This window comes from Microbacterium koreense, assembly GCF_042677105.1.
GTDB classification, from domain to species: domain Bacteria; phylum Actinomycetota; class Actinomycetes; order Actinomycetales; family Microbacteriaceae; genus Microbacterium; species Microbacterium koreense.
This window is the reverse complement of record NZ_JBHTIM010000001.1, coordinates 1137081-1367766: the sequence shown is the minus strand read 5'-3', so window position 1 is coordinate 1367766 and position 230686 is coordinate 1137081. Positions and strand designations below refer to the sequence as shown.

204 protein-coding genes, 6 tRNA genes and 1 other RNA gene (2 of these 211 only partly in view) are annotated in these 230686 nt (G+C 67.5%); 72 read left to right on the top strand and 139 right to left on the bottom strand.

The genetic code is table 11. The annotated features are described in order from the left end of the window. On the bottom strand, positions 1-3059 hold the 5' portion of the coding sequence (locus tag ACFQZV_RS06330) for a DEAD/DEAH box helicase (protein ID WP_378752218.1). The gene continues 2128 nt to the left of window position 1, outside the view; only the first 3059 of its 5187 coding nucleotides appear in the window; it begins with the start codon at positions 3057-3059; the stop codon falls past the left edge of the window. 487 nt (positions 3060-3546) lie between these two features. Between ACFQZV_RS06330 and ACFQZV_RS06325 the strand changes: the two genes are divergently transcribed. The 4 genes from ACFQZV_RS06325 to ACFQZV_RS06310 all read left to right on the top strand — a co-directional run bounded on the left by ACFQZV_RS06325 (position 3547) and on the right by ACFQZV_RS06310 (position 6433). After that, entirely contained in the window at positions 3547-3816 is a 270-nt protein-coding gene (locus ACFQZV_RS06325; RefSeq protein WP_378752220.1) for a hypothetical protein, read from the top strand. Continuing rightward, on the top strand, positions 3813-4199 hold the full coding sequence (locus ACFQZV_RS06320) for a type II toxin-antitoxin system VapC family toxin (RefSeq protein ID WP_378752222.1): 387 nt from the start codon (positions 3813-3815) through the stop codon (positions 4197-4199). Before ACFQZV_RS06325 ends, ACFQZV_RS06320 begins: the two co-directional genes overlap by 4 nt. Positions 4200-4293: 94 nt before the next feature. Then, a complete protein-coding gene (locus tag ACFQZV_RS06315; RefSeq protein WP_378752224.1) occupies positions 4294-4638 on the top strand; it encodes a hypothetical protein in 345 nt (114 codons plus the stop codon). A 262-nt stretch (positions 4639-4900) separates the two neighbouring features. Beyond that, entirely contained in the window at positions 4901-6433 is a 1533-nt protein-coding gene (locus ACFQZV_RS06310; RefSeq protein ID WP_378752226.1) for an HNH endonuclease signature motif containing protein, read from the top strand. A gap of 165 nt (positions 6434-6598) precedes the next feature. Here ACFQZV_RS06310 and ACFQZV_RS06305 read toward each other — a convergent pair. Beyond that, positions 6599-6670: transfer RNA gene (locus tag ACFQZV_RS06305), tRNA-Arg, on the bottom strand. A gap of 30 nt (positions 6671-6700) precedes the next feature. After that, on the bottom strand, positions 6701-7063 hold the full coding sequence (locus tag ACFQZV_RS06300) for a nuclear transport factor 2 family protein (protein WP_378752228.1): 363 nt from the start codon (positions 7061-7063) through the stop codon (positions 6701-6703). A 145-nt stretch (positions 7064-7208) separates the two neighbouring features. Between ACFQZV_RS06300 and ACFQZV_RS06295 the strand changes: the two genes are divergently transcribed. Beyond that, entirely contained in the window at positions 7209-7493 is a 285-nt protein-coding gene (locus ACFQZV_RS06295; RefSeq protein WP_378752230.1) for a Fe-S cluster assembly protein HesB, read from the top strand. Between the two features lie 70 nt (positions 7494-7563). On the opposite strand, the gene ACFQZV_RS06290 is transcribed toward ACFQZV_RS06295, so the two are convergent. The 4 genes from ACFQZV_RS06290 to ACFQZV_RS06275 form a co-directional block, all read right to left on the bottom strand. Continuing rightward, entirely contained in the window at positions 7564-10974 is a 3411-nt protein-coding gene (locus ACFQZV_RS06290; RefSeq protein ID WP_378752232.1) for an error-prone DNA polymerase, read from the bottom strand. Positions 10975-10998: 24 nt separating this feature from the next. Continuing rightward, positions 10999-12627: a DNA polymerase Y family protein gene (locus ACFQZV_RS06285; protein ID WP_378783289.1), complete on the bottom strand. Its 1629-nt coding sequence runs from the start codon at positions 12625-12627 to the stop codon at positions 10999-11001. Then, a complete protein-coding gene (locus ACFQZV_RS06280; protein WP_378753756.1) occupies positions 12627-13364 on the bottom strand; it encodes a hypothetical protein in 738 nt (245 codons plus the stop codon). The genes ACFQZV_RS06285 and ACFQZV_RS06280 overlap by 1 nt, the downstream gene beginning before the upstream one ends. Positions 13365-13484: 120 nt before the next feature. Continuing rightward, positions 13485-14372: a DMT family transporter gene (locus tag ACFQZV_RS06275; RefSeq protein ID WP_378753754.1), complete on the bottom strand. Its 888-nt coding sequence runs from the start codon at positions 14370-14372 to the stop codon at positions 13485-13487. 50 nt (positions 14373-14422) lie between these two features. Here ACFQZV_RS06275 and ACFQZV_RS06270 point away from each other — a divergent pair, with 50 nt between their 5' ends. After that, positions 14423-14920 carry a MarR family winged helix-turn-helix transcriptional regulator gene (locus ACFQZV_RS06270; protein WP_378753752.1) on the top strand — a complete coding sequence of 166 codons (498 nt, stop codon included), beginning with the start codon at positions 14423-14425 and terminating at the stop codon, positions 14918-14920. A 7-nt stretch (positions 14921-14927) separates the two neighbouring features. On the opposite strand, the gene ACFQZV_RS06265 is transcribed toward ACFQZV_RS06270, so the two are convergent. The 3 genes from ACFQZV_RS06265 to ACFQZV_RS06255 form a co-directional block, all read right to left on the bottom strand. Further along, positions 14928-15425: an HNH endonuclease gene (locus ACFQZV_RS06265; protein WP_378753750.1), complete on the bottom strand. Its 498-nt coding sequence runs from the start codon at positions 15423-15425 to the stop codon at positions 14928-14930. A 306-nt stretch (positions 15426-15731) separates the two neighbouring features. Next, the gene (locus ACFQZV_RS06260; protein ID WP_378753747.1) at positions 15732-16604 is read right to left on the bottom strand and encodes a M23 family metallopeptidase; all 873 of its coding nucleotides are present in this window, start codon (positions 16602-16604) and stop codon (positions 15732-15734) included. A gap of 252 nt (positions 16605-16856) precedes the next feature. Further along, the gene (locus ACFQZV_RS06255) at positions 16857-17558 is read right to left on the bottom strand and encodes a metal-dependent transcriptional regulator (protein WP_378753745.1); all 702 of its coding nucleotides are present in this window, start codon (positions 17556-17558) and stop codon (positions 16857-16859) included. Positions 17559-17681: 123 nt separating this feature from the next. Here ACFQZV_RS06255 and serC point away from each other — a divergent pair, with 123 nt between their 5' ends. Next, positions 17682-18800 (top strand): phosphoserine transaminase, encoded by a 1119-nt coding sequence (gene serC / locus ACFQZV_RS06250; protein WP_378753743.1) that lies wholly within the window; start codon positions 17682-17684, stop codon positions 18798-18800. 26 nt (positions 18801-18826) lie between these two features. On the opposite strand, the gene ACFQZV_RS06245 is transcribed toward serC, so the two are convergent. Both ACFQZV_RS06245 and ACFQZV_RS06240 read right to left on the bottom strand, forming a co-directional pair. Further along, positions 18827-19522, bottom strand: a complete 696-nt coding sequence (locus ACFQZV_RS06245; RefSeq protein ID WP_378753741.1) for a DUF3027 domain-containing protein — start codon at positions 19520-19522, stop codon at positions 18827-18829. Beyond that, a complete protein-coding gene (locus tag ACFQZV_RS06240) occupies positions 19506-19889 on the bottom strand; it encodes a cold-shock protein (protein WP_378753739.1) in 384 nt (127 codons plus the stop codon). Before ACFQZV_RS06240 ends, ACFQZV_RS06245 begins: the two co-directional genes overlap by 17 nt. Positions 19890-19999: 110 nt before the next feature. Between ACFQZV_RS06240 and ACFQZV_RS06235 the strand changes: the two genes are divergently transcribed. Genes ACFQZV_RS06235 through ACFQZV_RS06225 form a run of 3 tightly spaced genes read left to right on the top strand, consistent with a single transcriptional unit; the run spans position 20000 to position 23638 of the window. Beyond that, the gene (locus tag ACFQZV_RS06235; RefSeq protein ID WP_378753737.1) at positions 20000-20275 is read left to right on the top strand and encodes a multidrug ABC transporter ATPase; all 276 of its coding nucleotides are present in this window, start codon (positions 20000-20002) and stop codon (positions 20273-20275) included. Next, the gene (locus tag ACFQZV_RS06230; RefSeq protein WP_378753735.1) at positions 20276-21970 is read left to right on the top strand and encodes a helicase-associated domain-containing protein; all 1695 of its coding nucleotides are present in this window, start codon (positions 20276-20278) and stop codon (positions 21968-21970) included. A 24-nt stretch (positions 21971-21994) separates the two neighbouring features. After that, on the top strand, positions 21995-23638 hold the full coding sequence (locus ACFQZV_RS06225) for a DNA repair helicase XPB (protein ID WP_378753733.1): 1644 nt from the start codon (positions 21995-21997) through the stop codon (positions 23636-23638). 8 nt (positions 23639-23646) lie between these two features. On the opposite strand, the gene ACFQZV_RS06220 is transcribed toward ACFQZV_RS06225, so the two are convergent. Continuing rightward, complete coding sequence (locus ACFQZV_RS06220) at positions 23647-24816, bottom strand: serine hydrolase domain-containing protein (RefSeq protein ID WP_378753731.1); 1170 nt, start codon at positions 24814-24816, stop codon at positions 23647-23649. A 175-nt stretch (positions 24817-24991) separates the two neighbouring features. On the opposite strand from ACFQZV_RS06220, the gene ACFQZV_RS06215 reads away from it, so the two are divergent. The 3 genes from ACFQZV_RS06215 (at position 24992) to ACFQZV_RS06205 (ending at position 27869) form a co-directional block, all read left to right on the top strand. Continuing rightward, positions 24992-25684 (top strand): response regulator transcription factor, encoded by a 693-nt coding sequence (locus tag ACFQZV_RS06215; RefSeq protein WP_378753729.1) that lies wholly within the window; start codon positions 24992-24994, stop codon positions 25682-25684. Positions 25685-25829: 145 nt separating this feature from the next. After that, a complete protein-coding gene (locus ACFQZV_RS06210; RefSeq protein WP_378753758.1) occupies positions 25830-27446 on the top strand; it encodes a sensor histidine kinase in 1617 nt (538 codons plus the stop codon). Between the two features lie 135 nt (positions 27447-27581). Further along, a complete protein-coding gene (locus tag ACFQZV_RS06205; RefSeq protein ID WP_378753727.1) occupies positions 27582-27869 on the top strand; it encodes a WXG100 family type VII secretion target in 288 nt (95 codons plus the stop codon). Between the two features lie 63 nt (positions 27870-27932). Here ACFQZV_RS06205 and groL read toward each other — a convergent pair whose 3' ends face one another. The 5 genes from groL to ACFQZV_RS06180 all read right to left on the bottom strand — a co-directional run bounded on the left by groL (position 27933) and on the right by ACFQZV_RS06180 (position 31923). Further along, positions 27933-29552: a chaperonin GroEL gene (gene groL / locus ACFQZV_RS06200; protein WP_378753725.1), complete on the bottom strand. Its 1620-nt coding sequence runs from the start codon at positions 29550-29552 to the stop codon at positions 27933-27935. 159 nt (positions 29553-29711) lie between these two features. Beyond that, positions 29712-29915 carry a cold-shock protein gene (locus ACFQZV_RS06195; protein WP_378753723.1) on the bottom strand — a complete coding sequence of 68 codons (204 nt, stop codon included), beginning with the start codon at positions 29913-29915 and terminating at the stop codon, positions 29712-29714. A 135-nt stretch (positions 29916-30050) separates the two neighbouring features. Beyond that, complete coding sequence (locus ACFQZV_RS06190; protein ID WP_378753721.1) at positions 30051-30626, bottom strand: LytR C-terminal domain-containing protein; 576 nt, start codon at positions 30624-30626, stop codon at positions 30051-30053. A gap of 46 nt (positions 30627-30672) precedes the next feature. Beyond that, positions 30673-30921 (bottom strand): DUF3263 domain-containing protein, encoded by a 249-nt coding sequence (locus ACFQZV_RS06185; protein ID WP_378753719.1) that lies wholly within the window; start codon positions 30919-30921, stop codon positions 30673-30675. 9 nt (positions 30922-30930) lie between these two features. Continuing rightward, positions 30931-31923: a DUF2332 family protein gene (locus tag ACFQZV_RS06180; protein ID WP_378753717.1), complete on the bottom strand. Its 993-nt coding sequence runs from the start codon at positions 31921-31923 to the stop codon at positions 30931-30933. Between the two features lie 82 nt (positions 31924-32005). On the opposite strand from ACFQZV_RS06180, the gene msrB reads away from it, so the two are divergent. Together msrB and ACFQZV_RS06170 are read left to right on the top strand one after the other, a co-directional pair. Further along, entirely contained in the window at positions 32006-32413 is a 408-nt protein-coding gene (gene msrB / locus ACFQZV_RS06175; RefSeq protein ID WP_378753715.1) for a peptide-methionine (R)-S-oxide reductase MsrB, read from the top strand. Continuing rightward, on the top strand, positions 32410-32985 hold the full coding sequence (locus tag ACFQZV_RS06170) for a nitroreductase family protein (RefSeq protein ID WP_378753713.1): 576 nt from the start codon (positions 32410-32412) through the stop codon (positions 32983-32985). Before msrB ends, ACFQZV_RS06170 begins: the two co-directional genes overlap by 4 nt. On the opposite strand, the gene ACFQZV_RS06165 is transcribed toward ACFQZV_RS06170, so the two are convergent. From ACFQZV_RS06165 to ACFQZV_RS06155, 3 genes are all read right to left on the bottom strand, one after another. After that, complete coding sequence (locus tag ACFQZV_RS06165; protein ID WP_378753711.1) at positions 32982-33947, bottom strand: DMT family transporter; 966 nt, start codon at positions 33945-33947, stop codon at positions 32982-32984. The genes ACFQZV_RS06170 and ACFQZV_RS06165 overlap by 4 nt on opposite strands. A 1-nt stretch (position 33948) precedes the next feature. Then, positions 33949-34021, bottom strand: a tRNA-Thr gene (locus tag ACFQZV_RS06160). A 38-nt stretch (positions 34022-34059) separates the two neighbouring features. Continuing rightward, positions 34060-34998 carry a DsbA family protein gene (locus tag ACFQZV_RS06155; protein ID WP_378753709.1) on the bottom strand — a complete coding sequence of 313 codons (939 nt, stop codon included), beginning with the start codon at positions 34996-34998 and terminating at the stop codon, positions 34060-34062. 266 nt (positions 34999-35264) lie between these two features. Between ACFQZV_RS06155 and ACFQZV_RS06150 the strand changes: the two genes are divergently transcribed. Continuing rightward, positions 35265-36368, top strand: coding sequence for an ABC transporter ATP-binding protein (locus tag ACFQZV_RS06150; RefSeq protein ID WP_378753707.1), 1104 nt, complete (start codon positions 35265-35267; stop codon positions 36366-36368). A 68-nt stretch (positions 36369-36436) separates the two neighbouring features. After that, positions 36437-37744, top strand: a complete 1308-nt coding sequence (locus tag ACFQZV_RS06145; protein WP_378753705.1) for a DUF4032 domain-containing protein — start codon at positions 36437-36439, stop codon at positions 37742-37744. A gap of 1 nt (position 37745) precedes the next feature. On the opposite strand, the gene ACFQZV_RS06140 is transcribed toward ACFQZV_RS06145, so the two are convergent. From ACFQZV_RS06140 to cysS, 3 genes are read right to left on the bottom strand one after another with little or no spacing between them, the layout of a single operon-like run. Further along, positions 37746-38387 (bottom strand): NAD(P)-dependent oxidoreductase, encoded by a 642-nt coding sequence (locus ACFQZV_RS06140; RefSeq protein ID WP_378753703.1) that lies wholly within the window; start codon positions 38385-38387, stop codon positions 37746-37748. A gap of 8 nt (positions 38388-38395) precedes the next feature. After that, positions 38396-39385 carry a 23S rRNA (guanosine(2251)-2'-O)-methyltransferase RlmB gene (gene rlmB / locus ACFQZV_RS06135; RefSeq protein ID WP_378753701.1) on the bottom strand — a complete coding sequence of 330 codons (990 nt, stop codon included), beginning with the start codon at positions 39383-39385 and terminating at the stop codon, positions 38396-38398. After that, positions 39378-40787, bottom strand: a complete 1410-nt coding sequence (cysS, locus tag ACFQZV_RS06130; RefSeq protein ID WP_378753699.1) for a cysteine--tRNA ligase — start codon at positions 40785-40787, stop codon at positions 39378-39380. Before cysS ends, rlmB begins: the two co-directional genes overlap by 8 nt. A 41-nt stretch (positions 40788-40828) precedes the next feature. On the opposite strand from cysS, the gene ACFQZV_RS06125 reads away from it, so the two are divergent. Then, positions 40829-41749 carry a DMT family transporter gene (locus ACFQZV_RS06125; RefSeq protein ID WP_378753697.1) on the top strand — a complete coding sequence of 307 codons (921 nt, stop codon included), beginning with the start codon at positions 40829-40831 and terminating at the stop codon, positions 41747-41749. 4 nt (positions 41750-41753) lie between these two features. On the opposite strand, the gene ispD is transcribed toward ACFQZV_RS06125, so the two are convergent. Both ispD and ACFQZV_RS06115 read right to left on the bottom strand, forming a co-directional pair. Continuing rightward, positions 41754-42977: a 2-C-methyl-D-erythritol 4-phosphate cytidylyltransferase gene (ispD, locus tag ACFQZV_RS06120; protein ID WP_378753695.1), complete on the bottom strand. Its 1224-nt coding sequence runs from the start codon at positions 42975-42977 to the stop codon at positions 41754-41756. A gap of 23 nt (positions 42978-43000) precedes the next feature. Further along, positions 43001-43483: a CarD family transcriptional regulator gene (locus ACFQZV_RS06115; RefSeq protein WP_378753692.1), complete on the bottom strand. Its 483-nt coding sequence runs from the start codon at positions 43481-43483 to the stop codon at positions 43001-43003. A 171-nt stretch (positions 43484-43654) separates the two neighbouring features. Between ACFQZV_RS06115 and ACFQZV_RS06110 the strand changes: the two genes are divergently transcribed. Further along, on the top strand, positions 43655-44167 hold the full coding sequence (locus tag ACFQZV_RS06110; RefSeq protein WP_378753690.1) for a DNA modification methylase: 513 nt from the start codon (positions 43655-43657) through the stop codon (positions 44165-44167). 69 nt (positions 44168-44236) lie between these two features. Here the strand turns inward: ACFQZV_RS06110 and ACFQZV_RS06105 are convergent, their stop codons facing one another. Then, on the bottom strand, positions 44237-44920 hold the full coding sequence (locus tag ACFQZV_RS06105; RefSeq protein WP_378753688.1) for a response regulator: 684 nt from the start codon (positions 44918-44920) through the stop codon (positions 44237-44239). Next, on the bottom strand, positions 44917-46128 hold the full coding sequence (locus ACFQZV_RS06100; protein WP_378753686.1) for a sensor histidine kinase: 1212 nt from the start codon (positions 46126-46128) through the stop codon (positions 44917-44919). The genes ACFQZV_RS06105 and ACFQZV_RS06100 overlap by 4 nt, the downstream gene beginning before the upstream one ends. 182 nt (positions 46129-46310) lie before the next feature. Here ACFQZV_RS06100 and phoU point away from each other — a divergent pair, with 182 nt between their 5' ends. Beyond that, entirely contained in the window at positions 46311-47009 is a 699-nt protein-coding gene (phoU, locus tag ACFQZV_RS06095; protein WP_378753684.1) for a phosphate signaling complex protein PhoU, read from the top strand. A 54-nt stretch (positions 47010-47063) separates the two neighbouring features. Here phoU and ACFQZV_RS06090 read toward each other — a convergent pair whose 3' ends face one another. The 4 genes from ACFQZV_RS06090 to ACFQZV_RS06075 all read right to left on the bottom strand — a co-directional run bounded on the left by ACFQZV_RS06090 (position 47064) and on the right by ACFQZV_RS06075 (position 49982). Next, positions 47064-47813 carry a phosphoglyceromutase gene (locus ACFQZV_RS06090; protein ID WP_378753682.1) on the bottom strand — a complete coding sequence of 250 codons (750 nt, stop codon included), beginning with the start codon at positions 47811-47813 and terminating at the stop codon, positions 47064-47066. A 33-nt stretch (positions 47814-47846) separates the two neighbouring features. Further along, positions 47847-48953, bottom strand: a complete 1107-nt coding sequence (gene ygfZ, locus ACFQZV_RS06085) for a CAF17-like 4Fe-4S cluster assembly/insertion protein YgfZ (RefSeq protein ID WP_378783286.1) — start codon at positions 48951-48953, stop codon at positions 47847-47849. Between the two features lie 2 nt (positions 48954-48955). Beyond that, positions 48956-49558, bottom strand: coding sequence for an FABP family protein (locus ACFQZV_RS06080; RefSeq protein ID WP_378753603.1), 603 nt, complete (start codon positions 49556-49558; stop codon positions 48956-48958). 133 nt (positions 49559-49691) lie between these two features. Beyond that, positions 49692-49982, bottom strand: coding sequence for a hypothetical protein (locus ACFQZV_RS06075; RefSeq protein WP_378753601.1), 291 nt, complete (start codon positions 49980-49982; stop codon positions 49692-49694). A 108-nt stretch (positions 49983-50090) separates the two neighbouring features. On the opposite strand from ACFQZV_RS06075, the gene ACFQZV_RS06070 reads away from it, so the two are divergent. The 7 genes from ACFQZV_RS06070 (at position 50091) to pstB (ACFQZV_RS06040) (ending at position 58249) form a co-directional block, all read left to right on the top strand. Continuing rightward, complete coding sequence (locus tag ACFQZV_RS06070) at positions 50091-50789, top strand: winged helix-turn-helix domain-containing protein (protein WP_378753600.1); 699 nt, start codon at positions 50091-50093, stop codon at positions 50787-50789. Positions 50790-50834: 45 nt separating this feature from the next. Continuing rightward, on the top strand, positions 50835-53000 hold the full coding sequence (locus ACFQZV_RS06065; RefSeq protein WP_378753598.1) for an RNA degradosome polyphosphate kinase: 2166 nt from the start codon (positions 50835-50837) through the stop codon (positions 52998-53000). Further along, positions 52997-53935, top strand: coding sequence for an NUDIX hydrolase (locus ACFQZV_RS06060; RefSeq protein ID WP_378753596.1), 939 nt, complete (start codon positions 52997-52999; stop codon positions 53933-53935). Before ACFQZV_RS06065 ends, ACFQZV_RS06060 begins: the two co-directional genes overlap by 4 nt. 171 nt (positions 53936-54106) lie before the next feature. Further along, the gene (locus tag ACFQZV_RS06055) at positions 54107-55213 is read left to right on the top strand and encodes a phosphate ABC transporter substrate-binding protein PstS (RefSeq protein ID WP_378753594.1); all 1107 of its coding nucleotides are present in this window, start codon (positions 54107-54109) and stop codon (positions 55211-55213) included. A 153-nt stretch (positions 55214-55366) separates the two neighbouring features. Next, on the top strand, positions 55367-56350 hold the full coding sequence (gene pstC, locus ACFQZV_RS06050) for a phosphate ABC transporter permease subunit PstC (RefSeq protein ID WP_378753592.1): 984 nt from the start codon (positions 55367-55369) through the stop codon (positions 56348-56350). Between the two features lies 1 nt (position 56351). Continuing rightward, positions 56352-57434 (top strand): phosphate ABC transporter permease PstA, encoded by a 1083-nt coding sequence (gene pstA / locus ACFQZV_RS06045; protein WP_378753590.1) that lies wholly within the window; start codon positions 56352-56354, stop codon positions 57432-57434. Positions 57435-57469: 35 nt separating this feature from the next. Continuing rightward, entirely contained in the window at positions 57470-58249 is a 780-nt protein-coding gene (gene pstB, locus ACFQZV_RS06040) for a phosphate ABC transporter ATP-binding protein PstB (RefSeq protein ID WP_378753588.1), read from the top strand. A gap of 67 nt (positions 58250-58316) precedes the next feature. Here the strand turns inward: pstB (ACFQZV_RS06040) and ACFQZV_RS06035 are convergent, their stop codons facing one another. From ACFQZV_RS06035 to sigK, 4 genes are all read right to left on the bottom strand, one after another. Then, complete coding sequence (locus ACFQZV_RS06035; protein WP_378753586.1) at positions 58317-59201, bottom strand: aminodeoxychorismate lyase; 885 nt, start codon at positions 59199-59201, stop codon at positions 58317-58319. Between the two features lie 165 nt (positions 59202-59366). Next, complete coding sequence (locus ACFQZV_RS06030; protein ID WP_378753584.1) at positions 59367-60005, bottom strand: DNA-directed RNA polymerase subunit beta; 639 nt, start codon at positions 60003-60005, stop codon at positions 59367-59369. A 42-nt stretch (positions 60006-60047) separates the two neighbouring features. Next, positions 60048-60866: an anti-sigma factor gene (locus ACFQZV_RS06025; protein WP_378753582.1), complete on the bottom strand. Its 819-nt coding sequence runs from the start codon at positions 60864-60866 to the stop codon at positions 60048-60050. Beyond that, positions 60863-61465 carry an ECF RNA polymerase sigma factor SigK gene (gene sigK / locus ACFQZV_RS06020; RefSeq protein ID WP_378753580.1) on the bottom strand — a complete coding sequence of 201 codons (603 nt, stop codon included), beginning with the start codon at positions 61463-61465 and terminating at the stop codon, positions 60863-60865. Before sigK ends, ACFQZV_RS06025 begins: the two co-directional genes overlap by 4 nt. A 196-nt stretch (positions 61466-61661) precedes the next feature. On the opposite strand from sigK, the gene ACFQZV_RS06015 reads away from it, so the two are divergent. Both ACFQZV_RS06015 and ACFQZV_RS06010 read left to right on the top strand, forming a co-directional pair. Then, entirely contained in the window at positions 61662-62324 is a 663-nt protein-coding gene (locus tag ACFQZV_RS06015) for a fasciclin domain-containing protein (RefSeq protein ID WP_378753578.1), read from the top strand. Between the two features lie 107 nt (positions 62325-62431). Continuing rightward, positions 62432-62504, top strand: a tRNA-Lys gene (locus tag ACFQZV_RS06010). Here ACFQZV_RS06010 and ACFQZV_RS06005 read toward each other — a convergent pair. The 15 genes from ACFQZV_RS06005 to ACFQZV_RS05935 all read right to left on the bottom strand — a co-directional run bounded on the left by ACFQZV_RS06005 (position 62466) and on the right by ACFQZV_RS05935 (position 78364). After that, on the bottom strand, positions 62466-62990 hold the full coding sequence (locus tag ACFQZV_RS06005) for a GNAT family N-acetyltransferase (RefSeq protein ID WP_378753609.1): 525 nt from the start codon (positions 62988-62990) through the stop codon (positions 62466-62468). The genes ACFQZV_RS06010 and ACFQZV_RS06005 overlap by 39 nt on opposite strands. Positions 62991-63013: 23 nt before the next feature. Next, a complete protein-coding gene (locus tag ACFQZV_RS06000; protein WP_378753576.1) occupies positions 63014-63592 on the bottom strand; it encodes an isochorismatase family protein in 579 nt (192 codons plus the stop codon). Continuing rightward, positions 63589-65904, bottom strand: a complete 2316-nt coding sequence (locus ACFQZV_RS05995) for an MMPL family transporter (protein WP_378753574.1) — start codon at positions 65902-65904, stop codon at positions 63589-63591. The genes ACFQZV_RS06000 and ACFQZV_RS05995 overlap by 4 nt, the downstream gene beginning before the upstream one ends. Before the next feature lie 63 nt (positions 65905-65967). Then, complete coding sequence (locus ACFQZV_RS05990) at positions 65968-66360, bottom strand: hypothetical protein (protein ID WP_378753572.1); 393 nt, start codon at positions 66358-66360, stop codon at positions 65968-65970. Positions 66361-66460: 100 nt separating this feature from the next. Then, complete coding sequence (locus ACFQZV_RS05985) at positions 66461-67645, bottom strand: ROK family protein (RefSeq protein WP_378753571.1); 1185 nt, start codon at positions 67643-67645, stop codon at positions 66461-66463. 106 nt (positions 67646-67751) lie between these two features. Next, positions 67752-68753 carry a sugar phosphate isomerase/epimerase family protein gene (locus ACFQZV_RS05980; protein WP_378753569.1) on the bottom strand — a complete coding sequence of 334 codons (1002 nt, stop codon included), beginning with the start codon at positions 68751-68753 and terminating at the stop codon, positions 67752-67754. Positions 68754-68785: 32 nt separating this feature from the next. Further along, the gene (locus tag ACFQZV_RS05975) at positions 68786-69940 is read right to left on the bottom strand and encodes a Gfo/Idh/MocA family protein (protein ID WP_378753607.1); all 1155 of its coding nucleotides are present in this window, start codon (positions 69938-69940) and stop codon (positions 68786-68788) included. 223 nt (positions 69941-70163) lie between these two features. After that, on the bottom strand, positions 70164-71039 hold the full coding sequence (locus tag ACFQZV_RS05970; RefSeq protein WP_378753568.1) for a MurR/RpiR family transcriptional regulator: 876 nt from the start codon (positions 71037-71039) through the stop codon (positions 70164-70166). Then, entirely contained in the window at positions 71036-71893 is an 858-nt protein-coding gene (locus ACFQZV_RS05965; RefSeq protein ID WP_378753567.1) for a hypothetical protein, read from the bottom strand. The genes ACFQZV_RS05970 and ACFQZV_RS05965 overlap by 4 nt, the downstream gene beginning before the upstream one ends. 37 nt (positions 71894-71930) lie before the next feature. Further along, complete coding sequence (locus tag ACFQZV_RS05960) at positions 71931-73046, bottom strand: C45 family autoproteolytic acyltransferase/hydolase (RefSeq protein ID WP_378753566.1); 1116 nt, start codon at positions 73044-73046, stop codon at positions 71931-71933. After that, positions 73039-73905 (bottom strand): ATP-binding cassette domain-containing protein, encoded by an 867-nt coding sequence (locus tag ACFQZV_RS05955; protein WP_378753565.1) that lies wholly within the window; start codon positions 73903-73905, stop codon positions 73039-73041. Before ACFQZV_RS05955 ends, ACFQZV_RS05960 begins: the two co-directional genes overlap by 8 nt. Next, positions 73905-74852 carry an ABC transporter ATP-binding protein gene (locus ACFQZV_RS05950; protein ID WP_378753564.1) on the bottom strand — a complete coding sequence of 316 codons (948 nt, stop codon included), beginning with the start codon at positions 74850-74852 and terminating at the stop codon, positions 73905-73907. Before ACFQZV_RS05950 ends, ACFQZV_RS05955 begins: the two co-directional genes overlap by 1 nt. Beyond that, positions 74849-75721: an ABC transporter permease gene (locus ACFQZV_RS05945; protein WP_378753563.1), complete on the bottom strand. Its 873-nt coding sequence runs from the start codon at positions 75719-75721 to the stop codon at positions 74849-74851. Before ACFQZV_RS05945 ends, ACFQZV_RS05950 begins: the two co-directional genes overlap by 4 nt. After that, positions 75714-76682 (bottom strand): ABC transporter permease, encoded by a 969-nt coding sequence (locus ACFQZV_RS05940; protein WP_378753561.1) that lies wholly within the window; start codon positions 76680-76682, stop codon positions 75714-75716. Before ACFQZV_RS05940 ends, ACFQZV_RS05945 begins: the two co-directional genes overlap by 8 nt. A 23-nt stretch (positions 76683-76705) precedes the next feature. Beyond that, positions 76706-78364 (bottom strand): peptide ABC transporter substrate-binding protein, encoded by a 1659-nt coding sequence (locus tag ACFQZV_RS05935; RefSeq protein ID WP_378753559.1) that lies wholly within the window; start codon positions 78362-78364, stop codon positions 76706-76708. Between the two features lie 150 nt (positions 78365-78514). Between ACFQZV_RS05935 and ACFQZV_RS05930 the strand changes: the two genes are divergently transcribed. Then, on the top strand, positions 78515-80137 hold the full coding sequence (locus ACFQZV_RS05930; protein ID WP_378753557.1) for an amidohydrolase: 1623 nt from the start codon (positions 78515-78517) through the stop codon (positions 80135-80137). A 4-nt stretch (positions 80138-80141) separates the two neighbouring features. Here the strand turns inward: ACFQZV_RS05930 and ACFQZV_RS05925 are convergent, their stop codons facing one another. Genes ACFQZV_RS05925 through ACFQZV_RS05895 form a run of 7 tightly spaced genes read right to left on the bottom strand, consistent with a single transcriptional unit; the run spans position 80142 to position 87453 of the window. After that, entirely contained in the window at positions 80142-81809 is a 1668-nt protein-coding gene (locus ACFQZV_RS05925) for an amidohydrolase (protein WP_378753555.1), read from the bottom strand. Beyond that, on the bottom strand, positions 81810-82514 hold the full coding sequence (locus tag ACFQZV_RS05920; RefSeq protein ID WP_378753553.1) for a substrate-binding domain-containing protein: 705 nt from the start codon (positions 82512-82514) through the stop codon (positions 81810-81812). Next, positions 82511-83467: a Gfo/Idh/MocA family oxidoreductase gene (locus ACFQZV_RS05915; RefSeq protein WP_378753551.1), complete on the bottom strand. Its 957-nt coding sequence runs from the start codon at positions 83465-83467 to the stop codon at positions 82511-82513. Before ACFQZV_RS05915 ends, ACFQZV_RS05920 begins: the two co-directional genes overlap by 4 nt. Continuing rightward, positions 83464-84771 carry a protocatechuate 4,5-dioxygenase subunit alpha/beta gene (locus ACFQZV_RS05910; RefSeq protein WP_378753549.1) on the bottom strand — a complete coding sequence of 436 codons (1308 nt, stop codon included), beginning with the start codon at positions 84769-84771 and terminating at the stop codon, positions 83464-83466. The genes ACFQZV_RS05915 and ACFQZV_RS05910 overlap by 4 nt, the downstream gene beginning before the upstream one ends. 1 nt (position 84772) lies before the next feature. Continuing rightward, a complete protein-coding gene (locus ACFQZV_RS05905; protein ID WP_378753547.1) occupies positions 84773-85720 on the bottom strand; it encodes an amidohydrolase family protein in 948 nt (315 codons plus the stop codon). A gap of 2 nt (positions 85721-85722) precedes the next feature. Beyond that, on the bottom strand, positions 85723-86415 hold the full coding sequence (gene ligK / locus ACFQZV_RS05900) for a 4-carboxy-4-hydroxy-2-oxoadipate aldolase/oxaloacetate decarboxylase (RefSeq protein ID WP_378753546.1): 693 nt from the start codon (positions 86413-86415) through the stop codon (positions 85723-85725). Between the two features lie 6 nt (positions 86416-86421). Then, the gene (locus ACFQZV_RS05895; protein ID WP_378753544.1) at positions 86422-87453 is read right to left on the bottom strand and encodes an amidohydrolase family protein; all 1032 of its coding nucleotides are present in this window, start codon (positions 87451-87453) and stop codon (positions 86422-86424) included. A gap of 106 nt (positions 87454-87559) precedes the next feature. On the opposite strand from ACFQZV_RS05895, the gene ACFQZV_RS05890 reads away from it, so the two are divergent. Further along, positions 87560-88474: a LysR substrate-binding domain-containing protein gene (locus ACFQZV_RS05890; protein WP_378753542.1), complete on the top strand. Its 915-nt coding sequence runs from the start codon at positions 87560-87562 to the stop codon at positions 88472-88474. Positions 88475-88487: 13 nt separating this feature from the next. Here the strand turns inward: ACFQZV_RS05890 and ACFQZV_RS05885 are convergent, their stop codons facing one another. Together ACFQZV_RS05885 and ACFQZV_RS05880 are read right to left on the bottom strand one after the other, a co-directional pair. Further along, positions 88488-89096, bottom strand: a complete 609-nt coding sequence (locus ACFQZV_RS05885) for a nucleotidyltransferase domain-containing protein (RefSeq protein ID WP_378753540.1) — start codon at positions 89094-89096, stop codon at positions 88488-88490. A 67-nt stretch (positions 89097-89163) separates the two neighbouring features. Next, positions 89164-89239: transfer RNA gene (locus tag ACFQZV_RS05880), tRNA-Thr, on the bottom strand. Positions 89240-89608: 369 nt separating this feature from the next. Here ACFQZV_RS05880 and ACFQZV_RS05875 point away from each other — a divergent pair. Both ACFQZV_RS05875 and ACFQZV_RS05870 read left to right on the top strand, forming a co-directional pair. Beyond that, entirely contained in the window at positions 89609-89977 is a 369-nt protein-coding gene (locus ACFQZV_RS05875) for a hypothetical protein (RefSeq protein ID WP_378753538.1), read from the top strand. Then, positions 89974-90711, top strand: a complete 738-nt coding sequence (locus ACFQZV_RS05870) for a DnaJ C-terminal domain-containing protein (protein ID WP_378753536.1) — start codon at positions 89974-89976, stop codon at positions 90709-90711. The genes ACFQZV_RS05875 and ACFQZV_RS05870 overlap by 4 nt, the downstream gene beginning before the upstream one ends. On the opposite strand, the gene ACFQZV_RS05865 is transcribed toward ACFQZV_RS05870, so the two are convergent. The 9 genes from ACFQZV_RS05865 to ACFQZV_RS05825 form a co-directional block, all read right to left on the bottom strand. Then, the gene (locus ACFQZV_RS05865) at positions 90712-92271 is read right to left on the bottom strand and encodes an alpha/beta hydrolase (protein WP_378753534.1); all 1560 of its coding nucleotides are present in this window, start codon (positions 92269-92271) and stop codon (positions 90712-90714) included. It abuts the gene before it with no gap. Continuing rightward, positions 92268-93434, bottom strand: coding sequence for a DNA polymerase III subunit delta' (locus ACFQZV_RS05860; RefSeq protein WP_378753532.1), 1167 nt, complete (start codon positions 93432-93434; stop codon positions 92268-92270). The genes ACFQZV_RS05865 and ACFQZV_RS05860 overlap by 4 nt, the downstream gene beginning before the upstream one ends. Positions 93435-93472: 38 nt before the next feature. After that, positions 93473-94093, bottom strand: coding sequence for a dTMP kinase (gene tmk / locus ACFQZV_RS05855; protein ID WP_378753530.1), 621 nt, complete (start codon positions 94091-94093; stop codon positions 93473-93475). Then, positions 94090-96771, bottom strand: a complete 2682-nt coding sequence (gene topA / locus ACFQZV_RS05850; protein ID WP_378753528.1) for a type I DNA topoisomerase — start codon at positions 96769-96771, stop codon at positions 94090-94092. Before topA ends, tmk begins: the two co-directional genes overlap by 4 nt. Positions 96772-96908: 137 nt before the next feature. Then, positions 96909-97226, bottom strand: a complete 318-nt coding sequence (locus ACFQZV_RS05845) for an Rv3654c family TadE-like protein (RefSeq protein ID WP_378783283.1) — start codon at positions 97224-97226, stop codon at positions 96909-96911. Then, positions 97226-97561 (bottom strand): TadE family type IV pilus minor pilin, encoded by a 336-nt coding sequence (locus tag ACFQZV_RS05840; RefSeq protein ID WP_378783280.1) that lies wholly within the window; start codon positions 97559-97561, stop codon positions 97226-97228. Before ACFQZV_RS05840 ends, ACFQZV_RS05845 begins: the two co-directional genes overlap by 1 nt. Beyond that, positions 97558-97788 (bottom strand): DUF4244 domain-containing protein, encoded by a 231-nt coding sequence (locus ACFQZV_RS05835; RefSeq protein WP_378754232.1) that lies wholly within the window; start codon positions 97786-97788, stop codon positions 97558-97560. The genes ACFQZV_RS05840 and ACFQZV_RS05835 overlap by 4 nt, the downstream gene beginning before the upstream one ends. Positions 97789-97823: 35 nt before the next feature. Then, positions 97824-98753, bottom strand: coding sequence for a type II secretion system F family protein (locus tag ACFQZV_RS05830; RefSeq protein ID WP_378783278.1), 930 nt, complete (start codon positions 98751-98753; stop codon positions 97824-97826). Continuing rightward, the gene (locus ACFQZV_RS05825) at positions 98741-99814 is read right to left on the bottom strand and encodes a TadA family conjugal transfer-associated ATPase (RefSeq protein WP_378750896.1); all 1074 of its coding nucleotides are present in this window, start codon (positions 99812-99814) and stop codon (positions 98741-98743) included. Before ACFQZV_RS05825 ends, ACFQZV_RS05830 begins: the two co-directional genes overlap by 13 nt. Before the next feature lie 465 nt (positions 99815-100279). Here ACFQZV_RS05825 and acs point away from each other — a divergent pair, with 465 nt between their 5' ends. After that, positions 100280-102259, top strand: a complete 1980-nt coding sequence (gene acs, locus ACFQZV_RS05820) for an acetate--CoA ligase (RefSeq protein WP_378750898.1) — start codon at positions 100280-100282, stop codon at positions 102257-102259. 44 nt (positions 102260-102303) lie between these two features. Here acs and ACFQZV_RS05815 read toward each other — a convergent pair whose 3' ends face one another. Next, positions 102304-102771, bottom strand: coding sequence for a RidA family protein (locus ACFQZV_RS05815; protein ID WP_378750900.1), 468 nt, complete (start codon positions 102769-102771; stop codon positions 102304-102306). Positions 102772-102774: 3 nt separating this feature from the next. Further along, complete coding sequence (locus ACFQZV_RS05810) at positions 102775-102987, bottom strand: hypothetical protein (protein WP_378750902.1); 213 nt, start codon at positions 102985-102987, stop codon at positions 102775-102777. Between the two features lie 73 nt (positions 102988-103060). On the opposite strand from ACFQZV_RS05810, the gene ACFQZV_RS05805 reads away from it, so the two are divergent. From ACFQZV_RS05805 to ACFQZV_RS05790, 4 genes are all read left to right on the top strand, one after another. Continuing rightward, positions 103061-105787 (top strand): transglycosylase domain-containing protein, encoded by a 2727-nt coding sequence (locus ACFQZV_RS05805; protein ID WP_378750904.1) that lies wholly within the window; start codon positions 103061-103063, stop codon positions 105785-105787. Between the two features lie 23 nt (positions 105788-105810). Continuing rightward, a complete protein-coding gene (locus ACFQZV_RS05800; RefSeq protein ID WP_378750906.1) occupies positions 105811-106713 on the top strand; it encodes a metallophosphoesterase in 903 nt (300 codons plus the stop codon). A 63-nt stretch (positions 106714-106776) separates the two neighbouring features. Beyond that, a tRNA-Pro gene (locus ACFQZV_RS05795) sits at positions 106777-106853 on the top strand. A 53-nt stretch (positions 106854-106906) separates the two neighbouring features. Further along, the gene (locus tag ACFQZV_RS05790) at positions 106907-107674 is read left to right on the top strand and encodes an HAD-IIB family hydrolase (RefSeq protein ID WP_378750908.1); all 768 of its coding nucleotides are present in this window, start codon (positions 106907-106909) and stop codon (positions 107672-107674) included. A 6-nt stretch (positions 107675-107680) separates the two neighbouring features. Here the strand turns inward: ACFQZV_RS05790 and ACFQZV_RS05785 are convergent, their stop codons facing one another. From ACFQZV_RS05785 to ACFQZV_RS05685, 21 genes are all read right to left on the bottom strand, one after another. Next, complete coding sequence (locus ACFQZV_RS05785; RefSeq protein WP_378750910.1) at positions 107681-108970, bottom strand: alpha-hydroxy acid oxidase; 1290 nt, start codon at positions 108968-108970, stop codon at positions 107681-107683. 22 nt (positions 108971-108992) lie between these two features. Further along, complete coding sequence (locus ACFQZV_RS05780; protein WP_378750912.1) at positions 108993-109703, bottom strand: FadR/GntR family transcriptional regulator; 711 nt, start codon at positions 109701-109703, stop codon at positions 108993-108995. Positions 109704-109764: 61 nt separating this feature from the next. After that, the gene (locus ACFQZV_RS05775) at positions 109765-110487 is read right to left on the bottom strand and encodes a hypothetical protein (RefSeq protein WP_378751244.1); all 723 of its coding nucleotides are present in this window, start codon (positions 110485-110487) and stop codon (positions 109765-109767) included. Between the two features lie 314 nt (positions 110488-110801). Next, positions 110802-111485 (bottom strand): hypothetical protein, encoded by a 684-nt coding sequence (locus tag ACFQZV_RS05770; RefSeq protein WP_378783276.1) that lies wholly within the window; start codon positions 111483-111485, stop codon positions 110802-110804. Positions 111486-111642: 157 nt separating this feature from the next. Next, the gene (locus ACFQZV_RS05765) at positions 111643-112239 is read right to left on the bottom strand and encodes a hypothetical protein (protein WP_378750916.1); all 597 of its coding nucleotides are present in this window, start codon (positions 112237-112239) and stop codon (positions 111643-111645) included. 21 nt (positions 112240-112260) lie between these two features. Then, positions 112261-112974 carry a hypothetical protein gene (locus ACFQZV_RS05760; RefSeq protein WP_378750918.1) on the bottom strand — a complete coding sequence of 238 codons (714 nt, stop codon included), beginning with the start codon at positions 112972-112974 and terminating at the stop codon, positions 112261-112263. A gap of 1 nt (position 112975) precedes the next feature. After that, a complete protein-coding gene (locus tag ACFQZV_RS05755; protein WP_378751246.1) occupies positions 112976-113674 on the bottom strand; it encodes a WXG100-like domain-containing protein in 699 nt (232 codons plus the stop codon). A gap of 97 nt (positions 113675-113771) precedes the next feature. Next, positions 113772-114614 carry a hypothetical protein gene (locus tag ACFQZV_RS05750; protein WP_378750920.1) on the bottom strand — a complete coding sequence of 281 codons (843 nt, stop codon included), beginning with the start codon at positions 114612-114614 and terminating at the stop codon, positions 113772-113774. 76 nt (positions 114615-114690) lie between these two features. Beyond that, positions 114691-116379 carry a hypothetical protein gene (locus tag ACFQZV_RS05745; RefSeq protein WP_378750922.1) on the bottom strand — a complete coding sequence of 563 codons (1689 nt, stop codon included), beginning with the start codon at positions 116377-116379 and terminating at the stop codon, positions 114691-114693. A 10-nt stretch (positions 116380-116389) separates the two neighbouring features. Beyond that, on the bottom strand, positions 116390-116611 hold the full coding sequence (locus ACFQZV_RS05740; protein ID WP_378750924.1) for a hypothetical protein: 222 nt from the start codon (positions 116609-116611) through the stop codon (positions 116390-116392). 118 nt (positions 116612-116729) lie between these two features. Then, entirely contained in the window at positions 116730-117023 is a 294-nt protein-coding gene (locus ACFQZV_RS05735; protein ID WP_378750926.1) for a WXG100 family type VII secretion target, read from the bottom strand. 168 nt (positions 117024-117191) lie between these two features. Next, a complete protein-coding gene (locus ACFQZV_RS05730) occupies positions 117192-121733 on the bottom strand; it encodes an FtsK/SpoIIIE domain-containing protein (protein WP_378750928.1) in 4542 nt (1513 codons plus the stop codon). Positions 121734-121787: 54 nt separating this feature from the next. Continuing rightward, positions 121788-122987, bottom strand: a complete 1200-nt coding sequence (locus tag ACFQZV_RS05725; RefSeq protein ID WP_378750930.1) for an RDD family protein — start codon at positions 122985-122987, stop codon at positions 121788-121790. After that, entirely contained in the window at positions 122984-124579 is a 1596-nt protein-coding gene (locus tag ACFQZV_RS05720; RefSeq protein WP_378750932.1) for a serine/threonine-protein kinase, read from the bottom strand. Before ACFQZV_RS05720 ends, ACFQZV_RS05725 begins: the two co-directional genes overlap by 4 nt. After that, positions 124576-125739, bottom strand: a complete 1164-nt coding sequence (locus ACFQZV_RS05715) for an FHA domain-containing protein (RefSeq protein ID WP_378750934.1) — start codon at positions 125737-125739, stop codon at positions 124576-124578. The genes ACFQZV_RS05720 and ACFQZV_RS05715 overlap by 4 nt, the downstream gene beginning before the upstream one ends. Further along, on the bottom strand, positions 125739-126560 hold the full coding sequence (locus ACFQZV_RS05710) for a PP2C family protein-serine/threonine phosphatase (protein WP_378750936.1): 822 nt from the start codon (positions 126558-126560) through the stop codon (positions 125739-125741). Before ACFQZV_RS05710 ends, ACFQZV_RS05715 begins: the two co-directional genes overlap by 1 nt. Next, a complete protein-coding gene (locus tag ACFQZV_RS05705) occupies positions 126557-127810 on the bottom strand; it encodes an RDD family protein (protein ID WP_378750938.1) in 1254 nt (417 codons plus the stop codon). Before ACFQZV_RS05705 ends, ACFQZV_RS05710 begins: the two co-directional genes overlap by 4 nt. Continuing rightward, positions 127807-130212 carry a transglutaminase family protein gene (locus ACFQZV_RS05700; protein WP_378750940.1) on the bottom strand — a complete coding sequence of 802 codons (2406 nt, stop codon included), beginning with the start codon at positions 130210-130212 and terminating at the stop codon, positions 127807-127809. Before ACFQZV_RS05700 ends, ACFQZV_RS05705 begins: the two co-directional genes overlap by 4 nt. Next, positions 130209-131468 carry a DUF58 domain-containing protein gene (locus ACFQZV_RS05695; protein WP_378750942.1) on the bottom strand — a complete coding sequence of 420 codons (1260 nt, stop codon included), beginning with the start codon at positions 131466-131468 and terminating at the stop codon, positions 130209-130211. The genes ACFQZV_RS05700 and ACFQZV_RS05695 overlap by 4 nt, the downstream gene beginning before the upstream one ends. Next, positions 131468-132439 (bottom strand): AAA family ATPase, encoded by a 972-nt coding sequence (locus tag ACFQZV_RS05690; protein ID WP_378750944.1) that lies wholly within the window; start codon positions 132437-132439, stop codon positions 131468-131470. Before ACFQZV_RS05690 ends, ACFQZV_RS05695 begins: the two co-directional genes overlap by 1 nt. A 43-nt stretch (positions 132440-132482) precedes the next feature. After that, on the bottom strand, positions 132483-138554 hold the full coding sequence (locus ACFQZV_RS05685; RefSeq protein ID WP_378750946.1) for an Ig-like domain-containing protein: 6072 nt from the start codon (positions 138552-138554) through the stop codon (positions 132483-132485). 127 nt (positions 138555-138681) lie between these two features. Here ACFQZV_RS05685 and ACFQZV_RS05680 point away from each other — a divergent pair, with 127 nt between their 5' ends. Together ACFQZV_RS05680 and ACFQZV_RS05675 are read left to right on the top strand one after the other, a co-directional pair. Further along, complete coding sequence (locus ACFQZV_RS05680; RefSeq protein WP_378750948.1) at positions 138682-139563, top strand: DUF1295 domain-containing protein; 882 nt, start codon at positions 138682-138684, stop codon at positions 139561-139563. Then, a complete protein-coding gene (locus tag ACFQZV_RS05675) occupies positions 139560-140444 on the top strand; it encodes an alpha/beta hydrolase fold domain-containing protein (protein ID WP_378750950.1) in 885 nt (294 codons plus the stop codon). Before ACFQZV_RS05680 ends, ACFQZV_RS05675 begins: the two co-directional genes overlap by 4 nt. On the opposite strand, the gene galE is transcribed toward ACFQZV_RS05675, so the two are convergent. From galE to ACFQZV_RS05645, 6 genes are read right to left on the bottom strand one after another with little or no spacing between them, the layout of a single operon-like run. After that, entirely contained in the window at positions 140437-141474 is a 1038-nt protein-coding gene (galE, locus tag ACFQZV_RS05670) for a UDP-glucose 4-epimerase GalE (protein ID WP_378750952.1), read from the bottom strand. The genes ACFQZV_RS05675 and galE overlap by 8 nt on opposite strands. Positions 141475-141496: 22 nt before the next feature. Then, a complete protein-coding gene (locus tag ACFQZV_RS05665) occupies positions 141497-142150 on the bottom strand; it encodes a thymidine kinase (protein WP_378750954.1) in 654 nt (217 codons plus the stop codon). A 30-nt stretch (positions 142151-142180) separates the two neighbouring features. Beyond that, entirely contained in the window at positions 142181-143653 is a 1473-nt protein-coding gene (locus ACFQZV_RS05660) for a malate:quinone oxidoreductase (RefSeq protein WP_378750956.1), read from the bottom strand. Positions 143654-143695: 42 nt separating this feature from the next. Beyond that, a complete protein-coding gene (locus tag ACFQZV_RS05655; RefSeq protein WP_378750958.1) occupies positions 143696-144397 on the bottom strand; it encodes a VIT1/CCC1 transporter family protein in 702 nt (233 codons plus the stop codon). A gap of 17 nt (positions 144398-144414) precedes the next feature. Continuing rightward, the gene (locus tag ACFQZV_RS05650) at positions 144415-145491 is read right to left on the bottom strand and encodes an aspartate-semialdehyde dehydrogenase (RefSeq protein WP_378750960.1); all 1077 of its coding nucleotides are present in this window, start codon (positions 145489-145491) and stop codon (positions 144415-144417) included. 9 nt (positions 145492-145500) lie between these two features. Beyond that, entirely contained in the window at positions 145501-146787 is a 1287-nt protein-coding gene (locus tag ACFQZV_RS05645; protein ID WP_378750962.1) for an aspartate kinase, read from the bottom strand. 184 nt (positions 146788-146971) lie between these two features. On the opposite strand from ACFQZV_RS05645, the gene ACFQZV_RS05640 reads away from it, so the two are divergent. Further along, complete coding sequence (locus ACFQZV_RS05640; protein WP_378750964.1) at positions 146972-148369, top strand: threonine/serine exporter family protein; 1398 nt, start codon at positions 146972-146974, stop codon at positions 148367-148369. Between the two features lie 74 nt (positions 148370-148443). On the opposite strand, the gene recR is transcribed toward ACFQZV_RS05640, so the two are convergent. The 6 genes from recR to pta form a co-directional block, all read right to left on the bottom strand. Beyond that, positions 148444-149040 (bottom strand): recombination mediator RecR, encoded by a 597-nt coding sequence (gene recR, locus ACFQZV_RS05635; protein WP_378750966.1) that lies wholly within the window; start codon positions 149038-149040, stop codon positions 148444-148446. A gap of 2 nt (positions 149041-149042) precedes the next feature. After that, on the bottom strand, positions 149043-151343 hold the full coding sequence (locus tag ACFQZV_RS05630; RefSeq protein WP_378750968.1) for a DNA polymerase III subunit gamma and tau: 2301 nt from the start codon (positions 151341-151343) through the stop codon (positions 149043-149045). Positions 151344-151383: 40 nt separating this feature from the next. After that, positions 151384-153903 (bottom strand): glycoside hydrolase family 65 protein, encoded by a 2520-nt coding sequence (locus ACFQZV_RS05625; RefSeq protein WP_378750970.1) that lies wholly within the window; start codon positions 153901-153903, stop codon positions 151384-151386. Beyond that, on the bottom strand, positions 153900-154628 hold the full coding sequence (locus ACFQZV_RS05620) for an HAD family hydrolase (protein WP_378750972.1): 729 nt from the start codon (positions 154626-154628) through the stop codon (positions 153900-153902). Before ACFQZV_RS05620 ends, ACFQZV_RS05625 begins: the two co-directional genes overlap by 4 nt. A 94-nt stretch (positions 154629-154722) precedes the next feature. Next, entirely contained in the window at positions 154723-155940 is a 1218-nt protein-coding gene (locus tag ACFQZV_RS05615) for an acetate/propionate family kinase (RefSeq protein ID WP_378750974.1), read from the bottom strand. Beyond that, positions 155937-158084 (bottom strand): phosphate acetyltransferase, encoded by a 2148-nt coding sequence (gene pta, locus ACFQZV_RS05610; RefSeq protein WP_378750976.1) that lies wholly within the window; start codon positions 158082-158084, stop codon positions 155937-155939. The genes ACFQZV_RS05615 and pta overlap by 4 nt, the downstream gene beginning before the upstream one ends. 86 nt (positions 158085-158170) lie before the next feature. Between pta and ACFQZV_RS05605 the strand changes: the two genes are divergently transcribed. Next, on the top strand, positions 158171-159817 hold the full coding sequence (locus tag ACFQZV_RS05605) for a LuxR C-terminal-related transcriptional regulator (protein ID WP_378750978.1): 1647 nt from the start codon (positions 158171-158173) through the stop codon (positions 159815-159817). 103 nt (positions 159818-159920) lie between these two features. After that, complete coding sequence (locus tag ACFQZV_RS05600) at positions 159921-161012, top strand: SAM-dependent methyltransferase (RefSeq protein ID WP_378750980.1); 1092 nt, start codon at positions 159921-159923, stop codon at positions 161010-161012. Positions 161013-161075: 63 nt separating this feature from the next. Here the strand turns inward: ACFQZV_RS05600 and ffs are convergent. Beyond that, an RNA gene (gene ffs, locus ACFQZV_RS05595) (signal recognition particle sRNA small type) lies at positions 161076-161172 on the bottom strand. 165 nt (positions 161173-161337) lie between these two features. On the opposite strand from ffs, the gene ACFQZV_RS05590 reads away from it, so the two are divergent. The 4 genes from ACFQZV_RS05590 to ACFQZV_RS05575 all read left to right on the top strand — a co-directional run bounded on the left by ACFQZV_RS05590 (position 161338) and on the right by ACFQZV_RS05575 (position 165965). Then, complete coding sequence (locus ACFQZV_RS05590; protein ID WP_378751248.1) at positions 161338-162306, top strand: AAA family ATPase; 969 nt, start codon at positions 161338-161340, stop codon at positions 162304-162306. A 4-nt stretch (positions 162307-162310) separates the two neighbouring features. Further along, positions 162311-163564: a DUF58 domain-containing protein gene (locus ACFQZV_RS05585; protein ID WP_378750982.1), complete on the top strand. Its 1254-nt coding sequence runs from the start codon at positions 162311-162313 to the stop codon at positions 163562-163564. Next, positions 163554-165818 (top strand): transglutaminase family protein, encoded by a 2265-nt coding sequence (locus tag ACFQZV_RS05580; protein ID WP_378750984.1) that lies wholly within the window; start codon positions 163554-163556, stop codon positions 165816-165818. Before ACFQZV_RS05585 ends, ACFQZV_RS05580 begins: the two co-directional genes overlap by 11 nt. A gap of 59 nt (positions 165819-165877) precedes the next feature. Beyond that, positions 165878-165965, top strand: a tRNA-Ser gene (locus ACFQZV_RS05575). Between the two features lie 93 nt (positions 165966-166058). Here ACFQZV_RS05575 and ACFQZV_RS05570 read toward each other — a convergent pair. From ACFQZV_RS05570 to ACFQZV_RS05560, 3 genes are read right to left on the bottom strand one after another with little or no spacing between them, the layout of a single operon-like run. Next, complete coding sequence (locus ACFQZV_RS05570; protein ID WP_378750986.1) at positions 166059-166601, bottom strand: hypothetical protein; 543 nt, start codon at positions 166599-166601, stop codon at positions 166059-166061. Between the two features lie 59 nt (positions 166602-166660). Continuing rightward, complete coding sequence (locus ACFQZV_RS05565; RefSeq protein WP_378750987.1) at positions 166661-167311, bottom strand: arsenate reductase ArsC; 651 nt, start codon at positions 167309-167311, stop codon at positions 166661-166663. Then, on the bottom strand, positions 167308-167724 hold the full coding sequence (locus tag ACFQZV_RS05560) for an arsenate reductase ArsC (RefSeq protein ID WP_378750989.1): 417 nt from the start codon (positions 167722-167724) through the stop codon (positions 167308-167310). The genes ACFQZV_RS05565 and ACFQZV_RS05560 overlap by 4 nt, the downstream gene beginning before the upstream one ends. Positions 167725-167843: 119 nt before the next feature. Between ACFQZV_RS05560 and ACFQZV_RS05555 the strand changes: the two genes are divergently transcribed. Next, positions 167844-168158, top strand: a complete 315-nt coding sequence (locus tag ACFQZV_RS05555) for an ArsR/SmtB family transcription factor (RefSeq protein ID WP_378750991.1) — start codon at positions 167844-167846, stop codon at positions 168156-168158. A 5-nt stretch (positions 168159-168163) separates the two neighbouring features. Further along, the gene (locus ACFQZV_RS05550; RefSeq protein WP_378750993.1) at positions 168164-169093 is read left to right on the top strand and encodes an arsenate reductase ArsC; all 930 of its coding nucleotides are present in this window, start codon (positions 168164-168166) and stop codon (positions 169091-169093) included. Between the two features lie 8 nt (positions 169094-169101). Here the strand turns inward: ACFQZV_RS05550 and ACFQZV_RS05545 are convergent, their stop codons facing one another. From ACFQZV_RS05545 to ACFQZV_RS05525, 5 genes are all read right to left on the bottom strand, one after another. After that, the gene (locus ACFQZV_RS05545) at positions 169102-169794 is read right to left on the bottom strand and encodes a winged helix-turn-helix domain-containing protein (protein WP_378750995.1); all 693 of its coding nucleotides are present in this window, start codon (positions 169792-169794) and stop codon (positions 169102-169104) included. Further along, a complete protein-coding gene (gene pstB, locus ACFQZV_RS05540; RefSeq protein ID WP_449288946.1) occupies positions 169791-170657 on the bottom strand; it encodes a phosphate ABC transporter ATP-binding protein PstB in 867 nt (288 codons plus the stop codon). The genes ACFQZV_RS05545 and pstB (ACFQZV_RS05540) overlap by 4 nt, the downstream gene beginning before the upstream one ends. Positions 170658-170671: 14 nt before the next feature. Next, complete coding sequence (gene pstA / locus ACFQZV_RS05535; protein ID WP_378750997.1) at positions 170672-171583, bottom strand: phosphate ABC transporter permease PstA; 912 nt, start codon at positions 171581-171583, stop codon at positions 170672-170674. Then, a complete protein-coding gene (gene pstC / locus ACFQZV_RS05530) occupies positions 171583-172485 on the bottom strand; it encodes a phosphate ABC transporter permease subunit PstC (RefSeq protein ID WP_378750999.1) in 903 nt (300 codons plus the stop codon). Before pstC (ACFQZV_RS05530) ends, pstA (ACFQZV_RS05535) begins: the two co-directional genes overlap by 1 nt. A gap of 101 nt (positions 172486-172586) precedes the next feature. Beyond that, on the bottom strand, positions 172587-173555 hold the full coding sequence (locus ACFQZV_RS05525) for a PstS family phosphate ABC transporter substrate-binding protein (protein WP_378751001.1): 969 nt from the start codon (positions 173553-173555) through the stop codon (positions 172587-172589). 208 nt (positions 173556-173763) lie between these two features. On the opposite strand from ACFQZV_RS05525, the gene ACFQZV_RS05520 reads away from it, so the two are divergent. The 5 genes from ACFQZV_RS05520 (at position 173764) to ACFQZV_RS05500 (ending at position 176853) form a co-directional block, all read left to right on the top strand. Continuing rightward, positions 173764-174114: an ArsR/SmtB family transcription factor gene (locus ACFQZV_RS05520; RefSeq protein WP_378751003.1), complete on the top strand. Its 351-nt coding sequence runs from the start codon at positions 173764-173766 to the stop codon at positions 174112-174114. Positions 174115-174223: 109 nt separating this feature from the next. Next, entirely contained in the window at positions 174224-174598 is a 375-nt protein-coding gene (gene trxA, locus ACFQZV_RS05515) for a thioredoxin (RefSeq protein WP_378751005.1), read from the top strand. Continuing rightward, positions 174595-176286, top strand: coding sequence for an FAD-dependent oxidoreductase (locus ACFQZV_RS05510; protein WP_378751007.1), 1692 nt, complete (start codon positions 174595-174597; stop codon positions 176284-176286). The genes trxA and ACFQZV_RS05510 overlap by 4 nt, the downstream gene beginning before the upstream one ends. 43 nt (positions 176287-176329) lie before the next feature. After that, on the top strand, positions 176330-176581 hold the full coding sequence (locus ACFQZV_RS05505; protein WP_378751009.1) for a hypothetical protein: 252 nt from the start codon (positions 176330-176332) through the stop codon (positions 176579-176581). Continuing rightward, positions 176578-176853 (top strand): metal-sensitive transcriptional regulator, encoded by a 276-nt coding sequence (locus ACFQZV_RS05500; protein WP_378751011.1) that lies wholly within the window; start codon positions 176578-176580, stop codon positions 176851-176853. The genes ACFQZV_RS05505 and ACFQZV_RS05500 overlap by 4 nt, the downstream gene beginning before the upstream one ends. A 202-nt stretch (positions 176854-177055) precedes the next feature. On the opposite strand, the gene ACFQZV_RS05495 is transcribed toward ACFQZV_RS05500, so the two are convergent. The 3 genes from ACFQZV_RS05495 to ACFQZV_RS05485 all read right to left on the bottom strand — a co-directional run bounded on the left by ACFQZV_RS05495 (position 177056) and on the right by ACFQZV_RS05485 (position 180366). Continuing rightward, positions 177056-177550, bottom strand: coding sequence for a GNAT family N-acetyltransferase (locus ACFQZV_RS05495; RefSeq protein WP_378751013.1), 495 nt, complete (start codon positions 177548-177550; stop codon positions 177056-177058). Positions 177551-177564: 14 nt separating this feature from the next. After that, complete coding sequence (locus ACFQZV_RS05490) at positions 177565-178872, bottom strand: NAD(P)-binding domain-containing protein (protein ID WP_378751015.1); 1308 nt, start codon at positions 178870-178872, stop codon at positions 177565-177567. An 843-nt stretch (positions 178873-179715) separates the two neighbouring features. After that, a complete protein-coding gene (locus ACFQZV_RS05485; RefSeq protein ID WP_378751017.1) occupies positions 179716-180366 on the bottom strand; it encodes an SDR family oxidoreductase in 651 nt (216 codons plus the stop codon). A gap of 109 nt (positions 180367-180475) precedes the next feature. Here ACFQZV_RS05485 and ACFQZV_RS05480 point away from each other — a divergent pair, with 109 nt between their 5' ends. Next, positions 180476-181510, top strand: a complete 1035-nt coding sequence (locus ACFQZV_RS05480; RefSeq protein ID WP_378751019.1) for an LLM class flavin-dependent oxidoreductase — start codon at positions 180476-180478, stop codon at positions 181508-181510. A gap of 13 nt (positions 181511-181523) precedes the next feature. On the opposite strand, the gene ACFQZV_RS05475 is transcribed toward ACFQZV_RS05480, so the two are convergent. The 5 genes from ACFQZV_RS05475 to ACFQZV_RS05455 all read right to left on the bottom strand — a co-directional run bounded on the left by ACFQZV_RS05475 (position 181524) and on the right by ACFQZV_RS05455 (position 186101). Next, positions 181524-182018 carry a bifunctional nuclease family protein gene (locus tag ACFQZV_RS05475; RefSeq protein WP_378751021.1) on the bottom strand — a complete coding sequence of 165 codons (495 nt, stop codon included), beginning with the start codon at positions 182016-182018 and terminating at the stop codon, positions 181524-181526. 55 nt (positions 182019-182073) lie between these two features. Continuing rightward, complete coding sequence (locus tag ACFQZV_RS05470; protein ID WP_378751023.1) at positions 182074-182886, bottom strand: ABC transporter permease; 813 nt, start codon at positions 182884-182886, stop codon at positions 182074-182076. A 9-nt stretch (positions 182887-182895) separates the two neighbouring features. Next, positions 182896-183723 (bottom strand): ABC transporter permease, encoded by an 828-nt coding sequence (locus tag ACFQZV_RS05465; protein WP_378751025.1) that lies wholly within the window; start codon positions 183721-183723, stop codon positions 182896-182898. Between the two features lie 83 nt (positions 183724-183806). After that, complete coding sequence (locus tag ACFQZV_RS05460) at positions 183807-184985, bottom strand: extracellular solute-binding protein (RefSeq protein WP_378751027.1); 1179 nt, start codon at positions 184983-184985, stop codon at positions 183807-183809. 48 nt (positions 184986-185033) lie between these two features. Beyond that, entirely contained in the window at positions 185034-186101 is a 1068-nt protein-coding gene (locus tag ACFQZV_RS05455; RefSeq protein WP_378751029.1) for an ABC transporter ATP-binding protein, read from the bottom strand. A gap of 163 nt (positions 186102-186264) precedes the next feature. Here ACFQZV_RS05455 and ACFQZV_RS05450 point away from each other — a divergent pair, with 163 nt between their 5' ends. The 3 genes from ACFQZV_RS05450 (at position 186265) to ACFQZV_RS05440 (ending at position 189036) form a co-directional block, all read left to right on the top strand. Further along, a complete protein-coding gene (locus ACFQZV_RS05450; RefSeq protein ID WP_378751031.1) occupies positions 186265-187035 on the top strand; it encodes a FadR/GntR family transcriptional regulator in 771 nt (256 codons plus the stop codon). A gap of 121 nt (positions 187036-187156) precedes the next feature. After that, a complete protein-coding gene (locus ACFQZV_RS05445; protein ID WP_378751033.1) occupies positions 187157-187873 on the top strand; it encodes a cache domain-containing protein in 717 nt (238 codons plus the stop codon). A gap of 188 nt (positions 187874-188061) precedes the next feature. Then, complete coding sequence (locus ACFQZV_RS05440) at positions 188062-189036, top strand: aggregation-promoting factor C-terminal-like domain-containing protein (RefSeq protein ID WP_378751035.1); 975 nt, start codon at positions 188062-188064, stop codon at positions 189034-189036. A gap of 180 nt (positions 189037-189216) precedes the next feature. Here the strand turns inward: ACFQZV_RS05440 and ACFQZV_RS05435 are convergent, their stop codons facing one another. The 3 genes from ACFQZV_RS05435 to ACFQZV_RS05425 form a co-directional block, all read right to left on the bottom strand. Further along, complete coding sequence (locus ACFQZV_RS05435; protein WP_378751037.1) at positions 189217-190620, bottom strand: HNH endonuclease signature motif containing protein; 1404 nt, start codon at positions 190618-190620, stop codon at positions 189217-189219. A 75-nt stretch (positions 190621-190695) separates the two neighbouring features. Continuing rightward, positions 190696-191403 carry an NUDIX hydrolase gene (locus ACFQZV_RS05430; RefSeq protein WP_378751039.1) on the bottom strand — a complete coding sequence of 236 codons (708 nt, stop codon included), beginning with the start codon at positions 191401-191403 and terminating at the stop codon, positions 190696-190698. 29 nt (positions 191404-191432) lie between these two features. Then, positions 191433-191987 carry a helix-turn-helix domain-containing protein gene (locus ACFQZV_RS05425; protein ID WP_378751041.1) on the bottom strand — a complete coding sequence of 185 codons (555 nt, stop codon included), beginning with the start codon at positions 191985-191987 and terminating at the stop codon, positions 191433-191435. Positions 191988-192053: 66 nt separating this feature from the next. On the opposite strand from ACFQZV_RS05425, the gene ACFQZV_RS05420 reads away from it, so the two are divergent. Beyond that, entirely contained in the window at positions 192054-193565 is a 1512-nt protein-coding gene (locus ACFQZV_RS05420) for an FAD-dependent oxidoreductase (RefSeq protein ID WP_378751043.1), read from the top strand. A 14-nt stretch (positions 193566-193579) separates the two neighbouring features. Here ACFQZV_RS05420 and pgi read toward each other — a convergent pair whose 3' ends face one another. From pgi to ACFQZV_RS05405, 3 genes are all read right to left on the bottom strand, one after another. Further along, on the bottom strand, positions 193580-195259 hold the full coding sequence (pgi, locus tag ACFQZV_RS05415; RefSeq protein WP_378751045.1) for a glucose-6-phosphate isomerase: 1680 nt from the start codon (positions 195257-195259) through the stop codon (positions 193580-193582). Between the two features lie 62 nt (positions 195260-195321). Next, complete coding sequence (locus ACFQZV_RS05410; RefSeq protein WP_378751047.1) at positions 195322-197001, bottom strand: ABC1 kinase family protein; 1680 nt, start codon at positions 196999-197001, stop codon at positions 195322-195324. A 49-nt stretch (positions 197002-197050) separates the two neighbouring features. After that, positions 197051-197620 carry a PadR family transcriptional regulator gene (locus ACFQZV_RS05405; protein WP_378751049.1) on the bottom strand — a complete coding sequence of 190 codons (570 nt, stop codon included), beginning with the start codon at positions 197618-197620 and terminating at the stop codon, positions 197051-197053. 148 nt (positions 197621-197768) lie between these two features. Here ACFQZV_RS05405 and ACFQZV_RS05400 point away from each other — a divergent pair, with 148 nt between their 5' ends. Further along, positions 197769-198128 carry an HNH endonuclease gene (locus tag ACFQZV_RS05400; RefSeq protein ID WP_378751051.1) on the top strand — a complete coding sequence of 120 codons (360 nt, stop codon included), beginning with the start codon at positions 197769-197771 and terminating at the stop codon, positions 198126-198128. Then, positions 198125-199036, top strand: coding sequence for an ATP-grasp domain-containing protein (locus tag ACFQZV_RS05395; protein WP_378751053.1), 912 nt, complete (start codon positions 198125-198127; stop codon positions 199034-199036). Before ACFQZV_RS05400 ends, ACFQZV_RS05395 begins: the two co-directional genes overlap by 4 nt. Here the strand turns inward: ACFQZV_RS05395 and ACFQZV_RS05390 are convergent. Then, positions 199023-199421 (bottom strand): DUF3054 domain-containing protein, encoded by a 399-nt coding sequence (locus tag ACFQZV_RS05390; protein WP_378751055.1) that lies wholly within the window; start codon positions 199419-199421, stop codon positions 199023-199025. The two genes, ACFQZV_RS05395 and ACFQZV_RS05390, sit on opposite strands and share 14 nt — an antisense overlap. A 117-nt stretch (positions 199422-199538) precedes the next feature. On the opposite strand from ACFQZV_RS05390, the gene ACFQZV_RS05385 reads away from it, so the two are divergent. Continuing rightward, positions 199539-200711, top strand: a complete 1173-nt coding sequence (locus ACFQZV_RS05385; protein WP_378751057.1) for a MalY/PatB family protein — start codon at positions 199539-199541, stop codon at positions 200709-200711. Positions 200712-200849: 138 nt separating this feature from the next. Beyond that, complete coding sequence (msrA, locus tag ACFQZV_RS05380; RefSeq protein WP_378751059.1) at positions 200850-201392, top strand: peptide-methionine (S)-S-oxide reductase MsrA; 543 nt, start codon at positions 200850-200852, stop codon at positions 201390-201392. 50 nt (positions 201393-201442) lie between these two features. On the opposite strand, the gene ACFQZV_RS05375 is transcribed toward msrA, so the two are convergent. From ACFQZV_RS05375 to ACFQZV_RS05345, 7 genes are all read right to left on the bottom strand, one after another. Continuing rightward, positions 201443-202201 carry an HNH endonuclease family protein gene (locus ACFQZV_RS05375; RefSeq protein WP_378751061.1) on the bottom strand — a complete coding sequence of 253 codons (759 nt, stop codon included), beginning with the start codon at positions 202199-202201 and terminating at the stop codon, positions 201443-201445. A gap of 50 nt (positions 202202-202251) precedes the next feature. Further along, entirely contained in the window at positions 202252-203076 is an 825-nt protein-coding gene (locus tag ACFQZV_RS05370) for a hypothetical protein (protein ID WP_378751063.1), read from the bottom strand. Next, positions 203073-206600, bottom strand: a complete 3528-nt coding sequence (locus ACFQZV_RS05365) for a hypothetical protein (protein WP_378751065.1) — start codon at positions 206598-206600, stop codon at positions 203073-203075. Before ACFQZV_RS05365 ends, ACFQZV_RS05370 begins: the two co-directional genes overlap by 4 nt. After that, the gene (locus ACFQZV_RS05360; protein WP_378751067.1) at positions 206600-208645 is read right to left on the bottom strand and encodes a hypothetical protein; all 2046 of its coding nucleotides are present in this window, start codon (positions 208643-208645) and stop codon (positions 206600-206602) included. The genes ACFQZV_RS05365 and ACFQZV_RS05360 overlap by 1 nt, the downstream gene beginning before the upstream one ends. 13 nt (positions 208646-208658) lie before the next feature. Then, the gene (locus tag ACFQZV_RS05355; protein WP_378751069.1) at positions 208659-212117 is read right to left on the bottom strand and encodes a tubulin-like doman-containing protein; all 3459 of its coding nucleotides are present in this window, start codon (positions 212115-212117) and stop codon (positions 208659-208661) included. Between the two features lie 39 nt (positions 212118-212156). Next, positions 212157-214301, bottom strand: a complete 2145-nt coding sequence (locus ACFQZV_RS05350; protein WP_378751071.1) for a hypothetical protein — start codon at positions 214299-214301, stop codon at positions 212157-212159. Positions 214302-214550: 249 nt separating this feature from the next. Beyond that, positions 214551-215975, bottom strand: a complete 1425-nt coding sequence (locus ACFQZV_RS05345) for a dihydrolipoyl dehydrogenase family protein (protein ID WP_378751073.1) — start codon at positions 215973-215975, stop codon at positions 214551-214553. 130 nt (positions 215976-216105) lie between these two features. Between ACFQZV_RS05345 and ACFQZV_RS05340 the strand changes: the two genes are divergently transcribed. From ACFQZV_RS05340 to ACFQZV_RS05325, 4 genes are read left to right on the top strand one after another with little or no spacing between them, the layout of a single operon-like run. Further along, positions 216106-216942, top strand: coding sequence for an ABC transporter ATP-binding protein (locus ACFQZV_RS05340; RefSeq protein ID WP_378751075.1), 837 nt, complete (start codon positions 216106-216108; stop codon positions 216940-216942). After that, complete coding sequence (locus tag ACFQZV_RS05335; protein WP_378751078.1) at positions 216939-217610, top strand: ABC transporter permease; 672 nt, start codon at positions 216939-216941, stop codon at positions 217608-217610. Before ACFQZV_RS05340 ends, ACFQZV_RS05335 begins: the two co-directional genes overlap by 4 nt. Next, the gene (locus tag ACFQZV_RS05330; protein WP_378751080.1) at positions 217607-218332 is read left to right on the top strand and encodes an ABC transporter permease; all 726 of its coding nucleotides are present in this window, start codon (positions 217607-217609) and stop codon (positions 218330-218332) included. The genes ACFQZV_RS05335 and ACFQZV_RS05330 overlap by 4 nt, the downstream gene beginning before the upstream one ends. A 22-nt stretch (positions 218333-218354) precedes the next feature. Then, positions 218355-219266 (top strand): ABC transporter substrate-binding protein, encoded by a 912-nt coding sequence (locus ACFQZV_RS05325; RefSeq protein ID WP_378751082.1) that lies wholly within the window; start codon positions 218355-218357, stop codon positions 219264-219266. 63 nt (positions 219267-219329) lie between these two features. Here the strand turns inward: ACFQZV_RS05325 and ACFQZV_RS05320 are convergent, their stop codons facing one another. Further along, complete coding sequence (locus tag ACFQZV_RS05320; protein WP_378751084.1) at positions 219330-220064, bottom strand: sulfurtransferase; 735 nt, start codon at positions 220062-220064, stop codon at positions 219330-219332. 70 nt (positions 220065-220134) lie between these two features. Between ACFQZV_RS05320 and ACFQZV_RS05315 the strand changes: the two genes are divergently transcribed. Continuing rightward, complete coding sequence (locus ACFQZV_RS05315; RefSeq protein WP_378751086.1) at positions 220135-220740, top strand: helix-turn-helix transcriptional regulator; 606 nt, start codon at positions 220135-220137, stop codon at positions 220738-220740. A 10-nt stretch (positions 220741-220750) separates the two neighbouring features. On the opposite strand, the gene ACFQZV_RS05310 is transcribed toward ACFQZV_RS05315, so the two are convergent. The 3 genes from ACFQZV_RS05310 to moaA all read right to left on the bottom strand — a co-directional run bounded on the left by ACFQZV_RS05310 (position 220751) and on the right by moaA (position 225095). Then, a complete protein-coding gene (locus ACFQZV_RS05310; RefSeq protein WP_378751088.1) occupies positions 220751-223105 on the bottom strand; it encodes an FdhF/YdeP family oxidoreductase in 2355 nt (784 codons plus the stop codon). Continuing rightward, positions 223102-223983, bottom strand: a complete 882-nt coding sequence (gene fdhD / locus ACFQZV_RS05305) for a formate dehydrogenase accessory sulfurtransferase FdhD (protein ID WP_378751090.1) — start codon at positions 223981-223983, stop codon at positions 223102-223104. Before fdhD ends, ACFQZV_RS05310 begins: the two co-directional genes overlap by 4 nt. 74 nt (positions 223984-224057) lie before the next feature. Beyond that, positions 224058-225095 carry a GTP 3',8-cyclase MoaA gene (gene moaA, locus ACFQZV_RS05300; RefSeq protein WP_378751252.1) on the bottom strand — a complete coding sequence of 346 codons (1038 nt, stop codon included), beginning with the start codon at positions 225093-225095 and terminating at the stop codon, positions 224058-224060. A gap of 261 nt (positions 225096-225356) precedes the next feature. On the opposite strand from moaA, the gene ACFQZV_RS05295 reads away from it, so the two are divergent. From ACFQZV_RS05295 to cydC, 4 genes are all read left to right on the top strand, one after another. Further along, complete coding sequence (locus ACFQZV_RS05295) at positions 225357-226802, top strand: cytochrome ubiquinol oxidase subunit I (RefSeq protein ID WP_378751092.1); 1446 nt, start codon at positions 225357-225359, stop codon at positions 226800-226802. A gap of 9 nt (positions 226803-226811) precedes the next feature. After that, positions 226812-227849 carry a cytochrome d ubiquinol oxidase subunit II gene (cydB, locus tag ACFQZV_RS05290; RefSeq protein WP_378751094.1) on the top strand — a complete coding sequence of 346 codons (1038 nt, stop codon included), beginning with the start codon at positions 226812-226814 and terminating at the stop codon, positions 227847-227849. A 59-nt stretch (positions 227850-227908) separates the two neighbouring features. Beyond that, entirely contained in the window at positions 227909-229579 is a 1671-nt protein-coding gene (gene cydD, locus ACFQZV_RS05285; RefSeq protein ID WP_378751096.1) for a thiol reductant ABC exporter subunit CydD, read from the top strand. 65 nt (positions 229580-229644) lie between these two features. Next, positions 229645-230686 carry the 5' portion of a thiol reductant ABC exporter subunit CydC gene (gene cydC / locus ACFQZV_RS05280; RefSeq protein WP_378751254.1) on the top strand. It continues 581 nt past the right edge of the window, so only the first 1042 of its 1623 coding nucleotides appear in the window; it begins with the start codon at positions 229645-229647; its stop codon lies off the right edge, out of view.

Sequence of the window (230686 nt, the reverse complement as noted above, 5' to 3'; positions counted from 1 at the left end):
TGGCCCGAGCGACCGGCCCGGCCGCTGCGCTGGGCATAGTTAGCCGGGGTCGGAGGAACGTTCCTCATACCTACCGCATTCAGCTCGGCGATGTCGACTCCGAGCTCCATCGTCGGCGAACAGAAGAGCAGCGGCAGTTCGGCATCCGTGAACGCCTTCTCGCGCTCCATTCGGATGTCGGCGGGCACCTGGGCTGTGTGTTCGGCAGCTCGCAGACCTGCAAGGTCGCGACTGCGGTCCCGATACAGATCACGGAAGTACTGGACGACCCGAGGCTTTTGCTCGTTCTGGAATCGGCGACGCACAGGATCCGCAGCACCGTGCTCTCCATCGCCGGTACGGAGCACGATCGCCGCCGAGCGCAGTCGATAGCCCGTCGCTTTCTCGTCGACAACCTTGGTGATGATTCCCGCACGTTCGAGAACCGCGATCAGCGAGGCGATGACCTCGTCTGCCTCAGACACACTCAGCTGGATTCCGAACCGGTCCTTGTCGCGGAGCCAGCGACCGTAGGCGCCACGCCCTGTGAGGGTGAGGATGTTGCGTGCGCTGCCCTTGGCGCCAGCGGCAGGAATCGCGAGACCGACGCTCGCCGGCGGCTCCATGTCGCCGATCGCCCAGAGCCCTGTGAGGTAGTCCCTACTCTGCCTCTGAAGACGCTCGAACGAGTCGATCGACAGCGCTTCGGAATCAATCGCGAGAACGCGGCGGAACTCATCGAGGAGCACCGCGGACACCTCGATGCGCTGCCTCGGATCAGCGGCCCGGAGACGGAAGTCCGCCTCCTGCCAGTAGTCCTCCCGCCTCGCCAGTTCGGCCACGAGCGGGTAGTCGACCAGGACGAGCCCGGTCTGCTCCAGGTTCGGAAGAGTGACTCGCCAGCCGCGCTGCAGATCGGTGATCGCCCGGTACTCCAGAACCCTCTTCAGGGCTGAGCGGCCGGACCGCGTTGCGAGACCGTCGGGGTCGGCCAAGTAATCGGCGGGCTGGAGGGCCAGCGCCTTCGCCAACTTCTCGCCCACGTCGAGAAGCTCAAGGCCGTCATCGCCGGCCCAGTCGACTGCATGGTGGAGCGCACCGCGGAGCTGCGCCACCTGGACGAAGTCATTGAGGTGGCCAGCCTGAAGCGACGCGTCTTGTCGGTTGTCGACGAAGGTCAGGAGCTTTCGCGCCCGGGCAGGAAGTTCGCCCTCAGGGATCTTCCGCAACGAAGTGAGCAGCGAGGTCGCGAGAACAGTCATCGCGCTGCTCCGACCCTCGCGGTCGAGCGTCGCTAGTTTGGTGTATTCGGAGATACGCGCAGCTTCATAGGAGACCCCGCATGCGAGGCAGAAACGGAAGGTGCCTGGGATCCAGGCGGCCAACGTGTTCAGGGCGTGCTCGTTCGTGCCGAGCGGGGTGACCAGACCATTCGGTGTCACGTCGACGCGCTCTGGGACGTCGTCAGCACGAAGCTTGGTGACCGCGGTGCCGGAGGCCGTCACCGACAGCCATGAGCCAGGGAGGCGCCCTTCCTCAACCGGGTCGACCGGCCACGGCTGATCATCCGAAATGTACAGGTAGCCGTCCGCGCGATCTGCCGTGCGGATCTGGTGGCGGGCGTGGGCGACTCCTGCGCCTTTGGGGTCGCTGCGGCGAGCCACCAGATACTCCTGACCGCACTCGCGACAGAACGCCAGCGGGTAGAGGCGGCGCTCAGGCGTCCCGGGCATCGTGACCTGGAAGTTCGTCTCGATGGCGCGCACGGACGGCAACTCCGGGCTGGCGAACACGTTTCCGCCCTTGGAGAGAAACTGGTGCAGCCGGAACGCGAAGAAGGCACGACCGATGGAGTTCTTCGCATTCGCTCCGGCGAGGAGTGTCGCGCGGATCGCCGTCGCGGCCATCGTCTTATCGGTGCCTGTGAGCGCGGCGAGCTTCTCGGCGGCCTTGCTCACCGTCGTCGGCTTCTGCCTGACGAGCACGTGACTCTCGGGCTCGGTGTCGAGCCCGAACTCCTGCTCGATCCAGCCCGCGAGCGGGTCGCGCGACAACTCATCGGCGGTCAGCTCAACCTTGGGCGCCTCAATCGGTCCGCGCTGCTCGACCAGCGGACGAAGTTGCTCCGCGGTGACCTCATCACCGCGCCCGGCTCGAACCAGCGTTTCAGTGATCACCGAGTTGGGCTCGACGTCGGTGCCGAAGATCTGCGTGGCGACGCGTGCGACTTCCGCGCGCTGCTCCGCCAGCGTGCCACCGCTCGACATCGTTGCCGAGGTGCCAACGCATTGCAGCGTCTCAGCCGCCTCACACGCCTCGCGGACGCGACGGACCAGCATCCCGACATCCGCACCCTGGCGCCCGCGATAGGTGTGCAGTTCATCGAGGACGAGGAACTCGAGCCCCTTCGCCGCGCTGATGAGCGAGAGACGCTCGTCCGGGCGCGTCATGACCAGGTCGAGCATGACGTAGTTGGTGAGCAGGATGTCGGGCGGCGAGGCCAGAATCTCCTGCCGCTCGTCATGCGATTCCTGCCCCGTGTACCGTCGAAACGTCACGGGCGGCTTGCCGTCGAACCCGAACGTGAGAAACTTCTCGAGCTCCACGAGCTGGCTGTTCGCGAGCGCGTTCATCGGGTAGACGATGATCGCCTTCGTCCCCTTGCCCGTGCCCTCGCGGAGAACTCGATCCACGATCGGGACGATGTAGGCAAGCGACTTGCCGGAGCCGGTGCCCGTCGTGAGGACATAACTCCTGCGCGTTGCCGCAGTCTCGATGGCGTCCCGTTGGTGCTTGTGAAAGACGATCGGTGTGCTTTGACCGGTATCGGCCATGTCTTTCTTGACCCGAAACACGCGAGCCGCATCTGGGTGAAGTGTGCGCTCGCGTACCAGTTCATCGACTGACCCACCCGGTGCGAACGAGGGGTTCAACGAGAGCCACGGGTCCGGCCACTGCCGGCCCTCTGCACTCTGCTGCTCAAGATACTGACGGATCTTGGGGTCAGCCGCGCCGACGAAGCCCTCTGTGAATCGGCGGTAATCCTCGATCAGACCGCGATGCACCTTGAACGCATCCAACGCTGGACTCTCCTGCCTGCTCCACCCAACCGATGCAACTTCTCGCGAGCCTATCCAACGAGTCGGACACCGACTCAGACGGCGCGACCAGCGTCGAACACTTGGCACACTTCGACCCAGCGATCTCGCAGACACGCTGCGATGTCGACGCCGCTACCTAGCATCGTCCAGAAGGGAGGCGTTGATGCACATCAACGCACACAGCGCGATGCTCGGATCGTTCCTCGAACTCAGGATCACGTACATTCGCGTCTGCGTGGATATGCAGAAGAATCCCAAGTCGGTTGAATCGTCACTCCAGAACCTCAAGACGAGCATTGACGACGGTCTCGCGTTCTGGCAGCACCTACTTGAACGCTCTCGACACCTCAAAGACGGGATCCGACGGAGAGCGAGCGCGAAATCATGCGCGACCTCCACTCCTTGATCGAGTCGGCGAGGGCGACGCGGGTGCTGCACCTTGCTGTGAAGTGCTACACTCCCCGCCATGCCCACCACGCGCCGACGCCACATGGTCACCGAGACCGACGACGTCGCGCGCGCCCTCGACGCCGCAGCGCGGGAGTGGCCCGACTTGGCCGGCGACCGCCCCGCTCTCCTCCGCCACCTGATCGCACACGGACACGACCGGCTCACGGCATCCGCTGTGGAAGAACTCGTTCGTAAGCGTGCAGCCCTCACAACACTGAGCGGCAGCATGACAGGCGAGTACCCCACCGCCTACCGCGACACCCTGCGCCGCGAGTGGCCTGAATGATCGTCCTCGACGCGAGCATCGTGATTGCGCTGCTCGACGCCGACGATACCCATCACTCCGTAGCGAGCGCCCTCCTCCTCGAACACCTCAGCGAGCCGCTTGCGATCACCGCGCTCACCCTCACCGAAGTGCTCGTGCACCCTGCCAAGACGGGGGTCGCCGAAACGATCAACGCTCACGTACGCGCACTGGGCGTCACGGTGCTGCCCGTCGGCGCCGAAGACGCCCTCACGCTGGCACGTACACGAGCGGAGACGAGGCTACGCATGCCGGATGCGGTCGTGGTGCACGCCGCAGAGGCAGCGGGCGCGGCCCTGGCCACGGCGGACGTGGGACTCGCGCGGGCTGCGCGTGAACGAGGCATCGTCGTGCACGAGGCCTGATCGCCGGGCGCGCGTGGCGCCGACGCTGATGCTACTCGACACGCCTCGCGCGCCCGATAGGGTGAAGCGCTGACACAAACCGGGGGGAACCAGAGTGATCAACAAGCACACCGTTCGCACGCGCCTCGCCGCCGTGGCCATCGCCGCGGCAGCGTTCTCGCTGGCAGGCTGCGGCCAGATCACGCCCATTGCGGGCGGCGAATCGGGCGGCGGCGACACAACCGCTTCCAACGCGTACCCCGCAGAGGTCCGCGACAACTTCATCGAGTCGTGCGTCGCCGCGGGAGGCACCGAGGACACCTGTGGCGTCTGCTTCGAAGCTGTCGAAGCAGAGTTCACCTTCGACGAGTTCGTCGAGCTCGACGCCCAGATCGGCGCAGGAACCGCCGACGAAGAGACCACCGCCAGGCTCGAGAGCATCATCGCCTCCTGCAGCTGACCGGCTTCAAGCCGCGTCGACGCCGCGGTCGCATTAACCGTTGAGCCGCGCATGAAGGCCATCGCCTTCGCCGGCTGCGGCTTCGGTCACAGGTGGCGATCGGGCGGCGGTCGCGCCCGATCGCCACGACCGGGGCTCGTCATGCGCGGGTGGCGCCGGACATCTGCGGCGCACCGGTTCCGCCGTGTGCGCCGGGTTTTCAGCAGATCGCACGCGGATCGACATTCGAACAAATGTCCGACCCCCGTGGCAGAATCGCAGTATGTCGCAGACCACCACTCCCGCCGAGTTCGCCGCCGCGCGACTCGCGCCCGTGGTGGACGAGCTCATCGACATCCGCCGGCAGATGGCGGCGCTTCAGGCGCGTGAGGCGCGGGCACTCGCGCAGGCCGGCGAGATCGCGCAGCAATGGAAGGATGCCGCAGGCTCCCGCTCCGACGCCGACCTCGCTCATCGTTCCGTCGCCGCCGAGATCGCATCCGCCCTCCGCGTGTCCGACCGCACCGTGCAGCGCCAGATCGGTGAGGCCGAGCGCATTTTCGACGACTTCCCCGCGACGCTCGCCTCCCTTGAGGCGGGTCGCATCTCACACGCGCACGTCCGCGTGATCGCCGACGCGGGCGAACGGATCACGCACCCCGAACTCCGCGCCGACTACGAGGCACACGTCCTTGCTTACGCCGAAGCCGAGTCCGCGTCGCGACTGCGACCGGTCGCCCGGCGTCGCGCCCAGTGGTTCCTCAACGAGTCGATCGGCGAACGCCACACCGCCGCCGCCGCGACCCGTGGGGTGCAGGTCTACGACCTCGACGACGGCATGGCGGCTCTCCACCTCACCGGCGCGGCCGTCATCATCCATGGGATCCACGATCGCCTCACGCGCATGGCGCGCGATGTGTCGGATGCCGATGCCCAAGCCATCCGTGATGCGCGGACGGCGGCCGAAGCTGCCGCGACGTCCGCCGGCGACTGCGACGGCGCTGATTCGGGTCCCGGTGGCGGCGCGGGTGCTGGGCCGAGCGCGGGTGCCGGTTCGGGCGCCGCTGCCGGTGCCGATGCTAGTGCTGACGCTGACGCCACCTCCGATACCGACGCCGGGGCCAGTCCGGGTGCCGATGCAGACGTCGATGCCGGCGCCGACGCTCGTTCCACCCTCGACAACCTTGTCCGCGCGCGGCGGTCACTCGACGCGATCCGCGCAGACCTCATGGCCGACCTCCTGCTGGCGTCCGACCCGCTCGGACACGTCGGCACAACCGCGACGGGACTCGGCAGCATCCGCGCCGAGGTGCAGGTCACGGTCCCGGTGTTCACCCTCATCGACACCGCGAGCGACGACCCGCTCGAGCCGGCCACACTCGCCGGACACGGCCCGGTCGACCCCGACACCGCACGAATCCTGACGCGCGAAGCGCCCGGGTGGGATCGCATCCTCACCCACCCCGTCTCAGGCGCAGTGCTAGCCGTCGACCGCTACCAGCCGACCGCGCAGATGCGGCGGTCGCTCTCGATCCGCGATCAGCACTGCCGCTTCCCCGGATGCCGACAATCCACCTCTCGCAGCGACCTCGATCACACCGTCGACTGGGATCACGGCGGCAAGACCGCAACGTCGAACCTCGCCCACCTCTGTCGACGCCATCACACGCTCAAGCATCACTCGCCGTGGTCCGTGCGCCAACAACCCGGCGGCGTGCTCGAATGGACCAGCCCGACCGGCCGCCGCTACCCCGACCACCCCGCCTCCGGCGTGCACTTCGCCACCGACGCCGAGTCCGACCCCGCCCCGTTCTGAGGGTCCGCGCCGCCCTGAGGGCACGCGCCGTTCTGAGGACAGTGGGCGTTTCGTGGCTGTCTGGTATCTCCGGCGCGGTTGCGCTTCAGAACCGCGCATCGAGTGCGGGGACCACGTCAGGTGATCCGCCCGGAAAATCGCAGGTCAGCTTGAATAAATCTACAGCGCCCCTGGAGGGACTCGAACCCCCAACCGTTTCCTTAGGACGGAACTGCTCTTCCATTGAGCTACAGAGGCTGGCCCCGCGAGTCTACCGGCCCTGCGCGGTCAGCTCCTCCGCTGCACCCACCAGTCGTGGAACCTTGACGCCCGACCGTCGGCGGCGAAGCGCAACAGCCACAGGTTGTCGTACACCCCCGCCTTGGGGCCCCGCGAATACGTCGTCATTCCGCGGATCACCGCGGCATCCGCCGTCTCCAACTCCACCTCACCGTCGAACGACCACTCATCCGGCGCATCCGCCTCCTCGCCCCACAGCGCGATGATGTCGTCGATCCCCCTCGCGGGATCCGGCTGATACGCCCCGGCGAGGTACACCGCATCCTCGGTGAACAGCCCTCGAATCGTGTCGGGATCGTTCGTCCGCCACGCATCCAGGTACCCCGCCAGAAACCGCCGCGCATTGCTCATGCCCCGACTCTGGCACCACACACCGCCCGACACCAGCACCTCAGCGTTCCGTGTGAAAGCCCTCCGAACGCCGCGACACGGTTGCATCACCCCCACGTGTTCGGAATCGTGGCCGGTTCCATATCCGCAACGGAAGGAAGAGCTCATGCTCACCATGACCGACACCGCAGCCGAAGCCGTCAAGGCGATCGTCTCGCGCGTGCCGAACGTCCCCGATGACGGCGGAGTCCGCATCCGCGACACCGGAAGCGACGCAGGCTTCGAGCTCAGCGTCGCCCCCGGACCCGAAGAGACCGACACGGTCGTCGCATCCGACGGCGCCCACGTCTTCCTCGACACCTCGGCCGCCGTCGCCCTGGACGACCGCGTCCTCGACGCCGAACTCGCGCAGGACGGCTCCGTCCGGTTCGCCCTCGGCACCGCCGGCTGACCCATAGCTTCCCGAGCGGGCTCCCGGAACCATCCGGGGGCCCGCTCGTGTCATGTCCGGCGCACGCACCTCACCGGAAGTCCCGCGAACTGTGCTGCACCCCCACCCGCAGGTCCTCGAACCGATCCGCCAGCAGGTTCGTCACCCCCTCCACCGACCTCTCCAACATCCCCCGCACGATGAGCGCCGGCGAATCCCGCACCACCCGCCGATAGCGGTTCCACACCCCCACCGAACAGATCACGTTGACGACGCCGTGCTCGTCTTCGAGATTCAAGAACGTGACCCCGGATGCCGTCGCCGGCCGTTGTCGATGCGTCACCAACCCGGCCACCTCGATCCTCCTGCCGGTCTCGAACGTGCGAAGGTCCCCCGACGTCAGCACACCCCGCGCATCCAGACCCGACCGATAGTGCGTCATCGGATGGTCGTCCACAGAGATCCCCGTCGCCCACAGGTCCGCAGCCAGCACGTCATACGTCGACGGATCGGTGAACAGCGGCGGCTGCACCGACGTCAACGAATCCGGCAGATACTCCGCACGATCCTGCGCCGCCGACCCCGCCAACCAGATCGCCTCACGCCTGCTCAGCCCCAGGCACTCGAACGCCCCCGCCGTCGCCAACGCCTCCACCTGCGCGGCAGAAAGCCCCGTGCGCCGCACGAGATCCCGCAGGTCGCGATACTCCCCCGCCGTCTCACGCTCGGTGACGACCCGCTCGGCCACCGCCCGCCCGATGCCCTTCACCCCGGCAAGCCCCAATCGCACCGCGAAGTTACCGTCGCGCCGATGTGCGAGCGTCTCATCCGGCGCATCCGGATCGAACGCCCCCGTCGGCGGCTGATCGGGGTCGAGACACGAATCGAGACCGGTCACCGCCGCCACCTCCGGGGCGATCACCTCGAGCACGGCATCCGCCCCCGACCGGTGCAGATCGGGCCGCCGCACCTCCACCCCGTGCCGACGTGCGTCGGCGGTGAGCGTCGCCGGCGAATAGAACCCCATCGGCTGCGCCCGCAACAGTCCCGCAAGGAACGCCCCGGGATAGTGCAGCTTGATCCACGAACTCGCGTACACCAACAGCCCGAACGACAGCGAGTGCGACTCCGCGAACCCGAAGTTCGCGAACGCCTGGATCTTCGCGTAGATCGCATCCGCCTCCTCACCCACCAGGCCATGCCGCGCCATGCCGGCGTAGAGCTTCTCGCGCAGCGTTTCGATCCGCTCGATCCCGCGCTTGGACCCCATCGCCCGCCGCAGCAGATCAGCATCCTCCCCCGACAGATCACCGATCTCCATCGCCATCTGCATGAGCTGCTCCTGGAAGACCGGAATCCCCTTCGTGCGCTCGAGCACTTTCACCAACCGCGGATGCGGATATGTCGTCGGCTCCGCCCCCGACCGCCGCCGCACATACGGATGCACCGCCCCACCCTGGATCGGCCCCGGCCGGATGAGCGCGATCTCGATCACGAGGTCGTAGTACTCCCGCGGCCGTAACCGCGGCAGAAGCCCCATCTGCGCGCGCGACTCGACCTGGAACACCCCGATCGCATCCGCCCGACACAGCATGTCGTATACGCCCTTCTCCTCCTTCGGGATCGTCGCCAACTCCCACACCTCACCGGTGGCCTCGCGCACCAGATCGAACGAATACTGCAGGGCCGCCAGCATCCCGAGCCCCAACAGATCGAACTTCACCAGCCCCATCCACGCGGCATCGTCCTTGTCCCACTGGATGACCGTGCGCCCCTCCATGCGCGCATGCTCGATCGGCACCACCTCACCCACCGGCCGCTCGGTGAGCACCATCCCCCCGGAATGGATGCCCAGATGCCGCGGTGCCTTCAGCAACTCACCGGCGTACTCGATCACCTGCGCGGGGATGTCATGCCCGGCATCCGTCTCGAGCATCGCCCCCCACCGCTCGACCTGCTTCGACCATGCATCCTGCTGTCCGACCGAATAGCCGAGCGCCTTCGCCATGTCGCGCACGGCGTTCTTCGGGCGGTACTGGATGACGTTCGCCACCTGCGCCGCGCGATGCCTCCCGTACTTCGCATACACCCACTGGATGATCTCTTCGCGCCGGTCCGAATCGAAGTCGACGTCGATGTCGGGTTCTTCCTCACGTAGCGACGACAGAAACCGTTCGAACGGCAGGTTGTAGGCGATCGCGTCGACCGCAGTGATGCGCAGCAGATAGCAGACGGCGCTGTTGGCCGCAGATCCGCGCCCCTGACACAGGATGCCGCGACGCCGCGCCTCGGCGACGATGTCATGCACGATGAGGAAGTACCCGGGAAAGTCCTTCGCCTCGATCACCGCCAACTCGTGTTCGATCCGCTGCCGGTTCTCCTCCGACAGGCGCGGATACAGCTCGGGAACCGCCCGCCACACCAACTCCCGCAACCACGACATCGGCGTATGCCCGTCGGGCACCTCCTGCTTCGGCAGCGCCGGCTTGACCCGCCGCAACGGAAACGCCAACTCGTCGGCGAGCGGCACCGTGCGGGCCACCGCATCCGGATACCGCGCGAACCGCTCCACCATCTCGGCCCCCGACCGCAGATGCGCCCCGGCGTGGGCCGGCAGCCACCCGTCCAATTCGTCGAGCCCTCGGTTCGCCCGCACCGCGGCGACCGCGGCGGCGAGCAGTTGCCGCTTCGGCACGGCGTAGTGCACGTTGTTGGTCGCCACCAGCGGCAACCCCCGCTCGCGCGCGAGGCCGGCAAGCACGTCGTTGTCGCGCGAGTCCAACGGATTGCCGTGGTCGATCAGTTCCACATACACCGCGTCGCGCCCGAACCGCTGCACGAGCGCATCGAGCTCGTCGCCGGCTGCCCGCGCCGCGGCGGCAGAAGCCGACGATGCCAGCGCCCGCCGCACGGCGCCCTTGCGGCATCCCGTCAGGATCGTGACATCGCCCGCGACCTGGTCGGCGACCTCGTCGAGGTCATAGACCGGCCGACCCTTCTCGGCGCCCCGCAACTGGGCGTGGGTGAGCGCTCCCGCCAACTGGTGATATCCCGCCTCACCCCGTGCGAGCACGAGCAGGTGCGCGCCCACCGGATCGGGTTCGCCGTTCTGCTTCTGCGGCAGATCCAGCGACAGCTCGGCGCCGAACACCGTCTTCAGCTGCAGCGAATCCGCCGCCTCAGCGAACCGGACGATGCCGTAGTACCCGTCATGATCGGTGACGGCGAGCGCGTGCAGCCCCAGCCGCTCGGCCTCTTCGGCGAGCTCTTCGGGCGACGATGCCCCGTCGAGGAACGAGTACGACGAGTGTGCGTGCAGCTCGGCGTACGGCACGGCGTCGACGGGGCGCTCGATACCCGCCGGCACGTACGGGCCGCGCTTGCGCGACCACGCCGGGCTGTCACCTCCGTCAGCACCGGCCGGCGCCCCTCCGGGGCGACGCCGATCGCTCAGCACGCGTTCGAGCTCCGACCACGCCACGGAGGGGTTGTCGAAGCCCATCAGCCCTCACCCCCGTATGCCCGCTCAGTCATATGCCCCCTCCAGCGTCCACACGCCGCCCTCGCAGACGAGCAGCAGCGCCACACCGTCGGCGTCGACGACCTGGAACCGATACGCACGGCGGGCGCGCGCCGCGTCCCATCCCCGCTCGATGACCGGCCACGGCCCTGCCCACGATTCGATCGCCCGCCGACGGTCGCCCTCGACGAGCACCCCGGGGGCGACCGTGAGCATGCCGCGCTCATCGACGTCGACGGCGAACCCGCCGAGCGTCGTCACCTCGACCGTCGGAGGCTCGGCGAACACCGTCGGCGGCAGCGGATCCGGAAGACTCCCCGGCCATGGCCGCGCCCGCTCCTTCGCCAGCACCGCACGATCACCCCACGGCACGAGCACCTGCCGCTCGGACAACCACCGTCCCCCGCCGATCGCCGGGGTGACGACACTGCGATGCCCGAGCATCGCCTGCACCCGAGAGAGGGCATGGTGCACGCGTTCTTCGGGAGCCGACCCGAAGATCGCGGGACGGTGGTGGGATGCCGCATCCACCGCCGCCGGCGAGATCCGCACGAGAGCGACACCGCTGCGCAACCCCTCGGCCTCTTCACCGAGCTGCCAGCGCACTCGGTCGACGACCGCCGCCGCATCGAACGACGCCGGGTGCAACCACACCCGCTCGCTGCGCTCGCCCCGGTCACCGACGAGTTCGACCCGCAGTTCGGTGCACACGAGGTCGACCGCGCCGAGCCCGGCGATGAACTCGTCGGCGGCGATCCGCATGCCGAACGCGACCTGGTCGGCGATCTCGACGGGCGGCTCGAACGCGACCTCGCGATGCAGCTCGGGAGGGGGCGTACGCGGCTGCACCGGTTGCGAATCACGCCCCCCGGCGAGGTCGCGCAGGCGCACACCGCGTTCGCTGAACCGTTCGCGCACCCGCTCTTCGGGCATCGCGGCGAACTCGCCCAGCGTCTGCACGCCCAGGCGGGCAAGGAGCCCGACGAGGTCGGTCTTCGGGCCGCGCACCGGGGGTGCACCGAACGAAGCGACATCGAGCACCCCGACAGGCAGGGGTGCGAGGAAGCCCGCCGCCCCTCCCGCGGGCACGACGAAGACCGGGTCGTGCGCGGTCGTCGCGGCCATCGCCGCCTGCTCGGCCGTGAACGGGCCGTCGGCGATCCCCACCCGAACGTCGTCGAGACCGAGGGCCCGCAGGTCGGAGAGCACCACGGCAGCGGCTTCGGCCTCTCCGCCGTAGTAGCGGGCCGGGCCCCGGGCGCGCAGCGCACACAGCCCCGGACGCACGAGCTGCACCCCCGGGGCGCGCTGTTCGACGGCGGCGACGACGGGCGCGAACGCGCGTTGGTCGCGTCCCTCATCGGCGGGCACCAGCGCGAGCGACGCGCATCGGGCCTGCGCATCACGCCGACGCTGCCCGCGACGGACGCCCTCGGCCCGCGCGGCGGCCGAGCACGCGACGATGTGGTTCGCCGCGACGACGGCGACCGGCGCAGCATCCTCAGCCCGGGCAGTGTCATCGGCGGGGGCACCGCCACCGGCAGGGTCACCGGCACGGGCGAGGGCGGTCACCGGCCAATCGGGAAACCACAGCACGAGACTGCGTTGAGGACCCCCCTGCATCAGCGGGCCCATCAGCCGGCCCTCGACAGGGCATCGGACGCTTCGTCGGCAACCGATCCGGCACCCGGCGCGAGGGGAACCAACCGCGGGGGCGCAGGTGCCGTGGCCTCAGGCGCCGCCACACCCCCGTGGGCATCCGGCAGCAGCACCCGCGAGCGCCGCGCGACCGGCCAGCGCCTGCTCGTCGCCGTGACGGTCACCGCGCGCTCGGCGAGATACCCGTGCCCCCGCCCGAGACCCGACCACGACACGTCGCCCACCTCGAGGGTCGCCTCGACCTGCGGCCATGGCCCCTGCACGAGCAACACCGCACCCCGCTCGCGCAACCGCCCCGCCAACCGCGCGATCTGTCCGTCAGGGGCACGCCCCGCCGGACGCACGGCGACGATCGGCAGCACATCGGCGATCGTCGCCGTCACCGTCAGCCACCGAGCACCGGGATCGGGCACGAGCACGAGCCGAGACAGGTCGACGCCCATCGACTCCGCCGCTTCTGCCCCGAGCCGCGGCATCCCGACCACACCGCACCATGATCCTGCCTGCGACGCCTGCGCGAGCAACCCGAACAGCAGCGACATCGACCGGGGAACCGAGTACGCCGCGCCGGGCCGCAACCCTCTGCCGGGCAGTACGTGCGCCAACGGCGGCGCGACGGGCAGCACCGGCGCATCGAGGGAACGCCCCTGAATCCGCTCGAGCTGCGCGCGCAGGCGCTGCACCTCGTCGGCCGGAGCACGGGTCGCCTGCACGAGTCCCCCCTCGAACGATCATTGGACGATCAATAGAACAGATGTTCTATTCCATCACTGTCGAGGGAGACTGTAAACCGGGTCTCCGACATCAGATTCGAAGATATCTCCGGAGCAAGATCACACCACTACGGCTTCCACCGGCATCCGTCGACGTCGGCGCCGCGGCATCGCCCCCAGCGCGATCCCGCCGAGCACGAGCGCGACGCCGACGACCTGCGCGGGACCGAACGGCTCCCCCGCGATCATCACCCCCAGAACCACCCCCGTCACGGGGTTGAGCAGGCCGACGATGCCGACGACACCCGGAGACAGCCGCCGCAACCCCGTGAACCAGGCGACGTAGGCCACCGCCGTCGCGATCAGCGTGACGTAGAGGAATCCGAGGCCCGATGAGACCGTCAACGGCGGCGGCGGACCCTCCACGAGCACCGCGGCCGGCAGCAGGACCAACGAGCCTCCGACGAGCTGCCACGACGCCATCGTCAGAGCCGGCACGTCCGATCCCCACTTCGTCGTGAGCACGAACCCGATCGATGAGGCGACCATCGCACCGAGGGATGCCGCGACACCCCACGGATCCACGACCGACACGTCGACGCCGAACATGATGCCCACCCCCGCGAGACCGACCGCCGCGCCCACGACCGCTGCCGCACGCGGACGTCGGTGCAGCAACAGCCACGCGAACAGCAGCATGCACGCCGCCGACGTCGACATCAGCGTGGCCGCCAACCCCGACGGCAGGCGTTGCCCGGCGATGTAGATGAGCACGAAGAATCCGCCGACGTTGAGCACACCGAGCACGAGTGAACGCCACCACCATGCCCCCGTCGGCAACCGGCGTGCGATCAGCAACAGCAGCAGGCCGGCCGGCAACGCGCGCAGCACTCCACCCCACAGCGGCGACTCCGGCGGCAGCAGATTGCGGGTCACGACATACGTGCTACCCCATGCCACCGGGGCGATCGCCGTGATGAGCACCCATCGCCACCATTTGTCTTCCATGGAAGCGATAATATCTCACCAGGAAGATAAATGACAGGTACCATGAACGGATGCCGCAGCCCGATCGTCTGGACATGATCCAGGAGGAGTGGCGACGCGAACGCCCCGACCTCGACCCCTCACCCCAGGCCGTGATCGGCAGACTCCACCGCGTCGCCCTGCTCTTGACCGAACGCCTGGTCGAGGTCTTCCACGAGTTCGACCTGAGCGAGGGTGAATTCGACGTGCTCGCCAGCCTCCGCCGCGCCGGATCCCCCTACGAGAGGGATGCCGGCCAGCTCGCCGACCACACCCTCGTCACCACCGGCGGACTCACCAAACGCGTCGACCGCCTCGAAGCCCGCGGCCTGGTCGAACGCCACGTCGGGGCAGCCGACGCCCGCAAACGTCTCGTGCGCCTCACCCCCGCCGGGCTGGACCTCATCGACCGCGCCTTCACGGCACACATGGCCAACGAGCACCGCCTGCTCGACGACCTCGGCCCCGACGACACCGCCGCGCTCGAACCGATCCTGGCCCGTTGGCTCGCGCGACTCGACGAGCGCTGAGGCGCCGTCAGGCGGCCAGCGCCAGGTACGGCTCCCACCTCGGATCGGTGCGGTCCGCTCCCCGCACCGTCCACTGCCCGCCGCGCGGCGGCTTGAGCGCCGAGCGCAACTCCCACCGCATCTCCTGCGGAGTGCGATCTCCCTTGACGTTGTTGCACCGCAGGCAACAGGCGACGAGGTTCTCCCACGAATCCTCACCCCCACGCGAGCGCGGCACGACATGATCGATCGTCGACGCCGACGATCCGCAATAACCACAACGGTGCCCGTCACGACGGAGCACCCCGCGTCGTGTGACCGGAACCCGTCGCGCACCGGGAACGCGCACGTAGCGGGTCAGCAGGATCACGGCGGGGCGGTCATAGGCGGCCCGCGTGCCCCACACCGGATCACCGTCGACGAGCTCGACGACGGTGGCCTTCTCGTTCATCACGAGCACCAGCGCTCGCTTGAACGACACGACGGCCAGGGGCTCATACCCCGCGTTCAGCACCAGAGTGCGCATTTCTCATCCTCTCGAACGGCCGGGACGGCTTCTCGGTTGTCCGGTTCGTGACGAGGAAATCGACGTCAGGGCATGAAAAAGGCGCTGTCTTTCACAGACAGCGCCCTGGCGCCACGGTCAGCCCGCGGCATCCACTCGTGCAATGCCGAAGGACATGGCGTCCCAGTGCATCCATGGTGCGGATGCGAGGTACCTCGCCCATCGGCTCCCTCCGCTTCTCTCAGCGTCGGGAACAGGGTAACGCACCGACCGGCGCGTTCGGCCGGAGACCGGTGAACGACCGGTGGCGTGTCGCCGAACGGCGGATCAGCCGGCGTTGGCCTGCAGCCACGCCCACGGGTCGACGATCGAGTTGTTGATCCGCACCTCGAAGTGCAGGTGGTTGGCCGTCGAACTGCCGGTGCTGCCGACCAGCCCGATGAGCTGACCGGGGGCGACCGTCTGACCGGCGACGACCTGACGGCTGCCGTAGGTCATGTGACCGTAGAGGGTCGAGACACGCTGACCCGCGATGACATGGTCGATGATGACCGCGACGCCGTACCCGAAGTAGCCTTCGGACGACAGCCGCACGACGCCACCCGCGGCGGCGTACAGCGGCGTGCCGCCGGGTGCGAGCAGGTCGACTCCCTGGTGGTAGCCCGAATCGCCGAGACCGCGACCCTTCGTGAAGTTGTGGATCGGCCAGCGCACCTCACCGGTGCCGGGAGCGGTGAGGCTGACGTTCACGGGCGGAGCCGCCGACAGCGACGCCGCTGCTGCGGCCTGGGCCTTCGCACGGGCGAGAGCCGCCTCGGCGGCCTTCTGCTTGGCGATCTCGTCTTCGGTCGTGGCCGAGTAGCTGCTGCGTTCGAGTTCGGTGGCGGTCGCATCCGAGGCGACGACCAGCGACTGCGCGTCATTCGCGGCGATCTGCTGAAGCGTCTGGGCCTCTTCGACCGGAAGCTGCGTGCTCGCGGCGTACGCGGGCAGGGCGACGGTTGCGACGAGTCCGCCGACGATCGCAAAGGTGGCGACGGTACGCATCGGCTTGCGGGCCTTGCCGGCCGCAGGCTTCGCGGCGGGCGTCGGCGCGGCGGCGGTGCGTCGCGCGGTCACGGCGGTGGCGCGCTTCTTGAGGCTCGCGCGGGCACGCCCGCGGCGCGTGAGTGGAGCCTGCTCGCCCTGCGGCTCTGCCACGGGGTTGTCGTTCTCGTCAGCCAATACGTCCTCCGGCGCCTCTACGCCGGAGCGCCGGTTCGTCGGAGCTCGATGATCGGGGCACCGTTATCTGCTTCACCACACAGACGACGAACCGGTGAGGCAGTCCGTGTGGGGTCTCGGGCGGGCTTCTCGCCATGAGACTGTTCGAGGCTACCCGATGGTAACGAATATGTCACGTTGAGCGCGCCGGATCGAGAGAAGCGGATGCCGGCGGCCCGCCGCATCCGCTCAGATCTCGTCGGCGACGAGGAAGACGTGCGACGCGACCTCGACGGGCAGCTCGAGCGCCTGCTCGTTGCCGTCCATTTCGACCAGCACGTACCCCTCGTTGTAGCGGAAGCGTCCGGGGGCGCCCGGAACCACGCCCGCCGCTTGCAACTGCTGCAGCAGTTCGGGGTCGACCTGTGCGGGCTCGGCCAAGCGGCGAACGGTGCCCTCGATCGGCTCACCGACCGCATCGAGTTTCGCGACCAGGCCGATCACGCCCTGCTCGAACTGGATCGACGGCACATCGCCGAGAAGGTCCAGCCCCGGGATCGGGTTGCCGTACGGCGACTCGGTCGGGTGGCCCAGTAGCTCGATGAGGCGCCGTTCGACCTGCTCGCTCATGACGTGCTCCCATCGGCAGGCCTCTTCGTGCACGTACGCCCAGTCGAGGCCGATGACATCCGACAGCAGACGCTCGGCGAGCCGGTGCTTGCGCATGACGTCGACCGCCTTCTGGCGCCCGTCCTCGGTCAGCTCGAGCGTGCGGTTCTCGGTGACGATCACCAGCCCGTCGCGCTCCATACGGCCGACCGTCTGCGACACCGTCGGCCCGGAGTGACCGAGACGCTCCGAGATGCGCGCACGCAACGGCTGGATGTTCTCCTCTTCGAGCTCGAGGATCGTCCGCAGGTACATCTCGGTGGTGTCGATGAGATCGGTCATTGCGACTCTTCCTCGCGAAGGGGACAGGTAAGGACAGCCTACCCAGCGCCGTGGACATCGAGCCCGACGACCCCGCCGCCGTGGGCGAACGGCGGATGCGGCATCCCTTCTAGAATCGGTCGCATGCCCCACGTCGTGCTCCCCCGTGACATCCTGCCCTCCGACGGCCGCTTCGGCGCGGGTCCGTCGAAGATCCGCCCGGCGCAGCTCGACGCGCTGACCGGCCCCGGTGCCGCGGTGCTCGGCACGTCGCACCGCCAGGCTCCGGTCAAGGACCTCGTCGGTCGGGTGCGCGCACGGCTGCACGAGATCTTCCGCCTCCCCGAGGGCTACGAGGTGATCCTCGGCAACGGCGGATCGACCGCGTTCTGGGATGCGGCCGCCTTCGGCCTCATCGAGCGTCGCTCGCAGAACCTCGTCTTCGGCGAGTTCGGCGGCAAGTTCGCCGCCGCCGCGAAGGCCCCCTGGCTCGAGGCGCCCGACGTGCGCAACGCGCCGGCCGGGTCGCTCGCCACCGCTGAGGTCATCGAGGGCGTCGACGTCTACGCCTGGCCGCACAACGAGACCTCCACGGGTGTCACCGCTGCGGTCACCCGCGTGCACGGCGACGACGGAGCGCTCACCGTCATCGACGCGACCAGCGCGGCCGGCGGCATCGACTTCTCGATCCACGAAGCCGACGTCTACTACTTCGCGCCGCAGAAGAACCTCGGCTCCGACGGCGGAATCTGGTTCGCCCTCGTCTCACCGGCGGCGATCGAGCGCATCGAGCGGATCGCAGCATCCGGGCGCTACATCCCCGACTTCCTGAGCCTCAAGAACGCCCTGGACAACTCGCGGTTGCACCAGACCCTCAACACCCCGGCGCTGACGACTCTGCTGCTGCTCGACTCGCAGCTCGGCTGGATCCGCGACAACGGTGGCCTCCAGTGGGCCGATGCCCGCACCCGCGAATCGTCGCAGGCGCTCTACGACTGGGCCGATGCCTCGACGTTCGCGACACCGTTCGTGACGGATGCCGCACACCGCTCCCCCGTCGTGGCCACGATCGACTTCGACGACAGCGTCGACGCCGCCGCCGTCGCCAAGAGCTTGCGCGCGAACGGCATCGTCGACACCGAGCCGTACCGCAAGCTCGGGCGCAACCAGCTCCGTGTCGCGACGTTCGTGTCGATCGAGCCCGAGGATGTGCGCCGACTCATCCGCTGCATCGACTTCACGATCGACGCGCTGCGCAGCTGACGCCGACGCGGGATGACGCCGACGCGTCAGTCTTCGTCGTCGGAGTCGGAGTCGTCGGAGTCGTCTTCGTCGTCGTCGGAGTCGTCTTCGTCGTCGTCGGAGTCGTCGTCGTCGGAGTCGTCGTCGGAATCGTCGTCGGAATCGTCGTCGTCCGAGTCTTCATCGTCGTCTTCGTCGTCGTCCGCCAGCTCGTCGATGTCGACACCGTCGACGTCGCCGGAGTGGAGGATCGGCGACCCGTCGTCGTCGAAATCGGCGGCATCGAGGTCGTCGACGTCGTCGAGGTCGTCCTCCGACAGATCGTCGCCGTCGTCCGAGTCGTCACCCGCGTCGTCGGAGTCTGCGGCCTGCGCAGCCTGCGCCGCGTGATACTCAGCCAGCCGAACCGCCCACGGCACCCAGTCGGGCGCGAGCAGCGCGCCGTCGCCGGGGAGCAACTCCGCCTCGAGCACCGTCGGGTCCTCGCCCTCGACGCGGGCGACGCTGACCGTCCAGTACCAGCCGGGATATCCCGCGAGACGGTTCTCGAAGCGCAACGAGACGACTCCGTCGCCCTCGAGGCGGTATCCCGCCGGTGGGCCGATCGTCGGCTCCGGCGTGATCTCCCGCAGCGCGGCGAGCGCGAGGTCGTGCGCGTCGAGTAGCGCCGGGTCGGGCTGCACGGCTTCCACCGCGGCGTCGGCGATCTCCGGCGTCTCCGGTGCGTCAGGCGTCGAGCTCATCGGCGACCTTGCGTAGCAGGGCGGCGATCTTCTTCGAGTGCGAATTGCTGGGGTAGCGGCCGCGACGCAGGTCGCCGCCGATACCGTCAAGCAGCTTCACGAGGTCCTCGACGATGACCGCCATGTCGTCGGCGGGCTTGCGCGAACGCTTCGCGAGGCTGACGGGCGCTTCGAGCACCCGCACCGAGAGCGCCTGCAGACCGCGCTTGCCGTCGGCGACGCCGAATTCGAGACGGGTACCGGCCTTGAGGGCGTCGGTACCTGCGGGCAGAGCAGTGGCGTGCAAGAAGACGTCTTCGCCCTCATCGGTCGTGATGAAGCCGAAGCCCTTCGCCTCGTCGTAGAACCTGACCTTGCCGGTGGGCATGCGAACCTCGCTGAAGAACACGCCGCGAAGCGGCGGGAGAAACGGAATCAGGGCGCGGAAAGCCCCCTGTCAAGCCTAGGGCACATGACCGCCGGAGTATCCTTGGTCGGATGAGCCCGCGCACACCCGGCGAAGACGTCCCGGTCCGCCGCATCGACCGCATCCTGGCGTTCATGTCCCTCGGCATCGCCATCCTGTCGATCGTGTGCTTCTTCGCGATCATGATCAGCACCGCCACCGGCATGGAACAGGCCGACTACAGCACCGGAATCTGGCCGGTCGTCACGGCGATCCCGTTGTTCGGTCTGCCGCTCGCATTCATCCTCATCCTCGTCCTGCTCATCATGAGCTTCGTACGCCGCGCTCGCGCCAATCGCGGTGGCTGAGTGACCTCCGACGAGCGCGCTCTCGCGACCTGGCTCTCCGAGCGCGACGACATCGCGCTGGCGACGGTGTTCGCCACCCGCGGCGTGAACCCGGCTGCCGGGTGGGGTGACTTCTTCGACGCCGCCGCGGCGCTGTTGGATCCCGCGGCGGTCGACCGCACACTCATCGGACTCCCACGCGGCGCCCTGGCCGCCCTCGCTCGGGCCGACCGTACCGGCCTCGACCCCGCGCTCGCCCTCGCCGACGATGAGCGCATCTACGATGCGGTGACCGATCGGCTCGCGCTCCTGCGCGACCGGCACCCGGACGCGTTCATCGACGTGATCGCCGTGGCCGACCCACCCGTCGGAGGGGAGGCCGCCGCGGCCGAGCGCGCGTTCTCGGCTGCGGGCGCCCTCGCCGACATCCTGCTGTCGACACTGCATGCCAGCTTGAGCCGGACCGGCGCGGGCCCGGTGAGCGCGTCCGACCGCAAGCGCCTCATCGACGGCGGTGCCATCGACACCGCCGAAGAGCTCGAAGAGCTCGTCACCGCTGCCGAGGCAGCCGGGCTCATCGAGGGCGTCGGACGCGAATGGATCGTCACCGACGCCGGCGAACGCTGGCTCGAAGCGTCCACCGCCGACCGCTGGGCCGTGATCGTGCACGGACTGATCGACGCCCTCCCCGCCGGAATCCGCCGCGGCCACGGCATCCTCCCCCTCTCGCAGTGGGCGGACGCTCGGCCCCTCGATCCCGCGTGGCCGGGGCGCGCCGACCTCCTCACCCGCATCGCGGTGCGGTGGGGACTGGCAGCCGACGACGGTTCCGAACCGGAGTGGGGCGCGTCGCTGCGGGCCGGCGAAGCGCTCGATACGACCACCTTCGCCGCGCAGCTTCCCGCCGAGATCGACCGCGTCTACCTGCAAGCCGACCTCACGGCGATCGCCCCGGGCCCGCTGGCCCCGGCACTTGATGTGCGGCTGCGCCGCATCGCACGGCGCGAGTCGCGGGCTCAGGCATCCACCTATCGCTTCACCGCCGAGTCGCTCGCGGCGGGAATGACCGAGGGCGAGACCGCCGAAGGGATCAGCGAGTTCCTGACCGGACTGTCGCTCACCGGCATCCCCCAACCGTTGGCCTATCTGCTCGAGTCCACGGCATCCCGCCACGGACTCGTCCGTGTGCGCGTCGACGCGGTCACGGGCCGTACACACGTCGAGAGCACGGACGCGGCGCTCCTGGACGCGCTCGCGGTCGATCAGGCCCTGCGTCCCCTGGGGCTCGTGCCCACCGAGTCGGGACTCGTCTCGCGCGTGGCGCGGGATGCCGTGTACTGGGCCCTCGCCGACGCGCGCTACCCCGTCACCGCCCTCGACACCGCGGGCTCGCCCGAACCGGTCCACCGCCGCACGCCGCCGCCGGTCACCCGCGAGTCGGGCGACGCCCCCGCACGCTACGCGGATCTCATCGCCGCCCTGCGGGTGAGCCACGACGACGATGACGATGCCGCCTGGCTCGGCCGCGAACTCGACCAGGCCGTGCGCGCCCGCGCGACCGTCATCGTCGATGTGCGGCTTCCCGACGGATCCCAGCGCTCGTTCACGCTCGAGGCGACCGGACTCGGCGGCGGACGGATGCGCGGACTCGACCGCGGGGCGGACATCGAGCGCACCCTGCCGATCTCGAGCATCGTGAGCGTGCGCCCCGCGTGAGCGTCGCCGGTAGACTGGCACGTTATGGCTGACGGACCTCTCATCGTGCAGAGCGACCGGACGGTGCTGCTGGAGGTGGCGCATCCGGACGCGGAGAACGCGCGCCACGAACTGGCGATCTTCGCCGAACTCGAGCGCGCCCCCGAGCACATCCACACGTACCGGATCACGCGGTTGGGGCTGTGGAACGCTCGCGCGGCCGGACACGAAGCACAGGACATGCTCGACACCCTCGACCGCTGGTCTCGCTTCCCCGTGCCGCCGTCGGTGTCACTCGACATCGGCGAAACGGTCAGACGCTACGGACGCCTGCGCATCGAGCGCGACGATGAAGGACAGCTGGTCCTGACATCGACGGATGCCGCAGTCCTCGCCGAAGTCACCCGCAACAAGCGCATCCAACCGCTGCTGATCGGCAACCCGGCTCCCGGAACCTTTCTCGTCGATGCGTGGGCGCGCGGTCACATCAAGCAGGAGCTCCTCAAGATCGGGTGGCCCGCCGAAGACCTCGCCGGCTACACCCCCGGCACCCCGCACGAGATCGACCTCGACGAGTCCGATTGGACCCTGCGCCCCTACCAGCGCAAGGCCGTCGACACCTTCAGTGCCGGCGGTTCGGGGGTCGTCGTGTTGCCCTGCGGGGCGGGCAAGACCCTCGTCGGCGCGGCTGCGATGGCCGACACCAAGACGACGACGCTGATCCTCGTCACCAACACCGTGAGCGCCCGTCAGTGGCGCGACGAACTGCTCAAACGGACGTCGCTCACCCCCGAAGAGATCGGCGAGTATTCGGGGCAGTCCAAAGAGGTCAAGCCCGTCACGATCGCGACCTACCAGATCCTCACCGCGAAGCGGAAGGGCGAATACGCCCACCTGGCGCTCCTCGACGCGCTGGACTGGGGTCTCATCGTCTACGACGAGGTGCATCTGCTGCCTGCCCCGGTGTTCAAGCTCACCGCCGACCTGCAGGCGCGACGGCGCCTGGGTCTCACCGCGACCCTCGTACGCGAGGACGGACGCGAGGGCGACGTCTTCAGCCTCATCGGCCCCAAGCGCTTCGACGCGCCGTGGAAGGAGATCGAGGCGCAGGGCTTCATTTCTCCGGCCGTCTGCTACGAGGTCCGTGTGGACCTGCCCGCCGACGAACGGCTGGAGTACGCCGCCGCGGCCGACGATGAGCGCTACCGCCTGGCAGCGACAGCCGCCGCCAAGATCGACGTGGTCCGAGGTCTCGTCGCCCGCCACCGCGGCGAGCGCATCCTGATCATCGGACAGTACCTCGACCAGATCGACGTGCTCGCCGAGGCGCTGGATGCCCCCAAGATCACCGGCCAGACACCCGTCGACGAGCGCGAAGAGCTCTACCAGGCGTTCCGCGAGGGCACGATCGACGTGCTCGTCGTCTCGAAGGTGGCGAACTTCTCGATCGACCTGCCCGAGGCCTCGGTCGCGATCCAGGTGTCGGGGTCGTTCGGCTCGCGGCAAGAAGAAGCCCAGCGCCTCGGGCGCCTCCTGCGCCCCAAGAAGACCGCGGACACCGCAAGCTTCTACACGCTGATCGCACGGGACACCGTCGATCAGGACTTCGCCCAGAACCGCCAGCGGTTCCTCGCCGAACAGGGTTACAGCTACACGATCCTCGACGCCGACACCCTCACCGCCGCGTAGGCACGGACTCAGCCCTCGAGCATTCCCTGCTCGCCGAGGAGCTTGGCCATGCGGCGGAACATCAGGTCGGCCGGATGCGTGTGGTCGGGCAGGTTCGACTCGTTGGCGAACACGACGATCGTCGCGCCCGAGGTCGGCTCGTGGAACACCGCAGAGGTGTAGCCGAGACCTTCCCCGTTGTGACCCCACCACCCGCCGGTCTCGCCGATGCCGAGCGCGTACAGGTCATAGGGCGGCCCGGCATCCAACGGACCGCCGACGAGCCGCTCTTCCTGGGTCTCGGGTTCGAGCAACGCGCCGTCGGCGAGCACCTCGGCCCACTCGGCCGCGTCGGCGAGCGTCGAGACCATCGATCCCGCGGGCCCGAAGATCGAGAAGTTCTGCGGCACGGGCTCGCGCGGCTCCTCCTCGGGGACATACCCCTCGGCGTGGGGCGCCGTCCACTCGGCGACGTCGACCATGTAGCGCGTGTCGTCGAGGCCGAGCGGTTGCAGGATCCGCTCATCGAGAGCCTCGGCGAACGGCATCCCGGTCACCGCTTCGACGACCTTTCCGATGAGGTTCGTGTTCGCGTTGGTGTAGATGCGTTCGGCCCCGGGCTCGAACTGGGCGGGCTGACCGAGCACGAAGGCATTGAGATCGTCCAGCGTGAAGATGCGGTCGGGGTCGGCGGTGTAGTCCTCGAGGAACGCCTCGCCGGTGTAGTCGGCGTTGCCGCTGGTCATGCCCGCAAGCTCCCGCAGGGTGATCCGATCACCATCCGTCACCCCGTCGACGTACTGAGCGATCGTGTCATCGAGCGAGACATCGCCCTCGTCGACCAGCTGGAGCAGCAGGGTCACGGTGAACGACTTCGTGATGCTGCGCAACGGCCACGACATCTCCGTCGTCGCCGGCACGTCCGCCGCGATGTCGGCGAGGCCCGCCGCCGACGTCCACGCACCCTCCCCCGGAACCCACACGCCCGCCACCGCACCGGGGACGTCGAAGGAGGTCATCGTGTCCTCCATCACGCTCTGCAGCTCGCCCTGCAGCACGACGGGCAGATCTCCGTCGACGGGCGACTCGGTGGGCGTCGCCCGCTCGTCATCGGCGGGCACGCACGCGACGAGCGCGAGCACCGCCACCAACGACGCGGCGACCGCCGCGCGACGGACCGAAACGACAGGACGCACCATGGCGTGACTCCTCGGAGCACTCGGGGGAAGATGACCGATGCCCCGAACACGGTCGGGGCAGTCGAGTCAGACCATAGCGGATGCCGCGGCCCGCTCCCTGGGCAACGACCCTCCACTCGGCGGCGTTCCGGTCGATATCCAGCGAGCGCAAGCCAACCGGTGCCAGTATGGGCCTATGACGGCACCCCGCATCCTCGTTGTCGACGACGAGCCGAACATCCGCGACCTGCTCATCCAGAGTCTCCGATTCGCCGGATTCCAGGTCAAAGCGGTCGCCAACGGCGCCCAGACGATCTCGGCCGTTCTCGAAGAAGAGCCCGACCTGATCATCCTCGACGTCATGCTGCCCGACATGAACGGCTTCAGCGTCACCAAGCGTCTCCGAAGCGCCGGTTACACCGCGCCGATCCTCTTCCTCACCGCGAAGGACGAGACCGACGACAAGATCGCCGGTCTCAACGCCGGCGGCGACGACTACGTCACCAAGCCGTTCTCGCTCGACGAGATCGTGGCCCGCATCCAGGCGATCCTGCGGCGCACGATGCAGGCCGACGAGGAGTCGGTCATCCGCACCGGCGAGCTCACGATGGATCAGGACACCCACGACGTGTTCGTCGGCGACGTGTCCATCGACCTCAGCCCGACCGAGTTCAAGCTGCTGCGGTATCTCATGCTCAACCCCAACCGCGTGCTGTCGAAGGCGCAGATCCTCGACCATGTGTGGGAGTACGACTTCAACGGCGACGCCGGCATCGTCGAGAGTTACATCTCGTACCTGCGCCGCAAGATCGACCCGCATTCGTCCGAACCGCTGATCCAGACCAAGCGCGGCTTCGGGTACATGCTCAAGGCGGGAAAGTCCGCCTGATCGGCGGCTGATCGGAGGCGTCCGCGTGGCGCACAAGAGCGACGCGATCACGCGCTGGTGGCGCGGGACGAGCCTGCGCGCCAAGGTGACCGGGGTCACGGTGACCCTGCTGGTGCTCGGGCTCTTCGCGGCGGGGATCGGCACGATGGCGTTCCTGCGCAACACGCTCATCGTCAATCTCGACGAACAGCTCCGCTCGCTCGCGCCGTCCGACCTCGCGAGCGGTCTCATGGACATCCAGGTCGACGGCGGCGAGGTGTCCTTCTACGACGACGAATCGTCGCCGACCCAGTACTTCATCGCGATGTACGACAGCGAGGGCACCCGCGTCGCGGTGGCCGGCGGCGACGGCGCCCCTCCTCCGGCCTTTCCCGAGTACTACTCGCTCGACAACCACGCCTCGCAGGGCACCGTCCCCTTCGCGCTTCCCAGTTCCACCGGCGGCGCGGTCTTCCACGCCAGCGCCGATATCTACGTCGTTCCGGGCGTGAGTGAGCTGTTCACGCAGATGGTCGCGCTGCCGACATCGTCGATCAACCAGGTCGTGGCGACTTACATCGGCATCTACGGCATCCTGGCACTGCTGATCCTCGTCGCCGGCGCGTTCGCGACGCGGTATCTCGTGACCTTCGCCTTCCGCAGCCTCGGACAGGTCGAAACCACCGCCGACCTGATCGCCGCGGGTGATTTCAGCCAACGCATGAGCGACATCGAGCCGAAGACCACCGAGGTGGGGCGTCTGAAGAGCGCCATCAACGCGATGCTCGGCCGCGTGGATGCCGCGATCACGCAGCGCGATGCGACCGTGCGGCAGATGCGGCGCTTCATCGGCGACGCGAGCCACGAACTGCGCACGCCGCTGGTGACCGTGCGCGGCTACGCCGAGCTCTATCGGATGGGGGCGATCCGCGGCGACGAGGACGTCGCCCAGGCGATGAGCCGCATCGAGTCCGAGGCCAAGCGCATGGGGTTGCTCGTCGAAGACCTTCTGGCCCTCGCGCGCCTGGACGAGAAGCGCGATGTGGTGATCGTGCCGGTGGATCTGCGCCCGATCGCGCGGGATGCCGCGATGGACGTGCGTGCGACGGCACCGCAGCGCACGGTGACCGTCTTCGACACGACCGCGACCGCGACGACACCACCGCCGACGACCGAGACCGCCGCACCGACCGACGCGCGCCCCGAGCGTAAGCGCCCCGCTGCACGGGGAGTCTCCCTCGCGCGACTGCGTCGCCGGCCTCGTCCGCCCGCGCCTCCGGCTCAGCCCGAACCGCTCACGGACGTCATCGAGGTCCCCGTCGACAGCGGCCCCGTCGATCTTCGGGCACCGGTCGTGCGCGGCGATGAGAACCGCATCCGTCAGGTCGTCACGAACCTCATCGGCAACGCACGTCGGTTCACCGCCGAAAACTCGCCGATCGATCTGCGCCTGGGCATCGACCCGATCACCGCGATGGGCTGGATCGAGGTCGTCGACCACGGCGAGGGGATCCCCGATCAGATCAAGGACAAGATCTTCCAGCGGTTCTGGCGGGCCGACACCTCCCGTGCTCGCGAGACGGGAGGCACCGGCCTGGGGCTGTCGATCGTCGCATCCGTCGTCGAAGCGCTCCACGGCACGGTGAGCGTCGCTGACACGCCCGGCGGCGGCGCGACCTTCCGGCTGTCGTTCCCCCTCGCCGAAGACCGCGCCGCGGCGGACTACGCGCACATCGAAACCCAACCGCTTCCGCGGCTTCCGAAGTCGGCCATCGAGGATTGATCCCGTCCTCCCCAGGCAGCTCGGGCCGGTCTGACTCCCCTGCCGGATGCGGCGCGCTCCGGCGCCGACGCGGCCTGCCTAGCGTGGGCGACAGCGGTGCGGCATCCGCCCGCTTCCGAGCCGAAGGGAACCGCCATGGCCGTCTTCTCCGTCGACAGCGACGCCGTACTCACCTCCACCGCCGCAGTACGCGGCACGATCGACCGCCTGCAGGCCGAGGTCGCGGCGCTCATGTCGCAGCTCACGCACCTCCAGGGATCATGGACCGGCGCGGCGTCCGTCGCCTTCCAGTCGACCGTCGAGCAGTGGCGGGCGACCCAGCGCACCGTCGAGGACTCGCTGGCCGGGATCAACACCGCGCTGGCAGCGGCCGGTCGTCAGTACGCCGACGCCGAGCAGGCCTCGATGAGCCTGTTCCGCTGACGCGTTCTCACACGCAACGACGAAGGCCCCCTCCGAAGAGGGGGCCTTCATACGTGGTGTGGATCAGAAGTCCATGCCACCGGTGGGGTCAGCCGGAGCCGGAGCAGCCTTCTCGGGCTTGTCGGCGACGACGGCCTCGGTGGTGAGGAACAGACCCGCGATCGACGCGGCGTTCTGCAGCGCCGAACGGGTGACCTTCACCGGGTCGTTGATGCCGGCAGCGAGCATGTCGACGTACTCGCCCGTGGCTGCGTTGAGGCCCTGGCCCTGCGGCAGCTCGGCGACCTTGTTGGCGACGACGCCCGGCTCGAGACCGGCGTTCAGCGCGATCTGCTTGAGCGGAGCCTCGATGGCCACCTTGACGATGTTCGCACCGGTTGCCTCGTCACCGACGAGCTCGAGCACGGCGAACGCGGTCTTGCCGGCCTGGATGAGCGCCACGCCACCACCGGGGACGATGCCCTCGTCGACGGCCGCCTTCGCGTTGCGCACGGCGTCCTCGATGCGGTGCTTGCGCTCCTTGAGCTCGACCTCCGTCGCCGCACCCGCCTTGATGACGGCCACGCCGCCGGCGAGCTTGGCAAGACGCTCCTGGAGCTTCTCGCGGTCGTAGTCGCTGTCGGTGTTGTCGATCTCGCGGCGGATCTGGGTCACGCGACCTTCGATCTGCTCGGCGTCACCGGCACCCTCGACGATCGTGGTCTCGTCCTTGGTGACGATGACCTTGCGCGCACGGCCGAGAAGGTCGAGCGTGGTGTTCTCGAGCTTGAGGCCGACCTCTTCGGTGATGACCTGACCACCGGTGAGGATCGCGATGTCCTGCAGCTGCGCCTTGCGGCGGTCGCCGAAGCCGGGGGCCTTGACGGCGACCGACTTGAAGATGCCACGGATCTTGTTGAGGACGAGGGTCGCGAGGGCTTCACCCTCGACGTCCTCGGCGATGATGACGAGTTCCTTGCCGTCCTGGATCACCTTGTCGACGATCGGCAGCAGGTCCTTGATGTTGCCGATCTTCTGGTTGGCGATGAGGATGTACGGGTCCTCGAAGACGGCTTCCTGGCGGTCGGGGTCGGTCACGAAGTAGGGGTTGATGTATCCCTTGTCGAAACGCATACCCTCGGTGAGCTCGAGCTCGGTGCCGAACGTCTGCGACTCCTCGACGGTGACGACGCCTTCCTTGCCGACCTTGTCGATCGCCTCGGCGATCAGGTCACCGATCTCCTTGTCGCCGGCCGAGATCGACGCGGTCGCGGCGATCTCTTCCTTGGTCTCGACGTCCTTGGCGTCCGAGAGCAGCTGCTCGGTGAGCGCCTTGACGGCCTTCTCGATGCCGCGCTTGAGCGAGATCGGGTCGGCGCCGGCCGCGACGTTGCGCAGGCCCTCACGCACGAGCGCCTGAGCGAGAACCGTGGCGGTCGTGGTGCCGTCACCGGCGACGTCGTCGGTCTTCTTCGCGACCTCCTTGACGAGCTCCGCGCCGATCTTCTCGTAGGGGTCCTCGAGCTCGATCTCCTTGGCGATGGAGACACCGTCGTTCGTGATCGTGGGGGCGCCCCACTTCTTCTCGAGCACGACGTTGCGGCCACGCGGGCCGAGCGTCACCTTCACGGCGTCGGCCAGCGTGTTCAGGCCGCGCTCGAGGCCGCGGCGGGCCTCCTCGTCGAAAGCGATGATCTTTGCCATGTGTGTGTCGTCCCTCCCGGACGTTGGCTTGTGGAATTAGCACTCACTGAGACTGAGTGCTAACCACATTCTGGCACTCGCCCTATGCGAGTGCAAGCCGCGGTCGCGGGAGCGCCGACACACAGCGCCCTCGATTCGCCGTGGACACGGCGGTGCAGGTCAGGCGATGACGCGCACCGCCTCCGCCTGCGGCCCCTTCTGGCCGGCGCCGACGGTGAATTCGACGCTCTGACCCTCCTCGAGTACGCGGAAACCGGTCATGTCGATGTTCGAGTAGTGGACGAAGACGTCATCGCCGCCTTCCTGCGTGATGAAGCCGAAGCCCTTCTCGGCGTTGAACCACTTGACGGTGCCCTGGGTCATGCGAATCTCCTGATGGTGCGGGGTCATCGCAAGAATAGGCAGGCTCTCCGCCGCAGATCGTCCGGAGCGACGGATCGTGACACGCGCGCATCCGAGTGTTTACGCCGCCGAAACACAACGCCCCATTTCGGTGCGTCAGGACGTCGGCGACGGTGTCGGCGGAGTGGCGGTGCGATCCAGCCCGATCACGATCGTGAGCTGCTTCGCCTCGGGGTCATCGCCCAAGACGTACACCTCGCTGAGCTCGATCTCGGCACCGCCGATGACGTCGGCGAGACCCCTCGCCGCGGCCTCGTGGTCGGCCGTCGCGTAGTAGACCGTGGTGGTGGGGAAGTCGTCGGAGCCCGCTTCGCCGGGTTGCACCATGTCTTCGGCCCAGCCGGCGGCCACGACCGTCGCCTTCATCTGCGTCGCGAGTCCCGGCTCCGGCGTCGCGTTGAGGATCACGACGTCGTACGAAGTGTCGACCACACCCTCCACCTCGACGGTGGGTGTGGGGGTCGGCGTGGGTTCGGGAAACAGGACGATGCGGCCCGATGCAAGGAGCGTCCCGAAGATGCCGATGAGGATGAGCACGATCGTGGCGATGAGCGCCCAAAGAAAGATGACCCCCGCGCGCATGCGGGGGTTCTCGGCTCGGTGCGCCCCCACGCGACCGACGTCCGCGGGGATGTCGTCGAAGCGATCCCGGGGGTAGGTCGTTTTCGGCACCCCCCGATCGTACCGGGCGGCTCCGCGCCCGCTGGAATCCGCGGTGTCAGCGGATGCCGGTGGCCCCGCCGGCGCGGGCCGGCGCGCGCTCGTCGCGCCGTCGACGGAGGCGGTGCACGAGCATCGGGTCGTGCGCCTGCGCGTCCTGGGTGTCGATCAACCGCCCGAGGAGTTGGTAGTACCGCGCCGGTGACAGATCGAGCTGTTCGCGGATCGCTTCTTCCTTCGCACCGACATGGCGCCCCCACTCCGCCTCGAAGGCGAGAATGGCGCGGTCGCGGTCGGTCAAGGGCACGCGTTCACGCTACCCGCGTGTGGGCGATTGTCCGGCGCGCCACTCCACGCTCGCACCGAGTGGATCGACATCGGCGACAGGACGCCCGTCGATCGCCAAGACGAATCCCCTCCAGGCGTCGCCGTCGAGGGGCGGATGCCACGCGTCGGGCAGCGTCGGCGGGTCGATCGTGATCCACACCGCGTCGATCTCGGCCAGTGCACCGCGCAGCGCCTCACGGCCGGCACGTGGAATGTGCGGGAACACCCCCGGCGTCGTGATCACGAGCGTGACGCCGGCGGGTGCCTGCTCGGCGAGCGCGGCGATGACACCGGGCCGGGTCGCATCACCCCGCACGAGCGTCGGTGGATCCGCTGCCGCGACGTCCAGGGCCGCGGCGATCCGTTCGACCCGCCCGGTCTCGCCCGGCCAGGGCAGCGCGGTGAGGAATCGGCGGTCTGCGGCATCCCGCGCATCGAGCGGAGCGAGATCGATCCCGGCCCTCCAGACGACATCGGGCAACCGCGTGCGCGGCGCTCCCCGCATCCGAGACGTGAGCACGACCGGCGACACCCCGCCGGGCGGATCCAGCGACGGTCCCTCGTCGTAGCGGTACGAATAGCGATCGGGGTACAGGCACAGCCCTGCGCTCGCCCCGATCTCGAGCAACGCGATCGGCCCGTCCACCGTCGACAACGCGGGGAGGAGCGCGGCACACCGCAACGGCTCGTTCGTCTGCAGGCTGCGACGAGATACCTCCGACACGAGATCGTGCGCGTGGTCGATGACCCACGCCGACCAGTCATCGGTGTCGGTCGGTGCGCCCAGCATCCGCGTCACGGCGAACACGAGCGGCGGCTGGCGGCGCGTCTCGGGGATGCCGACGAACACCGCCGTCACATCGGCACGACGCGCGACGGCCTCGGCCCACGCACGGTACACCTCGGACCGGCCCGGCGCCTCGCCGTCGGCGAAGCGTCGGTAACGCTCCATGACGGCGGCGGTGGCGGCATCCGCGTGCATCGTCCCATTCTCGTAGGGGATCCCCAGCGTGCGCGATCCCCCACGCGCGCACCTGGGGTTGAATGGAACGCAGGAGGTTCCCATGACGTATGCGGTGAACAAGAGTGACGCCGAGTGGCGCGAGAAGCTCAGCGCGGAACAGTACGCGGTGCTGCGGCAGTCCGGCACGGAGCGTGCATGGACCGGCGAACTCCTCGACGAGGAGCGCGCGGGTCTTTACACGTGCGCGGCCTGCGGGTCGGAATTGTTCCGCAGCGGGACGAAATTCGACTCGCACTGCGGGTGGCCCAGCTTCTACGAGTCGATCCGTCCCGAAGCGGTCGAGCTCATCGAAGACCGCAGCCACGGAATGGTCCGCACCGAAGTGCGTTGCGCCACCTGCGGCTCACACCTCGGCCATGTCTTCCCCGACGGTTTCGGCACCCCGACGGGTGACCGCTACTGCATGAACTCGCTCTCGCTGGAGTTCTCGCCCGAGAACGACGCGTGAGCGCGGTCCTCGACGCGGTCCGCGATCGCCGCTCATGGTCGAAGGTCACCGACGAGGCCCCGACGCACGACGATCTGTTGCCGCTGGTGGCCGCGGCCGGTCGCGTCGCCGACCACTCGTCGTTGCGCCCGTGGCGTCTGATCGAACTGCGCGGAGATGACCGTGAACGCCTCGGCGCGGCGATCGCCAAGGCCGAGGGCGATGCGAAGCCGTCGACGAAACCGTTGCGTGCACCCCTGCTCATCGCCGTCGTCGCGAGTTACCGCACCGGCCACAAGGTGCCGCGGTGGGAGCAGGAAGCCGTCGCGTCGGGCGTCGCCCACGCCCTGAGCCTGCTGCTCGACGACGCCGGCTGGGGCGTGCTGTGGCGCACCGGCTCGGCGACCCGCTCGAACCCCGTCGCCAAGCTCCACGGCCTCGACGAGAACGAGGAACTGCTCGGGTGGTTGTACGTCGGCGGAAAGCCCGCGAGATCGCGCCCGTCGCGGCGCCGGCTCGTCGACGCGGAGCGGTTCCTGTCGCCCCTGCCCGCCAAGGTGAAGAAGAAAAAGAAGAAGAAGAAGAAGCGTTAGCGCCGCCGGGCAAGGCGTCTCCACGGCGCCGCCGCGACGACGACCGACGCCAGCGCAATCGCCACCATGAGCGTCTCCTGCAGGATGCCAGGGCTCGCCGCCGCGGGCCACACCGCGTCGATCGCGATCGATGTGATCAGCTGCCCGACGACCGCGCCGAGCCCGAGCAGCAGCACACCGGTGTGGGCGACGAGAGCGGCGGACAAGAAGATGTATGTCACCCCGAGCGCGCCGCCGAGGTACATCCACGGATCGAGCGGGAACGCACGAGGTGCCCCGACGATCGCCACGTGCACCGCCGCGGCGGTCACGAGGATGAGTGACCCGCCGATGAAGTTCACCAGCGTCGCCGTCAGCGGGGTCCCCACGCGCTGACGCAGCCGCCCGTTCGTGGCCTGTTGCCAGGCGATGCCGACTCCCGCGACGAACGGCAGGATGAGCATCCACAGCGGCACTCCCCGCACCCCGTCGCCGGTCAGCGACAACGCGACGGCGCCGAGCGCGAGCAGCCCGCCGACCAGACGGGGCACCGTGATGGCCACGACGCCCGCGGGGCCATATCCGACACGATCCAACAGCAAACCGTTGACGGTCTGACCCGCGACCACTCCCACGGTGAACAGCGAGACACCGATGACCGCCACCGAGAGCCCTTGCGTGGCCACCGTCAGCGCGCCGGCGGCTCCGCCGATGAGCATCCACCACGGAATGGTCCGCTGGCGGACGCCCACCGCGAGGCGCCGGAACCCCGCACGCCCGCCGGGAAACACCGCCGAGAGGGCGGCGACGAGGATCAGCCCGGATCCGAACGAAATCGCGGCGGCGACGAACCCGTCATCCAGCCGCGCGCCGAGGACGCCGTTGATGCGCGCCTGCGCCGCCGTGAGGACGCCGACCGAAACCGCACCGGCCAACGCCACCCACACCGGCAGTCGGGCACCGCTGCGGGTGTCTGCCGTCACGAGCCGGCTGCGGGACTCGAACCCGCAACCCCCTAATTACAAGTTAGGTGCGCTACCAATTGCGCCAAGCCGGCGAAGCCTCCACTCTACTGCCCGCGCGGCGGGCCACCGGTCACGGGGTCGCGGTCGGTGTGGGCGTGGGTGTGGGCGTGGCGCTGTAGTACGCGTCGCTGGCGACGGTCAGGACGAACTGCGCGAATTCCTTCGGGTCGTCCAGCGCACCGACGTACGGCGTGCCGTTGACGAGCACCATGGGGGCGGCCGTGAGGGCGACCTGCGTGTCGGGGAGACCCTGCAGTGCACGCTCGGTCGCCTGACGGGCCCACGCCGCGTAGGACTCATCCTCGATGCAAGACCGCACGACCTTGGGGTGATCCGCGCCACTGGCGACGGCCATATCGGCGAGCTCCGAATCGGAGTAGCCGTCCGAGTCGAGCTCGGGCTGCTGCGAGAGCATCGCGTGGTTGAAAGCGAAGAACGACTCCTGCGAGTGGGTCGCGACACACGCTGCGGCGCTCGCGGCTCGCAGCGAGTACTTGGTGCCGTTGGACTTCGCCGTCAGCATGGCGACCGGATAGTAGGTCAGCGTCGCCGCCTCTTCACCGACCCACCGGGCAAGCTGCGGGGCGTTGGCCAACTGGAAGTCACGGGAGCCCGTCGACAGGTAATCCACGTAGACACGGATGTCGATGACGGGTTGTTCGGTCGGCGCGGGCGTCGCCTCGTCTGCGTCGGCGTCTGCGTCGGGTGTGGGAGTCGGCGTCGGGGTGCCCGAGAGCGGACCGCCGGTCTCGGGCAGGCCGGTCGCATCGGTGACGACGAACCCGTCGTCGGTCTGGTTCGACGGCTGCAGCATCGGACGAGACGCCGACGACGACACCGCCCAGGTCACGACGACCGCGGTGATCGCAACGACCGCGACGATGGACGCCGCGATCGACACGGTACGGATGAGGTGCGTGCGCTTCTGACGGGTCTGCACCTGTAGCGCCTTCTCGCGGACCGCATCGCGGCGCTCGCGCGGGGCGTTCGAAGAATCGTCGCTCGACATGGAACCTCTCGGGACTTACGGGGCCGGTGTACCGGCGTGGCAGCCGCGGAAACCAGTGGATTTCGAGGGGGCAGACCGAGGACGATCGTAGCCAGCCAGCCTGGGAAACACCCACACACCTGCTTCGCGCGCGCCGAATCGCCCCGTCACCCCGACGGTGGATCTGCCATACTTGCCGTGCGCCCGATGGCGGGCGTACGGGGAGCCCCCCGTTCATCCTCACAACGGATCGTCCGGCACGTACCTGCCGGTGAAGGAGAAAAATCATGGCGTCCGTGACGTTCGACAACGCAACCCGTCTCTACCCCGGGGGCACGCGCCCCGCGGTCGACAAGCTGAACCTCGACGTCGCCGACGGCGAGTTCCTGGTTCTCGTCGGCCCTTCGGGTTGCGGAAAGTCCACCTCCCTGCGCATGCTCGCCGGCCTCGAAGAGGTCAACTCCGGCCGCATCATGATCGGTGACCGCGACGTCACCGACGTGCCGCCGAAGGACCGCGACATCGCGATGGTCTTCCAGAACTACGCGCTCTACCCGCACATGACCGTCGCCGAGAACATGGGCTTCGCCCTCAAGATCGCCGGTGTCGGTAAGGACGAACGCGCCCAGCGCGTGCTCGAGGCTGCGAAGCTGCTCGACCTCGAGGAGTACCTCACCCGCAAGCCCAAGGCCCTCTCGGGTGGGCAGCGTCAGCGTGTCGCGATGGGCCGCGCGATCGTGCGCCAGCCGCAGGTGTTCCTCATGGACGAGCCGCTGTCGAACCTCGACGCGAAGCTGCGCGTACAGACGCGTACGCAGATCGCTTCGCTGCAGCGTCGTCTCGGCGTCACGACCGTCTACGTCACGCACGACCAGACGGAAGCCCTCACGATGGGCGACCGGATCGCCGTGCTCAAGGACGGCCTGCTCCAGCAGGTCGGTTCGCCCCGTGATCTCTACGAGCGCCCCGACAACGTCTTCGTCGCGGGCTTCATCGGCTCACCTGCCATGAACCTCTTCTCGGCGAGCCTCGTCGAAGGCGGCGCACAGTTCGGCACCGAGACGATTCCCCTCGAGCGCGATGCGGTCGCCAGCGCCCACGGCACGCAGGTCACGATCGGTGTGCGTCCCGAAGACCTCGTCGTCGGCCCCGCCGACGGCAAGGGCATCTCGGTCGTCGTCGACCTGGTCGAAGAGCTCGGCGCCGACGGCTACCTCTACGGTCACGCCGAGGTCGAGGGCGCGCGCACCGACATCGTCGCCCGCGTCGACGGCCGCAACCACGCGCACGCCGGCGAGACCGTGACCCTGGCCGCCAAGCCCGGGCACGTCCACGCGTTCGACGCCGAATCGGGCGCCCGACTCAACCGGGCTCCGGTGCTGTCGGACTGACGATCGACCTCGCGAAGGCGCGGGCGGGCGAAACGCTCCCCGCGCCTTCGCCGATTCCGGGAGGATCCGTGCGCGACACCCTGAGCATCACGGCCAGTTCGGTCGACCCGGCGCTCCTCGAGCTGCCCTGGTCGCTCCCCCTCGGCGAATGGCCGCAGAGCGCCATCGTGTCACTGCCCAAGGGCATCTCACGACACCTCGTGCGCTTCTCGAGCCTGTCGGGTCGCGTCGTCGCGATCAAAGAGACGACCGTTGCCATGGCGCGCCGCGAGTACGACATGCTCGGCAACCTCGCCCGGCTCGACGCCCCCTGCGTCGACCGTGTCGCCGTCATCGCGGGGCGCACCGACGCGAACGGCGAACCGCTGCCTGCCGCCCTCGTGACGGCCCACTTGCGATTCTCCCTCCCCTACCGGGCCTTGTTCACCCAGGTGCTGCGGCCTGACACGGCCACGCGCCTCGTCGACGCCCTCGCCGCCCTGCTGGTCCGTCTGCACAACGTCGGGTTCTTCTGGGGCGACGTGTCGCTGTCGAACACGCTCTTCCGGCGGGATGCCGGAGCCTTCGCTGCCTATCTCGTCGACGCCGAGACGGGCGAACTGCACGAGAGCGGGCTCACACGCGGGCAACGCGAACACGACCTCGACGTCGCGCGGACGAACATCGCCGGCGAGATCATGGACCTCGAAGCCGGCGGACGGCTCGAAGGCGGGATCGACGCGGTCGCGATCGCCGACGGCATCGTCTCGTCGTATCACTCCCTGTGGGCGGCGCTCACGGATGCCGAATCGTTCGGCACGTCAGAGGCGTGGCGCATCACCGAACGGGTGCGGCGTCTGAACACGCTCGGGTTCGACATCGGCGAGATGTCGATCGAGCGCGACACCGACGGCACCCGCGTGTCGATCCAGCCGAAGGTCGTCGACGCGGGCCACCATCAGCGGCGCCTGCTCCGACTGACCGGCCTCGATGTCGAAGAGAATCAGGCGCGCAGGCTGCTCAACGATCTCGACGAGTTCCGGGCACGCATCTCGCGACTCGGTGACAATGAGGAGCTCGTGGCCCACGAATGGCTCACGCGCGTGTTCGAACCCGTCGTCACGGCGATCCCGTGGGATCTGCGGGCCAAACTCGAACCGGCCGAGGTGTTCCACCAGGTGCTCGAGCATCGGTGGTACATGTCACAGGCCCGAGGAAAGTCGGCACCGCTGGCTGAGGTGTTGTCGAGCTACATCGACACCGTGCTGCGCCACCGGCGCGACGAAGCGACCGTGATGGGGCCCCCGACCGAGACGTTGGCGATCCCGATCGTGACCTCCCCCATTCCCGTCGACGATGACGACGACGCCGCCGTCGACTGGCGCGACCTGGTGTGACTCAGTAGCCGACGCTGAAGCGCTCGCGCGAATGCTTCGGCGACTCGATCTCGTCGACGACGGCAACGGCGAAATCGGCACCCGAGATGAACGATTCTCCGTCGGCGTCGGTCACGATCACGTCTCCGCCATCACGGTACGTCCCGGTGCGCTCTCCGGGAGCCCACGCACCGAAACCGCCCGCCGGGTGGATGTAGAACCAGTCGCGACCGCCCGTGCCCGATTCGAGGTCTTCGAGCATGCCGATCGCCTCGAGCGCTTCGGGCTTGTACTCCTCGGTGAACGAGGGCTGGTCGATGACGCGCCCCCCACCGGGAGCGACGAGGCTTCCGCCCGCACCACCGACGACACCGACGCGGACGTCGCGCGGAAGCTCGACGAGAAGCTCCGCGACGTTCGGACGCACTTGTCCGAGCATGGCGCCGCGCGCAGCGACGGCCACCACGACGACGTCCACGCCCTCGAGTTCGGCGACGAGGCTCGGCACGTCGACGAGGCTGCCCTCGATGTACGTTGCACCGGGCACGCGGTCGTCGGCGACGCGACGGGCCACCGACACCACGGTGTGGCCCCGGTTCACCGCCTCGGTGACGATGTTGCTGCCGGCGTAGCCGGTCCCTCCGATGACGGCGATACGAGTCATGGTGACGCTCACTCCGCCGCGGCGCGCAGGGTCGAGACCTGGTAGAGCGCGACCGATGCGGCGATCCCGGCGTTGAGAGATTCCGCGGCCCCCGAGATCGGGATCGACACCACCTGGTCGCAGGTCTCGGTGACGAGGCGGGACAGCCCCTTGCCCTCCGACCCGACGACGATCACCACCGGTCGATCGGCAAGCTGCAACGCCGGCAGGGAGACGTCACCGCCCCCATCGAGCCCGAGCACGAAGACGCCCTGCTTCTTGTACTCCTTGAGCGTCGAGGTCAGGTTGGGCGCCAGCGCGACCGGCACACGCGCCGCGGCGCCGGCGCTCGTCTTCCACGCCGCCGAATTGACGCTCGCCGAACGACGTTGGGGCAAAATCACGCCCTGACCCCCGAAGGCGGCCGTCGACCGGATGATCGCGCCCAGGTTTCGCGGATCGGTGATGCCGTCGAGCGCGACGATGAGGGGAACCTCCCCGGTGTCGATGATCTTCTCGAGCAGATCCTGAGGGTGGTCGTACTCGTAGGGCGGCACCTTCAGCGCGACGCCCTGGTGCACCCCATCGAATCCGGCCATGCGGTCAAGCTCCGGCCGGGTGACCTCGAGCACGGGAATGTCACGGTGGGTCGCGATGGCGAGCATCTCTTTCACGCGATCATCCATCTCGACGCGCTGCGCGATGTAGAACGCGGTCGCGGGGATCTTCGCCCGCAGCGCCTCGAGAACCGAGTTGCGGCCGGTCACCGTTTCGGTGTCATCGTCCTTCTTCGCCGACCGCTGCGGGCGCGAGCCCGTCGATCCGGGCTTGCCCTTGCCGCCCGCAGCGGAATAGCGCTCGGCAGCCGCTTTGCGCTTTCCGGCGGGATGCCATGCCCGATCCTCGGCTTTCGGGGTCGGACCCCGGCCTTCGAGTGAGCGGCGGTTCTTGCCACCCGTGCCCTTGGTCGGGCCCTTCTTGCCGCTACGGCTGGCGCCGGGGCGTCCTGGCTTAGCCATCGATACTCCAATGTGTTCCGTCCGGAGTGTCCTCCAGAGTGATCCCTGCCGCGGTGAGCGCGTCGCGGACGCGATCGGCCGTGGCCCAGTCCTTCTCGGCCCGCGCCTGGGCGCGCTGGGCGATCATCCGTTGGACGAGAGTGTCCAGCGCGTCGGCGTGCGCATCCCCGCCGCCGGTGTTCCACTGCGCGTCACGCGGGTCGAGTCCCAGTACGCCCAGCATCGCGGCAACGGCGTCGGCCGCGTCACCTGCCACGTCGTGGTCGCCGGCGTCGAGCGCGGTATTGCCCGCCCGGACCGTGTCGTGGACGACGGCGAGCGCCTGGGGCACACCCAGGTCGTCATCCATCGCGTCGGCGAACGCCTGTGGGATGCCCGCTCGCCGTCCCGCGCGCACCGAGACCCGTTCCGCGCGGTCGAGGAACGTGCGGATGCGGTCGAGCGCGGCATCGGCCTCATCGAACGACGCGGCGGTGATGTTGAGGCTCGAGCGGTAGTGCGCCGCGGCGAGCGCGTAGCGCACGACGAGCGGATCGCGCTCGGCGAGGAGGTCGTGCGCAAGCACGAAGTTTCCCAGCGACTTCGACATCTTCTGGTCGCCGACGGTGACGAGCCCGTTGTGCATCCAGTAACGGGCGAAGCCGTCGCCGGCAGCCGTCGACTGCGCGAGTTCGTTCTCGTGGTGCGGGAAGCGCAGGTCGAGGCCCCCTCCGTGGATGTCGAATTCGGCACCGAGGTAGCGCCGAGCCATCGCTGAACACTCGATGTGCCACCCGGGGCGTCCGGGGCCCCACGGCGATTCCCATGTCGCCGACGCCGGTTCGTCCGCCTTGGCACCCTTCCACAACGCGAAGTCCCGTGGGTCGCGCTTGGCGCGCGCGGTCTCGGTGTCGGCTGCCGGATCCATCGCGTCGACGGATTGGTTCGTCAGCGTGCCGTAGGAAGGCCATGAACGCACGTCGAAATAGACGTCGCCGGGCGCCGTCTCACCGGGGGCGTACGCGTGCCCACCGTCGATGAGCGTTTGGATGAGCTCTTGCATCTGCGGGATCGACGCCGTGGCGCGAGGTTCGTAGGTGGGAGGAAGGATGCCGATGGCACCGTAGGCGCGGGTGAACGCCAGCTCCATGCGGTACGCCAACGCCCACCACGGCTCGGTCGTGGTCGCGTTCGTGAGCACCTTGTCGTCGATGTCGGTGACGTTGCGTACGAACGTCACGCGATCGTAGCGGTGGGCCAGCCATCGGCGGAGGATGTCGAACCCCAGCGCACCTCGCAGGTGGCCGATGTGGGGCCCGGACTGCACGGTCGGCCCGCACACGTAGATCGTGACGTTCTGCGGGTCCAGCGGCGCGAAGTCGCGCAACGCCTGGGCCTTCGAGTCGTACAACCGGATCGTCACCGCACCAGCCTACCGGCCGTGGTTTCGGGTAGAACGGAGGGATGCATGTCGTCGCGGTCCTCGTCGCCGCTGTGCTCTTCGGCACGACGGGAACCTCGCAGGCGCTCGGCCCAGACGGCACGACACCGCTCTCGATCGGCGTGATGCGGATGGTGATCGGCGGTGCGGGCTTGGCGGCGCTCGCGTTCGGCCTGGCCGCGTGGCAGCGGCGCCGAAAGCCACAGCCTCCGCGACCACGACTGACCCCCGCGCCGTTCGCACTCATGGCGCTGACCGGTGTGAGCCTGGCGCTCTACCAGCCGCTGTTCTTCCTCGGCACGGAACGCAACGGTGTGGCGGTGGCGACGATGGTCGCACTCGGATCGGCACCGATTCTCGCCGGACTACTCGAGTGGGCCCTGACCCGCCGCCTGCCCTCACCGCTGTGGCTGGGTGCCACCGCACTGGCCACGCTCGGCGTCGTGTTCTTGGGCGTCGGAGGTGACGCGTCGGGGCTCGGCACCGACCCGGCGGGGCTCCTCGGCTCGATCGGCGCGGGCGCGTGCTTCGCGGTGATCGCGAACGCCCAGCGACGACTGCTGGACGACGGGTGGGATCCGTTCACCGTCGTCGGGGCGATGGGTGCCGGCTCTGCGCTCGTGTTCGCGTTCTTCGTCCCCTTCGTCGATCTGGCGTGGATGGGCACGACCAGCGGTGTCGTGATGGCCCTGTGGCTCGGGCTGGCGACGATTTCGGTCGCCTATGTGTTCTTCACCTGGGGCTTGAGCGCCCTGTCGGCGGCGACGGCGGCCACCCTCACGCTGGGAGAGCCGCTGACCGCCGCGTTGCTGGGCATCGTCGTGCTCGGAGAGAGGCTGTCTCTGCTGGCGATCGTCGGGCTCATCGTGCTGGCCGGTGGCCTCGCGCTGTTGGCGTGGGGCTCGCGCGCCAAAGACCCGGGGCCCTACGCCATCGAGGCGTAGTCGCTCAGGCGGACCAGACGAGGGCGACCGCGTAGGCGGAGACCCCCTCACCGGTGCCGGTGAATCCCAGCCCGTCCGTCGTCGTCGCCGAGACGGACACGGGGGCACCCAGCGCAGCCGACAACACCGCTTCGGCCTCGTGCCGGCGCGGTGAGAATCGCGGACGCCGTGCCTGCATCTGTACGGACACATTCCCGATGCGAAATCCCGCCGCGGCGAGGATCTCCCGCGTACGCGAGAGGAAGGCATCGGCGTGGGCGCCGGCGAACTCCGGGCGATCGGTGCCGAAGTGGGTCCCGATGTCGCCGAGACCCGCCGCGGCCAGGAGCGCGTCGACGATGGCGTGGGCGACGGCATCCCCATCGGAATGTCCCGACAGCGGCGCCTCACCCGGCCACGCGAGACCGGCCAGCCACAGCGTTCCCTCTCCCCCGACGGCGTGGACGTCGGTGCCGATGCCGACCCGCGGCACCACGACGTGAGGGTCCAGACGCGACGGGGCTGCGAGGGATGCCGCATCCGCCCTGGTCACCAGGGCACGCGCACGGTCGAGGTCTGCCGGTGTCGTGATCTTGAACGATCGTTCATCGCCGGCGACGGTCGCCACGGTGTATCCGGCGTCGGCAACGAGCGCCGCATCGTCGGTGAACTCTGCGTCGGCGGCGCGATACGCAGCGTCCAGGACGTCGCGTCGGAACCCCTGCGGAGTCTGCGCGGCAGACAACAGCGAGCGGTCCACCACCCCGATGATCTCTTCGTTGTCGACCCGCTTGATGGTGTCGACGACCGGCACCACCGGGATGACACCTGCCGCACCCGCATCGACGGCGCCGATCACGCGCGCGAAGACGGCCGCGGGGGTGAGAGCCCTCGCGGCGTCATGGATCAGCACGACCTCGACGTCGGGCCAGACCGCTCTCAGCCCCGCGGCCACCGACCGCTGCCGGGTATCCCCACCGGCCACCACGCTGCCGCGGTCACGGTCGTCGCCGAGCGCACCGAGCAGGTCCGTCAGGGCGTCGCCCTCACGGCCCTCAGGAGCGACGACGATCACCTGGGCGTCGGGAACCTCGGCGACCTGGACCAGGGCATGACGAAGGATCGTCCGGGAGTCGAGTCCGACGAACGCCTTCGGCATGTCGGCGCCGAGTCGGGTGCCGGATCCCGCAGCCACGACGACGATCGCGACGCGGGGAACGGCGGAGACGGCGGATGCAGCGGAGGGCACACCCTCACGCTACCGCGCGTGCGTCAGGAGGCGAGGACCTCGTCGAGGATGACGGTGGCCTTCTCTTCGTCCGTCTTCTCGGCGAGCGCGAGCTCGGAAACGAGAATCTGCTTCGCCTTGGCGAGCATGCGCTTCTCGCCCGCAGAGAGCCCTCGGTCCTGGTCACGGCGCCACAGGTCGCGGACGACCTCGCTCACCTTGATGACATCGCCCGAGGCCAGCTTCTCGAGGTTGGCCTTGTAGCGACGCGACCAGTTGGTGGGCTCCTCGGTGAAGGGAGCACGCAGGACATCGAACACGCGCTCGAGTCCGTCCTTGCCGATCACGTCACGAACGCCGACGAGGTCCACGTTCTCTGCGGGAACCTCGATGACGAGGTCTCCCTGCGTGACGTTGAGTTTCAAGTACTTCTTGGTCTCGCCCTTGATGACGCGTTCCTTGACCTCGATGATCGTCGCGGCTCCGTGGTGCGGATAAACAACGGTCTCGCCAACCTCAAAAAGCATGCAGATATGTCCTTTCGGCAACCTCCAGAATATCACAGCGAGGATGCGCTAAGGTTCGCCCCCTACCCTCCGCCCGATCGATCTCACGCGCGCGAGGCACGTCGCGGGCAGGCGCGGATGCCCGCGACCCCATAGAATGCAGAGGACGCCGTCACCAACCCGGGAGGATCCGTGACCTCGACAACGCGCAGCCTCGGCGCGACGACCACCACGCGCCGTTCGCGGCTCTTCGCGACCGTCGCGCTCGGCGCCGCCGTCGCCCTCGGAGCCACGGGATGCACGTTCATGACGCCGCAGTCCACCACGATCCAGTACTCGGCCGCCGAGGGTGTCAACGTCTACGACTCCGGTCCGCTCGAGGTGCGCAACGCGTTCATCGTCGCCGACGAGGAGGGCGTTCTCGGCAACTTCGTCGCCGCGATCGTCAACGACACCGCCGAGGCCCACACGCTGCGCGTGTCGATCGGCGAGGGCGAGACCGTCGACCTCGCGATCCGCGTTCCTGCGAACACCGTCCTGAGCCTGGGCTCGGACGAGACCTCGCCCGTCCTCATCGACGGCATCGAGATGCTCCCCGGAAGCGACGTTCCGGGCTTCTTCGAGTCCGGCGATTCCGAGGGCGCACTCATCTCGGTGCCCGTCCTCGACGGCGGCCTGGACTACCTCGCGCCGCTCGTTCCCTGAGTTCCCACCGCTGCGAAAGCGGCATGCCGCGCTCCGGCACGGTCGCCGAGGCGCGGCATCCGCTCGTGGTCAGCCTTCGAAGCGGTAGCCGAGTCCGCGCACCGTCACGAGCATCGTCGGGTCGCTCGGAGTCTGCTCGATCCGTGAACGGATGCGCTTGATGTGCACATCGAGCGTCTTGGTGTCACCGAAATAGTCACTCCCCCACACCCGGTCGATCAGCTGCCCGCGCGTGAGCACGCGTCCGGCGTTGCGCATGAGGACCTCGAGCAGCTCGAACTCCTTGAGCGGCATAGCGATCTCGTTGCCGTCGACGGCGACCGTGTGCCGGTCGATGTCGAGCACGACCCGTCCACCGTCGAGCACCCGGTCATCGAGGTCGGCGTCCGTCTGTGCGAGGCGGCGCAACACCGCACGCATACGCGCGAGCAATTCGCGCGACGAGTACGGCTTCGTGACGTAGTCGTCCGCCCCGAGCTCGAGCCCGACGACGATGTCGACCTCCGAGTCCTTCGCCGTGAGCATGATCACCGGAACCGTCGACGTCGTACGCACCTGCCGGCACACCTCGGTTCCCGGCATCCCCGGGAGCATGAGGTCGAGAAGGATGATGTCCGCCCCCCGCTCGCGGAAGGCCGCCAGCGCGGTCGGACCGTCTTCGGCGATCTCGACCTCATAGCCTTCGCGGCGAAGAAGATACGCCAGCGGGTCGGCGAGATCCGGCTCGTCCTCCACGATCAACACGCGGATCATACTGTTCCTCCGTTTCGAGCAGCCGGCACAGACGCGGCAGCTGGCTTCTTCTTCTTTCGCGACTTCTTTGCAGTCGAAGCTTCCGGCATATCCGCGGCAGGTAGACGGATGGTGAACGTGGATCCCCGTCCGGGACGCGACCACAGACGCACCTCCCCGCCGTGTCGCTGAGCAGCGTGCTTGACGATCGACAGTCCGAGGCCGGTACCTCCGGTGCGACGAGCGCGCGCCGGGTCGGCGCGGTAGAACCTCTCGAAGATGCGGTCCTGATCGGCTTCGTCGATACCGATACCTCGATCGGTGACGGTGATCTCGACCACGGTGTCGTCCTTCCGCACCCCCACGCCGACGCTCGAACCTTCGGGCGAATAGGCGATCGCGTTGGCGATGAGGTTGCTCACCGCCTCGCTCAGCACCTGGGCGTCACCGCGGACGAACAACCCGCGCTCGCCCCCTCGCACGACGTCGACTCCTGCGGAGTCGGACTGGAGGGAGTTCGCATCCGCCGCGGATGCGACGATCTCATCGACCGAGACGAGGCGATCCTCCGTGAGTTCGTCGGTGGACTGCAGCCGTGAGAGATTCATGATGCGCGAGGTCAGCTGCGCGAGCCGCGACGCCTCGGCCGACAGCCGCGAGGCGAACACCCGCACCTGATCGGGGTCGTCTGCCGCGGATTCGATCGCCTCCGACAGCAATGTGACCGCGCCGACCGGGGTCTTCAGCTCATGACTGGTGTTGGCGACGAAATCACGCCGCATCTGCTCGACACGCTCACGCTCGGTGATGTCGCGCAGCACGAGCAAGGCGAGTCTGCTCGAGATCCGGGTCGCGCGCGCCACGACCAAGCGCGGCTCGGCCGGGGGTGCTCCGCGCCGCAGGCGCAGGGTATCGGTGGCGGTCAGCTCGGTGCTCCGCGTGCGCCGCATCAGCTCGCGCAGCTCCTCGGCGGGCAACAGCGCGCCCAGGGCCAATTGGAACGCCGCAGCCGGGACGGATGCTGCCAGCACTGTTCCGGAGGGATCGACGACGACCGCGGGGTCCTCCAGGCCGTGCAAGACCTCGGCCACGCCCTCGGGGATCGCCGTCGACGTCTGCTCACGCGCGCGATCGCGCGCACGCAACGACGCGACGATCGCCACGGTGACACCGGCACCGATGAGGGCACCCACGAGGAGGGCGAGCAGCGCGAGCTGCGTGGAGTCCATGCCTCCAGAGTAGGGCGCGCGCGCCGCCTCCTCCGGTCCGATTCTGCCGCGGTGTCCGGGCGCGCCGATACAATTCATCACGGCGGCACCGTTCGTTAACCTTGCCTGGCGACAATCGCGAAGGTCGCGCGAGAGCCTCCAGGATCGACCCGGACGGCCCCGCGAACAGGAAAGGTGCCGCAATGCGCGAAGTGTTCCACCAGTCTCTCGAAGAGATCCAGGACCGGCTGGTCGAGATCTCCGAACTCGTGACGGTGGCCATCGGCAAGGCGACGAAGGCCTTCGGCACGAGTGACGTCACTCTCGCCGAAGAGGTCATCGACGACGACGAGATCATCGACGAGAAGGCGCTGGCCCTCGACGAACTGGCCATCGAAGTCCTCGCCCGCCAGCAGCCGGTGGCCCGCGATCTGCGCATCGTCGTCAGCGCTCTGCGCATGAGTGCGTCGCTCGAGCGCATGGGCGACATCGCCGAGCACATCGCCCAGCTCACGCGGATGCGGTTCCCCGAGCGCGCCATTCCCAAGGGCCTGAAGTCGACGTTCACGAAGATGGGCGAGCACGACGTCAAGATCGCCCAACAGTTGACAGAGCTTCTGCGCACCGAGGACCTCACCCTCATCGACACGATCCGAAACGCCGACGACGCGCTGGACGACCTTCACATCTCGGTCTTCGAGAAGGTGCTCAGCGACAGCTGGAAGGGCGAGGCGGCCGCCACGGTCGATGCGACGCTGGCCAGCCGCTACCACGAGCGCTTCGCCGACCACGCCGTGTCGGTCGCCCGCAAGGTCGCCTATCTCTCCACAGGAGACTGGACGGCACCCACCGAGGGAATCGAGATCATCGTCGCCGAAGGGTTCGCCCCCGACAACACCTAAGCGACGCACACGAAAGGGTCCGGATGCCGCGGCATCCGGACCCTTTCGTCGTCCTTACTTCTTGCCCTGCGAGGCGACGGCGGCCGCACCGGCCGCCGCGGCCTCGGGGTCGAGGTACTCGGCTTCACCCACCGGGTTGAGGTCTTCGTCGAGTCGGTAGACCAGCGGGATCCCGGTCGGGATGTTGAGCTCGGAGATCTCGTCGTCACTGATGCCGTCGAGGTGCTTCACGAGTCCGCGCAACGAGTTGCCGTGGGCGGTCACGAGCACCGTCTTACCTGCACGCAGATCGGGGACGATGTCGCTCTGCCAATAAGGGAGCATGCGGTCGATGACGATCTTGAGGGACTCGGTGCGGGGGACGTCGCCGTCGATGCCGGCGTAGCGCGGATCGCCGACCTGGCTCCACTCGCTGTCGTCGGCGAGGTCCGGCGGCGGCACGTCGAACGAACGACGCCACAGCATGAACTGCTCTTGACCGAACTCCTCGAGGGTGGCGGCCTTGTCCTTACCCTGCAGCGCCCCGTAGTGACGCTCATTGAGCCGCCACGAGCGCTTGACCGGGATCCACAGGCGGTCCGCCGAGTCCAGGGCGATGTTCGCGGTCTGGATCGCCCGGCTGAGAACCGAGGTGTGGAGCACGTCGGGCAGGAGACCGGCTTCGGCGAGCAGCTCGCCGCCGCGGCGGGCCTCCGCCTTGCCCTGTTCGGTGAGTCGCACATCGACCCAGCCGGTGAAGAGATTGAGCTCGTTCCACTCGCTCTGGCCGTGGCGGAGGAGGATCAGCGTGTAAGGCGCACTCATGGCGCCCAGCTTACCGAGAGCGCGCGACTCTGCTCACGCCGGCGGGGTCGCCGCGGCGCGGCGCGACAGTCGGGTGATGCGCGGCACGCCGGCGGTTGCGCCCGCTTCGGGCGGCACGATGATCTCCTGAGCCGCCGCGATCTGCCCCTCGGCGGTGTCGACGACGAGCGGTTCATCGATCCCGATCCCCCGCCGGATCACCGCCAGGGCGATCGGGCCGTCCTCGAAGTGCAGAGCGGATGCGGTGACCTCCCCGACGACGTCGCCGCCGCGGCGCACCGCCGCCCCGCGGCCCGGCAGCACGCTGTCGCTCCCGTCGAGCTGCAACGCGACGAGGCGCCGAGGCGGATGCCCGAGGTTGTGCACCTTGGCGACGGTCTCCTGGCCCCGGTAGCACCCCTTCGACAGGTGCACCGCGGTGCGCAACCAGTCGAACTCGTGCGGGAGGGACCGCTCGTCGATGTCGCCGCGGCGGGGACGCCAGGCCGCCACGCGGAGAGCCTCCGCCGCCGTCTGGCCGGCGAGCGCGACCTCTCCGCGCGCGGCGGCGGATGCGAGTTCGGCGAGCGTGTCCACGCCGACGATCGCCTCAGCCCACGCGCGGTGCGCTCCGGGGTGGGTGGCCGGGGTTGCGTACCCCCACCCGCCGTCGGCGACACCGGGCCACGGATCGCGCCATACCAGCGGCACCGCGTTCGGCGACGCGGCGAGAGAAGACACGGCCTCGGGTGTTCCCCCGACGACGGCGAAGCGATCCCCGGCATCCTGCGGGTCGACGCGGAGCCGGAACCGCATGCGGGTGAGCCACACACGAAGGCCCTCGGCATCGGCGGCGTCGGCGATGAGCCACGTCGTCACCCCGTCGTCGATCACGGACGCGGCGTGTTCGATGCGCCCCTGCGGGTCGAGCACGAGGAACTCGGTGCCGACGCCGGGCGCGAGCCGCGCCAGTGCTTGCGACGTGAGCGAGTCGAGCCAGGTCAGGCGGTCTTCACCCGACACCGCGAGCACGGAGCGGTCGCCGAGCGGCGCGACGGCCGCGCCGGAGGCCAGCGCGCGCTGTTCCGCGAGCGGATTGCCGAGGTGCTGCAGCCCGGCGTCGTCGATCACCGCGCCGGGGACGGACGCGAAGACATTCATCGTCATTCCGCTCGAGCGAGCCGCGCCGAGGCGTGCGAGGCAAGCTGACCACCGAGCGCCGCGATGTCCCACGCCCACAGCAGGTGCCCGTCGACGAGCCCGTACATCCGCGTGGCCGCGGTGTATTCCTTCGCGCCGGCGGTACGCACGACGGCGTCGGTGGAGATGTCGATGCGCGGGCCGGTGATCTGCCCGAGGTACAACTCGCTGACGCCGTCGGAGTGCACCAGTGCGACCTCGATCTCGAATCCGCCGGCGTCGGTGCGCAGCGCTTCCACGTCGTCGACGGTACGCGGCGGCGCCGTCGCCGCGGCGGGCAGGAGACCCGGGCCGGCATCGGCATCCGTCGCCCCGCGCGATAACCGCCAGAATCCGACTTCGGCGACCAGCGGATGCCGCGCCTCATCATCGCCGTGCAGCCACGCGGTCGCGGAGTAGTTGAGGTAGTCACCACCGTCGTGGCTGAAGCTCACGCGGTGCGAGAACTCACCCGTGAAGTGCGTTTCGCCGGTGTCGTAGTCGATGACGCCGGTGCCCTCCCACACCCCGATGAGCCACGACAGCGGCACGAGGTCGGCGGGAAGGTCGGTCGGGATGTCGAGCACGACGACCGCCTCAGCGCTGACCGCGGTACAGGTTCTTCAGGACGACAGCCGACACGAAGACGATCGCGACGGAAGCGAGACCGAGCAGTCCGACGAAGAACAGTTCGAGCGCGACGAGATCCATGGGTCCACTCTAGCCGGGAACGACGCCGGCCAGTCCGAACCCCAGGCTGATGACGCCCAACACGAAGAGCGCTCCGAGCGCGCCGGCGGCGACGCGCTGTGTGAAGCCCTGCGAACGGCCGTAGGCGAGTTGCACCGCGAACGACAGCACGACGCTCACGCCGAGACCCGCGACCAACCAGGAGGCACGCGCGTCGGCCGGAGCGAAGACGCCGACGGCCACACCGATCACCGCAGCCGCGATCCAGACCGCGATGACGCCGCCGAACGTGCGGCGGGGGGCCAATTCTGGGGTGGACACACCGCCATTGTCTCGCACGAAGGCCATCGGCGCACGCGGCACGCGATTCGTCGGTGCAGCGCGAGACCGTACACTTGGGCGATACAGCGCACCCGAGAGACGACGCCTGTGGCACAGCTTCTGATTCTGAGCTCCGCACAAGGAGGGGATTCCCCCCTGCCTTCGCTCGAGTTGCTCAGCCACCGCGCACGGCAGATTCCCGCCGAACCGGCTCAGCTCGTCAACGCCCCCTCCGCCGATGTGATCTTCATCGACGCGCGGGTCGACCTCGTCGGCGCGAAGTCGTTGTGCAAGATCCTGAACACGACCGGGCTGGAGGCACCGATCGTGCTCATCGTGACCGAGGGCGGTCTCACGGCGGTCTCACCGGACTGGGGCGTCGACGACGTCATCCTCGTCTCCGCGGGTCCCGCCGAGGTCGATGCGCGCATCCGCCTGGTCATCGGACGCCAGTCCGTCGAGCAGGCGTCGACGCGCGTGCAGACCTCGGGCATCACGATCGACGAGGCCTCATACTCAGCCAAGGTGCACGGCAAGCCGCTCGACCTCACCTACAAGGAGTTCCAGCTGCTGCATTTCTTCGCCACGCATCCCTCCCGGGTATTCACCCGCGAGCAACTGCTGAGCGAAGTGTGGGGCTACGACTACTTCGGCGGCACCCGCACGGTCGACGTCCATGTGAGGCGCCTTCGCGCCAAGCTCGGCGAGCTCGAACAGCTCATCGGCACCGTGCGCAACGTCGGCTACCGGTTCAACGTGTACGACGACGAACAAGTCGCCGCCGCACGCGAACGCGCCGAAGCCTGACCACCCGTTCACGCGCCGGACACGTCGGCCTGCAATGATGAACAGATGATCCAGGACGACGTGCTCGACACCGGCCTCGGCGACGCGGACGACGACGACTTCGACCTCGAAGAGTCCGACGACGCGCAGCTGCCGGAGAACCGCTACCTCGACCGCGAACTGAGCTGGCTCGCCTTCAACCAGCGCGTGCTCGAACTCGCCGAAGACCCGTCACTGCCGACACTCGAGCGGGCGAACTTCCTGGCGATCTTCGCGAGCAACCTCGACGAGTTCTTCATGGTGCGCGTCGCCGGCCTCAAGCGTCGCATCGTCACCGGCCTCGCCGTCCCCACCAACGTCGGGCGGTCACCGCAGGACGTCCTCGCGGACATCTCACGGGAGGCCCACACTCTGCAGGTGCGCCATGCCGAGGCGTGGACGACGCTCGTCCGCCCCGCATTGGCCGAGGCCGGCATCCAGATCGTGTCCTATGACTCGCTCAGCGACGAGGAGCGTCAGCGCCTCTACGACTACTTCCAAGCACAGGTCTTCCCCGTCCTCATGCCTTTGGCGGTCGACCCCGCACACCCGTTCCCCTACATCTCCGGTTTGTCGCTGAACCTCGCCATCCGCATCCGCAACGCCCGCACCGGGCGTCAGGAATTCGCCCGCCTCAAGGTGCCGCCGATGCTGCCGCGCTTCGTCGAGATCTGGGGCGACGGCGACGGGATGCGGTATCTGCCGCTCGAAGAACTCATCTCCAACCACCTCGACGACCTCTTCCCGGGCATGGAGGTGCTTGATCACCACGCGTTCCGCCTCACGCGCAACGAGGACGTCGTCATCGAAGAGGACGAGACCGAGAACCTCATCCAGGCGCTCGAAGCCGAACTCCTGCGCCGACGCTTCGGCCCGCCCATCCGCCTCGAGGTCACCGATGACATGGACGACCTCACGCTCGGGTTGCTCCTGGACGAACTCGACATCACCGAACAAGAGGTCTACCGGCTGCCTGGACCGCTGGATCTGCGAGGTCTGTTCGCGATCGCGAGCCTCGACCGCCCCGACCTGCGCTATCCGCCCCATGTGCCGACGACCGCGTTGGCGTTCCGCCCTGCCGAACAGAACGGCCGCGCCGACCTCTTCGCCGCCATCCGCAAGTCGGACGTGCTCGTCCACCACCCCTACGAGTCGTTCACGACGAGCGTGCAGGCTTTCATCGAGCAGGCGGCTCGTGACCCCCACGTCTTGGCCATCAAGCAGACCCTCTACCGGACGTCGGGCGACAGCCCCATCGTGCAGGCGCTCATCGACGCCGCCGAAGCGGGCAAGCAGGTGCTCGCGCTCGTCGAGGTGAAGGCACGGTTCGACGAAGCCAACAACATCGTCTGGGCACGCAAACTCGAGAAGGCCGGCGTACACGTGGTCTACGGGCTCGTCGGGCTCAAGACCCACAGCAAGCTCATCCACGTCATCCGCGAAGAAGACGGCAAGCTGCGCTCGTACTCGCACATCGGCACGGGCAACTACAACCCCAAGACAAGCCGCATCTACGAGGACTTCGGCCTGTTCACCACCGACGAACAGGTCGGGCGTGACCTCACGCGGCTGTTCAACGAGCTGAGCGGCTACGCGATCGAGAAGAAGTTCAAGCGTCTCCTCGTCGCGCCGCTGCACTTGCGCAAGGGCCTGCTTCGCCACATCGACAAGGAGAGGCGCAATGCCGAGGCGGGAAAACCCTCCGGCATCCGCATCAAGGTCAACTCGATGGTCGACGAACAGATCATCGACGCCCTCTACCGCGCCAGCCAGGCGGGAGTGCCCATCGAGGTCTGGGTACGGGGCATCTGCGCGCTCAAGGCAGGCGTCGAGGGAATGAGTGAGAACATCACCGTCCGGAGCATCCTGGGACGCTACCTCGAACACTCGCGCATCTTCGCGTTCCACAACGACGGTGACCCCCAGGTGTTCATCGGCAGCGCCGACATGATGCACCGCAACCTCGATCGACGCGTCGAAGCCCTCGTTCGTGTGACCGACCCTCACCAGATCAAAGCGCTGGAAGACCTCTTCAGCTTCGCAATGAGCGACACCACCAGTTCGTGGCACATGGAACCCGACGGGGTGTGGACCCGCCACAGTCGCGGCGAGGACGGCAAACCGCTGGTCGACCTGCAGGACAGGACGATGGCCGCCGTCCAGCGGCGGCGACGGCCTCGGGCGACGCGATGACCGAGACCGCCGTCTACGCGGCGGGAGGAGTGGTGTGGCGGCTCGTCGAGGGCAAGCTCAAGATCCTCCTCATCCACCGCACCCGCTACCGCGATGCGACGCTCCCGAAGGGCAAGGTCGACCCAGGCGAGATGCTCGCCGAGACGGCAGCGCGCGAAATCCATGAAGAGACCGGCATCCGTACGACTCTCGGCGTGCCGGTCGGCGTCTCGCGCTACACGCTCCCCAGTGGCCGGCTGAAGATCGTGCACTACTGGGCGGCCCAGGCCACCGAAGAAGCGATCCAGGCCTCCACGTTCATCCCGAACAAGGAGATCGCGGCGCTCGAGTGGCTCTCGCCGACCAAAGCGCTCAAGCGACTCAGCTACCCCGTCGACGTCGAGATCCTCGAGACCTTCCTGCGCCTCGTCGACGACGGAGTGCTCGAGACGTTCCCGATCGTGGTGTTGCGTCACGCCAAGGCCGTCTCACGGGAGGACTGGGACGGCGCGGACGACGCGCGCCCCCTCACGCCGCGGGGCAAACGTCAGGCCGCCGCGATCGTCGGTCCCCTCCTCGCGTTCGGCGTGCGTCGGATCGTCTCCAGCCCCGCCGAACGCTGTGTGAAGACCGTCAAGCCGCTCTCCCGCGCCATCGACGGGCGCATCCGCAGATCGGCACTCATCAGTCAAGACGCGTGGGACGTGGGCGAGTCCGACGCACGCGCGGTCGTCGGGCAACGTGTCCGCTCCCGCAAGCCCGCCGTGGTCTGCAGCCACGGACCGGTGCTGCCCGACATCCTGACGGAGATCGCACTCGCCACAGGCACGATGAAGGGTTCGTATCTGGGTAGCGCCTCGGCGCTGGAGACCGGTGAGTTCTCGGTCGTGCACCTCACGACCCTCAACCCGGGGTCGGGCATCGTCGCGATAGAGACGCACGGCCCGAAAGACTGACCGCGGGCCCACGCCTGGGCGGGGAACCACCGCGCTGGCGGCCGTTCACCTTCCGTTCACCGTGCCAGCGCACTCTCTTAAGAGTCCACTCCTACGTTGCAGTGGTGCCCCGCACCGGGCATGAACCCGATGCCCTCCCCGGGCTGTTCCCTGACACGTGAAGGATTCACAGTGAAGATCTCCCGCATCGCCCAGGTGGGCGCTGTCGCCGCCGTCACCGCGCTCGCCCTCGCCGGCTGTGCCGCCAACGAGTCCACCGGTGGCGACTCCGGTTCGACCGACGGCGACATGTCGTCGCTCTCGGGCACCATCAACGCGACGGGCGCCTCGTCGCAGACCGCCGCGCAGGAGGCCTGGGTCGCCGGTTTCCAGACGGCGAACCCCGACGTTACGGTCAACTACGAGCCCACCGGCTCGGGCACCGGTCGCGAGAACTTCCTCTCGGGCGCCAGCGAGTTCATCGGCTCGGACCGTGCGTTCGACGATGAAGAGGTCGCCGCCGGCGGCTTCGGCGCCTGCGTGACCGACGACATCGTCGAAGTCCCGCTCTACATCTCGCCCGTCGCCGTGGCGTTCAACCTCGAGGGCATCGACGAACTCGACCTCGACGCCGCCACGATCGCCGGCATCTTCGCCGAAGAGATCACCACCTGGAACGACCCGGCGATCGCCGACCTCAACCCGGGCGTCGAGCTGCCGGACTCGCCGATCACGCCGGTCCACCGCTCGGATGACTCGGGTACCACCGAGACGTTCGTGAACTACCTCGCCGCCACCGCACCCGACGTGTGGACCTTCGAGGTCTCGGGCGAATGGCCGCTTCAGAGCGGCGAGGCCGCGCAGGGAACCTCCGGTGTCGTGCAGGCGATGACCTCCGGTGTCGGCACGATCGGCTACGCCGATGCCTCCCAGGTGTCGGAGCTCGGCCAGGTGCACGTCGGCGTCGACGGCGAATTCATCGCGTACTCGTCCGAAGCAGCCTCCGCACTCGTCGAGAACTCGCCCCTTGTCGAGGGGCGCGGCGCCGGCGACCTGGTGTTCGACATCGATCCGGCCAGCGCGTCCGGCGGGGCGTACCCGATCGCCCTCGTCAGCTACATGATCGGCTGCCAGCAGTACGAGGACTCGAACGTCGCCGAGCTCGTCAAGGCCTACTTCGAGTACATGGCCAGCCCCGAGGGTCAGGACGCCGCCGCAGGCAACGCCGGCAGCGCCCCGATCTCGGACAGCCTGCGCGAGCAGGTGCTCGCCGCCATCGACACGATCCAGGTCGGTTGACTCACAGGATCACGAGGACGACATACATCACGTGAACGCAACGGGTGCCCGCACACGACCATCCGACGGACCCATCTCCGTCGGGGCCGCGGGCACCCGTTGCGGCCGTCCGCCCGTCCACTTCTTCCCGACCGACCCGAGAACTGGGACCCCATGACCACGACTGAGACGGCCCAGAAGCCACCTTCTCCGACACCCACCCCCGCAGGGACGCAGGTCAAGGCGAAGCAGCGACTCGGCGACCGCGTCTTCACCGGCACCGCGCTCGGCGCCGGTGTCATCATCCTGCTCGTGCTTGCCGCGATCGCCGTCTTCCTGGTGATCCAGAGCATCCCGGCGTTCGCGCCCGACACGACCGACAACCACATCCTTCGCGGCGAGTCGTTCTGGGTCTACGTCGGTCCCCTCATCTTCGGCACGGTATGGGCGTCGATCATCGCCCTGATCCTCGCCGCCCCGCTGTCGATCGGCATCGCCCTCTTCATCTCGCACTACGCGCCGCGCAAGCTCGCACCGAGCCTCGGATATGTCATCGACCTGCTCGCCGCGGTCCCCTCCGTCGTCTACGGCCTCTGGGGCGGCATCGTCTTCGCCGGCTTCCTCCAGCCGTTCTACGTGTGGTTGAACGAGAACCTCGGCTGGATCCCGCTCTTCGCCGGCGTCGTCTCGCCCACAGGAAAGACCATCCTCACCGCGTCGCTGGTTCTGGCCGTCATGGTCATCCCGATCATGACCGCGATCTGCCGCGAGGTCTTCCTCCAAGCCCCGACGCTGCACGAGGAGGCGGCGCTCGCCCTCGGCGCGACCCGCTGGGAGATGATCCGCATGGCGGTACTCCCCTTCGCCCGCGGCGGGATGGTCTCGGCCGCGATGCTGGCCCTCGGCCGCGCGCTCGGCGAGACGATGGCCGTCACGATGGTGCTGTCGGTCTCGGGCGTCATCAGTTTCGAGCTGCTCACCTCGACCAACCCGACACCGATCCCCGCGAACATCGCGCTGTCGTTCCCCGAGGCCCACGACCTCGGCGTCAACACCCTCATCGCCACCGGCCTGATCCTGTTCATCGTCACGTTCGCCGTCAACGCGTTCGCCCGCTGGATCGTCGCCCGCCGCGCCGAGTTCTCTGGAGCGAACTGACATGACCACCCTCGCAACGGCCGGTAGCCGCTCCTCCCTCACCGCGGGCAAGCTCCCCGGATGGGCTCCGTGGAGCATCCTCGCACTGTCCTTCATCGTCTCGTTCACCGTCTTCGGCCTGCTCTCGCTCGGCGGCGAGGTCGTCGACTACAACATCGCCGGCGCACTGTTCTGCTCGATGGCGATCTACGTCGTCCTGATCGTGGTCATCTCGAGCATCAGCGAGTCACGACGCGTCGCCATGGACCGCCTCATGACCGCGCTGGTGTCCACGGCGTTCGTGGTGGCGCTGCTACCGCTGATCTCCCTGCTGTGGACCGTCGTGATCAACGGCATCCAGCGCTTCGACGCCGAATTCTTCTCCTGGACGATGCGCAACGTCGTCGGTGAGGGTGGCGGTATCGTCCACGCGATCTGGGGCACGCTGCTCATCACGCTCATGGCGACCGTCATCTCGGTCCCGATCGGCCTCATGACGTCGATCTATCTGGTCGAGTACGGTCGGGGCAAGCTCGCGCGCGCCATCACGTTCTTCGTCGACGTGATGACCGGCATCCCCTCGATCGTGGCCGGTCTGTTCATCTACTCGGTCTTCGCCCTCATCGTCGGCCCCGGCGCCGCCGGCGGCTACATGGGTGCATTGGCGTTGTCGGTGTTGATGATCCCCGTCGTGGTGCGCGGCAGCGAGGAGCTCTTGCGCATCGTGCCGAACGAGCTGCGTGAGGCGGCGTACGCACTCGGGGTGCCCAAGTGGCTCACGATCATGAAGGTCGTGCTGCCCACATCGATCGCCGGCATCATGACCTCGGTCATGCTCGCCATCGCCCGCGTGATCGGTGAGACCGCTCCGCTGCTGTTGACCGCCGGGTACACCCTCAGCCTCAACACCAACCTCTTCAGCGGCCAGATGATGACGCTGCCCGTGTTCGCGTACAACCAGTACATGAACCAGGGCACGAGCCCCGATGCCGCCGTCGCACGCGCGTGGGGTGCGGCGCTGACGCTCATCCTGATCGTCATGCTGCTCAACCTGCTCGCGCGCCTGATCGCCAAGTACTTCGCGCCGAAGGTCAGCAAGCGCTGACCCCGCGACAATCCGAATCACCTGAAGGAACCTCCGTGTCCAAGAGCATCGAAGTCAACGACCTCAACGTCTACTACGGCGAATTCCTCGCCGTCGAAGGCGTCTCCCTCCACATCGACCCGCGCAGTGTGACGGCCTTCATCGGACCGTCCGGCTGCGGGAAGTCGACCTTCCTGCGCACGCTCAACCGCATGCACGAAGTCATCCCCGGCGCACGCGTCGAGGGTGAGGTGCTGCTCGACGGCGACGACCTGTACGGGCCCGGCGTGGACCCCGTGCTGGTGCGGCGCCAGGTGGGCATGGTGTTCCAGCGACCGAACCCCTTCCCCACCATGTCGATCCGCGACAACGTGCTGGCCGGGGTGAAGCTGAACAACAAGCGCATGTCCAAGTCGGACGCCGATGCGCTCGTCGAGAAGTCACTGCAGGGCGCGAACCTGTGGAACGAAGTGAAGGACCGACTCGAGAAGCCCGGTTCGGGCCTGTCCGGCGGTCAGCAGCAGCGTCTGTGCATCGCTCGCGCGATCGCCGTCTCACCCGAGGTCATCCTCATGGACGAGCCCTGCTCGGCTCTCGACCCGATCTCGACCTACGCGATCGAAGAGCTCATCGGCGAACTCAAGAACGACTACACGGTCGTCATCGTCACGCACAACATGCAGCAGGCGTCGCGCGTGTCCGACCGGACCGCGTTCTTCAACATCGCCGGCACCGGCAAGCCGGGCAAGCTCATCGAGTACGACGACACGCGGACGATCTTCACAACGCCCTCGGTGCAGGCGACGGAGGACTACGTCTCGGGTCGGTTCGGCTGAGCGCCTCGGCCGACGGTTCGGACGGCGCTCGGGTCTGCGAACCCGAGCGCCGTGTCGGTCTCGAGGGTCAGTCGCGTGGTGACAGCAGGTAGTCGTTGAAGGATGCGGTGAGCTCCGCATCGACCGCGATCTCGACGCCGTCGACGGCGCGCACCGGCGCCGCGAGCCGCACGCTCGACACGAGCCACGCGGCATCCGCGTCGGTCAACGCTGCGGCCGGAATCGTCTCGTACGCCGTGACGAAACCCCCACGGTCCAGGTGCTCGAAGAGGCTGAGCTGTGTGGTGCCGTGAAGGATCCCACCGTTGGGCGCCGGAGTGACGAACCGGTCGCCTCGGCGCAGGATGAGCGACGCCGTCGGCGCCTCGAGCACGTACCCGTCACTCGAGACGAAGATCGCGTCGTCGGCTCCGCGGCTCTTGGCCTCGCGGATCGCGGCCATGTTGACCGCATACGACAGGGTCTTGGCACCGAGAAGAAGCCAGGGCGCCCGCGCCGGCACGCCGATGTCGTAGCCGCGGTCGAGCGTGACCGCTCGCAGGCCCTCAGCGCGCACGCGGGAGTTGTCGGGGGCGCCGGCCGCCGTCACCCATGCCGTCGGCGCCGGTCCGTGCTCGACACCGCGGCTCAGAATCAGCTTGATGACGCTCTCGCCCGCGGGACAGTGGCTCGCGGCGATCGCGACGGCATGGCGCCATTGCGCGAGGTTCGGCGCGGGCAGGTCACACAGGCGAGCAGAGTGCGCGAGGCGCTCGAGGTGCGCCTGCACCTCTTGCGCGTGCCCGTCGACCACGCCGATCGACTCGAAGATGCCGTCTCCGCGCTGCGTACTCAACTCCCCCACGCTCAGCGCCGGAGCAGCGGGGTCGATCGTTCGGAAGTCCGCCGCGAAGTCGGTGCGAACATCATCGGATGCCGCGGGCTCGATCACGAGCGCGAAACGCCAGGTCATGCTCAAAGCCTATGCGTTCGCTCGGAGTCCGGCCCGAGGCGGTGCGCATGGCCGTTACACTGGAACGGCCGGGCCGCAGTAACCCCGGGCTCCATCTTCTGCCGCTGCGAGCGGCCACGCGCCGAGAGGCGTTCTGCGGCCCGGCTCCTTCATTTCCAGGTGCGTTCAGGTGAGGCCGTCGCGGCGCCACAGGGCTGCCGCCGTGGTGAGATCGTCGGCGTAGGTCGACAGTCGCAGCGCACGCCGGGTGAACGCCGACGCGCGATCTGACTCGGTGGCCTCGTAGTCGTCGGCCAAGTGGGTCGCCCCCGATGACTGGACACGGCAGAACGCTGCGGCCCGTTCGAGCGCAACGGCGAAATCCCCCTCGAACAGCCCTCGCAGGATGGTGTCGACCAGCTCGACGAGCTCGTCGGGACCGGCGGGGACGGGAGCTCCCGCGACCAAGGCATCGGCGGAGGCCAGTTCGAGTCGTCCACGCTCGTAGACGAGCGCCGCCGTCTGCGGGTCGTCGTGGATCATCAGCTGCAGCAGGTACAACCGCCACAGGGTGCCCGGGAGCGACCGCGCGGGCGACCGCGACCACAACTCGGCGATGTCGTCGATCCCGTGCCTGTCGGTGAACGACACCAAACGCCCGACCACGTCGGCGTCAGGATCGGCACGCACGCGTGAGAGCAACACCTGCGCCGTCGAGTGGGCGATGCGCGAGACCTCGGCAGGATCGTCACCCTGATACAACCGGTCGAACAGCTCGGCCGGACGCCGTACGGGCTTGTGGAACTCCCTGGAGTCGTCGCTCATCCCGTCCAGGCTACCGTCGGCATGCGGAGGTCGGGCCCGGGCTCATACGGTCGGGATCGCCACGATCGGGTCGGTCGTGGGCAGACCGGTCGGCGAACCGTCGGCCTGTTCGATCGTGACCGCGATCGTGTCACCGGGCTCGAGCGGAACATCCAGCAGCGCCGTCGTCGTGCCAGCGGAAGACGTGAAGACACCACCCGAGACGGGTGTGCCGTCACGGACGAACCACAGCTCGAAGGCCTCGTCGTCTGCGATCTGCGGCCACCCCTGCGAAACGACGACGGCCTGGCCGAGCGACTCCGACCAGTGCGCGGTCGCGGTTGCGCCGTCGGCCATCGCGACGGTGCTCTCTTGGGCATCCGGAGCCTGTTCGATCTGCTCGAGGGCGATGAGGGATGCCGGGCGATTGACGTACTCGTTGATGCTGGCCGCTGCGAACCCGATCGCGACGAGGAACACCAGCGACGCCGCGAGGGCGAACAGCCCGCGCGTCCACCGGCGCCGCGAGATCGTCTGGATCGTCGTCGTGGTGGGCGGGCCGGGCACTTGCGGAGCCGGCTGCTCGCCGGCATCCGATTCTTCCGCGGTCTCGTCGGCGGGCCTCGAGTCCGGCGCGGTGTCACTGGCAGGGCCCTGCGGGGTCTGGGCGATCGTGGACAGCAGGATGCCGCGCATCGCCAACGGCGGCGCCACAGGCACCGTCGCCTCGGCCAGGGATGCCGCCGTCGCGACCTCTCGGTCGACGACGTCGGACCACTCGGGATGCGCGGTCCACGCCGCCTCGAACGCGGCGCGGTCATCGGGCGACAGCGCGCCGAGCGCGTATCCGGCTGCCAGCTCGGAGAATTCGTCGATGTTCACGTCGTCACCCCCATCTCGGTCCTCAATCGCGACAGTCCGTCGCGCATCCTCGTCTTGATCGTCCCCAGCGGCGCCCCCACGAGCGCCGCAATCTCGGTCTGACTGTATCCGCCGTAATACGCGAGGGTCAGGGTCTCACGCTGGGCGTCGGGGAGGGTCGTGAGCGCTGCGACGACCCGTCGACCTTCCAACCGCAGTTCCACGTGCTCGGCGACGCCGTCGTGGGCGACGTCGAGGTCGCGGAAGCCGGCGCGCGTGTCGCGATCACTCGACGCCTGCGACGCCCGTACCCGGTCGACGGCTCGGCGATGCGCGATCGTGAACACCCACGATCTTCCTTGCCCCTTGTTCGGAGCGAAGCGCGCGGCGGATTGCCAGATCTCGAGAAAGACCTCTTGCAGCACTTCTTCGCTCTGCGACCGGTCGACGAGCACGCGAAGGATGAGGCCGAAGACCCGCGGGGAGAGCATGTCGTACAACCGCGCGAACGCCTTCTGGTCGCCGTCGGTGATCTGGGTGAGCAGGATCCCGACGTGGTCGACGGGGCTCGAGCCGTCGTCCGGCACCTCGAGTCCGTCGATCACCATGTCACCCAGCATGCCGCACGCGCGCGTCGTGCGCGCGCGCTTGCCACTCAGCCCGACACGCGGTATGCCGGTCGGTCCGCTCCGGATCCGAAGAAAAGTCGCTCCGATTCCAATCCGATCTGCAGACCACCCCGAACAGCCCGTGTACGCCGCCTCCCGGCGGTCACGCACAGCAGGTCCCTCGGGACCCACACGATCGGAGGAAGACATGCTCAGCACAACCAAGAAGGCCACGGCCGGAGCCGCACTCGCATTCGCCGCGGCGTTCGCCCTGTCGGCTTGTTCGATGGGTGGCAGCTCGATGGAATCGGAAGAGCCGGCCGACACGATGACCGAAGAGTCGATGACCGAAGAGTCGATGCCGATGGACGACCCGGCCGCGAACCTCGTCGGTGCGGGATGCGCCGCATACGCGGAAGCCGTTCCGACCGGCGACGGCTCGATCGAGGGCATGTCGGCGGATCCGGTCGCGGTCGCGGCATCCAACAACCCGATGCTCACGACACTCGTGTCGGCCGTCAGTGGCGAGCTCAACCCCGACGTCGACCTCGTCGACACGCTCAACGGCGACGAGTTCACGGTGTTCGCGCCGGTCGATGACGCGTTCGCGATGATCGACGACGCGACGATCGAGACACTGAAGACCGATAGCGACCTGCTGACTTCGATCCTCACGTATCACGTGGTCGCCGGCCAGATCGCGCCGGCCGACATCGGTGGCACGCACACCACGCTGCAGGGCGGCGACGTCGAGGTCACCGGCTCGGGCGACATGTGGATGGTGAACGACGCCACCGTCGTCTGTGGCGGCGTGCAGACGGCCAACGCCACGGTCTACCTCATCGACACGGTTCTGATGCCCGCGATGTGATGACCGCGGCGCACGCCGCAGGGGGAATACGGGGCCGCCGGTGCTCATGCACCGGTGGCCCCGTTGCGCGCGTGGATGCGAATCCGCAAGTAGGCTGGTGCACAGAGGGGCCTCTAGCTCAGTCGGTAGAGCATCGGACTTTTAATCCGCGGGTCGTGGGTTCGAGCCCCACGGGGCCCACCGCGTCGAGATCAATCCCGGCGACATCACCCCGGGTCGGTCGTCGAAGGTGATCTCGTAGTGGACGAACCCGGTGTCGTCGGCGACCTTGCCGTAGAGATGCCGCGCTGCGGCGTTGTGCGACTGGGTGAGCCAGTACACCTTCGCGCAGGCTGCGGCGCGTGACCACTCGGTGACATGGGCGATGAGGGCGCGACCCGCGCCGAGACCGCGGGAATCCTCTGACACGAAGAGGTCCTCGAGGTAGCAGTACGGACCCTCCGACCACGTGCTCGCATGCGTCAGCCAGTGCACGAATCCGACCGCGCGGCCGGTCTCGTCACGCGCGATCGCGGCGTGCACGGGCTCGTCGGGATCGGTGAGGCGCCCGAAGGTCATCTCGGTCTGGGCCGCGCTCAACTCGGTCTCGTAGAACGCGAGGTAGCCGTACCAGAGCGGCAACCAGTCGGTGCGGTCGGCTTCGGTCAGCGCGTGCAGGGCGATCATGCCCTGAGCGTACTCGCGCCGGCTCAGGCGCCGGACTCGTCGAGCACCGCCCCTGCATGCGCGAGCTCGGCGAGCGCGGCCTCGGTCGATGTGGGTGCGACCCCGGCGACGAGGTCGGTGAAGATCCGTACGCGGCGGCCGTGCGCGATCGCGTCGAGTGCGGATGCCCGCACGCAGTAGTCGGTGGCGATCCCCACGACATCCACTTCCAGGACCCCGTGGTCATCGAGCAGGTGCGCGACGGTCACACCATCGTCGGTGACCCCCTCGAACAGGCTGTAGGCGGGCTCACCCTGGCCCTTCTTGACGTGGTGGGTGACCGCATCCGTCACGAAACCGGGATCGTACTCGGCACCCGCGGTTCCGGCGACGCAGTGCGCAGGCCACGTGTCGACGAAGTCGGGATCCGCGGCGAAATGGCCGCCGTTGGCGTTGTCTGCGTCATGCCAGTCGCGGGACGCAACGATGAGGTCGTAGTCACCGGCACGGGCGGCGAGGTGGCGGGAGATCGCGACGGCGACCGCGTCCCCACCGGTCACCCCGAGCGCTCCGCCCTCGGTGAAATCGTTCTGGACGTCGACGATGAACAGTGCGGTGCTCATGATTCGAGCCTACGCCGGTACTCCTCCCTCGTCAGCGGGTGACCGTCTGTTCCGACGAGGGCGGGGTCGGTGGCCTCGGGCAGGGGCTCGTCGACGGATGCGGAATCCGCGGGAGCGTCGACCGCGTGGCGTTCGTTGCGCCACAGTTTCGACGGCCACCAGATCGCCCGGCCGATGTCGTACGACAGGGCAGGTACGAGAAGGGAGCGCACCACGAAGGTGTCGAGCACGACACCGAACGCGACGATGAATGCGATCTGCGCGAGGAAAAGGATCGGAATCACGCCGAGGGCGGCGAAGGTGGCCGCCAGGACGAGACCGGCCGACGTGATCACCCCACCGGTGGCGACGAGTCCTCGCAGGATGCCGCGCCGTGTGCCGTGCACGAGCGACTCCTCTCGAACCCGCGACATCAGGAAGATGTTGTAGTCGACGCCGAGGGCGACGAGGAAGACGAACCCGTAGAGCGGCACCGAGGGGTCCGCGCCCGGGAAGTCGAAGACGCCGTTGAACACCCACGCACTCACCCCCAGCGCGGTGCCGAACGACAGGATGACCGTCGCGATGAGCAGCACCGGTGCGAGCACCGACCGCAGCAGCAGCATCAGGATCGCGAGGACCACCACCAAGACGATGGGGATGATGAGCGTCCGGTCACGGATCGACGCGTCGATCGTGTCGATGTCCGTCGCCGTCTCACCGCCGACGAGGGCGACGCCGTCGCCGAGGGTCGCGTCGAGGTCGGCGCGCAGCTCGCGTACGGTCTCGTCGGCGGATGCGGAGTCTGCGGCATCCGTCAAGGTGCCGATCACGAGCACATCGCCATCCGAGAAGGTCGGCTCGGGCGCGGGGGTTCCCGGGGGGCCTGCGGCGGCGAAGACGGCTTCACCGTCTTCGATGGTGACCGCTGCCTGCCCGGCGGGCGAGTCCTCCGATGCGACGGCGACCGATTCGACTCCCGACGTCGCCTCGAGCGTCTCGACGACCTCGACGAGGTCGCCCTCCGGAGCGATGACGTACACGGGGCTTCCCGAGCCCGCCGGGAAGTGCTCACCGAGCGCGTCCTGTCCATCGCGGGCCTGCGACTCGCCCAAGACAAGCTCGCTCGACGGAACACCGTCCGCCTTGAGCTGCGTGACCCCGACGGCGCCGGCGAGCAGAACCACGGTGCACACGATCCACACGACGCGGGCGTGGCGTGCGACGAATCGCGCCTGGCGCGGCCAGAGCCCCCGCACCGGCTGGGTGAGGTCGTCGGGAATCTCGGCCACCGGGTGCTGGGGGATGAACGGCCAAAACGCTGCCCGGCCGGTCAACGCCAGCAGCGCCGGCAAGAAGGTCAGCGCCGAGAGCATCGAGAACAAGATGCCGATCGAGGCGATCGGTCCGAGAGCACGGTTGGTCGCGAGATCCGACAGCAGCAGGCACAGGAGGCCCGCGATGACCGTGCCCCCCGAGGCGAGGATGGGCTCGAATGCGCCGCGCCATGCCCGGGTCGTGGCACCCCAGCGCGTCGCACCCTCGGCGACCGCCTCGCGATAGCGCGCCACATACAACAGCGCATAGTCGGTGGCCGCGCCGATGACGAGGATGAACAGGATGCCCTGCACCTGCCCGTTGAGCACGACGATCCCCGCGTAGGCCAGCCACCACACGGTGAGGAGAGCCACGCACAGCGCGAACACGCTGGTGAAGAGCACCAGGATCGGCAGAAGTGGCGACCGGTACACGATCACGAGGATGATGAACACCGCGATGAGAGCCACGGCGAGCAGGAGCCCGTCGATGCCGAGAAAGCCTTCGGCCAGATCGGCGGTGAACCCCGCGGGGCCCGTCACCCACCCTTCGATGCCGTCCGGGAGATCCTCGGCGATGATGTCACGCATCTCGGCGACGACGTCGCCCACGTCTGCCGCGGAATCGATAGGCACGAAGACCTGCACCGCTTCACCGTCGTCGGACGGAATCGGCGGCGACACTCCGTCGACCACGCCGGAGAGCCCCGCGACGTCGTCGACGACCGTCTGGATCTCGGCGAGTTGATCCTCGGTCAGTTCCGCATCGCCCGCGATGACGACGACGGCGGGGATGCTGTCGTCGCCCAAGAAGTCCGGCAGCTGCTCGTTGACCTGCGTCGCATCTGCGCTGGAGGGCAGGAAGGACGAGCGATCGTTGGTCGACACCTCCTCGACCTTGCCGAAGTACATTCCCCCGACCGATCCGCCGACCAGCCACACGAGCACAAGCAAGACGGGGATGCCGACCCGCAGCCATCGCGTGGGCTGCCTTGTGGTCAGGGTGCTGTTCGCCATATCGCTAGCTTATCTAGCAATCTCTCCCGGCGCGACCCCGCACGGAAATCCGTTGAGGGAGGATCACCTCACGAACAGCAAGACGAGGGATGCCGCGGCGCACAGCACACCGACGGACAACAGCCCGACAGCCAACCACGCGACGAATCGCACCGACGGCGACCTGCGGGTGAAGCGCACGCGATCGGTGTATCCACGACGGACCCAGCCCTCGGCGGCGTCCGCGCCCCCGAGGTGAGCGACCTGCTCATCGGTGAGGCGCGCTTCACCGAGACCTGCGTCGCTGAACCATCGCGCGGTGTGCCCCCGGTCATCCTCGACGATCTCGAGATGCGACGCGACCCACACGCCGTCGGCGAGTTTGGCGATCACCGCGATGAGAGCGACCACAATGCCTGCCCCGATGCCCACCCAGGTGAAGATTTCGAGCAACGCATCGATGGCCGTCCTGCTCACGTCCCGACGCCCTCTCTCGACACGGCCGACCTCCACACTCGACGGCGGTCAGACGACGCCGCGCCGGTGTGAGCGTAGCGGATCCCGAGACCACGCCCGGTCAGGCGTGCGCGTCGACGCGGTACGGCACCGAGCCGGGGTCATCGAGCACGGGAGCGAAGACCATCTCGGCGGCACCCACGAGGATGACGTCATCGTGGAGCCCTGCGGGCACCACCGACACCACGTCGACCGCCCCGGGGAGGGTCGGTCGCATCCGATCGATGATCTCCGCCGGTCCGACGACGCTGAGCAGATCGCCGAGATACCCGCCCAGCACGATCCGGCGAGGATTGAGCGCATTGACCACCGTGCGCATGGCGGTGGCGAGATAGCCGAGCTGTCGGGTGATCTCGGCGTGCACCGCCGATCCCGGATCACCCCACGCTGCGTCGATCCGCGTGGCCAACCGCCCCACTTCGGAGGGGGGCGTGCGGTCCACCTCGATGAAACGATCCCGCCGCACTTCGGTTTCGAGGCATCCCACGGCCCCGCAGTGACATCGCCGACCCGACTCGGTCACGTTGGTGTGCCCGAACTCGCCGGCGTGCCCGTCGACACCCGAGAAGAGACGTCCGTCGATGACGACGCCGCCCCCGATGCCGCTGGCCCCGCCGTTGAGGTAGACGACGACACCTTCGCCCCGTCCTCCGCCGAACGTGCTCTCGGCGACGGCACCGCAGTTGGCGTCGTTGCCTGCGACACACGGGATCCCGAGCGCGTCTTCCACGAGGGCAGCCAGCGGCGTATCGGTCCACTCGAGGTGCGGAGCGAGCAGCACGTGCCCGTCGGAATGTCGAACCAGCCCCGGAATCGCCAAGCCCGCGCCGAGAACGTTGCCGTATCCCTCCAGCAGCATTCCCGACACCGCCCGCACGAGGTTCACGAACTCGGTGACGGTGGGAAGACGCTCGTTGTCGTATCGCACGCGTTGGAGCACGCGTCCGCTCAGCCCGACGACGGCGATGTCGACCGTGTCCACCTCAGGGTTGATCGCAAGGGCGACGGTGTCATCTGACGCTGACACGATCGGACTGGGGCGCCCGACCCGCCGCGCAGGCCCGGGGTCGGATTCATCGACGAGCCCACGCGCTTGCAGTTCGGCGACCAATCCCCCCACGGTGGAGCGGTTGAGGCCTGTCGCGCGGGTGAGTTCCGACCGCGAGAGGGGACCCTCGCGATGCGCGAGGCGCAGGACCCGCGAAAGGTTGGTGCGCCGCAGGTCATCCAGAGATCGGCCCCCCACAGTGCTCTTATCGGCGGATCGATCCATCTCGCCACCCCCTCGATCCCGTCGACGAATGATGCCTCCGGGGTGGCCGCGGATCACGCGGCCACCCCGTCGACGATATCTACTTCGTCGAGAACGCCGCGTCGAAGGAGGCGTGCGGCGGCGTGATCTTCGCCAGTTCGCGCACGAACTCGAGAGCCTCGGGTCCGCCGACGAGACGGTCCATCCCGGCATCCTCCCACTCGACGCTCGTCGGACCGGTGTATCCGATCGCGTTGAGCGCGCGGAACAGCGGCTCCCACGGCACGTCGCCGTGGCCGGTCGAGACGAACGTCCAGCCCCGACGCGGATTCGCCCACGGCAGGTGAGAGCCGAGCACGCCGTTTCGCCCGTCGAGGTTGGTCCTCGACTCCTTGCAGTGCACGTGGTAGATCCGGTCGGCGAAGTCGAGCACGAACGCCACGCTGTCGAGTTGCTGCCACACGAAGTGCGAAGGGTCGAAATTGAATCCGAACACCTCGCGGTTCCCGATCGCCTCGAGCGTACGCTTGGCCGTCCAGTAGTCGTATGCGATCTCAGACGGGTGCACCTCGAGCGCGAAGCGCACACCGACCTCTTCGAAGACATCCAGGATCGGGTTCCAGCGGTCGGCGAAGTCCTGGTATCCGGCCTCGATCATCTCGTCGGATGCCGGCGGGAACATCGCGACATACTTCCAGATGCTCGACCCGCTGAAGCCGACGACGGTCTTGACTCCGAGCTTGGCCGCGAACCGCGCGGTGTTCTTCATGTCTTCGGCCGCCCGCCGGCGGACACCCTCGGGCTCCCCGTCAACCCATACGCGGTCGGAGAGGATGTCACGGTGTCGCTCGTCGATCGGGTCGTCACAGACGGCCTGACCCGTCAGGTGGTTCGAGATCGCATACACGTCGAGACCGTTGCGTTCCAGGATGTCGCGTCGAGACTGGACGTACGCGTCATCGTCCCACCGCGACACGTCGATGTGGTCGCCCCAGCAGGCGATTTCCAGGCCGTCATAGCCCCACTCGCCGGCGAGACGAGCCACTTCTTCGAACGGGAGGTCGGCCCACTGGCCGGTGAACAGGGTGATCGGTCGTGCCATTTCTTCTCCAGTCACTCAATCGATGGCGTGCGTCAGCGCACGGAGGTCCATCGGGCATCTTCGGCGGACGAGTCTTCGACGGCGGCGAGGACTCGCTGAACGTGCAACCCCTCGGCGAATGACGGACTCGGTTCTGTTCCCTCGGCGATCGCCTCGACGAAGTCCTTCACCTGATGGGAGAACCCGTGCTCGTATCCGAGCATGTGACCCGCGGGCCACCAGGGTGCGAGGTAGGGGTGCTCGGCTTCGGTGACGAGGATCGTCCGGAATCCCTGCTCGAGACTCGAGTCCTGCGCATCGTAGAACTGCAACTCGTTGAGGCGTTCGAGGTCGAACGCGATGGCGCCGGTCGAGCCGGACACCTCCAGGGTGAGCGCGTTCTTGCGTCCGGTCGCGAAGCGCGTCGCCTCGAAGGTTCCGATCGGCTCGAAGCCACCGTTGCCGGCGAACCGGCCGGTGAACGTGGCGACATCATCGACGGTGACCTCACCGGTCTCGTTCGATGCCGTGCCCGAAAGCCCGCGCGTCTCGCCGAGCAGCGGACGCTCGCGCACGATCGTCTCGATCGTTCCGGCGACCTTGGTCAGCGTCGTGCCGGTGACGTACTCGGCGAGGTCGATCGCGTGGGCTCCGATATCGCCCAACGCACCCGAACCGGCACGGGACTTGTCCAGGCGCCACGTCATGGGCCCGTCTTCGTCGCGCAGCCAATCCTGTCGGTAAGCCGCTCGCACCTGCCGCACGTCACCGATTCGACCGGCTGCGATCATGTTGCGGGCGTGGGTGACGGCCGGAACGCGCCGGTAGGTGAACCCCACCATCGCGCGCACACCTCGTTCCGCGGCATCCGCTGCCGCCTCCGCCATCGCTTCTGCCTCGGCGACCGTGTTCGCCAGCGGTTTCTCGCAGAGAACGTGTTTGCCGGCCTTCAGCGCCGCCACGGCGATCTCGGCGTGACTGTCTCCCGGGGTGACGATGTCGACGAGGTCGATGTCGTCACGCGCGATGACTTCCCGCCAGTCCGTGGCAGCCTCGGCCCACCCCCATTTCTGCGCGGCCGTTTCCACCGTCGCAGCGGTACGCGCGACGACGACGGCCATCTCGGGCTGCAGGGGAAGGTCGAAGAAGCGCGGGGCAACCCGCCATCCCTGCGAGTGTGCGGCGCCCATGAAGCCGGCACCGATCATTGCGACTCTCATCGTTTCGGTCAACGACGTCTCCTTGTCTTCGACGCGTCGATGCGTCGATTCCTCAACGGCGGATACGGGGCGCTTCATCTCTGAGCCCCAGGCCACCTCCACTCCACGTCGCGAAGTTTGTGGTTTGCCACTGCAAATCGCCGACGATGAGTACGTTAGCGCACCTGCGCCCCGTGCGACATCCCTTCTTGTGCGCCCCTGCGGGACTTCGTCAGGAAAGGGCTCGCTTTCCGATGAGAGAGCGGCGAAGTCGAGTGAGCTCCTCCGACACTGCGGTTGCGCGTTGCTCTGCGCGCTGTGCGAGAGCGAAGACGAGCACGTCAGCGATGATGCCCGCGGTCAGTGTCTCTCCCGTGAAACCGCCGGCGGAAGCAGGCGCGATCAGGACGATGTCTGCGCGTGACGCCGACGGCGCCGCATGGGAGGCGCAGACCACGATCGTCGTTGCCCCGACCTGGGAGCTGCGTTCGAAGATCGTCGTCATTTCACGCACATCTCGGCCCGGATTGAACACGATGATCACGTCGTGTTCTCGGAGCTGGATGAGATCGTCCGCGAGAGCGAAGCCCATGTTCTTGGCGAAGTGGACACGCTTCCCCACTCGGCCCAGACGGAGTGCCTGATACTCCGCGATCACCCGTGACAGCCCCACCCCGAATGTCATGACAGCGGGGGCCTTTTCGATCGCCGCCGCAGCAGCATCGAGCGCGTCTTCGTCGAAGAGCCTTTCCGTCTCTCCGATACGCTCCCCCGCGTCCGCCGCAAGCCTCTCCACCAACGGCGTCTCACTCGTGTCTTTCGTGAGCGCCAGCCGGGTGGCGAGTCGTCGCGCCGGGTGGGCACTACTCATCAGCTCGCCGCCCAGGTCAAGCTTGAGTTCCGGCAAACCCGTGTAGCCCAGCGCCTTCGCCGTGCGGATGACGGTCGCATCGCTCGTACGGGTCATGCGCCCCAGCTCGGCCGCGCTCAGGAGTACCGTATCCGGGCCCTGCGTGGCGAAGAACTCCGCGACGCGTCGCTCGCTCGGCGAGAGGTCCGCCTCCATGGCGATGATCCGCGAGCGAATTCCCTGTGGGCGTTCTGTCACGAATCGACCTTACCGGCCGCGCGCGCGGTGTACCCGGAGAGCACGTCGGAGAAGAAGCGTTTCGTCGGCGGCGCCAAGGGACGCCCCTCATGGGCGACCCCCGGGACGATGTCGAGCCGAACCGAGACCCCGGACTCCTCGAGGCTCCGTCGAAGGGCATCGCTGCGCTCGATGCGCCCGGTCTCGAGATCGTTCACGCCAGGGAGGTACCAAGGAGCTCCGGGAGGGATGCCGATCTCCCAGGTCTCGACGTCGCGGTCGCCGATCACCAACTGCACCGGTGTCTTCCGGATCTCGTCGAGGTCGAGGTCGACACCGAGGGCATCTTCGAGCCCTCCGACGCCGACGGGCCATGGGCGCGTCGGGTCGAGCAAGGTCACGACCCCCGGGGCAGCGATCGACGCGCCCATCACCCTCGCTGGGTGCGCGAACAGGAAACGGTGGGTGAAGTGGGCTCCACCGGAGAATCCCGTCAGCAAGAAGCGCTCGGTATCGACGTTGTATATGCCCCGCAGTTCCTCCAGCATCTGGAGGAGGAGCAGATCGAACCGCAACCCGCGATACTCGAGCCACTTGTAGTTGTCGACGTCTTCAGGATCGATGATGCCTGCGGGGAAGATGGGTGCGTAGAGGATGACGTTGTGCTCCTCCGCCCACGTCACGAACTCGTCCCGAACATACTGCGCGTCCCGATCGGTGCTGTGGACGAGAACCGCCAACGGGAGCGGTGGCCCGTCGCCGTGGACGTAGCCTGAGGGAACATACGTGCAGTATGAGAACCTCGGGTCCACGGTGCTGGCGAAGATCGGGCTCTGCCGCTGCCGGTAATACGAGAGATCAGTGGGACGAGTCATCGGCGTGCTCCCATCGAGGTCACGGGGTGGGGCGAGGTCACAGCTGCACGGGAGTGGCGGCACCGACCATGGTGTACGGGTGGTACGTCGAACGCGAGGGTGCCCCCGCGGTGATCCAGAGCCTGCGCTCTGCGGGTTCGGCGATGACCGAGCAGACCGTCACGTAGTGTCCTTCGGGCGGACCGGCGTCGTCAGGAAGGTCGCGCGCTTCGACCGAGAGCGTATGCGGCGCGTCACGCCGGTCGCGCATGATTCTCGCCATCGCGGCAACAGTGATCTCGCCCTCCTCCGCGCGGATGAGTTCCTCGATCCGCGCAAGACGAACACGAGAGTTGTGAAGGTACAACTCCGGGGTGCGTTCCTCGTCGATCAGGGGCTCAGCGACATAGTGATTGGAGTGCGCGAGCACGCCGTCCCGCGGCCGGATCACCGCATCCCTCGTCGGAGTGTTCTCGAAATCGACCGCGGTGCCCGCCGCATCGACGATGAGGATGTTGCGAGAGGATGCGCGCGGGAGCGTCCGTAGCGCCGCGATCGCGCTCTCGCTGTCGGGAAACTCCAGCGCGAACCTACTCAGCAGGTACCGGGGGAAGCCTCGCGTCCACCCTTCGCAATGGAGGAAGTTCGCGAATACAGCCATTCCCGAGTCGTTGATGCCGATGTACGAGACCTGCCCTGCGGGCACCGCCATGAGAATCCGGCGTCCCTCCGTCGGCGCGAAGTCGACGACGATCATCAGCTCTTCGTAGATCGCGGGCAGATCCGCGTTCTGCCCTGCCAGCACCTCGCCGGTGAGCGTCGCAGACGGCTCGAGTGCGAATGTGGTGCACTCGCTCTCTGCCGCTGGGTCCCCGAGAACATCGGCGAAGACCTCTGCGCGCAGCTGAAGGAGGTAGGCCTCCGCGACGCTCAGCGCCGCGCCCTGTGCCATCCCGACGATCTCGTCGTCGAGGAAGGCCGCGTGCTCCTTCACGAAGGGACGGTAGGCGAGTGCAGTCTGCAGAGCGAGGTCGCGACCGATTCCCGCGCCGGCGAGTTTGTCGAGCGCGAGTTCGAGATGGCGTCCGATGACCTTGGAGCAGGCTTCGCCGTACTGACGGCCGATCTCCGAGTGGGTGCCGGCGAACCGGTAGAACGCGAGTTGGTCAGGCATGTTCCTCCTTGTGCCCATGGGGTCGTGCGGGGGCGGCGAGATCGTCGCCGCCGGTCAACCGTGCGCCGATATGCGCTGCCGGCACCGCCCGGATCAGCTCTCGGGTGTACTCGTCGCGAGGGCCGAGGAGCACCGAGTGCGCATCGCCGTGCTCGACGACGCGTCCGCGCTGCAAGACCACGACGCGATCGCACATGTACCCCGCCATGGCGAGATCGTGCGTGATGAACAGACAGGCGATCCCGAGCTCCTCTCGCAGATCCAGGAGGAGATCGGCGATCTGAGCCTGAATCGAGACATCCAATGACGCGAGCGCCTCATCGGCCACGAGGAAGCGCGGGGAGGTGGCCAGAGCGCGCGCGATGCAGACGCGCTGGCGTTGGCCGCCGGAAAGCTCGTGCGGAAGCCGCTGCAGGTGTTCCGGCTGCAACCGGACCAGATCGAAGAGTTCGGCCACGCGGCGCGAGCGCTGGGCCGCCTCACCGATGCGATTGACATCCAGCACTTCGCGCACCGTCGCTGCGACCGTCATGCGCGGATTGAGTGACGCGTACGGATCCTGAAAGATCATCTGTCTCGCCGTGCGCAGAGACCGCAGCTCCCCCGCCGTCGGGTGGGTGACATCGCGTCCCTCGAAGCAGACGGTCCCCCCGGACACCGGAAGGAGACCAAGGAGCATGCGCCCGATCGTCGACTTGCCCGATCCGCTCTCACCGACCAGACCGACGATCTCTCCAGCAGCGACGGTGAGGTCGACACCGTCGACGACGGTTGTCTCACCGATACGACGGCGCAGGAGACGACTGCGCACGGGATAGGCCTTGGTCAGATCCGAAGCCTCGACAAGTGCCGCTGCCATCATGCCGTTTCTCCGATCACGGTGTGCGCGGCCCATACGTGCTCTCCCCCGGACGTGGCCGGAACCGTCAGGCCGCCGCCCGAATCAGCCGCATCCGCCTCACCTTCGATCCACGCGTGATCCGCGCTCGCCGAAAGCCGACGCCGCGGTCCGCCGAGCACCGGGATCGATCCGAGCAGTCCGCGAGTGTAAGGATGCCGGGGGTCTTCGAAGAGCTCGGCGCTGCGAGCGTGTTCGACGATCCGCCCACCCCGCATCACCGCGATCCGATCGGCGATCCGGGCGATAACACCGAGGTCGTGGGTGACCCAGATGACGGACATCTCGCGGTCGCGGGCAAGTCGGGAGACGAGTTCGACGATCTGAGCCTGCACGGTGACATCGAGCGCGGTTGTCGGCTCATCGGCGATCAGGAGGCGCGGGTCGCTGCACAGGGCGAGCGCGATGAGAATGCGTTGCCGCTGGCCTCCGGAGAACTGATGGGGATAGTCATCGATGCGACGACCGGCGTCGGGAATCTCCACCGCTTCGAGCAGTTGGAGTGTGCGTTGCCGCGCGACTGCCGCAGAGACGTCGGCATGCCGACGGACGACGAGGGAGATCTGTTGCCCAATGGTCAATACGGGATTCAAAGCGGAGAGCGCGTCCTGGTAGACCATCGCGATCTCGCGCCCTCCGTAGGTGCGCCTGACCCGGGGAGACAGCGACAGGAGGTCTTTGCCGCGATACGACATCCGGTCAGCGCGAACACGTGCGGGTGGCGTCTCCAGGAGCCCGGCTATCGCGAAAGAGGTCACGGACTTTCCGGACCCGCTCTCGCCGACCAGCCCGAGAACCTCACCGGCACAGACGTCGAGGTCGATACCGTCGACGGCGCGTGTCGTGGATTGACGCCCGTCGAAATCCACCGTGAGCCCGCGGACACTCAGTAGCGGTGTGTCGCTCATCGAACCCTCCTGCGCGGATCAAGGGCATCGCTGAGCCCGTCGCCGACGTAGTTCACGGCGAGCACGACAAGGAAGATCATCAAGCCGGGAAACAGCCCCCGCCACCACATGCCCTGGTTCACGACAGCCCGCTGAGCCTCGAACAGCATGCCTCCCCACGTCGCCTGAGGTGGCTGGAATCCGAGGCCGAGGAACGACAACGCGGACTCGACGAGAATGGCCGTCGCGATTCCGATCGTCGCCGTGACGACGATCGGACCCACCGTTCCCGGAAGGATGTGGCGGACGGCGATGCGCAGATGACCGGCGCCGATGCCGCGCGCGGCTTCGACGAACTCCCTCTCCTTCAAGGTCAAGAATCCCGCGCGAACCAACCGTGCGGTGTTCATCCAGCTGAACGCGGCGATCGCGATCACGATCGACCAGAAGCCGGATCCGATGAGCGTGACGAGAAGAATCACGACGAACAGCGCGGGGATCGAGTAGAAGACGTCGACGCCACGCATGAGCACGTTGTCGACGACCTTTCCCGTGTATCCGGCGATGGCCCCGATGAGCACCCCGGCCACGAGCGAGAACGCGACGGCCGCGAGCGCGACGGTGAGCGTCAGGCGTCCCCCGTCCAGGACACGCGCGAACTGGTCACGCCCCAGATCGTCCGTCCCCATGAGATGAGCCAATGACGGCGGCTGGTTGCGATCACCCATTTCGATCTGGTTGGGGTCGAACGGTAGGAAGAGCGGACCGAGAACGACCGCGATCACGATGATCGCCAGCACGATCGCCCCGGCGACACCCAGCCGATGCCTCGCGAACCGAGCGGGGAAGCTGTCCGCGCGCGCCGCGGATTCGATCGATGTCTCACTCATAGCGGATCCGGGGGTCGAGTCGGGCATAGAGGTAGTCCGCGAGGAGATTGGCGATCACAACGAGAAGGGATGCGATCATGAGAATTCCGAGGAGCACGGGGTAGTCGCGGCCGTCCGCGGCGTCGATGAAGAGACGCCCCATACCCGGCAGGCCGAAGATCGACTCGACGATCGCCGCGCCGAGGAAGAGTTCGGGCACCGACAGCACGATGATGGTCACCATCGGGATCGCAGCGTTCTTCAATCCATGCCGAAGGACGACCGCACGCTCGGAGAGCCCAGAACCACGCGCGGTTCGAATGTAGTCCTGTCCGAGCACGTCCAGCATCGACGAACGGACGTAGCGCGACATGCTCGCCACCGAGATCACGGTGAGCACGAGCACGGGCAAGATCAGATGCAGCGCCGTGTCCCACACCGCATCCCAGCCTTCGTATCGCGCCCGGGGGTCGCGGAGCCCGTTCGAGGGCAGAAGGTCGAGTTGAAAGGAGAAGACGTACAGGAGCATGATCGCGAGCCAGAAGCTGGGGGTCGCGAGTCCTACGAAAGAGAACCCGCTCGCAACGTAGTCGAACGTCTTGCGGTGCCGCGTCGCAGCGACTACTCCGATCACCAGCGAAAGAACGACCGACACCACGAGAGCGATGCTTGTGAGCAGGAGTGTTGCGGGCACACGTTCACCGATCGCCGTGAGGACCGGCTGTCCGGTACTGAAGGAGCTCCCCCAGTCGCCGGTGAAGATCCCGCCGAGCCATCGAACGTACTGCAGGGGGAGAGGATCATCGAGGCCGTAGCGCGATCGCATCGCCTCGATTTTCGACTGAGACGATTGACTGGCAGCGCCCTCGCCCGCCGCGAGCGGCCCGCCTGGGGTCATCTGCAGCATCACGAACGTGATGATGCTGATGCCGATCAGCAGCGGTATCGCTTGCAACGCGCGGCGAGCGAGGTACGCACCCATATGTCAGTCGGTTCCGATCTCCGTCAGTTCTGCAGCGACCACTCGGCGGTGCCGTCTGTCGCCCAGATACCGGTCCAGAAGTCGGATTCGACGCCCTGAAGGCTCTCGTTCCACGCGAGACCAAGGACGGTGGCATAGATCGGGATCGCCACACGCTCGGTCACGAAAAGCTCGTCGATCTCTGCCAGCACCTCAGCACGCGCATCCGGGTCGAGCGTCGTCGATGCGACGTAACCGAGCTCGTCGTATTCCGCGTTTCGCCAGTGCGAGTAGGTGAATCCGTCGCCGCCGTTCTCTTCGGTCGGGATCGACAGGCTTGTGAATGTGTAGACCCAGAGTCCCGGGTCGGCGTATCGCCCGTCACGACTCATGGCGATGTCGTAGTCACCCGTGGCGAGCAGCCCTCCTCCCGCGAATGAATCGAACAGCCGGCCGGCCTCGACGTTCTCGATGATCAACTCGATGCCGATGTCGGCCATGTTCTGTTGGATGAGCTGCTGATAGAGCACGCGATCCTGGTCGCCGCTGATGGTCTGGAACCGCAGCGACGCACGAACGCCGTCCTTCTCGCGGATGCCATCGGCGCCCACTGCCCAGCCGGCCTCATCGAGGACGGCAGCCGCCCCTTCGGGGTCGTAGGCCGTCGCATCACGTTGCACCGACCCGAACCCGGACGAGAGGAACGCACCGGTGAGCACGCCGTAGCCACCGAGAAGATCGTCGACGATCGCTTCGCGGTCGATTCCTCGATCGATCGCCTCGCGCACAGCGGGATCCGAGAGCACGGGATGCCCTTGGTCCGCACTGCCCTGGTCGGAATGATTCAGCCAAAGGTACTCGACGTACCCGGGGAAGTGTGTATCGAGTTGGAACTCGATCGGAGCACCGTCGTCGACGGCCGATTCGATCACGGGGAAGTCACCACTGGAGATGAAGAAGAGCGTGTCGTAGTCCCCTGCGATGAACCCCGCGGTAGCGGTCTGCTGGTCCGGGGTGATCTTGACGGTCACGCCGTCGAGGTGGGGAAGCTCCGGATCGCGCCAGTAGTCCTCGTTGGCCGTCAAGATGATCTCGTCACCAGAGCGCCACTCCTCGAACACGAACGGGCCAGTCCCCAACGGCATCCGCACGAGCGGATCGTCGAGTTGGATCGCTGTCGTGTCGAAGCGATGCGCGGGGAGGGTCTGGGCAAAAAGCTGCAGGTAGCCGAGTTCGGGCTGGCTGAGCGTGAGCGTGAGCGTGAGATCGTCGACGACTTCGACGTCGACGATGGACGAGTATTCGGGGATCGGAAGCGCTGCTCCCTCGGCATCCTGAGCGACCTCCACGGTGAAGGCGAGGTCTTCGGTGGTGAAGTCTTCGCCGTCCGACCAGGTGATGCCCTCTCGAAGCGTGTAGGTGATCTCGAGACCGTCTTCGCTGACGCCGCCGTTGCCCACTGTAGGCACTTCTGCGGCGAGGGTCGGCGCGAAGGTGCCGTCAGCCATGAGGGTGAACAACGGCTCCATAACGAAGGACTCGCTCACGAGGGCGCTGTCTTCGGAGATGAACATCGGGTTGAGGACGCCGGGTTCTCCCACGAGCCCGACGACGGCGATGCCACCGGAAGATGCCTCCTCGCCGGAGGACGACGCGCCGCACCCAGTAAGCACCAAAGACACCGCGGCTACACCCCCCGCCATGGTGACCCAGGTTCGCGTATGAGATGGGACTGCCTTACTGCGTTGCACGGGATTCTCCCTACGGACAGTGGGGCGAGCGGGTCTCGCCAATTGATGTAGTACGCACTACAGTAGTTCGCATTCGTAGTATTCACAAGAGCGAGGAGCATCGTGGGCCGAACGGATCTCATCATCACCAACGCGCGCGTGTTCGACGGGAGCACCGTGCTCGCGGACGTAGACACCGTCGCGGTGACCGAAGGACGGATCAGCGGTGTGGGCGCGGCGGCGGACTACACCGGAGCCACCGCAGTCGAGACGGTCGACGCGGACGGCGCGCTCCTTCACCCCGGATTCACCGACGCGCACGTCCACCCCGCGCAGGCGGGAATCGAGCTACTGGAGTGTGATCTGTCCACGGCAGCCGATGGGACGGAAGTTCTGCGCCGCGTCGGCGACTACGCCGCCGCGCACGACGACGAGTGGCTCATCGGTGCCGGTTGGCAACTCACCCACTTCGACGCCGGCGGGCCGAACGCACAGATGCTCGACGACGTCGCCCGGGGTAGGCCGGTCGTCCTGACCGACGCGGGCCACCATGCGGTCTGGCTCTCCTCAGAGGCGATGCGGCGAATGGGAATCGATCGAACGACCTCCGACCCGGCCGATGGCTGGCTCAGCCGCGATGCAGGCGGCAACCCGAGCGGACTCGTCCATGAAGGCGCGATGGAGATCGGACGCGATCGCATCCCGGTTCCAACCCCTGAACGTGTCGCCGATGGCATCACCGAAGCACAGCGCGTGCTGTTCGAGGTGGGTGTCACAGGGTGGCAAGACGCGATCGTCGGCGATTACGCGGGATCGATCGACAGCACCCTCGGTTATCACATCGCTGCGCGCGACGGCCGCCTGCGCGCACGCGCGACCGCTGCGCTCTGGCTCGATCGCGACGCCGTCGACAGAGACCCGCGGGAGGTCGCCGCCTCTTTCGTCGAGCGACGACGCAGGTTCGAATCGGTCGGCGATGGACTGCTCACGGCGCCGGCCGTCAAGGTCATGCTCGACGGGGTGGTCGAAGCGCGAACCGCGGCGATGAAAGAACCGTACACCGATGCCCCATCGGCCCACGCCCACTTTCTGCCCGAGACGCTCGGGCCGGTTGCGAAGGAACTCGCGCGAGCGGGCTTCCAGATGCACTTCCACGCCATCGGAGACGCAGCGCTGGCCATCGCCCTCGACGTCGTCGCGCAAGCCCACGAAGCGCAAAGACTCTCTCACCATGTCGCGCACCTGCAGATCGTCGACCCGGCGGACATTCCCCGAATGGCTGACCTCGGCATCACCGCCAACCTTCAAATGTTCTGGGCTTGCAACGACGAACAGAATGTCTCGCATTGCCGACCCGCGCTCGGTGACCATCGCTACTTGACGACACAGTTCCCGTTCGCGTCGTTCCATCGCGCAGGGATTCCCCTGGCCGCGGGCAGCGACTGGCCGGTCACGACTCCGGACCCGTGGGCGGCGATCGCCGTCGCCGTCACACGCCGATTGGCGGGCGAGTCCGAAGAACCGCTCGCCCCCGAAGAGGCGATCCCACTTGAGGTCGCGCTCGCCGCCTACACCTCCGGCAGCGCAGACATCGTGCGCGATGTCGACGGCGGACGCATCGCCCTGGGTGCACGCGCGGACCTCGCACTGACGAACACTGATCCCTTCGGCCTTCGCGCCGACGAGCTTCACACCGTGCGTACCCGAGCCACGTGGGTCGGCGGGGTTCCGGTCTTCAGCGCTTGATCGCTCAGCGGGTCTCGATCAGGGACCCGCTGACGATCTCTCCCTCGATGAACACTGCCAGGGGATCGATGGAACCCACCGCATCCGGCGGCACGTCGAAGAGGTCCTCAGACAGCACGACGAAGTCGGCGAGCTTGCCGGGTGCGATCGAACCGATGCGATCCTCCAGTCGAAGCTGCCGTGCCGCGTCGATCGTGTAGCCCTGGATAAGCCGCTCGAGTGCGATCCGCGCCTCCTCGCGCGGACGGACGCTCGCGGGGAAGCGTGCGGGGTCGAGCGGGAACTCGGGATCGACGCGGGTCAGAGCGGCCTGCATCCCCAAGAACGGGTCGGCCCGGTTCTCTTCACTCGCGGTGACGACGTCGCTGCCGAACGTCAGCGTCGCGCCGGCATCGGCGATATCGGTGAAGTCGTACATGCGATTCCAACGCTCATCGCCCAGGTGATCCCGCGCACCCTCACCGAAATAGCCACCGGACCAGTGCGGCGTCCAGTTGACCATGACCCCCAGATCCGCCGGGCGGGGCATGTCTGACGGATCGACGAGCTCGCAGTGAGCCAGCGTCACGCGCATCCGCCACGCAGCGCCCAACTCCTCACGAGCCGCTTGCACGGCATCACATGCCGAACGAAAAGCCCGATCACCGACGAGATGGATGTGCGCGTCGATGCCGGCGTCGTTGAGGATCATCAGGCAGGCGGCGAGTTCCTCCGTTCCCACTTCCATCTCGCCATGCGTCCCGTCGACCAACGGTTGCAAGACCGCGCCGCTTCCCATCTCGTTGGTTCCGTCCAAGAAGATCTTGACGGTTCTGAAGCGCACACGTTCGCTCCCATACGTCTGCTGATACCGACGGACCGTCGAGACGGCCTCGTCGACATCCGCGCGCGAGCGGAAGCGGACTGCTCCTTCGTAGTGCAACCCCAGCCCGCCTGTGCGATCCAGTTCCGCCACCGCCGCCACTGTCGCCTCGTCCTCGACGTACGCCTCGAAGACAGCCGTGACACCCCATCCGCGCAAGCGTTCGAAGAACACCGACAGGGTATCGGGCGTCGCCACAGGTGGATGCCACCCGATTGCCTTCCACACGCGTTCCACAAAGTGGAGATAGGCCAACTCAAGCACGTGACCGGTCGGGGCCCCGTTTTCATCGCGCACGAAGACCTCGAGGCCCGGTGTGGGATCGGGCGTGTCGCGTGTGACGCCCAGGAGTTCCAGCATCCGCGTGTTCACCCAACTCGCGTGATCGCTGAAGTCTTGGCACAGTACGGGCCGATCATTGACGACTCGATCGAGGATCTCGCGCGTGGGAGCGCCCTCTCCGAAGATCGCGTTCGAGTAGTACTCGAAGTAGAGGAACGGCGCCTCTTCGCGCGGATGCGACAGCGCATATTCGGCGATGAAGTCGAGAACCTCATCGAGGTCGTCCGTCGGTGGAAGCTGGACATGCCAACGGCTCAGCGTGAGCTTTTCGGGATGGGTGTGGGCGTCGATGAGCCCGGGCAGCACCCGTCGCCCGCCGAGGTCGTGGACCGTCAGCTCCGGTGCTGGCGGGGCACCAGCGCGATCACCCACATACGTGAAGCGGCCGTTCTCCACGACCACGGTGTCGGCGAACGGGCGAGCTGCGTCAGATGTCGTGATCTTGGCGTTCGTGTAGACAGCATCCATTCAGTCTCCTCGCAGTGAGACGGGCATCTCGAAACCGTGAAGGGCACGAAGGTCGGCCGAACACGCCCCCGCGAGGGCGACGAGGTATCTCCTTGCACGGAGCGGGTCTGTCGCGGTTTCGGCGACCGCTCCCGCGAAGACCGTGCGGATTGCGCAGTCGTGCGGGAGAGTTCCGAGGACGCGAACACCGGGGTGACCGATGAGTTCGCTGGCCTGCTGGAACCCGAGGTCCACCTGCCTTGCGGCGACCAGTTCCGCCACGGCGACGCCCGGGCGTGCCTCAACGAGGCGGTCGGCGACCCCCCAGTCAGCGAAGAGTTGACGTACCGCGATCCCACTCGGCCCCGAAGAGATGCCGATGCGCGCCGCCGCGACGACGGCATCGCGCAGAGCGGCCTCATCGTCGAACGCCACGCCGACCACCCTCGCCGGCGCTTCGACGTCCCCGCCGGGCACCGCGACTGCGACCTCGGATTCCACGATCGGCGTCAGCGTCGCACCGTCGACGCGACCATCGTCCGCCAGAGAGCCCAGGGCTCCCGCCGCGAGGAACACGAGATCGAATGGCTCGCCGGCGCGTAAGCGACGCGCGGCGTCAACGCCCCCGACTGACTCGATCTCGAGAGCGGGTGACTCACCATCGGCGACCGCGGCGACCAGGTCGATGAGGAGATGACGGGTGGCCATCGACGAGATGGCCCTCACGCGAGCTGCTCCTCCAAGGCGCCGAGCACGCGGTAGCAGTCGATGACCTGACGCAACGACGAGTTCGGCTCGCGGCCCTCGCGGATTGCGGCGACGAACTCCCGGTCCTGCAGCTCGATGCCGTTCATGCTCACGTCGACATGCGACACGTCGATCGGCACCTCCGCGCCGTCGACGAGGTCGTCGTAGCGGGCGATGTAGGTGCCGGTGTCGCCGATATAGCGGAAGAACGTGCCGAACGGCCCCTCGTTGTTGAACGACAGCGAGAGCGTGCAGATCGCCCCAGACTCGGCCTTCAGCTGGATCGACATGTCCATCGCGATCCCGAGGGTCGGGTGGATGGGCCCCTGGATCGCGTGAGCCTGGACGATCTTGCCCGCCTGATAGGCGAACAGATCGACGGTGTGGGCCGCGTGGTGCCACAGCAGGTGGTCGGTCCACGACCGGGGCTCGCCCTTGGCATTGGTGTTCGTGCGGCGGAAAAAGTAGGTCTGCACGTCCATCTGCTGGATGCCGAACTCGCCCGCGACGATCTTATTGTGCACCCATTGGTGCGACGGGTTGAACCGGCGGGTGTGGCCCACCATCGAGACGAGTCGGGATGCCTCGGCCGCCGCGAGGGTCGCTTCGGCGTCTGCGGCCGAGTCGGCGAGCGGGATCTCGACCTGCACATGCTTGCCGGCGGCGAGGGCCTGCTGGGTCTGGGAGGCGTGGAGCCCGGTCGGGGTGGCGAGGATGACGGCATCCACGTCGTCCCGCTCGAGCACCGCCTCGTAGCTGAAGACCGCGGCGGGAACGCCGTATCTCTCGGCGACGGCCTGCGTCGGTTCGGGGCGCGGGCCCGAAACAACGGTGACCTCGGCATCCGGGATGTTGGTGAGGCCGTCGAGATGCTTCATGCCGAACGCGCCGGCGGCGCCGACGACGGCGATGCGGACCTTTTCCGTGCTCACGCGAGGGTCTCCTTCGGGTTCGAGATGACGAGGTGGCCGACCGCGGTGTTCGACGCGGGCACGTGGTAGAAGCGGTGGTTCACCTCGGGGGCGCCGCCGCCGAACTGGTCGTCCATGGCGCCGCGGGCGATGAGCCAGTCGACAAGCTCGATGCCTTCGGAGCCCGCTTCGTCGACGTACTCCATATGCGGCCACTCGGTGAGGCCGAGCGGGTCGGCGATGAGGTGGTCGAGGAACGCGTTGTCCCACTCGCGATTGATGAGCCCGGCACGCGGCCCCTGCAGTTGATGGCTCATGCCGCCGGTGCCCCATATCTGCACGTTCAGCTCGGGGCCGTCCCACTTGTCGAGGGCGCGGCGGATCGCCTTGCCGAGCTCGTAGCAACGACGCCCGGACGGCACCGGATATTGCACCACGTTGACGGGCAGCGGGATGACGCGGCACGGCCATTCGTCGACGTCTCCGAACACGAGCGACAGCGGAACTGTCAGCCCATGGTCGACCACCATCTCGTTGACGAGCGTGAGGTCGAAGTCGTCCTGGATCACGGACTGCGCGATGTGAGCGGCCAGCTCGGGGTAGCCCTTCACGTCGGGTACGGGGCGGGGACCGTAGCCTTCGTCGGCGACCGGATAGTGGGCGCCGGTGCCGAGCACGAAGGTGGGGATGATGTTGGAGTCGAACGCGGTGGCGTGGTCGTTGTAGACCAGGATGATCACGTCCGGCGTGTTCTCCTTCGCCCAGGCGCGGGTCCACTCGTACCCGTCGAACACCTTCTTCCAGTACGGCTCCTCAGTCTTGCCGAGGTCCATCGCTGCACCGATCGCCGGGACGTGCGACGTGAACAGTGCCGAGGTGAAGGTGGCCGGGGCATCCCGGCGCATCGTCGTGGCCTTCTCGGTGGACGGCGGAGTCCACCCGTCCAGGTCCTTGAGACGGTTGCCCTCGGGGCTGCGGCCACCGCCGACCATCATGTCGCGGTACGCCGCCTCGCTCATGCCGGTCATGGAGCCGGCCATCTGCTGGAAGCTGAGCCCGTGGGTGGCGCCGATCTTCGAGAGAAAGTAGATGTTGCCACCCTCGCGGATCATCGTGTTGAGATCCATGTCGAGCACGGCCTGTTTCTGCACATCGGTCATGGGCCACTCGTCCACGTACCCGCGCTGGTCGGCGAGGAAGCTGGCGCGATTCTCGGGCTTCATCAGTGACATCGAGAACTGGTTGAGATGGTAGCCCTTGCGGGCCTGCTCGGCATCGAAGATCGTCGTGCCGGGAACGTTCTTGTAGGGCTTGTCGAGGGCCACGTCAGTCTCCTTCTGGCCAGTACAGACGCTGCGGGTTGTCCACGAGCAGCTTGCGTTGCAGCTCAGGTGTCGTTGCGATCTGCGGGACGTAGTCCACCAGCAGCCCGTCGTCGGGCATGTGGTCCTTGAGGTTGGGGTGGGGCCAATCCGTGCCCCACAGCACGCGCTCGGGAAACTCCTCGACCACGCGACGGGCGAACGGCACCACGTCGGCGTAGGCGTGCTGCTCGCCGTCCAGGGCCTTCGGACCGGTGACGCTGAGCCGCTCCGGGCACGACACCTTGGTCCACACGTTGGGGTTCTCGCGCAGGAAGCGCAGGAACAGGCCGAACTCGGGCCCGTCAGGGTCTCTTGTCACATCGGGGCGACCCATGTGGTCGACGACGACATCGGTCGGGATTCCGCTGAAGAAGTCATACAGAACGGGAAGGTCCTCGGCCTCGAAGTAGATGACCACGTGCCACCCGAGCGGCGCGATCTTCGCAACGATCTCTTCCAGGGAGTCGGTGGGGACCCGGTCGACGAGACGCTTGACGAAGTTGAACCGCACCCCCCGGACACCCGCTGCATGCAGTTCGGCGAGCTGCTCGCCCCTCACGTCACGACGGACGGTGGCGACGCCGCGCGCGCTGCCCTCGCTTCGGATCAGCGCGTCGACGAGGGCGCGGTTGTCGGCACCGTGGCAGGTGGCCTGCACGATCACGTTGCGTTCGAAGCCCAGCTGGTCGCGTAGCGCGAACAGATGCTCGGCGGACGCATCGCACGGGGTGTATTTTCGCTCGGAGGCATAGGGGAACTCGGCGCCGGGTCCGAAGACGTGGCAGTGCGCGTCCACCGCTCCCTCCGGAAGCCGGAAGGTAGGGGTGGCGGGTCGGTCGAGCCAGTCGAGCCATCCCGGGGACTTCTCGAACCCGCCAGTGGTCTCACCATGAGTCGTGGTCTGCGGCATCCTCAGTCCTCCACGTATTCGAGACCGGCGGCGGCGAGGGGGCCGCGCATACCGTACAGGTCGAGGCCGAGGACACCGTCGCGGAACTTCTGCCGCTTCGATTCCTCTATTTCTTCACGCTTCTGGCTGGCGTCGGCGACCGCGCCGACGAGATCACGGGGAACGACGACGACACCGTCCACGTCGGCGACGACCACGTCACCGGGGCTGACTAGGGCGTTGGCAACGACGACGGAGATGTTCACCGACCCGAGCGTGGCCTTGACTGTGCCCTTCGCGTTGATCGCGCGGGAGAACACCGGGAAGTCCATCTTCTCGAGGTCCGCGACATCCCGGACACCGCCGTCGATGACGAGACCCTTGCAGCCGCGGGCGGTCAGCGACGATGCGAGCAGCTCGCCGAAGAAACCGTCCTCGCTCTCCGTGGTGCAACCAGCGACGATCACGTCGCCCTCCTGCACCTGCTCCGCGGCGACGTGGAACATCCAGTTGTCTCCCGGCTGCAGCAGGACAGTGACCGCGGGACCGCAGAGCTTCGCACCTGTGTAGGCCGGACGGATGTACGGGCGGAGCAGCCCGACACGGCCCATGGCTTCGTGGATGGTCGCGACCCCGAACTGCGAGAGCTTCGTGACGTCGGCGGAGTCGGGGCGCCGGATGTTGGTGTGAACGAGGCCGAGTTGGTTCAGGCGCATGTGTGCTTACCGTCCCTGCGCCACGAGGGCGCGATCGAGCCGGGGATAGATCCGGCGAGCATTGGCTTCGAACACCTGCAGACGGTCGGTGTCGGACAGGTTCGGGGTGGCATCGACATACCGCTTCGTGTCGTCGAAGTAGTGACCGGTGCGCGGGTCGATGTCGCGCACGGCGCCGATCATCTCGCTCGCGAACAGGATGTTCTCGGTCGGGATCACTCCTGTGAGCAGGTCGATGCCCGGCTGGTGGTAGACGCACGTGTCGAAGTACACGTTGCTCAACAGGTGCTGTTCGAGTTCGGGCTTGCCGAGCGCCATCGCGAGGCCCCGGAACCGGCCCCAGTGGTAGGGGACGGCACCGCCGCCGTGCGGGATGACGAGCTTGAGGTCGGGGAAGTCACGGAACAGGTCGCCCTTGAGCAGCTGCATGAACGCCGTCGTGTCGGCGCCGAGGTAGTGGTCACCGGTGGTGTGGAACACCTCCGGGCGACACGTGGTACTCACGTGCACCATGCCCGGGATCTCGTACTCGACGAGCTTCTCGTAGATCGGGTACCAGTAGCGGTCCGTGAGCGACGGCGCTGACCACTCGCCTCCGGACGGGTCGGGATTGAGATTCACCGCCACGGCGCCGAGCTCTTCGACGGCACGGGTCAGCTCGGCGATAGTGGTCACGGGGTCGACGCCCGGCGACTGAGGAAGCATCGCGCCCGCGAAGAAACGGTCGGGGAACAGCCTTTGGATGCGGGCGACCAGGTCATTGCAGATGCGCGCCCAGGTCGCGCTCACGCCGAAGTCCCCGATGTGGTGGGCCATGAACGAGGCGCGAGGGCTGAAAACGGTGACATCGATACCGCGGTCGTCCATGAGCCGCAGCTGGTTCGCCTCGATCGTCTCGCAGATGTCGTCATCGCTGATCTTCAATGCCGCCGGATCGGGTGCCCGACCTTCGCCGCCGACGAAGGCGATCTGAAGGTCGCGCCAGGCGCCCAGTCCTGCCGGGGCGGTCGTGTAGTGACCGTGGATGTCGATGATCAAGGGGGGTCCGTCTGTGTCCTGCCGATGGTCTCTCTGAAGGCTAGGGAGGTCAGCGCACTTCAGTCCAATAGATTCATCCCGACATATACATCGATAGGATCTATTGATGTCGCATACCGATCTCAACCAGCTGCGCACGTTCGTCGTGCTGTACGAGCTCCGTAGCGTCACCGCCACGGCCGATCGTTTGCACGTCACACAGCCGACCGTGAGTTACACCTTGGCGCGGCTGCGTGAGAGATTCCGTGATGACCTCTTCCGCCGAGAAGGCCATGTGATGGTCCCGACGACACGAGCCACCGAGCTGTTCGGGCCGCTGCACGAGGCGCTCTCTCGTATTGAAGCGGCGGTCGACGATACTGCGGGGTTCGAGGCGACCACGTACACAGGAGAGCTTGCGCTGGGTCTGACGTCGATCGGTGAGCAGACCTTCCTCCCCCCGATCATGGGAGCACTCGCGCGAGAGCGTGCGAACCCTCACGTCGTGGTGAAACGCATCGACTCCGACGAGGTCGAGGATGCGCTCATGCGCGGAAGGATCGATCTTGCCGTCACGGTCTCCCCCATAGACGTCTCGCGTCTATGGGGCACCCGAGTGCGTAGCGTCGAGTACGTCGCGCTGGCCTCGCAAGACCATCCATTGGCGGACACCTCTCCGGAGATGTTCGAGGGGAGGCGGTTCGTGCGGGTGTCCTCACGAGGCGGACACGTCTTTCCACTTCACACCCTCATCGAGCACGGACTCATGCCGCAAGTCGCGCTCTCAGTCGACGAATACGCAACAGTACCGGCCGTCCTCGTCGCCACAGACCTGGTGGTGCTGCTCCCGCGACACGTCGCCGAGGTCTTCCGGGGGTGGTTCCCCACGCTTCAGGTCACCGAGCTCCCCTGGCCGGGTGAGAGCTCCCCCGTCACCCTCTACACCCGACGCGAGTCAAGCTTGTCTCCTGCACAACGGTGGTTGCGGAAGCTGGTGATCGATGCGATCTCGTCCGGCGAGTTCTTCGATGATCCGGCCTGATCCGTGGTCGCGCTCATGCCGGTCGCCTCGCCCAGCTGGACTTCGCGGGCGCAAAAGGAGTTCTGATCGGTATCGCCCAGGCCGAGTGCGGGTGGATGCGAAGAAGAGCTGTCTCGAAGAACGTCTTCGCAGCGGTGTCGAGCGTCGGGACGACCGCCTCCCGATCAGCATCGTCTTCGGGGCGCGGGCGCAACGACTTCCACACGAGCTGCACTTCGGGCGCCCCCGCGGGAATACCACTGAGGTCGAGCACCGCGCGGTCCCACGGCACTTGCAACCGAGGGTCGCGCCGATAGATCCACGCGTCCGGCGAACCGTCTTCGGGTCGAAGCGTGAAGGCGCATCCCGCATCGTCATCGCGCACGAACACGGTGCCGGATCCGGCGATGTCATCGAGATCCGACGTCGGGACGAGACCGTCTTCAAGACGAACCCACGCACGGAATCGCCGGGGCAACGCGTCCACGACAGCGGGAAGATCGCTTGCCACGACGCTCACATCCACATGATCACGCGCGCGGATACGCCGTCCGACCCACAGATCGAGAGCTGCGCCCCCGGAAATCCACCAGCGCACCGGTATCCGGCCTAGCGCGTCGGCGACCTGGCCCAGGTCAGGCATTGATGAGGGTGGACGGGAGGCGGGCACGGTCCCGAGGGTACCGCGAACGAACGCGCGAACAGGTAGGTGGAGCCACCTAAGGGAATCGAACCCTTGACCTATTCATTACGAGTGAATCGCTCTGCCGTCTGAGCTAAGGTGGCGCGCTTCGCCTGAGCGATGCACGATCAACGATCTTACAGCCTCCCGGGCGTGCTCGCGAACATGGGGTGCCGCTGCCTTCCCGCGCCTCTTGTCGGCGCACTTGCAGAGGAGTGCTGCCCCTGCCCAACCGCAGACACACACGCCCGATCAAGTTCCGCGACACAATCAGCACGGTTCGCCCCGTGCTGCACCACCGGATTCGCGAGCACCGGACCCACCCGGTCGATCGAAAGCTGGACGCTAGGATTTGGTCAGTCGTAAAGGAGACTGTGATGGCCGAGGACCGCAGCATGCCGGAGATTGCGAGATTTCACGTTCCTCCGGGTTGGCCATCCCCAAGCAAGCGGTGGGTGCTCGAGCACCAAGGAATGCCGATTCCAGATGGCTGGGTTCCGCGGAGCGAGTATCCGAAAGCGCCTCCGAAGTGGAATTTCTGGACGCTTGACGGACCTGATTCCGATTTCTTCATCGGCGAAGCACTCCGCAGGTCCTCGATTCGCATCGCGATCGCGTTCGGAATCATGACTCTCGGTCTGATCCTGACCCTCGTCGGCACCCTCGCAAGTGAGGGCGGCTACGTAGTGTTCTGGGGAGCGGTCGCATTCGGCCTCATCGACGGCATCCGACTCATCCGAAAGCGGATCACCCTCAAGGCAACCGCGATCCAAGAACTGTACCGTCGCGCCACCGCGTGGCGTCAACTGATGCTCCGAGAAGAGTACTCCGCAACGAGATGAACCTCACTGCTGCTGAAGCACGCGCCATCCTAGGCGTGCCCGAGAGCTACACGCGTCTCGATGTCCTCAACGCCTACCGGATCCGCGCGCGAATGATGCATCCTGACCGATTCACCGGCAGCCCGGAGTCTGAAGTGAAGCTAGCGACGAGCGAGTTTCAGAGACTCTCTAGAGCGAAGGATGTCCTACTTGGGTGCATACGCGATGCTAGGGAATCTCGTCGGCCGCCAACATCGACGCCGCGCACGCACGTCGATGTTGAAGTCGCCCCCACGGTCCTTCGTCAAGGCGGGTTAGTGACGGTAAGGACACGCAACGGGGAGCTCACGAAGGTTCGGGTGAGATCGGGAACCGCAGACGGAGCTATTCTTCGCATCCCGGGTCGAGGCCCAGAAGACGACTCCGGGCATCGTGCCGATTTGTTTGTTCGCGTCACCGCCACCCGCGAAAGCCCCTTGCAAGAAGTATCAGTGAGTGTTGGGTACGACACGGCGCAACGCGGAGGCGTCGTAAACGTACGAATGCCGGACGGCCAGACACTCAGCGTCAGAATTCCACCGAAGACAGTTGATCGCGCGCTTCTTCGAGTGCCGTTGAACAATGGCGCCCTCAAAGCCGCTGACGCATACGCCCGCCTACGAATTCGCGTTCCAGATCTTCCTCCAGAGCCCTTTAAGGCCTTCGTGCGGCGGCGCGACGCCGAGGACTGGCCGAGACTCCAGAAGCCACGCTGATCATTCGCACGTGAGATCACCGTCGGGTACGGTGCCGTCGAGGAAGTACGCCACGACCGCATCGTCGACGCACGCGCTGCCCTTGTTGAAGCCTGTGTGCCCCTCCCCGACGCGCGTGATCAGCACACCGGACTCGAGCTGATCAGCCAGCGACACCGACCACTCGTAGGGTGTCGCGGGGTCGTTGGTCGTGCCGATGACAAGGATTGGAGCGGCGCCTTCGGCCGCGATGGGTTCGCGCACCCCGGTGGGCGCGTAGGGCCACACGTCGCACGGGTCGGGCCCCGACCAGTACGGCGCCACGGTGGGCGCTTCGGCGGCGATCAGCGCTTCGGCATCCGCCACATCGCTCTCGAGTTCATCGGCCGGGTAGTCCATGCAGTTGTACGCGCGGAACGCCTCGGTGGAGTTGTCGATGTACTCGCCCAGCTCACGACCGTTGTAGAAGTCGGCGAGGAAGAACGCCGTGTCCGGGAGCCCCTCGAGCGTCTCGGTGAGCGCGATGGTCAGGTACGGCCACGACTCTTGCGAGTACAGTGCCGCGACGATCGCGGTCATGAGCGAGTCGGCGCCGAGCTCCCGCCCGTCCGACCCGGTCAACGGCGCGCGGTCGACGCTCGCGAGGAGAGCACCGAGGTCGGCCATCGCCTCATCGACCGACCCGCGGAACGGGCAGTCGTCGCCGGCGAGGCAATACTCCATGTAGGCCCGCAACGCCGACTCGAAGCCCAGGGCCTGCGTGGTGGAGACATCCAGGCCCGAGATCGAGGGGTCCACCGCGCCGTCGAGAACGAGGCGGCCGACGCGCTCGGGGAAGAGCTTGGCATAGGTCGCGCCGAGGAACGTGCCATACGAGTACCCGAGGTAATTGAGGGTGTCATCGCCGAGCACCGCGCGCAGCAGATCCATGTCGCGCGCCGACGCATCTGTCGTGATGTAGGGCAGGATGCCATCGCTGTTGGCCTCGCAGGCCGTGGCGAACTCCTCGTTACCCTCCGTGAGGGTCTGCTCCCACTCGACCGACCCACGCTCGCCCGGCGCGATGTCGTACAGGTACGAGTCCATCGCTTCCGCATCCAGGCACGTCACGGCGGTCGACGCACCGACACCGCGAGGGTCGAATCCGATGACGTCGTACGCCCCGCTGAGCTCGTCGCCCACGGCGAAGCCCAGCGAGTCGCGGATGAGATCGACGCCACTGGCGCCGGGCCCGCCGGGGTTGGTCAACAGTGATCCCACCGGTGCACCGTCGGAGGCCTGATGGCGGATCACGGCGAGCGAGAGGTCACCGGCATCCGGGTCGCTCCAGTCCAGGGGCGCGGTCACGGACGTGCACTCGAACCCGGGCGCATCGTCGCATTCGACCCACGTGAGTTCTTGCTCGTAGTACGGCAGCAGCTCGGTGGGAACCCCCGAGAGATCGGGGGCGACGCTCTCTCGGGGACTCGACGCGTCATCGGGAATGAGCGCATAAAGGCAACCGGTCAGCAGGGCGGATGCCGCCACCAGGGCGACGACGGCGGTGAAGCCGCGGCGAGCGCGACGGGAGATGATACTCACGGGGTCCTTCCGCTCGCGACGGTCACGAGCATGCTCTCCAGCGCGAGGGCCGGAGCGACGTTCTGTTCCAGGTTTCGACGGGTCTCGCTGATGCGGTCCACCACCGTCAGGGTGCGATCCGGCGACCACGCGTCGGCGAGGGCGCGCAGGTCGTCGGCGAGTTCACGGTTGATGAGGTCTTCACCGCGCGCGTACTGCAACATCAACACATCGCGATACATCGACTGCAGGTCGGTCAGCACCCGATCGAGTCCGTCGCGGAGGCTGCGCGTCGCGCGCCGCTTCTGCTCGTCTTCGAGCGCCGAGAGCTGTCCACGGAAAGCGGGAGGCACAGCCTGTCCCTCTGCCACGCCGAGGGTGCGGCGCAGAGCGCTCCGCTCGGCCTCGTCACGCTCGGCGGTCAGCGCTTTGGCGTCATCGGTCGCGACCTGCACGATGCGACCGGCGACCTCCACGGCGTCGCCGACGCCGCGCACCGACAAGACCGCGCGCAGCGTCTCGTCGCGGCGACGGCGCGCATCGGCGTCCGTCGCGAGCCGCTGCGCCATCCCGATGTGTCGCTGGGCGTGACGCGCCGACTGCTCGGCGATCTCGGCCGAAGCGCCGGTGCGCTGTTCGATGAGGCGCGCGACGGCGTCGACATCGGGATCGCGCAGCCGCAGCATCCGCACTCGCGACCGGATCGTCGGCAGAAGGTCGGCGTCGCTGGGCGCGCACAGGATCCACACGGTGCGCTCGGGAGGTTCCTCCAGCGCCTTGAGCAAGACGTTGGACGTACGTTCGGTCATGCGGTCGGCGTCCTCCATCACGATGACGCGGTAACGCCCCACCGACGGCGCGAAGTACGACCGTTCGACGAGGGAACGTGCCTCCTTGATCGAGATGATGACGCCCTCGGTGCGCAGAGCGGTGAGATCGGGATGCGTGCCGCCCAACACCTGCCGCATCGCGCGTTCGTCGTCGGGCTCGGCGATGAGCGCCGCGGCGAAGGCGTGCGCGAGAGTGGACCGACCCGAACCAGGGGGGCCGGTGATGAGCCACGCGTGGGCGAGATCGGCGGGATCGGCTGCAGCGGCGCGCAAGGTGGCGACGGCATCGTCCTGCGCCCACACCTCACCCCACGGCACCTCGACGCTGACGTCGAGCGTGGGTGGGGAATGCATGGACCTCAGCCTAATCGGGCCCGTCGACACCTCTCCGCTCAGGAGAGGAGCGCCGTCACCCGCCCGCGCACCTGGGCAGCGATGTCGTCGACCGGCTGCGCGGCATCCACGACGAGGAATCTCCCGGGCTCAGCCTCGGCGAGGGCGAGGAATTCCGATCGCACCCGAGTGTGGAATGCGGCTTTCTCCGATTCGAGCCGGTCGAAGGGCTTGTCGTCGGCGTCCAGGCGCACCCGCGCTGCGGCCGGATCGAGGTCGAGTAGCACGGTCAGGTCGGGCAGCAGCCCCTCTGTCGCCCACAGCGAGAGATCGCGTACTTCTTGACGCCCGAGCACCCTGCCCGCGCCCTGGTAGGCCACGGACGAGTCGAGGTAGCGGTCTTGGATCACGACGTCGCCGCGGTCGAGCGCGGGGCGCACGACGGTCTCGACGTGGTGCGCCCGATCTGCTGCGTACAGCAGGGCCTCGGCCCGCGGGGCGACCTCGCCCCTGTGGTGCAGGACGATGTCGCGCACGAGCATGCCGACCTCGGTGCCGCCGGGCTCGCGCGTACGCACGACCCGGCGGCCCTGTGCCACGAGCCACTCTTCGAGCAGACGTGACTGTGTGGACTTGCCCGCACCGTCACCGCCTTCGACGGTGACGAACAGTCCGGTCACTTCTTCGCCGCGGTCTTGCGGGTGGTCGTGCGCTTCGCCGTGCGCTTGGGTGCGGGCCCCTTCGCGCGCTTGTCGGCGAGCATCTGGACGGCGATCTCGAAAGTGATGTCGTCCGGGGTCTGTCCGCGCGGGATCGTCACGTTCGTGGTGCCGTCGGTGACGTACGCTCCGAAACGCCCGTCGCGGATGCGGATCGGCTTCTCACTCACGGGGTCGTTGTCGAACTCCTTGAGCGCGCTCGACGGTCGGCGCGCACCGTACTTCGGCTGGGCGTAGATCGCGAGCGCCTGCTCGAGCGTGATGTCGAAGATGAGCTCTTCGCTGTCGATCGTGCGCGAGTCGGTGCCCTTCTTGATGTACGGGCCGTAGGGACCGTTCTGGGCGGTGATGACGTCACCCGATTCGGGATCGTTGCCGACCACGCGCGGCAGCGACAGCAGTCGTAGCGCCGTTTCGAGGTCGACCGTCTCGGGCGACATCGATTTGAACAGCGACGCCCGTCGCGGCTTGGGCGCGGCATCCTTCTTCGCCGTGCGTTTCTTCGGCGTCTCCGGCGCCGGCGCGGCGTCGTCTTCGGGCAGTTCCTCTTCGAGATAGGGACCGAAGCGACCGTCCTTCACGACGATCTGGCGGCCGGTCTCGGGGTTCTCCCCCAGCACTCGGTTGCCCGCGACCGGCGCATCGATGAGTTCCTGCGCCTTCTCGGCGGTGAGCTCGTCCGGCGCGAGGTCATCGGGGATGTTCACCCGCCGCGGCTCGGCATCGGGGTTGTCGGGATCGGTCACGTCGAGGTACGGCCCGTAGCGACCGAACCGGACGGTGGCGATGTCGGAGATCTTCGTCGCGTTGAGCTCACGTGCGTCGATCTCACCGAGGTTGTCGACGATGTGACGCAGGCCCACGTGTGCGTCCGACCCGAAGTAGAAGTCATGCAACCACTCGGCACGCTTCTGCTCACCGCGCGCGATCGCATCGAGGTCGTCCTCCAGCGCCGCGGTGAAGTCGTAGTCGACCAGGTCGGCGAAATGTCCCTCGAGGAGCCGCACGATGCTGAACGCGAGCCAACTCGGCACGAGCGCCTGTCCACGCTTGGTGACATAGCCGCGGTTGATGATCACGTCGATGATGCTCGCGAAGGTCGAGGGGCGACCGATGCCCTTCTCCTCGAGAGCTTTCACCAGCGATGCCTCGGTGTAACGCGGCTTCGGGCTCGTGGAGTGTCCCTTCGGCTCGACGTCGCTCAAGCGCAACACGTCACCGACGGCGAGGACCGGCAACGACTGGTCATCCGACTTGTCGGCGTCCGCGCGCTTCTCATCGCGCCCCTCTTCATAAGCCTCGAGGAAGCCCTTGAAGGTGTAGACGGTGCCGGATGCGGTGAACTCCGCGTCCTGCCCGTCGGCGCTGACCGCGAGAGTCACGGTGGTCGTCTCGTACTTCGCGTCCGACATCTGGCTGGCCATCGTGCGCTTCCAGATGAGGTCATAGAGCCGCTGCTCGTCGCGGTCGAGTTCGGCCGACACCGATGCGGGCGTGCGGAAGTCATCGCCCGATGGGCGGATGGCCTCGTGCGCCTCCTGCGCGTTCTTGCTCTTGCTCTTATAGACCCGCGGGTTCAGCGGAACGGCCTTCTCGCCGTACAGCGCGACGGCCTGCGCGCGGGCGGCTTCGACCGCCTGGGCGCTGAGCGCTGTCGAGTCGGTACGCATATAGGTGATGAAGCCCTTTTCGTACAAGCGCTGAGCAACGCCCATCGCGTGCTTGGCGCTCATCGACAGCTTGCGGCCGGCCTCCTGCTGCATCGTGGAGGTGGTGAACGGTGCCTTGGGGCTACGGGTTCCCGGCTTGGATTCCAGGCTCGAGACGGATGCCTCGCCCACGGCCGCGATGGCCTCCCCGAGCGAACGGGCGCGGGCCTCGTCGAGAACGACGACGGCTTTCTTCAGCTGCCCTTGGTCGTCGAAGTCGGTGCCACGCGCCAGGGGCGCACCCTCCAACCGCGCCAGGCGAGCGCTGAACGCGCTCGCGCCGGCCTCCCGGTGGGCGGCCGAGGTTTCGAGACCCCAGTACGAGGCAGAGATGAACGCCATGCGCTCGCGCTCGCGGTCGACGACGAGACGTGTCGCCGCCGACTGCACGCGGCCCGCCGATGTCCCCTGTCCGACCTTGCGTCGGGTGACATCGGAGACATCCCACCCGTACAGGCGGTCGAGCACGCGTCGCGTCTCCTGCGCGTCCACGAGGGCGAGGTCGAGCTCGCGCGTGTTCTGAACGGCGGCCTGGATGGCGTCCTCGGTGATCTCGTGGAACACCATCCGCTTGACGGGAACCTTCGGCTTGAGCGTCTCGAGGAGGTGCCACGCGATGGCTTCGCCCTCACGGTCCTCATCGGTGGCGAGCAGGAGTTCGTCGGCGTTCTTGAGGGCGCGCTTGAGTTCGGTGACGGTTTTCTTCCCCCGCTCGGACTCGACGTAATAAGGGGTGAACTCGTTCTCGATGTCGATCGAGTACTTTCCGATCGACGTCTTCTTCAGTTCGGCGGGAATCGCCTTTCGATCTGCGAGATCACGGATGTGACCGACTGAACTCAGCACCTCATAGCCGTCGCCGAGGTACCCCTGGATCGACCGCATTTTGGTCGGGGACTCGACGATGACGAGCTTCTTGCCTTCTGCCAAGGGGGAGGTCCTTTCTTCGTCGCACACCATACACGTCGGTTCAGGGTGGGAGCGGTGAGCGCATGCGCGCTCGTCGTCGGCAACGTGGCCGAGTGAACGCGCATTCCGGATGCGACCGAGGTCGCAGCGGTCACGAATCACGGTGGCGGACCCGCGCGCGCCGACACCCGCACCGGCATCCCGGCGAACGTCGTCGACACGGTGACCGTCGCGATGAGACCGTCGATTTCACAGGCGACGAGCGACGAGGCGAAACGCTCGGCGAGGTCGGCGGCACGCTCGCACGGAACACCGCTCACAGCTCCGGATGCGGTGTCGGCCGCCGCGAGTGCGGCCGCATCGGCGGCACCGGCGACACGCTGCGCGGTCACCGCGGCCGCCGACACGGTGGCAAGACCCACGGTGAGGATCGCTGCCACACCGACGATGCCGGCCGCGACCGCAGCGGAGGCCATCACCGGCCCCCGGCCAGCGCGCACCCGGTCGCGGCGATCCGCAGGCCCGCGAACCCGGCCGCGCTCGCCGTGACGCACACGACCTCGCCGTCGCCGGTGACGGCGGTCGTGGCATCGGCCACCGCCGCCTCGACGGCCGCCGCGACCCGCCCATCGGGTTCACCCCGTGCGGCGAGCCGCGCTGCGTCGGATGCCGCATCCTGCAGCCGGATGTGCTGACCGGTCACGCTCAGCGCGCCGACGGCCAGGAGCACGACGACGACGATCGCCGGCAGAGCGACCGCGAACTCGGCGACGATCGCGCCCCGATCGTCGCCGTATCGCGTGCGGGTCATGCCACGGTGAGCGCGCGGCGCACGAGATCGGTGAGGATGCCGCGCACCTCGTCGGACCTCATGATGACGACGAGGAGCCCTGCGAAGGCCACCGCGGCCATCGTCGCGATGGCGTACTCGGCTGTCGCGGCTCCGGTGTCGTCCGCGAGGAGACCTGGGCGGGAGGGCGCGCCGAAGAGGCCGGCCGCGCGGCGCGCAGTGAGCGGAGGGAGGGGTTCGGACGACATGGCGACTCCTTGATCGTCGACGGATGGTGGGCACATCACGGGCTCAGCGGGATCGCGGAGACGACGCTCAAGAGCATCGGTCCGACGCCGAGAAGAAGAAAGGCGGGCAGCGTGCAGACGCCGAGCGGCAACAGAAGGCGGGTCGACAGACGCGCGGCGCTGAGCTTTGCCTCCACGCGTGCCCGGTGACGCGCGTGGGCCGATGCCGCACGGAGCAGCTCGACCGCCGGCACCCCGGCCGTCCGCGACAACGTCAGGACGGCCACGGTGCCCGCATCGGGTTCGGGGGCGCCGGGCGATGCCCGCAGAACCGTCTGGGCCCGGTCGATCGAGGCCCCACCGGACAGCGCGATGGCGAGCAGCTCACCCTCGAGGCCGGGAAGCACCGCGTCGCCGTGCGCGCGGCGCACCAGTCGGCGCGTCCACCGGTGCGCCAGGACCATGAGCGCCCCGCCGCCGACGAGGCACGCGACGCCGAGCGGTTGCCGCGCGACCACGCCGATCGTGTCGAAACCCAGCGCGGCACCGAGCGCAACGGCGACGAGCGGCAGCCACGCCATCAAGCGCGCGGTCGCGGCGGGCTCGGCGAGCGCGATCCGGACGTCGTCGGACGCGCTCAGCGCATCGCGTTGCGCCGCCGCGATACCCCGCAATGACCGGGCCAGAGGTGCCCCGACAGTGGTCGCGATGCGCCACGCCGCGGCGATGTCGCGCCAGGTGGTCTGCTGTCGACCCGCGGCCGCCCGATCGCCACGTCCCACCGCCGGCGCGGGAGCGGCCTGCGCGATCGCCTCGACGAGCGGGAGGCCGCCGGCCACCGCGTCGCACACTCGCTGCGCGGGAGCGGAACCGGTCGCCGCAAGATGTTGCCAGGCTCGCTCGGGCGTGATCCCCGCCTGAAGCAGCACGGCGAGTTCCTGCGCGGTGTCGGCGGCCGCTGCATCCGTCGCTCTCACCGCCGCCACGACAGCTCCTCGATCGACAACCTGCCGGATGCGTCACGCACCGGCCGACCCGCCGCGACGAACCTTCGTGCGCCGTCGCGGTCGCGCGCGACGTGCAGCACCACATCGAACGCGCTGACGACCTGCCGCGCAAGGGCGTGGTCGTCGAGGCCGGCGAGGGCCCCCAGCGCCTCAAGCCGGGCCGCGACGTCGTCGAGACCGTTGGCATGAAGCGTGCCGGCGCCACCGTCGTGCCCGGTGTTGAGGGCGGAGAGCAGCTCACGCACCTCGGCACCGCGGCACTCCCCGACGACGAGACGGTCGGGCCGCATCCTCAACGCCTCGCGCACGAGCCGCGCCAGATCGATCGCTCCCGCACCCTCGAGATTGGCCTGACGTGCCTCGAGGCGCACGTGATGGGGATGGTCCACACGCAGCTCGGCGACGTCCTCGACGGTGACGATCCGCTCGGTGTGCGCCGCCTCGGCCAGCAGCGCCGCGAGAAGGGTCGTCTTTCCGGCCCCCGCGGCGCCCGTGATGAGGATGTTCCGTCTGTCACCGACGATCTTCCGGAGCCATGCCGCCGCGGAAGCATCGAACATTCCCGTCTGCGCGAGTCGCTCCACGCTCGGGTGCTCGAGGCGGGGGATGCGGATGGACAGCACCGTCCCGCCCACCGAGACCGGCGGCAAGACCGCGTGCACGCGCGTACCGTCGTCGAGCCGGACGTCGACGCAGGGAGAACTGTCGTCGATATGCCTCCCGCCCTGGGCGATCAGCGTCACCGCGAGGTCGCGCACATCCGATTCACCGGCGGACCACGTCGATTCGGCGAGAGCGCCTGCTCCACGGTCGACGAAGAGCCCGGCCTCACCGTTGACGAAGATGTCGGTGACGTCGTCGTCGAGGTAGCCGGCGAAGGGCGCGAGCGCCGGGTGCCGCGCTCTTCGCGACCGGACACCTTCCGGCACGGGCGGCGCCCAACCCGGGACGTCCACAGGCGGCCCGCCCTGCGGCGCCGCAGAGTGTCGCACAGGCTCACCGACGACGTCTCGGGGCGAGACGACGAACGCGGCGGGCATGCGTCGACGGTACGGATCCGTCCCTCGGACGTCGGGACTCGCCGTCGATATCGGGGATCGTGCGCGCTCGACATCGAGTGGGGAGGACGCGGCGAACCGCTCGGCCGTCGCGCTGAACGGCCGGCGCGCTGGAAGGGTCCGCGCGCTACAGAAAATAGGGGCGGCATCCCATGGGGGGAATGGGATGCCGCCGCGCGCAGCACCTCAGTTCGGGGGGTGAATCGGTGCTGCAAATGCCAGAATCGAATGTTCGGCCGTTGATGAGCATATTCGACTTCAGAGCCCCTTCCAAACGGAATCGGCATGAAATCGCTGATATATCGGCGTGAATCCGCTTGATGTCGATGAGCAGGCGACTACCCACTATCGGAGGTGGTCCGGATCGCACACGGTCAGTAGAGTCCTCGCAAGCCTGCGGGAAGCCCGCCCGACCGCCTTCTCTCCACCGTCGCAAAGGAGCGCGCCATGACCGATCACACCTCCAGCCAGATCGATCACCTCTTGGACGAGACCCGTCGGTTCGCACCCTCCGGCGAGTTCGCCGCCGCGGCCGTCGCAGACGCAACGCTGTACGCCGAGGCCGCAGAAGACCGCGAGGCCTTCTGGGCCGAGCAGGCACGCGCGCTGCACTGGCACACGCCGTTCACCGAGGTGCTCGACTGGTCGAACCCGCCGTTCGCGCAGTGGTTCGCCGACGGTGAGCTGAACGTCGCCTACAACTGCCTCGACCGTCATGTCGACGCAGGCAACGGCGACCGCGTCGCGCTTCTGTGGGAGGGCGAGCCCGGCGACGAGCGGCGCGTCACGTACGCCGAACTCACCGATGAAGTCAAACGTGTCGCCAACGTGCTGACCGGCCTCGGCGTGACCGCAGGCGACCGTGTGGCGATCTATATGCCGATGATCCCCGAAGCCATCGCCGCGATGCTGGCGGTCGCGCGACTCGGCGCGATCCACTCGGTCGTGTTCGGAGGATTCTCGGCGGACAGCCTCCGCGCACGCATCGACGACGCCGGCGCCAAGGTCGTCATCACCGCCGATGGCGGCTACCGCAAGGGCAAAGTGTCGCCACTGAAGCCGGCGGTCGATCAGGCGCTCGCTGACCGCAATGGCTCCGGCGTGCAGGAGACCGTCGAGCACGTGCTCGTCGTCCAGCGCGGCAAGAACGAGGTCGCGTGGATCGAAGGTCGCGACCTCTGGTGGCACGAGGTGGTACCTGCAGCATCCGCTGATCACGAAGCCCAGCCGTTCCCCGCAGAGAACCCGCTGTTCATCCTCTACACGTCGGGCACCACGGGAAAGCCCAAGGGCATCCTGCACACGTCAGGCGGTTACCTCACGCAGGCGACCTTCACGAACAAGGTCGTCCACGATATCCACCCCGAGACCGACGTGTTCTGGTGCACGGCCGACATCGGCTGGATCACCGGGCATTCCTACGTCACCTACGGCCCCCTCGCCAACGGCGCGACGCAGGTACTGTTCGAGGGCACGCCGGACACCCCGCATCCGGGCCGCTGGTGGGAACTGATCGAGAAGTACGGCGTCAGCATCTTCTACACCGCCCCCACGGCCATCCGCTCGTTCATGAAGATCGGGCGGGCCGTGCCGAAGAAGTTCGACCTGTCGTCGATCCGCCTGCTCGGATCCGTCGGTGAACCCATCAACCCGGAAGCGTGGATGTGGTACCGCAAGGTGATCGGCGGCAAGACCGCGCCGATCGTCGACACGTGGTGGCAAACCGAGACGGGCGCCATCATGGTGTCGGCATTGCCGGGCGTCACCGAGACGAAGCCGGGGTCGGCCCAGGTGCCGCTGCCGGGCATCTCGATCGACGTCGTCGACGAAGACGGCTCACACGTGGGCAACGGCAACGGCGGGTTGCTGGTCATCACCGAACCGTGGCCGAGCATGCTTCGTGGCATCTGGGGCGATCCCGAGCGGTTCGTCGAGACCTACTGGGAGAAGTTCCGCGCCCAGGGCTACTACTTCGCCGGCGACGGCGCCCGTCTCGATGACGACGGCGACGTCTGGTTCCTCGGCCGCGTCGACGACGTCATGAACGTGTCAGGGCACCGCCTGTCGACGACCGAGATCGAGTCGGCACTCGTCGGCAACGAAGCGGTCGCCGAAGCGGCCGTCGTGGGGGCCTCCGACGAGACCACCGGTCAAGCGGTCGCCGCGTTCGTCATCATCAAGCGCAGCTACCTGGCAGAGCACTCCCCCGACGGTCTCGCCCAGTCGCTGCGCGCCTGGGTCGGCGAGCAGATCGGGCCGATCGCTCGCCCTCGCGACGTGTACATCGTCGAGGAACTGCCCAAGACCCGCTCGGGCAAGATCATGCGTCGTCTCCTGCGCGACGTCGCCGAGGGACGCGAGGTCGGCGACACCACGACGCTCGCCGACACCGCGGTGATGAGTGTGATCTCAGCACAGGTTCGCTGAGAACCACGCGGGCGGCTGCGAGACGGCCGCCCGCCGGGACGCGGTCAGGCGACGGTGAAGACGACCTCGACCTCGACGGGCGAGTCCAGCGGCAGCACCGGAACGCCCACGGCCGACCGGGCGTGACGCCCGGAGTCACCGAAGACCTCACCGAGGAACTCGCTCGCGCCGTTGATCACGCCCGGCTGCCCGGTGAACTCGGGGACGGATGCGACGAATCCGGTGACCTTGAGCACCCCGGTCAGGTTGTCGACACCGCCGACCGCTGCCGCCGCAGCGGCGATCGCGTTCAGCGCGCACTGCCGCGCGTAGGTCTGGGCGTCGGCTGCGGGAACCAGCCCGTGTCCGTCGCCGACCTTGCCCGTTGCGGGCAGTGCGCCGGCGATGAACGGCAGTTGTCCCGCCGTGTAGACGAGGTCACCGTGCTGTTTCGCGGGGACGTACGCGGCCACGGGCGGGACGACCTCGGGAAGGTCGATGCCGAGGTCGGCCAGGCGCTGGGAGAGTGTCATGGTTCAGCCCTCGAACTGCTTGGCGGCGGTGGCCGCGGCGTTCAGTCCGGCGTTGGCCGCACCGTCGCCGACCGGACGCTTGAAGTACGCCACGAGACCACCTTCGGGCCCCGGGACGACCTGCACGAGTTCCCACCCCTGCTTGCCCCAGTTGTTGAGGATCGCTGCGGTGTTGTGGATCAACAGGGGCGTCGTGAGGTATTCCCACGTCGTCATTCGGACTCCTCTGGGCAGGATGGGCGTCGGCTCTTCGGGGGATCGCTCAGGTATCTCCCTTACGATCAAGCCTATGCCTGACACGAAACGTACGGCCAGTGGCGTGCTCGGCGGCCTCGCCGGGCTCGTCGGCCTCAGCGCCGTCGCCGGTGTACTCGTCGCAGCCACGGTCACCCCGGCGATCGCCGTTTCCGGCGCTGCCGCATCCAGCGCCATCGACATGTTCGACAATCTTCCGAGCGCGCTCGAGATCGAGCGCCTCATGCTGCCCTCGACGCTCGTCTACACCGACCCCGACTCGGGCAAAGAGGTCGAGCTCGCGCAGTTCTACGACCAGAACCGGTCGCCGGTCGAGTTCGACGAGATCGCCCCGGTGCTCTACGACTCGATCCTCTCGTCCGAAGACCCCCGTTACTACCAACACGGGGGGATCGACCTCATCGGCACCACCCGCGCCGTGCTCAGCAACCTGCGCGGGGGCGGCGAGACCCAGGGTGGCTCGTCGATCAGCCAGCAGTACGTCAAGAACGTGCTCGTGCAGCAGTGCGAGGCCAACGCCGAAGCAGACGAAGAGGCAGGACTCACCCGCGACGAAGTCCTCGCGAACTGCTGGACCGAGGCGACCACCGCCTCCGGCACCGAAGGCATCCAGCGCAAGCTGCAGGAGATGCGCTACGCGATCTCGCTCGAGCAGAAGTACTCCAAGAACGACATCCTGCTCGGCTACCTCAATATCGCGAACTTCGGCGGAACAACCTACGGGATCGACGCCGCCGCGCGCTACTACTTCGGCGTGCCGGCCAGTGACCTCTCGTTGTCGCAGGCGGCAACTCTTGCGGGTATGGTGCAGAACCCCAACACCTACCGCATCGACCGGCCGAACGGCTCGATCTTCGACGCCGACGGCAACGGTTACAACAAGGCCGCCGACGGCAGCATCGACGACATCGACGAGGCGCAGTTCGGCCCGCTCAAGGCGCTGCTGAACGACGGCACGATCGACGAGGAGCAGTACCTCGCGGCCGCCGACCCGTACAGCGCGACCAAGGGTCGTCAGCTCTACGTGCTCAGCCGACTGCTGGGCGACGGCAAGATCACCCAGGACGAGTACGTCGCCGCGGTGATCGAGCCCATCACCCCTGACATCAACGAACCGTCGACCGGATGCGCGCCCGCCGGTGGCGCCGCGTACTTCTGCCAGTACGTCAAGAACACGATCCTCAGCGACGAAGCCTTCGGCGAAACACGCGAAGACCGCATGAAGACCCTTCAGCGCGGCGGCCTGCGCGTCTACATCACGATGGACCCGCGTCTGCAGGCCAACGCCGAGGCGACGATGAAGGAGATCGTCCCGACCTCGCTCGAGGGGTGGAACGGTGAGGACGGCGCGGGCAAGCTCGGCTCGACGACCGTCAGCATCGACAACAAGACCGGACGCATCCTCTCGATCGCCCAGAACACCACCTTCACCGAAGAGGCGTCGTTGTCGACGAACCCGAACTACTCGTCTCTCGTCTATGCCGGCGACAAGGTCACGGGTGACTCGATCGGCTTCAATGTCGGCTCGACCTTCAAGCTGTTCACGCTTCTCGGATGGCTCGAGGCCGGCCACTCGGTCAACGAGTCGCTCAACGGCGTGAACCGCGTCTTCCCGCGGATGACGAACTCGTGCTCCGGAGACTGGTACAACACGTCCAACACCAAGATCGGCAACTTCGGCGGCGTCGGCGGCTTCGTCGGAACGCCCATGCGCTTCACCGCGTCATCGCTCAACTCCGGATACCTCGCCATGGCCGAGCAGCTGGACATGTGCGACATCGCGAAGATCGCGACCAAGATGGGCGTGACTCGCGGCGACGGGTCGGCGATCGAGATGAAGTACGCCAACAACGTCATCGGTGACGACAACATCTCGCCCGTCGCGATGGCCGGCGCCTACGGCACCGTCGCCAACAACGGCGTGTACTGCGAGCCGAAGGTCATCGACCGCGTGGTCGACGCCGACGGGCTGGAACGCGCGATCCCCGAGACCTCGTGCTCACAGGTGCTCGACCCGACGGTCGCCGCGGCAGCCGCTTATGCGCTGCAGGGCGTCATGAACGGCGGAACCGGTGTCGGCGCCAACCCCGGCAACGCCCCGGTGCTCGGCAAGACGGGTACGCACGAGTCGTATCAGTCGTGGATGGTCGAGTCGTCGACGAACGTCGCGACCGCCGCCTGGGTGGGCAACAGCAAGAACCAGGGCGACATCTTCCGCGCCTGGGCCAACGGTTACCAGATCTCGAACATGCGCTACGCGCTCGCCCGTAACAACCAGTGGCTGGCGAACGACCTCTACGGCGGCGACGCGTTCTCGCGTGACTACGGCGACCTCACCCGCCAGGTGCTCGCCGACCTGCCGAACGTGATCGGCAAGTCGATCGACGAAGCGACGAAGATCCTGCAGGACGCCGGATTCCAGGTCACCGTCGGCTCGCCCGTCGACGCGACCGAGGCCGAAGGAACGGTCGTCGAGCAGAGCCCCGGCGGCGGTCAGGCCCCGGGTGGCACGATGGTCACGATCTCGCCGAGCAACGGCCAGGGCGTCGGGCTCCCCGACGTCTCCGGGCAATCCGTCGAGGATGCGCGCAACGCGCTCAACGGTGCCGGATTCGGGAACGTCCGATCGGGTTCGTGCTCTGTGGACGAAGAGCTCGACGACGGCCAGACCGTGGTGACCGGCACTGATCCCGATGCCGGTTCGGTGACCAACCGGAACACCCCGATCAGGCTCAACTTCCGCGCACCCTCGTGCGACTGAGCGGTCCACGCTCCGCGGCCCTGATGACCCTCGCGGTCGTCGGGGCCGCGGGCACGGCCGCGGCGGTCTGGGGAATCGGGATCGAGCGTCACCTCTACACCCTTCGCCGCCACGAGGTCCGCGTCCTCCCCGAGGGTGCGGCGCCGCTCCGCGTGTTGCACATCTCCGATGCCCACATGGCGCCCTGGCAGCGCCGCAAGCAGGAGTGGATCGCGAGCCTCGCCGAGTTCGCGCCGCATCTGGTGATCGACACCGGTGACAACCTCGGCCATGTCGATGCCCTCGACGGCATCCGACGGGCGTACGACCCGTTGCGTGGCATCCCCGGATTCTTCGTCCACGGCTCGAACGACCACGAGGCGCCCTCACCTCGGAACCCCTTCAAGTACTTCTCGGGTCCCTCGGCGCAGAAGCGCGAACCGGTCGCCCTCGACACCCCTGCGCTCGAGGAGTACCTCGTCGGTGACCTCGGATGGACCGATCTCAACAACGCGGTCGGCGCGTTCGACGTCCAAGGGCTCCGTATCGCCGGTCTCGGTGTCGCCGACGCCCATCGCGACTGGGACGACCTGGCATTGCTGGACGCTCCGCTGGCGGACCTTCGTGCCGACGACGCCCCCGATCTGACCATCGGCGTCACCCACGCTCCGTACCGACGCGTCCTCGACCGGTTCGTCGATCTCGGGGCCGACATGCTGTTCGGCGGGCACACACACGGTGGACAGGTCCGGATGCCGGGTGTCGGTGCCCTCGTCGCGAACTGCGACATCCCGTTGCGGCAGGCTCGGGGACTGAGCACCTGGGCTCACGGCGGACGGGCCGTACCGCTGAACGTCAGCGCCGGACTCGGACACTCGATCTACGCACCGGTCCGGTTCGCCTGCCGCCCAGAGGCGTCGCTGATCACGCTCCTTCCCCGCGCCTAGCACCCCGGTTCGAAGCATCCGTGCTCATCCGGTAGACTCGGAGGGTTGCCGCGTGAGCGGCGACGGGGTGTGGCGCAGCTTGGTAGCGCGCTTCGTTCGGGACGAAGAGGCCGCAGGTTCAAATCCTGTCACCCCGACCACTGAGAGGCTCCGTCGATCGACGGGGCCTTTCGCGGAGAGAGGACCCGTCTCGATGCCCACTCCCCTTCTCGTCGCGTTCGACCTCGACGACACGCTCGCCGATTCGAAGGCCGCGATCGCCCCGCGGATCGGCGACCTGCTGGTCGCCCTCGCCGAACGCGTCGAGGTCGCGATCATCTCAGGCGGTCAACTCGCGCAGTTCACCAGCCAGGTCGTCGACCGTCTGCCGGCGGCCGCGGTATCCGTCCGAGAGTCGTTCCATCTGCTGCCGACATGCGGCACGCAGTATTACCGACTCGCAGAATCCGGCATCGAGACGGTGTACGCGCTCTCGCTGACTGACGACGAGAAGCAGCGCGCCATCAGCGCACTCGAAGAAGAAGCCCGTGCTCGGGGCCTGTGGGCCGAAGAGACCTGGGGCGACATCATCGAAGACCGCGGCTCGCAGATCACGTTCTCGGCCCTCGGTCAGCGTGCTCCGCTCGACGCGAAGATGGCGTGGGACCCGACCGGCGAGAAGAAGAACACCCTCCGTGCCGCGGTCGCCGAGCGCCTCCCCGACCTCGAGGTTCGCGCGGGTGGGTCGACGTCCGTCGACATCACCCACCGGGGTATCGACAAGGCCTACGGAATGCGTGAGCTGTCCGCGCAGACCAGCATCGCCCTCGACGACATGCTGTTCGTCGGCGACCGTCTCGACCCCGACGGCAACGACTACCCCGTGCTCGCACTCGGAGTCCGCTGTCACGCGGTCGAAGGGTGGGAAGACACCGCCGAGTTCCTCGACGAACTCATCCCGACCCTTCCCCCGCGTCGCTGAGCCGGTTCAGCCCTTCTTCGCCGCCGCTGTCGCGCGCGGACGCGGAGTCGCCCGTCGCGGAGAACCGCCGACCGGCGTCAAACGTGTCAGCTGTGTGATGTGACGCGGTTCGAGCTCTGCCAGCGACGACACCCCGAGCAGCTTCATCGTCCGCACGATCTCGGTCGACAAGATCTCGATCGTCCGATCCACGCCCGCGCGACCGCCGGCCATCAAGCCGTAGAGGTAGGCGCGCCCGATGAGGGCGAACTTCGCGCCGAGCGCGACCGACGCGACGATGTCGGCGCCGTTCATGATCCCGGTGTCGACCATCACGGTGGCGTCCTTGCCCACCTCGCGCACGACCTCGGGCAAGAGTCGGAACGGGATCGGCGCACGATCGAGCTGCCGCCCGCCGTGGTTGGAAAGGATGATCCCGTCGACGCCGCGATCGATCAACCGCTTCGAGTCCTCGACGTTCTGCACCCCCTTGACGACGATCTTGCCCGGCCACATGTCACGGATGACATCCAGGTCGTCGTAGCTGATGGTCGGATCCATCGCCGCGTCCAGCAGCTCGCCGACGGTGCCGCCCGTCGTCGACAGCGACGCGAACTCGAGCTTGGGGGTCGTGAGGAAATCGATCCACCACCACGGACGCGGGATCGCGTTGATGATCGTGCCGATCGTGAGCTGCGGGGGGATCGAGAACCCGTTCCGCTTGTCGCGCAGCCGCGCCCCCGCGACCGGGGTGTCCACCGTGAACTGCAGGGTGTCGAATCCGGCCTCAGCGGCACGCCGGACCAGACCGTACGAGATCTCGCGGTCGCGCATGACGTACAGCTGGAACCAGTTGCGGCCGTTCGGGTTGGCGGCCTTGACGTCCTCGATCGACGTGGTGCCCAGCGTCGAGAGCGTGAACGGGATGCCGGCGGCCCCGGCCGCCCCCGCACCCGCGGTCTCACCCTCGGTCTGCATGAGCCGCGTGAAACCGGTGGGCGCGATGCCGAACGGCAAGGCCGACGGGCCACCGAGGATCTCGGTGCTGGTGTCGACGTCGGCGGCCGGACGGAGGATGTCGGGGTGGAACTCGACATCCTCGAATGCCTGCCGGGCGCGGGCGAGCGACAGCTCCCCCTCGGCTGCGCCGTCGGTGTAATCGAACGCGGCTTTCGGCGTACGTCGCTTTGCGATCGTCCGCAGATCGGCGATCGTGAGCGCGCCGTCCAGGCGCCGCTTCGTTGCGTTGAGCTCGGGCTTTTTGAACTGCATGAGCTCGAGCAACTCGGAGATCTGGGGCAACTGTCGCTGGACCATGTGCTGTCTTCCTATCGGTGGATCACTCCGCGGCGCGTTGCAGCGCCGCTTCGTCGTAGTAGCCGGAGATGTGGTCGCGCACGAGCGTGCGTGCGAGTTCGGCGTCGCCCGCGTCGACGGCCGCGACGATCGCGCGGTGCTCGGCGCGCAACCGGGCGGATGTGGCATCCCAATCGGGGATCGCCGCCGCTCCCGCTTGCACGTACGATTCGATCGCCGTGCGCAAGCCCGCCATCGTCGCGACGATGACCTGGTTACCCGACGCCTCGGCGAGCGCGAGGTGCAGTTGCGCGTCGAGGGCGAGGAACTCTGCGGGCGTGAGGTCTGCGGCATCCATCGCATCGAGGATCGCGCGGGTGTCCGCCGTGACGCCCTCCCCCGCAGCGGCGAGGGCGTCGACCGTCGCGGCCTCGAGCACCAGGCGCGTCGCCACGACGTCAGCGAGCGGAAAGCCGTGCGCGGCGACCTGCAATCGCAGCAGGGCCGACATTCCGCCCCGCGGCGTGGCGGTGATGATCGCGCCCGCAGAGGGACCCGACCCCGTACCGGTGCGGATGAGACCCATGACTTCGAGCACCCGCAACGCCTCGCGCACACTCGATCTGCCGACGCCGAGGGTCGAGGCGAGCTCACGCTCGGGCGGGAGGCGATCGCCGGGCGCGAGCCTGCCCTCGAGCAGATCGGTCTCGATGCGCTCGAGGACCGTCCTCCATGCGCGCGCTGCTTCGGGCACAGGTCTCCTCCGGATATGGTCCGACCACACTAGCCGCTGTGGTCAGACCACGCAAGGAGACTCAGTCGCCGTCCGCGTCCGCCGCATCCTGCAGGGTTTCGTCGTCGAGGATCGGCAGGTCCGCGCGCGTGATGATCTGCGACGTCACCGCATACTCCACCAGCCGCGCCCGCCGATTGGTCGCAAGCTTGCCCGGCCCCCCGCGCAGCCCCTGCACACCCATTCGATCGAGCTTGTCGCACACGTTGTCGAGCTTGCGGTTGAACTTGCTCATCGACCATCCGAGCCGCTCCGCCGCCGCGGTCGACGAAGGAAGCTCGTTGATGCTCACGCCCTCACGGCGCAACATCGGCTCGGCGAGCGCGACCATGAGCTGCTTCTGCATCGGCGTGAAACTCACCGGCATGACCGTCGTCTCGCCACTCATCGACGCCTGCACCTCACGGGACACGTCGTAGGGCGCCTCGTGCGTGTGGAGACTGAGCTCATAGGTCACCGGGCCCGCCGTGAACACGATGACGCTCCGCTCGAAGACGAGCGGCATGCGGGCCCCCGGCGAGAGCCAGGACTGCACCGCTCCCCCGGCACTCGACACCGTCGCCGCGAGACGTACGCCGACGTTCGCGAGCCACCAGAGCCCGTCGTGATGCGAGAGCTCGAGGAAATGCCGGTGAAGATAGGGATTCTCGTCGATCTCGAGATCGCCTTCTCGCCCGATGATGAACGGCCGATCGGGTGGCAGGTCGTGCCACTCGCCCGCGAACTCCACGCGCAACGGCGAGATCGCCACCCCGCCGGAATCGGTGTCTTTCCTCGCTGAACTGGATTCCGTCACTTTCGTATTCCCCCCGGCAACATCCTGCCAGGCGGGGGCTCGGTCGTCGCGCATCGGCAGCACCCGGCTTCGCCCGCCGGGGGCTTTGTCTACGCACGTCGGGGCGTCTGCCTACGCACGCCAAGGGGCTCTGCCTCCGCACGTCGAGGGAGTTTGTCTAACTCCACGGATGTGGACGTCCGCGCGCCGCACCCCCGCGTGATATCGCTGCGCGGAAGGTCAGGTGACGCACGATCCGTGGAGTTATGCCGGCGCACGCCGCGTCACGGACGGTGCCCGGTCCCCGTCGACGCGTCGGTAGGCGCTTCACACACGTGCTCGGCGATCGCAACGGCATCGGCCCACGACCAATCGAGTCGTGGCACCTTCGGGGCCTTCGCCGCCCGCGGCGAGCGCTCAGATACCCACGCGATCGGCACGACGTGCAGCGCGACCCGAGATAGCGGTGCCGGAAGAGGCTCTCCGTAGACAGCGAGTACCACGGCGGCGGCGCCGAAGCTCCACCAATCCGCGCGTCGCACGCCGGTGCGCACCAGTTCTGACGCGTACCCCGCTCGCCCCGCCGTTTCGGCGTCGAGAGCGAGGCCGATTCCTTCGCCATGTCGGTAGCCGCACGCACTGCGAACCGCCGACCAGAGTTCTCCCGCGATGCGACTCAGATCTTGGTCGTCAGCCACCCGGGCTGGCGGGGCTTCGGGAACCCATGCCAACGGCACGATCATGGCCGGGCTGCGGTCGATGACCGGAACCGCGCCGTCCAGCAACTCCGGTGACGTTTCGCCGTGGCGGCCTGCCGCGCTGAGACGGCTCTCGACCGCAGCGACGATCGCCTCACCGCTCGTGACGAGTCCCCCTCCGCCGAGAGATGCGACGGCGCCCGTCTCGACAGTCTCGGGCATGAACGCTGCCGGCAGACGTGCCTGACCGCTCGCTTTCCCTGGGCTCACATCTGCCACTCTCTCGCTCCCGGTGACATCCCGCCAGGCGGGGGCATCCTCTTCACCCCACGGCGACGTCTGCGTAGCTCCACGCATCCAGCTGCCGGGCACCACAGACCCGCGTGATACCGCCGCGCAGTGCACAGACGACGCGCGATCCGTGGAGTTACGCCGGCGCGGGCCCGCTCGCGGCAACGGCGAGGTCGACGACCTCGCTCCAATTCCACACCGCGTCGATGTTGCTGACCGCCTCACCCGCGGCGGGCTCGAAGACCCAACTCTCGGGCACGACATGGAGCGAGAGGGAGCGGGTTCCGGCCTGCTCGTCCCCCGCCCACACGACGACGACCCCCACCCCATCCTGCACGTAGACGAAACGATCGGCCTTGGTCGCACCCGCCGCGCGCAGCGCGCTCGCGTACGAGCCGAGACTGTCGTCGGACCGCGCCGTAAGGTCGATCGCTCGCCACGGCCCCGCGGAGTACATTCCGGCATCGAGCAGGTCGCTCGCGAACCGCTCGATGTCGCGCGGTTCGGCGGAGGCGTTGTACCCCCGTTCGGCAGCGCCGAACCACGCAACAGGGATGATTCTCAGCTGTCCGCGCACCAGGATCGGGACGTCCGGCGTCAGCCACCCATCCTCGTTCGCATCGAGGATGCCCGGGGGGAGGAGCAGGTTGCGCGTCAGGAGTGCACGGCCGTCGCGGGCAAGCAAGGCCCCTCTTATCGGTGAGTCAGCGCCGAATGTCGGTGACGCGGTCATCTCCATCCTCTCGGTCAATGATCACAGTTTCAGCTCTCGCCAGCTCCCGGTCCACCGCGATTGGTCGAGCACGTTGTCGCCGTTCTTCCATCCCGTAGCATCGGCGGGGATGTCGATCACCGCCTCGGGAATCCCGCTGGGGAGGTACCCGCCCGGAATCCACCGATCAACGTCCGTGCCTCCTTCGTTGCCAGAGGGCATGCGCAGCCCCGTCAGCTCGTCGGGCGAGAAGTCACGCAACTGGACGTTCTGCCCCTCGAAGAAGCCCTGCGGCAACCCGAGCGCCTCGGCAAGTTCCGCCGGACTGTTCGCTTGGTGCATGAGCGCGTCCAGCTGATCGGTCGGAAAGACGTACGCGGTGTTCGTCACGTTGCCCGGAACCTGGTTGTTCCCGGGCCCGTAATTGAGGATGCTGTCCGTCCGATAGATGCGGGTCGCACCGTCACTGAACTGATCGAGGTGCGCTTGGACGTAATCCGCGTTCAGGTAGGCATCGGGATCTGGACGATTCGACTTACCCGCGTCGACGATAGCGTTCGGAGTCACGTCGGTGTCCGACCTCCACGCCTGCTGGAGAGGATGCGTGAAGTCGGGCGAATCGAGGTTCTGCACCGCGCTGGTGTTCCGGTCCTGCTTCCTCCCGTGCTTGCGGAACATCTCCGCCAGCTGCCGGAGGTGAACCGGCGTACCGTCGAGCGCGTCCTTCAACGACCGAACGACTGGACCCATGCCCATATCAATCGCCTCCGATGTTCAAGCTCGCAAGATCTGTCATGAGGCGATCCGTCAGGGTCTCGACGTCCGCGGCATGCTGGTCCATCTCGCTCTGCGACTGTTCCAAGGCCTGCAGGTCGGCATAGAACTCGTCAGGATCACCGGCGACCGCTTCGACGATCGGAGACTCGAGCGCGGCCATCACCACCACCGGCAGCTGTTCGACGAGCGGCTCGATGGCTAGCGGAAGCACCTGATTGAGTACTTGCTCGACGGCAATGTCGACCGCCGCATTCAGCAGTCGCTTCTTGATGAGGAGCATCGGTCCCGCGCCGGCCGCGGTGATCGGGTTCGTGAGCATGCCCACGAGCGTGATCATCGTCGCTGTCACGTCGACGATCACCTTCAGCTTCAGCGCGAGGACGGCGTCAGCCGCGATGTCGACGCCCGTGGGGACGGGGCCGAGGATGTCGAGGAGCTGCTGTAGGTTCTGCGAACGGTTGGTGTTCCATGCTCCGACGTAGGCGGGGCCGGCCTGCCCTCGCATCGCATCGGCAAGGTCTCCGTTCACCTTGCGGTCCATCACCTGGATCTTGGTCTCGAGATCATCGCGGAACACGCGGATCATCGCGCCCCCACGGCGCAACTCATCCTCATCGATGTCTGGCCACTCGAAACCGAGCTTCTCCATCACCCACACAAGCTCGTTCGGCAACATCATTCCCACGGCTCACCCCTCCAGCTTCGACACTAAGCGCCTCGGCGCTCCGCTCGCGATGGGCACCACTACCCACGATCCGACTCCAGCATCGGTCGACTCAGCGGGGCGCCTCACCCGGGACGAAGTACCGCACCGGAGAAAGCCCCGTGCGCACGACCGCGTCACCGGCAGCCGCCAAGAACTCGCTCATCGTGGCGACGCTCAGCGAGCCGCTGGGGTCGGCGATCATCACGTCGTCCACCACCGGCAGCAGCGTGGCGACGCCCTTCGGCCATGCGGCGAACGTCAGTGTGATGCCGTCATCACGAACATGGATCTTCGGCTCTGCGATGTGGACATCCGGCCGCTCGAGAGCAGGGGCCTGACGTTCGTAGGCGCGGACGCTGAACAGGCGCCTGACGCGCTCGACACGCGTGGCCAGCGCAGGGAAGCGGTCGGCCAACGGGAACGGTGCCCACTCACCGTCGACAAGGGCGAGCGGATGTGCGCTGACGAGTGGTCGCGCCTCGTCGAACAGGGCTTCGGCGGCGTCGAGGACGCGACCTATGGCCCCTTCATCGTCTGCCCCGACGATCATGAGAGCGTCTCGCGCCAACGCGAAGACGACCGGATCTCCGCCGCACAATTCGGCGACTCGTGCGGGTTCGATGAGCACGCCGGCTGCGCGCGCCTCGTCGTCGATACGCACGACACCGTCGAGGGGGTCGGGGAAGACCCCGACGGGCGGCAGCGACCGCGCGAGGACGTCGCCGAAGGCACGCGGAAGAGACTCGGCCTGCCCGCGGGTGAGTGCCGCACCGTCGACGTCGAGACCGACGAACAGGTCACCACCCACGTACTCGACGCGCGGGTGGGCCTCGCCGGGGGCAGTCAGCGACAATACCCCGAGTTCGCTCCCACCGTAGACGCGGGCCACCATGTCATCGATCGCTACCGACATCGATACTCGCCTTTCCTCGACCGTGCGTTCAGACTATCCGGCGCACTTCGACCACCGATCGTTGCGCCCCCAGCGCTCACGGGCTCACCGCCCACCCCGTCGCGCCCGAGAGCAAGGGCGCGGATGTGCCGGCGCGGACAGTGACGCCGGCCACGTCCGAGTCGATGATGACGACGCGTGGATTGACCGCGATCGGGAGTACGAGCGCGTCCTGCACGATCGTCGCCTCGATCTGTGCGCGGATCTCCCGCGCGGCATAGACGTCGGTCGTCCGCGAGAGCTGCGCGATCAGATCGTCGCGCAACGGATCGGCAGCGGCCACGAACGCGGCATCGCCCTCGGCACCCCATTGCGCGGCGACGTCAGCCGGCGACTGCGGGATCATCGTCTCGGCGATGACGGCGTTCCAGTCCCCTCGCTTCGTAGCGTCCTCCATATCGTCCGTGCCGCAGTCGACGATGCCCCAGCCTGCTTCCCGCGCGGCATCACGCAGCGCGGCGAAGGCTCCGACCGCGAACTCGCTGGTGCGGTCGTACAGCACACAGACCGGTGCCCCCCTGGCGACACCCGCGGCAGCCCGTTCGAGCGTGCTGTCCTCGGCGCCGGTGAGCTTTGCGGCGAAACCCGCATCCTCGCCCGCGATGTCGTACGAGCGGGTTCCCGGTGCGGACAGCATCGCCGTCGACCCCGCGTATGCCGACGCCCACTCGCCCGCTCCTCGTTCGATCAGCGATCGGGCCGGGATCGCGCGCAAGAAGGCGGCGCGTGCCGAATGCTGCGCAAACAGCCCGGTCGGGCGGACATGCACGGCCCACACCGTGCCGTCGTGTGGCGTCTGTGCGGCAGCGTCTCGGCGTTCGAGGGCATCGACGGTGTCTTTGTTCGACGCGACCGGTGCGACGAACGCGATGTCGAGGCTGCCGCCGATGTCGGCGAGCGGATCGTCGCCGGCCGACACGAGTTCGATCGAAGCGACCTGAGGTGTCGGCACGCCGCGGTAGGCGGCGTTCGGGACGAGCGTGACACTCTGCCCCTCCTCGCCGGAACGCACGGTCTCTACCCGGAACGGCCCGCTCGACAGCAAGATCTCGGACGCCACCTCGCCACTCTCGGGCAGTGTGAAGTCTTCGTTCCAGGCTTCGGAGATGGCGGCGAGCGCGTCGACGTCGACGTCGAGGACGGCCGTGATCACGGCCTGTTTCGCTTCCATCGCGTCGTCGAACCCGAGGGCGTGCTGCCCGACGACGTGGGCGGGAACCGCCACATCGATGCGCTCCTGCCAGTCCCACACCGGGTCCGGATAGGTCACCTCGATCGCTCGCGCGAATTCATCGACGACAGGCACCTCGAGCGCGATCTCGTCTTCCGGGGCTTCGTCTGACGGAGTCAAGAGACCGGATGCCGCGGCCCACCCGAGCACCAGGTCTGCCGCATCCAGCGGGATGCCGTCGGACCACGAGGGTTCCGCGAGGTCGTACCTCACGGTGAACGGATCGTCGCCGACGATCGTCACGACGCCGAAGCCCTCATCGGCGACGAACTCGCCGTCGACCCGACTCCCGAACCCCGCCCGCGTCGCCGCCGCGATCTCGAGGTTCGCCGCGGTGGGCTGCGCGTCCGCGTTGGCCGAAGTGAGCTCGCCGTTCCATCCAACGGTGATCACCGTGCCCGCCACCACGGTGTCCGGCAGCGCGGGTGCACACGCGGCGAGCGCGAGCGCTGCGGCGAGGGTGAGGGGAACGGCGAGACGCCGACGTCGTATCACCTGCGGCGCATCAGCCGAGGTCGGTGCCGTCGGCGTCTTCGGCCATGGCACGGAAACGTTCGCTCTCTTCGCTCTCGAGCCATGCGCGCGCGTGTTCGAGGAACACCGCGGGGGAATCCTCGGCTTCCGCCGCGGTGGCGAAGGGCCCCATGGCATCCTCGGACGGTCTCTGGTCGGCTCGTTCGACCATCTGCGTCGACAGGTTGTACCAATAGGGTTGTCCGCCGCTCATGCGCTCCATGCTCCGTCCATCGCGTTGATTCTAAGCGGCACGATCGCGCGCACCGCCGAAAGACGAAGGCCGTGCCGCCGGGTATCGATCCAGCTGCACGGCCTCCGAGAGTCGTTACTCAGCCGCCGGCGAGCTCGGCGTCCTTGTCGCGGATCGAGTCGGCCATGCGGTCGAGTGCGTCCGCCATGTCGTTCACGGCCTCCGCGGCGTCGTCGAGTGACGAGGTCAGCTCGGAGTATGCCGTCGAGTACGCCTCAGACGCGTTCTCGGTCTTGAAGCCGTCCTGCACGAGGTCGTCGATGACGCCCTGCAGTTCCTTCAAGGTGTCGGTGACGGTGCTGCGCCCATCGCGCAGGCGCGCCGCCGCGCCCTCCATCTCGCTGTACGTTGCTCCGAAATCATGTCCGGCCATGAGAACCGCCTCCCGCGATCATGTAGTTCGAGCCGTGCGGCCCCTCAGTCATCGAGATTAGCCATCCCGGGGGGATTCGCCCACGGGTAGGACTACCCATGGAACCTCTCCCCATGCGGCGGTCTCACTCACGAAGCTGCTCGATGTGAGCGCGCTGCTCGGCGACGGTCACGACGGCGTCGGGCCGTGCTCCGCGGCGGCAGGCTGCGCCGCATCCGCAACGAAGGGCATCTGCATCGTGACGGCCCGCCCCGCCTGGACGAAAATCCCGCGACCGACCGGGAAGTCGGATCGCTTCACGCGACCGAACGGAGTCTTGAAGACCGATTCGCCGTCGTAGGTATCGGGTTTGAGGACGATGCCCTGACGACCCGTCTTCCACTCTCCGAGCACGCCGATGCTGCCGCTGGCGCGCGAGATCTCCGCCTCGCCGACCAGCAGATGATCGCTGTTGTTCATCGCTTGGAGCAGCGCGCGCATGGGGCGGTCGGCCGGCCCGTCCGCGAGATGCGGGATGTCTTCGATCACGATCATGATGCGGGCATCCGGCGCGTCGCTGACGACGAGTTCGGCGAGCTCGGCGGCAAGTTCCTTTTCGTCCTCGGGCCGGGTCGCGCTGCGCACCCACGGGCGGAAGTCCTTGAGCTCAGCGCGTCGACTGCCGAAGTGGTACATCTTCACCGCCGGATCGAAGCGCTCCACGGCCGCTACGAGCGCCTTGAGGGCATTCGTCTTGCCGGATGCCGGCGGCCCCGAGACGACGAAGGACCCGATCGGTTCGAAGCCGTGCGGCGCGAGCGTGTCGTCGGCGACGCCGAAGACCGGCATCCCTCCCACCTCGGTCGGCATGTCGCCGGCGGGGACCATCGTGGGGAGTGCGCCGATCTCGGGGAGGTCGCGCACACCCTGCTCACGCAAGCGGTCTCCGAGCGCCACGAGCGCCTTCGTCTGCTCGACGACGTTCGTCGTCCCCCCGAGGACCGCGATCTGTGCCTCGTGGCCGTCCACGACCCCGCGCCCCGGAACGGACTGGTCATCGAGCACGTCGCGCGGCGCCCCGAGCAACATGTACTGACTCGGGTCGCCCATGCGCAGAACGACGCGGCGAGAGATGTTGGCGGCCACGGCGCTGGGCACGGCGTTGCCCCGGTCCGCCGTGATCACCGTGTGCACACCGAGCGTCCGCCCTTCACCGAGAAGCCGCATGAAGATGCGATAGAACGGGCCGCGCCCCGGCGCCACCTCCCAGTCCTTCTTGAACTCGGGGTAGTTGTCGATCAGCAGCAGGATGCGCGGCATCCGGGGATCCTTCAGTTCGCGATACTCCTGAACGGATGCGGCACTCGCGGCTGCGAACGCCGTTGCGCGACGATCCATCTCGCGATCCAGAGTGCGCAGGAGCCGCTGGATGCGCTCGACGTCCGACCCGTCGACGACCGATCCGACGTGCGGCAGCGACGCGAGGGCGCCGAGCGCACCGGAGGCGAAGTCGAGGCAGTACACCTGCACCGCCCCGAGGTCGGGACGCATGCCGGCGGCGGTACCGATCGTCTTCAGCAACGTGGACTTGCCGGAGCCGGACGTGCCGTAGATCACCAGCGACCCGTCACGATCGGGAGAGAAGACGGCCGCCTGCTGCACCTGCTTCTCGGGGACGTCCACGAGCGCAATCGGGATTCGCGTGTCGCCGTCGTTCGGAAGATCCTCGAGGGAGACCACAGGCGAGAGGTCGTCGAGCCACGGCCGACGGGGTCGCGGCAACGAAGCCCGGTCGCTCGCGCGGATGAGGGTCGACACGATGCGCTTCTGGTCGTTCGGCCCGAGGTCGTCCGCGTGCGCGTCGGCATCGGCGGGACGGTCGGGTTCCCACTCCGCCCGGGCACCGAAGGCGAGCTCGGCCACCCGCACCTCGGCGACGGTCGAGTCGTCCTCCGTGGTCCACCCGCCGGCGTAGGCCGACTGGAAGGGAACGAGCCGGCCCGGCCCGGTCTTGGCGATCGCACGTCCGGGGACGGTGGCGGGGAACGTCGCAGCCACCGCGTCGTCGACGACATCACGCGAATCCGCTTCGTCGGCCATCCGCAGCGCGATCCGCAGGTTGGTGTTGGCACGCAGGTTGTCTTTGATCACGCCCGCGGGTCGTTGTGTCGCCATGATCAGATGGATGCCGAGCGACCTGCCGCGCTGAGCGATGTCGACCACACCGTCGACGAACTCGGGCATTTCGGAGGCGAGCGCGGCGAACTCGTCGATGACGAGCACGAGCGCGGGCGGGCACTCCGGATCCTGTCGTTTCTCCAGTTCGAGGAGGTCCTTCGCCTTCTTGCAGTTGAGCAGATGCTCGCGGTTCTGCAACTCGGCTCGCAGACTCGTCAACGCCCTCCGCACGAGATGGGGGCTGAGGTCGGTGACGAGCCCGACGCAATGGGGAAGCTCGACACAGTCTGCGAACGCGGAGCCGCCCTTGTAGTCCACGAAGAGGAACGTCACGCGATCCGGGCTGTGCGCGGCGGCCATCCCCAAGACCCATGCCTGGAGGAACTCCGACTTTCCGGCACCCGTCGTGCCACCGACCAACGCGTGCGGCCCCTGGGTGCGCAGGTCCAACGCCATCGCATCGCTGGCGCCCTGTCCGATGATCGCGCGCAGCGTGCCGGCCTTCTTCAGCCTCGGGCGGGGATTCGACGTGCGGTCGACGATGGTGTTGTTCTGACGCCACCTCTCGATGACGACCTGCGGGTCTTCGGCGATGGCGGGATCGACCAACTGCAGGAACATGACGGATGTCGGGATGTCGGACGAGTCGTGCACGACGGTGCTCGCATCCACCACGGGGGAAAGGCGACGGGCGAGCATCTCCATGTAGGCGTTCGACACCCCCTCGACGCGGACGTGCTCGAATCGCGCACCCGTCCGCACGAGGCCGACCTGCGCGTCGTCGAGGCCGTTGTGCACATCGATGTAGCTTCGGCAGACCGCGGGGAGGGACTCCACCGTGGGCGAGACGAAGACGGCATGGACGCCGTGATCGGCGCCACGCTCGAGGACGTCGGTGAGTCGTCCCCGATCGACGGGCGCATCGCTGGAGACGAACACGATGACCGACAGCGAGGGAGTCTTCTTGTGCTCGGATGCCGCCCGCGAGACGTCGGTGCCGTACAGCAGTGGATTCCAGTCGTCCTTGAACGGTCCTCGGGGTTCCCCACCTCCCGCACCGGAGGCCGCCCGGTGCACGTACTCCTCCAGGGTGTTGAGCAGGGCTGATGCCGTGGGCGCCGAGTCGGCGAGGGCCAGGTCCCGGAACGGGCTGCGTTCACCGGAGGTGTGCGGCATCCATTTGAGCCACTCGAGCTCCGGAGTCCAGGCCGAATCGGCGAACGCGACCGCGACGACGTCGTTGGGCGCATGGAGCCCGAACACCTGGACGGCGAGGCCGCGCATGGTGTCGGCGACGAGTGGTTGCGGACCGGCCACGCCGATCGATCCGGCGTCGGCGAAGGTGTCGAAGACAGGCACGTCGTCGACGAAGGCGTATCGATCGCGCAGCCTGTCGACCCGCTCGATGTAGTCGGGCAGACCTTCGGGCGAGTCCGCGTCATCGAGCCGGTTGCGCGCCGGCAGACGGCAGCGTCCCAATCTCACACCCAGGAAATTCCAGTGTTCAGGGCGCCGTGTCCACAGCATCGGCCCCAGCCGCATCGCCTGGTCGAAGGCTTCGGCCACCGGTGGCACTTCCTCGTTGCGGGCGCGTTCCTCCTCGGGCTTGCCGTGGTAGAAATCCTCCTCGAGCTGCTCGAACTGGCGCTCGAACAGCAGGATCTCGTGGTTCTCGCCCTTCTTGCTCTGCGCGGCCTGGTTGATGATGTTGCCGAACGCCATCAGGGGCGTCATGACGATCAGGAGCAATGAGCGCGGGTTGCCGTTGAGCGCGTAGAGCGCGGCGCCCATGAGGATGGGGGCGATGAGGATCGGCCAGGGGAACATCCGACCGATCTTCTCGGTCGGCAAGCGGGGCACCTTGAAGAGGGTTCCCGGATACCGGACCTCCACGCGCGGGCTGCGGTTGAACAGCAGACCACCGCCGCGTTCGATGACCGGATCGTCCGCCGCCGATCCGTCGAAGGAGCGGACGAGGCGGAGCACGAGGGTGGTCCCGCCGATCACGAACTGCTCTCCCTCGTCGAGGCGCACTCGCTGGACGGCGACGCCGTCGACGAGAACACCGTTGGCCGAGTTCAGGTCGACGAGCTCGACGTGGGTGCCCACCTCGACACGCGCGTGCCGCTTGGACACCATCGGGTCCGCGAGCACGACGTCGTTCGCGGCATCACGACCGATGAATGCGTGTCCGGCGGTGAGTGGGAATTCCTGCCCCGCGACGGGACCGGCGGTCGCAACGAGCACGCCGACGGTATCGCGCGGCTGCTCGACGTCGTACCCGGGCCCGTAGTTGACGATGGATGCGACGAAGCCCGAACCGATCGCGGCCTCACCGATGGGAACATCCGGTTGCAGCGAGACGAGGCGGTCCGTCATCGGCGGCGCAACGGCCAGGGTCAGGGTGTCACCGTCGGCCACAGGGATCGATCGCGTGGGATCGGCGGCGGCGATGTGGCGCGCGACATCGGCCGCGGTCGCCGTGGAGTCGGCGGTGACGACGATGTCGACGGGGTCGCCCGCGGGCCTGCGCAACGTCAGTTTGAGTCTCATTCGTATCCCCCGATCAGCCGGCGATGCCGGTCGTCACTCCTCGTCTGCGGTCGATCAAGCACGAACCACACTCGCGGTGCGCTCGCCCAGGCGCACCTGGTCGCCCTCGCCGACGACGACGGGCGCATCCCCGATCAGCGGGTGCTCGGCGCCGTCGCGGATGATTCCCGACCCGTTCGTGGAGTGGCGGTCCACGATCTCGAGCCCGCCGTCGACCGGCCGCGCCATCAGGTGGGTCTTCGAGAGCGATCTGCTGTCGTCCGCGAGCGCGATGACACGGACCTCGCGCGACCCGGCGGCGTCGGGGTTGCGTCCGAAGAGCGTCGGCCCGGTGATCGTGAAGATCTCGCCCGAGTCGAAGCGCAGACAGAACGCGGCGGCGGTCGCAGGCGGCGCAGCCGGGACGGCACGTGGCGGCTGCGACTGGTCGGCCGGCGGCTGGGCCGGGGCCGCCGGGGGCTTGGCCTGGGCAGCCGACTGCGCCGACCGTGACGGCTCCACCACGTCATGCGCTCGGGAAACCCCGAGCACGCCCGCGCTCACGCGGCTGCCGGGTCGATACTGCGGCTGCGCGGCCGGGTCCGTCGGCGTCGCCAGCGACGGCAGGCTGTGTTTCTCGGCCGTCGGGGTCACCTTCGCCATCTTGCGCGCGATCCGCATCCGCTTCTGGTCGTAGGGGTTCAATCCCTTGCGCACGTCCACCAGCCAGACGCGGGCAGCCTTGTCGTGGAGTCCGCGGCCGCGGCCGTCCGGATCGAACGTCGGTGACGACAGGATGAGCGCGGGCCCGAGCAGCGGAACGATCCCGGAGACCCCGACGAGGAGCAGGCGCACCAGCACGGCGCCGACACCGGGTCGCTCGAGACGTGCGACACCGACGGTGCGAATGCCCGTTGCGGCCTTTCCGATCGTCATTCCCTTGCGCCCGTGGAGGACGAGCTGGACGACGAGGAGCACGAGCCCGAGGAACATCGACACCGCGGCCATCACGACGGCGAGCACGAAGGTCGGGTGGTTCACCAGGCCGTACAGCGAAATCGACCCGGTGGCGAAGCGGATGAGCAGCGGCAAGGGACCGAGCCACAGCAGCTGGACGACGCACAGCCACAGTGCGACATCCACGGTGAGCGCCAGCGCGCGCCGTCCGAAGGGCGCCCGCAGAAGCCCCAACGCAGCCGCGTACGCGGGGTCGGGTCGCCCGTCCGCGTCGAGCCCCTCGATACGAGGTTCGTCGTCGTCGATCTCCCAGATCATTGATCGACGCACCCACGAACGGGTTCGGATACTCGACCGTCGGCACGGCGGAGCATCACGTCGATGCAGACCATTCCTCCCGTGGCGTCGACCCGCGCGAGAGGCTCGTCCGCTTGCTGCGGGTCGATATCGCCCGAGACGTCGACGACATTCCAGAGGTAGGTGTCGCCGTCCAGGGGTTCCTGGTTCACCCACGCGAAGACGATCTGGTCTCCCTGCCGGGAGCCGTCCATCTGCACGACCCGTGGCACGAAGTCCGAGACCACCTCCTGGGGCTGCGCCGTCTCCGTGGCCTCCGGCGGCGTGCTCGACCCGGGGAACAAGACGTTCGCGCCGACGATCACTGCACCGACGACCAGCACCGCGGCGACCACGGACAGTGACACCCACAGACCTGTCCGGCGCCGGGTCTCCCCCGTCGCGGTGGTCGGTTCTGCCGCAACGGACTGCGGGTCGTCGGACGCCTCCGGCAGGATCGGAGTCGGCGGGCGGAGGACCGTGCGATCCTCGCTCTCGCTCGGTGGCGTCGGCACGCGTAGTTGCGTCGCCTCGTCCACGTGTGGGGCGGACGCAGCATCGAAGACCGGTACGTCGCCGACGGGCTCCGGGGGGCCCTTGCGCTGAGTCGTCGCGGACGCGCGAGTCGACGCGTCCGGTTCGATACTGACCACCTGGCGGACTCGTGTGAGGCCGTCACCGTCGTCCTCTTGTTCCTCGGCCGGTGCGTGGTCGTCGACGATGTCGATCGGTGTCACCGAGTGCGAGAGCTCGATCTGCACCTTCTGCAACGCCCGGGCGAAGGCGACCGCGCTACCGTAGCGGTCATCGGGGTTCTTCGCCATCGCGCGATCGAGTACCCGTTGCAGGCTCGCGGGCGAGTCCGGGCGGTTGAGAGACGGGAGCGCGGCCCGTTCGATGCGCTCGATGAGGTCCGCGCTCGTGTTGCGTTCGCCCGGTCGTTCGAACGGGGAACGTCCCGCGAGGAGCGTGTAGAGAGTGGCACCGAGCGCCCACACATCGGTGCGCGGACCACTGCGTGGTGGCTCGGTGAACGATTCGGGCGGTGACCAGGGGATGGACATGCCTGCGGCCTCGCTCGTCGCGCCGGCGGTCGTCGCGATGCCGAAGTCCGTGAGCGCCGGTCGGTTGTATGCCGTGACGAGGATGTTGGCCGGCTTGATGTCGCGGTGCAGCACGCCCGCACGGTGCGCCGTCTCGACCGCGCCGGCGACTTGCACACCGACGCGCAATGCCTCGGCGATCGAGAAGGGTTCTTTGCGGGCGCGCAACTGCAGGTTCGGGCGCGGGCAGTATTCCATGACGAGATACGGCCGACCGTCGCCTGCCACACCCGCCTGGTAGATCGTGACGATCGCCGGATGCGTCGAGAGCATCGCCATGACGTTCGCTTCTTCGGCGAACTCCTGCGCCGCCCCCGACGCGAGCCGATCGGCGAGCAGGACCTTGACGGCCACGTGGCGACGCGGCATCTGCTGTTCGTAGAGGAAGACGTCGGCGAACCCGCCGGTCCCCAGCGGCTCGACGTAATGGAATCCGGGGAGATCGGGTGGCGGCGAGGGGGGACGGGTCACGGGAGGTCCTCGAAGGTGGCGGTCACGCCGTCGCCCATATCGACGACATCGCCCGAGAGCACGAGGGTCGCCTCGCCCGGATGCAGCCGCACGGGGTCGGTCGCGGGCCGCAGCAGCGTCGACCCGTTCGTCGTGTGCAGGTCCACCACCACGACGGTGTCGCCGTCGATGCGGATCTCGAGGTGGCTGCGGGAGATGTCCTGCTGCGGGCTGTCGACCGCGATCAGCAGCGGCAGATCGGCGCCGCCGACCCGCGACGAACGAGGCCGCCGTCCGATGATCACGGTGCGGTCGAGTTCGATGACCTGACCGGTCGACAGCCGCACGCGTCCCGAGGCCACCTCGCCGTCGCCGGTCGCAGGAGCCGCCTCGTAAGCGGGCTCCGGCAGGCCTCCGCGGCGCGCACGGAGTTCGGCGAGCGAGACGGTGGCCCCGTCGTGGTCGCCGAGCGCCTCGCCGGCATCCTGCGGCTTTTCCACCGCGGCCGCCGCACGGCGTGAGGACATGATCGTGCTCTCCCACACCTCGTCGATCTCTGTGGCCGAGGGTGCCAGCGTCGTGTCCGTCGGAAGAACCGTCGTCTCGCTCGACGCGGGCACGGATTCTGCAGCGGGTTCCGCCGGCGCGAGAGAATCCGGCGCGGGTTCCGCAGCGCCGGGCATGTGCGGCACGCGTGCGAGGGAGGCCGGTTCGACGGGCGCGGGAACTCGCGATTCCCCGGCGAGCGCGACGGATACCGAGCCGGCACGCACGACGCCTCCCTCGAGGGGGAGGTCCCCGGCCTCGTAGCCGGAGTGCATCGACAGGCGCACAGCCGACGCGGCCCCGACGAACCTCTCGCTCCACGTCGTGACCTCGGTTCCCGAGAAGCGCTGCGGCTCGGTGTCGGGTCGCTCCGAGATCTCCGCGTCGACGGCCCCGCGCACGGCGACGCGTACGCCGTCGCCCTCGATGATCAGCGCGGCGAACGATGGCAGCGACGACACGGCACCGCCGACGTGCGAGGTGAGCACATCCAGGATCGCGGGAAAGGTGGGCTCCGAGCGCATACGTTCCCAGAGAGTCCGTACGAGGTCGTTCGCTGAGTCGGGCGCGAGGGCGACGTAGACGCCGCGCAGCGCGAGCAGGTACCACCGTCCCGGCGTGTACGTCGTCTGCATCAGCGCACTCCTCCCGCTGCGGCTTCACGCGGATGCGTGTTCATGTCCACCTCCGACTCGATGTCGGTCTCGCTTCGGATGCCGGGGCGCGCGGCGACGGCCACGGCATCCGCGACGACGACCGTGACGTTGTCCCTGCCGCCCGCCGCCACCGCGCGTGCCACCAGCGTGTCGGCGGCGTCTTGCGGCGCGACGGTGGCCAGGAGCACGTCACGGATCTCGGCGTCGGGCATCTCCGACGTCAGTCCATCTGAACACACGAGGATCCGATCGCCGCGTTCTGCAGGAAAGAGCCAGTAATCGACATCCCCGGGGCTACTCGCGCCGATCGCGCGCGTGATGATGTTGCGGCGGCGGTCGGCCGCGGCGGCCTCGGCACTGAGCTCGCCCGCGTCGACGAGTTCCTGAACGACGGAGTGATCGACGGTGACTTGTTCGAGGTCGCCGTCCGACAGGCGATACGTGCGAGAGTCGCCGATGTTCACCACCAACCAATACCCGACGCCGTCGACGGATGTGACGACGACGCCGCTGAGGGTCGTCCCGGCGCGGTCGTCGGTGGTGTCCGAGAGCGCCTCGACACTCTCGCGGGCGTGGGCGATCGCCCCGCGCACGTCATCGAGATCGAGCGACTCGCGCCCCGCAGCGACCGCGAACGCGGCGATGGCGGCGGCACTCGCGCGATCGCCCGCGCGATGCCCGCCCATCCCGTCCGCGACGATGAAGACCGGCGCGGTCGCGAGGAACGCGTCTTCATTGAGCGCGCGCCGACGCCCGGGGTGCGTGGCTGATCCTGCGTCGATCACGACGGGGGCACTCATGCATATCCCCCGATCGTGACGATCCGATCGCCGATCTCGAGCGCGTCACCCAGACGTACCGGCACGCGCTGTCCTGCCGGGCACGCGAGTCGCCTGCCGTCACGGATGAGCGTCATCCCGTTGGTCGAATGGCGGTCGAGCACCCACCCCCCGGATGCATCAGCGGCCGCCTCGAAATGGGTCTTGGAAAGCGACAGGGTCTCGTCGCGCACCGCGACGACCGTGACCGCCTCTTCGGCGGCCGGGTTCCGGCCGAACAGCGTTCGGCCGGACACTGTTGCGCGCGTGCCGTCATCCCAGGTGAAGACCAGGCGGTGGCCGGGGATGCTGATCCTCGTGTCCTCGGTGTCTTCGCCCTCGGGCGACGGTTCGACGACGGATGCCGGTGGCTCCGGCTCCGGCTCCGGCTCCTTCGGCGAGTACGGGGCCGGGGTCGGGGTCGGGGTCGACGCGGGTGTTGGCGCGGGGCGACCCACGACCGTGGCGTCCCGCGCCTCATCGTCCCGGGCGTCGGGAGCGCCGACAGACGAGGGTGGTGGCTGCGTCACCCCGGGGACGAACGCGATCAGCGATCCGGCATCCGCCACGGGGGCGACAGACGTCCCGGGCGCAGGCGGCGTCCCGGGCGCAGCCGGCGTCCCGGGCGCACCGGATGCGGCAGGCGCACCAGAGGCATCGGGCGCAACAGCCGTGGGCTGAATCGGCGGAGCGGCCACCGCGGGTGCGAGGGGTGCTCCCGGCCCCTGCACCGCGCCGGCGGAGGGTTCAGCGGCAGCCGGAGCGGGAGAATCCCCTGCTGCCGGCACGTCCGCGGTGTGGCGCGCGTCGCGCACCAGCGAACCGACGGCTTTGTCGTGCCATCCCTGAAATCGCCCGGACCCATCGAACAACGGGGTGAAGTAGCCGACCACGATGGATGCCGCGAGGCCGAAGACGACGTTCCTCACGAGCGCGCGGCCGAAGCCCAGTGGCGTGCCATCCGACGCGGTCAGGACCACGCCCTGCGCGCGCATCCCGATCGAACCCCGCCCGCTCTGCATCGCCGTGTAGACGACGAACCACCCGAGTAGGAAGAGCATGACGATCGGCGCGCCGATGAGGAGCACCGGCATCGCGGCATCGGGACCCGCCACCGCGACGGCGATCACGAGACCGATCGTGAGGACGACGCCGAGAGCGGCCGCGATCACGGCGTCGATGACGTAGGCGATCGCCCGTCGCGCGACGGGCGCCGCGGCAGCCGGGGTCATGACGTCTCACTCTCGGTCGAAGGGGGCGTGCTCGTCGCCGTCGGATCGATCGTGCCCGATCCGCGGGACACGCGCGCGGATGCGGCATCCCGCACCCCGCGCAGACTCGTCGCCATCGCCGTACCGCCCAGGAGCGAGCGAAGGCTCAACCTCGCCCGCATCCGTCGCCAGAATCCGGCATCCTTACCGATTCCGCCGACGATGCTGTCGACTTCGTTCCAGAAAGCGTCGACATCCTCCTTCGACGGGTCCGACGGACCGAACACGTCGACATCGGCCCGCTCGGCGAGCTGGGTGACCGCGGGCACCGCGAGGGTGGTGGCGACGGTGTGCGCGTCTTCAGCGCGTGTGCCTCCCGGAGTGAGCCTCGCGCCATAGTCGACGGCACGGTCGGTCAGCTCGTGCCATCCGCCACTGATCCGATCGCTGGCACGCTCGGCCGATCGGCGCGCTCGGCGCTTGGCGGCCTTCCACGCACCGATCACGATGAACGGCAGCATGATCAGACCGAGAATCAGCAGCGAGATTCCCCCGATGAGCAAGATCGTCCCGATGATGCCCGCGATGTTCAGGCTCTCCTCTTCGGCCTCACGGTCATCGGGCAGGGTGGGCGGAAGGTCGACGGGTTCCTGCGGCGGCGGTGGCGGTTGCAGCACTTGCGGCTTCGGATCCGACCGCGGCTTCGTGCTCTGATCGTTGGGGATCTGGTCCTCGGGCGGGGTCGGATCGAACGCGAGCCAGCCGAATCCGTCGAAGTTGATCTCCACCCACGCGTGGACGTCTGCGCCGGTAGCGGTGAACACCGCTTCACCGGAGCGCTCCTCGTCGGGGTAGTACCCCATGACGACGCGCACCGGGATGCCGAGTTCACCCGCGAGCAAGGCCATCGCCACGGCGTACTGCTCATCGTCACCGATCATCTGGTCGCCGCCGAAGAGGGTCGTGATCCGCTCGGCCGTGTGCCCGGCGCGCGAGAGCACTTCTCCTTCGAGCCCATGACTGAAGAAGCCGTCTTCAGCGAGGAAGGTCTCCAACGCGCGCACCTGTTCGATGGGGGACTCCGCGCCGGCGACGGTTTCGGCAGCGAGCGACGCCAGCTCCTCGGGAACATTGCTCTGCTGCGGCTGGGTGACCGAACCGAACGCCGCATCCGCGAGCTGTTGGTCCTCGGGCATCGTCGCGACGACCGCATCGACCGCATACTCGTCGCCGCGTCGAAGACCCGGCGTGACCACCGCCGTGCCGGTCTCGGTATTGACGAACGTGCCACGGCGTAGTTCATCGGCCCGGTCTCCGGCGAAGCTGATGTCGGTGAGCTGTCCGGCCACCGGCATCCACACTTCTGCATAGGCACCCACCGCGACGCGGAGCGTCACGGGGATCCCCTCGGCCTCCGCAGACATGTCCGAACGCAACGGCGAGAAGGCGCTGGAAGATGTCGGACCGCCATCGCTCACGTTGTAGACCATGCCGTCGTAATCATCCATCACCGCCGTACGGACCCGCGCACCGTCGGGAAGCCCCTGGACGGTGAAGAGGGTCTCGTCGGCGTCATCGCGCACGTTCTTGCGGAACGATTGCAGGGGGCTCGGATAGTCGCGAACATCGAACGGCGGGATGATGACGTCGCGGAACACGTGCCGCGGTTCGGTCGGGGCGGCCAGCGCATGGGTTGCCACACCGCCCCCGACGGCGACGGCGAGAACAGCTGCTCCCGCTGTCATCCGGCGCACGCGCATGTGCGATACCCGTGTCGGGTCGGCCTCGCTGATCGAGACCGCGGCGCCGCCTGCCGACCGAGCCTGTCGCAACGCCAGCCACGCGATGGCCACGGTGGCGAAGACCAGTCCCTGCGCGACGGGGAACGCAGGCTCGGGCGTGCCGAGCGCGATCACGAGCATCAGGAGCACTCCCGCGGGTGCCAACGCCCAGGCAGGGTGGCGCAGCCGCAGGGCGAGGGATGCGGTGACCGCCGTGAAGACGAGCGAGAGCATGAACGGCACGAGGAGGTGGCCGTCGGCAGCCGAGACCGGAGCGACCGTCGTGAGCATCAGCTTCCATGCGGTCACCGGCCCCACCGCGAGGCGTTGGAGGGTCTCAAGCGAAGGGATCACGCCGAGGAGGGTCGTTCCGGGCAGGGCGAGCGCGCCGCCGAAGACCGCGTACGCGGCGACGACGAGCCCGGTGACGGCGAGGATGCCCCACCGGCGCCACGCCGCGACGGCCGCGATGGCGGCGCCCAGGAGCACGCCTCCCAGTGCCGCGGGAACGAACGACGGGCCGCCGAAGGTCGGCCAGAATCCCGCCAGAGCGACCGCGACGAGCACGACGCTCGCCGTGATGTCGACGGCGCCCTGCCGTACGTCGGCTGCACTCGCGGTCGCCCGATCGGCGCCGCTCACGCGAGCACCCGATTCATCGCCGGAGGAAGGTGCTCCAGCGCACCGATCGTGATCACATCGGCTTCGCCGACCCGGCGCAGGGCGGGAGCCGAGGCCGTTCCGTCCGCGACGACGACGAGCGCCCGCGCGCCGAACGGAAGACGTGCACACGCAACGCGAAGTTCCTCAGGCGACACGTTGGAGCCGCAGACGAGCACGACGACGCTCGCGAGCGGAATCGTCGCGGAGATGATGCCGGCAAGCGACGCGACGCCACCCTCGCGGGGTTTGCTGGGTTCGACGGCCGAGAGCGAATCGAGCAATCGCTTGGCTGTGCCGGCGGGGAGGTCCCTGCCCTGAACCCGCACGTCGACACGCTGCGAGTCCCGCAGAGCACGCAGTCCGATCGACCCGGCCACCGAGATGGCGAGTTCGAGCTCTTCCGCGGTCGAGTAGTCGACGCTCGAGCGCGAGAGGCCGATCACGAAGTGCGACCGACGGGTCTCCTCGTACTGGCGGACCATCATGGTTCCGGTGCGCGCGGTCGACCGCCAGTGCACATGGCGCAGGTCGTCGCCCGGCTGGTACTCCAAGAGGGCGTGGAACGACACGTCGTCGCGCGAGAGGTCGGTGGCCGGGAGACCTTCGAGGTCGCGAAGGAACCCCAGCGACTGGCCGTCGAAGAGCACGGTGCGCGGGTGCACGAAGAGGTCGACCGGTTCGTCACGTTGGTGGGCGCGTTCGAACAACCCCAGTGGGTCACCGCGGACCACGCTCACCGGTCCCACCTTCACCACGCCGCGCTTGTGCGTGGGGATCGCGAACAGCTCTTCCGATTCCTCTCCCGGGGCCAGACGGCGGATGCCGAACTCGCCACGTCCCGTGCCGACCGGGAGCACGACGCGTGAGGGCAGGATCGCGCGCGATCCACGGTTGGCGAGGGTGAGCGCGCCGACCGCACGATCGCCCACGACGACTCGCGTGCGGGCCAGATCCAGCGTCACGTCATAGGCGGTGCGCCCGATCAGGAACAGCGCGCACAACGTGACGGTGAGGGCGATCACGACGGCGGCGACGGTGAACTCCCACCAACCGGCGACCTGACCGACCACCCAGCATCCGATCGCGATCCCGATGAGGATCCAGGCCAGCGGCCGGATCGCCGACACCGCCACGCGTGCGCGCTCCCCCGCGCGCGCGCCGAGGACCACCGCGATGTCCTGCCATCGGGCGTCGCGGTGCGGCGGTGGGTTCGCCGGCGCGGTCTCTGCCGTCATCACGCCGCCGATCGCGCCTGGGGTGCGGCGATCCCCTCGAGGACGCGGAGGATGATCGTCTCACCGGTGGTGCCGGCGAACTCGGCCTCGGAGTCGAGCACGAGCCGGTGCTGCCACACGGGCCGGGCCAGGCTCTTGATGTCGTCGGGGAGCACGAAGTGTCGTCCGTGAGCGGCGGCCCAGACCTTCGCGATGCGGACCATGGCGATCGCGCCGCGCACAGAGACACCCAATCGCGTCGCCGTGTCGTTGCGGGTCGCCTCGGCGAGTTCGGCGACGTACCGCAGCACGGCGGGGTCGACGTGCACGGATGCGGCGAGCCCGGCCATGTCGGCGACGGCACCGGTCGTGATGATCGCCGAGAGTCCCGCCGACGGGTTGCGCTCGGAGGCACCCGCGAGGATCCGCTCGGTCACGTCGAGATCGGGATAGCCGATCGACGTCTTGATGAGGAAGCGGTCCAGCTGCGCCTCGGGCAGCTTGTAGGTGCCCGCCTGCTCGATCGGATTCTGGGTCGCAATCACGAGGAAGGGGCGCCCTGTCTCGTGTGTCACGCCGTCGACGGTGACGCGGGACTCCTCCATGACCTCGAGGAGGGCGGATTGCGTCTTCGGCGACGCACGGTTGATCTCATCCGCCAAGACGATCGATGCGAAGATCGGCCCGCGGTGGAACTCGAACCGGTGCGACTGCTGGTCGTAGATCGTGACACCCGTGACGTCCGACGGAAGGAGGTCTGGAGTGAACTGGATGCGCGCGCTCGTTCCCTGGACGGTCGCCGCGAGTGCCTTGGCGAGGCTCGTCTTGCCTGTTCCGGGAGCATCCTCAAGCAGCACATGCCCCTCGGCGAGCATGGCGGCGAGCACGAGGCTCACCACCTCGTGCTTGCCCTGCACCGCCTGGTCGACGTTGTGCACCAGGCGCTGGAACGTCGAGTGGAACCACGCGGCCTGCTCCGGGGTCATGCTCATGTCGTGTCTGCTTTCTGCTCTGCTTGCGTTCGACGGAGCCCGGCTATGGCCGAGCCCAGAATCTCTTCTCGGTGTCGACGGCGCCACCCCACCCGAGAATGTCCACCCAGACGTCCTGTCCGTCACGCCCGGCATAGCAGTCCAGCTGGAAGCTGCCGTTGCCGTCGAAGTTGGTGATATTGGTCCAGCTCCCGATCAGGCCACTGTTGCTCGAATAGCACCGCACGTCGTGCTGACCGATGTTCAGGTTCTCCCAATTGACGATGTAGCGGCGGCACCCGTTCACACAACTGCCGGCCGCGTCGCCCTGGGTGACCCACACGCGGGGAGCCGGCGGATCGTCGGTGCGCGCGGAGGCTGAGGCGATGGAGGACCACTGGCCGGCAGAGTCCTGCGCCCGCACTTCGATGCGGTGGGTCTGCTGATAGCCGCTGCCGACCGTGCGCGCCCCGTTGCTGCCGACGCTCTCCCAGCCCCCACCGTTGACGCGGATCTGAGTGGTCTGGATCGCGCGGCCGTTGTCCGAGCCGCGCGAGTCCCACCGGAGCTCGACGCTCTGCCCGAGGTTGCGCGCATTCGCCGTCGGCGCGGTCGGTGCCCCGTACGGGGTCTCGCGGAGGCTGTTGGAGACCGCCCCCGAGTACGTCGTGCCGCCGACTGTTGCGACCCCGCGCATCTCGACGGTGTACGCCGTGCCGTTGCCGAGTCCCGTGATCACGCCGTTGCCGGGGATTCCCGACCAGCCTCCGCCGTTGAGGCGGTACTGGTAGGCGACCTCACCCGCACGGGCGCCGTTGCGCGCACCGGGGGTGTACGCCACGGTCAGGCGTCGATCACCCGGAGTGACCGACGTGATCTGCGGCGCACCGGGGGCGACGACTCCGCGGCGCGGAGCGGACATCTCGCTCCAGGCACCCCAGCCCGCCTTGTTGTGTCCACGGATGCGGTAGGTGTAGGCGGTCTCCGAGGTCGGAACGACGATCGCCTGGCTGTTGGATCCGGCGACCGGCGCCACCGTGCGTCGCAGCGTGGATCCTTCCCACACTTCGAGCTGGTAGGCGTCGATCGCGTCACCGTTCGCCGGCGGCGTCGCCCAGTTCACCTGCATCTGCGCTTGATTGCCGACCGGCTGCAGCTCGGCGGTCGTCGGAGCGGAGGTCGCGAGCGGCGGGCCGGCGGGGATCTCGGACGCCGACCAGTTGCTCCAGCTCGACGGCTCGGGCGCACGGTTGTGTGCGCGGACGCGGACTTGGTAGTTACCGCCGTTCTCGAGCCCCTCCCACGTGAGGGAGTTGCCGGTCGCCTCTTTCTGCGTGATCCCCGAGGGCGGCGCCGGAGAGATCTCGAGGGTGTACCGCTCGACCGGTGAGCCGGGCGTCGTGGGGGTCGTCCAGGCGACCCGCAGTGAGCGGTCGCCGAACGTGAGCGTCGGGGGGTTCGGCGTGTCGGGCCGCGCATCGGGGCGGGCCACCGCCGATGATCCGGATGGCGCAGACTCGCCGACCCGGTTCGTCGCCGTCACCTGGAAGACGTACTCGACGTTGTTCGTCAGGCCGTCCAGCGTGCAGGTCGTCGACGCACACGCCTTCGAGTAGGTGCCGCCCTGGACCGCGCGCACCGTATATCCGGTGATCTCCGCTCCGTTGTTGGAGGGAGCGGAGTACGAGACGACCACGGTGCGGTCCTGGACGCTCATCACCGTCGGCGCGCCCGGCGCATCGGGAACGCCCTGCACCGTCACGACCACCTGGCCCGTGGCTTCGCGATCGGGATCCTCCGTGGCATCCCGAATCGTGTAGCGGACGACGAGGGTGCCGACGAAATCGGCGCCGGGCGTGACCGAGACATTATCGCCGTCGACGCGGGCTTGACCTGCACCCGTCTCGACGTTCGCCGACACGAGCGTGAGAGGGGTCTCGGGGAACGGGTTGAAGTCGTTCGCGAGCACCGGAACCGAAATCGTCGCCCCCTGATCTGCCTGGGAGATCGTGTCGGTGTTCGCCGTCGGCAGAGCGCGGTTCGACGCGGCCACCTGGACCAGAACCTGCCCCTCCACCGGCTCGGTGACGCCGTCCGTGACGCGAATCGTCAGGGTCGTCGCCGCCCCCTTCTGGGCATTCGATGCGGCCTCTACCAACAGCCGGTCGCCGTCGACACGGGCGGTGATCCCCCGGTCCTCGCCGCCGACGAGCGAGAAGCTGTGCGATCCGGCGTCTTCGGGGTCAGGATCGGTCGTCAGCGCAGCCAGATCCAACACGGCCGGATCCTCGCCCGGCGCGACCGTCATCTCGCCGCCGAGGAACTCCGGCTGCTGGTTCTCGGGCGGGAGGACGTTGATCGGGATGCTCAGCGTCGCCTTGCGCCCGTCCGGGTCGTCGGGCCCGGTTCCGTCGGTGACCTCGAACGTCAGCGCGTCCTGGCCGAAATAGCCCTCGGCCGATGTGTAGACGAGCGTGCGCTCGTCTTTCACGAGGTCCGATCCGTCGGCGTTGATCGCGGTGACCTTCGCGTGCTCGGTGAGCACGACGTCACCACCGCCGGCGACCGTGACGAATTCCGCCAGCGGCACTTCGCGGGTCTCGCCGCTCATGACCTCCAACGGCTGAGTCGTCGTCAATGTCGGGCGCAGCCCTTCCCGCGAGGGAACGAAGATGAACGCCGAGGCCTCCAGCCCGTCTTGATCGGTGAGCGTGTAGCGGATCAACTGCAGTTCTTCGGTCACGGTCACCCGGACCGTGCGGTCAGCCAGCAACGTGCCGCCCGCGCCGACGGCGACGGCGAGGCCGTCGGTCGTACCGTCAGGATCTTCATCGTTGTCGAGGATCGCAAGGTCGGCCGTCAGCGTTCCATCCTCGAGGTCCTCGGAACGCAAGCGGTCATCGCGGGCGATCGGTGCCTGCAGGGGCACGTCCTCATCCACCGTGATCTGCAACACCGCGGTCGCCGTGGCACCCCGAGTGTCGGTCACGGTGTACTGCAACGACGTCTCCAGTGCACGGTCGGGCGCCTCGACGAGCACGCGATCGCCCGACACGCGTGCGGACAACCCGTCGATATCAGGCACTTCGAGACCGTCCTCCACGAGAGAGATCTCATCGCCCTCCGGATCGGAGTCGTTCAGCATGACCGGCACGGCGATCTCGCGACCGGGCCGAACGACGACCGCATCCTTGACGGCGTACGGCGCCTGGTTCACCTGGTCGGCGGGCGCGATGCCGACGCGTACCGTCGCCGAACCTTCTTTGCCCAGCCGGTCGCGCACGCGATACTCGAACGCGTCTACGCCCGTCGCGTCGTCGAACGCCTCATACGTGAAGTAGTTCTGGGCGACCTCGACGATGCGCCCCTTGGTGGGGCTCGACGAGATGTCCAGCAGCTCCACCGAGTCACCGTCGGCATCGATCCCGTCGAGCGGGACGGCGACGTTGACTTCGGTCCCCGAAAGAGCGCGAGCCACGAGATCGCGCGGGCGCGGCGCCGCGTTGGTCTCCTCGTCGAGGGGGAGGATCTGCACGGTGACGTACCCCGCCGCCTTCTGCTGGCGCGAATCGACGGCCTCGTAGGTCAGGTAGACCGTCTTCGCCTCATCGCCGGCCTTGAATCGCACCGTGTCCTGCGACACGAACGCCTCACCGTCTTCAGGGTCGACGAACGGTTCGATCAGCTCCGGCGCGACGTGGAGCGCATCGTCATTGGGATGCGAGTCGTTGTCCAGTACCGGAATGGTCACCACGTCGCCGACGCGAACGGTCGCGGTGTCGGGGGCGGTCACCGGCTGAAGGATCTTCTCGGGAGCGGGGATGGGGACGACGACGACCTCCCCGTCGGCCGACTGCTGCCCGTTCGAAATCCGATACGAGATGCGCACCTGCTCGTCCAGGGTGCCCTGGTCGGTGATGCGCAACGTCTCGTGGTTCAAGACCGAGACCGACACCCCCGCGCCGGGCTCCGTCGACACCGACTGGACGACGAGGATCCCCCCAGACGGGTCGGTGTCGTTGTTGAGGACGGCGACCAGCGCGTCGCCCCCGGTGGGAAGCAGTGCGACATCACGCACGGCCACCGGCGGGAGATCGACCTCGGCCTCCTCGATCACATCGATGCGCACGAGGCCTTCGCCGTTCTCGGGGCCGGCCGTTGCGAGGTACTGCACGTAGTAGACCCCGGCGACCGGTGCGGTGAAGGTGAACGTCTTGTTCGCGAAATCGGGCTCGATGGTCGCGCCCGGCACGTCGTCGACCCGCCCGAGCCGCAGCTGTTCACGACCGGAACTGGTGTCATTGGCCAGCGGCGCCACCGTGATGGGCTCCCCGACATGTGTGACGACGTGGTCGGCGTTCGTCTTCGGTTTCGTCGATCCCTGCGGCCGGACGTCGAGCACGACCGTGGCTGTCGTGTTCTCACCGAATCCGTCGGCGACCGTGACCTGGATGTCTTTGCGCCCCTGGAGACTGGCCGTTGCCTTGTAGGTGATCTGACCGTCGGTGCTGAACTCGACCTCGTCGCCGGATGCTGCGACGACTTCTCTCAAGTAGATGTCGTCACCGTCCGGATCGATCCAGTCCGGAAGAATGTTGTACGACACCGCCCCGCCGGCCTCGACGGTGAGCGATGTCGTGCGCTTCGGCGTTGGCGCCGCGTTCACACTCTCGTCCCGCACCGACAGGCTGACCGACGCGGTATCCGTTCCTCCCCTGCCGTCGTCCACTTCGTAGGTGAAGGTCGCGGTGCCGCTTGCGCCTTCGGCGACGGCGATCTGCAGCGAAGCGCCGTTGAAGATCGGCTGCACCGTGCCGATCGATGGTTGACGGCCCGTGACGGTCGCGACGAGCACGTCGCCGTCGGGGTCGTTGTCGTTGTCGATCACCGGCAACAAAGCCGATGCGCCGGGACGGACGCCGAAGGAGTCATCCTCCGCCGTCGGAGGCGTGTTGATCTCGCTCCGTTCCGGAAGCGTCGTCTCGACCGTCTCCTGGGTCGAGTCGTCCTCGTTCTCGGTCTCCCCTTCGGGCGGCGTCAGATCGTTCCAGTTGTCGACCCGCTGAAGACTCTCCGTCGCCAGCCACGCCGCGCCGCTGACCGCGTCGTTGAGGATGATCACGTCACGGTTGACACGGAACACGAGGTTCGCTGCCCCTGCGTCCTCGATGTCGGCGCGGACGTCGTCCGAAGTACCGATGCAGTCACGGACGAAAGCGCCGGAACCCGCCCAGGCACCGTAGGCGCATCCGCGAAGCCACACCGGGGCGGCGGGTTCTCCGACCCCTCCGGCCTCGGTCACCTCGGGCTCTCCCCCGCCGAGGGGAACCGAGACGAGACCGCTCGTCGTTGCCACGACCACCGCGTCGGTCGGCGCCGACGCCTGCTGCAGCACCGCGCCGTCGGTGTCGGCGATCTCGGTCCGCGCACCTCCCGGCATCCGCACGGAGGCGTCGACCGGATCCAAGACCACCGGGGTGCTGCCCACCGCCGTGATGCTCGCCGCATCGGAGAGTTGCTCGTCACCGAACGACTCGGCCGACACGTCGAGGGCCTCACCCTCACCGTCGACCGTGATGCTGACCACCTCGGCGCGGTCGCGGGCCAACCCGAACACCGTGCCGTCGTGAGCGACGACGACGTCCCCGCCGTCGCCCAATTGAGCGACGGGTTCGGCAGCCTCGATCTCGAACGAGGCGATCGCGGGAACCGGGACGACCCAGAGGTTGCCCGAACCTTCATCGAGGATCGCGACGGTCTCGTCACCCAGCGCGACCTTCGCCGCGCCGGGAATCCGTGCCGAATCTCCGAGAGCGACACGCGCCGGGTCGACGACCGCCACCGTCGATTCACCGCTGTCGACGACGAGCACGTTCTCGGCATCCTGCACGATGTCGAAGCTGTCACCCGTCGTGCGCAGCCCCCCGTCGATGACGGTCGACTCGTGGTTGAAGTGCCCGACCATCAGCGTCGACGTCTTCGTGAGCCACACACCGCCGTCGTTCAGATCGACACGCGTCGTCGGATTGCCGTCATACGCGAAGGCCATCGTCGTGAGGGCGACGACGCCGACGGTGACCCCCGCCGTCGACGCCAGCGTCTTCGGACGCGCGCGCACCCACGACAGAGCCTTCATGTGCGGTGATCCCCCCGGATTCTGCAACGCACCGTGTTGCGACGACGGCCGATGACTGCATCATCCTAACCTCCGCCCGGGCATGCCCCCGATGGGGAGTGGTCCCCATGCGCACTAGCCTGTGGACATGGATCCCCTCATCCTCGTCCTCATCGTCGCGGGCGGTGCGAGCGCCTTCTGCTGGATCGCCTCCCTCATCACCAAGGACACGTCCTGGGTCGACCGCCTCTGGTCGGTGGTACCGGTCGTCTACGTGTGGATCTTCGCGGGCTCGGGCATCGCCGCCGGCCACGACGCGACACGTCTCATCGTGATGGCCGTGCTGGTGACCGCCTGGGGTGCCCGCCTCACCTTCAACTTCGCCCGCAAGGGCGGGTACACCGGGATGGAGGACTACCGTTGGGCGGTCCTGCGGGGCCGCATGGCGCCGTGGCAGTTCCAGGTCTTCAATCTGCTGTTCATCGTGCTCTACCAGAACGCACTGCTCGTCCTCATCACGCTTCCGGCGTATATGGCCTGGCAACACCCCGCCCCGTTCGGAGCGTGGGATACGGCGTTCACTGTGCTCTTCGTGGTCTTCCTCATCGCCGAGTTCATTGCCGATCAGCAGCAGTGGGTGTTCCACAAGGCCAAAGCCGCCGGCCGCGCCGAGGGCTTTCTGTCGTCAGGGCTCTTCGCCTACAGCCGGCACCCGAACTTCTTCTTCGAGCAGGCGCAGTGGTGGGTCTTCTACGCGATCGGCGCGGTCGCAGCCGTGGCATCCGGGCTGGGCGTGTGGGGCGGCGCGATCAACGGGACGATCGCCGGCGCGATCCTGCTGACACTGCTGTTCATCGGCTCGACGATCTTCACCGAGTCGATCTCGGCCTCGAAGTACCCCGCGTACGCCGACTACAAACGTCGCACGTCGATGCTCGTCCCCCTGCCTCGACGCCGGCGGCCGGGCGTTCAGCCCAAGAGCCCGCTCCCGCACACCGCCGCGTCTGGTCCGGCCGAGCCCGCCGCATGAGCAAGCCCAGCCTCATCCACCAGTTCGTCGCGAACGTCATCCTGCCGCTCTCCGGAGTCGCGCGCCGATTCGCGCGCGTGCCGGTGGGCGAGAAGATGCCGAGTCCTCCCCGAGGCGCCTCGCACTCCGGAGACCTCACCGTGACGGCGACCGTCGCCCAGGGGTGGCCCGCGTTGCGTTTCGAACCAGCGCAGCCCGCCCATCCCGCCCGGACCATCGTCATGTTGCACGGCGGCGCGTACGTCCACGAAGCCAATGGAATGCATGTCGACCTGTGCCGTTCGCTCGCCCGGAGCACAGGCGCGACGGTGGTGATGCCCGCCTACCCGCTCGCGCCCCACGCCACGGCTGACACCGTCGTTCCCGTCGCTGCAGATCTCATCTCACACGAGATCGCACGCACCACCCCGGAGCACACGGCCGTTCTGGGCGACTCTGCCGGGGGCGGACTGGCTCTCGCAGCCACGCAAGAACTTGTCCGAAGAGGATGCGCGGTGCCCGGTTCGCTGGTGCTCCTCTCACCGTGGCTCGACGTCACAGTGAGCGATCCGCGTAGCCTCAACGGCGTCAAAGATCCGCTGCTCGATGTCGACGGTCTCCGCCGATGCGGCCGCCTGTGGGCGGGCGCGCTCGACGCTGCCGACCCCCTGCCCAGCCCCATTCATGGGTCGATGAGGGGTCTGCCGCCGATCGCGCTGTACTCGGGTACCCGCGACGTGCTCTACCCCGACAGCCAGCGGCTCGCGGACGCCGCGCGGGAGGCGGGCATCGACGTCGACATCGACCTGCGTCGCGGCCTCATCCACGACTGGGCGATCATGGGGTTTCTGCCCGAGAGCGCAGCTGTGGCCGCGCGACTGCCGGATCAGCTGTTCAGGTAGCGTCGCCGTCGACCTCGGTCGCGAAGCCCTGCGGGTTCGCCGACTGCCAGCGCCACGCGTCGACGGAGGCGTCGTCGATCGTGCGCGTGGCCACCCAGTCGAGCTCGCGTTGCGCCTTCGCGGGGTCGCAGTAGGTCGCGGCGACATCGCCGGCCCGGCGCGGCAGCACCGCCTGCGGCAGGTCGCGCCCCACCGCCCGCTCGAACGAGGCGATGACTTCACGCACGCTCACCGGCCGACCCGTCCCCAGGTTGAACACGTCGTAGCCGGGGCGCCCACGCTCGAGCGCGGCGACGTGACCCTCAGCAAGGTCGACGACGTGGATGTAATCCCGCAGGCCGGTGCCGTCGGGCGTGTCGTAGTCGTCGCCGAAGATGCCGATCCGGTCGAGTTCGCCGACGGCCACCCGCTGCACATAGGGCATGAGGTTGTTGGGGATCCCTGCCGGGTCCTCCCCGATCAGACCCGACTCGTGGGCGCCGACGGGGTTGAAGTAACGCAGGATCGTGATGTCGAGTTCGGGGTTCACACGCGCGACGTCCTCAAGGATCGCCTCGTTCATGCGCTTGGACTTGCTGTAGGGGTTGGAGAGATCGACACTCGTCGTCGACTCCTCGGTGAACGGCAGATCCGCCGGGTCCGAGTACACCGTGCCGGTGCTCGAGAAGAGAAAAGAGCGGATGCCGCGGGCGATCCCGACGCGCAGGAGCGCGAGCGTCGTCCCGAGGTTGTTGGCGTAGTAATCGAGCGGTTTCTGCGTCGATTCGCCCACCGCCTTGAACGCGGCGAGCTGCACGACGGCGTCGAACGGTCCGAGCCGGTCGAACACATCGGCGACCGCGTCGTCGTCGCGCGCATCGGCGACGACCAGCGGCGCGGGCTTTCCGGTGATCCTCTCGACCCGCTCCGCGGCCCGTGCAGAGGTGTTCGACAGGTCGTCGAGAAGGACGACCTCGTGACCGGCGTCGAGCAGAGCGACGGCCGTGTGGGTCCCGACATAGCCGGCTCCGCCGGCGAGCAGTACGCGCATGTCACCAGCGTAGCCGCGAGGGTCAGCCGAGCCTGCCCCCGGACTCGGTCAGGTAGCACTCGGCGCACATCGACTCATAGGTGACCCTGTCCGCCGACAGTTCGTCGATCGCCACCTGGTCGCCGTCGAAGACGAACCGTCCGCCGACCAGGCGCGCATTGAACAGGGCCTTACGTCCGCACCGGCAGATCGTCTTGAGCTCCTCGAGGCTGTGCGCCAACTCCAGAAGCCGACGCGAACCGGGAAAGGCATCGGTGCGGAAGTCCGTACGGATGCCGTACGCCAGCACGGGAACCCGATCGAGCACCACGATCCGCAACAGGTCATCGACCTGTTCGCGGGTGAGGAACTGTGCCTCGTCCAGGAGCAGGCAGGCGACGCCCGCCGCACCCTCGGCATCCGCCCCGTCGGGAACGAGAGCCTGTGCCGCGTCTTGCGCGAGTCGCTGTCGCTCTGCGGCGAACAGCGCGCGCACGTCGTCGCCGGGACGGATGAGGAAGTCCACCGGCCGTGTCATCCCCAAGCGCGACGATATCCGGTCCGCGTCCTTCGTGTCGATCTCGGGCTTGGCCAACAACACGCGCTGGCCGCGTTCCTCATAGTTGTACGCGGCCTGCAGCAGGGCTGTCGACTTGCCAGAATTCATCGCGCCGTAGCGGAAGTACAGTTTGGCCACGGTGCGGGTGTCCTGTGGATCTCGTCGAGCTCAGGCCAGCAGCGCGAGCGTCTCGGCCGTGTCTTCGAGGGTGCGCTCGGCCTCGGCCGGCTCACCGTTGAGGGTCTCACCATAGCTGGGGATCAGTTCGCGCAGGCGCGGTTCCCACTCGGGCATCGACTCGGGGAAGCACGTCTTAAGCAGACCCAGCATGATCGACACCGCCGTCGATGCCCCGGGCGAGGCACCCAGCAGGCCGGCGATCGTGCCGTCACCGCCGGTGACCACCTCGGTGCCGAACTGCAGGACACCGCCCTTGTCGGGGTCTTTCTTCATGACCTGGGCGCGCTGTCCTGCCTGGATGAGCTCCCAGTCCTCATCGCGCGCGGTCGGCATGAAGGTGCGCAGGCTGTCGACCTTCTTGGCGTGGTTCTTCAGCAGCTCACCGACGAGATAGGTGATCAGCGACGGGTTGTCGACGGCGACCTTGAGCATCGGGCCGATGTTGCCGGGACGCACCTGCGACACGATGTCGGTGATCCGACCGGTCTTGAGGAACTTCGGGCTGAACGTCGCGAAGGGGCCGAACAGGAGCGACGCCTCGCCATCCACGACGCGGGTGTCGAGGTGCGGTACCGACATGGGTGGGGCGCCGACCGACGCCTGCGAATACACCTTCGCTTTGTGCTGGGCGACGATCGCCGGGTTGGTCGTTTTGAGGAACTGGCCGCCGATCGGAAAGACGCCATACCCCGAGATCTCGGGGATGCGCGACGATTGCAGAAGCTTCAATGCCCATCCGCCGGCGCCGACGAAGACGAAGCGCGCATCGGTGAACCCCGGCGTGCGTCCGACCGTGTTGCGCCAGTTCACGCGCCACGAACCGTCCTTGCGGCGGCGGATGTTGCGCACTTCACGACCGGTGACGATCTCGACGCCGCGGTCGCGGAGGTTGTCGAAGAGCTGATGCGTCAGCGCGCCGAAGTCGACGTCGGTCCCTGCCGGAACCCGGGTGGCGGCGAACGGCTCGCCCGCGCGGCGCTTCTGCATGAGCAGCGGTGCCCACTGGTTGATGACCCTGGAGTCTTCGCTGTACTCGATGCCGGCGAAGAGAGGCTGGTCTTTCAACGCCTCGTAGCGCTTCTTGAGGTATGTGACGTCCTTCTCACCGCGAACGAACGTCATGTGCGGTGCCGAGTTGATGAACGTGGACGGTTCATCGAGCACACCACGGTCCACGAGCGACGACCAGAACTGGCGGCTCTGCTGGAACTGCTCGTTGATCCCGATCGCCTTGGCGGGGTCGACGCTGCCGTCCTTCGCCTCAGGCATGTAGTTCAGCTCGCACAGCGCCGCGTGACCGGTTCCGGCGTTGTTCCACGCGTTCGAGCTCTCCAGCGCCACATCGCCGAGGCGCTCGTACACGACGATGCGCCAATCAGGCTGGAGTTCGGAGAGCAGGGTGCCCAGGGTGGCGCTCATGATGCCACCGCCGACGAGTACGACATCAACGGGTTCGGTCACCGTTCGATTCTAGGATGCCCGCGCCCGACGCCCGAACTCCTGCTATCCGTCGCCGTCGACGTCGATCTGAGGAATGAACTGGTCGATGATCTCGAAGACGTTTCCGGCGAGGAAGGACAGCAGCGCGATGAAGAGCCCGATCGTGACGGATCGGGCGACGGCGGCGATCGGATGTCCGGTGCCCGCGCGTGCCGAGACGAGCCCGGTGATCGTCAACGACACGATGACCACCGCGAGAGACACCGCCAGGCGCCACTCGTCAGGCACGAACACGACAGCCACCGTCAACGGCAGGGCGCCGGAGAGGAAACCGAAGAACCCCCGCGCTGCCACCGACCAGGGACGCGTGACCCGCGAACCGTCGAGCACCCCGTACTCGGCTTCGAGCTGGGCTCCCAAGGGGTCTTTGCGCATGAGCTGACCGGCGACGGTCTCGGCGAGGTCGGGGTCGAGGCCGCGCGAGATGTAGTGATCGCGCAGCTCCTCCCGCTCTTCCTGCGGGCTGAGGGCGAGCTGACGCTGCTCTTCTTCGATGAGCGCGCGCTCGGCCGCACGGTCTTGCGCCGCCTCGGCGTAGGAGGCCCCACCGAGCGAGAGACCACCCGTGATCATGAGCGTCGTGGCGGCGAAGAGAACCGTCTCGTCGTTGGCACCGGCCCCGGCGAACCCCTGGATGATGCCCGTCGTCGAGATGATCCCGTCGTTCGCATCGAGCACCCACCGGCGGAGGGTCGACGAGTCCACCACGATCCCCGCTCGGGTCAGGCGGTCGCCGTCGCGCCCAGGCTCGCCGCGACGGTCTCGGCGATCTGCACCGCGTTGAGCGCCGCACCCTTGCGGAGGTTGTCGTTGCTGATGAACAGGACGAGCCCCCGACCTTCCGGCGCCGACTGATCTGCGCGGATCCGGCCGACGAAGCTCGGGTCCTTTCCGGCCGCCTGCAGCGGCGTGGGTACCTCATCGAGGGCGACGCCGGGCGCAGCCGAGAGGATCTCGGTGGCACGCTCGGGCGTGATCTCGCGGGCGAACTCGGCGTGGATGCTCAGCGAGTGCCCGGTGAACACCGGTACGCGCACGCACGTTCCGGCGACCCGCAGGTCGGGCAGTTCGAGGATCTTGCGGCTCTCGTTGCGCAGTTTCTTCTCTTCGTCGGTCTCGTTGAGTCCGTCGTCGACGAGGTTTCCCGCGAGAGGGATGACATCGAACGCGATGGGCGCGACGTACTTCTCCGGTTCGGGGAAGTCCACCGACGACCCGTCGTGCACGAGGTCGAGCGTGTGTCCCTGGGCGAGGACGCCTTCGACCTGACCCAGCAGCTCCTGCGCGCCCGCGAGGCCCGAGCCGCTGACGGCCTGATAGGTGCTGACGATGAGCCGCTCGAGGCCCGCTTCGGCATCGAGCACCTTGAGCACGGGCATCGCTGCCATCGTGGTGCAGTTGGGGTTTGCGACAATTCCCTTGCGTGCCTCGGCGATGGCGTGGGGATTGACCTCGCTCACGACGAGTGGGACCTCGGGGTCCATGCGCCAGGCGCTGGAGTTGTCGATCACGAGGGCACCCGCTTCGGCGAAGCGGGGGGCGTGGGCGCGGCTGCCGGTGGCCCCCGCCGAGAAGAGCGCGATGTCGATGCCTGCGGCATCCGCCGTCGCCACGTCTTCGATGATCACCGTCTCGCCGGCATAGTCGACGGCTGTGCCCGCCGAGCGCGCTGTCGCGAAGAGGCGCAGCTCACGGATCGGGAACGCGCGCTCCGCGAGGATCTGGCGCATCACGGTGCCCACCTGGCCGGTGGCCCCGACGATCGCGACGGACAGTCCGGAGTCGGAGATACGGGTCATGACGTGATCCTAACGGCCGGTTCCGGCGTGGACGACGGCCGCGACGTCGCCGTCGAGACCGTATGCCGTGTGGACGAGACGGGCGGCTTCGGCGAGGTCGTCCCCGCGCACCACGACCGAGATGCGGATCTCGGAGGTGGAGATCATCTCGATGTTGATGCCCGAGATGGACAGCGCTTCGAAGAGGGTCGCCGAAACCCCGGAGTGGGTGCGCATCCCCGCCCCGACCACGGAGAGCTTGCCGATCTGGTCGTCGTGGACGAGGCTCTCGAACCCGATGTCGGTCTGATCTGCGGCGAGCGCCTTCAGCGCACCCGACGAATCGGACTTCGGCAGCGTGAACGAAATGTCGGTGCGGCCCGTCGTCGCCGCCGACACGTTCTGCACGATCATGTCGACGTTCGCACCCGACTTGGCGACGATCTTGAAGATCTCGGCCGCCTTGCCGGGCACATCCGGCACACCGAGAACGGTGATCTTCGCCTGGCTGAGATCGGTCGCGACTCCCGCGACGATGGGCTCTTCCATGTCTTCTCCCTCGAGTCCCTGGGGACGCGCCATACCGTCGGCCAACACCCATGTGCCCTCACCAGAGCTGAACGTCGATCGCGAGTGGATGGCCACGCCATGGCGTCGAGCGAACTCGACGGCACGGATGTACAGAACTTTGGCACCGTTCGCCGCCAGCTCGAGCATCTCCTCGCTCGAGACGACGGCGAGCTTGCGTGCGTTCGGCACGACACGCGGGTCGGCCGTGAAGATGCCGTCGACGTCGCTGTAGATCTCGCAGACGTCGGCGTTCAGCGCTGCGGCCAGAGCGACGGCCGTCGTGTCGGAGCCTCCGCGTCCCATCGTCGTGATGTCGCGGGTGTCACGGTTGAACCCCTGGAAGCCGGCGACGATCACGATGGCACCCTCGTCGAGGGCGTCACGCAGGCGCACCGGCGTGACCTCGACGATGCGCGCGGCACCGTGCGTCGCATCGGTGATCATGCCCGCCTGACTGCCGGTGAACGACCGCGCCTCGAAGCCCATCGAGTGGATCGCCATCGCCAGGAGCGCCATCGAGATGCGCTCACCACTGGAAAGCAGCATGTCCAGTTCGCGGGGTGCGGGAATCGGCGCGACCTCGTTCGCCAGGTCGAGCAGCTCATCAGTCGTGTCGCCCATCGCGCTCACGGCGACCACAACGTCGTGACCGGCGCGGCGCGTGTCGACGATGCGCTTCGCGACCCGCTTGATGCTCTCGGCATCCGCGACCGACGAGCCGCCGTACTTCTGGACGATCAGCGCCACGATCACACTCCCGGGGATGCCGCGTCGCGGCCGAACTGTACAGGGCGGGCTCTGAGCCGCCGCACCCGACGACCCATCTTACGGACGCCGCCATACGCTCGCGCTCATGTGACGGCGCCACCGGCACTCGCGGTTGCATAGACTCGACGCTGTTCCCCCCTGGAGCGAGATCGGCGGGTGTGTGATGGGCCGGCGCGAACGCAAGTTCTTCCCGTCATTGTCGGGTACCCCGAAGCCCGACGACCGGTCGGCGGCGCTCACCGAGGCCATGCCGATCGTCGACGACAAACTCGCCGTACGGATCCTCGACCTCGCGGTGCGGATCGGCGAAGCACTCCTGCTCTCGGGCGCGAACGCGAACGAGGTCACGGGGACGATCGTGCGGGTCTCGGCGGCCTACGGCCTCGAGCCGGTGCACGTCAACATGACGTACAACTCGATCACCGCGGCCCATCATCGCAGCGGCGCCGAACGGCCGTTGACCATCCTGCGCGTCGTGCGCGGAGTGGTTCCCGACCACGAACGCCTCCTGCGGTTGCAGGCGCTCGTCGTCGACATCCGCGAGGGCATGCGCCTCGAAGACGCCACCGAGCGTTACCGCGAGATCCGCCGCACACGGTTCCGATACCGCCCGTCGGTCGTGATCGCCTCCCAGGCGTTCCTCGCGGCAGGCGTGGCCATCATGTTCGGCGGACAGTGGCTCGTCATCACCCTCGCGTTCGTCGCCGCGGCCCTCGCCGCCCTCACGCAGTTCGCGTTCGCCCGGGCTCAGATCCCCTACTTCTTCAGCCAGATCGCCGGCGCGTTCGTCTTGACGATGGTGGCTGCGCTCACCCCCCTGCTCGAGCTGACCGGCCTCGAAGCGGCGTTCACAGTGAGACCGACGGTCATCGTCGCCTCAGGCGTGGTGTTGATGCTCGCCGGGTTGACCGTCGTCGGCGCGGCGCAGGACGCGATCGACGGTTTCGCCCTGACGGCGATGGGCCGCATCCTCGAACTCATCACCTACACGCTGGGTGTCGTGCTGGGCATCCTCGCCGGACTTCAGACTGCGAGCGTCATCGGACTGGCCATGGCCCCGCCGACCGAGCCACTCCCCCTCGGACCGATTCCGCTGCAGTTCCTCGGCGCGGCGATCATCGCGGTCGCCGTCGCTGTCTACAACGGAGCCGGCGCGCGCATCATCGTCGTCAGCGGCGTGCTGAGTCTGGTCGCATGGCTCGTCTATCTCGTCGCCGAGAACCTCGGCTTCGCCGCCGCGGCCGCGAGCGGGCTCGGCGCCTTCGCCGGCAGCTTCATCGGCACGCTGATCGCCTACCGGCTGCACGTGCCGTCTGTGGCGATCACCACGGCGGCGATCCTCCCGATGGTGCCCGGCGCCGCGGTGTTCCGGGGGTTGCTCAGCATCGTCGAGTCTGGCGACAGTCCCGAGCTCCTCCTCGGCGGGTTCACGGTGCTCGCCGCCGCGGCGACGATCGGCATCAGCTTGGCCGTCGGCGCCTCACTCGGCATCTACGTCGGTCAGCCCGTGCGCGCCTCTCTGCGCGGCGTGAATCGAGCCCGCGCGCGGCTTCGCCGCTGACGCCACGCCTCCTGGTCCGCACCGCCCCCGGGACCACACCCCCGGGTAGCGCGTGGCAGCGCGGAAGCGGCAGGTCAGCCGACGGCGCGGCGACCCTCGAACGCACGCCCGAGGGTGACCTCGTCGGCGTACTCGAGGTCGCCCCCGACGGGCAGGCCCGACGCGAGTCGCGTGACCGCGATCTCGAGCGTGCGCAAGAGGCGACTGAGGTAGGTCGCGGTGGCCTCACCTTCGAGGTTGGGGTTCGTCGCGATGATGACCTCTTGTACCGTGCCGTCGGCGAGGCGCTGCATGAGCTGCGCGATCCGCAGATCGTCGGGACCGATCCCGGCGATCGGACTGATCGCCCCGCCGAGCACGTGGTACAGCCCGCGGAACTCGCGGGTGCGCTCGATCGCGGCAACGTCCTTCGCGTCTTCGACGACGCAGATGAGCGTCTGGTTGCGACGCGGGTCACGGCAGATGCTGCAGCGATCCTGCTCGGAAACGTTGCCGCAGATTTCGCAGAATCGCACCTTGTCGCGCACTTCGCTCAAGAGTTCTGCCAGCCGCGACACATCGAACGTCGGGGACTGCAGGATGTGGAAGGTGATGCGCTGGGCGGACTTGGGTCCGATGCCGGGCAGGCGACCGAATTCGTCGATCAGATCTTGGACGATGCCGTCGTACATGATCAGCCGAATCTCGTCGGGGATTCGTGGGGCTCTTCACGAAGGAACGTCGCACCGAGCACCTGGCGAACCACGGCCTCACCGACGCGCTCGACACCGTGCGTGCGGAACGTCGTCTCGGCTCGTAGCGCAGCGCCCTGATCGTCGGCCGCGGTATCGAGCGGCACCTCGTCGTCTTCGGGCTCGTCGACGAGATCTGTGCGGGGCAGGACGTCGCCGTCACGCGCCGGCGCATCGGCGACGGGTACGCCGGCGGATGCCACGTCTTCGGGTTCGTCATCGACGGCAAGCGAGGTGGCCGCGCCGACCGCAGTGCCGGACGCCGCCGAGTTTTGGGCATCAGGTGCCGCGTCCGAAGATGCCGGAATGGGCGCCACGGCCCACTCGGTCACCGGGGCCGCCGAGTAGCCGCTGCGAGAACGGGGAACTCCGCGCGGAGCACCGTCAGAGCCCCCGGGCGCGGGGTCGGCGCGTCCCCCGTGTTCGGCTGACTCCCCGGCAGTGTCCCGTCGGGGCTCACGGCCCTCGCTCTCGGCGGATGCACCGCGACCTTCGGGTCCCCCGCGATCCGAACGCGACGGCGCCTGCTGTGCGTTGTCCGCCTCGCGCTCCGCCGCGGTCGAGGGGGGACCCGAAGGCGCTCCCCCGCCTTCCCCGGCGTCGGGAGCCGGATCGGCCAGTCGCGTTCGGAACTTCACTCCGACCCTGAGGACATCCGAGATCGCCTGGCGCACGTCGACGTGTGCGTCGGCGCCGCCCATCGCTTTCGGTTTGAAGCGCTCGAGGTCGGATGCGGTTGCGAAGGCAAGGGTGAGGTTCGGCGCGGCAGGGTCGCCGTCGAGGTCGACGACCTGGGTGGCCGATGCGATCAACCACGAGGACCGACGGATCGATTCGAGCCGCTCGAGCACTCTCGGCCACGCGGCCTGCACGCTGTCGAGTGTGACCGTCGCACGCGCGATCTGTTCTGGCGCGGGTGGATCTGCGGGCGGTGGAGCAGGTTCCGCGAGGTTCGACGTCTCGTCTGTCGGGTTCCCACCCTCGGCGCGCGCAGAACGCGGGGTCTCGGTCGGGGTCGCGACGTCATCCGCTGCCCTCGACGTCGCGGCGGCCGGCGCAACGGATGCCGCCGAGACCGCGGCACCAGCTGGGGCAGCCCCGTGGGACGGCATCGGGCCACCGGCATCCGCCGACGTCTGCGCGAGGACGCGGGCGATCATGAGCTCCAACTGCAACCGGGGGGAGGTGGCACCGGTCATCTCGTCGAGCGCCGAGATCACGACATCGGCGGTGCGCGACAGCCGCGCCGCTCCGAACACGCGGGCCTGGTCCGTCATGCGCGCCAGGTCTTCGCCCGAAACCCCCCGCAACACCGATGCGGCGCCCTCACCGGTCGCGGCGATCACGATGAGATCGCGCAGCCGTTCGAGCAGATCGTCGACGAAACGCCGCGGATCCTGCCCGGTCTGCACGACACGGTCGACGGCAGCGAAGGCGGATGCCGCATCCTGCTGCGCGAACGCATCGATGACCTCGTCGAGCAACTCGGCGTGGGTATAGCCGAGCAGCGCGACCGCACGGTCGTAGCGGACCACGGTGCCCTGCGCCGTCGACTCCGAACCCGCGATGAGCTGGTCGAGGAGCGAGAGGGTGTCACGCGGTGAGCCCCCGCCCGCGCGGATGACGAGCGGCAGAACCCCTGCCTCGACCTCGACCCCCTCAGTGCGGCACAGCTCCTCGACGTAGGGGAGCATCGCCGCCGGCGGTACGAGACGGAACGGATAGTGGTGGGTGCGCGAACGGATCGTACCGATGACCTTCTCGGGCTCGGTCGTCGCGAAGATGAACTTCACATGCTCGGGGGGTTCTTCGACGAGCTTCAGGAGCGCGTTGAACCCCTGCGGGGTGACCATGTGCGCTTCGTCGAGGATGAAGATCTTGAATCGATCCCGTGCGGGTGCGAAGATCGCCCGCTCCCGCAGGTCACGGGCATCGTCGACGCCGTTGTGGCTTGCCGCGTCGATCTCGACGACGTCGAGCGATCCGCCGCCGCCGCGTCCCAGCTCGATGCAGCTGTCGCACTCGCCGCATGGCGTGTCCGTCGGCCCCTGAGCGCAATTGAGGCACCGCGCGAGGATGCGCGCGGAGGTGGTCTTGCCGCATCCGCGAGGCCCCGAGAAGAGATACGCGTGGCCGACGCGATCACCGCGCAACGCCGTCATGAGCGGCTCAGTCACCTGACCCTGACCGATCATCTCCCCGAACGACTCGGGTCGGTAGCGACGGTAGAGGGCTGTGGTCACCCGCCTAGCCTACGGCGTGCGACCGACATTCGACCGGGGTCTACGCGTCTGCTCCGTTCTCCGTATCGGCGGCCACTCCGATCTCGGGGGTCGCGGCGGTGACGGTCGGCACGGACGCCGACAGGATCGATCCGTCTTCGCGACGCGCGTCACCCAGTCCACGCAGCGAGGGACGACCGGGCAGGACAGGTCCCTGCCCCACGAGAGGTACGACGACTTCGTCGCCGGGACCGACCACGTAGCCCGTTCCGCGCACACTGAAGCCGACCGGATCGCCCTCACCGGCGCGCACGCGAAGCTCGTCGCGGGTGACCATGACCTCCAGTCGCGTGCCATGCCAGTGCAGCACGAATTCCAGCGACGGCCAGGATGCCGGAAGTCGAGGGTCGAACGTGAGCTCGCCGAAGTGGTCGCGCATCCCACCGAAACCGGAGACGAGCGCCGTCCACACCCCACCGGCGGACGCCACATGGACACCGTCGGACGCGTTGTGGTGCAGGTCGGCGAGGTCGACGAAGATCGACTGCCGGAAGTACTCCAGCGCCAGATCCTGATAGCCGACCTCCGCGGCGAGGATCGCCTGAACGACCGCGGACAGCGTCGAGTCGCCCGTCGTCAGCGGGTCGTAGTACTCGAAGTCGGCGAGTTTGTCATCCGCAGAGAAATGGTTGCCCTGCAAGAAGAGCGCGAGGACGACGTCTGCCTGCTTGAGCACCTGATAGCGATAGATCACCAACGGGTGATAGTGCAGCAGCAGCGGGCGCTTGTCGGGCGGAGTGTTCTCGAGATCCCAGATCTCGCGTTCGAGGAACACATGATCCTGGGGATGGATGCCCAGTGCCGGGCTGAACGGGATGTGCATCGCCTCGGCGGCGCGCTCCCAGGCGTCCGGTTCCGCGGCATCGAGCCCGAGTCGGTCGACCATGAGCTGATATGCCGCCGGGTCGTCCTGCTCCATCTCACGCACCGTGCGTGCCGCGAAACGCAGGTTGAAACGGGCCATCACGTTGGTGAAGAGATTGTCGTTGACGACCGTCGTGTACTCATCGGGACCGGTCACGCCGTGGATGTGGAACGACTCGATCCCCACGTCACCGTCGCTCTGGCGCCAGAACCCCAGCGTCGCCCACAGCCGGGCGGTCTCGACCGCGATGTCGATTCCCTCGCGGTGGAGGAAGTCGATGTCGTCGGTGGCCCGCACATACTTCGCGAGCGCGAAGCTCACGTCGGCGTTGATGTGGTACTGCGCCGTTCCGGCGGCGTAGTAGGCCGACGCCTCCTCACCGTTGATCGTGCGCCACGGGAACAGCGCGCCGGCTTCGTTGAGCTGGAACGCCCGGCGACGCGCCGCGGGGAGCATGAGATACCGCATGCGAATCGCGTTGCGTGCCCACAGCGGGGTCGTATAGGCCAAGAAGGGCAGGACATAGACCTCGGTGTCCCAGAAGTAGTGGCCGCTGTAGCCCGAGCCGGTCATGCCCTTCGCCGGCACGCCCTGCCCATCGGCGCGCGCTGCGGCCTGCGCCAGCTGGAAAAGGCACCACCGCGTGGCCTGCTGCAGATCGTCCTGGCCGCCGATGCGCACGTCCGAACGTGCCCAGAACTCCTCCATCCATGCCTTCTGGCCGTCGAAGACGGAGTCGACGCCGACCGCGAGGACGCGGTCGAGTGTGCGACGGGAGCGATCGACCAGCTCGCGCGCAGGAACTCCGCGTGATGAGTGGTACGCCGCAAGCTTCGTGACCCTCGTCGGCACGCCCGCGGCGGCCTGCACGCGGAAGACGTTCTTGGCGATATCGGGCTCGATCAGCCGTCGCGCCTCGAACGGGTTCTCGGTCTCGATGACGTGGTCGACGACGACCGACATCGTCATGCCCGACTCGGTGACCCGATACGACAGCGCCGAGCGATTCTCGTCCTGCCAGTATTCCTGCGGCTGAAGGACCCGTTCACTGATGCGCTCGGCCTTGCGCGGGTCGAATCCTGCCCTCTCCGTCGCCACGGGCGTGCCGCCGTAGACGTTCTCTCCGTCTTGGCGGTTGATCGTCTGCGAACTGATGGTCACCGAGGCATCGGCGTTGAGCACCGTGACCTCGAGCCGCAGGATGGCCAGGTGCTTCTCGTCGAACGAGACGACACGCTCGTCGTTCATCCGCACCTGCTTGCCCGACGGGGTCACCCACAGCACCGACCGCCGCAGCACTCCCTCTCTCATATCGAGGACGCGCTCGTACTCACGCACGTCGGCGACGTCGAGCGACATCGGCTCGTCGTCGACGTACACGCGCAGCACCTTGGCGTCGGGCGCGTTGACGATGGTCTGACCGACCTCTGCGAACCCGTATGCACGTTCGGCGTGGCGGATCGGGAACGTCTCGTGGAACCCGTTGATGAACGTCCCGTCTTCGTGCGCGTGACGCCCCTCGGGATGATTGCCACGCAACCCGAGGTAACCGTTGGCGACCGAGAAGAGCGTCTCAGTGACCCCGGCATCCTCGAGTGAGAAGGAGCGCTCGACGAGCCTCCACGGGTCGACGGGAAAGCGGTCGCGATCGATCACGAGACGAACTCCTGCAGGTCGGTGACGACGAGGTGAGCCCCCGCCTCGGTCAAGGCGTCGGCTCCCACGCCGCGATCGACGCCGACGACGAGGGAGAAACCTCCGGATGCGGCGGACTGCACGCCGCTGATGGCGTCCTCGACGGCGACCGAACGTGACGGGTCGACCCCCAGCATCCGCGCCGCTTCTACGAAGACGTCCGGCGCAGGTTTGGAGGCGAGGTGATCGCGTTCGGCGATGACACCGTCCATCACGACCGAAAAGCGATCGCGCAGACCCGCGGCCCGCAGAACCTCTTCGGCGTTCTTCGAGCTCGACACCACGGCGACGGGGGTGCCGGCGGCGGCGAGCACATCGAGCACGGCGACCGAGCCCGGGTACGCGGTGATGCCGTCTGCGCGGAGGACGCGCTCGAAGACGACGTTCTTGCGGTTGCCGATACCGCACACGGTGTCGGCTTCGACGGGATCGGCGGGGTCGCCCCACGGGACCTCGATGTCGCGGGCTCGAAGCAGACTCGCAACGCCGTCATAGCGTTTCTTGCCATCGAGGTAGGCGAAATAGTCGCCGTCGCTGTACGGCGGGGTCACGTTCCACGCGGCGAACAGTTCATCGAACATCGTGCGCCACGCATGCATGTGCACGTCGGCGGTCGGTGTGAGGACGCCGTCGAGATCGAACAAGACGGCATCGAAAGTGGTGAGGTCGGGAGTTGCAGCGGTCACGGGGCCCTCTCGTGAGGTCGACGGACGACGGGCACGGCACCACGGCGAGCCGTGATGTCAGCGTAGTGGCGAGCGACGGCGCACCGCATCCTGTTCACGACGTGGCAGCGACGAGAGTCTGACGCGCGATCTCGAGTTCTTCGTTCGTCGGGACGACGAGGACGATCGCGGAGGAGTCGTCGGTCGAAATGACTCGGATGCCGCGCTCGCGCGCGTCGTTGCGCACCGGGTCGATGCGGATGCCGGCGAAGCCCAGGGTCTCCAGGGCCGCGGCTCGCACGCTCGCGGAGTTCTCTCCGACGCCGGCCGTAAACGAGATCACGTCGACGCCGCCGAGTTGGGCGAGGTAGTTGCCGGCGTAGCCGCGGAGACGATGGATGTACACCTCGAACGCGAGGGTGGCCGCGGCGTCCCCCTCGTCGACGCCCTTCTCGATGTCGCGCATGTCGGAGACGCCGGCCAACCCGCGCAGCCCCGATCGTTTGTTGAGCAGCGTATCGAGGTCGTCGGTCGACATTCCGGCGCGGCGGGAGAGATGGAACAGCACCGCGGGGTCCACGTCGCCGGAGCGCGTGCCCATCACGAGACCCTCCAACGGAGTGAGGCCCATCGACGTATCAACCGATCGCCCGCCCTCGATCGCGGCGACGGAGGCCCCGTTGCCGAGATGGAACACGATCTGGCGCAGGTCGCCCAGCGGCCGCCCGACGAACCGCGCGGCAGCCTCGGAAACGAATTTGTGCGACGTGCCGTGAAACCCGTACCGACGAATGCGGTGCTGTTCGGCGAGCGCCGCATCGATCGCATACGTGTACGCCGCCGGCGCGAGCGTCTGGTGGAATGCGGTGTCGAACACGGCGACGTGAGGGATCTCGGCGAACGCGGTCTTCGCGGCGCGGATGCCCTGCAGCGCGCCGGGGTTGTGGAGCGGAGCGAGCACGGAGAGTTCGTCGATGTTGATCTCGACCAGCGGTGTGATGAGCGTCGGCTCGAAGAAACGTGCACCGCCGTGCACGACTCGGTGTCCGACCGCGACCGGCGGGTGGCCCTCGAGGGACGGTCCGTCGTCGGCGAAGGCGTCGAGCATCGCACGGAATCCCGTGGTGTGGTCAGGGATGGGCAACTCGCGCTCGTACGTCGCCTCGGTCACCGCGGGACCGGCGTCGGAGAAGAAGACCGTATGCCGAGCACGACCCATCGCCTCACCGATCCGCTCGACGAGGCCCGACGCGAGTACACGCTCGGACTCCATGTCGAGCAGCTGGTACTTGAACGACGACGACCCCGAATTGATCACCAGCACGACACTCATGCGTGAGCCTCACCCTGCGCCTGGATCGCCGTGATCGCGATCGTGTTGACGATGTCGTCGACGAGCGCGCCGCGTGAGAGATCGTTGATCGGCTTGTTGAGCCCCTGGAGCACCGGGCCGATCGCGACTGCTCCCGCGGAGCGCTGCACCGCTTTGTACGTGTTGTTGCCCGTGTTGAGGTCGGGAAAGATGAACACCGTCGCCCGCCCGGCCACCTGAGAACCGGGCAACTTCGCCGCCGCGACGGCCACGTCCGCCGCCGCGTCGTACTGGATCGGTCCCTCGACCAGCAGTCCGGGCGCTCGCTCCCGGACGAGCGCCGTCGCCCCGCGCACCTTGTCGACGTCCGCTCCCGAGCCCGACTCGCCCGTCGAATAGGAGAGCATCGCCACGCGCGGATCGATACCGAACTGAGCGGCCGTGGCCGCCGACGACACGGCGATGTCGGCGAGCTGCTCCATCGTCGGGTCGGGGATGACGGCGCAGTCGCCGTAGACGAGCACGCGATCGGCGAGCGCCATGAGGAACACGCTCGAGACCACGGACGTGTCGGGCTTGGTCTTGATGATCTCGAACGCCGGGCGGATCGTGTGGGCGGTGGTGTGCGCCGCGCCCGAAACCATGCCGTCCGCGAGCCCGAGGTGGACCATGAGCGTGCCGAAGTACGACACATCGGTCACCGTGTCGGCCGCCTTCGCGTAGGTCACACCCTTGTGTGCGCGCAGCCGTTCGTACTCGCGCGCGAAACGGTCGACGTGCACCGCATCGAACGGCGACAGCACCTGCGCGGCCTGGATGTCGATCCCGAGCTCGATCGCGCGCGAGCGCACTTCGATCTCCTCACCGAGGATCGTGAGATCGGCGATCCCCCGCGCGAGCACCGTGGCTGCGGCACGGAGGACCCGATCATCCGACCCCTCGGGCAACACGATGCGTCGACGGTCCGATCGCGCCCGTTCCATGAGCTCGTACTCGAACATCAACGGCGTGACGACGGTCGGGCGGGCGAGCCCCAGCGACTGGGTGAGTTCTTGCGTGTCGACGTGGGTCTCGAACATCGCCAGCGCCGTGTCGTAACGCCGTTGCGAATCGGCAGCCAGCCGCCCGCGCGTGGACATGATCTTCACGGCGGTCTCGTACGTGCCGAGATCGGTGGCGATGATCGGCAACGCCGAACCGAGTCCGTCGATGAGACGGTCGATGGCGTCGGGAAGCGGGAACGGCCCGTTCAGCACGATTCCGGCCAGGGACGGGAAGGTGCCGGACGCGTTGGCGAGGAGGGTCGCCAGGAGCACCTCGGTGCGGTCGGCGGGGATGACGACGACCGCCCCTTCGGTGAGCCGAGGCAGGACGTTCACCATCGACATCCCGGCGACGACGACGCTCAAGACCTCGCGGGTGAGGAGCGTCTCGTCCCCCTTCACGAAACGTCCTCCCACCGAGCGCAGCACTCCGCGCATCGACGGCGCGATGAGGAAGCGGTCTTCGGGCAGGGCCCAGACGGGGAGTCCGCCCTCGGTCGTCGCCCGATCGGCGACCGGCGCGGCGTCGACGACGGCGCGCACCGCATCGACGACATCGGTCAGCCGATCGGGATCGACGCGATTGGCGACGACTGCCATGAGTCCCGCCCGGGCGTGGGCGAGCTCGGGCAGCGCGAGCGCGGCGATCTGTCCGACTTCTTCGGGCGTGCGTGCTGTCGAGGTGCCCAGCTGTTCGGGCGCCTCACCACCGCGGCCGCTCACGACAAGAAGCACCGGTGCCCCGAGGTTCGCCGCGATCCGCGCGTTGTATCCGAGCTCGGCGGGACTGCCGACGTCGGTGTAGTCCGAGCCGACGATCACAACCGTGTCGCACTGGGCTTCGACGGCCTTGTAGCGCTGCACGATGCGCGCGAGCGCCCCGTCCGGGTCGTCACGCACCTCGTCGTACGTGACGCCGATGCACTCGTCGTATGCGAGGTCCACCCCGTCATGGTCGAGCAGCATCTGCAAGACATAGTCGGGTTCGTCGGTCGAGCGTGCGATCGCACGGAAGACGCCCACGCGTGGGGTGGCCCGGCTCAGCACATCGAGCACCCCGAGAGCGATCGTGGACTTTCCGGAGTGGCCTTCGACGGATGTGATGTAGATGCTCTTCGCCACGGCCCCAGCCTAGGGGCGGGCGGTTGTTCCGACCAGAACGGCCGGCCCCCATCTCGCCGGGCACCCCTGCGCACTACGATGCTCCCATGTCGGACACGGGCGCCGTCCTCTCGCGCGCACGCGGCGCCTTCCGCAGCCGTGAGTGGTCGGTCGCCCTCGACCAGTTCACCCAAGCGGGAGCGGAGGCGCCGCTGGGCGCAGAGGATCAGCGCGCCCTCGCGGCATCGCAGTGGTGGCTCGGCCTCGCCGACGATGCCCTGCAGACTCTCAGCGACACCTTCGGCGCCTATCGCTCTGCCGGCGCCGACCATGCCGCGGCTGAGACCGCGCTCCTGGCCGCTCTCCTGCACGCCACGCGGGGCGAAGTGACGATCGGCGCGGCGTGGGTGCGCCGGGCCGAGCGGCTGCTCGGCGACGCAGACGCCACCGCGGCACACGTGCGGCTGGCCTACCTGCACACAAGTCTCGGCATCGGCCCGGATTCCGAGCCGTGGTCAGCGCGGAGCGTCGAGCGACTGAAGGAGCTCGCCGACAGGGTGGCGGACGCCGGAGCCGTGGCGCTGTCGTCGGTCGCCACCGGGATGCGGGAACTTCGCGAGGGCGATGTGGTGTCGGGTTTCAGCCATCTGGACGACGCGATGCTCGCCGTCGTGGCCGGTGACCTAGAGCCGGAGTGGTCCGGGGACGTCCTGTGCACCACCATCCACGCGTGCCACGAACTCGCCGACTTCGAGCGGATGGCCGCCTGGACGCGCGCGACCGAACGGTGGTCGTGGGACCATGGCGGCGACGCCGTGTACGCCGGAGTCTGCCGAGTGCACCAGCTGGAACTGAGGTCGGCCGTGGGCGACGACTGGCGGGAGGCGGAGCTCTCGCTCGAGACCACGTGCGCGACGCTCGAGAAAGCGGATCCATGGGTCGCCGGAGAAGGGTTGTACCAGCTCGGCGAGCTTCGGCGCATGCGCGGTGACGTCGACGGAGCGCGGATCGCATACAAACTGGCGCGCGCGACAGGCATCGAGCCCGTGCCGGGTGCGGCTTTGCTCCAGCTGGCGGAGGGCGAAGCCGACGACGCGTGGACGACGCTGACGGGTGCGTTGAGCGGCCGGGATCGGCTGGCGCGCGTGCGGCTCTTGCGCGCTGGGGTCGAGATCAGCCTCGCGCGCGACGATGCGTCCCACGCGGAAGCCTTTCTGAAGGAGCTCGAGGAGGCAGCGAGCGCTTTCGACACGGAGGGAATCCACGCCTGGGCAGACCATGCCCGTGGCATGGTGCTGTTGCGCCACGGGCAGCATGACGAGGCGCTTGCCGGCCTGCAGAGGGCGCTGCGCCGTCTCCGACGCCTGCAGCTGCGCTGGGAGCAGGCACATGTGCTCGCCTGGGTCGCCTCGGCGCATGATTCGGTGGGCGACGGTGCGGCCGCACAGCGGGCGCGTACCGAGTCCATCGAGATCACCGATGCCCTCGGCGTCGCACCGGTGCAACTCGCCCCGCGGCGCACGACGCCCTCCATCGGGCCGCTGACGGCCCGTGAAAGCGAGGTGCCCGCGTCCGCCGCTCGCGGCGCGTCCAATCGCCTCATCGCAGGTGAGCTGCACATCAGCGAGAAAACGGTGAGCCGCCACCTCGCGAACATCTACCTCAAGCTCGGAGTCGGCTCGCGCACGGCGGCTGCCGCGTGGTGGCGGGATCAGGACGGCGCCCGTACCTCCGCCACCGGTGCGCATTCCTGACGCTGCACCAAATGGTGCACGCCCAAGCAGAAATGCACGTTTGCCCCGATGAGAAAACGGGAGCGCGGTCCGTAGCGTCGGTGCATCCGACGAAAGGAACATCATGTCCGGCACAATCATCGACGACGATCAGGCGTCTTCCGGGACCGCGGAGCACGTCGCCGACAAAGTCCTGGCCGCCGCTCTCGGCTGGGTGGACCTCATGGCCATCCACCTCGGCTCTCAACTCGGCTGGTATGCCGCACTCACGGCGGTCGGGCCGATGGATTCCGAGGAGCTCGCGACGGCGACCGGCACCAGTGAACGATATGCGCGGGAGTGGTTGGAGCAGCAGTGCCTCAGCGGCATCCTGCGACAGGTGCCGTCCCGAGGTGGCCGCGCCGCCTTCGCCCTCGTCCCTGGCGCCGCCGAAGTGCTCACGGACGCGTCAAGCATGTCGTACCTCGAGCCGCTGGCGCGGATGCTCGCGGCATCCGCGCATCGGATACCGCAGCTCGTCGAGGCGTATCGGTCCGGCACCGGGGTCAGCTGGGAGGACTTCGGGCGCCACGCGCGCGAATCGCAGGCGGATATGAACCGCCCTTGGTTCACTGCGATGCCGCAGAAATTGCAGGAGGTCGAGCGCATCCACACCCGACTGAGCGCACCGGGAGCCCGCGTCGCGGACATCGGCACCGGCGCAGGATGGTCCGCCATCGCGCTTGCGCGCGAGTACCCGAGCCTCCGCGTGGAGGGGTTCGACGTCGATAGATGCTCGCTTGAGGACGCCGAGGCGAACGCAGCAGATGCGGGCGTCGGCGATCGGGTCTCTTTCCATCTCGTCGACGCGGCGGACCTGGCCGATCACGGCCCCTTCGACGCCGTTTTCGCCTTCGAGTGCCTCCACGACATGCCGCACCCGATAGAGGTACTCGCCGCCGCTCGGGCAGCCGTTACCCCCGAGGGAGTCGTCGTGGTGATGGACGAAGCCGCCGCCGATGAATTCGACACGGGCGCCGGGGACCTCGAGCGGCTGCTCTATGGATTCAGCCTGTTCGTGTGCCTCCCGGATGGGATGAGCCACCCCAATAGCGTGGGCACGGGAACCGTCATGCGACACGACACATTGCGGGCGTATGCACGCGAGGCCGGCTGGAAGGACGCGGAGGTGGTCGTCCCGGAATTCGGGCTGTGGCGGTTCTACCTGCTCTCCTGAGAGCACCACGGTGCGAGCGGACGGCAGGGGCTGCGGCATCTGCGTGGCGTGCGAGGCGGGCAAAAATAAGACTCTCCGCGAACCCGGCAGAGCCTGGTTACCCTTGCTACGTTTCCGTCCTGGGGGAGTTGGCCTGGATGCCGCCTCGCGGAGAGCTGAGTGAAGTCTACCCGCTCACCCCCGGGGCCCGTCCAATCCCCACCCGGTCTCGGCGCAAGCGCGTTACGATCGATCAGAGAGCGACGACACCCTGGGGGTCGTCCGAACGGAGGTCTCCGTGACCGATACCGCGCTGACAGAGTCGTCGGCCGTTGCGCCCGATCGCATGACCGCGGAGGAGTTCACCCGCATCACCGACGGCATCGTGTCGTCGATCACGTCCGTCATCGACGGCAAGCCGGATGCGGTGCGCGCGACGTTGATGTGTCTGCTCGCCGAGGGGCACCTGCTCATCGAAGACGTGCCCGGCGTCGGAAAGACGATGCTTGCGCGGGCGCTCGCGGCATCCGTCGACGCCAGCGTCCGCCGCATCCAGTTCACTCCCGATCTGCTCCCCGGCGATGTGACCGGCGTGAGCGTCTTCAATCCGGTCGAGCGCGAGTTCGAGTTCAAATCGGGCGCCATCTTCGCCAATATCGTCATCGCCGACGAGATCAACCGATCATCACCGAAGACCCAATCGGCGCTGCTGGAGGCGATGGAGGAACGTCAGGTCACCGTCGACGGCCACACGCATTACGTCCCGGATCCGTTCCTCGTCGTCGCGACGCAGAACCCGCTCGAGATGGAGGGCACGTACGCCCTCCCCGAGGCCCAGCGGGACCGGTTCATGATGCGCATCTCGATGGGCTATCCCGATCAGGAGTCCGAGGCGCTCATGCTGCGCCAGCGCGAGAGGGTCAACCCCCTCGATGCCATCGCGCCGGTGGCATCGAGCGAGCACGTCGCCGAGATGATCACCTGGGTGAGATCCGTCCACGTGGCCCCGGCGATCGAGGAGTACGCCGTGTCGCTCGCACATGCGACACGAGTGCACGCCGACCTCCGCCTCGGGGCCAGTCCGCGCGCGACGCTGCAACTGGTGCGGGCCGCCAAGGTGCGCGCCGCGCTCGACGGACGCACCTTCGTCATCCCCGACGACCTCACACAGCTACTCTCCCCCGTCTTCGCCCACCGGGTCATTCCGATCCGATCGGCCGGCGGCGCCCGGGCGCGCAGCGCCGCCGACACCGTCGCCGCCACCCTGGATCGCATCGCGAACAGCGTGCGAGTACCGATCGCCGCCCGCCGCTGACGTCATGAAACGCGCCTGGCCGCTGACGCTCCGAGGTACCGGGGCGCTGGTTCTGGCGCTGGCGTGCTTTGCACTGGCGAGCGAGCTCGGCATCGTCGAGTTGCTCTACTTCGGAGTTCTGCTCACCGCCGTGCTGGTCGTGAGTGTGGCTGTCCTGTATGGAACCAGTCGCGCCGACGGCGTCACCCGCTCGTTGCATCCCGATGTCTCCAGCGTCGGACGCGAAAGCGCCGTGTCGGCTCACGTCACGCTGCGCACATCCCTCCCGACCTCGTCTGCCGTGTGGCGCGACACGGTTCCTTCGGGGCTCCGAGGCGAGGCGACCGGGGCATTCCCGGCGCTGGGATCCGGCCTACGCGGCGCCGGTTCGGGCGGAACTCGCACCGCTGAACTCACCTATCGGCTGACCGGTGCGCGGCGCGGTGTGCATTCGATCGGGCCGATGACGGTCTCGTCCTCCGACCCGTTCGGTCTGGCGCGGCGCACACTGGTCTTCAGCGCGCGCACCGCGGTGACCGTCGCACCTGCCGTCATCGATCTGCCGCCGCTCGCGGACTTCTCGGGAGAATCCGGCGGGATGCTGCAGACCACCACCGAGCAGCTCGGGCAAGGCGCCGACAACCTCGTCGCGCGGCCGTACGTGCCCGGTGACTCGATGCGACGCATCCACTGGCGCGCGACCGCGCACCGGGACGAACTGATGGTGCGTCAGGAAGAGCAGGAGTCACGGCCGGAGGCGACCGTCGTGCTCGATCGCAGCGCACTGCGGTGGGCGGCGGAAGCCAAGACACACCCGGGGGTGGACCCCGGTTTCGAGGCAGCTGTCTCGTTGTGCGTCTCGGCGGTCGCCCGGTTGGTCTACGACGGGTACTCGGTCGACGTGATCGACGCCGATGGAGCCGTGCTCGCCGAGCAGCTCGACGGCGCCGACGCCGCGGACGTCGAAGGACTCGTGACTCAGTTCGCGACGCTGACCACACGACGCGACGATCAGCTTCCGACGCTGCGCCGCGTGTTCGCCGGAGTGATGTCGGGGCCGGTCGTGCTGATCGTCGGTCGATTCGACGCAGCGGATGCGGAATCCGTCGCACCCGTCGCCGCGCACAGCGCGCTGGCGCTGCTGTTCGCCGCGTCGCCGATCGGCGACGCTCTGCGCCACGCGTCGGAATCCGGGTGGCGTGCGGGCTCGATCGACCCGGACGATCTCGGTGGCGCCTGGGCGGCGGCGGTAGGACGAGGAGTCAGTCGTGTCTCGTGACGCCGATCGACGGGCGGCGTCGGGCGGCGAGGTGCGGGTCACCGTCGCCGTCTACCTCGCCCTGTTGGCGGCGCTCCTTCCCGTGCTGCCGATGGTCGTGCCCGGCGGATGGATCGTCGGTGGCGCGGTGCTTTCGGCGATGATCCTCACTGTCGGCATCCTCACGCGCCGCCGGGGGCTTCCCGCGCTGGCGGTCTCACTTCTGGAGATGCTGGTGTGGGCGCTCTTCGTCACCGCCGTCTTCTTTCGCGATACGGCATTGCTCTGGCTGCTCCCCACGCCCGAGACGGTTCGGGTCACACCGTCTGTCGTGGTTCAGGCGCTCGATGAAATCGCCGTCGGGGCGGCGCCGCTTGCCGTCACCCCCGCACTGTCGTTTCTCATCGTCGGCGCCCTGGGTCTGTTGACGATCGCGATCGACCACGTCGTACTGACCGCGCGGATGCCGCTACTTGCCGCCGTCGGCATCATCGCCGTGTCGTTGATTCCGTCCTTCGCCGTTCCCGGCGCGATCGACATCGTGCCGTTCGTGCTCCTGGCGGCCGCCATCCTGTTTCTGCTCCGCTCCGAGACGCGCGCTCGCGAGGCTCGTGGCGAACGCACAGCGGAACGGGCCGCAGGCGTGCCCGCCATGGCCATCGGAATCGGCGCCGTCGCGATCGTGATTTCCGTCGTGATGACGCCGCTGCTGCCTGCCCCGCTGCTGCGTGCGACGAGCGGTCCCGGAGGCGGTCCGGGAATCGACGCGAGCCTGCAGCTCGGCGACGACCTGCGCCGCCCCCAGGAGGTCGAGGTGCTGCGGGTGCGTACGAGCTCGAGCGAACCGCCCTACCTGCGTGCGACGACGCTGTCGCGCTTCGACGGCGCGGTGTGGCTCCCCGACCAGGTACGTACCGTTCCTTTGGACAGCGAAGCGGGTCTCGGCCCCCTCGACGCGGGCGAAGACATCGCCACGACCGAGACGACGACCACCGTCGACGTCGTGAACCTCGCCGCCCTCTGGGCACCGATCACCTACCCCGCCACCGACGTCGAGGGACTCGCCGGGCGCTGGGGTGCCGTGCCCTACAACCGCACCGTGATCTCGCAGTCCGTCTCGACCCAGGGGCAGTCGTATCAGGTCACCGCGCAGGTGCCTCGACCGACCCTGGAGCAGATCCGCGCGACACGGGCCGACACCGAGATCTTCGAGGACACCCTTGCACTTCCCGAGGATCTGCCGGCGGTGATCGGTGAAGCCGCCCGCGAGGTCACCGCGGGCGCGGACTCGGATTACGACGCGCTGATCGATCTGCAGCGATGGTTCCGCGGCGGGGCGTTCCGCTACTCGCTCAGCGCCCCGGTCGAGGAGGGGTTCGACGGGAGCGGCGCCGATGCGGTCGCGCAGTTCCTCGAGGTACGCGAAGGCTATTGCATCCACTTCGCGTCGGCGTTCGCTCTCATGGCGCGCACGCTCGACATGCCCGCGCGCATCGTCATCGGCTATCTGCCCGGAGCGGCGACCAGGGATCGCATCGACGACCAGACCGTGTACTCCGTTCTGAGCTCTCGCCTGCATGCCTGGCCGGAGGTGTACTTCGAGGGTGTCGGATGGATCGGCTTCGAGCCGACCGCGGGTCTCGGCAACCCGACGGGCTTCGTGCCTGCCGCTCAGGCACCGGGTGTACGCCCCGACGACGACGGATCGACCCCTCGACCGACCTCGTCCGCGACGCCCGGTATCTCTGATGGCCCCGACGACCGTCTCGATCCCCGTGACGACGCGGCACCCGACGCTGCGGCGACCCAGACGAGCCCGCTACCGACGATCACGGTGATGTTCGGCATCCTGCTGCTGCTCGCTCTGCCCGGGTTGATACGCGAGACGCAACGGCGCCGCGCGCTGACGGCGGCGCGCAACGGTGATTCGGCAGCGGCGTGGATGATCGTGCAGGATGCCGCGATCGACGCCGGCATCGACGCCCCGGCGAGCGAGTCGCCCCGGGCGTTCGCGATGCGACTCACCTCCGAACACGGTGTGCCCGCCGAACCGCTGAACGTTCTCGTGCGGGCGATCGAGCGTGCGAGCTATGCTCCCTCGCGAATCGCGGAATATTGGCACGGCGACGATGTCGTGGATGCCGCGGTGACCGCCCGGGCGGCGATGATGGCATCCGCTCCCCCGGCGCGCCGCCTCCTCGCGATCGTGGCGCCGCGGTCGCTGATCGTGCGACCCGGAAGCGCCTATGCCGCGGGCGCGATGCGGGCGGGGTGACCTCGAATCGGCGCCTGGGCGTCTACGGGGTAGGATGGCCCGTGGCCCTCCGGGGTCCTGGAGGATTCGCCTAGTGGCCTATGGCGCACGCTTGGAAAGCGTGTTGGGTGCAAGCCCTCAGGGGTTCGAATCCCCTATCCTCCGCCATCAGATTCCCCTGACGCACCGGTTGCTTCACCGCGAGGTACGCGACCCACCGCGACGCGGTGCCACACCGCCGCGTTCACGGGCGCAGGCGTCTCAGCGGCGCCGGGACGCGACGCCCGGCACGAGATCACGGAGCCCCGGGAGGCCGCGCGAGAGGATGCTGAAGGCGGCCGCCGTCACCAGACCGAAGACCATGTGTGCCGAGAAGTCTTTGCCGAGTGTCTTACGGTCGTACTTCCACATCGGCTTGTAGACGCCCAGCACGGGTAGGATCGCGTAGCTGGTCAACCATGCGACGGGCCCGAGCGCGGCCGCCGCCCCCTGCACCCGCGGAAACAGTCGTGCGGCGACGCCGTACGCGGCGCCCCAGCCGATGCCCGTCATCCAATGCATCGCGTTCGTGGTGGGGCGGGCGAGAGCGTCCGGTGGATCCTCGCGAAGGACCGCGCGTTCGAGCTTCAACCCCACCTGGCCCGGCGCTGAGGCATCCGCCCACGTCTTCACGTCGTCGGCGAACTCCCACTCGGCGAAGCGTTCTTGACCACCGCCCGCGCGATATCGCCGGAACCAGACCAGATCCATCGCCAGAGTGCCGACAGCAGCGGCGAGAGCGCCGGTCATCAATCCACGGAACATGCTCGACATTATCGAGCAGATCCGGGGAGTGTCGGGGGACCTCGGCACGGAATCGACGCTCAGTGCGCGACGGGGGTCAGCTCGGCGAGCAGGCTCTCGACATTGGCTCGGATCTCATCGCGCACCGCGCGGACGCCGTCGAGATCGAACTCGGCCGGATCGGCGAGTTCCCAATCGAGATAGCGCTTGCCGGGATAAATGGGGCACGCATCGCCGCATCCCATCGTGATGACCGCGTCCGCGGCACGCACCACGTCGTCGGTGAGCGGCTTGGGGAACTCATCCCCCACACTGATCCCGGCTTCTTCGAGAACGGTGACGACCTCGGGAAGCAACCCCCCGGCCGGCTGCGAACCCGCGGAGCGCACGTGAACCGTGTCGCCCGCGAGGTGCCGGGTGATCGCTGCGGCCATCTGCGAGCGGCCGGAGTTCTGCACGCACACGTACAGCACCTCGGGCACGCCCTTCGCGATGAGGCCCTTGGACTGCGCGAGGGCCGTCAGCCGATCACGGGCGAACTTCTCCGCGAGACTCGGCAAGTGGGTCTTGACGGATGCGGTACGCCCGAGCGAGGCATATGACTCGAACACGACGCGCTCCACGGTCTCTTCCGACACCATACCCGCGAACTGGTGCGCGAGTCGTTCGGAGGCGCGGATCAGGACCGCATCGGGCGAGATCAGACCATCCTGGCCCCGCGACTCGCTCATGCTGCACCTCCGACCGGGACGAGTTCGCCGATCAGCGTCTCGATGCGGCCACGGATCTCGTCGCGGATCGGACGCACAGCCTCGATGCCCTGCCCCGCAGGGTCGTCGAGCTCCCAGTCCTCGTAGCGCTTGCCGGGGAAGATCGGGCAGGCATCGCCGCATCCCATCGTGATCACGACGTCGGACTCTTTGACGGCGTCGACCGTCAGCACCTTGGGCTGCTCGCCCGCGATGTCGATCCCCTCCTCTGCCATCGCCTCGACGGCCACGGGGTTGATCTCGTCTTTCGGCGCGGAGCCGGCGGAGAGCACTTCGATGCGGTCGCCCGCGAGAGCGCGGAGGTAGCCTGCGGCCATCTGCGATCGCCCCGCATTGTGGACACAGACGAAGAGAACGGTGGGCTTGTCGGTCATGTCTTCCCCCTTCTGCTTGAATGATAGACCCATATCTATGGTTTGGCGAACGCGGGTCAATGGGTCGAGCACATTCAAGGCGCCGGGACTCGACAGACGGCTCGGATAGAATCGCGTCAATGCATGCAGCCGCCCCCGACCCTTCCGGCGCCGCACCCATAGCGCGGTCGGCAGCCGAGGCGCTGTCCCGCACGCTCCGCGTCGTCGCCGACCCCACACGGCTGCAGGTGCTCAGCAGCATCCTGGGTTCGTCGCAGCAACGCGCGACCGTGGGGCAACTCGCCGAGATGCTGGACCTCACGCAGCCGACGGTGACCCACCACGTGCGGATCCTCGTCGACGACGGCGTCCTCGTTCGGCACCCCGAGGGAAAGTTCGTCTGGCTCTCGGTCGCACCCGATCGCATCACGTCGATCGAGGACCTGTTGCGATGACCGGGATGCCGCCGACAAACCATCGCGTCGGGCAACCGCTCGATCCTGCACAAGCCGCATCTCGCGCGGCGCAAGCGGCCGCCCTCGGCGACCCGGTGAACCTCCGCATCCTCAGCGCCCTCGCGGCCGGCGTCCTCGCAGACGACCTCGCACGCGAACTCACCCTCGACGACGAGCGGGTACGACAGGGCGTCGCGGAGCTGGCCGCGGTCGACGTGATCCACGACGACGGCGGAATGTGGACGCTCACCGCCGACGCGTGGGTACGCTTCGGTCGGTTGCTGGTCGGCAGCGAAGAGTTCCGCGGCCGAGAAACCCCCCGGCACGTCGTGGCGCTGCCGATGGCCGTCGAGAGTGTCGCGCGTGACCTCGCCTACCGGTTCGCCTCGACCTTCAGCGCCGAAACAGTGTCACGCTACGTCGCCGAGAGCTATCTTCTGCTCGATCAACGCTCCCGGGTGCGCACACACCTTCCGACGCTGACCGCCCGGTATGCCGCAGAGAGGCTGGATGCCTTGGCGTCTGCGAGTGGTCTGGTTCTGCGCGGCACGCCCGAGGTGCTCTTCGTGTGCGTGCAGAACGCGGGCCGGTCCCAACTCGCAGCAGCATACCTTCGCCACCTCGCCGGCACTGCGGTGCATGTGCGCACCGCCGGATCAGCGCCGGCGGCCGCGGTGAGCCCCCGCATCGTCGAGGCACTCGCCGAACAGGGTGTGCCCTTCGCCGACGAGTACCCGAAACCCCTCACCGATGAGGTCGTGCAGGCGGCGGACTATGTGATCACGATGGGTTGCGGGGACGCCTGCCCGGTGTATCCGGGTCGACGCTACCTCGATTGGGACCTCGAGGACCCCCTCACCCAAGACGACGCCGGGCTCCGTCGCGTTCGCGATCAGATCCGCGAGCGTGTCGTCGACCTCATCGCCCGGCTCTGAACGAGTTCTCAGCAGGCGAGCCGGTATCCGACCCCGCGAACGGTCTCGATGGCTTCCTCGCGTGACACACCGTGTTCGGCCAGCCGGCCACGGATGCGCGTCACGGCGACGCGTATCGAGGCGAACGGATCGCTTCCCGTCACCTTGCATTCGTCGACGAGCTGTTCGAGCGTCGCCAACGACGGGTAGGCGTTGGTCAAGGCCTCCACGATCACGAACTCCCTCGGGGAGAGGTCAAGCGGGATGCCCTGCCAGCTCACCTCGTGACGCGCACGATCGATCCGCAGCGCCCCGACCTGGACCGCGTCCGGCTCACGCGCCGAGCGGACGTTCCGACGGAGCACCTGTTGCACTCGTTCCGGCGTGAGCGGAAGGTCGACGGTCGTCGTGACACCGGCGTCGACGGCGATGCGAAGAGCTACGTCTGCACCGGTGGCCTGAGTCACCCCCAGGACGACGACCGACTCGCACGTCGCGACCGCCAGATCGAGGACGTCAGCCAACGGCAACTGCGAGACGTCGTCGGCGACGATCAACATCGCCTCCGGGTCACGAGCGATGGCGATCATGGCCGCGAGCACGTCATCGAACGTCGAGACCGCGACGCCCGCGTGCCGGAACTCAGCGGGCGTCCCCCGCACGGCACGGCTCGGCGACAACACGATGGCACGGTCGACCCCGCGCCGAGGCCGGACGGTCATCCGAACCGTCCGCTGATGTAGTCCTCCGTACGCTGATCAGCCGGCGACTCGAAGAGCTTCGCGGTGTTGTCGTACTCGACCAACACGCCCGTCCGATCTCCCGTGGTGTCGTCGGCGAGCGCCGTGAAGAACGCCGTGCGGTCGGCCACCCGCGCAGCCTGCTGCATGTTGTGCGTCACGATGATGATCGTGTACTCGTCACGAAGCTCGTGCATGAGGTCCTCGATCTTCGTGGTGGCAATGGGGTCGAGCGCCGAACACGGCTCGTCCATCAAGATCACCTCGGGCTGCACGGCGATTGTTCGCGCGATGCACAGCCGCTGCTGCTGACCGCCGGAAAGGCCGAAGGCGGACTGCTTGAGCTTGTCCTTGACCTCGTCCCAGAGTGCGGCCTTCGTGAGCGCCTCCTCGACGAGGTCGTCCATCGAGGACACCTTCATTCGGGTCACACGCGGACCGTACGCGATGTTGTCGTAGATCGACTTGGGGAAGGGGTTCGGTTTCTGGAAGACCATCCCGATCCGGCGCCGCACCTCGATGGCATCGACGTCCTTACCGTAGATGTCCTCGTCGTTGAACCTGATGGATCCTTCGACTCGCGCGCCCTCGACGAGGTCGTTCATTCGGTTGAGCGAGCGCAGCACGGTCGACTTGCCGCATCCTGACGGTCCGATCAATGCCGTGATCTCATTGCGACGGAATCCGAGGCTCACCTGGGTGACCGCGCGAAAGTCGCCGTAGAAGATGTTGACGTCTTCGACGTCCAGAACGCTGGGCGCGCTGGCCTCCGAGACAGGGATGGAAGCCGCCGACGACGCGCGGAAGTGCATGGTCGGTCGAGCAGTGGTGTCGTTGTCGTTCATGAGGGCCTTTCGGACTACCAACGCTTCTGGAAGCGGTTGCGAATGAAGATTGCGAGGGCGTTCATCGAGAGCAGAACGACGAGCAGAACGATGCTGGTCGCCGCGGCGAGCTCGTGGAAACCCTCTTGGGGACGCCCGGTCCAGTTGAAGATCTGGATGGGCATCGTGGTGTAGCCGCTCATGAGACCGTTCGGATCGAACCTCAAGAACACGAGTCCGCCGAGAAGGAGCAGAGGCGCAGCTTCGCCGAGAGCGCGGGACAGACCCAGGATCGATCCCGTGGCGATCCCCGGCAGCGCCGCGGGCAGCGTGTTGCGGAAGACCGTCTGCAACGGTGTCGCGCCGAGAGCGAGCGAGCCTTGCCGGATCTCGGCGGGCACGGCGCGCAGCGCCTCACGTGTGGCGATGATGATCACCGGCAGAATGAGCATGCTCAACGCGAGCGCACCGACCCATACCTGGTTCTTGTTGACGACACCGAAGAAGCCGAGGGCGGCGAGGGTCAGCATGCCGTAGATGACCGACGGGATCGCGGCCAGGTTCTGCACGTTCAGCTCGACAGCGCGGTTGACCAGGTTGTGCTTGTTGGCGAACTCCTCGAGGTGAATCGCTGCCGCGACGCCGATGGGCAACGTCATGACCGCGGTCGTGGCGATGACCCACAGCGATCCGAGGATCGCGGGACGAGCCCCCGCATCCTCAGGACTCGAGGACGGATACTCGGTGAACAGCCGCGAATCCACGCGTGCGTATCCGTCGACGACGATCGACACGAGGAGCACGACGAGAAAGAAGAGCGCGAACAGGAGGCAGAACCACAGGAGCACGAGGAAGATCAGCGCGCGAGGACTCGTTTCGCCTCCCTTTGCGCGTCCGCGCACGGTGGGAGCGGTGGATGAGGACATGCCCCGTGTGACGGTGGCCATCAGTATGCCTCCCGGAAGCGACGGACGATCGCGATCGCGATGAAGTTGACGACGAGCGTGCTGATGAACAGCAGCAGGCCGACGGCGAAGAGGGTGTTGTACTCGAGTGATCCGACCCGCGAGTCGCCGAGGGCGGCCGACGCGATGAATCCGGTCATCGTCTGGCCGGCTTCCAGCGGACCTGTCACGATGCGCGCCTGCTGGCCCGCGGCGAGCGCGACGATCATCGTCTCGCCGATCGCGCGAGAGACGCCGAGCACGATGGCGGCGATGATGCCTGACAGCGCGGCCGGGAAGACGACGCGCAGCGACGTCTGCATCCTGTTGGCCCCCAGAGCCGCAGAGCCCTGACGGAGCGCATTCGGGACGGCGGACATCGCGTCTTCACTGATGGAGGCGATGGTGGGGACGATCATGACGCCCATCACGAAGCCTGCAGCGAGCACGCTGAACGATCCGGTGTCCCAGCCCAGCCACTCGCGAAGGACGGTGCCTTGGACGAACTGCACGGCGAAGTACCCGTAGACGACCGTCGGCACGCCCGCGAGAAGTTCGAGGATGGGCTTGAGCACCTTGCGGGCGCGATGGTGCGCGAACTCCGAGAGGAAGACAGCCGCGCCGAGCCCCAGCGGTACGGCGACGGCAAGGGCGATCACGGTCGTCCAGGCCGTCGCGGTCACGAGCGGGACGACGCCGAACGAGGCATCCGCAAACCGTGGCGCCCAGCGGGTGCCGAAGAGGAACTCCCAGACCGGGACCTCGGCGAAGAATTCCAGCGACGGCACCAGCAGTGCGATGAGGATCCCGACCGTGATGATGATCGTGAAGATCGCTGCGATGCGGAAGATGAGTCGCACCGTGAAGTCGATCGGGCGACGCCGCGTGCGGAGCGAGGACTGCATCGGCGGAACCTCGGTTCGCCGCGCTGTCGTGGTGGTCATGTCTCTCCAGTCCGGTCAGGCCGGGGACGCGGTGCGCCCCCGGCCTGCCAGGGTCATCGTCGTCAGCCGACGAGGGTCGCGAGCTCGTCCTGCGCGATGGTGATCTGCTCGTCGGTCAGCGGAACGAACAGTGCGGCCTCGGCGATCGAGGTCGCGTTCTCGACGTAGAAGTCGATGAACGTCTGGAGTTCAGGCTTCTCCGCGTACGACGCGTTGTTGACGTAGATGAACAGCGGGCGGCCGAGCGGGGTGTAGGTACCGTCCTGCACCGTCTCGGTCGAGGGGTACACGCAGCCGTCGCCACCGTCGACCTCGACGCCCTTCAGGAGGTCGGCGTTCTCTTCGAGGTAGCTCAGACCGAAGTATCCGAGCGCACCGGTCTCACCCGAGACACCCTGGATCGTGACGTTGTCGTCCTCGGAGGGGCTGTAGTCGGTGCGGCTTGCACCTTCTTCGCCGTTGATGACATCGGTGAAGTAGTCGAACGTTCCCGAGTCGGTTCCGGCGCCGTACAGCGTGAGCGGAACGTCGGGGAACGAGGGGTCGACCTGGTTCCAGTTGGTGACCGTGCCCTCGGACTCGGGGGCCCAGATCGTCTGCAGCTGCTCGACCGTCAGGCAGCTCGCCCAATCGTTCTCGGGGTTGACGACGACCGAGAGCCCGTCGTTGGCGATGACGATCTCGGTGAACTCGACGCCGGCGTCAGCACAGGCGGTGGCCTCTTCGTCCTTGATCGGACGCGACGCGTTGGAGATGTCGGTCTCGCCCTCGCAGAAGGTCTTGAACCCGCCGCCGGTACCGGAGGTGGCGACGGTGACCTGGATGTCGGGTTCGACACTGGCGAACTGGGTGGCGGCGGCTTCGGTCAGCGGCGCCACGGTCGACGAACCGTCGGACGCGATCGCGCCGGACATCGCCGAACCGGACTCATCGCCTTCGGTCGTGGTGCTCTGGCCACCGCAGGCGCTGAGAGCGAGGGCTGCGGCGAGGAGGCTCGACGCCGCGGCAAACTTTGCTGTGTTGGTCTTCACGGTGCACTTTCGGAGTCTGGGCCAGGGGAGGCCGATTCGATCTCGAAGATCAGATAGAAGAGCTTCTATCCGTGTTGCATAGAAGCCGTTCTATGTGAACGCGAGGTGAACGTGAGGACGACGCGACGTGGGGCGCTCATGAACCGCGTACGAGGCGGCGGCGAGCAGGCCTGTATCGATGATCGTCGATGTCAGGTAGCCTCGATCCATGACGACGACCACGCCCTCCGCGCCGGAGACTGCCGTCGCGTGCTGCCGGCCGGTCGCCACCGGGGCCCTCAGCGCGTCCGATGCCGACCAGCTCGCCGCCAGCCTCAAAGCGCTGGCAGATCCGGCGCGACTGCGACTGCTGTCGATCGTCGCGCAGTCCGAGGGAGCCGAGGCGTGCGTCTGCGACCTGACCGAACCTGTCGGCCTCAGTCAACCGACGGTCTCGCACCACCTCAAGGTCCTCACGTCGGCGGGGTTCCTCAGCCGCAGCAAGCGGGGAACGTGGGCGTACTACGCACTCGTTCCCGGCGCCCTCGACCGCGTCTCGGCGTTGCTCGCGACCTCCTGATCCGCCCCCCGGTCGCACATCCGCACTCCTCGGCTTTGCCGAACGAGTACCCCCTGGGGTATATTTGGTATACCCCCGAGGGTTCCCGACGTGAAGGAGACCGGCACTCATGGCCACGACAGACCTGACCGCGAGCGAATTCGCCGCCACCATCGAGCAGAACGGGATCGTTCTGCTCGACTTCTGGGCGGCCTGGTGCGGTCCGTGCCGCATGTTCGCGCCCGTGTACGAGACGGCATCCGAGACCCACCCGGACATCACCTTCGGGAAGGTCGACACCGAAGATCAAAAGGAGCTGGCGGCCGGCTTCCAGATCACCTCGATCCCCACGCTCATGGCGTTCCGTGACGGCATCCTGGTCTTCCGCCAGGCGGGCGCGCTCGGCGGGCCGCAGCTCGAGCAGCTCATCGCCGCCGTACGCGGGCTCGACATGGATGAGGTGCGCGCGGAGGTCGCTCGCCGGCAGACGGAGGCCGCACAGTGAGAATCGTGATCGTCGGTGGCGTCGCAGGAGGAATGAGCGCCGCGGCCCGCGCCCGGCGTCTTGATGAGCAGGCAGAGATCGTCGTGCTCGAGCGTGGCGCACATGTGTCTTTCGCCAACTGCGGTCTGCCCTACTACGTCGGCGGTGAGATCGAAGAAGAGAGTTCGTTGCTCGTCCAGACACCGGCGACGTTGCGCGCGGCACTCGCCCTCGATGTCCGCACCCACAGTGACGTCGTCGCCGTGGACACGGCTGAGAAGTCGGTGCGTGTCGCGACGGCCGAAGGTGAGTACGACCTCGCTTATGACGCACTCATCCTCTCCCCGGGCGCTGCGGCACTTCGGCCCCCGCTTCCCGGGCTCGACTCACCGCGGGTACGCACGCTCCGCACCGTCGACGACGCGATCGCCCTCCGCGGCGAGGTCGTGGCAGGCGCACAGTCGGCCGTCGTCCTCGGCGCCGGATTCATCGGTATCGAGGCAGCCGAGGCGCTTGCCCAGCAGGGGCTCGACGTGACGCTTGTCGAACTCGCACCGCATCCGCTTCCCCCACTCGAGACCGAACTGGCGTCACTGGTGACCGCCGAACTCCGGGCCCTCGGCATCACCGTGCGCGCGGGCGTCGGCGCGACGCGTGTGGACGGCGGCGCCGAGTCCGACACCGTCGTGCTCGCGGACGGCTCGACCATCACCGCCGATCTGATCGTCCTGTCGGTCGGTGTCCGGCCCGACACGGCGCCGTTCGAGGCCGCCGGTATCGCGTGCGAGCGAGGCGCCATCATCGTCGACGACCACGGACGCACGTCGGCCAACGGTGTCTGGGCCGTCGGTGATGCAACGGCCAGCGTCGACGCCGTCACCGGAGCCCGGCGTCCGGTCGCGCTCGCCGGGCCCGCGAATCGCGCGGGCAGACTCGTCGCGGACGACATCCTGCGCCCCGGCTCGGCCCGCCGCATCCCGCAGCCCGTCGGCACCGCGATCGTGCGTGTCGGCTCGATGACGGCCGCCCTCACCGGCGCCAACCGCGCGGCGTTGGACGCCGCCGGCGTCACGTACCGCACGCTGCACCTGCATCCCAACCAGCATGCGGGATACTTCCCCGGCGCATCGCAGGTGCATCTGGTCGTGCATGTGCGCGAAGCCGACGGGCTGTTGCTCGGCGCGCAGGCCGTCGGCGCCGAAGGCATCGACAAGCGGATCGACGTGCTGGCCACCGCGATCCGCGCGGAGATGACCGTCGAGGATCTCATCGATCTCGATCTGTCGTACTCTCCGCCATACGGGCAGGCGAAGGATGCGGTGAACCTCACCGGCATGGTCGGCGAGAACGTGCGCGACGGCAAGCTTCGGCTGTGGTATGCGCAAGATCTCGCCGAAGTGTCGGCGTCGGCGCTGATCGTCGATGTCCGTACGGCCGCCGAAGTGGCGACCGGCGTCGTGCCCGGTGCCGTGACGATTCCGCACACCGAACTGCGCCGGCGTCTCGACGAGTTGCGGGATGCGGCGGCGGGACGCCCCGTGCGGGTGATGTGCCAGTCGGGTGTGCGCTCGGCCATCGCCCACCGCGTCCTCACACAGGAAGGGTTCGACTCGGCATCGCTCTCGGGCGGAATGCTGACACTTCGCGCCTGGCTGGGCGATGAGGCGGAGTCGACCCTCACGATCCCGGCGGCGCTGCAGAATGCGTAGTCCCGTGCGTGTCTGCGCCGCGAACCGGACCGACCGCGTCGTGATGGGCGCGTCAGCCGTCTTCGTCGGAGCGGTCGCACTCAGCATGCTCGATCAGCCGTGGTGGGCCCTGCCCGCTGCGTTGTGCGCCGCGGTCCTCGCTGTCGGCGCGATCACGGGCCGCTGTCTCGGTGACCTCATCCCCGTGGACGCCGCGGACACGACACCGACCAACACACTCGGATACGACGAGGCACCCCAACCGATCGCCGTCGACGTGACGGCGGGCTCTTCAGAGAAACGGATGACACCGTGACCACGCACGACCCTGACACACAGAAGCGCATCCTCAACCGACTGCGCCGCGCGCGCGGGCAACTCGACGCCGTCATCGCCGCCGTCGAGGGCGAGAAGCCCTGCCGCGAGGTGGTCACGCAACTGTCCGCCGTCTCGAGCGCGCTCGACCGTGCCGGGTTCGCGATCGTGTCGTCGGCGATGAAGGACTGCCTCGTCGAGCCGGACGAGACGCGCCCGCAGGACGGGCTCACCACCGAAGAGCTCGAAAAGCTCTTCATGATGCTCGCGTGAGCCGCAGGATTCGAAGGAGTCGATGATGTGTCGAGCAGTGACGTGCCGTACCTGCGGCAAGACGACGTGGGCCGGGTGCGGTCAACACGTCGACCAGGTGATGCGGGGTGTCCCGGTGAGCCGGCGATGCGCCGGTCATGAAGCACCGAGCCGCTCGGGGTGGCTGGCGGGCTTGTTCGGCAGATGACCGGTACTGAGCGAGTCAGTCCATGCCGACCACACCGCTGCGGCGCTCGATGAGGATGGTGTTGCGCCACTGACCGGCGAACGGCCCCCGGGCCGAGCGTGCGATCCGCTCGCGATGTCCGACGGTTCGAAACCCCTGGGCCTCGTGCAACCGCAGGCTCGCGACGTTGTCGGCGAAGACCGATGCCTGGATCATCCAGATTCCCGCTGATTCCGTCTCGGCGATGAGCGCCGACAGCAGATCGCGTCCGATTCCGGCGCCCCGGGCGGAACGCGCCACGTATACAGAATGTTCTACGACGCCCCGATACACCTCACGTGTCGAGACGGGCGACACGGCAGCCCAGCCGAGCACAGCACCGCCGCCGTCGACCGCGACGAGCCGACCCAGCTCCAGGCGGCCCGTGTCGAAGGACTCCCACGTCGGCGGCGACGTCTCGAACGTGGCAGAGCCGTCGTCGATCCCCTCGCCGTAGATCCGCTCGACTTCCGGCCAATCGGCGGTCGTCATGCCCCGTACCCGCGTCACGAGCAGCAGCTGCCCTCATCCGTCGAGCAGACACCGGTGGCGGGGAGGACGAGGTCGATCTTCGCCGCGGAGGCCGCGTCTCCTGCGAGGTGCGCGGTGACCGAGCGCACCTGCTCGTATCCGGTCGCGAGGAGGAACGTCGGCGCACGCCCGTAGGACTTCATTCCGACGATGAAGAAGTTGGGTTCAGGGTGGATCAACTCGCGAAAGCCATGCGGGTCGACGGTGCCGCAGGAATGGACGTTCGGGTCGATGAGTGGCGCGAGGCGCTTCGGTGCCTCAACGATGTCGTCGAGCTCGATCCGCATTTCACGGAGCATCCCGAGATTCGGGCGGAAGCCGGTCGCGTTGACGACGATGTCGGTCTCGACCGTATCGAGCCCATCGCCGCGGCGCCCGACGAGCTCGATCCGCTCGCCGGCGCGCTGGGCACGCACGATCTCGAAGCCGTCGACGACGTCGATTTCGCCCCGCCGCACCGCGCGGGCGACACGACTGCCGAGTTCGGCACGACCGGCCAGCTCATCATCGGGCGACGCGGTGACGCGCTCGGCGCGCGACTTGCGGATCAGCCATGTGACCTTTGTGTCGGGCTCGTCGCGCGCGAGTGACACCAGTGCGAGCAGCGTGTTGGCGGCGGAGTGCCCTGCTCCCACGACAGTGACGTGCCGACCCGCGAATCGGGCGCGGTCACGCCCCAACACGTCAGGAAGAGCATGGCTGACATTGTCGGCCACGTCGTCCATACCGATGAGGTCGAGTCCGTTCGATGAAAGGGAGTTCGGTTGACGATAGGTCCCCGATGCGTCGATGACGGCGCGCGCGTTGAGCTCTTCGATGGCACCGTCGGCGGTGCGCAGCCGCACCACGAAGGGTGTCGCCGCGCGACCGGTCGTCCGGGTCCGGTCCATCCCCTCGCGCGAGATGGCGATGACCTCGGTGCCGGTACGGATGTGGGGCGCGAGTCGCTCGTGCGCGGCCAGCGGCGCGACATACTCTGCGACGAGCTCAGCTCCTGACGGAGCACGCTCGGGCGTGGGGAGTTCCCACCCGTCCGACTCGAGAAGACGTCGGGATGCCGGGTCGACGAGGTGCTTCCACGGCGAGAAGAGTCGCGTGTGACCCCAGGCCCGCATGCTGTCCGCGACCTCAGCGCCCGCTTCGAGCACGATGAAGTCGATGTCGCGCTCGACGAGGTTCGCGGCGGCGGCGAGCCCGATGGGTCCGGCGCCGACGATCACGACGGGAAGGTCCGCAAGCGGCCCCTCGGTGGCGACGCGGGGTGCGAGGTCGAGCAAAGTCACGGCATCCTCCTCAGGACATCGAAGTTCATCGATATTCAGTCTGGTCGAGTATTCGTCTCGTGTCAATATCGACGTTCATCGATGCAAGACGCAACGGCCACCGGTGGTGAGGAGGGCGCATGGAGTGAACTACCCATCGCGGGTCCACACCCCCTAGCTTGGGCTGACGTATCGACTACTGGCAAGGCGATACACGGGGGGCGACGACGAGCGAGTGGTTCGGACGGTTGGCCGGAGAGCTGGTGGGCGACGGCATCGGCGTGCTGCCGTTCGGCCGTGCCGCCCACTCGGGCGTCAGAGGTTCGGACAGCACTTCCTCCCGGCGTGGAGCGGCCTCGACTATGTCCTCGACGACGACGTGTTCGATCGGGCCGGGCGGGCTCGCGAAATCGACTCGTGATCACGAGAGATGGATGCCGAGGAAGAGGCGACGACGTGATCGACGGACTGCTCCCCGTCGTCCCGAACGAGCACGATGCCCGATGGGAGCTCGGTGCCGGGATGGCGGCGGATCGATGGTGCCCGCACACGTTCGGAGGGCATCTACCGCGCCGCGCTGGCCGATGAGTCGTGCGGCCTGCACCCGGATGCGGAAACCGAGCGGCGCCGCGTCGCGGGAATGTGGATGCGTCGCGCCCAGGCGAGCAGAGTCAAGTCTTTGCTGTTGCCGACGCACCGCGATCCGCGGGCGGCGGTCGTGTGGACCGCGGCACGCGATTCACACCGACGATACGGAGTCGGCAAGGATCCGTACGGGATCGCTGAGCTTCGCCCTGTCCTGGCTACGCACACTGTGGTGGCCGCTCGACGACGCTACGGCCGCCGTGTGAGCGTGGCGCATGATCAGAGCGCGTGCAACGCCTCCGCGATCGGCGTCGACCCGCTGTTGAACCGGATCGTCCGTCCGACGGTGGCCGGCTGTGCGATCACCTCGGCGATGACGGCTGCGACGTCGGCTCGCGAGACCGATCCGGCTTCCGGCGCGGCCACGTCGATGCGGCCGGTGGGCTCGTCGAGCGTGAGCGCGCTGGGGGCGACGACCGTCCAATCGAGGTCGAGAGCCCGAAGGTGCTCGTCCGCGGCGGCTTTCGCCTCGGCGTAGGCGTAGAACGGGTTGTCGGCGCGCACCCCGTGGTCCCTGTCTGCACCGAAGTACGACACCATCACATAGCGGCGCACCCCGGCGGCGACGGCGGCATCCATCGAACGGATCGCGGCGTCGCGGTCGAGTGCATAGGTCCGGCGCGGGTCGCCACCGCCGGTGCCGGCGGACCAGATGACGACGTCGTTGCCAGAGATCAGATTCGTCAACTGATCCGTATCGAAGGTCTCGACATCGGCGACGAGCGGAGTCGCTCCCGTCGCGGCGACGTCGGCTTCGTGTTCAGGGTTGCGGATGACGGCCGTGACCGTGTCACCACGCCCCGTCAGGAGCGGTTCGAGGAGCTGTGCGACCTTACCGTGGCCACCGATGAGCAGAACGCGAGTCGTCATGCCCCCGAGCCTACGTGCCCGCGCTGCCGCCGACAGACTCGACACCGACCCGAAAGCCCCGGCATCCATTCATCGGAATAGAGTCTGGCGCCGTACTGTTGATGGCGACATGGAACGCTTCGGAACGCTTTCGTTCGGACGCTACGGCCCCCTCGGCGCCGGCCGCCAGCTCACCGCCGGCGACTCGATGCTGCAGGCGATCGACCTCGCCCAGGGAATGGATGAGCTGGGCGTGAACGGAAGCTATTTCCGCGTCCACCACTTCGCGCGCCAACAGTCCTCACCGATGCCCCTGCTCGCCGCCATCGCGGCGAAGACCGAGCGTATCGAGGTCGGCACCGGCGTCATCGACATGAGGTACGAGAACCCCCTCTACCTCGCGGAAGAAGCAGCGTCGGTCGATCTTCTCTCCGGGGGGCGCCTGGCGCTCGGCGTGAGTCGCGGGTCACCCGAAACCGTCGTGCGCGGGTACGAGGCTTTCGGCTACACCGCGTCCGACGACCCCCGGGGCGCGGACATCGCCCGCGAACACTTCGAGCTGTTCCTGCGTGCGATCGACGGCGAGGGCCTCGCCGAGCGCGACACATCGTCGCCGTTCGGGGGCGGCACCGGGATGCAGCGCATCGAACCCCACTCCCCCGGGTTGCGCTCGCGCGTGTGGTGGGGCGCCGGCAACCGCGACACCGCCGAGTGGGCCGGGCGCGCCGGCGTCAATCTGATGTCATCGACGCTACTGACCTCGGCCGATGGACGCCCCTTCGACATCTTGCAGGCCGAGCAGATCGACGCGTTCCGCGCCGCATGGCGGGATACCGGCCACACCGGGAATCCTCGGGTGTCGGTGAGCCGGTCCATCATCCCGATCACGACGGCCGAGGAGGCGATGTACTTCGGTGGCCGCCAGGACGGCGACCAGATCGGCGTGATCGACGGGATGCGCTCGACGTTCGGAAAGACCTATGCGGCCGAACCCGATGTGCTCGTCGAACAGTTGCGCGACGACGCCGCGCTCCAGTCGGCCGACACCCTCATGATCACGATCCCGAGCCAGCTCGGCGTCGAGTTCAACCTGCGCATCGTCGAGTCCTTCGCACGGTACGTCGCCCCCGCTCTCGGCTGGGCCCCGACGACCTCGGGCGCGTGACGCGCCGGACACATCAGCCGCGGAAGTCGTCGGGGTCGACGTCGTTGAGGAAGCGCTTGAACTCGTCCACCCGCTCCTCGGCGTCCTCCTCGACCGCGGTGAGGTCGGGGACGCCCGCCTCGGCCATCACCGCGTCCGACACCCACAGCGGCGCGGCGACCCGCGCGGCGATCGCGACGGCATCAGATGGTCGCGCGTCGATCCGGACGGTTCCGTCCGCCGTGCCGAGCGTCACCTCGGCGTAGTAGGTTCCGTCGTCGATACGGGTGATCTCTACCCGCTCGACGGTGGCACCGAGCGTCTCGATGAGTGACCGGATGAGATCGTGCGCGAGTGGCCGCGGAGATGCCGCACCTTCGACGGCGATGAGGATCGAGGTCGCCTCCAGCGCGCCGATCCAGATCGGCAACATCGAACCCGCGCCGGGCAACTGATCGATCGGCTTGAGCAACAACACGTGTTGGCCGGACTCGTCGAGGGCAACCGCTGCGACACGAACCTGCACCATGGCCGTCACCCTACCGGCGCCGACTGTGCCCTCGCAGGGAACCGGCGCCTCGACCTCAGTCGCGCTGACCGATCTCGCGACCGAGTCGTTGCGATGCCCACACGGGGAGCAATGAGAAGAGGATGACGACCGTCGCGACCACGTTGACCATGCTCGCCTCGTTCGGCCGCGCCATCTGGTTCATCATCCACAGCGGCAGGGTGTCGACACCCGGCGGGGCGGTGAAGATCGTCACGATGACCTCGTCGAAAGACAACGCGAAAGCGAGGATTCCTCCCGCGATGAACGCCGAACGGAATTGCGGAAAGGTGATGAGCTTGAACGTCTGCCACGGCGTGGCGCCGAGATCACGCGATGCTTCCTCGACGTTGGGGCTCATGCGACGCAATCGTGCGAACACGTTGTTGAACACCATCACGATGCAGAAGGTCGCGTGAGCGATGATGATGCCGAAGTACCCGACATGGATGCCGATCGGCTCGAGGATCTGGTTGTAGGTGTTGTTCAACGCGACACCGGTCACGACCCCCGGCAGTGCGATCGGCAGCACCACGAGCAGGTTGACCGCCTGCTTGCCGAAGAACGAGTACCTCTGGAGGGCGAAGGCGACGAGTGTGCCCAGCAGCAGGGCGATGACGGTCGCGCCGAGTCCCACCACGACAGAGTTCAGCAACGCAGCTCGGATCGGTTCACTGACGAGGGCGGCACCCCACCACGTCAATGAGAACTCCTGGATGGGCCAACTCGCGATACGCGCCGCGTTGAACGAGTTGAGCGCCACCAGCAGCAGGGGCGCATACATGAAGATCAGAACGACGGCCACGATCAGCCCGAGGCCGATCTTCGAGGGGAGTGAGAGTCGGAGCATCGGTGTTCCTTACATCCGCTCGAGCGCGCCGGTTCGCTGCACACTCAACAGGTAGATGACGACGAAAGCGATCGGCACGACGGAGAACGCAGCGGCGATGGGCGGGTTCAGGTTGATGTTCGAGGCGATGATGCTTCCGATCATCTGCGTCGATCCTCCGACGAAGCGCGCCGCGATGTAGTCGCCGAGACTCAACGAGAAGGTGAAGATCGACCCCGCGATGATGGCCGGCTTCACGAGTGGGATGACGATGCTTCCGATGATGCGCCACGCACCGGCGCCGAGATCGGACGCGGCGTCGAAGAGGTTGGGTGGCAGTTGGCGGATCGCGGTGTACACCGGCACAGCCATGTACGGCAGCCAGAGGTAGGTGAGGGTCAGGATCACGGTGAAGACACCGAACCCGGGGCCGCTGATCCCCAAGGGTGCGAACAACCAGTTGAAGAACCCCTGCTCGGTGAAGGTGAGTCGCATCGCGAGGATCTTCACGAGGTATCCGGCCCACAGGGGCAACGTGATCGCCAGTGCCAGGAATACCCGAACGCGCGGACGCGCCACCTTCGCCATGAAGATTCCCAGCGGGATGGAGATCAGGATGCTCAGCACGGTGACGGCGAGCGCGATGAACAACGTCCGCACAGCCGTGGTGAAGTACGCCGGGTTGATGAACAGTTGCTCGAAGTTGCGCAGGGTGAAGCCCGGCTCGACCTTGGAAGTAAACGGGTCCGTCGTCCAGAACGCGGTGACGAGCAACATCACCAGCGAGAAGATGTAAATGCCGACGAGCCAGAGCATCGGGAGGGCGAGGAGCCCGGCGACGTGTCTACGTTGCTTCATGTGCCTGCGTTCTCTCGTGCGAGCGGCGATTCCGGCGGGCGAGCGGAGGGGTCCGCCCACCCGCCGGATTCAGATCGTGCGGGTCAACCCTTGACGGTCAGCCAGGCGTCGGTCCACTGCTGGAAATTGGTGCACTGGATGTCGGTCCGGCCGTCGATGCACTGTTCGATCGGAGTCGTCCAGAACCACACCTTCTCGAAGTACTCCTCGTCCGTGGCGTTGTAGTAGTCGCAATGCGCAGCGGCCTCATCGTTCAGGTCACAGAACGCGGCGTTGGCGGGCGCCATGCCGAAGTTCATCGCGATCGCGCCGTTGACCTCGGGCGAGCTGGTGTAGTCCATCCACGCGTAGGCGCAGTTGGGGTTGTCCGCCTCGGCGGAGAGCATCCACGCGTCAGACCAACCGGTCGACCCCTCTTCGGGCAGGACGCTCTTGAACTTCTCGTCCTCGGTGAGCTTGCGCAGCACCTCCCACGACGTGCCCGCGACGGTGTTGCCCCCGATGAACGAGGTGATCTGCGCGGCGGGGTCCGCCCAGTACTCCGAGACGATCCCGTTCTGCTGCTTGAGCAGATCGATCGCCGCGGCGAGTTGGGTCTCGTCGAGCGCGTACGGGTTGGTGATGCCCAGGTCGGGCTCGTGTGCCATCAAGTAGACCGCGGCATCCGCGATGTAGATCGGCGCGTCGTACGCGATGATCTGACCCGCGTAGGGGCTGTCCGCTTCCCAGGCGATGTCCCAGCTGGTCGGCTCTTCGGCGACGACCTCGCTGTTGTACTGGAGGATGTTCGCCCCACGCCCGATCGGAACACCGTAGGACTTGCCATTGATCGTGTCGTAGATCTGTCCCTTCATGCCCTCGACGATGTCGTCGCCGAAGTTCGGGATCAGTTCGAGGTTGAGCGGCGCGACGTCTCCCCCGGCGATGAGTCGCAGGCTGGCGTCACCGGACGCCGACACGAGGTCGAAGTCACCCGATCGCATGAGCTGGACCATCTCGTCGCTCGTACCGGCGACACGGCGGTTGACGACGCATCCGGTCTCATCGGTGAACGCGTCCGACCAGGCCGGCTCGACGAAACCGGACCAGGCGACGATGTCCACCGAGCCTTCGTAGTCGCCGAGTTCTTCGTGCGTCGGCACGTCCGGAACGTCGATCGAGAGTCCGCCGGCGCCGGTGTCATCCGACGAGGTGGAACAGCCGGTGAGCACCAGCGCCGCGACGGCCGCGGCAGCGGCTCCGGGGATGAGCTTGCTTCTCATGAGTGGCTCCTGATGGATAGGGGTGGTGGTTGCAGGACGTCGGGGGCCTTAGGGCAGAGCAGCCGCGTGGTCGGCCTCCCAGGCCACACGGACACGGTCCCCGCGGTCGACGCGCACGTCGGCGGAGGGGTGATGACTGTTGGGTGTCTCGGCGATGATCCGCAGCCCATCCGCGGCGTCCACGAGCACCCGAGTGGTCGGACCCGTGTAGACCACCTCGGCGACCGTGCCGTCGAGGATGACGTCGTGAGGACGCGGTGCGGCATCGCCTTCGATGAGGCGGACGCGCTCGGGACGGATGCTGATCGCCCTGTCGGATCCGGTGAGTTGCGCGGCGAGCGGCGCCGGGATGATGTTCGACAGGCCGAGGAACCGCGCGACGAACTCGGTCTCGGGGTACTCGTAGACCGCGCGCGCCGTGTCGACTTGCTCGATCCGACCGTCGTTGAAGACGGCGACACGGTCACTGAGCGTCAGAGCCTCTTCTTGGTCGTGGGTCACGAAGATGAACGTGATGCCGACTTCGCGTTGCATGCTCTTCAGCTCGATCTGCATCTCTTCGCGCAACTGCTTGTCGAGGGCTCCGAGCGGTTCGTCGAGCAGGAGGACGCGCGGACGCAGGATAAGCGCGCGTGCCAGGGCGATGCGCTGCCTCTGCCCTCCGGAGAGCTGATGCGGAAGTCGATCGGCGACGTGCTGAAGTCGTACCTGCTCGAGCGCCGCGGTGACCGATGCGATGCGGTCTGCCTTGGACTCTCCCCGCACCTTCAGTCCATACGCGACGTTGTCGGCGATCGACAGGTGCGGGAACAGCGCGTAGTCCTGGAAGACCGTGTTCACCGGGCGCTGATGCGCGGGCAGACGCGTGACGTCCTGGTTACCGATGCGGATGCTGCCGCTGGTGACCTCTTCGAAACCGGCGATCATGCGTAGCACGGTCGTCTTGCCCGACCCGGACGGCCCGAGCATCGACAGGAATTCACCGGCGCGCACCCGGAGGTCGAGCTCACGCACCGCGGTCATGTCTCCGAACTGCTTCGTCACTCCGGCCAACGAGACCTCACCGGGCCGGAGCTGGGCGCTCGCGGGGGTGGCTTCATCGACGTTGGATGGCATGTCTGGCTCCTCGGGACGACGTTGTGCTCGAAGCACAAGTAAACCTATGAAACCAGAGGCTATATTTCAAGCGTGTATCCGAATCGTGACGATCGTGAACCGGGTCCCGATGTGATGACGCATCCCTCCCGGCGCGCGGAGCCGCGGGTGAGAAGATGAACCGGTGACGAGCAACCCTCCGGTCACTTCCGGACGCCCACATCGCCTCCAGGGATCGGTGTTCCTGCCGATCGGCGATGCAGGGCGCGCCGAACTGGTCGAGAAACGGATCGCCGAGGCGATCACGGGTGGGCACCTTCGCGCCGGTTCACGCCTGCCCAGCGAGGTCGATCTCGCACGCACGATGGGCGTCGCTCCCGTCACCGTGAGGGAGGCGCTCCTCGCTCTGCGCACCCGGGGGCTCGTCACGACGAAGCGGGGGCGCAACGGTGGGAGTTTCGTTTCCGAGAATGCCGACCCCTTCACGTTCGCCCGTGACACTCTCGCCCGTTCCTCGAGCTTGGCGCTACGCGATCTGGGTGCCCACTACGCCGCGCTCACGACCGCGGCCATCCGCTTGGCGACCCGCAAAGCCGCGCCCCCAGAGATCGACGCGATTCGCGCACGGCTTGCGCGCCTCACCGCGACGTCCGCGCAGCGAGACCTGACCGCGTGGCGTCAGACGATGGACGATCTTCAACTCGAGCTCGTCGCGCTCAGCCAATCGGCACGACTCACCCGAGACCAGATGCGACTGCAGGCAGAGCTCTCACCCCTGCTCCGTCTTATCGACACCGACGAGGCAGGTCGCACCGTGCAGTATGAGGGGTCGGTCCGCGTGCTCGATGCCGTCGCCGCGGGCGACGAGAACGCTGCGGGAGCGGCGATGGAAGAGATGGTCGGCGACCTCGTCCGGCTGCTCGAGTCCCTCCGACTGTCGCTGGACGAGGCATGAACGCGGCGGCGCCGGGAGCCGAGGCACGCCGCAGTCCCATCCGACTGTGTACGATTCGTGACACATCTGCGACATGCGCCCGCCAGACGAACCACGCTCCACCCGCCCGAGAAGAGCCGTCATGACCACCACCATCGCGCGCACCACCCCCGCTGACTCCGTGATCGATGAGGCCGCCGACATCGTCGCGGCCTACTTCTCCCGCCTACTCCCCGTCCTCGAGTCGCACGCACAGCAGCTCTCCGCCCAACTGGATGGCCTTGCATCCGAAGGGCTGACCGCCGCACGCGTCGACGAACTCGTCAAGCCCCACGCGGGCGCGATCATGGACGACGCCGGCGAGCCCGTCTACGGTGCGGGGTTCATCGCCACGGTCGACCTGCTCGACGACGCCCCGAGTCATCTCGCCTGGTGGCAGGGCGAGGACAGACGCAAACTCGTCTTTCCACCGCAGTCGGTCAAACAAGGCATCGACTACCGGGAGCTTGAGTGGTTCCGCGTCCCGTTGATGTCCGGACGGTCGCACATCGCGGGGCCTTACGTCGACTATCTCTGCAGTGACGAGTACACGATGACCGCGGCCACCCCCGTCCGCGCCGGTGGCCGCTTCGCCGGAGTGGCCGGACTCGATGTCGTCGTCGAAGCGATCGAGCGGCGGCTGACACCTCCGCTGCGTGCTCTCGGCGCAGAACTCGTCCTCGTCAACGGGGTCGATCGAGTGCTCGTGTCGACCGACCCACGTTACGGCGCGGGCGATGTGCTCCGTCCCGCGCAGGCGGTCGTGATGACGCGTCGACGTTGCGACCAGGTGGACCTCGACATCCTCGCGCTCGCCTGAACCGGGCGGCCACACCCCGGGCTACTGCGCGAGATTCAGATGCATTCATCTGAATAATTCAGCAAACACTCCAGATCCGTCCAGAAAAACCGGGCAGACTCTCGGACTTGTGCCCGCGCGTGTGGGTACGCGCGCCTCCTCAGCTTCTCCGGCAGGCGCAGAAGATCGATACGGAACCCGGATACTTGATGAGCTTCACCGCGCCCACTGCCTCTGCCCGCCGCCTTCGTCGCCTCGCTGAGCGCCGCGCCCGCCGCCGTCCGACCCTCATCGCGCTGGGCGTCGCGGCAGCCGTTCTCGCCACATCCGGTTTCACCGGCGCGATGCCCGTGTCGCAGGCCGAGGCAAGCAGCACACTCGCGGGATACTCGCTCGCTTCCTACTCGAGCACGGTGCGCACGGCCGCCGCGATCGCTGTTGAAGATCCGGTCGCCACCGCCGAGGACGTGCAGGATGTCCTGGACGCTGCGGACGCAGCGATCGACGCCGCCGACACGGTCGAGTCGGACGTCGAGTCGGCGGACCTCGACGTCGAGACCGACATCGACGACATCGTCACCGACGACCTCGCCGACGCGGTCGGCGCCCTCGAGAACACTTCGACATCGACGCACGAGATCCTCGTCACGACCCTCTCCGAGAACGTGACCGAACTGACCGCCGACGTGCGCGAGGACGTCGCCGAACTGCGTTCAGACCTCGACGACGCGATCGCGAAGAAGAAGGCCGAAGAAGAGGCCGCCGAGAAGGCCCGACTCGAAGCCGAAGCGCGCGCCGAGGCAGAGCGCGAGGCTGCCGCGCAGGCGTCGTCGACCCCGGTCGCCGCTGCACCGCCCACGGCATCCTCTGGCGACAACAGCCCGGCGGGCGCGCAGGCGGCCGCGTACGGGATGCTCGGAAGCTATGGCTGGGGCGACGACCAGTTCGGTTGCCTTGTGTCACTGTGGAACAAGGAGTCGGGCTGGAACTACCAGGCCTACAACGCCTCGAGCGGCGCCACCGGCATCCCGCAGGCTCTGCCCGGAAGCAAAATGGCCAGCGCAGGCGCCGACTGGCAGACCAACGCAGCGACCCAGGTGCGATGGGGGCTCGGCTATATCGCCGGACGCTACGGTTCGCCGTGCAACGCGTGGGGCCACTCGCAGTCGGTCGGCTGGTACTGACCCCGCGGGCCACTGCGGCCTGAGGTCGCCGGCCCGGGGTCGCCGGCCTGAGGTCGCCGGCCTGAGGTCGACGGCCTGAGGTCGACGGCCTGAGGTCGCCCAACCCGAAGTCGCCCGGCCTGAGGTCTACAGCTACGAGGCCGCCCGCAACCCCTGAACCGACTTCGCCGGAACCGCGTCTCAGAACGGCGCTGCGAGGTGACCGGTCGGAGCGTTCCCGCGCGAATCGTCGCCACCTCCGACCTCGCCGTCCGGATGGCGTCCACCACTGGGGCGGAAGATCGGAACCGCCCGCACCGGACGCACGATGTAGCGCCTACCGACCGGTGAGATCCACTCGATCGCCCCGCCGGATCCGGCGATCTGACGCACCGCCCAGCCTCCGTGGTGTTTGACGGTGTGGTGACCCTGACAGAGTGGGGCGAGATTGTCGAGAGCGGTCGATCCTCCGTGTTCCCACGCGACGTTGTGGTCGATCTGACATCGCGCCGCCGGCATGCCGCACCCGGGAGCCATACATCGCTCGGCCCGCCACGCGACGAGCTTGCGCAGGGCCGGCGGCGGTTGATACCTGCGCCGCCCCACCGAGAGCACCATGCCTGTCTCAGGATGGGTGAGGATCCGCATCCACCCGTCTGCCCCGCCGCAGAGCGTCCGCGCCATGTCGATGGGAATCGGCCCGATCCCCTCGACGGATGCCGGCTCACCGCCGGATGAAGCGATGTCCGCGTCGAGAAGCGACAGCGCAGGGACCGTCACGGCCACCGTCGCACGGATGCCCCGTGCTTCGGAGGGGTGCGCCGAACACGATCCGTCGATCAGCAAGTCGGCGACGATGTCAGCGCGAAGCTGGTCGAGCGTCCGTGTCTCACCCTCCACCGCACGGAGCACCTTTGCCATCGCGGTCGCGCGCCCGTAAATCGCGTGGGCTTCGACGGCGGGAGCGAACACGTGGATCCAAGCCATGCCGTCGTCGACGGTTTCGACCGCCACTCGGCGCTCGGTGAGCGCGCGTTCGTGTCGCTCCGGCAGTGTCTCGACGCGCAGAGATTCGACGAGCTTCTTCATCGCGCGCCGGAAGGGTCCCACGGACTCGACTTCGGCCAGCTCGATGCCGCGTGCGAGCACGCGCTCGCGGTGCGCGGGCTCCACGGCGTCGACCGCCTTCACGAGGATGTCGGCATGCTGCTCGGTCATGTCAGCGCGATGAAGAGATGTCGCGATCGACGGGTACCGCATCACCGCGCCCTCTGCGAGCGCGAGGAGTTCACCCGCCGCGTACTCGGTAATGCGCAACGCGGACGCGAGCTCGAGACGCAGTGATCGCTCGACGATCTCGACCGAGACGCCGTAGCGAACCGATGCGATGGCATCGGCGTGCATCCGCGCGATCCGCATGAGCCTCTCGGCCGCGAAGATCGCCACCATCGCCGCCGACTCAACGACGAGATCGAGGGGCTCGAGCGGCTCAGACTCGAACGGCTCCGGCGATTCGACCGGCTCCGGCTCGACCGGTTCAGGCTCGACCGGTTCGGGCTCGCCGACGGAGGACGCGGCATCCGCTCGATTCGGTTCGAAGCTCATACCCGAAGGCTAGAACATACCTCCGACATTGAGCCGCGGTATGGGCACAAAACCTGGCGAGGCGAGCGCGAGAGCTCACTGTCCGGTGTCGACCACGTCAAGTGGGATTTCTCGGGTGGGATCCCATTGCTCGGTCCACCCCAGGCGATCGAACAAACGATCGAGTACCATGCCGGTGAACCCCCACACGAGGTGACCGCCGTCGACGACGAACGCGGGCCCGCGCCACTCGTGATCACCGCGGCGAATGACGGTGACACCGCGCCGGGCCGGATCGAGCAAATCGGCGACCGGCGCGCGGAAGACGGCCGACGACTCCGCCTCGTCGACGACGCCGACAGGCGACGGATGCCGCCACCACCCCACGACCGGGGTGACGAGGTGTTTCGAGAAGTCCAACGGGATCTCATCGAGGCTCCCCAAGACGTCGACACCGCCAGGGTCGAGGCCCGTCTCTTCGCGGGCCTCCCGCAGTGCCGCACCGACGGCCCCGTCATCGCCGGGGTCGACCCGCCCACCCGGGAAAGCGACCTGGCCGGGGTGCGAACGGAGTGTGGTCGCGCGGGCGAGAAGGAGCACGTCAAGGTCACGCCCCACGGCCAGCGCCTGCGCATCGTGATCGGAGGGCAAGTCATCGAGTACGCCGAAGAGCATCAACACGGCCGCCTGCCGCGCCTGCGGCGGTTGCGGCCTCCGGCCGAAGACGTCCTGGCCAGACCCCGCAGCGCGCACGAGCGCCGCGAGCTGCTCACGTGCCCCGACCGTTTCGGTGTCGTCGTCCATCGGCTTCAGGCTAGTCCCGGAGGTGGCTCTCAGTCGTGGGCGGCGTGGGTGTGCATGCGCTCGCCGCTCGCGTTGAAGATGCTCAGCACCTCGGCGGGGGCCTCACCATCGGCATTCATCGCGTGCGGGGTGCGGGTGTCGAATTCCGCAGCTTCGCCGGGTTCAAGCACGATGTCCTGCTCCCCGAGGCGCAGACGCAGACGGCCGCTCAGCACGTAGAGCCACTCGAACCCGTCGTGCACGCGCATCTCGGGCAGCTCATCGACGGGCGGGTAGGTGATCTTGTAGGTGCTGACGGGCGAGTCTTCGAGGGTGAGCGGTGCGACGACGTGCCCGTTGCGACGGACAGCGGGGCGCCGCACCCGCGGATCGGCGTCCGGGCGGACGAGGTCGTCGATGCGGACACCCAACTGTCGCGTAAGGGGCACCAGTAGCTCCAAGCTCGCCTGCCGCTTGCCCGACTCGAGCCGCGAAAGGGTGCTGACCGACATTCCCGCCTTCGCTGCGACGTCCTCCAGCCGAAGCCCCTTCGCCTGTCGCGCCGCACGCAATCGGGGCCCGACGTTCTCCACACCCGTCGCCATCGCGCCTCCTTGCCAATTTCGCAATCCAAGTTGCGCTTAAGATACACCACCGCGCACGCTGTATCCATGACCAAATGGGATGTCATCGTGATCGGAGGCGGCGCCGCGGGGCTCAGCGCCGCCCAGATGCTGGGAAGAGCTCGTCGACGCACACTCGTGCTCGACACCGGATCGCCGAGGAACCGCTTCGCTGACCACATGCACGGCGTGCTCGGCAACGACGGCACACGGCCGGCCGACCTCGTCGCCCGTGGGCGGGAGGAACTCGAACGCTACGGCGTCGTGCTACGCGAGGCGGCTGTCACACGCGTCGACGAGACCGAACGCGAGGTCGTTGTGACACTGGACGACGGATCAGCCGAGCACGCCCGCGCCCTCGTGATCGCAACCGGGATCAGCGATGAACTTCCTCCCATCCCCGGGATCGCGGACCACTGGGGTTCGGGCGTGCTGCACTGCCCCTATTGCCATGGCTGGGAGGTACGCGACCGGAACCTCGGCGTGCTCATGGTGTCGCCGCTCCAAGCCCACCAGGCCGAACTCGTGCGCCAATGGAGCGACGACGTCGTCGTGTTCGGAACGGTCGAGCCCGCCGTCCGCGCTCGACTGCACGCGCGCGGGGTCGAGATCGAGGAGACCCCGGTCGTCGAGGTGCTCGGCGACGAACAGGTCACCGGGGTCCGCCTCGAAGATGGCCGCACCGTGCCGATGGACGCGCTGTTCACGATGGGCACGCCGCGCCCGCACGACGCGTTCGTCGCGCACCTCGGGCTCGAGCGCTCCGACACCCCCGTGGGTTCCTTCCTGACCGTCGACCCCGCCGGCCGCACCAGTTCATCGCGAATCTGGGCCACGGGCAATGTCGTCGCTCCGATGGCCACGGTGCCCGTCGCCATGGGCGCGGGATCGACCACGGGCGCTGCGGTGAACTGGGCGCTCGTAGAAGAAGACGCGCAGGAAGCGGTGATGGCATCGCCGCGTCAGTTCTGGAACGGACGCTACGCCGCCCAAATGTGGTCGGGAAAGCCCAATCACACGCTCGTCGACCTCGTCGCCGACCTGCCGCCGGGGCGCGTTCTCGATATCGGATGCGGTGAAGGTGCCGACGTCATCTGGTTGGCGCAGCACGGCTGGGAGGCCGTGGGTGTCGACATCTCGGACAACGCGGTCGCCCGCGCGGCCGAACACGCGGCCGACGCGGGGGTGGCTGCGCGGTTCGTCGCGTCGGAAGACCTTCCGGCAGCGGATGTCGGGGGCCCCTTCGACCTTGTCACAGCGAGCTTCTTCCATTCACCCGTCGACTTCGATCGGATCGGCATCCTTCGGCGAGCTTCCGAGCTCGTCGCGTCGGGGGGCCGGCTCCTGGTGATCTCACACGCGGCGATGCCGTCTTGGGCACCGGAGGGACACGACCACCCGTTCCCCTCACCCGAGGCGGAGCTTACCGAGCTGGCTCTGGACGACACGGCATGGACCGTCGAGCGCGTCGAGACACGCACCAGACCGGCGACCGCCCCCGATGGCACGGCCTCCGAGCTGGATGATGCGGTCATCCTGCTCCGCCGCGAAGCGGACTGACCGACCGCTCGACGTCAGGGGCGCTGCGCGCGGTAGTACTCCAGCAGCGCCTGGGTCGACGCATCCTGCGCCGCCAGCGCGTCGGCATCGCCCTCGATGGCGGGCGCGATCTGCAGAGCCAGCTGTTTTCCGAGTTCGACGCCCCACTGGTCGAACGAGTTGATGCCCCAGATCGTGCCCTGGGTGAAGGTGATGTGCTCGTACAAGGCGATCAGCTGACCGAGCACCGAGGGTGTGAGCGCCGGGCCGAAGATCGACGTGGTCGGGCGGTTTCCAGAGAACGTCCGCGCGGCGATGAGCGCGCCGGTCGTCCCTTCGGCCTCGACCTCGGCTGCAGTCTTGCCGAACGCGAGCGCCTTCGTCTGCGCGAGGAAGTTGGCCAGGAAGAGTCCGTGGACGTCGCGCCCGCCGTCCTCGAGGGGATATGCCGGGCGAGCGAAGGCGATGAAGTCGGCGGGGATCAGACGCGTTCCCTGGTGGATGAGCTGGTAGAACGCGTGCTGTCCGTTGGTGCCCGGTTCGCCCCAGAACACCTCACCGGTGTCGGTGGTGACCGGCGAGCCATCCCACCGCACGGACTTGCCGTTCGACTCCATCGTGAGTTGTTGGAGGTAGGCCGCGAAACGGTGCAACTGCTGGGCATACGGCAACACCGCGTGTGACTGGGCGCCGAGGAAGTTGGTGTACCAGACGTTCAACAGCCCCATGAGCACCGGAACGTTGCGCTCGAGCGGGGTCGTGCGCACGTGCTCGTCGACCATGTGGAAGCCCGCGAGCAGCTCGCGAAAGGCGTCGGGACCGAGTGCGATCGCGAGCGACAGCCCGATCGCCGAATCGACCGAGTACCGCCCACCGACCCAGTCCCAGAATCCGAAGGCGTTGGTGGGGTCGATACCGAATTCCGCGACCTTGTCGAGCGCCGTCGACACCGCGACGAAGTGGTGGGCCACGGCATCCGTTCGGGATGCGTCATCCGCCCCGATCGCGCCAACCTCCGCGAGCTTCGCCCACAGCCAGTCGCGCGCGAGGCGCGCATTGGTCAAGGTCTCGAGCGTCGTGAACGTCTTGGACGCGACGATGAAGAGGGTCGTCTCGGGGTCGAGCGCGGCGGTCTTCTGAGCGAGGTCGGTCGGGTCGATGTTCGAGACGAAGACCGCGTCGATCCCGGCGTCGGCGTACGGCTTCAGCGCTTCGTAGACCATCACCGGACCGAGGTCGGACCCTCCGATACCGATGTTGACGACATGTGTGACCTTCTTTCCCGTCACGCCACGCCACTCGCCTGAGCGCACACGGTCGGCGAACGTTCCGAGCCGATCGAGAACCTCGTGCACGTCGGAATCGATGTTCTGCCCGTCCACGACAAGGGCCGGATCGACGTCCTCGGGGCGACGCAGCGCCGTGTGCAGCACAGCGCGATCCTCGCTCGTGTTGATGTGGGCGCCGCCCAGCATCGCCGCATAGCGTTCCGCGACACCGGTCTCTTCGGCGAGCTTCACCAGCGAGGCGAGGACCTCGTCGGTGACGAGGTTCTTCGACAGATCGACGTGCAGATCACCGAGCGTATGCGTCATCCGGGTGACCCGCCCCGGATCGTCGGCGAACCATGCCCGCAGGTCGGGGGCGAACGCGTCGCGCGCGGCAGACAGCTCGCTCCAAGCGGTGGTGGACGTGGGATCGATCGGCTCAGTCACAGGCACCACGCTAGCGACACCACCGCGCCGATGCACGAAGCCGTGTCACCGGGGAACGGGTGTCAGCGGCCCGCGCGCCGCGCAAACCACCCGGCGAAGAGCGCGTGCCCCAGCGGAACCGCCGAGAGCGCCATGAGCACCGTGCCGAACACATCGTCGACCGGTCGAAGCACCGCGCCCGCGATCGCCAGTCCCGCGAACACGACGGCCGAGATCACGCGGCGCCCTGCGCGCTCCAACGACGCAACGCGGCGCTCGAGGCGCGGGGTGTCGACGGCGAGCTTGCCGTCCTCGAGACGCGTCAACACCTCGTCGACCCGCTGCGGCATCCGCGCGACGAGGGCTGCGGTGGATGTCACCCGCGATGCCAGGTCGCGCACGATGTTGCCCCGTTCATCGCGTAACAGACCAGCGGCGTAGGGCTCCACCGCATCCCACACGTTGAAATCGGAGTCGAGCGAGCTGCACATCCCCGAGGTGAGCGAGATCGCTCGCACGATGAGCAGGAAGTTCTCGGGCAACTGGAACGGCATCGCGCGCACGACATCGCCGAACTCCTCGGCGAAGTCCCGCAACTCACGGGGATCGACCTCGGCCAATTCCGATACGCCCATACCGCCGAAACGCGCGAACAGCTTCGTCATCGCCCGTTCGAGCTCAGCGGTGTCCGCCGATGGCAGGAGCGCACCGATCTCGGCGATGCTCGCGACCATCCCCTTGCCGTCCCGCGCCGCGACGGCGATCAGCACACGCCTCAAACCCGCCCGCAAGCGGTCGGGAACCACGCCCATCATCCCGAAGTCGATGAAGGTGAAACGCCATCCGCGCGCGGAATCCGCCACCGGTGTGACGAACACATTGCCGGGGTGCGGGTCTGCATGGAAGAACCCGTGCACGAAGAGCTGATCGAACATCACCGCGGCGAACGCGTCCGCCGCGTCCTTCGGGTCGATGCCCGCGGCGCGCAGAGCGTCGACGTCGTTGATCTTGATCGCCGTCACATCGGCGAGGGTGAGCACGCGACGGGTCGTGCGCTCCCACACGATCTCGGGCACGGCGACACGATCGTCGTCCACGAAGTCAGCGCCGAACCGCTCGGCGTTGGCAGCCTCTTTCAGGTAGTCGATCTCGTCAAGACTCGTCTCGGCGAACTCCTCCACGAGCGCAGGTGCGTCGACGTGATCGGACACCACCCGTACCCGGCTCAACCAGCGCGACACCCTGCGGAGAGCGGCGAGGTCGACGTCGACGATCACGCCGATGTCAGGGCGTTGCACTTTGAGGACGACGTCGGCGAATCCGACCTCCTCCGCCTCAGCGGGCGTGAGGCGCGCACGATGGGCTTGTCCGAGGGATGCCGCAGCCAGGGGCGTGGGGTCGACCTCGGCGAACGCCCGCTCCAGCGGCACTCCGAGTTCGGCCTCGGCGAGCGCCCGCACCTGGTCGAACGGGACCGGCGGTACCTCATCCTGTAGGCCCTCGAGTTCGCGCGTGATCTCGGGCGGAAGCACGTCGAGCCGCGACGAGAGGAATTGCCCGACCTTGATCATGAGGCCACCGAGATCCACCGCGAGAGCGTGGAACTGCTCGGCGACGCGCTGCATGCGCGCCGATCGATGGCGGGCGGCCATGCGTGCAAGTCCGAGCCTCGGAAGGACGAGCTCGAACCACCACGCCACCGCGAGATGACGTGCGGCGAACCTCAGGATCCGGCGATAGCGCGCCCGGGATCCGTCTCGCATGCCGCCCCCTTGTCGCCGACCTCGTTGAGGTGTCGCCGGGGCCACTCCGTCAGTCCCGCGCGAGGATCGCGAACAGCTTACGGCGTGCCTCATCGAGCACGGCGACCGCCTCGTCGATCTGTTCGGGGGTACCGCTGCGACCGACCTGCATCGCCGCCTGCGCGAGCGTCGCACCCGCCTTCGGCAACGCCGATGCGCGGGCCTGGTCGCGCGAGGACGAAGACTGCCACGGCGCCGCATCGGCGGCATCCGCCACTTCACGCCCCTCTTCGGTCAACGAGTAGGTCTTGCGCCCGTTCGATTCTTCGGACTGCACGAGACCTTCGTCGGCGAGCAGCTGCAGCGTCGGGTAGACCGAACCGGCGCTGGGCTTCCATGACCCGCCGCTGCGCTCTTCGATCTCACGGATGATCTGGTAGCCGTGCATCGGTTGCTCGACGAGGATCGCGAGGATCGCCGCACGGACGTCGCCGCGACCCATCCGCGTCGAACCGGAGACGCGCTTGTCGAACTCTTCGCGCAACTGATCCATCGCCTCCCAGATGCCGCCGAGTGGCCACCCCTGGCCACCCCCGCGAGGGGTGCGTGCACGGTCGGATCCGAACGGGAAGTCACTCATGACAGCCTCCTGAGATGTGTCGATGGATGACTCGACGATACATCGCCGACACCGTGAACGATATATCGCTATATGTCTTTCACAGCGAACACCCACCTCGTGCCGAGTGGCGCCCTCCCTGCCGATCCGAGCGCAGTACCGTCACGATATGGCGGTTCGGAACACGCGCAGGGCCCGCGCGGCGAGACGCCGGTCGAAGAGGGTCGCGGCGTCGGGCAGCGACCTCACCGACGAGCAGTGGTTCCGCATCCTCGAGGCGTGGGGATGCTGCGCGTATTGCGGCGCCGACGGCACCGGGCTGCAGAAAGACTGTGTGCTCCCGATCTCTCGGGGCGGTCGTTACACGCTGGACAACGTCGTACCGGCATGTCGCTCGTGCAACGCGAGCAAGAGCAACGACGAGGTCACGTCGTGGATGCGGCGGCGCCGGATGGACGAACCGGCGTTCCTCGGCCGGTGGGTCGCGGTGATGACGACACTCCGCGAGCCGTACGATCAGGATCTGTGACCGCACCCTCTCCACGCATCGGCATCATCGTGACGGATGCCTACCCGATCGAGGACCCCGACCACGACACTCCCTTGCTTCTCGAGTCGTTGCGCGCTCGCGGCGCCACCGCAGAACCGGTCGTGTGGCACTCAGATGCCGCAGACCTCACCGACTTCGATCTCCTGGTCCTTCGCTCGCCGTGGGACTACCCGCAGCGCCCCGACGAATTCCTCATGTGGCTGGACCGCGCCGAACAGGCCACGCGCGTGGCGAACGAGCCTGCGACGATGCGCTGGAACCTCGACAAGTTCTACCTCGCCGACCTCGAACACGCGGGTGTCGCCGTGGTCCCGACGCGCTACTGCCGCAGCCGCGCCGACGCCGAAGCGGCGATCCGCGCACACCGTCGCGTGGTGGTGAAACCGACCGTGTCGGCGGGAGCCAAGAACACGGGCCTGTTCGATGCAACCGACCCGCGCGCTCTCGCCTTGGCCGAGTTGATCATCGACGGAGGCGGCGTGGCGATGGTGCAGCCCGAGATCCCCGAGTTGAGTGCGGGAGCCGAGAAGGCGCTCTACGCGATCGACGGTCACTTCACGCACGCGATCGCCAAAGGCGCGCTTCTCGACCTCGGGGGAACGCTCATCGGCGGTGTGTACATGGAGAACCCTCGACGTGTCGATGCCACCGCGTCCGAGCGCCTGTTCGTCGAGGATGTCCTGCGCGCCGTCGCCGAGGTGACCGGCGATGAGATGCCGCTCTACGCCCGCGTCGACACCGTGGACTCGGCCGAGTACGGGCTGGTGCTGCTCGAAGTGGAACTCGTCGAGCCCGCTCTCAATCTGCACGTCGCGACCGACGCCATCGACGTCGTCGCCGACGCCATCCTGCGCGCGGCCGGACGGGAGGCGCTCAGCGCCGGATGAGCCGCGCGATCAGCCGCCATCCGACGAGGCCCACCAGCAGAACGGATGCGGCCACGATGACGAAGGCGACCTCCACGCCTCTGTCGACGAGGATCCGCAGCAACATCCCACCGACGACGGTGATGATCCAGATCGGGATGCCGGAACGCACCGGGGCGAAGGGTGCCCGCCACGCGCGGGCGAGAGCCCATCCGATGATCAGCGCCAGCAGGAAGGTCCACGCCGTCTCCCACAAGCCGATGAAGACCTCTTCGCCGTGGCTGGCGCGTCCGACGGCCGCGAACGCCGTGACGATGACGGCGTCGATGAGGAACGCGACGATGATCGGTTTGGCCGGGTAGGCGGGGGCGCTGTCCACGACGTCATGCGGGGAAGACTCGGTCACCCCTCCAGGGTAATCACACCGCGGATGCCCACCCTGATCGGTTGCGTCATCGCCACCGGGGCGCCGAATCGATCCGGGCGGATAGTGTCAGAGAGTCAGCGACTGAGAGGAACCTCCGTGAGCCCGGCCGACATCGACGCCCGCACCGCGACCGACCTGCGAGAAGCGGGAAGTCTCAAGTGGACCATGTTCCCGGACACGATCGGCGCGTTCGTCGCCGAGATGGACTTCGGGGTGGCCCCGGTGATCCGCGATGCCGTGACCGAGTCTCTCGTGGGGCTGAGCGGCTACCTGCCCCCGCACCTGTCGCGCGCGATGTCCGCGGCGACCGCGCGCTGGTACGGCGAGCAGTACGGCTGGGGCATCTCCGCCGAACAGGTGTCGCCCATGCCCGACGTGATCACCGCATACGAAGCCGCCATGGCGCACTTTTCCGCCCCCGGCTCCGCCATCATCGTGCCGACCCCCGCCTACATGCCGTTCCTGACGGTGCCACCGAAACACGGCCGACGCGTGATCCAGGTGCCGAGCGTCGAGGTCGACGGACGCTGGGTGATGGACCTCGACGGCGTCGCGAAAGCGTTCGACGACGGCGGCGGCCTCCTCGTGCTCTGCAACCCCCACAATCCCCTGGGAACGGTCGCCACGCGCGATGAACTCATCGCGGTCGCCGAACTCGTCGAGGCGAAGAACGGTCGGGTGTTCTCAGACGAGATCCACGCCCCGCTCGTGTATGCACCTGCCCGTCACGTTCCATACGCATCGGTGTCGGATGCCGCGGCCTCCCATACCTTCACGGCGACCTCGGCGTCGAAAGCCTGGAACCTCGCGGGTCTGAAGTGTGCGCAGGTGATCGTTTCGAACGACGCGGATGCCGCGATCTGGAACGACGTGGGACCGTGGGCCGGTCACGGCACCTCGACGACCGGGGTCGTCGCGAACATCGCCGCGTACGCCGACGGCAAGCCGTGGCTCGACGAGACCCTCTCCTACCTCGACACGAACCGCCGATTGCTCGTCGACCTGGTCGCCGAGCACATGCCGAAGGCGCGGGTGAGCATGCCCGAAGGTACATACATCGCTCTGATCGACCTGCGCGCGTACGGGCTGGACGGCGACCTCGCGGCCTGGTTCCGCGCGCACGCGGGCGTGGCCCTCACCGATGGACTCGCCTGCGGCGACGCCGGCGCAGGCCACGCCCGGATCGTCTTCGCACTCCCCCGCCCGCTCCTGCAAGAGCTCCTCACCCGCATGGGCGCTGCCCTCGCCGCCCTGGATCGTGTCGCGTAGCGTCTCTTCACGGCGCGGTCGATTCACGGCTCGCTCCCAGCTTCATGGGACCAAATCGGCACCGCGCGTCGTTACGTCTAGAGAAGTTGCCCGCGGGCAACACCGAACTGTCTTCGACCCCACAAAGGACGGATCATCATGAGCACCGACAACGGCACCATCACCCAGCGCCCCGGCACCGAGACCGCTGTTCTTGCGGGCGGATGTTTCTGGGGCATGGAAGACCTGATCCGCCGCCAGCCCGGCGTACTCGACACGCGCGTCGGCTACACCGGCGGCACCAACGACCACGCCACGTACCGCCACCACCCCGGCCACGCCGAGGCGGTCGAGATCGTCTTCGACCCCGCCGCGACGACCTACCGCGACATCCTGGCGTTCTTCTTCCAGATCCACGACCCGTCGACCCTGAATCGCCAGGGCAACGACGTCGGGACCAGCTATCGATCGGCGATCTTTCCGCTGTCCGAGGAGCAGGAGCGGGTCGCCCGCGAGACCATCGCGGATGTCGACGCGTCGGGACTGTGGCCGGGCAAGGCCGTCACCACGATCGAAGAGGCCGGCCCGTTCTGGGAGGCCGAGCCCGAGCACCAGGACTACCTCCAGCGCATCCCGAACGGATACACCTGCCACTTCCCCCGCTCGGGGTGGGTTCTTCCCCGCCGCGACGCCACCGTGTGACGACGAGCGGACGTCGCGCTGCCCTCAGGCCCGGGGCATCCGTTCAATCGTCAGGGGCATCGGTCGAGCGCGATCTCAAGGGCCCGCCGGTCGGCGTCGCCGATCGGGAGATCCCAATCCGAGAGCACCGATACGAAATCCTCCGCGTAGGCGCAGTGCGCTTCGCGCGCGGGCGGCATCCAGTCGGCGGGGCCTGAGTCGCTCTTCGACATGTTGAGCGAGCCATCGGTCGCCTTGAGATTTGCAGGATCGTTCGCAAACGCCCTGCGTTGATCGTCCGACCACGCGTCGGCCCCGTGCCGCCAGGCCCATGCGAGAGGGATGAGATGGTCGATCTGGACGAGCACGGAAGTGTCGGTGCCTGATGTGAACGCGATCGTCTCCAACGAGTACGGGTCGACGAGCACCCCTTCGAGCACCTTGCATCCGTTACTGTCGGCCTTGATGTTCAGATCTGTGAGGTCGCGACGAAGGATGTCGTTGCGGGTATCGCAACCGTTCCCGTCCTCGTCGTACCACGCCTGTCCGAACAGCGCGCGGTCATAGTCCGACGCGAGGCTGCCGCTGAGCGCAGGGATGGCGTCGAGAAGGCTCCGGGACTCACTCTCGCTCGGGTTCGGAGCGGCCGGGCTCGCGGTCGGCGCGGGTGAGGGGTCTTCGGTCCGCGTCGCGGGGTCGCTCGTCGACGGAGCGGCCGTCGCGGTGAAAGCCGGCTGTGCTGCTGCAGGTGGCTGTGCTGACATCCACGCGACGACAGGCATGGTGATCATGAGGATCACCGCCAGGCCGACGACGACGAAAGCGATCAAGAGAGCCCCTGGGACCCCCTGCGATCGATGAAGGCCTCCGGAACGAGCCATCACAGTGGGTACCGGTGGGCGAACGGCGAGTCGGCGTCGAGGTCCCCGTCCCGGGCGAGGGGGTAGCGATCGACGAAGACGCGAAACCCGACGCCGTACTCGTCACGCCGTTGCAGCGCATACGCTTCGTGCCGCTCGGCATCTTCGTACTCGCGCAGGAACAGCAGGTATTGGATTTGCGCCCAGGTCGCCATCCCCTCGTATACAGCAAGACGGTGATGCGCACCGTATCGGTCCTCGATCTCCTTCACATCCCAGTTGAGGTACTGCCAGATGTGGGTCAATTCGTGAGCGATCGTGGCGATCGCTGCCAGCTTCGGGGTTCCGTTCTCGATGTAGAGGGAGTATCCATCGCGTGCCTTCTCCGCGAATCCCAACACCCGCGCATCGACACCGGGTGTCGGCTCAAAGCGCTCCCCCGTCTTGCGCGCGATCTCGCGAGCGTTGACCATGCGCACACGCAGCGCGGTCTTTATCGACACGCCGAAAGCGATCTCCATGGTGCGCTTCGTGGACTCATACAGCTCTCGGAAGTCCTCGCCGGTGCGGACGACGGTTCGGCTGCAGCGCATGCACCGTTCTCGGCCGTCCTTGAGCCGGTCGTACTCGCCACCCATCAGCTTCATGAAGCAGAAGTCACAGTAGCCGGCGTTCATCGGCTCGAAGCTGAACCGGCGCCGAGCGTGCGTGGCCACCGCGTGGCGCGCGCGACTCAAATAGCCGTCCGCGAAACCCTTCTCACGGAGGAAGGTGAGAGTCTCGGCGGGCTGCAATCCCTCTGCGGCATCCGCGCCACCGAAACGCAGATATGGACTTCCGGTCATTCGTGCGCCCCCTCCCCCGCCCGCTGATGAGCCTGACCTTCGCCCTCGTCTGACCTCGTCCCGCCGGCGTCGTCGGGCGGTCGAGGCTCCTGGATGCTTCCACTGCCACGATCGGTGCCATCGGGAGCCGCCAGACTGCCGTGCTCCTCCAGGCTGACGGCACCTGCTTCCGAACGTCCATCGATGTCTCGCTCGACGTCGACCTCCGATTCGGCATAGTCCACGACCAACGGGACCGCGCCTTCCTCTGCAGCGGGGGCGTCACGGTCGATGTCGTCGGCGATCGCGCCGGAGGGCGCGTGCCGCGCATCAGTCGGTGTCTCCTCGTGTGCGCCGGAAGTGGACGCCGCGTCTTCCATCGCCGGCACGGGAGTAACCCGGCGAGAGGTCGGGAACAGACCAATGGTCCACTGCCACAGCCTCCGCCACCACGGTCGACGTGCGGGTGCTCGAGGCGACGTTTGGGCGCTGGCGTCTTGCGCTGCGGCGATACGACGCCTCTGAGCAAGCTCTTCCGGCGTGTCATCCGGGAACTCCGGCACCGCAACGTCGTCGCCCCGCTTCGGAGCCGGTTGTTCGTCCCGCGGCGCAGCGTTCCACTCCAGATAGTCGGTGACGATCTCGAAGAGGCGCCGCCAGTTTCTCTCCACGGCGATCAGCAGGCCCATGTCGATCGGGCTGTCCTCCACAAGGTAGATCGCGTCCGGATCTGCCCCGTCACCGATCGTGAAGCCGTCGAGGAGGTGACCGACGGTGTTCGACTCGTCTTCCGTCAGTGCGACGAGATAGTGATGCGCGTCGGGAAAGACCGTGACGAACAGCTCGTTCAGGAGCACGGCGATCGTCCGACGGACCTCCGCAGTCGAGCCGGGAAGGGTGATCGCGAGGATCTCCTTGCCGTGGTGGGTTCGTGAGGGGATTCCTGAGATGAGCGTCTCGCGCCCGCGCTGAAGGTCTGAGCGTGCCGGCAACTCGATGTACCCGAGCGAGCTCACGTGGATCGTGGCGAACAAGCGCGTCAGCGCCACACCACCCACCGTCAGCCGAGCACCGGTGCGTTCGGATTCTCGGAGGCTGCCGAGCTCGAAGACGCGAAGCTGCCGATAGGTACGCCGGTCGCGAATGTGCTCAGCGGCGCGTCGAAGAACGACGCCGCTGCGCCTCACGTCGTCGCCGATGCTCAACACTTCGTAGTATTTGCCCGCGTACGTGACGAACTGTCCGGGCAGGAGCGACTGGTAAACGAGCCCATAGAGAGTGGAGCCGAGGTAGTCCCGACCCTCCGCCTCATCCTCGACGAAGAAGTACGCCGCGTGAAGCCGCTCGACCAAAGCATCGACGGCGGTGCCCGCCGGAATGCCGTAGTGCCGTTGGAGGACCGGATCTCCGTCGGCGTCGGTCGGTGGCGCACCTTCATCGACGTTCATGCGAAGGAGGAGGTGCTCGACGCCCGCGTGCAGACGGGCAAGCTCCCGCAGCATCTCGATGACCGGAGGCTCTCGGTCGTCATCCTCGGGGGTGAGGGTGGGTGGCTCGACCGGTGGAACGACGCGTCCGGTGAGCTCGAACTCGCGTGCAAGTGCGGACTCGGTCATACCGAACGTACGCAGCACGAGCAGGAGCCGGAGCACGAGGTTCCGTTCTGTCCGCGCGAAGTCCGGCACGATCGAGGGGACGGCCTTTGCGTCGGCGGCGAAGATGCGGCTGTTGGCGACCATGTAATCACGCAGCAGATAGTCCTCGCTGATGAGGTTGATGAACCCTTCCGTGTCGGCGCGGGTCGCGTACAGCCGAACCGTCTCATAAACGTTGCGCATCTCGTCTTCGACGATCAAGAAGCGCCCGGGAGCGCGGGCAACGTCCCAGGGGTTCGAGCGGGAGTGGAACACATCGGCGAACGCGTGCTGCGAGAGGTCGAGATCCGCGAAGGCGTTGATCTGGCTGTAGTACTGGCCGGCGATCCACATCATGTCGTGGACCGGAAAGGCATCCGACCCCACCCATTCCACATCCGAGACCTGGTACTTCAGCGCAACGGCACCGATTTCGGTCCCCATGCCGAGATAGCGACTCACCGCGGGGAGCACCTCTGCGTGCATCGAGGGTCCGTCCGCGCGCCACACGATCTCAGATGTCACACCTCGTGGGAGCGATGGCGCGACCACATCGGTGAGGTCGACCTTGAGCAGGTGCGACAACGCATCGACGAGTCCGTCGTGGTTGCGGTCGAACGCAGCGAAGACGGGTGCTCGATCTCCAGCACACCGACCGAGGACGACGCTCAACCCGAGTTGCCCCGTCGCGAGAGTTCGCGATGGCTCAGCGAGGATGACGTACTCGACATCGCGGAGGAAGTCGTCGTTGGCTTGGATGAGATCGAGATTGTGGATATCGGCGAAGCGCAGAACGCCGACGTCGAGATCCGACGGGGTGATCGTCGTGAGCTGCTCGACACGCCACAAGCCCGGAATACCGGTCACGTCACGCAGACCCGCATCCATCCACTCCACGAGATCGGTTGCGATGGAGTCCCGTCCACTGATGATCAGACACTTCCGGTATTGGAGAAGGTGATAGTAGGCGGGAAAGACGACATAGGGGGTGAGGTCGCCGTAGAACGGGTTGCTGATCAAGGTGCTGCGCCCGCGCATCAGGTCGGCCGACGCAGCGACGAGGTTGGTGTCGAGGACGACTCCTGACCGCTTCAGACGTTCGAAGTACCCCGCGACGAGCCTGTCGACGTCATCCGATGAGTGCGCGAGAGCGCTCAACTGATCGAATGTATGCGACGCGGCCGAGGAAGCGAACTCGACACCATCGTCCAGCGCGCGCCCGGGGAACGTCTCGGTGAGCACCTCTCTGAGTCCGGCATAGTCGGTCACACGGTCTGCGGAGTCCTTCTCGCCGAGCACGTCTCGTCGGAACTCAGACTTGGTGAGGCCGTCGATGGCGAAGAAGCACTCACCGATGACGAGAACGGCCATTGCGGGAAACGCGATCGACTGGAATCCCGGCCAGGTTGGGTACATCCCGGCGAGGGTCAGCAGCAAGATCATCAGAGCCATCGACACCCAGTAGAAGGTGCGAAGGTACTGACGAAGCATTGCACTTCGCGATCGGACGAACCACCCTGCGTAGTCGACGTCGAACCGGTACACGCCCTGCACCACCGAGCTACCGAAGAAGTCCTCGCCCTGGAAGATCCGGCTGAACACACTCCGAAGAACGAGTTTGATGATGAGGAACACGAGCACGATGGCGGTGTTCTCGATCGCGTACTGCCACGTGGTGTCGTACAGACCGCGCAGGAACGGAAGGAACCCGAAGAGTCCTCGCAAGAGTTCGTCGATCCGTGAGTTGAGACCGTGGAGTGCGATCAGCGCCACGACGGCGAAGGCCGCCGCGATGACCGGCATCGGGTACTGGCGCACCCGGATCGATCTCGACATGTTCACGGCGCGGACGATCAGGAGTACACCGACCACGGGGAGGACGAAAACGGCCTGGCGGAGGAATTCGGGCATCACATCTGCTCCGCCGGGTCGGGTGCGAGGTGGTCGTGCTCGAAGAGACGGACACGCTCGAGTCGGAGACGCGTGATGAAGTCGTAGGGGGCGAGTACGTGCTCACCGGAGTCGTTGAACGCGGCGTTCCTGTTGCCCGTGGGGAATCGGAAGAATGACGCGAGCTCGCGTTGATCGTCGACGTCGAACTGCGCGAGACCCGACGCGACCCGACGCACATTCAGCGGCTCGCCCAGCGATGTCATGATGCGCTTCTCCGCGTCGAACGCCGAAACGACGTCCCGCCGGACTGCGAGGTATCGCCGCTTGCGCAGCCGCTCGAGTTCCTGGATGCGCCCCGAGTTGATGAGTGTGGCCCTCGCGTGCATGTAGGTGGTGAGCCCCGAGAGGTACTGGCCGAACGCGGTCGCGCCGTTGTTCACCCCCGCGACGAAAGCACGGAGGGTGCGGTTCACGTCCCGCAGGAGCGCGATCAGGCGCCGCCGCATCCACCACAGCGCGGCAAGTCCTGCCATCGCCAAGAGCACGATGACGGTGGCGACGACGAAGACGCTCCACGTCGCGACCTCGGCGTTTCGCCCGAATGCCTGAAGCATGTACGGCGTGAGTGCACCGAACCAGACCGCGATGACCAGCACGGAGGCCACACCGATCGTGCGCAGCGACATGCGCTCCGAGATGTGGCGACGCACCGTCGCGTTTTGCTCCTCGAGCATCGTCGTCAGGCGCTGGCGATCGAGGATCTCGGCGGTCGCGGGTTCGGTCAGCGATCGCACCCGCTTTGACAGCTCGTCCTCGATCTCGTCACGGTCGATGTCGGTGAGCACGTGGACGTCGTGGAAGTACCGGCGTGAGGATTCCCGCGCAGTGTCGACAGCGCGCGCGAGAACACGCCGTGGCCTGCGGACGAACTGCGTGGCGTTGACCTGGACGTGATCGAAATCCGCTGCCCAGCGCGCGGACTCACTCCGGGGCGAGTCGGATGCAAGACCGTACCCGCCCGTGCTGACGGCGATGTCCGCCCCGCCGATGCTTTCGAAGTCGACGCGGATGACCTCTTCGCGGAGCAGCTCTGCGACGTCCGTCTCCGGCGGACGCTCCGGTCGGCTGATGAGACCGTCAAGGTGCTCGCGTAGCGATGCCAGTCTGCTCATGTGCTGATTGAGCAGGTCACCCAAGAGGGGCTCAGAGAACTCGACCCCCAGTTCGTAGACCCGCTCTGCCTGGAAGGAGCTCGGAGGCAACGCGTTCACCGCGACGGTGAGCACCGACAGCCAAAACCGCAACTCGTCCTGCTCATATCCGGAGTTTTCGGGGTTGAGGAGGTCGTAGACGGCGAACCGCGTCGCCGCGGGATAGTCGTTGCGTTCGACGAACCGGGAGGCGTGCTGCTCGGTCTCGGTGAGCCACGCGCGGTGCAGCGCAGCCGCCTCATCGGCGTCCAGTCGCGAACGCGTCGAGATGAAGATCACCTCGTCGGGGTGCACTTCTTTCATCCGATATCGCTCGCGCAGCTCGGCGTGTCGCCGCATCTCTTCCTCGGTGTACGGCTGCTCCCGAAACTCGACGCGGACGTCGCTCTTCGTCCGACCCAGCGCGCTGAGCACTTCGTGGTAGTTGTCGCCTTCCGCACTCTCCACACGCGTTCCGTCGCTCTCGAGGTAGCTCACGATCGGAATGAATTCTCGGGCCGTCAGCGCCGGGTAGCCGAGGAGTTGGTGCGCGATACGCACGAGCGCGTGCGGTGAGTCGGTGAGCGCCAGTTGCGACCGTGTGTTGTCGACGAAATCGAACGGATTCTCGGGATCCCGTGCGTGGTCGTGGTGATCCGGTGTCGCATGGTCGACGACGACCGCGCGCCACGCGGACTTGCCCCGGATGATCTCCTTGAGTTGCGGCAGCGCCTGCAGCGACGTGAGGGCACGGTCGGACTCGTTCCACTCACAGAAGGCGATGTCACCGCGCTCGCGGAACGGGTCGAAGAACGTCTTCGATTTGTCGAAGATCGCCTTCGCAGACTTGCTCAGGAAGATGACGGTGAACACGTCGGCCGGTGCCTCACAGCTTCTGGAGGCGCTTGTCGAGCGCTTCGACACGATCGACGGCTCCGCGCAGGTGAAGCTCGTCGAGCGTCATCACGAGCGGCCGCAGGATGCTGCGAAGCTTTCGCGTGAACGGCAACCCGTCGCTCTCGAGGTACGCGCCGATGTTCTTCTCGAACGCCGCGAACTGTTCGAGAAGAACCCGCTCGATGACGGGACGCGCGTCTCCATCGTCCTCGACGGTTTCGATCTCGTCGATCACAGTGCGCAGGAAGTCGGCGACCATGTCATAGACCTGCTCCTCGAAGTACAGATCCTTCGGGACGGTGAGCGCGTAGAACGCCGCGATATCGAAGAGCGAGAAGTGCGCACCCTTGAGTGCCGGAACGATCTCTTCGAGTTCGGGGAGCGCGATTCCCGAAGCGAGCGAACGCGCGAAGCGCGTGTCGTCGAACGACACCGTACGGGCCTCCTCCCGGAGGATTCGGGCGTAGCGATCGATGACGCGGGTGATCTCGCTGACCGCCACCGGATTGATCGTGAGAGCGTCGACGACCTCGTGGAAGTGATCACACGGAGTTCCGTTGGATACCACGAAGTCCTTCGCCGCTTTCCCTTCGCCGTCGTACTGGTAAACGCGATGATCGGCGTGCACAAGCGACCACTGGATGCGCTCGTAGACCAGCCCGAGGAAGAGCGCGCCATTGATCGCCGAAACCTGCGCGGCCTGATTCCCCTCGTCGAGGTCGGGCAGCTGCGACACCCAGTGCCAGCGTCGATCGATGTGCGGCGTGATGACCTTGGTGGTCTCCACCGAGGGCTCGATGTCGGAAACGAGGCTGTAGTACGCGGAAAAGTACTGCCCAGCGGGACGGTTCTCCGTCGCGTGTACGCGGGCCGGCGAGTACTTCGACAGGTCGCGAGCCCGGATGCCGTACATGGCGTTGTAGAAGAGGATTTCCTGCGGACTGATGTCCTCATCCTTTTCGCCGCCGTAGTTGCCGAGCTGCTCCGCGATGAGGCTCTTGCGTTTCGGATCTGAGTCGCCCTCGATGACGGGATTGTATGCGCAGGCCTCGATCGGGTGACGCTCCTCGCCGAGGGGTTGTTCGAGGAACGGCGCGGCCAGGCGCTTCGCCTTGTCGATCTCACCGCGCACGTAGTGCGCCACCTTGTCGGCCTCGTAGTTCTTTTCCGTGATCCTGTACTCGCGCTCGAGAGCGTCGATAACGTCGATGTCGATCTGGCTGCGGTACCGCTCCATCACCTGGTCTGAGAAGTACCCGAGCATCGTGTTCTGGTACAGGTCTTGGAAGAAGTTCGCGTCCTTGCCGTCCGTCAGCATCGAGTAGTCCCGAACCTTGGAGTAGATGCGTTCGGCGAGTTCCGAGTCCACACTCATCACTCCGCCTGTGTAGGGCATCGAGTCATACAGGCTGTCGAGGCATTCGGAGGATGCCAGGACGTAGCGCGTCGTCGAGCCCTTCAGATCGTCGAACTTGGTGCGCTGGAGGTCGACGCTCGTCTGTAGACGCTTCAGGTTTCCGCTGAGCACCTCGAAGAAGGTCTCGAACGAACGCGACATCGACGTTGTATAGGTGATCGCCTCGTCGAGGACCTTCGCGTACACCGTCTGGTCCCGAAGCTCACCGACCTTGCGGATGTAGTTCTCGAACTTGTCGGCCAGTTCTTGAAGATCTGCGCCCGGCTTGTTGCGGAGGCGCTCGCGCATGCTGCGTTTGCGGTTGATCAGGTCCTCGGGGCTCTCGATGTCTTCCGTCCCGGGGTCGTCGAAGGCGTTGCGCTCGAAGTTCGCGAAGAACTGCATCGTGCTCGCAAGCTGCGTCTCGACCTGCTGTTTCTGCTGCTTGAGACCCTTGAGCGTCTGGTAGAGGAAGAAGCGCGCCGACACCGGGTGCACGAAGTTTCCCGTCACCTTGTCGCGAAGGTACGTCTCGAGCTGATGTTCGGCCTTCTGGCGGATGATGCCGGGGTTGTCCGACTGGAACATCGTGTAGCCGATGAGACCGGCGGTCTCCTCGGTATCTCGTTCCACGATGTCGTGGAACTTCTTCAGCTCGTAATAGGCACCGACATAGTCATCCGCCTCAGCGGTCTCGGCGAGCGCCGAAACCCGCGCCACGGCGTTCCGCCGCAACGTCTCCTGCGAGGGCAGGGATGCGTTCTTGAGCACGTGGCGGTGAAGGGCGCTGAGGTACTCTCCCCAGCGGTTTCCGACGACCGAAATGCCGTCTTCGTCATACGCGAGACACTGGCTCTGCACGGCGCGGGCGAACGGTTCTTTGTTCTTCGCGTTCTCCTCGACCGCGCCGATGAATTCGGTGGCGATATCGAGGTCGTGTGCCGTGTATCCCCGCTCTCGCTGCTTGGCGAGCGCCTCTTGGCGGTCCTTGAACTGATCGTCGAACTTGAGCCATTGGCCGGACAACGCGAGGTTCGCCCACCGCAGACCCACGACGTCGCGCACGTGAGCCCACGGGTAGACGAGTCGCGAAGCTCCCGCGCCGGCGTAGCGGTTGCGCCCGTCGTTGCGGATGACCTCGCGCAGGACGTTGTCTTCGCGCGAGTTCGACTTCTTCGACATCGGTCCGATCGACTGCGTGTAGATGCATGTCGCGGCGTGATCGAGATACGTCGCGAAGGAGTCGAGACTGCCGCCCGTGGAGTTCTTCGCGTCGAAGAGGAAGCAGAAGTCGTAGGGCATGGCGCTGATCGGCTCGACACCGTCCGCGCCCATCTTCGGGAACTCGAAGACGAGACCGCGGTACTGCGGCGGCAGAGTGTTGTCGCCCTTCATAAGGAATGCGTCGAGCTCGCGCACCGCGGCGTACGCGTTGACCTGCAGGTTCTGCTGCTCCTCCGTGGCTTTGATGACGGAGTAGAACACGTCGGGCTGCACGAAGAACCCGCGCGTGATGGCCTTGGCCTTGGGGTACTTGGTGCGCAGGTAGTTGGCGAGGTACATCGCCACCGAGAGGATCAGGCCCGAACCCGTGCCCCCCGCGAGCGAGCTGGTGATGATGACACGGAGCGCTTGCTCTTCTTGGTCCTTGTCGATGCGGAAGAGCTGCTCGATCGCGCGGTGGAGGCCGTCGAGATTGCCGCCCTTGAGCGTTGTATCGAACGCAAGCCGCGAGATGGCCCGAACCTGAGCCGCGCCTTCTGTGAGGGTCTTGCGGTTGAGCATCTCGTTGACCGGGAACCAGTTGTCCCGCGCGTTGGTGTTGATGTTGAGATACTCACCGACCGTGTTGCGTGTGGAGGTCTGCACGGTGTGGATCTCCGGACTGTTCTGGCGGATTCTCCCCAAGTCGTTGATGTCGGTGTCGAAGACGACGAAGGCGATGCGCTCAGACTGACTCGAGCCGCTCTCCGCCACCTTCTCGGCGACGTTCTGAACGATCTTGGATCCGGTACCGCCGAGTCCGAGGATGAGGGTGGGTGCAATGGGCATTCGAGGGGTCCTTCTCGTGAGGGGTCGCGAAGGCGAGGGTCAGTTGTTGAGGTAGAGCTCGTACCGCATCTGATTCGGCACGGTCGCGGTGATGTTCGACGACGGACTGAGCGTCGGGGGCTTCTTGGTGTCTTCGTTGATGTCGGATCCGTTGATCGCGACGTTCTTGCGGTCGGCGATCTGCTTCCAATTGAGGAGCGTCATCTTGCCCCGCCGGCCCGCCTTCAGCTGCATGGCCCGGAAGCCCGGTGCGCCATGCGGGACGTACACGAGCGTGGCGCGATCGGCGACATACGGCAGGAACTTGCGGCCGAGTCGCTGCCGGAACTTACCCGTGCCGTTCTCGGACTGCATGCCGATGTTCATCGGCACCCCGGTGACCGTCGGACTCGGCTTGATCTTCTTCGAGAAGCGCGGCTTGACGATGTACCCGACGATGATCGCGGCGACGATCAAGCCCAGAAGGATCATCCACCCGATCGTCGCGAACCAGTGCGCGAGCCGTTCGTACCACGGAATGTCGTCGACGATGGTGAACGTCATCGTCTGGTCGGCGTCATAGGGTTGCGTGTCGTAGGTGTGTTCAACAAGCACAGGGACGTCGACCGTTCCAGTAGGGACTCCGTAGACATCACCATTGGCGGCCCGTGGCGTCACATGGATGATTCCGATCTCATCCTTCGAGGGGGCGACATCGAAGGTCAGCCCGTCTACGGGGCCGACCTGGATCGATTCTTCCTCGACCGTCGCCCACTCTTCCGCTGTGAAGGCGTTGAGCTGCCCGGGCTCACCCAGTCCGTAGTAGAGCTCAACCGGGCCGGGCGGGGGGGCGGCGAGAGCGAGGTCGCTCGCGTTGTACGTCTCGGGCGCCACATCGAAACCCGTGTCACGCGTCGGTTGTCGTACAAGCAGATCCCGGGAGCTCTCGACCACGTGTCCTTGAAGAAACTCCGCTGCAACCGTGAGCTTCGCCGTTCCGGCTTCGAGCGTGATCTCGTCTCCGGATTGAAACTCGGTCGTACCGTCAGGGGAGCCGGCATCCGACTGAACGGTTGCACTGTAGTCGACGTGCCCGAGGACCGTTGACTCGATCGACTCGAAGTAGTCGCAATTCTGGTCCACGAACCCGAAGCTCACACTGTACGTACCTCCGACGAGGTCGTCTTCGGTGACGAGTTCGCCGTCCTCGTTTCTCAGCTCAACCTTGAAATCGACACTGGGCTTGAAGAATGCAGCGATCTCCTCCGTGCCGTTGACCGGGAGGTGGAACGTGCCAGCGGGGACATCCGTGGCGGTCGCAAGAACCCCACGCAGCTCTTTATCCGGCGTTGGCTCAGTCTTCCCGTCGACTGATTCGTTTGGCGCCCACTCGACGATGACCGTCGGTCCGAACGCGGGGGCGATTGCGGCATCTTCGCCTTGAGCAAAGACCAGCACTTCGGCAAGATCGACGTCTGGTGTAATGGTCCTCTTGTCATCGACTTCGATGGGGCTTCGCTCGAAGATCAAGTTCGCGAAGTCGGTCATCTGATCGAGAACGTCTTCGGAGTCCGGCGCGGCACGGCTGTGGACTCCGAGATCATCTGAGCTCTCGAGCTCTCGCGCTTCTTCACCGATGGAGAGGAAAGCGACCCGCCGGCGCTCGCCGTCCGTTCCGTTTGCGACGAAGGTGTCGAAATCAGACTTCACCTGCTCAACCTTTCGGTCGGGGAAGTCACCATCGGAGAGGACGACGAGCCACTTGTTCTCCGCGTCCGCAGTATCGAGGTCGGCGGTAGCTCTTCGCACGACGTCATACGGCGTTCCTCCGCCGCGGAGTTGCAGCTCGTGGACCTTCTCGACGCGAGCTGTCGAGGTCTCCGAACCGGTGATCGTGAGCTGCGGGGCACCACCACCGTTCAGCAGGTACACGTTGAGCGTGTCCTCAGGCTCCAGCATCGCCGCGAACACCTCCACCGCGTACTTGGCCTTCGACCAGCGGTCTCGAGGAGCATCGTCCTCGTCGTAGAACATCGAGCCCGAGTCATCCAGCACGAGGTTGATGTACCGCTGCGGTGTTGCGGGGGTGTACTCGCCGTTCCCGCACGATGCGCTATCCGCCGACGCGCCCGTCTCACTGGTGGGCTGATCAGGCGCGGGCGCGAAATCCGTACACCCGGCGAGAAGAAGGACGGAAGCGAGCACTGCGGCAGCCGCGGCCGCCGCTCGGTTGCGTCGCGATGGCGCCCCGTTCGTATGAGCCATCCGGTACATGGCCCCACCCTCCTCCCGCGTCGTTACGGGAGTGTGAGCGGTTCCACGTTCTCTCGTCAGATGAGAACGGCATGACCCCCGAATGCATTCGTCAACATAGGGCACCCCTCAGACATGAGACAACTCTCATTTTTTATGACGGCACATTTTCAACCGACGTGGTACTGCTCAGGACGTCGCTCAGCGCCCGTATTCTTCGAGCCAGCGCAACCAGACCTCGCTGAGGGTCGGGTAGGAGGGGACGGCGTGCCACAAGCGCTCGATCGGCACCTCGCCGACGATCGCCGTGGTCGCGGAATGCACCAACTCTGCCGTGTCGGGGCCGACGAAGGTCGCCCCCACGATCACGCCTCGCTCTTCGTCGACGATGGCCCGCGCGTGGCCGCGGTAGCTGTCGGCGTACGTCGCCGCCCCGCCGAGCGAGGCGAGGTTGTAATCGAGTACGCGGACGGCCAGCCCAGCCCTCCGTGCCGACTGCTCCGTGTGGCCGACCGAACCGGCCTCCGGGTCGGTGAAGACGACCTGCGGCACGGCCGAGTGGTCTGCCGTCGCAACGTGGCGTCCCCAGGGCGCGGCATCCAGGTCTTCGCCGAGAGCCCGCGCCGCGATCGCGTCACCCGCCGCACGCGCCTGGTACTTGCCCATGTGTGTGAGAAGTGCCCGATGGTTCACGTCACCGACCGCGTAGAGCCAATCCGTGCTCGGCACGCGCAGGGTGTCGTCTACTTCGAGCCAGGATCCGGGTTCGAGTCCCACGGTCTCAAGGCCGATGTCGGTGGTCTGCGGCGTACGCCCCGTGGCGACGAGCACCTCGTCGGCGCGCACCTCGTTTCCGTCGTCCAGCGACACCACGACACGGCCGTCCTCGCCGCGGTCGACCTTCTCGACGCCGACGCCAGTGCGGATGTCGACGCCCAGAAGCGTGAGGGATGCCGCGACGTGCTCACCGACGAACGGCTCCATGGCGCCCAGAATGCCCGAGCGCGCGATCATCGTGACCTCGCTTTGCGCCGACGCGAAGAACGTCGCCATCTCAGCGCCGACGACACCCGCGCCGAGGATCGCGATCGATGAGGGCACATCCTTCACCGAGGTCGCCTCGCGACTCGTCCAGGGCGCGGCGTCTGCGAGACCGGGAACATCCGGCACGAACGCGGCCGAACCCGTGCACACGGCAACCGCATGACGCGCGGTGAGCAGCGACTCGGTCCCGTCCGACGCAAGGACCGCCACTTCACGCTCCGCACGCAGGCGGGCGTGACCACGCACGAGCGGGATTCCGGCGGAGTCGAGCCACCGCACCTGCGAGTCATCCTTCCAATCGTGAACGATCTCGTTGCGGCGACGCAGGGTGGCGGCGACGTCGATTCCCGAGGTCACCGCCTCGGACGCGCCGGCGACGTCTCGCGCCGCTCGCAGCGCGGCCGCACCCCGCAACAGGGTCTTCGACGGCATGCATGCCCAGTACGAGCACTCTCCTCCGACGAGTTCGTGTTCGACCACGACCGCTGTGAGCCCCGCTTTCACGACCCGGTCGGCGACGTTCTCCCCCACTGCTCCGGCGCCGATCACGATGACGTCGTACTCGTTCGCATTGGTGTCCATGGCCTCACGCTAGCGGTCCCGCCCGCGGTTCGGACCATGAACCAGAGGATCTCGATTTCGTCAAGGGTGTGCCATGACGTGCCCGATGTCGTCGGGGTGTGCTTGGCTGGAAACCCGGCGAAAGGAAGCCATGGCGATCGAGTTCCGGGCAGTCACGAAGAAGTTCGCCGACGGCACGATCGCCGTCGACGATTTCTCGCTCACCATTCCCGCGCACAAGACCACGGTCCTCGTGGGGTCGTCGGGATGCGGCAAGACGACCCTTCTGCGCATGATCAACCGCCTCGTCGAACCGACGTCAGGGGTCATCGCGATCGACGACGAGCCGATCGCAGACCGTGACCCGGTGAAGTTGCGCCGCGGTATCGGGTATGTCCTGCAGAACGCCGGGCTCCTCCCCCACTTCAGCGTGACCGACAACATCGCCACCGTCCCCGTGCTCAACGGGGTCTCCAAAGGTGCAGCTCGCGAGCGCGCCCTGGAACTCATGGATGTCGTCGGGCTCGACCGTAGCCTCGCCGATCGCTACCCCAGCCAACTCTCCGGCGGTCAGCAGCAACGCGTCGGCGTGGCACGCGCGCTTGCCGTCGACCCGAACATCCTCCTCGCCGACGAGCCCTTCGGCGCGGTCGACCCGATCGTGCGCAAAGAACTGCAGAACGAGATCCTGCGCCTGCAAAGCCAGCTCGACAAGACGATCGTGTTCGTCACCCACGACATCGACGAGGCCTTCCTCCTCGGCGACCAGGTCGTGATCCTCGAGAAGGGCGCCCACATCGCCCAGGTCGGCACGCCCGACGAGATCATCGAGAACCCTGCGAGCGACTTCGTCGCCGACTTCATCGGCGCCGAACGCGGCACGCGGGCGTTGCACACCAAGAAAACGCCGCACGGCACGGTGCTGGTCGACGCTGCCGGCCGCACGCAGGGCGTCCTCGTCGACGCCCCGGAGGCTGACTCGTCGTGAACTGGGTGATCGACAACCTCGACCTCATCGCGCAGTTGACCCTGGTGCATCTGCAGCAGAGCATCATCGCGGTGTTCATCGGCTTCGCGCTCGCCATCCCCCTGGGCTGGGCGGCGTTCCGGTTCACCCCGCTGCGGGGAGCGGTGCTCACCACCGTCGGCCTGCTCTACACCGTGCCTTCGTTCGCTCTGTTCGCGATCCTCGTCGCCGTGTTCGGCATCCCCTACATCTCGACGCTGAATCTCGTCGTCGCCCTCATCATCTACGCCGTCGCGATCATGACGAGGTCTGTGGCAGACGGGCTCGCCTCGATCAATCCCGCCACCCGCAACGCCGCGATCGCGGTCGGCTACGGTCCGTGGCGCCGCTTCTGGACGGTCGAGTTCCCGCTGGCAGGTCCGGTCATGCTCGCGGGTCTGCGGGTGACGGCGGTGTCGACCATTTCGCTCGCTACGGTCGGCATCCTGATCGGCGTCCAGAACCTCGGCTACCTCTTCACCAACGGCGCGCAGCGCCGCATCATCCCCGAGGTCCTCGCGGGCGTGGTCGCCGTCGTCGTCGTCGCGCTCGTCATCGACCTCCTTCTCGTCCTCGCGGGGCGCATGCTGATGCCCTGGACTCGCCGCACACTTCCGGTCCGCACGCCCCGAAAGGCGGTGGCGGCATGAACCTCTTCGTCGAAGCGTTCGCCTGGATCTTTTCGCCCGAGCGCCTCACCGGCACGCTCCCGGTGCCGACGGCAATCGCCCAGCACCTCGCCTACACATTCTCCGCGGTCCTGATCGCCGCCCTCGTCGCCGTTCCACTGGGGTGGCTGATCGGGCACACCGGCAAGGGCCGCGAGATCGCCGTCTTCCTCTCTGGGGCAGCGCGCGCCCTCCCTTCGCTCGGACTCATCCTTTTGCTCTACCTCGTCTTCGGAGTGCTGTACACGACCGAAGCCGCGATGGTCGCGTTCGTGCTCCTCGCGATTCCATCGATCCTTGCCGGGGCCTACGCGGGTATCGAAGCCATCGATCGCTCGACGATCGACGCGGGACGCGCGGTCGGCATGACGGGGTGGCAGATCCTGTGGAAGATCGAGGTGCCGCTCGGACTGCCGCTTCTCATCGGGGGCCTCCGATCGGCGACACTGCAGGTCGTCGCGACCGTGACGATCGCCGCATACATCAATCTCGGCGGCCTCGGCTACTACATCATCCAGGGCATCGCGCTGCAGCAATTCGACCAGATCCTCGGGGCATCGATCCTCGTCATCGCACTCGCCCTGGTGCTCGACGGGCTCTTCGCACTTCTCGGTCGCCTCGTCCAGCCTCACGGCGTGTCGCGACGCCCGCGCCGCCGCGACCGCTCACGCACCCGATCCCTCGCCGTTCCCGCACCCGCCTGATCCCCACCCATCGGAGGTTCACATGTCCCGTTCACGCAACCGTTTCGCGCTCGCGCTCGGCACCCTCGCCGTCGGAGCCCTCGTCCTGACCGCCTGTGGCGGATCGTCGGATCCACTGACCGGCGGCGGTGACGAAGAGATGACGGATTCCACGACGATCAACGTGGGCTCGCAGGCCTACTATTCGAATGAGATCATCGCCGAGATCTACGCTCAAGCACTGGAGAACGCCGGATTCGACGTCGACCGCACCTTCAGCATCGGGCAGCGCGATGCCTACATGCCGTCACTCGAAGACGGCACCATCGATCTGTTCCCCGAGTACACCGGCAACCTGCTCCAGTACTTCGACGACACCGCCACGGCGACCACGCCCGAAGATGTCTATGCAGCCCTGCAAGAGGCCCTGCCCGACGGCCTGACGGTCCTCGACCAGTCCCCAGCGACCGATCAGGACTCCTACAACGTGACGGCCGAGTTCGCCGAGGCGAACGGGCTGACCACGATCGGCGACCTCGCGGGGATCGAAGGCCTCACCCTCGGGGGCGCGCCCGAGCTCGAGCAGCGTCCGTACGGCCCGGCGGGACTCGAAGAGGTCTACGGCGTGACGGTCGCCTTCGATCCGACCGCCGACACGACCGTCGACGCACTCGTGGCCGGCACCATCCAGGTCGCCAACGTCTACAGCGCCGACCCGCTCATCGGCACAAACGACCTCGTCACCCTCGAAGACCCCGAGGGACTCTTCTTGGCATCGAACGTCGTCCCTGTGGTCAACGCCGAGATCGCCGACGAGATCGCCGACGTCATCAATGCCGTCAGCGCCGCACTGACGCCCGAAGGCCTCGTCGCCCTCAACATCGAATCGACCCAGGACGAGCGGTCCACGCCGGACATCGCCCGCGACTGGCTCGCCGCCAACGGTCTCAGCTGACGCCCGAATCCTGACGTCGGATGCCGCGTACCTTCCGGGGTGCGCGGCATCCGTCATCACGGGTCATGAGCGCATCGGTGTGAGGTCCGGCGCAAGCGCCTCGCGGCCGTCGAAGACGAAGCAGTCGCCGGTCCAGTGTGCGCCGCCGACCTGTTCGAAGTACCCGAGGATGCCGCCGTCGAGTTGGTAGGCCTCCACGCCCAGGTCGCCCAAGTAGAGGGCGGCCTTCTCGCAGCGGATGCCACCGGTGCAGAAGCTCACCACGGTGCGACCGGTGAGGTCTTCTCGCGCGGCGGCTGCGGCATCCGGAAACTGCGTGAAGCGCTCGATCCGCCAATCGAGTGCGCCGTCGAAGGTGCCATAGTCGACCTCGAACGCGTTGCGCGTGTCGAGCAGCACCACCTCGCGCCCCTCGTCGTCGTGACCCTGGTCGAGCCATCGACGGAGTGTCCGCGGCGCCACCGCGGGCGCTCGCCCCGCGCTCGGACGGATCATCGGGTGATCCATGCGGATGATCTCGCCCTTGACCTTCACGAGCATGCGGCCGAAGGGCTGTTCCTCGGACCAGCTCTCCTTCACCGCGAGGTCGGCAAAGCGCGCATCCGCGCGCAGGAGCGCGACGAACCCGCGCACATCGGCGGGGCTCCCGGCGAGGAAGAGGTTGATGCCCTCTTCGGCCAGGATGATCGTGCCTTTCAGAGCCGCGGCCGACGCGCGCTCACGCAGCACGGGTTGGAGACCACGCGGGTCGGCGATGCCGGTGAACAGGTATGCCGAGATGTTCAGGACGGAAGACACCCGACAAGCCTACGGAGTCTCGCGCCCGCCGCATCCCGACGGACGAGCCGATCGGTGGCAGGATCGAGACATGGTTCGCACGCCGTACAGCTCGATCTCGAGCTACTCCCGCGTGAAGATCCTGCATCTGCTGCAAGAGCAGTCAGGACGCACGATTCAGGATCTGTGCGAGGGCACGGGTCTGCACGCCAACACCGTGCGCGAACATCTGCAGCGGCTCGTCGACGCGGGCTACGTGGTGCACGAGCGCGAACATCGCACGACGCGCGGTCGACCACGCGTGCTCTACTCCGCGGCCACCGGCGGCGCCGAGGCGTCGAGCCCCGTTGCGCAAGAGCGTGTTCGGGGCGCCGCCCGTCGCGGCGATCTCATGCGCCGCGTCCTCCCCCAATCGGCGGGTCGGCTCACAGGAGCCGCCGCCCACCAGCTCGATGCCGTGATCGAGGATCTCGTCGAGGCCGGGTTCGAGCCGGAGGTCGACGAAGATGCGCTCACGATCGATCTCTCACCGTGCCCACACGCGCAGGCGCAGTCGGCGCACCTCGGCACCCTGTGTCGTGTGCACCTCGGGGTGATGCAGAGCGTCATGACCGAAGCAGGCGGCCCGCTGCGTGTCGACGGCGTGGCGCCGACGTGCGACCCGACACAGTGTGTCGTGCACCTCGTCCGCGACTGACCGCGGGACCTCACACCGCGATCGGGCGCCCGCCTTCAGCGGCCTGAGTCCCCGCTTCAACGCGGATCACGATCTGCTTCGACGTGGGGGTGTTGCAGACCGGGTCGATCGCGGCACGCGGCACGAGCACATTCGCCTCGGGGAAGTACATTGCCGCGCACCCCTTCACCGTCGGGTAGGCCACCACGCGGTAGCCGCGCAACACGCGGTCGGGTTCGCCAGGCCACTCGCTGAAGACGTCGACCGTCTGCCCGTCGACGAGCCCCCGCTCGGCGATGTCGTCGGCGTGCATGAAAATCACGAACCGGCCCTTGCGGATGCCCCGATACCGGTCGTTGAGCGAGTAGATCGTCGTGTTGTGCTGATCGTGGGCACGCAGCGTCTGCAAGAGCAGCCGCCCCTCGGGCACATCGATCACTTCGCTCTGCTGCAGTGTGAACTGCGCCTTACCGCTGGCTGTGGGAAAGGTGCGGGAGTCGCGGGGCGGGTGGGGCAGGACGAACGACTTCTCGGTCCGGATCCGCTCGTTGAAGTCGTCGAACCCTGGGATCACGCGCGAGATCGATGCCCGAATGGTGTCGTAGTCGTCTTCGAACGCCTGCCAATCGATACGCGGATGCGATGCCCCGAGCACGCGCTTGCCGAGTTCTGCGATCACCCACACATCCGACTTGACGTCGGGGGACACCGGTGCGATCTCGCCGTGACTCATGTTCACGCGACACACCGTGTCTTCGGCGGTCACGAATTGCAGGCCGGTCGCCTGCTCATCGCGCTCGGCGCGCACGAGCACCGGAAGCAGCAGGGATTCCTTGCCGGTGACGATGTGCGAGCGGTTGAGCTTGGTGGCGACCTGAACGCTGAGGTCGGCGTTGCGTACGCCGTCCTCAGCGAGCGCCGAGTCGCTCATGGCGGCGACGAGGTTTCCCGCGAAGCTCATGAACACCTTGACCTTGCCTTCGGAGAGAGCATTCATCGATGCCACCGAATCGAGCCCGTTCTCGCTGGGCGGGGTGAAGGCGAACTCCTTCTCCAGCGCGGCGGCGAACGCCGCGGGCAGCTTGTCCCAAACACCCATCGTGCGGTCGCCCTGCACGTTGCTGTGCCCGCGCACGGGCGACGCTCCCGCGCCCTTCTTGCCGATGTTGCCCTTGAGCAGCAACAGGTTCATGATCTCCGCGATCGTCGCCGCGCCTTGCTTCTGCTGGGTGATACCCAACGCCCACGTGATGATGGTGGCCTCGCTCTTCATGTAGCGCTCAGCGAGCCCGTCGATCTCTTCGGAGATCAACCCGGTGGCTTCGAGCACCTCCGCGTCATCGACGGCGAGGATGTGATCGCGGTACGCCTCGAACCCATCGCAGTGCGTCTGGATGAAGTCGTGGTCGAGGACGGTCCCGGGGGCCGCCTGCTCGGCGAGAAGGACCCGCTTGGCCACGGCCTGGATCAGATGATGGTCTCCTCCGCCCCGGATCTGCAGGAACTGGTCGGCGATCTTGATGCCGTCGCCCAGTTCGCCGGATACCTTCTGCGGGTTCTTGTATCGCTTGAGGGATGCTTCGGGCAGCGCGTTGACCGCGACCACAGCGCCACCGCGGGTCTTGGTGTCCTCGAGCGCGTTGAGCATGCGCGGATGGTTGGTGCCGGGATTCTGCCCCATCACGATGACGAGATCCGACCAGGCGAAGTCGTCGTAGTGCACGCTCGACTTGCCGACCCCGATCGCGGGCGTCATCCCCGCGCCCGTCGCTTCGTGGCAGAGGTTGGAGCAGTCCGGGAGGTTGTTCGTGCCGAACGCGCGGGCGAACAACTGCAGCAGGAACGCGGGCTCGTTCATGATCTTGCCGCTGGTGTAGAACACCGCTTCATCGGGCGAATCGAGGCTCGTCAGCGACTGCGCGACCTTGTCCAGCGCCTCATCCCAACTGATCGGAACATAGTGGTCCGAGCCTTCCGCCTTGAACATCGGCTTGGTGATGCGGCCTTGCAGGCCCAGCCAGTACTCGCTCTTGTCGAGCATGCTCGTCAGGCTGTTCTCGGCCCAGAACGAGTCCTCGATGACGACGGGTGTCGCATCCCAGACGATGTTCTTGATGCCGTTCTCGCAGAACTCCAGCGCCTTGGAGTGGTCGGGGTTGGCCCATGCGCACGAGGGGCAGTCGAATCCCTTCTTGTGGTTGATCGTCAGCGAGAGTTTCAGCGTCTTCTCGGTCCCGAGGTGTTCCTCCATCGGCACCATGGCCTTCTCGACCGCCTCGATCCCCACGGCGTAGTCCATCGGCTTCGTGACCTCGAGATCGGCATCCGAGAAGTCTTCTGCGAGCGGGCGATTGAACATCGGAATGGGCGTGTGCGACTCGGTCATGAGATCGTTCCTTCCGCGAGGACGGGGTGAGCGGCGGCGACGCGGATGCGTTCCGCGTGCGTATAGACGTTGAGTGACTGTCCACGGACGAAACCGAGGAGGGTGAGGCCGGACGCGTCGGCGAGTTCGACCGCGAGCGAGGACGGCGCCGATACCGCCGACAGGATGGGGATGCCCGCCATGATGGCTTTCTGGACGAGCTCGAAGCTGGCGCGGCCCGAGACCTGCAGAACGGTTCCTGCCAACGGGAGCTTGCCTTCTTGCGTTGCCCAGCCGACGACCTTGTCGACGGCGTTGTGCCTGCCGACGTCCTCTCTGATGACGAGAAGTTCCCGGGTTTCCGCGTCGAACAGCGCGGCGGCGTGCAATCCGCCGGTCTTGTCGAAAACGGACTGCTGTGCGCGAAGCTCATCCGGGAATCGCAGAACGGAGGCAGCGTCGATGGCGACGCGGTCTGTCGCCACGTCGAACGCGGACACGGTTTCGACCGCTTCGATGGATGCCTTGCCGCACACTCCGCAGGAGCTCGTCGTGTAGAAGTTGCGATCACGGGCGGGGGCGGCAACGCCTGCCGACAGCGTCAGGTCGAGCACGTTGTAGGTGTTCTCGGCACCGGGGCCCCCCGTGCCCGGACCGCCGCAGTGGATCGCGGCGGCGACCTGATCCCCCCGCACGATGACACCCTCGGAAACGAGGAAGCCTGTCGCGAGTTCGACGTCGTGACCGGGGGTGCGCATCGTCACCGCCAGAGCGGTACCACCGATGCGGATCTCGAGCGGCTCCTCGACGGCCAGCGCGTCGGGGCGACGGCGCTCGCCGAGATCCTCACCCTGCACCGTGATGCGGGTGACCGGTCTGCGCACCGTGATCCGCCCCATGACGCCATGCTAGACGGACCCCCGGGGAGGGCGATTCGCGCGATGGGTGCGATTCGTGCCGTGATCGACGTCGCTCAGCCGCCGATCGCGTTCATTCCGCGTGTCGGCTGAAGGAACGACGGATCGTTGATCGCATGTCCGGGGAGCTTTCCGCGGACGCAGGTGCGCAGCAGACCGTCGATGCCGTCGTCCGACGCCTCGTCCGCGCGCAGAATCGGGAGCAGATCGTATTCGGTGGTCGAGAAGAGACAGTTGCGGAACTGCCCGTCGGCTGTGAGGCGCATCCGGTCGCAATCGCCGCAGAACGGGGCGGTGACCGAGGCGATGACGCCGACGGTGTGCGGCCCACCGTCGAGGGTCCACCGCTCCGCGGGTGCGCCGCCGCGCCCGGGAACCTCGGCGAGGGCCCACCGCGTGCTCAGTGCATCGAGGATCTCCGCGCGCGTCACCATGCGCCCGCGGTCCCACGTGTGGCCGGCATCGAGCGGCATCTGTTCGATGAAGCGCATCTGCGCGTCCTGCGATATCGCGAACTCGACCAGATCGACGATCTCGTCGTCGTTGACGTCGCGCATCGCGACCGCGTTGATCTTGAGCGGTCGCAGACCGCTGTCACGCGCGGCGGCGATGCCGTCCAGGACGTCGTCGAGCCGGTCTCGTCGAGTGAGTTCTCGGAACCGGTCGCGGCGAATCGTGTCGAGCGAGATGTTCACACGCGCGAGTCCGGCGTCGATGAGATCGGGAAGGAACTCCCCCAATCGGATGCCGTTGGTCGTCATCGCAACATGCACGGGATCGCCGCTCGCATCGCGCAGTGCAGCGATACGCGACACCACGTCGACGATGTCAGGGCGCAGGAGGGGCTCTCCACCCGTGAGCCGGAACGTGGTGACACCCGCTGCCGCGGCGACGCCGGCCACACGAGCGATCTCGTCGGTGGTGAGAATGCTCGACCGGGCGAGCCATTCGTTGCCCTGGTCGGGCATGCAGTACGTGCATCTCAGCGAGCAACGGTCGGTGAGCGAGATTCGCAGATCGCGGTGCACACGGCCATGCGTGTCGACGAGAGGATCACCGGGGCGCTCTTGAGCGGATGCCGGAGCCGCCGGCATCCGTCGGGCGATCGTGACGGGAACGACCGTCACGCGCCACCGGATTTCGCACGATCTGCCATACCGCGAGGCTACCCGGCTCTCCTGCGGCCCGGGTCACGATGACGGATCCGTGCCTTTTTCACGGCGCAAGGCTTGCCTTATCTGAAAGTTCGCTGTGTACCGTCGAACCGAGCGCGGAGCGACCGCCGCGCCGTGGTCTGACCACATGGTACGGTGTGGTCTGACCACATCGCGCACACAGCGATCGGAGAACGCACCGTGGAGCTACTCGACCCACTCCTCCTCGCCCGATGGCAGTTCGGCCTGACGACGATCTATCACTTCATCTTCGTGCCCCTCACCCTCGGCATGGCGCTGACCGTCGCCATCTTCCAGACCGCATGGGTGCGCACGGGCAACCTGAAGTGGCTGCACCTCACCCGTTTCTTCGGCAAGATCTTCCTGATCAACTTCGCGATGGGCGTCGTGACGGGGATCGTGCAGGAGTTCCAGTTCGGCATGAACTGGTCCGCCTACTCGCGCTTCGTCGGCGATGTCTTCGGCGCACCCCTCGCCTTCGAAGGGCTGATGGCCTTCTTCTTCGAAGCGACCTTCATCGGGCTCTGGATCTTCGGGTGGGACAAGCTCCCCCGCAAGATCCACCTCGCGACCATCTGGATCGCGACATTCGGCGCCTGGGTTTCGGCCTACTTCATCTTGGCCGCCAACGCGTTCATGCAGAACCCCGTCGGCTACCAGATGGCCGCCGACGGCGGCCGCGCAGAGATGAACGATTTCTTCGCCGTGCTGTTCAATCCCGTCGCCCTCGCCGCGTTCCCGCACACGATCTTCTCCGCGCTCATGTTCACCGCCGGCGTGATCATCGCCATCGCGGCTTGGCACCTCATGCGCCACCAGAACCAGGAGATGATGCGCCCGACGCTGAAGTACGGCGCTTGGCTCATGATCATCGCGTTCATCGGAACGGCGCTCTCAGGCGACCAACTGGGCCTGGTCATGGTCGACACGCAGCCGATGAAGATGGCCGCTGCCGAAGCGCTCTTCGACACGGCCTGCGGAGCGGAGGCCTCGTTCTCGATCTTCACCCTCGGCACACCCGATGGCAGCACCGAGTTGTTCTCCGTGCGGGTGCCGTACCTGCTCGCGTTCCTCTCGACCCACACCCTCAGCGGATGCGTCGAAGGCATCAACGACCTCAATGCCGAATACACCACGCAGCTCTTCCCGCAGTTCGCCGACCAGGTCGACGGGAGTTTCGCTCCCATCCTGTGGATCACCTACTGGTCGTTCCGCTGGATGATGGGCTTCGGCATCCTCTCGACCGCGGTTGCCGTCGTCGGGCTGTGGGTGACGCGTAAGAGCGCCAAGAAGCCGCCGGCAACCTGGATGTGGCGCGTCGCCATCTGGTCCGCGCCGCTCGCGCTGTTCGGCATCATCGTCGGCTGGATCTTCACCGAGATGGGAAGACAGCCGTGGATCGTGTTCGGTCTCATGCTGACCGAAGACGGCGTCTCGCCGAGCGTGCCCGGATGGAACGTCCTGATCTCGCTCGTCTCGTTCACCCTCATCTATTTGGTGCTCGCGGTCGTCGAGTTCGGCCTCATCATCAAGACCGCCAAGAAGGGCCCCGACCCGCTACCCGAGCCCGGGAGCGAAGCGTCCAAGCCCACCTCGGTCGAAGACACCCCGACGACGGTCTACTAGGAGCTGGTCATGGATCTCGCATATCTCTGGTTCTTCATCGTCGGATTCCTCTTCGTCGGATACTTCGTCCTCGACGGGTTCGACTTCGGCGTCGGCATGTCGCTGCCGTTCCTCGGCAAAGACAACGTCTCGCGTCGCCAGATCATCAACACCATCGGCCCGGTGTGGGACCTCAACGAAACATGGGTCATCGTCGCCGGTGCGTGTCTGTTCGCCGCGTTCCCCGAGTGGTACGCCACGCTGTTCAGCGGCTTCTACCTGCCCCTCTTGTTGATCCTGCTCGCACTGATCATGCGGGGCGTCTCGTTCGAGTACCGCCACCAGCGCGACAGCGACCGCTGGCGTCGCAACTTCGACCGCATGATCGTCATCGGCTCGGCCGTCCCCGCGCTGCTGTGGGGCGTGGCCGTGGCCAACATCGTGCAGGGCGTGCCGCTGGACGCGAACCACGAGTTCACAGGGTCGCTGCTCACGCTACTCAACCCGTACGGACTCCTCGGCGGCGTGACCACGCTGCTGCTGTTCTTCACGCACGGCGTGTACTTCGTCGCTCTCAAGACCGACGGTCAAGTCTCCGCTGACGCCCGCAAGCTCGCCGGCCGTGCGGGGTTGCTGACGATCGTCGTTGCCGCGGTGTTCCTCGTCTGGACGATCGTGATGGCGTTCGGGCAGGAGCGCGACCTCGCCTGGATCACCGTGCTGTGCTCGGCGATCGCCGCGGTGCTGCTCATCGCCTCGTGGGTGGCCAACATGCGCGGACGCGAAGGGTGGGCGTTCGGCTTCGGCGCGTTCACCATCGTGTCGGCCGTGCTCGCACTCTGGTTCGCACTGTTCCCCTACGTCATGCCCTCGACGGTCGACCTCGCGACCAACAGCCTCACGATCGAGAACGCCTCGAGCACCGACTACACATTGACGATCATGTCGTGGGCGGCCCTGGTGTTCCTGCCGCTCGTGCTGCTGTATCAGGGCTGGACGTACTGGGTGTTCCGCAAGCGGATCGCACGGACGACGATCGAGCGCGCGTCCGTCGCCGCAGAGCACTGACCACGCCTCGCTGTACGTCGGTCGGGACGGGCCTGCGCGGTGGATAGGCTCGACGTGGCATGACTGACACGGACGAGACCTCCCCGCGCAGACGCGCCAGGCCGGTCGATCCGCGGCTCGTGCGCTACGCGACCGCATCGCGCCCGTTCTTCATCGCGATCGGCGCGATCACGCTCGCCCAGACCGCGGTCATCGTCGCGTTCGCTTGGCTGCTCACACGCGCGATCGTCGGCGCGATCGACGGGATGCCGTGGGCCGAGCTGGTGCCGACGCTCGCCGCGTTCGGTGGCGTCGTCGCTCTACGCGCCGTTCTCGTATGGGCGCGGGAAGCGGTCGCTGCGCGCGCCGCTGCACGAGTCCAGACCCAACTGCGCACCGCGCTCCTCGACGCGGTGGACGAGCTCGGTCCCGGATGGCTGGCAGGGAGGAATTCGGCTCACCTCGCGATCACCGCGGGCCGCGGGCTCGACGCCCTCGAGGCCTACTTCGGGCGGTACCTTCCGCAGCTGATCGCTACGGTGATCGCCACCCCGGTGATCATCGTCGTCATGTGGCGAGAAGACTGGATCTCGGGCCTCACGGTGGTCCTCACCATCCCGCTCATCCCGATCTTCATGGTCCTCATCGGCCTCGCGACCCGCGCCGTACAGCAACGCCAGTGGAAGACGCTGCACCAACTCGCCGCCCGGTTCTCCGACACCGTGCAGGGTCTGTCGACGCTCAAGGTCTTCGGGCGCCAGCACCGGGCGTCGGCATCCATCGAACGCGTGACCGACGGATACCGCCGCGAGACCATGCGCGTCCTGCGGATCTCGTTCTTGTCGGGCTTCGCGCTCGAGTTCTTGGCGTCGATCTCGGTGGCGATCATCGCCGTTTCCATCGGCTTCCGCCTCATCGACGGCACGCTCGCCCTGACCGTGGGACTTTTCGTGCTGCTCCTGGCACCCGAGGCCTATCTGCCGCTGCGGCAGGTGGGCGTGCAGTTCCACGCGGCGGCCGAGGGTGTCGCCGCCACCGACGACGTCTTCGCCGTCCTCGACGATGCCCGCGCGCACCCGCGCGCGACACGCGACCGACGCGGCGCTGACGACGCCGGCGGCGACCTCGTCGTCACCGATATGCGCGTTCACCGCGGCGAGCGCGTGCTGCCATGTGTGTCGTTCACGAGCAGTCCGCGGCGAGTGACCCTGATCGAGGGGCCGAGCGGCACCGGAAAGTCGAGCCTGCTCGCGGCACTTCGTGGCGCGGCACACTTCGACGGCACCGCCGCATTCTGCGGTGCGGACGTTCGCGACCTCGCACCGTCGTCATGGCTCGCGTGGGCCGGACAGCAACCGGGCCTCATCATGGGAACCATCGCCGACAACGTGACGCTCGGCGACGCCGCGCCCGATCCCGGGCTGGTCAGGCGCTCCCTGGACCTCGCCTGCGCCGGCGATCTCGACCCGCGCCGCGCGCTCGGTGCGCAGGGCGCGGGGCTCTCGGGCGGTCAGGCACAGCGGGTCGCGGTCGCCCGGGCGTTCTATCGGCACCTGCGTGGCGCGGCGCAGATCATCGCCCTCGACGAGCCGAGCGCAGCCCTGGACGCTTCGACCGAAGAGCGCCTCTGGCGAAGCGTTCGCGAACTCGCCGACAGCGGCGCCACCGTGCTGCTGGTGTCGCACCGGACCAGCGCCCGCGTGATCGCCGACGACATCGTGCGTCTCGAAGCGCGCGAGGTGGTCACGTGAGCGCCGAACCCGGTATCGACGGGCCCGCTGAGCCCACGACCGCCGCCGCGATCCTGCGCGGGGCCATGCCGTCCGCCCGGCGCTTCTGGCCGGCGCTGGCCGCGGGCTTCATCTCCGAGGCGTCCGCGGTCGCACTCCTGGCGACAAGCGCCTGGCTCATCGTGCGCGCGAGCGAGATGCCGCCCGTCCTGTACCTCTCGGTCGCGGTCGTCGGGGTGCGCTTCTTCGCCCTCACGCGCGCCGTGTTCCGCTACCTCGAACGTCTCGCAGGCCACGACGCGACCCTGCGGCAGTTGGCCACGACGCGCGCGGCACTCATCCGCAGGCTGGTGCCGCTCGCACCCGACGGGCTCGCACGGACGCGCCGCGGGTCGGTGCTCGGCGCCCTGGTCGACGATGTCGATGATCTTCAGAACCTGCCCCTGCGCGTCGTGCAACCCCTCGTGTCTTCGGCAATCGTCGCGGTGGCCGCCGTGGTGTTCGTCGCCTTCGTCTCGTGGCCGGCCGCCCTCACCCTGCTCGGGTGCCTCGCCATCGCCGCCGTCGTCGCCACCGCGTGGGGGTGGCTCGCCGGATCACGCGCCGAGCGCGCGATCGCGCCGCTGCGCTCCCGTCTCGCCGACGCGATCCTCGATCATCTCGGCAGCCTCGACGTGCTCGCCGCGTACGGTGCGGAGCGCGAGAGCCGTGCGAGAATCACCGCCGCGGACGCTGCCGTGCGCCGCGCGATCGTGCGACGCTCGAGCGCCCAGGCCGGAACGACGGCGCTCGTTTCGCTGCTCGCGGGAGCCGCCTCGCTCGCGGCGGTGCTCGTCACCGCCACGGCCCAGCCATCGATGGACGGGCCGTGGCTGGCGGTCGCCGTGCTCGTGCCGATGGCCGTGTTCGACGTGTTCGCCTCCGTGCCGCTCGCCGCTTCGGCCTGGCGGCAGGTGCGCGCCTCCGCCGAACGCATCGCCGACACCGTGCCCCACGAGATGCCTCCCGAGCTCGTCACCGAGCACATCGCACCGACGGGCGACGCACCACCCCTGGGCTCCGGCATCCGACTCCGCAACGCCGCGATCCGGTGGCCGGGCGCCGATGCACCCGCTCTTCGTGGAATCG

Bases quoted from the DNA above. Each gene is read 5' to 3' on its own strand.
- ACFQZV_RS06325 (WP_378752220.1), top strand. From the start codon at position 3,547: ATGCCCACCACGCGCCGACGCCACATGGTCACCGAGACCGACGACGTC.
- ACFQZV_RS06320 (WP_378752222.1), top strand. From the start codon at position 3,813: ATGATCGTCCTCGACGCGAGCATCGTGATTGCGCTGCTCGACGCCGAC.
- ACFQZV_RS06310 (WP_378752226.1), top strand. From the start codon at position 4,901: ATGTCGCAGACCACCACTCCCGCCGAGTTCGCCGCCGCGCGACTCGCG.
- ACFQZV_RS06300 (WP_378752228.1), bottom strand. From the start codon at position 7,063: ATGAGCAATGCGCGGCGGTTTCTGGCGGGGTACCTGGATGCGTGGCGG.
- ACFQZV_RS06295 (WP_378752230.1), top strand. From the start codon at position 7,209: ATGCTCACCATGACCGACACCGCAGCCGAAGCCGTCAAGGCGATCGTC.
- ACFQZV_RS06290 (WP_378752232.1), bottom strand. From the start codon at position 10,974: ATGGGCTTCGACAACCCCTCCGTGGCGTGGTCGGAGCTCGAACGCGTG.
- ACFQZV_RS06285 (WP_378783289.1), bottom strand. From the start codon at position 12,627: ATGGGCCCGCTGATGCAGGGGGGTCCTCAACGCAGTCTCGTGCTGTGG.
- ACFQZV_RS06275 (WP_378753754.1), bottom strand. From the start codon at position 14,372: ATGGAAGACAAATGGTGGCGATGGGTGCTCATCACGGCGATCGCCCCG.
- ACFQZV_RS06270 (WP_378753752.1), top strand. From the start codon at position 14,423: ATGCCGCAGCCCGATCGTCTGGACATGATCCAGGAGGAGTGGCGACGC.
- ACFQZV_RS06265 (WP_378753750.1), bottom strand. From the start codon at position 15,425: ATGCGCACTCTGGTGCTGAACGCGGGGTATGAGCCCCTGGCCGTCGTG.
- ACFQZV_RS06255 (WP_378753745.1), bottom strand. From the start codon at position 17,558: ATGACCGATCTCATCGACACCACCGAGATGTACCTGCGGACGATCCTC.
- serC (WP_378753743.1), top strand. From the start codon at position 17,682: ATGCCCCACGTCGTGCTCCCCCGTGACATCCTGCCCTCCGACGGCCGC.
- ACFQZV_RS06245 (WP_378753741.1), bottom strand. From the start codon at position 19,522: ATGAGCTCGACGCCTGACGCACCGGAGACGCCGGAGATCGCCGACGCC.
- ACFQZV_RS06240 (WP_378753739.1), bottom strand. From the start codon at position 19,889: ATGCCCACCGGCAAGGTCAGGTTCTACGACGAGGCGAAGGGCTTCGGC.
- ACFQZV_RS06235 (WP_378753737.1), top strand. From the start codon at position 20,000: ATGAGCCCGCGCACACCCGGCGAAGACGTCCCGGTCCGCCGCATCGAC.
- ACFQZV_RS06225 (WP_378753733.1), top strand. From the start codon at position 21,995: ATGGCTGACGGACCTCTCATCGTGCAGAGCGACCGGACGGTGCTGCTG.
- ACFQZV_RS06220 (WP_378753731.1), bottom strand. From the start codon at position 24,816: ATGGTGCGTCCTGTCGTTTCGGTCCGTCGCGCGGCGGTCGCCGCGTCG.
- ACFQZV_RS06215 (WP_378753729.1), top strand. From the start codon at position 24,992: ATGACGGCACCCCGCATCCTCGTTGTCGACGACGAGCCGAACATCCGC.
- ACFQZV_RS06210 (WP_378753758.1), top strand. From the start codon at position 25,830: ATGGCGTTCCTGCGCAACACGCTCATCGTCAATCTCGACGAACAGCTC.
- ACFQZV_RS06205 (WP_378753727.1), top strand. From the start codon at position 27,582: ATGGCCGTCTTCTCCGTCGACAGCGACGCCGTACTCACCTCCACCGCC.
- groL (WP_378753725.1), bottom strand. From the start codon at position 29,552: ATGGCAAAGATCATCGCTTTCGACGAGGAGGCCCGCCGCGGCCTCGAG.
- ACFQZV_RS06195 (WP_378753723.1), bottom strand. From the start codon at position 29,915: ATGACCCAGGGCACCGTCAAGTGGTTCAACGCCGAGAAGGGCTTCGGC.
- ACFQZV_RS06180 (WP_378753717.1), bottom strand. From the start codon at position 31,923: ATGCACGCGGATGCCGCCACCGCCGCCGTCATGGAGCGTTACCGACGC.
- msrB (WP_378753715.1), top strand. From the start codon at position 32,006: ATGACGTATGCGGTGAACAAGAGTGACGCCGAGTGGCGCGAGAAGCTC.
- ACFQZV_RS06155 (WP_378753709.1), bottom strand. From the start codon at position 34,998: ATGTCGAGCGACGATTCTTCGAACGCCCCGCGCGAGCGCCGCGATGCG.
- ACFQZV_RS06150 (WP_378753707.1), top strand. From the start codon at position 35,265: ATGGCGTCCGTGACGTTCGACAACGCAACCCGTCTCTACCCCGGGGGC.
- ACFQZV_RS06140 (WP_378753703.1), bottom strand. From the start codon at position 38,387: ATGACTCGTATCGCCGTCATCGGAGGGACCGGCTACGCCGGCAGCAAC.
- rlmB (WP_378753701.1), bottom strand. From the start codon at position 39,385: ATGGCTAAGCCAGGACGCCCCGGCGCCAGCCGTAGCGGCAAGAAGGGC.
- ACFQZV_RS06125 (WP_378753697.1), top strand. From the start codon at position 40,829: ATGCATGTCGTCGCGGTCCTCGTCGCCGCTGTGCTCTTCGGCACGACG.
- ACFQZV_RS06115 (WP_378753692.1), bottom strand. From the start codon at position 43,483: ATGCTTTTTGAGGTTGGCGAGACCGTTGTTTATCCGCACCACGGAGCC.
- ACFQZV_RS06105 (WP_378753688.1), bottom strand. From the start codon at position 44,920: ATGATCCGCGTGTTGATCGTGGAGGACGAGCCGGATCTCGCCGACCCG.
- ACFQZV_RS06100 (WP_378753686.1), bottom strand. From the start codon at position 46,128: ATGGACTCCACGCAGCTCGCGCTGCTCGCCCTCCTCGTGGGTGCCCTC.
- phoU (WP_378753684.1), top strand. From the start codon at position 46,311: ATGCGCGAAGTGTTCCACCAGTCTCTCGAAGAGATCCAGGACCGGCTG.
- ACFQZV_RS06090 (WP_378753682.1), bottom strand. From the start codon at position 47,813: ATGAGTGCGCCTTACACGCTGATCCTCCTCCGCCACGGCCAGAGCGAG.
- ygfZ (WP_378783286.1), bottom strand. From the start codon at position 48,953: ATGAATGTCTTCGCGTCCGTCCCCGGCGCGGTGATCGACGACGCCGGG.
- ACFQZV_RS06065 (WP_378753598.1), top strand. From the start codon at position 50,835: ATGATCCAGGACGACGTGCTCGACACCGGCCTCGGCGACGCGGACGAC.
- ACFQZV_RS06060 (WP_378753596.1), top strand. From the start codon at position 52,997: ATGACCGAGACCGCCGTCTACGCGGCGGGAGGAGTGGTGTGGCGGCTC.
- pstC (WP_378753592.1), top strand. From the start codon at position 55,367: ATGACCACGACTGAGACGGCCCAGAAGCCACCTTCTCCGACACCCACC.
- pstA (WP_378753590.1), top strand. From the start codon at position 56,352: ATGACCACCCTCGCAACGGCCGGTAGCCGCTCCTCCCTCACCGCGGGC.
- ACFQZV_RS06035 (WP_378753586.1), bottom strand. From the start codon at position 59,201: ATGACCTGGCGTTTCGCGCTCGTGATCGAGCCCGCGGCATCCGATGAT.
- ACFQZV_RS06030 (WP_378753584.1), bottom strand. From the start codon at position 60,005: ATGAGCGACGACTCCAGGGAGTTCCACAAGCCCGTACGGCGTCCGGCC.
- sigK (WP_378753580.1), bottom strand. From the start codon at position 61,465: ATGCTGGGTGACATGGTGATCGACGGACTCGAGGTGCCGGACGACGGC.
- ACFQZV_RS06015 (WP_378753578.1), top strand. From the start codon at position 61,662: ATGCTCAGCACAACCAAGAAGGCCACGGCCGGAGCCGCACTCGCATTC.
- ACFQZV_RS06005 (WP_378753609.1), bottom strand. From the start codon at position 62,990: ATGATCGCCCTGCACGCGCTGACCGAAGCCGACCGCACCGACTGGTTG.
- ACFQZV_RS06000 (WP_378753576.1), bottom strand. From the start codon at position 63,592: ATGAGCACCGCACTGTTCATCGTCGACGTCCAGAACGATTTCACCGAG.
- ACFQZV_RS05995 (WP_378753574.1), bottom strand. From the start codon at position 65,904: ATGGCGAACAGCACCCTGACCACAAGGCAGCCCACGCGATGGCTGCGG.
- ACFQZV_RS05980 (WP_378753569.1), bottom strand. From the start codon at position 68,753: ATGGCACGACCGATCACCCTGTTCACCGGCCAGTGGGCCGACCTCCCG.
- ACFQZV_RS05975 (WP_378753607.1), bottom strand. From the start codon at position 69,940: ATGATCGGTGCCGGCTTCATGGGCGCCGCACACTCGCAGGGATGGCGG.
- ACFQZV_RS05965 (WP_378753567.1), bottom strand. From the start codon at position 71,893: ATGACTCGTCCCACTGATCTCTCGTATTACCGGCAGCGGCAGAGCCCG.
- ACFQZV_RS05960 (WP_378753566.1), bottom strand. From the start codon at position 73,046: ATGCCTGACCAACTCGCGTTCTACCGGTTCGCCGGCACCCACTCGGAG.
- ACFQZV_RS05955 (WP_378753565.1), bottom strand. From the start codon at position 73,905: ATGGCAGCGGCACTTGTCGAGGCTTCGGATCTGACCAAGGCCTATCCC.
- ACFQZV_RS05950 (WP_378753564.1), bottom strand. From the start codon at position 74,852: ATGAGCGACACACCGCTACTGAGTGTCCGCGGGCTCACGGTGGATTTC.
- ACFQZV_RS05945 (WP_378753563.1), bottom strand. From the start codon at position 75,721: ATGAGTGAGACATCGATCGAATCCGCGGCGCGCGCGGACAGCTTCCCC.
- ACFQZV_RS05940 (WP_378753561.1), bottom strand. From the start codon at position 76,682: ATGGGTGCGTACCTCGCTCGCCGCGCGTTGCAAGCGATACCGCTGCTG.
- ACFQZV_RS05935 (WP_378753559.1), bottom strand. From the start codon at position 78,364: ATGGCGGGGGGTGTAGCCGCGGTGTCTTTGGTGCTTACTGGGTGCGGC.
- ACFQZV_RS05925 (WP_378753555.1), bottom strand. From the start codon at position 81,809: ATGGATGCTGTCTACACGAACGCCAAGATCACGACATCTGACGCAGCT.
- ACFQZV_RS05905 (WP_378753547.1), bottom strand. From the start codon at position 85,720: ATGCCGCAGACCACGACTCATGGTGAGACCACTGGCGGGTTCGAGAAG.
- ligK (WP_378753546.1), bottom strand. From the start codon at position 86,415: ATGCGCCTGAACCAACTCGGCCTCGTTCACACCAACATCCGGCGCCCC.
- ACFQZV_RS05890 (WP_378753542.1), top strand. From the start codon at position 87,560: ATGTCGCATACCGATCTCAACCAGCTGCGCACGTTCGTCGTGCTGTAC.
- ACFQZV_RS05885 (WP_378753540.1), bottom strand. From the start codon at position 89,096: ATGCCTGACCTGGGCCAGGTCGCCGACGCGCTAGGCCGGATACCGGTG.
- ACFQZV_RS05875 (WP_378753538.1), top strand. From the start codon at position 89,609: ATGCCGATTCCAGATGGCTGGGTTCCGCGGAGCGAGTATCCGAAAGCG.
- ACFQZV_RS05870 (WP_378753536.1), top strand. From the start codon at position 89,974: ATGAACCTCACTGCTGCTGAAGCACGCGCCATCCTAGGCGTGCCCGAG.
- ACFQZV_RS05860 (WP_378753532.1), bottom strand. From the start codon at position 93,434: ATGCATTCCCCACCCACGCTCGACGTCAGCGTCGAGGTGCCGTGGGGT.
- ACFQZV_RS05845 (WP_378783283.1), bottom strand. From the start codon at position 97,226: ATGGCCTCCGCTGCGGTCGCGGCCGGCATCGTCGGTGTGGCAGCGATC.
- ACFQZV_RS05840 (WP_378783280.1), bottom strand. From the start codon at position 97,561: ATGACCCGCACGCGATACGGCGACGATCGGGGCGCGATCGTCGCCGAG.
- ACFQZV_RS05835 (WP_378754232.1), bottom strand. From the start codon at position 97,788: ATGTCGTCCGAACCCCTCCCTCCGCTCACTGCGCGCCGCGCGGCCGGC.
- ACFQZV_RS05825 (WP_378750896.1), bottom strand. From the start codon at position 99,814: ATGCCCGCCGCGTTCGTCGTCTCGCCCCGAGACGTCGTCGGTGAGCCT.
- acs (WP_378750898.1), top strand. From the start codon at position 100,280: ATGACCGATCACACCTCCAGCCAGATCGATCACCTCTTGGACGAGACC.
- ACFQZV_RS05815 (WP_378750900.1), bottom strand. From the start codon at position 102,771: ATGACACTCTCCCAGCGCCTGGCCGACCTCGGCATCGACCTTCCCGAG.
- ACFQZV_RS05810 (WP_378750902.1), bottom strand. From the start codon at position 102,987: ATGACGACGTGGGAATACCTCACGACGCCCCTGTTGATCCACAACACC.
- ACFQZV_RS05805 (WP_378750904.1), top strand. From the start codon at position 103,061: ATGCCTGACACGAAACGTACGGCCAGTGGCGTGCTCGGCGGCCTCGCC.
- ACFQZV_RS05800 (WP_378750906.1), top strand. From the start codon at position 105,811: ATGACCCTCGCGGTCGTCGGGGCCGCGGGCACGGCCGCGGCGGTCTGG.
- ACFQZV_RS05790 (WP_378750908.1), top strand. From the start codon at position 106,907: ATGCCCACTCCCCTTCTCGTCGCGTTCGACCTCGACGACACGCTCGCC.
- ACFQZV_RS05785 (WP_378750910.1), bottom strand. From the start codon at position 108,970: ATGGTCCAGCGACAGTTGCCCCAGATCTCCGAGTTGCTCGAGCTCATG.
- ACFQZV_RS05765 (WP_378750916.1), bottom strand. From the start codon at position 112,239: ATGACCGCGTCACCGACATTCGGCGCTGACTCACCGATAAGAGGGGCC.
- ACFQZV_RS05760 (WP_378750918.1), bottom strand. From the start codon at position 112,974: ATGGGCATGGGTCCAGTCGTTCGGTCGTTGAAGGACGCGCTCGACGGT.
- ACFQZV_RS05755 (WP_378751246.1), bottom strand. From the start codon at position 113,674: ATGATGTTGCCGAACGAGCTTGTGTGGGTGATGGAGAAGCTCGGTTTC.
- ACFQZV_RS05750 (WP_378750920.1), bottom strand. From the start codon at position 114,614: ATGTCGGTAGCGATCGATGACATGGTGGCCCGCGTCTACGGTGGGAGC.
- ACFQZV_RS05740 (WP_378750924.1), bottom strand. From the start codon at position 116,611: ATGAGCGGCGGACAACCCTATTGGTACAACCTGTCGACGCAGATGGTC.
- ACFQZV_RS05735 (WP_378750926.1), bottom strand. From the start codon at position 117,023: ATGGCCGGACATGATTTCGGAGCAACGTACAGCGAGATGGAGGGCGCG.
- ACFQZV_RS05730 (WP_378750928.1), bottom strand. From the start codon at position 121,733: ATGAGACTCAAACTGACGTTGCGCAGGCCCGCGGGCGACCCCGTCGAC.
- ACFQZV_RS05725 (WP_378750930.1), bottom strand. From the start codon at position 122,987: ATGATCTGGGAGATCGACGACGACGAACCTCGTATCGAGGGGCTCGAC.
- ACFQZV_RS05715 (WP_378750934.1), bottom strand. From the start codon at position 125,739: ATGCAGACGACGTACACGCCGGGACGGTGGTACCTGCTCGCGCTGCGC.
- ACFQZV_RS05710 (WP_378750936.1), bottom strand. From the start codon at position 126,560: ATGAGTGCCCCCGTCGTGATCGACGCAGGATCAGCCACGCACCCCGGG.
- ACFQZV_RS05705 (WP_378750938.1), bottom strand. From the start codon at position 127,810: ATGACCCCGGCTGCCGCGGCGCCCGTCGCGCGACGGGCGATCGCCTAC.
- ACFQZV_RS05695 (WP_378750942.1), bottom strand. From the start codon at position 131,468: ATGACGGCAGAGACCGCGCCGGCGAACCCACCGCCGCACCGCGACGCC.
- ACFQZV_RS05690 (WP_378750944.1), bottom strand. From the start codon at position 132,439: ATGAGCATGACCCCGGAGCAGGCCGCGTGGTTCCACTCGACGTTCCAG.
- ACFQZV_RS05685 (WP_378750946.1), bottom strand. From the start codon at position 138,554: ATGAAGGCTCTGTCGTGGGTGCGCGCGCGTCCGAAGACGCTGGCGTCG.
- ACFQZV_RS05680 (WP_378750948.1), top strand. From the start codon at position 138,682: ATGGATCCCCTCATCCTCGTCCTCATCGTCGCGGGCGGTGCGAGCGCC.
- ACFQZV_RS05675 (WP_378750950.1), top strand. From the start codon at position 139,560: ATGAGCAAGCCCAGCCTCATCCACCAGTTCGTCGCGAACGTCATCCTG.
- galE (WP_378750952.1), bottom strand. From the start codon at position 141,474: ATGCGCGTACTGCTCGCCGGCGGAGCCGGCTATGTCGGGACCCACACG.
- ACFQZV_RS05650 (WP_378750960.1), bottom strand. From the start codon at position 145,491: ATGACCCGTATCTCCGACTCCGGACTGTCCGTCGCGATCGTCGGGGCC.
- ACFQZV_RS05640 (WP_378750964.1), top strand. From the start codon at position 146,972: ATGGGCCGGCGCGAACGCAAGTTCTTCCCGTCATTGTCGGGTACCCCG.
- recR (WP_378750966.1), bottom strand. From the start codon at position 149,040: ATGTACGACGGCATCGTCCAAGATCTGATCGACGAATTCGGTCGCCTG.
- ACFQZV_RS05615 (WP_378750974.1), bottom strand. From the start codon at position 155,940: ATGAGTGTCGTGCTGGTGATCAATTCGGGGTCGTCGTCGTTCAAGTAC.
- ACFQZV_RS05605 (WP_378750978.1), top strand. From the start codon at position 158,171: ATGTCGGACACGGGCGCCGTCCTCTCGCGCGCACGCGGCGCCTTCCGC.
- ACFQZV_RS05600 (WP_378750980.1), top strand. From the start codon at position 159,921: ATGTCCGGCACAATCATCGACGACGATCAGGCGTCTTCCGGGACCGCG.
- ACFQZV_RS05590 (WP_378751248.1), top strand. From the start codon at position 161,338: ATGACCGCGGAGGAGTTCACCCGCATCACCGACGGCATCGTGTCGTCG.
- ACFQZV_RS05585 (WP_378750982.1), top strand. From the start codon at position 162,311: ATGAAACGCGCCTGGCCGCTGACGCTCCGAGGTACCGGGGCGCTGGTT.
- ACFQZV_RS05570 (WP_378750986.1), bottom strand. From the start codon at position 166,601: ATGTTCCGTGGATTGATGACCGGCGCTCTCGCCGCTGCTGTCGGCACT.
- ACFQZV_RS05565 (WP_378750987.1), bottom strand. From the start codon at position 167,311: ATGAGCGAGTCGCGGGGCCAGGATGGTCTGATCTCGCCCGATGCGGTC.
- ACFQZV_RS05560 (WP_378750989.1), bottom strand. From the start codon at position 167,724: ATGACCGACAAGCCCACCGTTCTCTTCGTCTGTGTCCACAATGCGGGG.
- ACFQZV_RS05555 (WP_378750991.1), top strand. From the start codon at position 167,844: ATGCATGCAGCCGCCCCCGACCCTTCCGGCGCCGCACCCATAGCGCGG.
- ACFQZV_RS05550 (WP_378750993.1), top strand. From the start codon at position 168,164: ATGCCGCCGACAAACCATCGCGTCGGGCAACCGCTCGATCCTGCACAA.
- ACFQZV_RS05545 (WP_378750995.1), bottom strand. From the start codon at position 169,794: ATGACCGTCCGGCCTCGGCGCGGGGTCGACCGTGCCATCGTGTTGTCG.
- pstB (WP_449288946.1), bottom strand. From the start codon at position 170,657: ATGAACGACAACGACACCACTGCTCGACCGACCATGCACTTCCGCGCG.
- pstA (WP_378750997.1), bottom strand. From the start codon at position 171,583: ATGGCCACCGTCACACGGGGCATGTCCTCATCCACCGCTCCCACCGTG.
- pstC (WP_378750999.1), bottom strand. From the start codon at position 172,485: ATGCAGTCCTCGCTCCGCACGCGGCGTCGCCCGATCGACTTCACGGTG.
- ACFQZV_RS05520 (WP_378751003.1), top strand. From the start codon at position 173,764: ATGACGACGACCACGCCCTCCGCGCCGGAGACTGCCGTCGCGTGCTGC.
- trxA (WP_378751005.1), top strand. From the start codon at position 174,224: ATGGCCACGACAGACCTGACCGCGAGCGAATTCGCCGCCACCATCGAG.
- ACFQZV_RS05505 (WP_378751009.1), top strand. From the start codon at position 176,330: ATGGGCGCGTCAGCCGTCTTCGTCGGAGCGGTCGCACTCAGCATGCTC.
- ACFQZV_RS05495 (WP_378751013.1), bottom strand. From the start codon at position 177,550: ATGACGACCGCCGATTGGCCGGAAGTCGAGCGGATCTACGGCGAGGGG.
- ACFQZV_RS05485 (WP_378751017.1), bottom strand. From the start codon at position 180,366: ATGACGACTCGCGTTCTGCTCATCGGTGGCCACGGTAAGGTCGCACAG.
- ACFQZV_RS05480 (WP_378751019.1), top strand. From the start codon at position 180,476: ATGGAACGCTTCGGAACGCTTTCGTTCGGACGCTACGGCCCCCTCGGC.
- ACFQZV_RS05475 (WP_378751021.1), bottom strand. From the start codon at position 182,018: ATGGTGCAGGTTCGTGTCGCAGCGGTTGCCCTCGACGAGTCCGGCCAA.
- ACFQZV_RS05470 (WP_378751023.1), bottom strand. From the start codon at position 182,886: ATGCTCCGACTCTCACTCCCCTCGAAGATCGGCCTCGGGCTGATCGTG.
- ACFQZV_RS05465 (WP_378751025.1), bottom strand. From the start codon at position 183,723: ATGAAGCAACGTAGACACGTCGCCGGGCTCCTCGCCCTCCCGATGCTC.
- ACFQZV_RS05460 (WP_378751027.1), bottom strand. From the start codon at position 184,985: ATGAGAAGCAAGCTCATCCCCGGAGCCGCTGCCGCGGCCGTCGCGGCG.
- ACFQZV_RS05455 (WP_378751029.1), bottom strand. From the start codon at position 186,101: ATGCCATCCAACGTCGATGAAGCCACCCCCGCGAGCGCCCAGCTCCGG.
- ACFQZV_RS05445 (WP_378751033.1), top strand. From the start codon at position 187,157: ATGACCACCACCATCGCGCGCACCACCCCCGCTGACTCCGTGATCGAT.
- ACFQZV_RS05440 (WP_378751035.1), top strand. From the start codon at position 188,062: ATGAGCTTCACCGCGCCCACTGCCTCTGCCCGCCGCCTTCGTCGCCTC.
- ACFQZV_RS05435 (WP_378751037.1), bottom strand. From the start codon at position 190,620: ATGAGCTTCGAACCGAATCGAGCGGATGCCGCGTCCTCCGTCGGCGAG.
- ACFQZV_RS05430 (WP_378751039.1), bottom strand. From the start codon at position 191,403: ATGGACGACGACACCGAAACGGTCGGGGCACGTGAGCAGCTCGCGGCG.
- ACFQZV_RS05425 (WP_378751041.1), bottom strand. From the start codon at position 191,987: ATGGCGACGGGTGTGGAGAACGTCGGGCCCCGATTGCGTGCGGCGCGA.
- ACFQZV_RS05420 (WP_378751043.1), top strand. From the start codon at position 192,054: ATGACCAAATGGGATGTCATCGTGATCGGAGGCGGCGCCGCGGGGCTC.
- ACFQZV_RS05410 (WP_378751047.1), bottom strand. From the start codon at position 197,001: ATGCGAGACGGATCCCGGGCGCGCTATCGCCGGATCCTGAGGTTCGCC.
- ACFQZV_RS05405 (WP_378751049.1), bottom strand. From the start codon at position 197,620: ATGAGTGACTTCCCGTTCGGATCCGACCGTGCACGCACCCCTCGCGGG.
- ACFQZV_RS05400 (WP_378751051.1), top strand. From the start codon at position 197,769: ATGGCGGTTCGGAACACGCGCAGGGCCCGCGCGGCGAGACGCCGGTCG.
- msrA (WP_378751059.1), top strand. From the start codon at position 200,850: ATGAGCACCGACAACGGCACCATCACCCAGCGCCCCGGCACCGAGACC.
- ACFQZV_RS05370 (WP_378751063.1), bottom strand. From the start codon at position 203,076: ATGACCGGAAGTCCATATCTGCGTTTCGGTGGCGCGGATGCCGCAGAG.
- ACFQZV_RS05365 (WP_378751065.1), bottom strand. From the start codon at position 206,600: ATGCCCGAATTCCTCCGCCAGGCCGTTTTCGTCCTCCCCGTGGTCGGT.
- ACFQZV_RS05355 (WP_378751069.1), bottom strand. From the start codon at position 212,117: ATGCCCATTGCACCCACCCTCATCCTCGGACTCGGCGGTACCGGATCC.
- ACFQZV_RS05345 (WP_378751073.1), bottom strand. From the start codon at position 215,975: ATGGACACCAATGCGAACGAGTACGACGTCATCGTGATCGGCGCCGGA.
- ACFQZV_RS05340 (WP_378751075.1), top strand. From the start codon at position 216,106: ATGGCGATCGAGTTCCGGGCAGTCACGAAGAAGTTCGCCGACGGCACG.
- ACFQZV_RS05330 (WP_378751080.1), top strand. From the start codon at position 217,607: ATGAACCTCTTCGTCGAAGCGTTCGCCTGGATCTTTTCGCCCGAGCGC.
- ACFQZV_RS05325 (WP_378751082.1), top strand. From the start codon at position 218,355: ATGTCCCGTTCACGCAACCGTTTCGCGCTCGCGCTCGGCACCCTCGCC.
- ACFQZV_RS05315 (WP_378751086.1), top strand. From the start codon at position 220,135: ATGGTTCGCACGCCGTACAGCTCGATCTCGAGCTACTCCCGCGTGAAG.
- ACFQZV_RS05310 (WP_378751088.1), bottom strand. From the start codon at position 223,105: ATGACCGAGTCGCACACGCCCATTCCGATGTTCAATCGCCCGCTCGCA.
- fdhD (WP_378751090.1), bottom strand. From the start codon at position 223,983: ATGGGGCGGATCACGGTGCGCAGACCGGTCACCCGCATCACGGTGCAG.
- moaA (WP_378751252.1), bottom strand. From the start codon at position 225,095: ATGCCGGCGGCTCCGGCATCCGCTCAAGAGCGCCCCGGTGATCCTCTC.
- cydB (WP_378751094.1), top strand. From the start codon at position 226,812: ATGGATCTCGCATATCTCTGGTTCTTCATCGTCGGATTCCTCTTCGTC.
- cydD (WP_378751096.1), top strand. From the start codon at position 227,909: ATGACTGACACGGACGAGACCTCCCCGCGCAGACGCGCCAGGCCGGTC.